236 protein-coding genes, 6 tRNA genes, 1 other RNA gene and 5 pseudogenes (2 of these 248 cut by a window edge) are annotated in these 230686 nt (G+C 40.5%); 114 read left to right on the forward strand and 134 right to left on the reverse strand.

The genetic code is table 11. The features are described 5' to 3' along the window. The 3 genes and pseudogenes from L5B83_RS02445 to L5B83_RS02455 form a co-directional block, all read left to right on the forward strand. Positions 1–347, forward strand: the end of a protein-coding gene (locus L5B83_RS02445) for an HNH endonuclease (protein ID WP_265777453.1). It extends 412 nt beyond the left edge of the window; only the last 347 of its 759 coding nucleotides appear in the window; its start codon lies beyond the left edge, outside the window; it ends in the stop codon at positions 345–347. Between the two features lie 156 nt (positions 348–503). Continuing rightward, positions 504–1607 carry a ParA family protein gene (locus L5B83_RS02450; RefSeq protein ID WP_265777454.1) on the forward strand — a complete coding sequence of 368 codons (1104 nt, stop codon included), beginning with the start codon at positions 504–506 and terminating at the stop codon, positions 1605–1607. Positions 1608–1671: 64 nt separating this feature from the next. Next, positions 1672–2603, forward strand: a pseudogene (locus L5B83_RS02455) (IS30 family transposase). Between the two features lie 27 nt (positions 2604–2630). On the opposite strand, the gene gshAB reads toward L5B83_RS02455, so the two are convergent. From gshAB to trmJ, 9 genes are all read right to left on the reverse strand, one after another. After that, entirely contained in the window at positions 2631–4907 is a 2277-nt protein-coding gene (gshAB, locus tag L5B83_RS02460; protein WP_265777455.1) for a bifunctional glutamate--cysteine ligase GshA/glutathione synthetase GshB, read from the reverse strand. Between the two features lie 160 nt (positions 4908–5067). After that, positions 5068–5406: an ISC system 2Fe-2S type ferredoxin gene (gene fdx, locus L5B83_RS02465; RefSeq protein WP_250364167.1), complete on the reverse strand. Its 339-nt coding sequence runs from the start codon at positions 5404–5406 to the stop codon at positions 5068–5070. A gap of 4 nt (positions 5407–5410) precedes the next feature. Next, positions 5411–7276, reverse strand: a complete 1866-nt coding sequence (gene hscA / locus L5B83_RS02470) for a Fe-S protein assembly chaperone HscA (protein ID WP_265777456.1) — start codon at positions 7274–7276, stop codon at positions 5411–5413. 11 nt (positions 7277–7287) lie between these two features. Then, positions 7288–7806: a Fe-S protein assembly co-chaperone HscB gene (gene hscB / locus L5B83_RS02475; RefSeq protein ID WP_265777457.1), complete on the reverse strand. Its 519-nt coding sequence runs from the start codon at positions 7804–7806 to the stop codon at positions 7288–7290. Positions 7807–7817: 11 nt separating this feature from the next. Continuing rightward, positions 7818–8141: an iron-sulfur cluster assembly protein IscA gene (gene iscA, locus L5B83_RS02480; protein WP_250350831.1), complete on the reverse strand. Its 324-nt coding sequence runs from the start codon at positions 8139–8141 to the stop codon at positions 7818–7820. A gap of 62 nt (positions 8142–8203) precedes the next feature. Continuing rightward, the gene (iscU, locus tag L5B83_RS02485) at positions 8204–8587 is read right to left on the reverse strand and encodes a Fe-S cluster assembly scaffold IscU (RefSeq protein WP_265762228.1); all 384 of its coding nucleotides are present in this window, start codon (positions 8585–8587) and stop codon (positions 8204–8206) included. Positions 8588–8608: 21 nt separating this feature from the next. Further along, positions 8609–9823: an IscS subfamily cysteine desulfurase gene (locus L5B83_RS02490; RefSeq protein WP_250350829.1), complete on the reverse strand. Its 1215-nt coding sequence runs from the start codon at positions 9821–9823 to the stop codon at positions 8609–8611. A gap of 51 nt (positions 9824–9874) precedes the next feature. After that, the gene (gene iscR / locus L5B83_RS02495; RefSeq protein ID WP_250350828.1) at positions 9875–10345 is read right to left on the reverse strand and encodes a Fe-S cluster assembly transcriptional regulator IscR; all 471 of its coding nucleotides are present in this window, start codon (positions 10343–10345) and stop codon (positions 9875–9877) included. Positions 10346–10400: 55 nt separating this feature from the next. Next, the gene (trmJ, locus tag L5B83_RS02500; RefSeq protein ID WP_250350827.1) at positions 10401–11141 is read right to left on the reverse strand and encodes a tRNA (cytosine(32)/uridine(32)-2'-O)-methyltransferase TrmJ; all 741 of its coding nucleotides are present in this window, start codon (positions 11139–11141) and stop codon (positions 10401–10403) included. A gap of 169 nt (positions 11142–11310) precedes the next feature. On the opposite strand from trmJ, the gene suhB reads away from it, so the two are divergent. Continuing rightward, positions 11311–12117: an inositol-1-monophosphatase gene (gene suhB / locus L5B83_RS02505; RefSeq protein WP_250350826.1), complete on the forward strand. Its 807-nt coding sequence runs from the start codon at positions 11311–11313 to the stop codon at positions 12115–12117. Between the two features lie 240 nt (positions 12118–12357). On the opposite strand, the gene sodA is transcribed toward suhB, so the two are convergent. Both sodA and L5B83_RS02515 read right to left on the reverse strand, forming a co-directional pair. Next, the gene (gene sodA, locus L5B83_RS02510; RefSeq protein WP_250350825.1) at positions 12358–12984 is read right to left on the reverse strand and encodes a superoxide dismutase [Mn]; all 627 of its coding nucleotides are present in this window, start codon (positions 12982–12984) and stop codon (positions 12358–12360) included. A gap of 141 nt (positions 12985–13125) precedes the next feature. Continuing rightward, positions 13126–15396 carry an NADP-dependent malic enzyme gene (locus L5B83_RS02515; protein ID WP_250350824.1) on the reverse strand — a complete coding sequence of 757 codons (2271 nt, stop codon included), beginning with the start codon at positions 15394–15396 and terminating at the stop codon, positions 13126–13128. Positions 15397–15598: 202 nt separating this feature from the next. Between L5B83_RS02515 and rsuA the strand changes: the two genes are divergently transcribed. Beyond that, the gene (gene rsuA, locus L5B83_RS02520) at positions 15599–16294 is read left to right on the forward strand and encodes a 16S rRNA pseudouridine(516) synthase RsuA (protein ID WP_250350823.1); all 696 of its coding nucleotides are present in this window, start codon (positions 15599–15601) and stop codon (positions 16292–16294) included. Between the two features lie 7 nt (positions 16295–16301). Next, entirely contained in the window at positions 16302–17498 is a 1197-nt protein-coding gene (locus tag L5B83_RS02525; protein ID WP_265778363.1) for a Bcr/CflA family multidrug efflux MFS transporter, read from the forward strand. Here L5B83_RS02525 and cueR read toward each other — a convergent pair. After that, positions 17493–17891 (reverse strand): Cu(I)-responsive transcriptional regulator, encoded by a 399-nt coding sequence (gene cueR, locus L5B83_RS02530; RefSeq protein WP_250350822.1) that lies wholly within the window; start codon positions 17889–17891, stop codon positions 17493–17495. The two genes, L5B83_RS02525 and cueR, sit on opposite strands and share 6 nt — an antisense overlap. 110 nt (positions 17892–18001) lie before the next feature. On the opposite strand from cueR, the gene L5B83_RS02535 reads away from it, so the two are divergent. Next, positions 18002–19648, forward strand: a complete 1647-nt coding sequence (locus tag L5B83_RS02535; RefSeq protein ID WP_265777458.1) for a phosphoethanolamine transferase — start codon at positions 18002–18004, stop codon at positions 19646–19648. Positions 19649–19722: 74 nt separating this feature from the next. Here the strand turns inward: L5B83_RS02535 and bcp are convergent, their stop codons facing one another. After that, positions 19723–20190 carry a thioredoxin-dependent thiol peroxidase gene (gene bcp, locus L5B83_RS02540; protein WP_265777459.1) on the reverse strand — a complete coding sequence of 156 codons (468 nt, stop codon included), beginning with the start codon at positions 20188–20190 and terminating at the stop codon, positions 19723–19725. Positions 20191–20328: 138 nt separating this feature from the next. On the opposite strand from bcp, the gene dapA reads away from it, so the two are divergent. The 9 genes from dapA to hda all read left to right on the forward strand — a co-directional run bounded on the left by dapA (position 20329) and on the right by hda (position 32636). Next, entirely contained in the window at positions 20329–21225 is an 897-nt protein-coding gene (dapA, locus tag L5B83_RS02545; RefSeq protein ID WP_250364181.1) for a 4-hydroxy-tetrahydrodipicolinate synthase, read from the forward strand. Positions 21226–21336: 111 nt separating this feature from the next. Beyond that, the gene (gene bamC, locus L5B83_RS02550) at positions 21337–22341 is read left to right on the forward strand and encodes an outer membrane protein assembly factor BamC (protein ID WP_265777460.1); all 1005 of its coding nucleotides are present in this window, start codon (positions 21337–21339) and stop codon (positions 22339–22341) included. 122 nt (positions 22342–22463) lie between these two features. Next, positions 22464–23309: a 23S rRNA (adenine(2030)-N(6))-methyltransferase RlmJ gene (locus L5B83_RS02555; RefSeq protein WP_265762219.1), complete on the forward strand. Its 846-nt coding sequence runs from the start codon at positions 22464–22466 to the stop codon at positions 23307–23309. Positions 23310–23430: 121 nt separating this feature from the next. After that, positions 23431–24786 (forward strand): glutathione-disulfide reductase, encoded by a 1356-nt coding sequence (gene gorA, locus L5B83_RS02560; protein ID WP_265777461.1) that lies wholly within the window; start codon positions 23431–23433, stop codon positions 24784–24786. Between the two features lie 277 nt (positions 24787–25063). Next, positions 25064–27478, forward strand: a complete 2415-nt coding sequence (lon, locus tag L5B83_RS02565) for an endopeptidase La (RefSeq protein WP_250364185.1) — start codon at positions 25064–25066, stop codon at positions 27476–27478. Positions 27479–27611: 133 nt separating this feature from the next. Beyond that, entirely contained in the window at positions 27612–29468 is a 1857-nt protein-coding gene (gene ppiD, locus L5B83_RS02570) for a peptidylprolyl isomerase (protein WP_265777462.1), read from the forward strand. A 392-nt stretch (positions 29469–29860) separates the two neighbouring features. Continuing rightward, positions 29861–30487 (forward strand): uracil phosphoribosyltransferase, encoded by a 627-nt coding sequence (gene upp / locus L5B83_RS02575; protein WP_265777463.1) that lies wholly within the window; start codon positions 29861–29863, stop codon positions 30485–30487. Between the two features lie 99 nt (positions 30488–30586). After that, positions 30587–31840, forward strand: coding sequence for a nucleobase:cation symporter-2 family protein (locus L5B83_RS02580; protein WP_265777464.1), 1254 nt, complete (start codon positions 30587–30589; stop codon positions 31838–31840). 106 nt (positions 31841–31946) lie between these two features. Continuing rightward, positions 31947–32636 carry a DnaA regulatory inactivator Hda gene (hda, locus tag L5B83_RS02585; protein ID WP_268739303.1) on the forward strand — a complete coding sequence of 230 codons (690 nt, stop codon included), beginning with the start codon at positions 31947–31949 and terminating at the stop codon, positions 32634–32636. A 121-nt stretch (positions 32637–32757) separates the two neighbouring features. On the opposite strand, the gene L5B83_RS02590 is transcribed toward hda, so the two are convergent. The 11 genes from L5B83_RS02590 to ccmA all read right to left on the reverse strand — a co-directional run bounded on the left by L5B83_RS02590 (position 32758) and on the right by ccmA (position 40730). Then, complete coding sequence (locus L5B83_RS02590; protein ID WP_250351539.1) at positions 32758–33333, reverse strand: hypothetical protein; 576 nt, start codon at positions 33331–33333, stop codon at positions 32758–32760. A gap of 16 nt (positions 33334–33349) precedes the next feature. Further along, entirely contained in the window at positions 33350–33745 is a 396-nt protein-coding gene (gene gloA2 / locus L5B83_RS02595; protein ID WP_250351538.1) for an SMU1112c/YaeR family gloxylase I-like metalloprotein, read from the reverse strand. 118 nt (positions 33746–33863) lie between these two features. Further along, positions 33864–34763, reverse strand: a complete 900-nt coding sequence (gene ccmI, locus L5B83_RS02600) for a c-type cytochrome biogenesis protein CcmI (protein WP_265777465.1) — start codon at positions 34761–34763, stop codon at positions 33864–33866. A 3-nt stretch (positions 34764–34766) separates the two neighbouring features. Next, positions 34767–35249: a cytochrome c-type biogenesis protein gene (locus L5B83_RS02605; RefSeq protein ID WP_265777466.1), complete on the reverse strand. Its 483-nt coding sequence runs from the start codon at positions 35247–35249 to the stop codon at positions 34767–34769. Further along, positions 35249–35794 (reverse strand): DsbE family thiol:disulfide interchange protein, encoded by a 546-nt coding sequence (locus L5B83_RS02610; RefSeq protein ID WP_265777467.1) that lies wholly within the window; start codon positions 35792–35794, stop codon positions 35249–35251. The genes L5B83_RS02605 and L5B83_RS02610 overlap by 1 nt, the downstream gene beginning before the upstream one ends. Before the next feature lie 19 nt (positions 35795–35813). Next, positions 35814–37763 (reverse strand): heme lyase CcmF/NrfE family subunit, encoded by a 1950-nt coding sequence (locus tag L5B83_RS02615; protein WP_265777468.1) that lies wholly within the window; start codon positions 37761–37763, stop codon positions 35814–35816. Then, positions 37763–38278 carry a cytochrome c maturation protein CcmE gene (ccmE, locus tag L5B83_RS02620; RefSeq protein ID WP_265777469.1) on the reverse strand — a complete coding sequence of 172 codons (516 nt, stop codon included), beginning with the start codon at positions 38276–38278 and terminating at the stop codon, positions 37763–37765. Before ccmE ends, L5B83_RS02615 begins: the two co-directional genes overlap by 1 nt. Beyond that, positions 38275–38478 carry a heme exporter protein CcmD gene (ccmD, locus tag L5B83_RS02625; RefSeq protein ID WP_250351532.1) on the reverse strand — a complete coding sequence of 68 codons (204 nt, stop codon included), beginning with the start codon at positions 38476–38478 and terminating at the stop codon, positions 38275–38277. The genes ccmE and ccmD overlap by 4 nt, the downstream gene beginning before the upstream one ends. Before the next feature lie 107 nt (positions 38479–38585). Further along, on the reverse strand, positions 38586–39323 hold the full coding sequence (locus tag L5B83_RS02630; protein ID WP_265777470.1) for a heme ABC transporter permease: 738 nt from the start codon (positions 39321–39323) through the stop codon (positions 38586–38588). A 45-nt stretch (positions 39324–39368) separates the two neighbouring features. Next, positions 39369–40034 (reverse strand): heme exporter protein CcmB, encoded by a 666-nt coding sequence (ccmB, locus tag L5B83_RS02635; protein WP_265777471.1) that lies wholly within the window; start codon positions 40032–40034, stop codon positions 39369–39371. Between the two features lie 45 nt (positions 40035–40079). Continuing rightward, on the reverse strand, positions 40080–40730 hold the full coding sequence (gene ccmA / locus L5B83_RS02640) for a cytochrome c biogenesis heme-transporting ATPase CcmA (RefSeq protein ID WP_265777472.1): 651 nt from the start codon (positions 40728–40730) through the stop codon (positions 40080–40082). 525 nt (positions 40731–41255) lie between these two features. On the opposite strand from ccmA, the gene leuA reads away from it, so the two are divergent. The 5 genes from leuA to L5B83_RS02665 all read left to right on the forward strand — a co-directional run bounded on the left by leuA (position 41256) and on the right by L5B83_RS02665 (position 47752). Next, positions 41256–42809 (forward strand): 2-isopropylmalate synthase, encoded by a 1554-nt coding sequence (leuA, locus tag L5B83_RS02645; RefSeq protein ID WP_250364034.1) that lies wholly within the window; start codon positions 41256–41258, stop codon positions 42807–42809. Between the two features lie 11 nt (positions 42810–42820). Further along, positions 42821–43903: a 3-isopropylmalate dehydrogenase gene (gene leuB, locus L5B83_RS02650; RefSeq protein ID WP_265777473.1), complete on the forward strand. Its 1083-nt coding sequence runs from the start codon at positions 42821–42823 to the stop codon at positions 43901–43903. Between the two features lie 478 nt (positions 43904–44381). Further along, entirely contained in the window at positions 44382–45791 is a 1410-nt protein-coding gene (gene leuC / locus L5B83_RS02655) for a 3-isopropylmalate dehydratase large subunit (protein WP_265777474.1), read from the forward strand. A 9-nt stretch (positions 45792–45800) separates the two neighbouring features. Next, positions 45801–46403, forward strand: coding sequence for a 3-isopropylmalate dehydratase small subunit (gene leuD, locus L5B83_RS02660; RefSeq protein WP_265777475.1), 603 nt, complete (start codon positions 45801–45803; stop codon positions 46401–46403). Between the two features lie 107 nt (positions 46404–46510). Further along, the gene (locus tag L5B83_RS02665; RefSeq protein ID WP_265777476.1) at positions 46511–47752 is read left to right on the forward strand and encodes an O-antigen ligase family protein; all 1242 of its coding nucleotides are present in this window, start codon (positions 46511–46513) and stop codon (positions 47750–47752) included. A gap of 67 nt (positions 47753–47819) precedes the next feature. Here L5B83_RS02665 and folD read toward each other — a convergent pair whose 3' ends face one another. Continuing rightward, the gene (gene folD, locus L5B83_RS02670) at positions 47820–48680 is read right to left on the reverse strand and encodes a bifunctional methylenetetrahydrofolate dehydrogenase/methenyltetrahydrofolate cyclohydrolase FolD (protein ID WP_250364031.1); all 861 of its coding nucleotides are present in this window, start codon (positions 48678–48680) and stop codon (positions 47820–47822) included. Between the two features lie 167 nt (positions 48681–48847). Here folD and L5B83_RS02675 point away from each other — a divergent pair. Further along, positions 48848–48924 (forward strand) — tRNA-Pro (locus L5B83_RS02675). Positions 48925–48949: 25 nt separating this feature from the next. Then, positions 48950–49026, forward strand: a tRNA-Arg gene (locus L5B83_RS02680). Positions 49027–49295: 269 nt separating this feature from the next. On the opposite strand, the gene groL is transcribed toward L5B83_RS02680, so the two are convergent. Together groL and L5B83_RS02690 are read right to left on the reverse strand one after the other, a co-directional pair. Then, on the reverse strand, positions 49296–50939 hold the full coding sequence (groL, locus tag L5B83_RS02685) for a chaperonin GroEL (RefSeq protein WP_265777477.1): 1644 nt from the start codon (positions 50937–50939) through the stop codon (positions 49296–49298). A gap of 71 nt (positions 50940–51010) precedes the next feature. Then, positions 51011–51301 carry a co-chaperone GroES gene (locus tag L5B83_RS02690; protein ID WP_250351521.1) on the reverse strand — a complete coding sequence of 97 codons (291 nt, stop codon included), beginning with the start codon at positions 51299–51301 and terminating at the stop codon, positions 51011–51013. A 319-nt stretch (positions 51302–51620) separates the two neighbouring features. Between L5B83_RS02690 and L5B83_RS02695 the strand changes: the two genes are divergently transcribed. From L5B83_RS02695 to L5B83_RS02705, 3 genes are read left to right on the forward strand one after another with little or no spacing between them, the layout of a single operon-like run. Beyond that, positions 51621–52631 carry a Fe(3+) ABC transporter substrate-binding protein gene (locus L5B83_RS02695; protein ID WP_265777478.1) on the forward strand — a complete coding sequence of 337 codons (1011 nt, stop codon included), beginning with the start codon at positions 51621–51623 and terminating at the stop codon, positions 52629–52631. Between the two features lie 56 nt (positions 52632–52687). Continuing rightward, positions 52688–54349, forward strand: coding sequence for an ABC transporter permease (locus L5B83_RS02700; RefSeq protein WP_265777479.1), 1662 nt, complete (start codon positions 52688–52690; stop codon positions 54347–54349). Further along, a complete protein-coding gene (locus tag L5B83_RS02705; RefSeq protein WP_265777480.1) occupies positions 54346–55371 on the forward strand; it encodes an ABC transporter ATP-binding protein in 1026 nt (341 codons plus the stop codon). The genes L5B83_RS02700 and L5B83_RS02705 overlap by 4 nt, the downstream gene beginning before the upstream one ends. Before the next feature lie 307 nt (positions 55372–55678). Here L5B83_RS02705 and L5B83_RS02710 read toward each other — a convergent pair whose 3' ends face one another. The 7 genes from L5B83_RS02710 to L5B83_RS02740 form a co-directional block, all read right to left on the reverse strand. Beyond that, positions 55679–55903: a hypothetical protein gene (locus tag L5B83_RS02710; protein ID WP_265777481.1), complete on the reverse strand. Its 225-nt coding sequence runs from the start codon at positions 55901–55903 to the stop codon at positions 55679–55681. 51 nt (positions 55904–55954) lie between these two features. Beyond that, a complete protein-coding gene (locus L5B83_RS02715; RefSeq protein ID WP_265777482.1) occupies positions 55955–56281 on the reverse strand; it encodes a hypothetical protein in 327 nt (108 codons plus the stop codon). A gap of 66 nt (positions 56282–56347) precedes the next feature. Next, positions 56348–57265 (reverse strand): hypothetical protein, encoded by a 918-nt coding sequence (locus L5B83_RS02720; protein WP_265777483.1) that lies wholly within the window; start codon positions 57263–57265, stop codon positions 56348–56350. A 3-nt stretch (positions 57266–57268) separates the two neighbouring features. Then, positions 57269–57601 carry a hypothetical protein gene (locus tag L5B83_RS02725; RefSeq protein ID WP_265777484.1) on the reverse strand — a complete coding sequence of 111 codons (333 nt, stop codon included), beginning with the start codon at positions 57599–57601 and terminating at the stop codon, positions 57269–57271. A 3-nt stretch (positions 57602–57604) separates the two neighbouring features. Further along, entirely contained in the window at positions 57605–61534 is a 3930-nt protein-coding gene (locus L5B83_RS02730; protein WP_265777485.1) for a phage tail protein, read from the reverse strand. A 10-nt stretch (positions 61535–61544) separates the two neighbouring features. Continuing rightward, on the reverse strand, positions 61545–62171 hold the full coding sequence (locus tag L5B83_RS02735) for a tail assembly protein (protein WP_265777486.1): 627 nt from the start codon (positions 62169–62171) through the stop codon (positions 61545–61547). After that, positions 62114–62857, reverse strand: coding sequence for a C40 family peptidase (locus tag L5B83_RS02740; protein ID WP_265777487.1), 744 nt, complete (start codon positions 62855–62857; stop codon positions 62114–62116). Before L5B83_RS02740 ends, L5B83_RS02735 begins: the two co-directional genes overlap by 58 nt. 61 nt (positions 62858–62918) lie before the next feature. Between L5B83_RS02740 and L5B83_RS02745 the strand changes: the two genes are divergently transcribed. Together L5B83_RS02745 and L5B83_RS02750 are read left to right on the forward strand one after the other, a co-directional pair. Then, positions 62919–63197 carry a type II toxin-antitoxin system RelE/ParE family toxin gene (locus L5B83_RS02745; protein ID WP_250351695.1) on the forward strand — a complete coding sequence of 93 codons (279 nt, stop codon included), beginning with the start codon at positions 62919–62921 and terminating at the stop codon, positions 63195–63197. Between the two features lie 10 nt (positions 63198–63207). Beyond that, positions 63208–63513 carry a HigA family addiction module antitoxin gene (locus tag L5B83_RS02750; RefSeq protein WP_265777488.1) on the forward strand — a complete coding sequence of 102 codons (306 nt, stop codon included), beginning with the start codon at positions 63208–63210 and terminating at the stop codon, positions 63511–63513. Here L5B83_RS02750 and L5B83_RS02755 read toward each other — a convergent pair. The 32 genes from L5B83_RS02755 to L5B83_RS02910 form a co-directional block, all read right to left on the reverse strand. Further along, positions 63510–64223: a phage minor tail protein L gene (locus L5B83_RS02755; protein ID WP_265777489.1), complete on the reverse strand. Its 714-nt coding sequence runs from the start codon at positions 64221–64223 to the stop codon at positions 63510–63512. The genes L5B83_RS02750 and L5B83_RS02755 overlap by 4 nt on opposite strands. Before the next feature lie 65 nt (positions 64224–64288). After that, entirely contained in the window at positions 64289–64939 is a 651-nt protein-coding gene (locus L5B83_RS02760) for a hypothetical protein (RefSeq protein WP_265777490.1), read from the reverse strand. A gap of 108 nt (positions 64940–65047) precedes the next feature. Next, on the reverse strand, positions 65048–65278 hold the full coding sequence (locus L5B83_RS02765) for a hypothetical protein (RefSeq protein WP_265777491.1): 231 nt from the start codon (positions 65276–65278) through the stop codon (positions 65048–65050). 186 nt (positions 65279–65464) lie between these two features. Then, positions 65465–65791 (reverse strand): phage tail protein, encoded by a 327-nt coding sequence (locus L5B83_RS02770; protein ID WP_265777492.1) that lies wholly within the window; start codon positions 65789–65791, stop codon positions 65465–65467. Further along, entirely contained in the window at positions 65791–69045 is a 3255-nt protein-coding gene (locus L5B83_RS02775) for a tape measure protein (RefSeq protein WP_265777493.1), read from the reverse strand. Before L5B83_RS02775 ends, L5B83_RS02770 begins: the two co-directional genes overlap by 1 nt. Before the next feature lie 57 nt (positions 69046–69102). Beyond that, on the reverse strand, positions 69103–69381 hold the full coding sequence (locus L5B83_RS02780) for a hypothetical protein (RefSeq protein ID WP_265777494.1): 279 nt from the start codon (positions 69379–69381) through the stop codon (positions 69103–69105). Positions 69382–69427: 46 nt separating this feature from the next. Then, positions 69428–69730: an XRE family transcriptional regulator gene (locus tag L5B83_RS02785; RefSeq protein WP_250350305.1), complete on the reverse strand. Its 303-nt coding sequence runs from the start codon at positions 69728–69730 to the stop codon at positions 69428–69430. 4 nt (positions 69731–69734) lie between these two features. Then, entirely contained in the window at positions 69735–70097 is a 363-nt protein-coding gene (locus L5B83_RS02790) for a type II toxin-antitoxin system RelE/ParE family toxin (RefSeq protein WP_250350306.1), read from the reverse strand. Positions 70098–70208: 111 nt separating this feature from the next. Then, positions 70209–71057, reverse strand: coding sequence for a phage antirepressor N-terminal domain-containing protein (locus L5B83_RS02795; protein ID WP_265777495.1), 849 nt, complete (start codon positions 71055–71057; stop codon positions 70209–70211). Positions 71058–71340: 283 nt separating this feature from the next. Then, positions 71341–71487 (reverse strand): hypothetical protein, encoded by a 147-nt coding sequence (locus tag L5B83_RS02800; RefSeq protein ID WP_265777496.1) that lies wholly within the window; start codon positions 71485–71487, stop codon positions 71341–71343. Positions 71488–71657: 170 nt separating this feature from the next. After that, positions 71658–72176, reverse strand: a complete 519-nt coding sequence (locus tag L5B83_RS02805; RefSeq protein WP_265777497.1) for a hypothetical protein — start codon at positions 72174–72176, stop codon at positions 71658–71660. 161 nt (positions 72177–72337) lie between these two features. After that, positions 72338–74281, reverse strand: coding sequence for an ATP-binding protein (locus L5B83_RS02810; protein ID WP_265777498.1), 1944 nt, complete (start codon positions 74279–74281; stop codon positions 72338–72340). Between the two features lie 256 nt (positions 74282–74537). Then, positions 74538–74774, reverse strand: coding sequence for a phage tail assembly protein T (locus L5B83_RS02815; protein ID WP_013747166.1), 237 nt, complete (start codon positions 74772–74774; stop codon positions 74538–74540). 44 nt (positions 74775–74818) lie between these two features. Then, on the reverse strand, positions 74819–75232 hold the full coding sequence (locus L5B83_RS02820) for a hypothetical protein (RefSeq protein WP_265777499.1): 414 nt from the start codon (positions 75230–75232) through the stop codon (positions 74819–74821). Between the two features lie 11 nt (positions 75233–75243). After that, the gene (locus L5B83_RS02825; RefSeq protein ID WP_265777500.1) at positions 75244–75768 is read right to left on the reverse strand and encodes a Rha family transcriptional regulator; all 525 of its coding nucleotides are present in this window, start codon (positions 75766–75768) and stop codon (positions 75244–75246) included. A gap of 79 nt (positions 75769–75847) precedes the next feature. Next, on the reverse strand, positions 75848–76498 hold the full coding sequence (locus L5B83_RS02830; protein WP_265777501.1) for a hypothetical protein: 651 nt from the start codon (positions 76496–76498) through the stop codon (positions 75848–75850). Beyond that, complete coding sequence (gene gpU / locus L5B83_RS02835) at positions 76498–76908, reverse strand: phage tail terminator protein (protein WP_265777502.1); 411 nt, start codon at positions 76906–76908, stop codon at positions 76498–76500. The genes L5B83_RS02830 and gpU overlap by 1 nt, the downstream gene beginning before the upstream one ends. Positions 76909–76917: 9 nt before the next feature. Then, on the reverse strand, positions 76918–77445 hold the full coding sequence (locus L5B83_RS02840) for a phage tail protein (protein WP_265777503.1): 528 nt from the start codon (positions 77443–77445) through the stop codon (positions 76918–76920). 3 nt (positions 77446–77448) lie between these two features. Continuing rightward, complete coding sequence (locus tag L5B83_RS02845; protein ID WP_265777504.1) at positions 77449–77754, reverse strand: phage tail protein; 306 nt, start codon at positions 77752–77754, stop codon at positions 77449–77451. Beyond that, entirely contained in the window at positions 77747–78070 is a 324-nt protein-coding gene (locus L5B83_RS02850; protein ID WP_265777505.1) for a DUF2190 family protein, read from the reverse strand. The genes L5B83_RS02845 and L5B83_RS02850 overlap by 8 nt, the downstream gene beginning before the upstream one ends. Positions 78071–78082: 12 nt before the next feature. Next, positions 78083–78208: a hypothetical protein gene (locus L5B83_RS02855; RefSeq protein ID WP_265777506.1), complete on the reverse strand. Its 126-nt coding sequence runs from the start codon at positions 78206–78208 to the stop codon at positions 78083–78085. 131 nt (positions 78209–78339) lie between these two features. Beyond that, entirely contained in the window at positions 78340–80361 is a 2022-nt protein-coding gene (locus L5B83_RS02860; RefSeq protein WP_265777507.1) for a ClpP-like prohead protease/major capsid protein fusion protein, read from the reverse strand. After that, complete coding sequence (locus L5B83_RS02865) at positions 80303–81820, reverse strand: phage portal protein (protein WP_265777508.1); 1518 nt, start codon at positions 81818–81820, stop codon at positions 80303–80305. Before L5B83_RS02865 ends, L5B83_RS02860 begins: the two co-directional genes overlap by 59 nt. 224 nt (positions 81821–82044) lie before the next feature. Continuing rightward, a complete protein-coding gene (locus L5B83_RS02870) occupies positions 82045–82269 on the reverse strand; it encodes a hypothetical protein (RefSeq protein ID WP_265777509.1) in 225 nt (74 codons plus the stop codon). After that, positions 82266–84386 carry a phage terminase large subunit family protein gene (locus L5B83_RS02875; protein WP_265777510.1) on the reverse strand — a complete coding sequence of 707 codons (2121 nt, stop codon included), beginning with the start codon at positions 84384–84386 and terminating at the stop codon, positions 82266–82268. Before L5B83_RS02875 ends, L5B83_RS02870 begins: the two co-directional genes overlap by 4 nt. Next, positions 84386–84856 (reverse strand): DUF1441 family protein, encoded by a 471-nt coding sequence (locus L5B83_RS02880; protein ID WP_265777511.1) that lies wholly within the window; start codon positions 84854–84856, stop codon positions 84386–84388. The genes L5B83_RS02875 and L5B83_RS02880 overlap by 1 nt, the downstream gene beginning before the upstream one ends. 185 nt (positions 84857–85041) lie before the next feature. Continuing rightward, positions 85042–85254, reverse strand: coding sequence for an Rz1-like lysis system protein LysC (lysC, locus tag L5B83_RS02885; RefSeq protein ID WP_265777512.1), 213 nt, complete (start codon positions 85252–85254; stop codon positions 85042–85044). Next, the gene (locus L5B83_RS02890; RefSeq protein ID WP_265777513.1) at positions 85223–85564 is read right to left on the reverse strand and encodes a DUF2570 family protein; all 342 of its coding nucleotides are present in this window, start codon (positions 85562–85564) and stop codon (positions 85223–85225) included. Before L5B83_RS02890 ends, lysC begins: the two co-directional genes overlap by 32 nt. Further along, positions 85537–86058, reverse strand: coding sequence for a lysozyme (locus L5B83_RS02895; protein WP_265777514.1), 522 nt, complete (start codon positions 86056–86058; stop codon positions 85537–85539). Before L5B83_RS02895 ends, L5B83_RS02890 begins: the two co-directional genes overlap by 28 nt. Beyond that, entirely contained in the window at positions 86055–86273 is a 219-nt protein-coding gene (locus L5B83_RS02900) for an HP1 family phage holin (RefSeq protein WP_265777515.1), read from the reverse strand. Before L5B83_RS02900 ends, L5B83_RS02895 begins: the two co-directional genes overlap by 4 nt. Before the next feature lie 167 nt (positions 86274–86440). Then, entirely contained in the window at positions 86441–86845 is a 405-nt protein-coding gene (locus L5B83_RS02905; RefSeq protein WP_265777516.1) for a hypothetical protein, read from the reverse strand. After that, the gene (locus L5B83_RS02910) at positions 86836–87441 is read right to left on the reverse strand and encodes a recombination protein NinG (protein WP_265777517.1); all 606 of its coding nucleotides are present in this window, start codon (positions 87439–87441) and stop codon (positions 86836–86838) included. Before L5B83_RS02910 ends, L5B83_RS02905 begins: the two co-directional genes overlap by 10 nt. A 310-nt stretch (positions 87442–87751) precedes the next feature. Here L5B83_RS02910 and L5B83_RS02915 point away from each other — a divergent pair, with 310 nt between their 5' ends. Both L5B83_RS02915 and L5B83_RS02920 read left to right on the forward strand, forming a co-directional pair. After that, positions 87752–88426 (forward strand): P22AR C-terminal domain-containing protein, encoded by a 675-nt coding sequence (locus L5B83_RS02915; protein WP_265777518.1) that lies wholly within the window; start codon positions 87752–87754, stop codon positions 88424–88426. Positions 88427–88489: 63 nt separating this feature from the next. Further along, positions 88490–88726, forward strand: coding sequence for a hypothetical protein (locus L5B83_RS02920; protein WP_265777519.1), 237 nt, complete (start codon positions 88490–88492; stop codon positions 88724–88726). Positions 88727–88835: 109 nt separating this feature from the next. Here L5B83_RS02920 and L5B83_RS02925 read toward each other — a convergent pair. The 7 genes and pseudogenes from L5B83_RS02925 to L5B83_RS02955 all read right to left on the reverse strand — a co-directional run bounded on the left by L5B83_RS02925 (position 88836) and on the right by L5B83_RS02955 (position 92371). Further along, a pseudogene (locus L5B83_RS02925) lies at positions 88836–89261 on the reverse strand (recombination protein NinB). After that, positions 89251–89469 (reverse strand): hypothetical protein, encoded by a 219-nt coding sequence (locus L5B83_RS02930; protein ID WP_265777520.1) that lies wholly within the window; start codon positions 89467–89469, stop codon positions 89251–89253. The pseudogene L5B83_RS02925 and the gene L5B83_RS02930 overlap by 11 nt, the downstream one beginning before the upstream one ends. Continuing rightward, positions 89466–90155 carry a replication protein P gene (locus L5B83_RS02935; protein WP_250350342.1) on the reverse strand — a complete coding sequence of 230 codons (690 nt, stop codon included), beginning with the start codon at positions 90153–90155 and terminating at the stop codon, positions 89466–89468. Before L5B83_RS02935 ends, L5B83_RS02930 begins: the two co-directional genes overlap by 4 nt. Further along, positions 90152–90934 carry a helix-turn-helix domain-containing protein gene (locus tag L5B83_RS02940; RefSeq protein WP_265777521.1) on the reverse strand — a complete coding sequence of 261 codons (783 nt, stop codon included), beginning with the start codon at positions 90932–90934 and terminating at the stop codon, positions 90152–90154. Before L5B83_RS02940 ends, L5B83_RS02935 begins: the two co-directional genes overlap by 4 nt. Next, positions 90931–91629: a phage antirepressor KilAC domain-containing protein gene (locus L5B83_RS02945; RefSeq protein ID WP_265777522.1), complete on the reverse strand. Its 699-nt coding sequence runs from the start codon at positions 91627–91629 to the stop codon at positions 90931–90933. Before L5B83_RS02945 ends, L5B83_RS02940 begins: the two co-directional genes overlap by 4 nt. Positions 91630–91675: 46 nt before the next feature. Then, the gene (locus L5B83_RS02950) at positions 91676–92137 is read right to left on the reverse strand and encodes a phage regulatory CII family protein (RefSeq protein ID WP_265777523.1); all 462 of its coding nucleotides are present in this window, start codon (positions 92135–92137) and stop codon (positions 91676–91678) included. Between the two features lie 48 nt (positions 92138–92185). Continuing rightward, the gene (locus L5B83_RS02955; protein WP_265777524.1) at positions 92186–92371 is read right to left on the reverse strand and encodes a Cro/CI family transcriptional regulator; all 186 of its coding nucleotides are present in this window, start codon (positions 92369–92371) and stop codon (positions 92186–92188) included. A gap of 129 nt (positions 92372–92500) precedes the next feature. On the opposite strand from L5B83_RS02955, the gene L5B83_RS02960 reads away from it, so the two are divergent. Next, complete coding sequence (locus L5B83_RS02960; RefSeq protein WP_265777525.1) at positions 92501–93268, forward strand: LexA family transcriptional regulator; 768 nt, start codon at positions 92501–92503, stop codon at positions 93266–93268. Here L5B83_RS02960 and L5B83_RS02965 read toward each other — a convergent pair. Continuing rightward, positions 93234–93386 (reverse strand): hypothetical protein, encoded by a 153-nt coding sequence (locus L5B83_RS02965; protein WP_265777526.1) that lies wholly within the window; start codon positions 93384–93386, stop codon positions 93234–93236. The two genes, L5B83_RS02960 and L5B83_RS02965, sit on opposite strands and share 35 nt — an antisense overlap. Positions 93387–93449: 63 nt before the next feature. Here L5B83_RS02965 and L5B83_RS02970 point away from each other — a divergent pair, with 63 nt between their 5' ends. After that, entirely contained in the window at positions 93450–94346 is an 897-nt protein-coding gene (locus L5B83_RS02970) for a hypothetical protein (protein ID WP_265777527.1), read from the forward strand. A 450-nt stretch (positions 94347–94796) separates the two neighbouring features. On the opposite strand, the gene L5B83_RS02975 is transcribed toward L5B83_RS02970, so the two are convergent. Beyond that, the gene (locus L5B83_RS02975; RefSeq protein WP_069202153.1) at positions 94797–94967 is read right to left on the reverse strand and encodes a YegP family protein; all 171 of its coding nucleotides are present in this window, start codon (positions 94965–94967) and stop codon (positions 94797–94799) included. A 13-nt stretch (positions 94968–94980) separates the two neighbouring features. On the opposite strand from L5B83_RS02975, the gene L5B83_RS02980 reads away from it, so the two are divergent. From L5B83_RS02980 to L5B83_RS02990, 3 genes are all read left to right on the forward strand, one after another. Next, positions 94981–95202: a hypothetical protein gene (locus L5B83_RS02980; protein WP_046098988.1), complete on the forward strand. Its 222-nt coding sequence runs from the start codon at positions 94981–94983 to the stop codon at positions 95200–95202. Between the two features lie 257 nt (positions 95203–95459). Beyond that, on the forward strand, positions 95460–95777 hold the full coding sequence (locus tag L5B83_RS02985; protein ID WP_265777528.1) for a hypothetical protein: 318 nt from the start codon (positions 95460–95462) through the stop codon (positions 95775–95777). Between the two features lie 13 nt (positions 95778–95790). Continuing rightward, a complete protein-coding gene (locus L5B83_RS02990; protein ID WP_265777529.1) occupies positions 95791–96018 on the forward strand; it encodes a hypothetical protein in 228 nt (75 codons plus the stop codon). A gap of 37 nt (positions 96019–96055) precedes the next feature. On the opposite strand, the gene L5B83_RS02995 is transcribed toward L5B83_RS02990, so the two are convergent. Next, positions 96056–96301 (reverse strand): hypothetical protein, encoded by a 246-nt coding sequence (locus tag L5B83_RS02995; protein WP_265777530.1) that lies wholly within the window; start codon positions 96299–96301, stop codon positions 96056–96058. Positions 96302–96722: 421 nt separating this feature from the next. Between L5B83_RS02995 and L5B83_RS03000 the strand changes: the two genes are divergently transcribed. The 10 genes from L5B83_RS03000 to L5B83_RS03045 all read left to right on the forward strand — a co-directional run bounded on the left by L5B83_RS03000 (position 96723) and on the right by L5B83_RS03045 (position 101169). Further along, a complete protein-coding gene (locus L5B83_RS03000; RefSeq protein ID WP_265777531.1) occupies positions 96723–97163 on the forward strand; it encodes a Panacea domain-containing protein in 441 nt (146 codons plus the stop codon). Beyond that, complete coding sequence (locus L5B83_RS03005; RefSeq protein WP_265777532.1) at positions 97150–97497, forward strand: hypothetical protein; 348 nt, start codon at positions 97150–97152, stop codon at positions 97495–97497. Before L5B83_RS03000 ends, L5B83_RS03005 begins: the two co-directional genes overlap by 14 nt. Before the next feature lie 314 nt (positions 97498–97811). Continuing rightward, entirely contained in the window at positions 97812–98450 is a 639-nt protein-coding gene (locus L5B83_RS03010; protein ID WP_265777533.1) for a BRO-N domain-containing protein, read from the forward strand. Between the two features lie 92 nt (positions 98451–98542). Beyond that, a complete protein-coding gene (locus tag L5B83_RS03015) occupies positions 98543–98821 on the forward strand; it encodes a hypothetical protein (RefSeq protein WP_265777534.1) in 279 nt (92 codons plus the stop codon). Beyond that, positions 98808–99071: a hypothetical protein gene (locus L5B83_RS03020; protein WP_265777535.1), complete on the forward strand. Its 264-nt coding sequence runs from the start codon at positions 98808–98810 to the stop codon at positions 99069–99071. Before L5B83_RS03015 ends, L5B83_RS03020 begins: the two co-directional genes overlap by 14 nt. After that, positions 99068–99226 carry a hypothetical protein gene (locus L5B83_RS03025; RefSeq protein WP_265777536.1) on the forward strand — a complete coding sequence of 53 codons (159 nt, stop codon included), beginning with the start codon at positions 99068–99070 and terminating at the stop codon, positions 99224–99226. The genes L5B83_RS03020 and L5B83_RS03025 overlap by 4 nt, the downstream gene beginning before the upstream one ends. Positions 99227–99334: 108 nt before the next feature. Beyond that, positions 99335–99835: a siphovirus Gp157 family protein gene (locus L5B83_RS03030; RefSeq protein ID WP_265777537.1), complete on the forward strand. Its 501-nt coding sequence runs from the start codon at positions 99335–99337 to the stop codon at positions 99833–99835. 11 nt (positions 99836–99846) lie between these two features. Continuing rightward, complete coding sequence (locus tag L5B83_RS03035; RefSeq protein WP_265777538.1) at positions 99847–100086, forward strand: hypothetical protein; 240 nt, start codon at positions 99847–99849, stop codon at positions 100084–100086. A gap of 31 nt (positions 100087–100117) precedes the next feature. After that, on the forward strand, positions 100118–100537 hold the full coding sequence (locus L5B83_RS03040; RefSeq protein WP_265777539.1) for a hypothetical protein: 420 nt from the start codon (positions 100118–100120) through the stop codon (positions 100535–100537). Continuing rightward, complete coding sequence (locus L5B83_RS03045) at positions 100534–101169, forward strand: hypothetical protein (RefSeq protein WP_265777540.1); 636 nt, start codon at positions 100534–100536, stop codon at positions 101167–101169. The genes L5B83_RS03040 and L5B83_RS03045 overlap by 4 nt, the downstream gene beginning before the upstream one ends. A 74-nt stretch (positions 101170–101243) precedes the next feature. On the opposite strand, the gene L5B83_RS03050 is transcribed toward L5B83_RS03045, so the two are convergent. After that, positions 101244–101426 (reverse strand): ribbon-helix-helix protein, CopG family, encoded by a 183-nt coding sequence (locus L5B83_RS03050; protein ID WP_265777541.1) that lies wholly within the window; start codon positions 101424–101426, stop codon positions 101244–101246. 288 nt (positions 101427–101714) lie between these two features. Here L5B83_RS03050 and L5B83_RS03055 point away from each other — a divergent pair, with 288 nt between their 5' ends. From L5B83_RS03055 to L5B83_RS03070, 4 genes are read left to right on the forward strand one after another with little or no spacing between them, the layout of a single operon-like run. Beyond that, positions 101715–102197 (forward strand): class I SAM-dependent methyltransferase, encoded by a 483-nt coding sequence (locus L5B83_RS03055; protein ID WP_265777542.1) that lies wholly within the window; start codon positions 101715–101717, stop codon positions 102195–102197. A gap of 12 nt (positions 102198–102209) precedes the next feature. Further along, a complete protein-coding gene (locus L5B83_RS03060; RefSeq protein WP_265777543.1) occupies positions 102210–102509 on the forward strand; it encodes a hypothetical protein in 300 nt (99 codons plus the stop codon). Positions 102510–102548: 39 nt separating this feature from the next. Next, on the forward strand, positions 102549–102860 hold the full coding sequence (locus L5B83_RS03065) for a helix-turn-helix domain-containing protein (protein ID WP_265777544.1): 312 nt from the start codon (positions 102549–102551) through the stop codon (positions 102858–102860). After that, positions 102746–103765, forward strand: coding sequence for a tyrosine-type recombinase/integrase (locus L5B83_RS03070; protein ID WP_265777545.1), 1020 nt, complete (start codon positions 102746–102748; stop codon positions 103763–103765). Before L5B83_RS03065 ends, L5B83_RS03070 begins: the two co-directional genes overlap by 115 nt. 49 nt (positions 103766–103814) lie before the next feature. Here the strand turns inward: L5B83_RS03070 and L5B83_RS03075 are convergent. Together L5B83_RS03075 and gltX are read right to left on the reverse strand one after the other, a co-directional pair. Further along, positions 103815–103890, reverse strand: a tRNA-Ala gene (locus tag L5B83_RS03075). 78 nt (positions 103891–103968) lie between these two features. Continuing rightward, on the reverse strand, positions 103969–105411 hold the full coding sequence (gene gltX, locus L5B83_RS03080) for a glutamate--tRNA ligase (RefSeq protein WP_265777546.1): 1443 nt from the start codon (positions 105409–105411) through the stop codon (positions 103969–103971). 173 nt (positions 105412–105584) lie between these two features. On the opposite strand from gltX, the gene L5B83_RS03085 reads away from it, so the two are divergent. The 3 genes from L5B83_RS03085 to L5B83_RS03095 all read left to right on the forward strand — a co-directional run bounded on the left by L5B83_RS03085 (position 105585) and on the right by L5B83_RS03095 (position 105917). Then, a tRNA-Val gene (locus tag L5B83_RS03085) sits at positions 105585–105660 on the forward strand. 39 nt (positions 105661–105699) lie between these two features. Further along, positions 105700–105775, forward strand: a tRNA-Val gene (locus L5B83_RS03090). A 66-nt stretch (positions 105776–105841) separates the two neighbouring features. Further along, positions 105842–105917, forward strand: a tRNA-Val gene (locus L5B83_RS03095). Between the two features lie 512 nt (positions 105918–106429). Here L5B83_RS03095 and rraB read toward each other — a convergent pair. The 3 genes from rraB to trkA all read right to left on the reverse strand — a co-directional run bounded on the left by rraB (position 106430) and on the right by trkA (position 108815). After that, positions 106430–106843 (reverse strand): ribonuclease E inhibitor RraB, encoded by a 414-nt coding sequence (gene rraB, locus L5B83_RS03100; RefSeq protein WP_265777547.1) that lies wholly within the window; start codon positions 106841–106843, stop codon positions 106430–106432. A 105-nt stretch (positions 106844–106948) separates the two neighbouring features. Then, positions 106949–107350: a large-conductance mechanosensitive channel protein MscL gene (gene mscL, locus L5B83_RS03105; RefSeq protein WP_265777548.1), complete on the reverse strand. Its 402-nt coding sequence runs from the start codon at positions 107348–107350 to the stop codon at positions 106949–106951. Between the two features lie 88 nt (positions 107351–107438). Then, positions 107439–108815, reverse strand: coding sequence for a Trk system potassium transporter TrkA (gene trkA, locus L5B83_RS03110; RefSeq protein WP_326938358.1), 1377 nt, complete (start codon positions 108813–108815; stop codon positions 107439–107441). Positions 108816–109224: 409 nt separating this feature from the next. On the opposite strand from trkA, the gene xerC reads away from it, so the two are divergent. Continuing rightward, positions 109225–110115 (forward strand): tyrosine recombinase XerC, encoded by an 891-nt coding sequence (xerC, locus tag L5B83_RS03115; RefSeq protein ID WP_250350988.1) that lies wholly within the window; start codon positions 109225–109227, stop codon positions 110113–110115. A 33-nt stretch (positions 110116–110148) separates the two neighbouring features. Here the strand turns inward: xerC and L5B83_RS03120 are convergent, their stop codons facing one another. The 3 genes from L5B83_RS03120 to L5B83_RS03130 all read right to left on the reverse strand — a co-directional run bounded on the left by L5B83_RS03120 (position 110149) and on the right by L5B83_RS03130 (position 111319). After that, positions 110149–110724, reverse strand: a complete 576-nt coding sequence (locus L5B83_RS03120; protein ID WP_265777549.1) for a 5-formyltetrahydrofolate cyclo-ligase — start codon at positions 110722–110724, stop codon at positions 110149–110151. A 10-nt stretch (positions 110725–110734) separates the two neighbouring features. Continuing rightward, positions 110735–110931: non-coding RNA, 6S RNA (ssrS, locus tag L5B83_RS03125), on the reverse strand. Positions 110932–111016: 85 nt separating this feature from the next. Beyond that, entirely contained in the window at positions 111017–111319 is a 303-nt protein-coding gene (locus L5B83_RS03130) for a cell division protein ZapA (RefSeq protein WP_250350990.1), read from the reverse strand. A gap of 144 nt (positions 111320–111463) precedes the next feature. On the opposite strand from L5B83_RS03130, the gene L5B83_RS03135 reads away from it, so the two are divergent. The 5 genes from L5B83_RS03135 to purL all read left to right on the forward strand — a co-directional run bounded on the left by L5B83_RS03135 (position 111464) and on the right by purL (position 119937). Continuing rightward, positions 111464–112009 carry a UPF0149 family protein gene (locus L5B83_RS03135; RefSeq protein ID WP_250351606.1) on the forward strand — a complete coding sequence of 182 codons (546 nt, stop codon included), beginning with the start codon at positions 111464–111466 and terminating at the stop codon, positions 112007–112009. 11 nt (positions 112010–112020) lie between these two features. Further along, on the forward strand, positions 112021–113334 hold the full coding sequence (gene pepP, locus L5B83_RS03140; RefSeq protein ID WP_250350991.1) for a Xaa-Pro aminopeptidase: 1314 nt from the start codon (positions 112021–112023) through the stop codon (positions 113332–113334). Between the two features lie 18 nt (positions 113335–113352). Next, the gene (gene ubiH, locus L5B83_RS03145; RefSeq protein ID WP_265777550.1) at positions 113353–114564 is read left to right on the forward strand and encodes a 2-octaprenyl-6-methoxyphenyl hydroxylase; all 1212 of its coding nucleotides are present in this window, start codon (positions 113353–113355) and stop codon (positions 114562–114564) included. Then, the gene (locus tag L5B83_RS03150) at positions 114561–115730 is read left to right on the forward strand and encodes an FAD-dependent monooxygenase (RefSeq protein ID WP_265777551.1); all 1170 of its coding nucleotides are present in this window, start codon (positions 114561–114563) and stop codon (positions 115728–115730) included. The genes ubiH and L5B83_RS03150 overlap by 4 nt, the downstream gene beginning before the upstream one ends. Positions 115731–116043: 313 nt before the next feature. Then, complete coding sequence (purL, locus tag L5B83_RS03155) at positions 116044–119937, forward strand: phosphoribosylformylglycinamidine synthase (RefSeq protein ID WP_265777552.1); 3894 nt, start codon at positions 116044–116046, stop codon at positions 119935–119937. 743 nt (positions 119938–120680) lie between these two features. Here the strand turns inward: purL and L5B83_RS03160 are convergent. Together L5B83_RS03160 and L5B83_RS03165 are read right to left on the reverse strand one after the other, a co-directional pair. After that, positions 120681–124460 (reverse strand): two-partner secretion domain-containing protein, encoded by a 3780-nt coding sequence (locus L5B83_RS03160; RefSeq protein WP_265777553.1) that lies wholly within the window; start codon positions 124458–124460, stop codon positions 120681–120683. Between the two features lie 39 nt (positions 124461–124499). After that, complete coding sequence (locus L5B83_RS03165) at positions 124500–126203, reverse strand: ShlB/FhaC/HecB family hemolysin secretion/activation protein (RefSeq protein WP_265777554.1); 1704 nt, start codon at positions 126201–126203, stop codon at positions 124500–124502. 189 nt (positions 126204–126392) lie between these two features. On the opposite strand from L5B83_RS03165, the gene L5B83_RS03170 reads away from it, so the two are divergent. From L5B83_RS03170 to hutZ, 3 genes are read left to right on the forward strand one after another with little or no spacing between them, the layout of a single operon-like run. Continuing rightward, on the forward strand, positions 126393–128528 hold the full coding sequence (locus L5B83_RS03170; RefSeq protein WP_265777555.1) for a TonB-dependent hemoglobin/transferrin/lactoferrin family receptor: 2136 nt from the start codon (positions 126393–126395) through the stop codon (positions 128526–128528). Between the two features lie 18 nt (positions 128529–128546). After that, the gene (gene hutX, locus L5B83_RS03175) at positions 128547–129056 is read left to right on the forward strand and encodes a heme utilization cystosolic carrier protein HutX (RefSeq protein ID WP_265777556.1); all 510 of its coding nucleotides are present in this window, start codon (positions 128547–128549) and stop codon (positions 129054–129056) included. Further along, on the forward strand, positions 129050–129574 hold the full coding sequence (gene hutZ / locus L5B83_RS03180) for a heme utilization protein HutZ (RefSeq protein WP_265777557.1): 525 nt from the start codon (positions 129050–129052) through the stop codon (positions 129572–129574). Before hutX ends, hutZ begins: the two co-directional genes overlap by 7 nt. 41 nt (positions 129575–129615) lie before the next feature. On the opposite strand, the gene hmpA is transcribed toward hutZ, so the two are convergent. Then, entirely contained in the window at positions 129616–130815 is a 1200-nt protein-coding gene (gene hmpA, locus L5B83_RS03185; RefSeq protein ID WP_265777558.1) for an NO-inducible flavohemoprotein, read from the reverse strand. A 139-nt stretch (positions 130816–130954) separates the two neighbouring features. Here hmpA and L5B83_RS03190 point away from each other — a divergent pair, with 139 nt between their 5' ends. Further along, the gene (locus tag L5B83_RS03190) at positions 130955–131383 is read left to right on the forward strand and encodes an RrF2 family transcriptional regulator (RefSeq protein WP_265762776.1); all 429 of its coding nucleotides are present in this window, start codon (positions 130955–130957) and stop codon (positions 131381–131383) included. Positions 131384–131501: 118 nt separating this feature from the next. On the opposite strand, the gene glyS is transcribed toward L5B83_RS03190, so the two are convergent. From glyS to galT, 9 genes are all read right to left on the reverse strand, one after another. Beyond that, positions 131502–133568, reverse strand: coding sequence for a glycine--tRNA ligase subunit beta (gene glyS / locus L5B83_RS03195; RefSeq protein WP_265777559.1), 2067 nt, complete (start codon positions 133566–133568; stop codon positions 131502–131504). Next, positions 133565–134425 (reverse strand): GIY-YIG nuclease family protein, encoded by an 861-nt coding sequence (locus L5B83_RS03200; RefSeq protein ID WP_265777560.1) that lies wholly within the window; start codon positions 134423–134425, stop codon positions 133565–133567. The genes glyS and L5B83_RS03200 overlap by 4 nt, the downstream gene beginning before the upstream one ends. 145 nt (positions 134426–134570) lie before the next feature. Continuing rightward, a complete protein-coding gene (locus L5B83_RS03205; protein ID WP_265777561.1) occupies positions 134571–135632 on the reverse strand; it encodes a PDDEXK nuclease domain-containing protein in 1062 nt (353 codons plus the stop codon). 36 nt (positions 135633–135668) lie between these two features. Next, a complete protein-coding gene (locus L5B83_RS03210) occupies positions 135669–135938 on the reverse strand; it encodes a hypothetical protein (RefSeq protein ID WP_265777562.1) in 270 nt (89 codons plus the stop codon). A gap of 22 nt (positions 135939–135960) precedes the next feature. Continuing rightward, the gene (locus L5B83_RS03215; protein ID WP_265762780.1) at positions 135961–136578 is read right to left on the reverse strand and encodes a glutathione S-transferase family protein; all 618 of its coding nucleotides are present in this window, start codon (positions 136576–136578) and stop codon (positions 135961–135963) included. Between the two features lie 25 nt (positions 136579–136603). Continuing rightward, positions 136604–137512: a glycine--tRNA ligase subunit alpha gene (gene glyQ / locus L5B83_RS03220; RefSeq protein ID WP_250351585.1), complete on the reverse strand. Its 909-nt coding sequence runs from the start codon at positions 137510–137512 to the stop codon at positions 136604–136606. Positions 137513–137728: 216 nt separating this feature from the next. Beyond that, complete coding sequence (galM, locus tag L5B83_RS03225) at positions 137729–138757, reverse strand: galactose-1-epimerase (protein ID WP_265777563.1); 1029 nt, start codon at positions 138755–138757, stop codon at positions 137729–137731. Next, positions 138751–139908: a galactokinase gene (gene galK, locus L5B83_RS03230; RefSeq protein ID WP_265777564.1), complete on the reverse strand. Its 1158-nt coding sequence runs from the start codon at positions 139906–139908 to the stop codon at positions 138751–138753. Before galK ends, galM begins: the two co-directional genes overlap by 7 nt. Before the next feature lie 21 nt (positions 139909–139929). Beyond that, a complete protein-coding gene (gene galT, locus L5B83_RS03235; RefSeq protein WP_265777565.1) occupies positions 139930–140973 on the reverse strand; it encodes a galactose-1-phosphate uridylyltransferase in 1044 nt (347 codons plus the stop codon). A gap of 220 nt (positions 140974–141193) precedes the next feature. On the opposite strand from galT, the gene L5B83_RS03240 reads away from it, so the two are divergent. The 4 genes from L5B83_RS03240 (at position 141194) to mglC (ending at position 145996) form a co-directional block, all read left to right on the forward strand. Beyond that, complete coding sequence (locus L5B83_RS03240) at positions 141194–142195, forward strand: substrate-binding domain-containing protein (RefSeq protein WP_250351578.1); 1002 nt, start codon at positions 141194–141196, stop codon at positions 142193–142195. 204 nt (positions 142196–142399) lie between these two features. Next, entirely contained in the window at positions 142400–143392 is a 993-nt protein-coding gene (gene mglB / locus L5B83_RS03245) for a galactose/glucose ABC transporter substrate-binding protein MglB (protein WP_250363594.1), read from the forward strand. A 69-nt stretch (positions 143393–143461) separates the two neighbouring features. After that, a complete protein-coding gene (mglA, locus tag L5B83_RS03250) occupies positions 143462–144967 on the forward strand; it encodes a galactose/methyl galactoside ABC transporter ATP-binding protein MglA (protein ID WP_442778776.1) in 1506 nt (501 codons plus the stop codon). Positions 144968–144985: 18 nt separating this feature from the next. After that, positions 144986–145996 (forward strand): galactose/methyl galactoside ABC transporter permease MglC, encoded by a 1011-nt coding sequence (mglC, locus tag L5B83_RS03255; protein ID WP_250351581.1) that lies wholly within the window; start codon positions 144986–144988, stop codon positions 145994–145996. A gap of 321 nt (positions 145997–146317) precedes the next feature. On the opposite strand, the gene proB is transcribed toward mglC, so the two are convergent. After that, positions 146318–147421 carry a glutamate 5-kinase gene (gene proB / locus L5B83_RS03260; protein ID WP_265777566.1) on the reverse strand — a complete coding sequence of 368 codons (1104 nt, stop codon included), beginning with the start codon at positions 147419–147421 and terminating at the stop codon, positions 146318–146320. Positions 147422–147579: 158 nt separating this feature from the next. Here proB and L5B83_RS03265 point away from each other — a divergent pair, with 158 nt between their 5' ends. The 3 genes from L5B83_RS03265 to folA are packed head-to-tail and all read left to right on the forward strand — an operon-like array spanning position 147580 to position 149359. Beyond that, a complete protein-coding gene (locus L5B83_RS03265) occupies positions 147580–148368 on the forward strand; it encodes a threonine/serine ThrE exporter family protein (RefSeq protein ID WP_265777567.1) in 789 nt (262 codons plus the stop codon). Next, on the forward strand, positions 148365–148829 hold the full coding sequence (locus L5B83_RS03270; RefSeq protein ID WP_250351572.1) for a threonine/serine exporter family protein: 465 nt from the start codon (positions 148365–148367) through the stop codon (positions 148827–148829). The genes L5B83_RS03265 and L5B83_RS03270 overlap by 4 nt, the downstream gene beginning before the upstream one ends. Positions 148830–148861: 32 nt before the next feature. Continuing rightward, complete coding sequence (folA, locus tag L5B83_RS03275; protein WP_265777568.1) at positions 148862–149359, forward strand: type 3 dihydrofolate reductase; 498 nt, start codon at positions 148862–148864, stop codon at positions 149357–149359. Between the two features lie 66 nt (positions 149360–149425). Here the strand turns inward: folA and mutM are convergent, their stop codons facing one another. From mutM to radC, 4 genes are all read right to left on the reverse strand, one after another. Next, a complete protein-coding gene (gene mutM / locus L5B83_RS03280) occupies positions 149426–150247 on the reverse strand; it encodes a bifunctional DNA-formamidopyrimidine glycosylase/DNA-(apurinic or apyrimidinic site) lyase (protein WP_265777569.1) in 822 nt (273 codons plus the stop codon). Positions 150248–150395: 148 nt separating this feature from the next. Beyond that, positions 150396–150566 carry a 50S ribosomal protein L33 gene (rpmG, locus tag L5B83_RS03285; RefSeq protein WP_005542835.1) on the reverse strand — a complete coding sequence of 57 codons (171 nt, stop codon included), beginning with the start codon at positions 150564–150566 and terminating at the stop codon, positions 150396–150398. 11 nt (positions 150567–150577) lie between these two features. Further along, entirely contained in the window at positions 150578–150814 is a 237-nt protein-coding gene (rpmB, locus tag L5B83_RS03290) for a 50S ribosomal protein L28 (protein WP_011608297.1), read from the reverse strand. A 226-nt stretch (positions 150815–151040) separates the two neighbouring features. Continuing rightward, complete coding sequence (gene radC, locus L5B83_RS03295) at positions 151041–151697, reverse strand: RadC family protein (protein WP_265777570.1); 657 nt, start codon at positions 151695–151697, stop codon at positions 151041–151043. A gap of 173 nt (positions 151698–151870) precedes the next feature. Here radC and coaBC point away from each other — a divergent pair, with 173 nt between their 5' ends. The 5 genes from coaBC (at position 151871) to crp (ending at position 155150) form a co-directional block, all read left to right on the forward strand. Then, complete coding sequence (gene coaBC, locus L5B83_RS03300; protein WP_250363604.1) at positions 151871–153094, forward strand: bifunctional phosphopantothenoylcysteine decarboxylase/phosphopantothenate--cysteine ligase CoaBC; 1224 nt, start codon at positions 151871–151873, stop codon at positions 153092–153094. An 8-nt stretch (positions 153095–153102) separates the two neighbouring features. After that, positions 153103–153558: a dUTP diphosphatase gene (gene dut, locus L5B83_RS03305; RefSeq protein ID WP_250351568.1), complete on the forward strand. Its 456-nt coding sequence runs from the start codon at positions 153103–153105 to the stop codon at positions 153556–153558. Positions 153559–153649: 91 nt separating this feature from the next. Then, entirely contained in the window at positions 153650–154249 is a 600-nt protein-coding gene (gene slmA / locus L5B83_RS03310) for a nucleoid occlusion factor SlmA (protein WP_250351643.1), read from the forward strand. A 21-nt stretch (positions 154250–154270) separates the two neighbouring features. Next, on the forward strand, positions 154271–154492 hold the full coding sequence (locus L5B83_RS03315; RefSeq protein ID WP_250351642.1) for a YheU family protein: 222 nt from the start codon (positions 154271–154273) through the stop codon (positions 154490–154492). Between the two features lie 22 nt (positions 154493–154514). Next, complete coding sequence (gene crp / locus L5B83_RS03320; RefSeq protein WP_265777571.1) at positions 154515–155150, forward strand: cAMP-activated global transcriptional regulator CRP; 636 nt, start codon at positions 154515–154517, stop codon at positions 155148–155150. Between the two features lie 136 nt (positions 155151–155286). On the opposite strand, the gene L5B83_RS03325 is transcribed toward crp, so the two are convergent. Then, positions 155287–156714 (reverse strand): GspE/PulE family protein, encoded by a 1428-nt coding sequence (locus L5B83_RS03325; protein WP_265777572.1) that lies wholly within the window; start codon positions 156712–156714, stop codon positions 155287–155289. Positions 156715–156726: 12 nt separating this feature from the next. Further along, positions 156727–157161 (reverse strand): prepilin peptidase-dependent pilin, encoded by a 435-nt coding sequence (ppdD, locus tag L5B83_RS03330; protein WP_265777573.1) that lies wholly within the window; start codon positions 157159–157161, stop codon positions 156727–156729. Positions 157162–157303: 142 nt separating this feature from the next. On the opposite strand from ppdD, the gene ampD reads away from it, so the two are divergent. The 3 genes from ampD (at position 157304) to fis (ending at position 159333) form a co-directional block, all read left to right on the forward strand. Beyond that, positions 157304–157858, forward strand: a complete 555-nt coding sequence (gene ampD, locus L5B83_RS03335) for a 1,6-anhydro-N-acetylmuramyl-L-alanine amidase AmpD (RefSeq protein ID WP_265777574.1) — start codon at positions 157304–157306, stop codon at positions 157856–157858. Positions 157859–158054: 196 nt separating this feature from the next. Beyond that, positions 158055–159053: a tRNA dihydrouridine synthase DusB gene (gene dusB / locus L5B83_RS03340; RefSeq protein WP_265777575.1), complete on the forward strand. Its 999-nt coding sequence runs from the start codon at positions 158055–158057 to the stop codon at positions 159051–159053. After that, positions 159034–159333, forward strand: coding sequence for a DNA-binding transcriptional regulator Fis (fis, locus tag L5B83_RS03345; protein ID WP_103855173.1), 300 nt, complete (start codon positions 159034–159036; stop codon positions 159331–159333). The genes dusB and fis overlap by 20 nt, the downstream gene beginning before the upstream one ends. Positions 159334–159544: 211 nt before the next feature. Here the strand turns inward: fis and lptD are convergent, their stop codons facing one another. Both lptD and L5B83_RS03355 read right to left on the reverse strand, forming a co-directional pair. Beyond that, a complete protein-coding gene (gene lptD, locus L5B83_RS03350) occupies positions 159545–161890 on the reverse strand; it encodes an LPS assembly protein LptD (RefSeq protein WP_265777576.1) in 2346 nt (781 codons plus the stop codon). A 65-nt stretch (positions 161891–161955) separates the two neighbouring features. Next, positions 161956–162513: a DNA-3-methyladenine glycosylase I gene (locus L5B83_RS03355; protein WP_265762559.1), complete on the reverse strand. Its 558-nt coding sequence runs from the start codon at positions 162511–162513 to the stop codon at positions 161956–161958. A gap of 165 nt (positions 162514–162678) precedes the next feature. Between L5B83_RS03355 and tal the strand changes: the two genes are divergently transcribed. Next, complete coding sequence (gene tal, locus L5B83_RS03360; RefSeq protein WP_265777577.1) at positions 162679–163632, forward strand: transaldolase; 954 nt, start codon at positions 162679–162681, stop codon at positions 163630–163632. A 187-nt stretch (positions 163633–163819) separates the two neighbouring features. Here tal and L5B83_RS03365 read toward each other — a convergent pair whose 3' ends face one another. Both L5B83_RS03365 and L5B83_RS03370 read right to left on the reverse strand, forming a co-directional pair. Beyond that, complete coding sequence (locus L5B83_RS03365) at positions 163820–164779, reverse strand: asparaginase (RefSeq protein WP_265777578.1); 960 nt, start codon at positions 164777–164779, stop codon at positions 163820–163822. A 39-nt stretch (positions 164780–164818) separates the two neighbouring features. Next, on the reverse strand, positions 164819–165007 hold the full coding sequence (locus L5B83_RS03370; protein ID WP_265777579.1) for a hypothetical protein: 189 nt from the start codon (positions 165005–165007) through the stop codon (positions 164819–164821). 293 nt (positions 165008–165300) lie between these two features. Between L5B83_RS03370 and L5B83_RS03375 the strand changes: the two genes are divergently transcribed. Genes L5B83_RS03375 through L5B83_RS03385 form a run of 3 tightly spaced genes read left to right on the forward strand, consistent with a single transcriptional unit; the run spans position 165301 to position 166527 of the window. Then, a complete protein-coding gene (locus tag L5B83_RS03375; RefSeq protein WP_265777580.1) occupies positions 165301–165678 on the forward strand; it encodes a hypothetical protein in 378 nt (125 codons plus the stop codon). 12 nt (positions 165679–165690) lie between these two features. After that, complete coding sequence (locus L5B83_RS03380; protein ID WP_265777581.1) at positions 165691–165990, forward strand: NGK_0946 family protein; 300 nt, start codon at positions 165691–165693, stop codon at positions 165988–165990. A 9-nt stretch (positions 165991–165999) separates the two neighbouring features. Continuing rightward, positions 166000–166527 carry a hypothetical protein gene (locus L5B83_RS03385; RefSeq protein WP_265777582.1) on the forward strand — a complete coding sequence of 176 codons (528 nt, stop codon included), beginning with the start codon at positions 166000–166002 and terminating at the stop codon, positions 166525–166527. 172 nt (positions 166528–166699) lie between these two features. Here L5B83_RS03385 and rpoD read toward each other — a convergent pair whose 3' ends face one another. From rpoD to rpsU, 3 genes are all read right to left on the reverse strand, one after another. Next, positions 166700–168571 (reverse strand): RNA polymerase sigma factor RpoD, encoded by a 1872-nt coding sequence (gene rpoD, locus L5B83_RS03390; RefSeq protein WP_442780636.1) that lies wholly within the window; start codon positions 168569–168571, stop codon positions 166700–166702. A gap of 80 nt (positions 168572–168651) precedes the next feature. Further along, positions 168652–170415 (reverse strand): DNA primase, encoded by a 1764-nt coding sequence (dnaG, locus tag L5B83_RS03395; protein ID WP_265777583.1) that lies wholly within the window; start codon positions 170413–170415, stop codon positions 168652–168654. A 144-nt stretch (positions 170416–170559) separates the two neighbouring features. Beyond that, the gene (gene rpsU / locus L5B83_RS03400) at positions 170560–170775 is read right to left on the reverse strand and encodes a 30S ribosomal protein S21 (protein WP_017805200.1); all 216 of its coding nucleotides are present in this window, start codon (positions 170773–170775) and stop codon (positions 170560–170562) included. Positions 170776–171012: 237 nt separating this feature from the next. Here rpsU and tsaD point away from each other — a divergent pair, with 237 nt between their 5' ends. The 4 genes from tsaD (at position 171013) to L5B83_RS03420 (ending at position 173752) form a co-directional block, all read left to right on the forward strand. Beyond that, the gene (gene tsaD, locus L5B83_RS03405) at positions 171013–172044 is read left to right on the forward strand and encodes a tRNA (adenosine(37)-N6)-threonylcarbamoyltransferase complex transferase subunit TsaD (RefSeq protein WP_265777584.1); all 1032 of its coding nucleotides are present in this window, start codon (positions 171013–171015) and stop codon (positions 172042–172044) included. Between the two features lie 9 nt (positions 172045–172053). After that, positions 172054–172287, forward strand: coding sequence for a hypothetical protein (locus L5B83_RS03410; protein WP_250363936.1), 234 nt, complete (start codon positions 172054–172056; stop codon positions 172285–172287). Between the two features lie 12 nt (positions 172288–172299). Then, positions 172300–172881 carry a thymidine kinase gene (locus tag L5B83_RS03415; protein ID WP_250363935.1) on the forward strand — a complete coding sequence of 194 codons (582 nt, stop codon included), beginning with the start codon at positions 172300–172302 and terminating at the stop codon, positions 172879–172881. Positions 172882–172996: 115 nt separating this feature from the next. Continuing rightward, entirely contained in the window at positions 172997–173752 is a 756-nt protein-coding gene (locus L5B83_RS03420) for a class I SAM-dependent methyltransferase (protein WP_265777585.1), read from the forward strand. A 178-nt stretch (positions 173753–173930) separates the two neighbouring features. Here the strand turns inward: L5B83_RS03420 and L5B83_RS03425 are convergent, their stop codons facing one another. From L5B83_RS03425 to murJ, 8 genes are all read right to left on the reverse strand, one after another. Then, on the reverse strand, positions 173931–175727 hold the full coding sequence (locus tag L5B83_RS03425; RefSeq protein ID WP_265777586.1) for a DEAD/DEAH box helicase: 1797 nt from the start codon (positions 175725–175727) through the stop codon (positions 173931–173933). 141 nt (positions 175728–175868) lie between these two features. Beyond that, positions 175869–176765 (reverse strand): lipoprotein NlpI, encoded by an 897-nt coding sequence (gene nlpI / locus L5B83_RS03430; RefSeq protein ID WP_265778367.1) that lies wholly within the window; start codon positions 176763–176765, stop codon positions 175869–175871. A 104-nt stretch (positions 176766–176869) separates the two neighbouring features. Beyond that, positions 176870–179005 (reverse strand): polyribonucleotide nucleotidyltransferase, encoded by a 2136-nt coding sequence (gene pnp / locus L5B83_RS03435; protein ID WP_265777587.1) that lies wholly within the window; start codon positions 179003–179005, stop codon positions 176870–176872. A 340-nt stretch (positions 179006–179345) separates the two neighbouring features. Then, positions 179346–179738: a pyrimidine dimer DNA glycosylase/endonuclease V gene (locus L5B83_RS03440; RefSeq protein WP_265777588.1), complete on the reverse strand. Its 393-nt coding sequence runs from the start codon at positions 179736–179738 to the stop codon at positions 179346–179348. A 13-nt stretch (positions 179739–179751) separates the two neighbouring features. Continuing rightward, positions 179752–181299: an exopolyphosphatase gene (gene ppx, locus L5B83_RS03445; protein WP_265777589.1), complete on the reverse strand. Its 1548-nt coding sequence runs from the start codon at positions 181297–181299 to the stop codon at positions 179752–179754. 9 nt (positions 181300–181308) lie between these two features. Further along, positions 181309–185304 carry an autotransporter assembly complex protein TamB gene (gene tamB, locus L5B83_RS03450; protein ID WP_442780620.1) on the reverse strand — a complete coding sequence of 1332 codons (3996 nt, stop codon included), beginning with the start codon at positions 185302–185304 and terminating at the stop codon, positions 181309–181311. 9 nt (positions 185305–185313) lie between these two features. Then, on the reverse strand, positions 185314–187077 hold the full coding sequence (gene tamA, locus L5B83_RS03455) for an autotransporter assembly complex protein TamA (protein WP_265777590.1): 1764 nt from the start codon (positions 187075–187077) through the stop codon (positions 185314–185316). Positions 187078–187191: 114 nt separating this feature from the next. Continuing rightward, positions 187192–188763 carry a murein biosynthesis integral membrane protein MurJ gene (gene murJ, locus L5B83_RS03460; RefSeq protein WP_265777591.1) on the reverse strand — a complete coding sequence of 524 codons (1572 nt, stop codon included), beginning with the start codon at positions 188761–188763 and terminating at the stop codon, positions 187192–187194. A gap of 271 nt (positions 188764–189034) precedes the next feature. On the opposite strand from murJ, the gene rpsT reads away from it, so the two are divergent. After that, entirely contained in the window at positions 189035–189298 is a 264-nt protein-coding gene (gene rpsT / locus L5B83_RS03465) for a 30S ribosomal protein S20 (RefSeq protein WP_265777592.1), read from the forward strand. Between the two features lie 55 nt (positions 189299–189353). On the opposite strand, the gene L5B83_RS03470 is transcribed toward rpsT, so the two are convergent. Then, a complete protein-coding gene (locus L5B83_RS03470; protein WP_265762516.1) occupies positions 189354–190040 on the reverse strand; it encodes a YtjB family periplasmic protein in 687 nt (228 codons plus the stop codon). Between the two features lie 113 nt (positions 190041–190153). Between L5B83_RS03470 and serB the strand changes: the two genes are divergently transcribed. The 3 genes from serB to def all read left to right on the forward strand — a co-directional run bounded on the left by serB (position 190154) and on the right by def (position 192258). Further along, positions 190154–191113 carry a phosphoserine phosphatase gene (gene serB / locus L5B83_RS03475; RefSeq protein WP_265777594.1) on the forward strand — a complete coding sequence of 320 codons (960 nt, stop codon included), beginning with the start codon at positions 190154–190156 and terminating at the stop codon, positions 191111–191113. 2 nt (positions 191114–191115) lie between these two features. Beyond that, positions 191116–191607, forward strand: coding sequence for a YajQ family cyclic di-GMP-binding protein (locus tag L5B83_RS03480; RefSeq protein WP_250351617.1), 492 nt, complete (start codon positions 191116–191118; stop codon positions 191605–191607). Between the two features lie 144 nt (positions 191608–191751). Continuing rightward, positions 191752–192258, forward strand: coding sequence for a peptide deformylase (def, locus tag L5B83_RS03485; protein WP_265777595.1), 507 nt, complete (start codon positions 191752–191754; stop codon positions 192256–192258). A gap of 109 nt (positions 192259–192367) precedes the next feature. On the opposite strand, the gene L5B83_RS03490 is transcribed toward def, so the two are convergent. Both L5B83_RS03490 and L5B83_RS03495 read right to left on the reverse strand, forming a co-directional pair. Next, positions 192368–192862 carry a YfbU family protein gene (locus tag L5B83_RS03490; protein WP_250363901.1) on the reverse strand — a complete coding sequence of 165 codons (495 nt, stop codon included), beginning with the start codon at positions 192860–192862 and terminating at the stop codon, positions 192368–192370. A gap of 17 nt (positions 192863–192879) precedes the next feature. Then, positions 192880–193620: an MlaA family lipoprotein gene (locus tag L5B83_RS03495; RefSeq protein ID WP_250351372.1), complete on the reverse strand. Its 741-nt coding sequence runs from the start codon at positions 193618–193620 to the stop codon at positions 192880–192882. Between the two features lie 312 nt (positions 193621–193932). Between L5B83_RS03495 and carA the strand changes: the two genes are divergently transcribed. The 4 genes from carA to L5B83_RS03515 all read left to right on the forward strand — a co-directional run bounded on the left by carA (position 193933) and on the right by L5B83_RS03515 (position 200680). Next, the gene (gene carA / locus L5B83_RS03500) at positions 193933–195066 is read left to right on the forward strand and encodes a glutamine-hydrolyzing carbamoyl-phosphate synthase small subunit (RefSeq protein WP_265777596.1); all 1134 of its coding nucleotides are present in this window, start codon (positions 193933–193935) and stop codon (positions 195064–195066) included. 60 nt (positions 195067–195126) lie between these two features. Then, positions 195127–195696, forward strand: a complete 570-nt coding sequence (locus L5B83_RS03505) for a hypothetical protein (protein WP_265777597.1) — start codon at positions 195127–195129, stop codon at positions 195694–195696. Positions 195697–195730: 34 nt separating this feature from the next. After that, on the forward strand, positions 195731–198943 hold the full coding sequence (carB, locus tag L5B83_RS03510) for a carbamoyl-phosphate synthase large subunit (protein WP_265777598.1): 3213 nt from the start codon (positions 195731–195733) through the stop codon (positions 198941–198943). 441 nt (positions 198944–199384) lie between these two features. Then, positions 199385–200680: an ammonium transporter gene (locus tag L5B83_RS03515; protein ID WP_250351375.1), complete on the forward strand. Its 1296-nt coding sequence runs from the start codon at positions 199385–199387 to the stop codon at positions 200678–200680. Positions 200681–200894: 214 nt separating this feature from the next. Here L5B83_RS03515 and L5B83_RS03520 read toward each other — a convergent pair whose 3' ends face one another. Further along, positions 200895–201710, reverse strand: a complete 816-nt coding sequence (locus L5B83_RS03520; RefSeq protein WP_250351376.1) for an IclR family transcriptional regulator — start codon at positions 201708–201710, stop codon at positions 200895–200897. Between the two features lie 234 nt (positions 201711–201944). Here L5B83_RS03520 and yiaK point away from each other — a divergent pair, with 234 nt between their 5' ends. The 10 genes from yiaK to tkt all read left to right on the forward strand — a co-directional run bounded on the left by yiaK (position 201945) and on the right by tkt (position 212229). Then, the gene (gene yiaK / locus L5B83_RS03525) at positions 201945–202943 is read left to right on the forward strand and encodes a 3-dehydro-L-gulonate 2-dehydrogenase (RefSeq protein ID WP_265777599.1); all 999 of its coding nucleotides are present in this window, start codon (positions 201945–201947) and stop codon (positions 202941–202943) included. Positions 202944–202966: 23 nt separating this feature from the next. Beyond that, positions 202967–203431 (forward strand): YhcH/YjgK/YiaL family protein, encoded by a 465-nt coding sequence (locus L5B83_RS03530; protein WP_265777600.1) that lies wholly within the window; start codon positions 202967–202969, stop codon positions 203429–203431. Between the two features lie 8 nt (positions 203432–203439). Next, the gene (locus L5B83_RS03535; protein WP_265777601.1) at positions 203440–203922 is read left to right on the forward strand and encodes a TRAP transporter small permease; all 483 of its coding nucleotides are present in this window, start codon (positions 203440–203442) and stop codon (positions 203920–203922) included. Beyond that, on the forward strand, positions 203919–205199 hold the full coding sequence (locus L5B83_RS03540) for a TRAP transporter large permease subunit (protein WP_250351380.1): 1281 nt from the start codon (positions 203919–203921) through the stop codon (positions 205197–205199). The genes L5B83_RS03535 and L5B83_RS03540 overlap by 4 nt, the downstream gene beginning before the upstream one ends. Before the next feature lie 16 nt (positions 205200–205215). Further along, positions 205216–206202 (forward strand): TRAP transporter substrate-binding protein, encoded by a 987-nt coding sequence (locus tag L5B83_RS03545; RefSeq protein ID WP_265777602.1) that lies wholly within the window; start codon positions 205216–205218, stop codon positions 206200–206202. A 123-nt stretch (positions 206203–206325) separates the two neighbouring features. Next, positions 206326–207777 (forward strand): FGGY-family carbohydrate kinase, encoded by a 1452-nt coding sequence (locus L5B83_RS03550; protein ID WP_265777603.1) that lies wholly within the window; start codon positions 206326–206328, stop codon positions 207775–207777. A gap of 46 nt (positions 207778–207823) precedes the next feature. After that, entirely contained in the window at positions 207824–208684 is an 861-nt protein-coding gene (locus L5B83_RS03555) for an L-ribulose-5-phosphate 3-epimerase (protein WP_265777604.1), read from the forward strand. Further along, entirely contained in the window at positions 208678–209373 is a 696-nt protein-coding gene (gene araD / locus L5B83_RS03560; RefSeq protein ID WP_250363909.1) for an L-ribulose-5-phosphate 4-epimerase, read from the forward strand. The genes L5B83_RS03555 and araD overlap by 7 nt, the downstream gene beginning before the upstream one ends. 12 nt (positions 209374–209385) lie before the next feature. Continuing rightward, positions 209386–210063, forward strand: a complete 678-nt coding sequence (locus L5B83_RS03565) for a 3-keto-L-gulonate-6-phosphate decarboxylase UlaD (protein ID WP_265777605.1) — start codon at positions 209386–209388, stop codon at positions 210061–210063. Positions 210064–210231: 168 nt separating this feature from the next. Next, a complete protein-coding gene (gene tkt, locus L5B83_RS03570) occupies positions 210232–212229 on the forward strand; it encodes a transketolase (RefSeq protein ID WP_265777606.1) in 1998 nt (665 codons plus the stop codon). 174 nt (positions 212230–212403) lie between these two features. On the opposite strand, the gene dtd is transcribed toward tkt, so the two are convergent. From dtd to L5B83_RS03585, 3 genes are read right to left on the reverse strand one after another with little or no spacing between them, the layout of a single operon-like run. Continuing rightward, entirely contained in the window at positions 212404–212838 is a 435-nt protein-coding gene (gene dtd / locus L5B83_RS03575; RefSeq protein ID WP_265777607.1) for a D-aminoacyl-tRNA deacylase, read from the reverse strand. Beyond that, complete coding sequence (locus L5B83_RS03580) at positions 212838–213701, reverse strand: virulence factor BrkB family protein (protein ID WP_265777608.1); 864 nt, start codon at positions 213699–213701, stop codon at positions 212838–212840. Before L5B83_RS03580 ends, dtd begins: the two co-directional genes overlap by 1 nt. Then, positions 213677–214174, reverse strand: a complete 498-nt coding sequence (locus L5B83_RS03585; RefSeq protein ID WP_265777609.1) for a YchJ family protein — start codon at positions 214172–214174, stop codon at positions 213677–213679. The genes L5B83_RS03580 and L5B83_RS03585 overlap by 25 nt, the downstream gene beginning before the upstream one ends. A 177-nt stretch (positions 214175–214351) precedes the next feature. On the opposite strand from L5B83_RS03585, the gene L5B83_RS03590 reads away from it, so the two are divergent. Further along, on the forward strand, positions 214352–215851 hold the full coding sequence (locus L5B83_RS03590; RefSeq protein WP_250351365.1) for a helicase HerA-like C-terminal domain-containing protein: 1500 nt from the start codon (positions 214352–214354) through the stop codon (positions 215849–215851). Between the two features lie 168 nt (positions 215852–216019). On the opposite strand, the gene L5B83_RS03595 is transcribed toward L5B83_RS03590, so the two are convergent. Both L5B83_RS03595 and glmU read right to left on the reverse strand, forming a co-directional pair. Then, positions 216020–216931 (reverse strand): mechanosensitive ion channel family protein, encoded by a 912-nt coding sequence (locus tag L5B83_RS03595; RefSeq protein WP_265777610.1) that lies wholly within the window; start codon positions 216929–216931, stop codon positions 216020–216022. Positions 216932–217369: 438 nt separating this feature from the next. Then, the gene (glmU, locus tag L5B83_RS03600; protein WP_265777611.1) at positions 217370–218740 is read right to left on the reverse strand and encodes a bifunctional UDP-N-acetylglucosamine diphosphorylase/glucosamine-1-phosphate N-acetyltransferase GlmU; all 1371 of its coding nucleotides are present in this window, start codon (positions 218738–218740) and stop codon (positions 217370–217372) included. 88 nt (positions 218741–218828) lie between these two features. On the opposite strand from glmU, the gene L5B83_RS03605 reads away from it, so the two are divergent. Beyond that, complete coding sequence (locus L5B83_RS03605; protein WP_265777612.1) at positions 218829–219950, forward strand: anhydro-N-acetylmuramic acid kinase; 1122 nt, start codon at positions 218829–218831, stop codon at positions 219948–219950. A gap of 167 nt (positions 219951–220117) precedes the next feature. Further along, a pseudogene (locus tag L5B83_RS12405) lies at positions 220118–220192 on the forward strand (IS3 family transposase); the annotation flags it as partial. A gap of 70 nt (positions 220193–220262) precedes the next feature. On the opposite strand, the gene L5B83_RS03610 reads toward L5B83_RS12405, so the two are convergent. Then, positions 220263–220574 carry a hypothetical protein gene (locus tag L5B83_RS03610; RefSeq protein ID WP_265777613.1) on the reverse strand — a complete coding sequence of 104 codons (312 nt, stop codon included), beginning with the start codon at positions 220572–220574 and terminating at the stop codon, positions 220263–220265. A gap of 8 nt (positions 220575–220582) precedes the next feature. Here L5B83_RS03610 and L5B83_RS03615 point away from each other — a divergent pair. The 4 genes and pseudogenes from L5B83_RS03615 to L5B83_RS03630 form a co-directional block, all read left to right on the forward strand. Next, a pseudogene (locus L5B83_RS03615) lies at positions 220583–220766 on the forward strand (transposase); the annotation flags it as partial. A gap of 262 nt (positions 220767–221028) precedes the next feature. Then, a complete protein-coding gene (locus L5B83_RS03620) occupies positions 221029–221712 on the forward strand; it encodes an IS3 family transposase (RefSeq protein WP_265778369.1) in 684 nt (227 codons plus the stop codon). 382 nt (positions 221713–222094) lie between these two features. Continuing rightward, positions 222095–223459: a diaminobutyrate--2-oxoglutarate transaminase gene (locus L5B83_RS03625; protein ID WP_250351082.1), complete on the forward strand. Its 1365-nt coding sequence runs from the start codon at positions 222095–222097 to the stop codon at positions 223457–223459. Positions 223460–223537: 78 nt separating this feature from the next. Continuing rightward, complete coding sequence (locus L5B83_RS03630) at positions 223538–225070, forward strand: pyridoxal phosphate-dependent decarboxylase family protein (RefSeq protein WP_265777614.1); 1533 nt, start codon at positions 223538–223540, stop codon at positions 225068–225070. A gap of 60 nt (positions 225071–225130) precedes the next feature. On the opposite strand, the pseudogene L5B83_RS03635 reads toward L5B83_RS03630, so the two are convergent. Together L5B83_RS03635 and folB are read right to left on the reverse strand one after the other, a co-directional pair. Continuing rightward, a pseudogene (locus tag L5B83_RS03635) lies at positions 225131–226024 on the reverse strand (DMT family transporter). Further along, positions 226021–226377 carry a dihydroneopterin aldolase gene (folB, locus tag L5B83_RS03640; protein WP_265762381.1) on the reverse strand — a complete coding sequence of 119 codons (357 nt, stop codon included), beginning with the start codon at positions 226375–226377 and terminating at the stop codon, positions 226021–226023. Before folB ends, L5B83_RS03635 begins: the two are co-directional and overlap by 4 nt. A 98-nt stretch (positions 226378–226475) precedes the next feature. Here folB and plsY point away from each other — a divergent pair, with 98 nt between their 5' ends. Continuing rightward, on the forward strand, positions 226476–227078 hold the full coding sequence (gene plsY, locus L5B83_RS03645) for a glycerol-3-phosphate 1-O-acyltransferase PlsY (RefSeq protein ID WP_250363957.1): 603 nt from the start codon (positions 226476–226478) through the stop codon (positions 227076–227078). Between the two features lie 14 nt (positions 227079–227092). Here plsY and L5B83_RS03650 read toward each other — a convergent pair whose 3' ends face one another. After that, positions 227093–227491, reverse strand: a complete 399-nt coding sequence (locus L5B83_RS03650; RefSeq protein ID WP_250351077.1) for a helix-turn-helix domain-containing protein — start codon at positions 227489–227491, stop codon at positions 227093–227095. Positions 227492–227630: 139 nt separating this feature from the next. On the opposite strand from L5B83_RS03650, the gene L5B83_RS03655 reads away from it, so the two are divergent. Beyond that, the gene (locus L5B83_RS03655; RefSeq protein ID WP_265777615.1) at positions 227631–228251 is read left to right on the forward strand and encodes an outer membrane protein; all 621 of its coding nucleotides are present in this window, start codon (positions 227631–227633) and stop codon (positions 228249–228251) included. Positions 228252–228273: 22 nt separating this feature from the next. Then, positions 228274–228723, forward strand: a complete 450-nt coding sequence (locus L5B83_RS03660) for a DUF2846 domain-containing protein (protein ID WP_250364528.1) — start codon at positions 228274–228276, stop codon at positions 228721–228723. Positions 228724–228799: 76 nt separating this feature from the next. Here L5B83_RS03660 and fabR read toward each other — a convergent pair whose 3' ends face one another. Together fabR and oxyR are read right to left on the reverse strand one after the other, a co-directional pair. Beyond that, positions 228800–229420, reverse strand: a complete 621-nt coding sequence (gene fabR / locus L5B83_RS03665; RefSeq protein ID WP_265777616.1) for an HTH-type transcriptional repressor FabR — start codon at positions 229418–229420, stop codon at positions 228800–228802. A 9-nt stretch (positions 229421–229429) separates the two neighbouring features. After that, a complete protein-coding gene (gene oxyR, locus L5B83_RS03670; protein ID WP_265762519.1) occupies positions 229430–230329 on the reverse strand; it encodes a DNA-binding transcriptional regulator OxyR in 900 nt (299 codons plus the stop codon). Between the two features lie 136 nt (positions 230330–230465). Between oxyR and L5B83_RS03675 the strand changes: the two genes are divergently transcribed. Beyond that, on the forward strand, positions 230466–230686 hold the 5' portion of the coding sequence (locus L5B83_RS03675) for a glutathione peroxidase (RefSeq protein ID WP_395896620.1). It continues 514 nt past the right edge of the window; 221 of the gene's 735 nt are visible here — the first part of the coding sequence; it begins with the start codon at positions 230466–230468; its stop codon lies beyond the right edge, outside the window.

Genomic DNA, 230686 nt, shown 5'->3' on the forward strand with positions numbered 1-230686 from the left:
CTGTGGATTTGAGAGTTTTAGATTGGCTTGATGTCTTCAATGTGCTTAGTCAACGCCCCGCTATTTACCCATTTAGTGACGAGAGATTACAGTGCTATTTTAATAATTTTATACAAAAGTTCAAACAATTATGGGAATTGGTTTATGGTTGCACTTTAAATCATTCTCACTTTAGCCAAGCAGAGATGGATTTTATAATAAGAAGGCAATACCAAAATATAGAATTTCAAAGAAATGAAGAAATAGATAATGCTATAAAGTTAAGAAAACATTATTTATTAGAAGCCCATTTTGAACTTATTAATTTTTTGAGAAAAGAGTACCCTGAGGTACCTTTACAATATTAAATGTTATCAGGTATAGCTCATCTGCTGACTAATGTGAAAAAGAGAAATGTATTGGCAATAGAAGAAAAATAGTAATTGCAAGCCTATTTTATAGCACTTAATTTCTAATCTGCTATACTAGGAAGAGATTTATATATAAATTTGGAGAAAGTAAGTATGGCTAAGACAATATGCTTTTTCAACCATAAAGGTGGGGTTAGTAAAACTACGACGACATTCAATATTGGTTGGTCTTTGGCTAATAAAGGCTATAGAGTATTAATGGTTGATTTGGATTCTCAGTGTAATTTAACTGGACTGGTATTAGGTTATGACCAATGTAAAGAAGATTCAGAATTAGAAAATTTCTATAATAATCGCCATAATCTGACTATGGAAACGATAGTAGAAGCACTTATAAATGGCCAGAGTCCAGACACTTTTTTAAGTGGTTCAATTGGCAAAATAACAAAGACGTTGAATGACAAGCTTTTTTTGTTATCAGGACACTTGAATATCGCTGATCTTGATTCTCAAATTAGTGTATCGTTAAAAATAGCGGCAGGAGTACCTGTTACTAAAAACATTCCGGGTAATCTGCCTAGTCTGTTTAATAAATTAGCTGATAGAGAAAACATTGATTATATTCTTTATGATTTAAGTCCAAATGTTGGTGGATTAAATGAAGTAATACTTATGTCTAGTGATTATTTTATTGTTCCAACATCTCCTGATTTCTTTTGTTGGCAAGCTGTTGGATCGTTGACAAAGAATATTTTGAAATGGAATAAGGAATTAGACTATTTTAAGGCAAGTAATGGATTCAATGTGCCTAATTATGCGATTAAAAACTCACCTAAATTTTTAGGTACAATTCAGCAACGTTATCGTCCAAGGAATGGTAATCCAGCCAAATCATTTGAAAAATGGATTGAACGAATAAAAAACGAAGTAAATTCTCGATTTGTTCCCGCTTTAGAGCAATTAAACTGTGTTATAGATAAAGATAGAATAGAGAGTGTTTTAGAAAAATCTTTAGAGCTTGAACCCTATGACTTGGCTCATATAGCAGATTTCAATTCTCTTATCGCAATTAGTCAAGAATTAAGAATCCCTATTTTTTCTTTGACAAAAGATCAAATAAGAGCATCAGGACAATTCGGTCATGCATTAAATACTATGTATGAAAGTAAAGAAAATTTTGAATACGAATTTAATGAGTTAGCTGAACGTATAATCAACTTAACTAACTTGAATTTACAATCTAACTGCAACAAATAAAAAAGTGTTCATAAGGAAATCGAAGATAATTTGTTTGACACAACAAAATCACTGATGAGAGCTTATGAACACCTACAAACATCTTACACTTTATGAACGCGAAAAGATAATAGTTTTTCACGCATTAGGTAAAACAATAACCCAGATTGCTCAGCGATTACAGCGACATAAATCGACCATTTCACGAGAATTGAAGCGCTGTCAGGGCGAATATGCGGCATTATCGGCACAACAACACTATCAACAACAATGGGTAAAATGTAAACCCAAGCAAAAGTTAGCCGATCCGAGATTGTTTGATTTCGTTAGACGAAAGTTCTAAAGCGTGCTTTCTATTAGCTTTGTCAGTATTTACCGAGGGATTTATGCCGGTTGGTTTGATGAGAAAGGGTTATCGCACGGGACAAGAGGAGCAATTCGGAAACTCCGTCATCGTGGGAAAAGGCGGCATACCAATGACTATGTGGAAAAACGCGGAAAAATCCCTATTAGTCATCATTTAACCGAATGACCAAGCGAAGCCGAGGCGCGAAAAGCCGTTTAGGCGATTGGGAAGCGGATACGGTGTTGGGCGCAGCAGGCAAAGCCTGTTTATTGACTTTGACAGATAGAAAAAGCCATTTTTCCATCGTCAGAAAATTGCCTGCAAAGCGAGCAGAAAGCGTTGCTAAGGCAATGAGTGAAGCCTTGCACAATCAGCCTTTAGAGAGCATTACTCCAGATAGAGGGAAAGAATTTGCAAAACATCAGCAGATAACGGAAAGACTTCAGGTTGAATTTTACTTTCCATTGCCCCACCAACCTTGGCAAAGAGGAACAAATGAAAACATGAACGGTTTACTAAGGGAGTATTTTCCGAAAGGTCGAGACATTACGCCCTTTTCAGAAGCACAAATATAAACCGTGGTCGATAAATTAAATCACCGACCACGCAAATGTTTAAACTGGAAAACGCCTTATGAAGTTTATTTTGATAAAGTGTTGCAGTTAGTTTGACAATTTGCGGAAAAAAAGCACCGCACCTTAGTTTGGTAATTCTGGAAATAGCATTTTAATCACGTCCAAGGTGAGGCGACGAGATTTTCCTGAATAAGGGAAAATGTGCATCATCATCATTGGGTTAAAGTTCGCTTCGATCACGCCCCAAGATTGTAAACTTGGTTCCGCGGGTTTGTGTAGATCAGGAATGATGAGATCCACCCCACAGACTGCTGCGCCCATTGCTTTGGTTATACCAACAGCAAGTGCTTTATAGCTTGGGTGCATTTCATCGGTCATATCAATGCTATCACCGCCTGTGCTAATGTTAGAGTTGGCACGAAGTTGTACAAGACGCCCAGCCTCTGGCACACTATCTATGGTGAGACCTTGTTCTTTGAGCTGCAGTTTTTCAATATCCCCAAGCGCAATTTTTTTCAATGGCGTACGGCTACCATCACCACGCAATGGATGATCATTTTTAGCGGCAACCAATTCCGCGACGCTATGTTTGCCATCGCCCACTACATTGGCTGGAACGCGCAATAATACCGCAAGGGTTTCATCACCTAGCACGAAGAAACGGTATTCTGTGCCACTTAGATAGTCTTCCACCATCACTTCTTTATCTTCACGAAAGGCGATTTCAATGGCTTTCGCAAAATCTTCGCGGTTACTTACCCCTTGTTGGAAAATGGTAATCCCTAAGCCGTAATTCGTCGATTTTGGTTTAATCACCACTGCTCGCCCTTCAAATAAGCCGTAATTCGCGATGGCTTGTGCAGCAGAAGTAAATTCCAAACTTTGTGGCACGTTAAAACCGGCTTTATGTAGCACTTTTTTGGTTACGACTTTGTTTTCCATAATTAACGGGGAAATATAACTATCTTTTGAGGTCATATTGCCATTTTTTACATATTCAATATGATCGCCCACTTGCAAGCAAAGGAATTGATCTTGTTCGTCCAAAATTTCTGTTTTAATGCCTTTTTGAATTAAATCAAATAATAGGGCTTGGGTAGATAATTCCATATTATCAAAGGCAGTGAGTGCATAAAAACGTTCAAATGCGTTGGCTTTATATTGCTGTGCTAATTCTGCCCCTAAACGCTGATAATCTCCTGCTTTTTCAATAGCTTGAACTAAGCGTCCAGCAATGGTTAATGCGGGGTCAGCAAATTGTTGCAATTTTTGTTGTACAATTTCACTGATTTCTTGTGGCGCGTCGATGGTGTGTAACATCGCTAATAATTGGTGTAATAATTGCTCACCTTCTGCGGCATATTGTGTTGCTGAAAGTGGGTTTTCTAATGCCACTTCGGCAAGTCTTGCTTTGCCTAGTTCTACGTCATTTTGATCGGCGGTTTCATCAAGCCAAATCATTAATAAAACAAAATAATGAATAAATTTTGCATCAGAAAGTGAAAGACCATATTGCTCAAAAGGATTCAGATCAAACAATCTAAATTCTAAATATTGAATACCGTTATTAAGCAATTCGCGCGCTTTTTTTGCGCCTCGTAAACGAACATTAGAATAAAATTCCTTTTCTGCAATCAGTTTGCCTGATGTTACCCAATGTTCAAGGCTTTCAACATACTGCTCAATGCTATCAAAGGATACTTTGATTTCAGGGGCATTAACATAGCCATATTGGCTGGAACGCAGGCTACGAACATATTGCCCCGCCTTTAGTGGGTTACCTTGTTTAAAATAATTATCTTGTACGGTTGGCGTGGCTGCAAGTAAATACAGCAAGACCCATTGATAACGAAGAAAATTCTTCGCCATTTTAAGGTATAAATCATTCTGAAATTGCACCGCACTTTGATATGTTGATTGTGCGTTGAAGAGCGTTTGTACCAATTCAGGATCAAGCTGGAAGTTGTAATGAATACCACTCACCATTTGCTTATTTTTACCATAAGAGGTCACAAGATGCTCACGGTAAGCCACATCCTCCGCATTGTCTAATTGTGCAACTTTAATTTGTTCTTCATCAGGTAAGCCAGCCGGCATACTCAAAGGAAACAGATATTCGGTTTCAGGTAAAGAACGTAGCACAACTTGATGAATTGCAGAAAGCCAACGAATACTATCTTCTAATGTTTTCTGTGGAGGCGTGATAAGTTCCATTTGGCTTTCAGCAAAATCGGTTTGAATATAAGGGTGATACGATCGATTACCAAAAACCTCAGGGTGTGCAGTCGTGACGATAGAACCATCAGCGTGAACACGCTGGCTTTCTTTTTCAATCCCAAATGAGCCTTGTTGGAATAATAGCCCAAGATGGTTTTGTTTAATGGTTTGTTGGATTTTCATATGTTTCCTTCTATTCAGGTCAGGACAATGCTGACTATTATCTAAGCTAAGGGGGAAAAAGGCAAAAACTAAATCTTTATGAATTAGACGATTTTGCTATATAAAATAGTGAGGCGGAGGTAACTCCGCCTTGATAAAGTTTTGCCTGCAATAAAGCGGCTTAATGCTCTTCCCTTGCGTGATTTAAGCTATATTTTGGAATTTCCACCACAAGATCTTCATTACCAATTTGACATTGACAACTTAGACGGCTATCCACTTCTAAGCCCCAAGCCTTATCCAGCATATCATCTTCTGCTTCGGTACTTTCATTTAAACTGTCAAATCCTTCACGGATCACAACGTGGCAGGTTGTGCAAGCACAAGATTTATCGCAAGCGTGTTCAATTTCAATGCCAGCCTCTAATGCCACATCTAATAAATTATCGCCTTCGGCAGCATCCACCACCATTCCTTCTGGGCAAAGGGTTTCGTGAGGTAAAAAAATGACTTTAGCCATAATACTATTCCTTAAAATTCTCAATTTCATCAATCGAATGGCCTGATAGCGCCGTTCTAATTGATTTATCCATACGACGTGCGGCAAATTCTTGCGTTGCACGATCTAAGGCTTTAATCCCTTGCTTAATTGCAAGGCTATCTTGTTGTTGTACTAATTCTTGCAGTGAAACTAACGCATTTTTCACCGCACTTAATTCTTCATCATTAAGTAAACTTTCATCTTGCTGTAACGCGGAATGCACACTTTCGATCACGCGTGTGGCTTCCACTCGTTGCTCTGCTAATAAGCGTGCTTGGATATCTTCTTTGGCATTTTCCATTGAGGCTTTAAGCATTGCAGCAATTTCATCATCCGTTAGCCCATAAGAAGGCTTAACTTGAATAGAAGATTGCACTCCAGTGGATTTTTCCATTGCGGTTACGCTAAGCAAGCCATCAGCGTCCACTTGATAGGTTACACGAATATGTGCCGCCCCTGCTGTCATTGGTGGAATTCCCCTTAAGGTAAAGCGAGCAAGTGAGCGACAATCCGCCACCATTTCACGTTCACCTTGTACGATATGTACACTCATTGCGGTTTGCCCATCTTTAAAGGTGGTAAATTCCTGCGCTCTCGCCACAGGGATAGTGGTATTGCGCGGAATAATTTTTTCCACTAATCCCCCCATTGTTTCAATACCTAAAGATAACGGGATCACATCAAGTAATAACATTTCATTATCGGGTTTATTGCCTACCAAAATATCCGCTTGAATTGCCGCGCCAAGTGCGACAACTTTATCGGGATCGATAGCGGTTAATGGTTCACGTTGGAAAAACTCACCGACTTTTTCACGCACAAAGGGGACACGAGTTGAACCGCCTACCATAACCACTTCTCGCACTTCTTGCGGGCTAATACCAGCATCTTTTAATGCTCGGCGACACGCCATTAATGAGCGTTTTACTAAAGGTTCAATCAATTGATTAAAGGTTTCACGCTGAAGTTCACCTTGCCAATCGTAATATTCAATAGGGGCGTTATGTGCTTCAGACAGATGGGTTTTGACTTGTTTTGCTAAATGCCAAAGCTCACGCGTTTGTTGATCATTTTGTGGGGCAATTGCCGATTGTTGGACAATCCAATCTGCGATGAGATGATCGAAATCATCCCCACCTAACGCGGTATCACCGCCCGTAGCAAGCACTTCAAAGACGCCTTTAGATAAACGCAAAATAGAAATATCAAAGGTGCCTCCGCCTAAATCATAAACCGCTATCACGCCCTCTTGTTCGCTATCTAAGCCATAGGCAATCGCCGCTGCGGTAGGTTCATTGAGTAACCGTAGCACATTCAATCCCGCCAGTTTTGCCGCATCTTTTGTGCTTTGGCGTTGTGCATCATCAAAATAGGCGGGAACAGTAATTACCGCACCTTGTAACTCACCGCCTAAACGTTTTTCCGCAAGTGCGGTCAGTTTTTTCAAAATTTCGCTTGAGACTTCAATCGGGCTACGTACACCTTGTGCGGTTTCAAATAAAGGTAAGCCATTTTCGCTTTGTTGAAAACGGTAAGGCAAATTTGCATAGCGATGTTGTACATCAGCAAGAGAACGTCCGATTAAACGTTTCACCGAGATAATAGTATTTTGTGGATCAAGACTGGCTAATTCCCCGGCTTCATAGCCAACAAGCACTGCCTGATTAGCTGAAAAATTGACAATGGAAGGCGTTAAAGCACGCTCTTTTTCATCCAATAAAATCTCTGCCATTCCACTGCGTACCGTGGCGACAAGGGAATTTGTTGTACCAAGATCAATGCCTACCGCTAATTTATGTTGATGCGGTGCGCTCGTTTGTCCGGGTTCAGCAATTTGTAATAAAGCCATTGTTTCTCTCTTTAAAAATCCAGTAAGTTATCTTCAATGCGTTCCACTTCAAGCAGTAATTTTTTGATAAAGCGTAATCGATCCGTCAGCATTTGTGCGGTTGCCCAATCTTGAGTCGAAAGTGCGGTATTTAATTGGTTTAAAATTGCCTGTCGCTGTATGCTAATTTGATCTGAAAATTGCATTAGCTCATCGCTGTCTTTCTGCTGTTCAATCTCTTCAAGTTGCTCTCGCCATTGCATTTGTTGCATTAAAAATGCCATATCGTGATTGGTTTTTTCTTCCACATTTTGACAACCTAAATGCAAAGCAATAATGCTATCCGCACGGGAAATGGGATCTTTTAGAATTTGCAAGGCATCATTAATTTCCGCTGATTTTTGCATAGCTAAACGCTGTTCTTGCGTTGAACGATGTGCAAAATTATCGGGATGAAGAGATTTTTGCAATGCCAAATAACGGTTATTCAAGCGATCAAGATCAAGAGAAAATGCCACTGGCAAGTCAAATAGTGCAAAAGGATTGCTCATTGATGTTCCTATTAAACGTTAAAACTCTCACCGCAGCCACATTCATCTTTCACGTTAGGATTAGTGAATTTGAACCCTTCGTTTAAGCCTTCTTTGACAAAATCAAGTTGGGTGCCGTTGAGATAGACCAAGCTTTTGGTATCTACGATGACTTTCACACCGTGATCTTCAAACACTTGATCATCTTCATTTAAGCTATCTACAAATTCAAGCACATAAGCTAAACCTGAACAGCCTGAGGTTTTTATGCCTAAGCGTAACCCAATGCCTTTGCCACGATTAGCAAGGAAGGTTTTGACGCGATTTGCTGCACTTTCGGTTAATGTTACGCTCATAAGGTTCTCCACAAAATGATGAAAAGTGCGGTTAAATTCCACCGCACTTTTATTTGCTTAAATTATTCGCCACGTTTTGCTTTGTAATCGGCAATGGCTGCTTTAATGGCATCTTCTGCCAAAATTGAGCAATGCACTTTTACTGGGGGTAATTCTAATTCTTCTGCAATTTGGCTATTTTTGATGGCTTGTGCTTCATCAAGGGATTTGCCTTTTACCCATTCGGTAATAAGTGAGCTTGACGCAATCGCTGAACCACAGCCGTAAGTTTTGAATTTTGCATCTTCAATAATGCCTTCATCATTCACTTTAATTTGTAATTGCATTACATCGCCACAAGCAGGCGCGCCCACCATTCCGCTTCCCACGGTTGGATCTTTTTTGTCGAATGAACCTACGTTACGTGGGTTCTCATAATGATCGATAACTTTGTCGCTATATGCCATTTTTCTGTTCCTTTTGCTAAATTAATGGTGAGTCCACTCAATTGAGTTAAGATCAATGCCTTCTTTAAACATATCCCATAATGGGGATAATTCACGTAATTTTTCTACCGCACCTTTGACTAAATTAATGGTGTAGTCAATTTCTTCTTCTGTGGTATAACGTCCAACAGTAAAGCGAATTGAGCTATGTGCAAGCTCATCATTTAACCCTAACGCACGCAATACATACGACGGCTCAAGGCTTGCAGAAGTACAAGCAGATCCTGATGAAACCGCAATATCACGTAATGCCATCATTAAGCTTTCCCCTTCCACATAGTTGAAACTGATGTTGAGGTTGTTGTCTACACGGTGTTCCATTGACCCATTCACATAGGTTTCTTCAATATCTTTTAAGCCATTGTATAAACGATCACGAAGGGCTTTTAAGCGAGGCATTTCGGTTGCCATTTCTTCTTTACAGATACGATAAGCTTCGCCCATTCCTACGATTTGGTGAACAGGTAATGTGCCTGAACGCATACCACGTTCGTGGCCACCACCGTGAATAATTGCCTCTAAACGCACACGCGGTTTACGGCGTACATATAATGCCCCGATTCCTTTTGGTCCATAAAGTTTATGGCTAGACATTGAGAGTAAATCCACATTTAATTCTGCAAGGTTAATCGGTAATTTACCCACACTTTGGGTTGCGTCGGTATGGAAAATAATTTTTCTTTCACGGCAAAGATCACCAATCGCTTTAATATCTTGGATCACACCAATTTCGTTATTCACGTGCATAATTGAGACTAAAATAGTGTCATCACGCATTGCATTTTTTAATTCTTCTAAGTCAATTAAACCATCTGATTTTGGTGATAAATAAGTTACTTCAAAACCTTCACGCTCTAATTGACGGCAAGTATCCAACACCGCTTTATGCTCTGTTTTGCAGGTAATAATATGCTTGCCTTTTGTTTGATAAAAATGTGCCGCCCCTTTAATTGCAAGGTTATCGGCTTCCGTTGCGCCCGAAGTAAACACAATTTCACGGCTATCCGCGCCAATTAAATCCGCAATGTGGTTACGCGCCACATCCACAGCCTCTTCCGCTTGCCAACCAAATTTATGCGAACGGGACGCAGGGTTGCCAAATGTGCCTTCGATGGTTAAAAATTCCATCATTTTTTTTGCCACACGCTCATCCACAGGACAAGTTGCTGCATAATCCAAATAAATAGGTAATTTCATTCTACACTCCTAAAAAAATCGTTATTTTTTACCGCTCTTTTAATATTAACGTTAAGCGTTGTCATCAATGATGACTAAATTAGAAAAATCTTGATGCTGATTATGGGTTTTATGGCGATGATGATGTTTATCAACTAATTCCGCCAAAGTAATTTGGTTAAGAAAATCCTCAATTCGTTGGCTTAGCTCATCCCATAAGGCATGGGTCAGACATTCTTTTCCACCTTGGCAATTTGCGCCACCTAAGCAACGCGTTACCGCAATATTTTCATTTACTGCGGCGATAATCATCGCAATAGAAATCTTATCGCTTGGCTGCCCTAATTTATACCCACCACCGGGGCCGCGCACGCTTTCCACTAAGCCGTGGCGGCGTAATTTTGCGAATAATTGCTCTAAATAAGAAAGGGAAATATGCTGTCTTTCTGAAATATCCGCCAAACTGACGGGGCCATTTTCAGTATTTAATGCAATATCTAAAATCGCAGTAACAGCATAACGACCTTTTGACGTTAATTTCATTATACACTTCCTTCTAAGTAATTAGGTGGCTATCTTACATAACCTTCTAAATTAGTCAACTATTATACTTTTGCGATTTTACCTTTTTTTCTACCGCACTTAACATTCCGCGTAGAATATTGAGTTCGTTTTTTTCTACTTGCGCACGCTGATATAAACGCCGTAATTTTTGCATAACCCCTTGATTTTGAATAAATCCAAGTTGTTTATAAAGACGTTCGGTGTGGTCAAAAAAGTATTCTAATTCCTGTGTGGTTGGATAGATGTTTTCTATTGATGAAAGTGATAAATCCACGTCTTTTTTACCATTTTCTAACCAAGCCATTCGCAATTCATAACAAACTAATTGCACTGCCATCGCTAAATTTAATGAGGAATAATCAGGGTTAGCGGGAATGGTTAAATGATAACGGCATTTCAGCAATTCTTCATTGGTTAGTCCAATACGTTCCCGTCCAAACACGATCGCCACCTTATGCTGTTTGGCAAAGGCTATGGTTGTTTCGCCACAAGCACGGGGTTCAAGTAAGGTGCTTTGCAAATGACGTAAGCGCGCACTTGTTCCAATCACTAGCTCACAATCAGCCACAGCTTGATCAAAGGTTTGCACGACAACGGCGTTTTTTACCACATCATCAGCTCCTGCGGCTAAGGCGATCGCTTGCTCATCAATACCTTGCTTGGGGGCAACGAGATAAAGCTGGCTTAATCCCATTGTTTTCATCGCCCGTGCTGTTGAGCCAATATTTCCACTGTGAGAGGTTTCAATTAACACAATGCGAATGTTATCTAGCATTTTCTATTCTGCTTTATCTGACTACAAATTGTGGGTATTCTAGCACAATACCCACAAAGTGCGGTCGGAAATATGAAAATTTTCTTGCTAACAGGGTTTTTCTCGCTTTTTATCAAAAATATCACTATAATCTCGCATTCAATTTTGTTCTTTAAAATCTGGTGGAAATATGAATCCAATGTTAAATATCGCTATTCGTGCGGCACGAAAAGCGGGCAATATTATTGCTAAAGGGTATGAACGCCGCGATGATATTCAAACGGTAGCTAAAAGTGCAAATGACTTTGTTACTAATATTGATAGAGCCTCTGAAGCGGCGATTATTGATGTGATTAGAAAAGCGTATCCTGATCACACGATTATCACAGAAGAAAGTGGTGCGTTAGAAGGTCAAGATAGCGATGTGCAATGGGTGATTGATCCACTAGATGGGACGACAAATTTCATCAAAGGATTACCGCACTTTTCTGTGTCTATTGCTGTGCGTGTGAAAGGCAGAACAGAAGTGGGGGTAGTGTATGATCCTATCCGTAATGAGCTTTTCACTGCCGTACGTGGACAAGGTGCAAAAATCAATGAACTCCGTCTGCGTGCAGAAAATATCAAACGTGAATTACAAGGCACAATTTTAGCCACTGGTTTTCCATTCAAAAAACTCTCTGCAATGCCGATCCAATTTGCAATAATGAGCAATCTTGTTAATGAAGGTAAAGTAGCAGATTTCCGTCGTACAGGCTCAGCTGCATTAGATATGTGCTATGTTGCGGCTAATCGAGTGGATGCTTACTTTGAAATGGGCGTCAAAGCGTGGGATATTGCTGCAGGTGATCTTATCGCCCGTGAAGCAGGTTGTTTAGTAACTGATTTTGAAGGCGGACACAGCTATTTGACCTCAGGTAACGTGGTTGCTGCACCGGCTCGTTTGGTGAAAGAAATTTTAACCCACATTCAGCCTTGTTTCGCGGTTTCTCGCTAAGCAACGCATTTTTAATCTCATTTAATCTTTTTAAATTATGCTCGTTTCAGTTGGAATAAGCTAAGTGAGCTTAACGCCAGAGAGCAAGACAAGCCGATGTGGCTTTATTTCAAACTTGATCGAGTATAACTAAACTGGGTAAATAGGTGAGTGAATAACTTGCCTATTTTTCTATCAAAAAAGTAAAAAAATCCCCTCATTAAAGAGGGGATAAGATGAAATTTATTATTGAATAATGAATTAGATATTAACTTTTTTCTCAAAACGTTCTGCGGCGTAGTCCCAGTTCACGACATTCCAGAATTCTTTAATGTAATCTGGACGGCGGTTTTGGAATTTTAAGTAATAGGCGTGTTCCCAAACATCTAAACCAAAAATTGGATAGCCTTCGCAACCCGCGATTTCTTTCCCCATTAATGGGCTGTCTTGGTTTGCAGTTGAAACCACTTCTAATTTACCGTTGTTTAACACTAACCACGCCCAGCCTGAACCAAAGCGTGTTGCGGCTGCTTTTTCAAACTCAGCTTGGAACGCTTCTACCGAGCCAAAATCACGGATAATCGCATCTTTTAATGCACCTTGTAATGTTGTGCCTTTTTTCAAGCTTTTCCAGAATAAGCTATGATTCACGTGGCCACCCGCATTGTTACGTAACCCCGTACGTTTATCTGCAGGCACTTCCGCTAATTTAGTGATTAACTCACCCGGGCAAAGATCTGCAAATTGCGGTAAGGTTTCCAAAATCGCATTGGCATTATTCACATAAGCTTGATGATGTTTGCTGTAGTGAATTTCCATTGTTTGTGCGTCAAAATGTGGTTCTAAAGCATCGTAGGCATAGCCTAATTCTGGTAGTGTGTAAGCCATAAAATTTTCCTTCTTAAAATAATCATTAGGTACTAAATTCAGGGGTATTCTAGCAAGAAACTTGATTAAGATCATTAAAAGTTTAAATTTCTAGCGAAAAATAAATAGGGCAGTGTTTCTGCCCTAAATGACTTTTCCTGATCAAATTTCTTGCTGTGCTTTTACTGCCGCAACTGCCACCATATTGATAATACGGCGAACAGAAGATGCCGAAGTTAAAATATGGGCTGTTTTATTTATCCCCATTAAGATCGGGCCAATGGTAATTGGCGTTGCAGTGCCTTGTAGCAAGTTCAGGCTGATTCGTGCAGCTTCCATTGTTGGCATAATTAGCAAGTTTGCCGCCCCTTTTAACGGGCTATCTGGCATAATTTCATTACGTAAACTTTCAGAAAGTGCAACATCACAATGCATTTCCCCATCAATCACTAATTCAGGTGCTTTGTTACGCACTAATTGCAAGACATTACGCATTTTTAGCGCATTTTCATCATTTGCACTGCCATAATTGGAATGAGAAACTAACGCAACTTGCGGTTCAATACCAAAACGGCGTACTTCTGCCGCAGACATTAAGGTAATTTCAGCTAATTCTTCTGCGGTTGGATTTGGATTAACGAACGTATCAGCGATAAACAGGTTGCCTGTTGGCAACACCAAGCCATTTACGGTGGCGGGAATTGCGCCAGCTTTCACACCGGTAACATCTTTGATAGCGGCTAAGTGAGAAGCATAAGGCCCGACTAACCCACACAGCATTGCATCAGCTTTGCCGAGTTCTAATAGTACAGATCCAAGTGCGGTCGGATTATGTAACATTTTTCGTTTCGCACCAGCGGGTGTCATTCCTTGGCGTTTCAGTTTGTCGTGATAACGTTGCCAACATTCTTCATAATAAGGGTTATTTTCAATGTCGATGACCTCAAAATCACGCCCAATTTCAAGGTGCAAACCGAGTTGCTTGATTTTTTCTTCAATAATGTGTGTACGCCCTAATAGCACAGGTTGCGCAATCCCTAATGTAGCAATTTCTTGCACCGCGTGTAGTACGCGAGTTTCTTCACCATCCGTCAGCAAGACCCGTTTTTTATCTTGTTTTGCTTGGGCAAATACAGGTTTCATAAATAAATTTGTTTTATACACAAACTGCGTGAGCTTTTCTAAATAAGCATCAAAATCCTCAATAGGACGAGTTGCCACCCCACTTTCCATTGCCGCTTTTGCGACCGCTGGGGCGATTTTTACGATAAGACGTGGATCGAAAGGTTTTGGGATCAGATAATCTGGACCAAAAGACACTTCTGTCCCCCCATATGCGGAGGTAACCACTTCGCTTTGTTCGGCAAGTGCAAGATCCGCAATGGCATAAACCGCAGCCAATTTCATTTCTTCATTAATGGTGGTTGCACTCACATCTAATGCCCCACGGAAAATGAAGGGGAAGCAAAGTACGTTATTTACTTGGTTTGGATAGTCAGAACGTCCCGTACAGACGATCGCATCTGGGCGAACTTGTTTCGCTAGAGGGGGTAAAATTTCAGGTTCAGGATTTGCCAAGGCAAGAATAAGCGGATTTGGTGCCATCATTTTTACCATTTCTTGGGTTAAGGCACCTGCGGCGGAACAGCCAAGGAAAATATCGCAATTTGGCATTGCGTCTGCCAATGTTCGCGTGCCGTTGTCATCAATGGCATAACGTTTTTTGGTTTCATCCATTCGCTCATCACGCCCTTTGAAAATCACGCCCTTGGAATCACACACAGTGATATTTTCAGGTTTCATTCCAAGGGAAACAAGTAAGTTCAAGCAGGCGATAGACGCAGCCCCCGCGCCTGAAGCCACTAATTTTACCTCTTCAATTTTTTTATTCACAATGCGTAAACCGTTAATGACTGCAGCAGCTGAAATAATCGCTGTACCGTGCTGATCATCGTGGAAAACGGGAATATTCATTCGTTCACGCAATTTTTGTTCAATATAAAAACATTCTGGGGCTTTGATGTCTTCAAGATTAATGCCACCAAAAGTCGGTTCAAGTGCGGCAATAATTTCGACTAATTTATCGGGATCTTTTTCATCAATTTCAATATCAAACACATCTACGCCGGCAAACTTTTTAAATAGCACGCCTTTCCCTTCCATTACCGGTTTACCCGCTAACGCGCCAATGTTACCTAAGCCAAGTACCGCAGAACCATTAGAAATAACGGCTACAAGGTTACCGCGTGCGGTGTATTTATAAGCCGCAGCGGGATCTTTTTCAATTTCTAAACAAGGTTCAGCCACACCGGGGGAATAAGCTAAGGCAAGATCCCGTTGGGTTGCAAGAGATTTCGTTGGCGTAACTTCAATTTTTCCCGGTTTTGGGAATTCGTGGAAATCAAGTGCTGCTTGACGTAGTTGTGCGTCCATAAAACCGTCCTTATAACAAGTTGAAAGTTTGTGAGAAAAATTTAACGCTATTATAGGCGAAAAAATCAGAAAATCTGTGATTTACAACACATTATTTACAATTCATTCACAAAATCAACCGCACTTTTGTTTTCGGTTCAACTAGGGTTTTATGCCGAGATGTTGTATAATATGCCGTTTTTATTAATGAGAAAATCACGCAATGAGATTAGATAAATTTTTAGCCGAGCAAACTGGGCTAACACGCTCTCAAGCCAATAAAGCCCTGCGTCAAAGTGCGGTGCAAATTAACGGAAAAATTGAGAAAAGTGGCGCAACCAAAGTCAGTGCGGAAGATGAAATTTATTTTGAGGGCGAACGCCTTACTTGGTTTGAGGCGGGGCATTACATTATGTTGAATAAACCGCAAGGCTATGTCTGTTCTAATGATGACGGTGATTATCCGACCATTTACCAATTCTTTGATTATCCCCTTGCGACTAAATTGCATAGTGCAGGACGGCTAGATGTGGATACTACGGGGCTAGTGTTGCTCACCGATGATGGGCAGTGGTCGCATCGTATTACTTCGCCTAAACATCATTGCGAGAAAACTTACCTTGTTACCCTTGCCGATCCTGTTGAAAATCATTACCAGCAGGCTTGTGCAGAAGGCATTTTATTACGTGGTGAGAAATCCCCAACCAAGCCCGCAAAACTTGAAATTATTGATGATTACAATGTCAATTTAACCTTAAGCGAGGGACGTTATCATCAAGTGAAGCGAATGTTTGCCGCCTTAGGTAATAAAGTGGTTGCGTTGCACCGCTGGAAAATTGGCGATGTGGTGCTAGATGAACAATTAGAAGAGGGGGAATACCGCCCTTTAACCGATGAAGAATTAGCGACCTTAAAATAAGGATAAAATTGTGAGTGAAAAAACGATACATAAACCCAGCTTTATTTTTATTTTGACTCTTGGGCTGCTTTCAATGCTACCACCACTTGGAGTGGATATGTATTTGCCTGCTTTTTTGCGTATGTCGCAAGATTTGCACGTCAGCCCTGAAAAAATTCAACACACCCTCACCTTCTTTGCTTATGGTATGGCATCAGGGCAACTTTTCTGGGGGCCTGTGGGGGATAGCTATGGGCGTAAACCCGTTATTTTACTTGGTGTGATCGTAAGTGCCATTGCTGCTCTTATTCTTACGACCATTAATCAAATTGGTAGCTTCACGCTGTTGCGCTTTATGCAAGGCTTTTTTGGCGCTGCACCGGTGGTTTTAGTCGGGGCATTATTACGCGATTTATTTAGTAAAGATCAACTTTCTCGTACAATGTCAACGATTACGCTGGTATTTATGCTCGCCCCTTTAGTCGCCCCCATTATTGGTGGTTATCTTGTTACTTATTTTCATTGGCATTCCATTTTTTATGTTATTGCGGCGATGGGATTATTTAGCACATTGTTAGTCTTCTTTATTATTCCTGAAACCCATAAGAAAGAAAATCGTATTCCATTACGCCTAAACATTGTGGTGCGTAATTTTGTTAATTTATGGCGAAAAAAAGAAGCGCTAGGTTATATGTTTATGAGTGCCTTTGGTTTTGGCGGGTTATTTGCGTTCTTAACCGCAGGATCGATTGTGTATATCGGTATTTATGGCATTCCAGAACAAAACTTTGGTTATTTCTTTATGTTGAACATTAGCGTGATGACTTTCGGTTCGTTCTTAAATGGACGTTTGGTTACCAAAGTTGGCACAGAAAAAATGTTACAAACAGGCTTAATCATTCAATTTATTGCGGCAATCTGGTTATTATTGGTGGTGTTTTTCGATCTTGGTTTTTGGTCAATGGCAATTGGAGTGGCACTATTTGTTGGACAGAACTCTTTAATTAGTTCCAATGCAATGGCGTCTATTTTAGAAAAATTCCCTGCAATGGCAGGAACGGCGAACTCAATGGTGGGGAGCGTACGTTTTGGCACGGGGGCTTGTGTGGGGTCACTTGTTGCATTGATGAAAATTGACAGTGCCGCCCCAATGCTTTTAACAATGGTAGGTTGCTCATTTTTCGCCGTAAGCTGTTATTATTTTCTCACTTATAAACGCCTATAATACCGTCTTTTCTGTTAGCCCTGATAAAATTGAACAATCAGGGCTATCATTTCCTTGGCAAGAACAATGCCAACGCTGTAATAAATCCAACATTTCTTGCAAGCTCGCAATTTTCTCTTTTAGCTCGATAATATGTTGCTCAGTAATGGCTTTCACTTCGCGACTTGTGCGATTAGGATCGCGATTGAGCCTTAATAATTCGCGAATTTGTTGCAGTGAAAAGCCGACTTTACGGGCATTACTGATAAAGCGAAGTTGGTTTAAATCTTGCTCAGAATAAAAGCGATAACCTGATAAGGTACGTTGTGCCTCTGGCAATAACCCTGCTTTTTCATAATCCCGAATTTGCTTGGCGGACAATCCAGTTTTCTCGGCGGCTTGGCTGATGTTCATTTTTTATCCCATTTTGTTTGTAAGTTTTTGTAAAGAACTTTTCAAGTTTTTACCTGACTAATCCAACGACCATTCAATGATCATTTTGAAAATCAGGAGAGTGTTTTTTTATGTTATTTTCTCGGTTTAGATTAAAAAGTTCAACGCTTATTGCGCTTGTTGCGCTTTATTTTACTTGTGTACTTAATGTGGCATTTTATAAAAAAGTGTGGGCTTTGCACCCATTTTTAGGACAGCCTGAAGACTATTTTCTTCTCACTGTGCCTTTTTTTGTTTTTTTCACCCTTAATGCGGTATTTCAACTCATTGCCTTACCTATTTTACATAAAGTGATTATTCCACTTTTATTAATTATTAGTGCTGCCATTGGCTATCAAGCGTTATTTTATGACGTACATTTTTCTACCGATATGCTTGAAAACGTCCTACAAACTACGCCTGCAGAAAGTGTTCGTATGCTCACTTGGCAATATCTCACTTGGATTGTCGTTTTTGGTGTGTTACCTGCCATATTATATATAATGACAAAAATTGACTACCGCACTTGGTGGAAAGAACTTGCGGTAAGATTAGGATTAATTGCTTTTTCAGGGATAGTCATTTTGGCGATCGCAAAAGGCTTTTATCAAGATTACGCGTCCTTTGTGCGTAATAATAAACCAGTAGTAAGTTTACTTGTGCCTTCAAACTTTATTAGTGCAAGTGTCAATGAAATTAAGCGTGTGCGTGAAGCTAATCGTCCTTATGTTCAAATTGGGTTAGATGCAAAACAAGATAAACCTGACGAATTTCAGCATCTTACTGTCATTGTTGTGGGGGAAACAACGCGGGCGCAAAATTGGGGATTAAATGGTTACGCTCGGCAAACCACACCAAAACTCGCCGCACGCGGACAGGAGATTATCAATTTCAGTTCTGTGTCTAGTTGTGGTACATCAACCGCGGTTTCCGTGCCTTGTATGTTCTCTTATTTAACCAAAGCCGACTACGATGGTGCAAAAGCACAAAAAATGGATAATTTGCTTGATGTATTACAACGTGCTGGTGTGAATATTTTCTGGTTAGAAAATAATAGTGATTGTAAAGGCGTCTGTTTACGCGTACCTAATGAAACCATTCAAGCTAATCAGCCGACATTAAAAAATTACTGTACGGAGGGCGAATGCTTAGATACCGTTATGTTTTCTGATATAGATAAGATTCTTGACCAAGCAGGTAAAGACGGTAAAGACACCGTATTAATTTTACATACTATTGGTAATCACGGCCCTACCTATTATGAACGTTATACCCCAGAATATCGACGTTTTACCCCAACCTGTGATACAAACCAAATTCAAAATTGTAGCAACCAAGAATTAGTGAATACTTATGATAATAGTATTTTATTTATTGATCATTTTCTTGATACGTTAATAGACAAGGTATCCAAACGAGATGATTTAGAAAGTGCGGTATATTATGTGTCCGATCACGGTGAATCACTTGGCGAAGACGGTATTTATCTACACGGTACACCTTATGCCATTGCGCCAATCTACCAAACACGCGTCCCAATGATTTTCTGGTTTTCAGATAAATGGAAGAAAAATGAAGGCGTCGATTTAGACTGTCTACGTAACAATGCAAAGACAAAATCCTATTCTCACGATAATCTATTTAGCACCGTAATTGGAATGATGGATATGGATTTGAAAACAAACGTGTATCAAAAGGAATTAGACATTTTAGCAAGTTGTAAAAAAGCACACGAATAAAAACAATCAAAAATAGAGTGCGGTGGAAAAATTGAGAAAATTTACACCGCACTTTAATTTGTGCTAATCAGCGATTATTTTTGGCTCAAATAATCCAACACGACTTGATGATGTTCCCCTGTTTTGAACTTCTCAAAGACCTTTTCGATTTTGCCTTGTTCATCAATTAAGAAGCTAATGCGATGAATGCCATCATAGGTTTTGCCCATAAATTTTTTCTCCCCCCATACGCCAAATTGCTCAGCTACTTGGTGATCTTCATCAGAGAGTAGGGTGAAATTTAAGGCTTTTTTCTCCACGAAATTGGCAAGCTTTTTCGGGCTATCAGGGCTGATGCCAAGAATGACGACATTTTGTTTTTCAAGTGCTGTTTTACTATCGCGTAAGCCACAAGCTTGGGTCGTACAACCGGGGGTAAGGGCTTTCGGATAAAAATAAACCAGCACTTTTTTGCCTTTAAAATCGCTAAGTGAAACAGGTTGTTCATTTTGATCAAGTAAAGAAAAGTGTGGTGCAAAATCGCCCGCTTTTAATGTTTGCATCGTAAATATCCTTAAAAATGTGATGTGATTGAGAAAAAATGCAAAAAATCACTTGCAAAGTTGGGCTATTTTAGCGATCTTAAACAAACTTTTTCAAGCAAACTCAATAGAGATAACAAAAATAATTCGGAGGTCTTTATGTCAGCAACGAATCCTTTATTTTACGGGAGTATTACCGCTTTAATTACCCCAATGGACTTACACGGTGAAGTGGATTTTGAGGCATTAGAAAAATTGGTTGAATACCATATTGCAGCGGGAACACACGGTATTGTGTCAGTGGGAACAACTGGAGAATCAGCGACATTAAGCATAGAGGAAAACGTTAAAACTATTTTAAAGACCGTTGAATTTGCCAAGGGACGTATTCCAGTAATTGCAGGGACTGGGGCAAATGCCACGAGTGAAGCAATCACAATGACAAAATTATTAAACGGCAGCGGCGTTGCAGGGTGTTTGTCTGTTGTGCCTTATTACAACAAACCAACGCAAGAAGGAATGTATCAACATTTTAAAGCCATTGCAGAATGCACCGATTTACCGCAAATTTTATATAACGTACCGGGACGCACAGGCAGTGATTTGCAACCTGAAACCGTGGGACGTTTAGCACAAATTGACAATATTGTGGCGATTAAAGAAGCAACGGGTGATGTGAGCCGTGTGGCGAAAATTAAACAACTTGCTGGTGAGGATTTCATCGTGTTAAGTGGGGATGATGCCACGGGCTTGGAAAGTATGAAAGCGGGTGGTGAAGGGGTGATCTCGGTAACCAACAACGTTGCAGCTGCAGAGATGGCGAAAATGTGTGAGCTTGCTTTGGCAGGAAAATTTGATGAGGCGGAAGTGATCAATCAACGTTTAATGGCGTTACATAAAGATCTTTTCATTGAATCGAATCCTATCCCCGTGAAATGGGCAGCGTATAAATTAGGCTTAATTCCTGAGTTAGTGCTACGTTTACCACTGACGACATTAAGTGAAACGGCACAACCAAAAGTGCTTGAAGCCTTGAAAATCGCAGGCTTAGTTTAATTCTTTTATTGAATAAAAGAGGGGCGTTGAGCAGTCAATGCCCCTTAAACTTTTCGGCATTCTGGTTGTCAAAACAGGCAATGAAATTTGTTTAATCTTGAGGATACATTGATGAAAAAGTGGTTGTTAAGCACATCAATTCTAATGACACTCGTGGCTTGTTCTGCAAGCAATGAAAGTAAACAGCAAGCGAATGATAACTTTGAAAGATATGCGCAGCAACAAGTGAGTTTTGCGCCGTTAGCAAGTGGTGGCGTAAATTTACCAGCACAGGATAACACTTATGCGTTGCCACAGCTTAATCAACAAGCACATCAAAAAGTAGATATTCGTCCACCAAGCACGCCGATTGCAATGATTAATAATTCTATTGCACAGTTTGATGGTGAACGTGCTTTGATTGCGTATCCCTCCTCAAAAGAGGCGGTTTATAGCTTAAACCAAGTAGCGCGTTTATTAAAAGAACAAGGTATTCATTACCAATATCAAGACAATCGTATTGAAACTAATTGGGCGGCAACGGGGCGTGCTGATGACATTGGTGATACACAAATTCGTTATTTGATCGAACAAGTGCAATATCAAGGCACAAGTGCTTTAGTTGTGTCTATTTTGCAAATGAAGCGGGATAATATTATTTTCACCCCAACAATGGCACAAAAGCAACGTTACACCTCTGATCGTTTAAACCAATTGATTGGCGAGTTAAACCGCGCTTATCGCAAGCAGCAAAATGAATTAAATAGCACGGCGATCACGCCAATCCAAACGCAATTAACCACCGATATAAATGGGCGTACCGCATTAGCATTAAATGCCCCTTTTAAGCAAGCGTGGCAACGTTTGCGTGGCGCGTTAAATCAAGTAGGATTTGAAACTTCGTCAGAAAATCCGGGGCGTGGCTATCGTGAATTAAAATATCGTCCGTTAGAAAAAACAGAATGGGCGAGATTTGGTGTGGCTGCACCTGAATTAGAAAAAGGCGAGTATGCTATGCAACTTGCTGATTTAGGCAGACAAAGTGCGGTGGTGATTACAGATGAAGACGGCAATGCCCTTTCAGGTCATCAAGCACAGTCTATTTACCAAGCTTTGCAAGCCATTTTCGCGAAATAAAGTCTCATCAAAAATGTATTTGATGAGACAGGGCGAGCCAGTATGTTCGCCCTTCGTTTTAATCTCTTAATCCGCAAAAATAAAGTGCGGTCTTTTTTTATCAAATTTTTAAGGGCAAACTGATGCTGAGTTATCGTCATAGCTTCCACGCAGGCAACTTTGCCGATGTGCTAAAACATATCGTGCAAATACTGATTATTGAAAGTCTGCAACAAAAAGACAAAGGCTTTTATTATTTAGACACCCACGCTGGTGTCGGGCATTATCGTTTATTCGGTAATGAAGCTGAAAAAACTGGGGAATATAAAGAGGGGATCGGGCGTTTGTGGGAGCAAGCAGAAATGCCAGAAGAAGTGGCACGTTATGTTGCCCTTATCAAAAAGCTGAATTATGGCGGCAAATCGCTACGTTATTACGCGGGATCACCGCTGATTGCCGCACATTTATTGCGTTCACAAGATCGTGCATTATTAACCGAGCTTCACCCCGCGGATTTCCCATTATTACGCAATAATTTCAAACAATTCGACAATGTGACCACTAAGCGTGATAACGGTTTTCAGCAAATTAAAGCCACACTGCCACCAAAAGAAAGACGTGGGTTTATTTTGATTGATCCCCCTTATGAATTAAAAGAGGATTATGATTTGGTGGTCAATGCCATTGAAGAAGGGGTAAAACGTTTTGCCACAGGCATCTATGCGATTTGGTATCCCGTGGTGTTACGCCAGCAAACAAAACGTATGATCAAAGGCTTGGAAAACACGGGCATTCGTAAAATTCTGCAAATTGAAATGGCTGTACGCCCTGATTCAGACCAACGTGGAATGACCGCAAGCGGAATGATTGTGATAAATCCCCCTTGGCAATTAGAAGCCCAAATGAAAAAAATCCTGCCTTACCTTACTAAAACACTTGTTCCAGAAGGCACGGGAAGTTGGTCGGTGAAATGGATCACACCAGAGTAAGAATTTACCGATTGGATTAATTAGTCGCTTTGAGCCCGATTTTTCGGCAAAATACGCGCAGATTTATGATGGGCTTTTTTATCTTTCACAGCCCAATTTAGCAATTTAGGGAGTTAATAAAATGACAAAACATTATGATTATATCGCCATTGGTGGCGGAAGTGGCGGTATCGCCTCCATTAACCGTGCAGCAAGCTATGGAAAAAAATGTGCCATTATTGAAGCAAAAGAACTTGGCGGAACCTGCGTAAACGTGGGCTGTGTGCCAAAAAAAGTGATGTGGTATGGCGCGCAAGTGGCAGAAGCCATCAATCTATATGCCCCTGATTATGGCTTTGATGTTGCGGTAAATCATTTTGATTTCAGTAAGTTAGTGGAAAATCGTCAGGCTTATATTGGACGCATTCACAACTCTTACAATAATGTCTTAGCTAAAAATAATGTGGATGTGATCAAAGGCTTCGCCAAATTTGTTGATGCGCATACTGTCGAAGTGAATGGCGAGAAAATCAGTGCTGATCATATTTTAATCGCAACAGGGGCTTACCCTGCGCGTCCTGACATTAATGGCGCAGAATACGGGATTGATTCTGACGGGGTATTTGAATTAAACGCCTTACCAAAATCCGTCGCCGTGGTAGGCGCGGGCTATATCGCGGTGGAATTAGCGGGCGTGTTAAACAGCCTTGGCGTGGACACCCACTTATTCGTGCGTAAACAAAGCCCATTGCGTAGTTTTGACCCGCTAATCGTCGAAACCCTTGTGGAAGTGATGGCGCAAGATGGCATTCACTTACACACTCACGCCATTCCAAAAGAAGTGGTGAAAAATGCTGACGGTTCTTTCACCTTAAAATTAGAAGATGGACGTGAGCAAACGGTTGAGAAAGTGATCTGGGCGATTGGTCGCAAGCCAAATACGGCGAATATCAACCTTGCTGCGGCAGGCGTGGAAACCAATAACAAAGGTTTTATCAAAGTCGATAAATATCAAAATACCAATGTGAAAGGGATTTATGCCGTAGGCGATATTATCGAAGGTGGTATTGAACTTACGCCTGTTGCAGTTGCCGCAGGTCGTCGTTTGTCTGAGCGTTTATTTAACAATAAACCAAACGAACATTTAGATTATAATCTCGTGCCAACCGTGGTATTCAGCCACCCACCAATCGGTACTGTGGGATTAACTGAACCACAAGCCATTGAGCAATATGGCGCAGAAAATGTGAAAGTGTATAAATCCTCATTTACACCAATGTACAGCGCGGTAACTCAGCATCGCCAGCCTTGCCGAATGAAATTAGTTTGCGTCGGCAAAGATGAAAAAATTGTCGGCTTACACGGCATTGGTTTTGGGGTAGATGAAATGATCCAAGGCTTTGCCGTTGCAATTAAAATGGGGGCAACCAAAGCGGATTTCGATAATACCGTTGCTATCCACCCAACGGGTTCAGAAGAATTTGTAACGATGCGTTAATCTTCAGAGCGGTATAAATTTTCATCATTTTTAGTTAATCCAACCTTTCGCGGTTGGATTTTTTATTTCTTCAAGTATAAATTGAATGTTTTTTATTCTTTTTCTTGTCAGAAAAGCGAAAAAATAAAATTTGTGTGAAAAAATGACCGCACTTTTAATTTGAATGGAGTACACTGAAAGAAATCTGATTAGCATAGTTGATGTGACGAACTTGAACTTTGCTAAATTGCCCCAATATGGAAGAGTAATTTCGAGTTTTATAGGAAAGAGAGAAAATATGAACGCCAGACGAACAAAACAAAAAACCATACCTGTTTTACCATTACGAGATGTGGTGGTTTTTCCTTATATGGTGATGCCATTGTTTGTGGGACGCGAAAAATCCATCGCAAGTCTTGAAGAGGCAATGGAAAACGGCAAACAATTATTATTAGTTTCGCAAAAAGCAGCCGAGTTAGAACAGCCTACCGTGGATGATGTGTATGATGTAGGAACGGTGGCAAATATTATTCAATTATTGAATTTGCCAGACGGCACGGTAAAAGTGCTGGTGGAAGGTCAGCAACGGGCTAAGATTTCTCATTTAGAAGATAATGGGCGTTTTTTCGAGGCAAAAATTGCCTTAATGGATACCCAATTTGGCGATGAAACAGAATTGGAAGTGATACAGAATATTACGTTAGAAGAGTTTGAAAAATACATTGAACTCAACAAAAAAGTCCAGCCAGATGTGCTTTCAGCCTTAAAAAGTATTGCTGATCCAGAACGTTTAAGCGACACAATGGCAGCCCATATGCCTGTTCCTGTAGCGCGTAAGCAGGACGTATTGAGCATTGCAAATGTCACAGAGCGTTTTGAATATTTGCTCGGTTTAATGATTAACGAAGCGGGCATTTTAGAAGTCGAGAAGCGTATTCGTGGGCGCGTGAAAAAACAAATGGAAAAAAGCCAGCGCGATTACTATCTTAACGAACAGATCAAAGCCATTCAAAAAGAACTCGGCGAAACAGATAGCACGCTGGATGAAGTCGAACAACTGCGCCAAAAAGTAGAAGACGCCAAAATGCCGAAAGAGGCGAAAGAAAAAGTGGAAGCCGAGTTGCAGAAGCTGAAAATGATGTCGCCAATGTCAGCCGAAGCGACGGTGGTGCGTAGCTACATTGACTGGATGCTACAAGTACCGTGGCATAAACGTAGCAAAGTGAAAAAAGATATTGTCAAAGCACAAGAAATCCTTGATGCGGATCACTACGGCTTAGAACGTGTGAAAGATCGCATTTTGGAATATTTAGCGGTTCAAAGTCGTTTAAATCAACTTAAAGGCCCTATTCTTTGTTTAGTTGGACCACCGGGGGTAGGAAAAACCTCTCTAGGGCAATCTATTGCAAATGCGACTGGGCGGAAGTATGTTCGTATGGCACTCGGTGGCGTGCGCGACGAAGCCGAAATCCGTGGGCATCGTAAAACCTACATCGGTTCATTGCCGGGTAAATTGATCCAAAAAATGGCAAAAGTAGGGGTGAAAAATCCGCTCTTTTTACTTGATGAGATTGATAAAATGGCATCAGATATGCGCGGCGATCCCGCTTCCGCACTGCTAGAAGTGCTTGATCCGGAGCAGAACGCGAACTTTAACGATCATTATTTAGAAGTTGATTATGATCTGTCTGATGTTATGTTTGTGGCAACATCAAATTCAATGAATATTCCGGGACCATTGCTTGATCGTATGGAAGTGATTCGTTTGTCGGGTTATACAGAAGACGAAAAACTCAATATTGCGACACGCCATTTGCTTAACAAACAAATTGAGCGTAATGGCTTGAAGAAAAGTGAATTAAAGATCGAAGAAAGTGCCATTTTAGATATTATCCGCTATTACACTCGTGAAGCGGGCGTGCGTGGACTTGAACGTGAGATTTCTAAAATCTGCCGTAAAGCGGTGAAAAATTTATTGCTGAATCCAAAATTAAAATCGATCACCGTAAACAGCGATAATCTTGATGAATATTTAGGTGTAAAACGCTTTGAGTTTGGTCGTGCCGATACACAAAACCGCGTGGGGGAAGTTACCGGCTTGGCGTGGACACAAGTGGGCGGTGATTTGCTTACCATTGAAGCCACTTCGGTTATTGGGAAAGGCAAATTAACTTACACGGGATCACTTGGCGATGTGATGAAAGAATCAATCCAAGCGGCGATGACTGTTGTGCGTTCTCGTGCCGAAAAATTAGGGATTGCCACTGATTTCCACGAAAAACGTGATATTCATATTCACGTTCCAGATGGCGCAACGCCAAAAGATGGACCAAGTGCTGGGATCGCAATGTGTACCGCATTAGTTTCTTGCTTAACGGGGAATCCTGTGAAGTCTGAAGTGGCAATGACGGGAGAAATCAGCTTGCGTGGTAAAGTGTTACCTATTGGTGGTTTGAAGGAAAAATTACTTGCTGCACATCGTGGCGGGATTAAAACTGTGATTATTCCAAAAGACAATGTGAAAGATTTGGAAGAAATTCCAGATAATGCGAAAAATAGCTTGGATATTCGAGCCGTGGAAACCATTGATGAAGTATTAAGCATTGCTTTAGAAAATCCACCTGAAGGGGTTGATTTTGCTCACTTAATTGCAAAAGAAGAAAAAACAACGCCACGCCGTAAAAGTAAACGTGCAGAAAGTGCGGTGAATTAATTGCCTATTTTTTAATGATAAAGTCGGTAAAGTGCAATCTTTGCCGACTTTTTTATTTTTATACTGGTAATCAAAGCGCTTTCGATTATAATTCTTAAAATTTGTCTTAATCTTACCTTTAAGGATAACGTCAATGTTAATGGAAAAACTCAGTGATGCGTCAAACAGCATCTTGTGGAAGATCATTTTCGCCCTAATTGTGGTGTCATTTGTCTTAAGTGGTGTAGCAGGCTATATGTTTACACGCGTTGACACCTCGGCGGCGAAAGTGAATGGGGAAGAAATTTCACAACAAACTTTCTTAGAACAATATAATCAAGAATATCAACGCTTTAGTGAACAACTGGGGGCGCAATTTACCGCAGTCGCGGATTCCCCTGAATTTGTTAATGGCTTACGTAGATCGGTTTTAGATCGTTTAATCGATCAAGAATTATTGCGTCAATATGCAGCAGAATTAAAACTTGATGTGAGTGATAGCCAAATTCAACAAGCCATTGTAACCAGCCCAATTTTTCAAAAGGATGGCAAATTTGATAACGCACTTTATCAACAAATGCTATCAGCCAATGGATTAAGCGGTAATCAATATGCTCAGTATTTACGTCAAGGTTTAAGCTTGCAGCAACTTAATGACGGAATTGTGCGTTCCGCATTTACCGTACCTAGCCAAAATGCACGTTTAGCACAATTCTTTTTCCAACAACGGGATGTGCGTTTAGCGGAGTTTCCACTTGCCGCGACAATCGCACAACAACAAGTTAGCGAAGATGAAATTAGTGCTTACTACAATGCCAATAAAGGGGCATTTGCCGTACCTGAGTTAGTGAAAGTGCAATATTTAGATTTAACTCACCAAGCAGCGGAAAAAAATGTAAAGGTGACGGATGTAGAAATTGCACAATATTATCAAGATAACAAAGCACAATATATGACTCAGCATTTAGCCCATATTCAGCTTCCAACAGAAAAAGAAGCACAGGCAGTTTATGCGGATTTACAAAAAGGCGAAAGCTTTGCTACTTTAGCAAAACTTTATTCTAGCGATAAAATTTCTGGCGCAAATGGCGGTGATTTGGATTGGGTTGTCGCAGGTATGATGCCACCACAATTTGAAGCCGCAGCCCGTGAGTTGAAAGTGGGGGAATATAGCCAACCGGTCAAAGTGGATAATGCTTACCATATTATCAAAGTAGAAGAAGAAAAATTCCTGCCATTAGCGCAAGTGAAAAACGATATTGCGGCGAAACTTCGCAATGAATTAAGCACGAAAGCGTTTTACGCAATGGAAAAACAAGCCAATGAGAAAGCCTTTGAACAACCTGATTCCTTACAAGCAGCCGCGCAAGCTGCAGGCGTAAATGTACAAGAGACAGGTTATTTCTCACGCAATGATATTCCAGTAGCACTCAATTATGGCAATGTGGTCTCAGCGTTATTTGATTCTGAATTAACCCAAGGCGGAACAAACTCAGAAGCAATTAATGTGGGGGAACAACATTCTTTGATTGTTCGTGTAGTAGAACATAAACCAGAAGGAGTGAAAACGCTTGATGAGGCAAAAAATGACATTGCACAATACCTAAAACAGCAAAAAGCGGAAAAAATTGTGCTAGCTCAAGCTGAAAAAGTGGCACAGGCACTTAATGCAAATAACAATGCGGCTCTGCCAAATGGCATTCAATTTGGTGAGAAAACGCAATGGGTTTATGCTGAAAATAAAAATCCACAGCTGCGCGATGTGATTTTTGCAATGAAAAAAGCAACGGATAAACCTGTTTATGCTGCTGCGAAAAACGGTGATAACAGCGTTATAGTGATTGAACTAACGAACATTAAAGACGGAGAACTAACTTCTGAACAGCTTAAACAGTTCGATGCTCAGCTAAACCAAGCACAACAAACAGAATTACAGCAAGCATTATTACAGGCGTTACGCACAAAAGTGAAAATTGAAATTAATCAAGAATTTTTAACTCAGCAAGAATAATGCTGAATAGAAAATTTAGTGCGGCAATTTGCGATGACAAATTGCCGCTTTTGCGGGTATTATTTAATATCGAAAGAATAACCAACACAAATTCCTCTGGCATAGTGTGTCATTTGCATAATAAAAAACTTGATTCAAAAGCAAAATCGTATGACAGATTTTAAAATATGCTTCTACTGGCAATATTATTGAGTTGGCTATCTATATAGACTTGCTTTTGCAGTGATAGATTATCTTTTTTCTTATTTGGACTGGTGATAATACAATATGATGTTCTTTCGTTATCTTACCCCTATTTTTTCTACACTTTTCTCTTAATTTACTATTAATTTTGCTCACTTTGATTTACAATTTGTCGATTTTATTTTTACGGGTCGAATAAGGGGTTAAAGATGAAAATTGTTGAAGTTAAACATCCATTAGTGAAACACAAATTAGGTTTAATGCGTGCGGCTGATGTTAGTACCAAACACTTCCGTGAACTCGCTACTGAAGTAGGAAGTTTATTAACCTATGAAGCAACCGCTGATTTAGAAACTGAAAAAGTGATTATTGATGGTTGGTGTGGCCCCGTAGAAGTAGAACGAATTAAAGGCAAAAAAGTGACGGTTGTGCCAATTTTACGTGCTGGTTTAGGAATGATGGACGGAGTGTTAGAGCATATTCCAAGTGCGAGAATTAGCGTAGTTGGTATGTATCGTAATGAGGAAACCCTTGAGCCAGTTCCTTATTTCCAAAAATTAGCAAGCGATTTAGAAGAACGTTTAGCCATTGTCGTTGATCCTATGTTAGCAACAGGGGGATCTATGATTGCTACAATTGATTTATTAAAAGAAAAAGGCTGTAACCAAATTAAAGTATTAGTGTTAGTAGCCGCACCTGAAGGCATTGCCTCATTAGAAAAAGCCCATCCAGATGTAGAATTATATACCGCTTCTATCGATCAAAAATTAAATGAACAAGGCTATATTATCCCGGGCTTAGGTGATGCCGGTGATAAAATTTTTGGTACAAAATAATCTTTTTAAAAACGGCATTTATGCCGTTTTTTTTCCGCGTGTTTTATGTAAATAAAACGTTTTTTTAAAGTTAATTCAGACAGAGAGTTGAAACTTAAAATGATAAAAACCAATCCAGATGCACCTATTGAGGTGGAAAACAAAGCCAAACAAGCCTTTGTAGGCTTGCAAATGTTATTTGTTGCTTTTGGCGCACTAGTACTTGTTCCCCTTATTACAGGCTTAGATGCCAATACCGCATTATTAACTGCGGGGGTGGGAACATTACTTTTCCAATTATGCACGGGTAAACAAGTCCCCATTTTTCTTGCTTCTTCTTTTGCTTTTATTGCGCCAATCCAATATGGCGTTGCGACTTGGGGGATTGCCGTAACAATGGGTGGGCTAGCTTGCACTGGCTTAGTCTATTTTGCGTTGAGCACACTGGTAAAACTAAAAGGTGCGGAAGCCTTACAAAAGATCTTCCCGCCAGTCGTGGTAGGCCCTGTCATTATTATTATCGGTATGGGACTTGCACCTGTTGCGGTAGATATGGCTCTTGGGAAAAACTCAGCATATCAATATAATGATGCAGTTTTAGTTTCTATGGCAACACTCTTAACGACACTGGCAGTGGCGGTTTTTGCTAAAGGGATAATGAAACTAATTCCAATTATGTTTGGCATTACGGTCGGTTATATTTTATGCTTATTCTTAGGCTTAATTAATTTCCAACCTGTCCTTGATGCCCCTTGGTTTAGTTTACCGCACATCACCACGCCAGAATTTAAGCTAGAAGCTATTTTATACTTACTTCCAATTGCGATTGCCCCTGCGGTAGAACACGTTGGCGGAATTATGGCGATTAGCTCCGTAACGAGTAAAGATTTTCTGAAAAAACCGGGATTACACCGCACATTACTCGGTGATGGCGTGGCAACCACTGCGGCATCATTATTAGGTGGTCCACCAAATACCACCTATGCGGAAGTAACGGGGGCTGTGATGCTAACACGCAACTTCAATCCAACGATTATGACGTGGGCTGCCGTATGGGCAATTGCCATCTCTTTCTGTGGAAAAGTGGGGGCATTTCTTTCCACCATTCCAACCATCGTAATGGGAGGCATAATGATGCTAGTATTTGGCTCTATTGCAGTGGTCGGAATGAGTACCTTGATCCGTGGCAAAGTCGATGTTACCGAAGCACGCAATCTGTGCATTATTTCTGTGGTGATGACTTTTGGTATTGGTGGAATGTTTGTGAACTTCGGCGAAATTTCATTAAAAGGTATTAGTTTGTGTGCGGTTGTGGCGATCCTTCTTAACCTGATTTTGCCAAAAGCGAAAGATCAAGTAGAAATTCAAGAATAAAATATCACCAAATTCAACGTAGAAAATAGGGGTAGGCTTTATTTATCCCTATTTTTTTTGTATATTCTTACCGCACTTTAGTTTACGAACACATTGGTTATTAGATTTGCAGTTACCGCTTCCCATTCATCAAATTGATGAAGAAACTCTAGATAATTTTTATGCCGACAATAATTTATTGTTGCTCGATTCCTTGCATAAAAATTTTACTGAATTAAAACAGCAATTTTTCTATATCTGGGGAACAAAAAGTAGCGGCAAAACCCATTTACTAAAAGCCTGTTCTAATGAATTTTTAGTGCAACAACGCCCTTCTATTTATGTGCCATTAAGCAAATCACAATATTTCTCCCCTGAAGTGCTGGAAAATTTGGAGCAGCAAGATTTGGTCTGCTTAGATGATATTCAAGCTGTGATTGGTAATGATGAATGGGAACTCGCAATTTTTGATCTGATTAATCGTATGCGAGAACAAGGGCGAGGTATTTTACTCATCAGTGCCAATCAATCACCAAATGCGCTACCAGCGAAATTGCCTGATTTGAGATCACGTTTATCTTGGGGGGAAAGTTATCAGCTTGTGCCTTTAGATGATGAACAGAAAATCAAGGTATTACAACAAAAAGCACATTCTCGTGGCATAGAACTGCCCGATGAAACCGCTAATTTTCTGCTAAAACGCCTTAATCGTGATATGCACACGCTGTTCCAAGCATTGGCAGACTTAGACAAAGCCTCTTTACAAGCACAGCGTAAACTGACGATTCCTTTCGTGAAAGAGATTTTAAAACTATAAAGGGAAGGTATTCCCCTTCCCTCTCAGTATGTTATCGTCATTCCAAATAAAAATCATACAGCGTTACCGCTTCCTTATGTACGACGAGTAACACCGCGGCCGCTTTCTCGTATTTTCATTTTCAACGACGATAATAATCTTGTTTACAAATTGTTTTTTTCAGCATTTCTGAATTTTTTGCAATATTTTGTGTTGCAACTTGTTTACCGTATTTATTTTCTTCATCTTGCACCTGCTGTGCAATTTTTTCATCTTGAATGTTAAATACAGGCGCATATTGCACATTTTCTGGCGCATTTTTAGAATAAATGGTGGCACCTGCAATGCTTGCATAATATTCATTATTAGCTTGGTCAATATAATAAGTACGAGAATCGGTCATATCAACGCCATAATGCGATCTAAACCCTCGACAAATCCCCGCACCAGATTTGAATACCGTGTGCGCAACACGATTTTCACTCACCTCATATACTTCAAACTCAATACTTTTGGCGAGTTTTTCTGCATCGCTCATTTTCTTAGGATTAAGAAGCTTCGATTCTTCCTTGCTCACATAGGTTTGATTTTCTGGCTCACTTTCAGAAAAACGAAAAACTTCCACATAACCTGAAGGCTCTGCCGTTTCTTCAACTGCCATAATGAAATGGCTAGAAAAGCTAAGGAAGATAGCCGTTGCTATATTTAACTTTTTCATTTTGTTACCAAATATTTTACTCAATTTCGTATAGTTCCAAAGGTAACCCATCAGGATCTTGAAAAAAGGTAAACTGCTTACCCGTTAATTCATCGACTCTGATAGGTTCACAAAAAATGCAATGTTGGGCTAAATATGCCACAACTTGATGAATATGCTTTACTTTAAATGCCAAATGGCGTAAACCGCAAGCTTCTGGTTTTGTCACTCTGGCTGGCGGGTTGGGAAAGGAAAACAGCTCAATTTGACTACCATCGGGCAGAGCAAGATCCAGTTTATAGCTGTCTCGCTCTGCTCGATAGGTTTCTTGAATCACCTTTGCCTGCAAAATTTGCGTGTAAAAATGTTTAGATTTTGCGTAATCTGACGCAATAATCGCAATATGATGAAAACCTAAAAATAATGAATTCATTTATCCTCCACGCCACCATCGCTCCACTATATCATTTTTTCAGTAAAATGTGGAATTATCGCTCAAATAGGAAAAAGATAAGATTGGCGTATTTCAAATGGCGCGACGCCACACATCATTACTTTTTCTGATTTGCCTTCTCTTTTTCTTCTTGCGCATCACGCGCTGCACGGATACTTTTTTCTAATAATGCGACTCTAGGATCATCTTTGGGAATTAAACGCAGCATCATTGCCCAAGTAACCGCAGCCATTTTATATTCTTCAGCTTCAAAATATTGAAAAGCCAACAAACCTAACGCCTGTAAATTCGTATGATCTTTACGCAGTACGCCTTTGAGTAAATCCATACCTTTATTTTTATCCGTTTGGTCATCAGAGAACATTAATATACGTGCATAAGAAAGCTGATATTCCTTATTTTCAGGATCTAATTTTACCGCTCTTGCATAGCTGTCATAAGCCAAACGTGCATCATTAAGATTCATTGCCGCCTGCCCAAGCGTCCACCAATCAGCCGCATTATTTGGCTCTTTTTGCAATTTCAAACGCAAAGCCATCGCAAACTGCTGTAATTCTTGCTCATTCATTGGCTTACTTTCTTCTTCCTTTAAGCGTTCATAAAAGTGCGGTAATTTTTGATAAGTTTTTTCAAGCATTGCCTCTTGTTGCCACGCCCCTACACGCATATAGCCTAATCCCGCCAGAATAACCAACGCAAGAAAACCTGAAATAAACCAAATTTTGCCATATTGTTTATGATCTTGTTGCAGCGGTTCATTTTCAGGAATATCTTGCAATAAGGTTTGTTGCAATTCTGTGCGTAACTGCGGGGTATCTTCAATTAAGCCTTGTTGTTCATCATCCTCAAGTTCTTTTAACCGATTAAGATAAAAGGCTTTATTTAACTTATTTCGCTTATTGCTATCCTGTTCGGTTTTGCTTGAAAATAATAAGGGATAGAAACAAATCACTGCAATCAAGAGTGTTACGCCTAGACTAGTGAGCCAAAAATCCATTGATTATTCCTTATCTGCTAATAATTTTGCTAAACGTTGCTGTTCTGCTTGGGTTAATTTTTCATCATCCATTTGCACCGCACTTTGATTTGCCTGAATTTGTGCTTTGGGTTTGCGGCGTAACACTAAAATACCACCAAATAACACCAAGCCAATCGGCACAATCCAAAGTAACAGCGTAGCTGGCGTGAGCGGTGGGTTGTAGGTAACAAAGTTGCCATAACGTTGCACCATATAATCCACCACTTGCTGTTTAGTTTGTCCTTGATTGAGCAATTGATAAACTTTTTCGCGCATATCCACCGCAATGGTGGCGTTAGAATCTGCAATATTATTGTTCTGACACTGCGGGCAACGTAGCTCTTGGGTGAGGCTTTGATAATCTTGTTCTTGTTGTGCTGAAGCAAAATTCCGCACCTCAATCGCGGCCTTGGCGGTGATAGCAAAAAATAAAAGTGCGGTAAAAAAATAAGGAATTTTTCGCATTATTTTTGTTCCATTAATTTTTGATAAATTGGCTGTAACGTGCTTTGCCAGACTTTTTCGTTCACATCACCTGCATAGCGATAATGAATGATGCCTTTGCCATCAATAATGAAGGTTTCTGGTGCGCCATAGACGCCTAAATCAAGTCCAAAAGCGCCTTTTTCATCTTTAATCACAAGCTGATAAGGATTGCCTAATTCTTTTAACCATTTAATCGCCTTATCTGTTTTGTCTTTATAATCTACCCCGATAATGGTTATCCCTTGTGAATGAAGCTGATTTAAATATTGATGTTCCGCGTAGCAGGTGGGACACCAAGTTGCCCATACATTCAATAAGATTGGCTTACCTTGCTGAAAAATACGTTGCTCGTGCGTTTTGTTGTCAAACAGATCTTGCAACCTTGCCGTTGGCACAGGTTTGCCCACTAACGCACTTTCCAACGCTTTGGGATCATCGCCGTTGGAATTACGCTGTAATTGAACGAAAAAGGCAATACTCAATGCCAAAAATAAAATTAGCGGAATTGCATATTTTTTATTCATTATAACCTTCTTATTCTATTTAAGCCTTCGTTAATAACTGTTTGAAACGGTAACGTCGATCAAACATACAAAGCAAGCCGCCTAACGCCATAAAGAGACCACCGAGCCAAATCCAACGAATAAACGGTTTATAATATAAACGTAATGCCCACGCACCATTGCCAAGGCTTTCACCTAATGCCACATAGAGATCGCGTGCAAAGCCCCAATCAATCGCGGCTTCTGTCATTGACATTTTACTTACCGTGTAAAAGCGTTTTTCAGCATACAGCGTGGTTTCATATTGACCATTTTTACTGATTTCAATTTCTGCCTTGCCACCAAGATAGTTTGGCCCATTCGCATCACTAATCCCTTGGAATTTAAAATCATAGCCTGCAATCTCAATGCTATCGCCGACGTTCATTCGCACATCACGTTCAATGCTGTAATTTTGGCTAAAGGCAATCCCCCAGACGGTCATCGCCACGCCGAGATGTGCCAACACCATTCCCCAATGCGAGCGGGAAAGTTTGCTTAGCCCTGCAAAGAAGTGATGGCGGTGAGTAGCTCGCTGTTGTAATTCGTATAAGGCTAATACGGTGATGATCACCGACATCATCACGCCTAGCACAGAGGTTGCCGTGATACGATCTTGTAACCAATAAGGCAACGCAAACCCCGCAATTAACATCAAAATTAGGCTAAGAATGACTGGCATTCGGATAGCAGAAAATTGATCTCTACGCCATTTTACCAACGGTCCAATACCAAGTAATAAAGCAAAAGGGATCATAATGTAAAGGAACATTTGATCGAAGAATGGTGCACCGATAGAAATGCTCCCTAAGCCAAGTTGTTTATGCACTAAAGGCAATAATGTGCCTAAAAACACCACAGCAAGTGCGGTCATTAAAAGGATATTATTGAGTAACAACATCGTTTCGCGTGAATAACGTTCTGCATTATCTCTTGAACGAATGCGGTTGCCTTTGTAAGCATACAAGGTCAGTGAGCCACCAATCACGACGATCAAATACGCTAAAATATAGAGTCCACGGGTTGGATCAGAAGCAAAGGCGTGGACAGACACTAAAATACCCGAACGCACAAGGAATGTGCCAAGCAAACAAAGGGAAAAGGCTAAAATCGCCAGCAATACTGTCCAAGCTTTAAATGCGCCCCGCTTTTCGGTTACTGCAAGCGAATGCAATAACGCCGTTCCTGCCAACCAAGGCATTAATGAGGCGTTTTCTACCGGATCCCAGAACCACCAGCCGCCCCAGCCAAGTTCATAATACGCCCACCAAGAACCAAGTACGATCCCTAAGGTTAAAAACACCCAAGCTGCCATTGTCCAAGGTCTTGACCATCTTGCCCACGCGGTATCCAGTTTGCCCGTCATTAATGAGGCAATGGAAAAAGCAAATGCCACTGAAAATCCCACATAACCCATATAAAGTAGGGGTGGGTGGAAAATTAAACCAATATCTTGCAATAAAGGATTTAATTCTCGCCCTTCCACTGGAAAATTTGGAAAGGTACGTGTAAAAGGGTTCGATGTGAAGAGGACAAAAATCAAAAAACCAATCGTAATAACCCCCATCACGCCTAACACGCGCGCAACCGCTTCTTGCGGTAACGGCTTGCTGAAAAAGGCTACCGCAGCACTCCATAAGGTGAGCAACCAAATCCATAGCAATAATGAGCCTTCGTGCGATCCCCATACCGCAGATAAGCGATAAGCCAAAGGTAACGTTGTATTTGAATTATTGACCACATATTGCACAGAAAAATCATTGGTCGCGAATAGATAAAATAAGCACGCAAATGCCAAACTCAATGCCACAAATAATCCATAGGTCATTGGACGCGCTAATGCCATCAGTTGGGCATTATTTTTTTCTGCCCCATATAAAGGGAATATCGCCAATAATAATGCAATGCCTAAACTGAGGGCTAACGCATAATTTCCTAATTCCGCAATCATTATTTACCTTCTCGTTTTTCTTGACGATCTCGTTCGCTTTCATGGCTTAAATCTGAAATGCCCATTGGCTTATGTACTTTTTTCATTTGTTCGCCTAATTCGGGCGGAACATAATTCTCATCGTGTTTTGCCAATACTTCACTGGCTTCTAGCACAGTCGGGGTTTTTAATACTCCTTGTGCGACAATGCCCTGTCCTTCACGGAATAAATCAGGCAAAATACCTTCATATTCCACCGTAATTGAAGGCCCAATATCGTTGAGATCAAATACCACTTTCAGGCTTTTCGTATCACGTTTTACTGAGCCTTCCACCACCATTCCGCCAACACGGATACGTTGCCCAACGTGCGGTTTGGTTTCCGCATTCTCATTTTTGCCATAAAGAACTTCTGTTGGTGTATAAAATAAATCAATATTTTGACGCAACGCATACAACACCAGCGATGACGCCACCGCGAGACCGACTAACACAAATAAAACAATGGTTAAACGGGATTTACGTCTTGGATTCATAGGCTTTCTCCCGTTCTACGTTTTTGTTCATATTGCGCGCGTTGTTGTTCACGTTTAATTTCATTAATGAGATTTTTCTTACTCATCACCCCTTGCAAGATCAAGCCCACAATGGCTAAGAAAGAAATGCCATAGGAAAGCCAGACGTAAAACCCATAGCCCCCCATATTTAGAAAATCACTCACAGAGTTAAAAAACATTCTCTTATCCTTATAAAATTAAAAATTCGTTGAAAAACCACCGCACTTTAGTTTTCTCCCCACATTATGTTTAAAAAATAAAAGTGCGGTGCAAATTTATGCAAAATTTATTTGCTATTTACTAACATTTTTACCCAAGGGCGTTTTTTCTCATCATTTAATAAGGCTAAACGATAACGCACTAAGGTTAAACAAATGGTTAATGCCATAAAGCCCAAGATAGATAAAATCAGTGGGATCAACATCGGCGTTGCAATAGATGGCTTTTCAAATTTGGTGATACTCGCGCCTTGGTGCAAGGTATTCCACCATTCCACAGAGAAGTGGATAATCGGAATATTGATGACACCGACAATGGATAAAATGGCGGCGGCTTTCATTCCTGTTATGCGATCTTGGAATGCGGAATACAACGCAATCACGCCTAAATATAAGAAAAATAAAATTAATGATGCGGTTAAGCGTGCGTCCCACACCCACCATGTTCCCCACATAGGTTTTCCCCAAATCGCCCCAGTTACTAAGGCGATAAAAGTAAATACCATACCAATTGGTGCCATCGCAATAATTGAAAGATGTGCTTGGCGAATTTGCCACACTAAACCAATGATTCCCGCAATCGCCATTGACACATAAATACTCATTGACCAAATGGCTGCTGGAACGTGAATATACATAATGCGAAAGCTATTACCTTGTTGGTAGTCTGCTGGTGCATAAGCTAAGCCCCATACTAAAGCCGTCGCAATGAATAAGGTTGAAAGTATGGCAAACCAAGGAAGTAATTTTCCACATACGCGATATTGCGTTTCTGGTTTAGCATAAGGGTGAAGCCATTTCCACATAATGAATATTTTCCTTACTTTAAAATCAAAAATCAGTTTCTCACGTTATTCCACGCTAATCCGTAACGCTGCCGCAATAGCAAAAGGCGATAAGGTTAATGCAACACATAACATTGCGCCCAAAATAGCAAGTTGCCCGTTATAAGGCAAGGTAAGTGCCGCCGCTTCAAGGACAGACGAAGAAAAAATCAGCACGGGAATAAACAAAGGTAACACCAATAAACTCAATAGCACACCGCCTTTGCGTAGCCCAACCGTAAGTGCCACACCAATTGCACCAAGACAGCTTAGAATTGGCGTCCCCAATAACAATGTCAGCACTAACGCCCACCAAATATGGCTATCCAAAGAAAGCAATAATGCGGCAATGGGGGAAAGCAAAATCAGGGGTAAACCTGTCAATAACCAATGTGCCACCACTTTAGCTAATGCGGTTAAGGCTAAATGTTGTGAGCTGAGCATTAATTGCTCTAATGAGCCATCAATAAAATCATCACGAAATAAACGTTCAAAAGATAATAATGCCGAGAGCAACGCTGCCACCCAAGCAACCCCGGGGGCAATTTCGGCGAGTAATTTCGGTTCTGGGCCGATGACCAAAGGAAATAAAGTAATAATAATCAAAAAGAACCACAACGGATTGAGAATCTCCGTTTGTTTTCGCATCGCAATGCGTAATTCCCGTTTGATAATTTGCGCAAATATCTGCATAAAAACGTCTCTCATTTTGCACCGCACTTTATTTGAGCGTAGCGACTAAACACGATGTGGGTCAAATTTATATTTCTCTAAATCCAGCACCTGTAATTGTTCGCTCGGGATCGCTTGATGACTAGTTAAAATCACCATTCCGCCTTTTTCCACGTGCTGTTCAAATAAGCCTGTTAAAATGCGTACACCCTTTTTGTCAATCGCCGTGAAAGGCTCATCTAAAATCCATAAAGGCGCTTGGGAAAGCCATAACCGTGCAAGGGCAATACGTCGCTGTTGCCCTGCGGAAAGTTGCCCTGCGGTAATCTCTTCACGCCCGATCAAGCCCACTTTTTCCAATGCCTGCCAAAGGGCTTCTTCTCCTTGTTGGCATTGGCTAACGGCTTGATAAAATTTCAAATTTTCCCACGCAGTAAGTTCTGGTTTAATTCCCGTGTGATGACCTAAATATAATAACTGGTAATAATACGCTTCACGGCATTGTTTAATCGGTTGAGCATTCCAGCATACTTGCCCAACAACGGGTTGGGCTAGCCCAACTAAAATCCGTAATAAACTGGTTTTTCCAATACCATTATGTCCTTCAATCTGTACAAAATCACCACTTTGCCAAGTTAAAGATAACTCGGAAAATAAGGTTTTATCACCACGTTGGCAGGTAATTTGTTCAAGCTGTAATTGATTGATTATTGACATAAAAATTGACAATTATTGGAAAATGCCCTGATTCTATCATAAGGCGATAACACCGCGTAGTTCTTCCAGCAAAGAAAGGCTACCCCTTTAGTAGTATTTGTAGGTTATTATTGATTTAACGCAAAATTTGTTTTTTCTTCTTTATCAAAATAAATTTTATTCTCTTGTTTTCAGGAAAAGTGCGGTATAAAAAAATAACATTTTTGCCACTTTTAGTTTATTAACCCAATATAAAATTAAAATATGAAATATTAAACTAAACGAACACATTGAAAATCGTTTGCTTTAGAGAAAAATCCTAAAATAGTGTTTGACAGTTTATTTTTAGCAGGTAAGATAAAACCGTTTTCAAGAAGGATTATGTTTTATGTTTACTCGTGTTTTGCTTTCACTCCACCTGCTCCTCTCACAATTTTTGTGCGGCTAGCTTGTGGATAAAAAACACGTTATGTAAAAATTTCCCAAATTTGACCCGCACTTTAGAGGCGGGTTTTTTTATATTCAAAATCAATGAAAGGATAAGTTATGACAGATCAAGTGATTATCTTTGACACCACCTTACGCGATGGCGAGCAAGCCCTAAAAGCCAGTTTAACGGTAAAAGAAAAACTACAAATAGCCCTTGCTCTTGAACGTCTTGGCGTTGATGTAATGGAAGTGGGATTTCCTGTTTCTTCTGCGGGGGATTTTGAATCCGTGCGCACCATTGCGGAACATATCAAAAATAGTCGTGTCTGTGCGTTATCTCGTGCGGTGGATAAAGATATTGACGTGGCAGCAGAAGCCTTAAAAGTGGCGGAAGCATTCCGAATTCATACTTTCATTGCCACCTCAGCTTTGCACGTTGAAAGCAAATTACGTCGCACCTTTGATGATGTGGTCGAAATGGCAATTAATGCAGTTAAACGCGCACGCCGTTATACCGATGATGTGGAATTTTCTTGTGAAGATGCAGGGCGTACAGGCATTGATAATATTTGCCGTATTGTAGAAGCCGCAATCAATGCGGGAGCAACCACAGTGAATATTCCAGATACAGTGGGTTATTGTTTACCAATGGAATATGGCAATATTATCGCCAATGTAATGAACCGTGTACCAAATATTGATAAAGCGATTATTTCCGTGCATTGCCATAATGATTTGGGAATGGCGACTGCCAACTCTTTAACTGCTGTACAAAATGGTGCAAGACAAATTGAATGTACAGTAAATGGTATCGGTGAGCGTGCAGGTAACACGGCATTGGAAGAAGTGGTAATGGCAATTAAAACCCGTCAGGCCTTGTTTGGCGTAGATACTCGCATTAATACACAAGAAATTCACCGTGTTAGCCAAATGGTTAGTCAATTATGTAATATGCCAATTCAACCCAATAAAGCGATTGTTGGGTCAAATGCCTTTGCCCATTCCTCTGGTATTCATCAAGATGGTATGGTGAAAAATAAAAATACTTACGAAATTATGTCGCCAGAAACCATCGGTTTGAAAAAAGAAAAATTGAATTTAACGGCTCGTTCTGGGCGCGCCGCGGTAAAAAATCATATGGATTCAATGGGATATCAAGAAAGTGAATATGATTTAGATAAATTGTATGAGGCATTCTTGAAATTAGCAGATAAAAAAGGGCAAGTGTTCGATTATGATTTAGAAGCCCTTGCTTTTATTGATATGCAGCAAGGCGATGAGGATCGTTTAACCTTAGATGTGATTACTTCACAAATGATCAGCCATTTACCTGCCTCTGCCTTTGTGCAAGTGGAGCTAGACGGTGAAAAATTAAGTCAAGTATCCAGTGGAGGTAATGGCCCAGTGGATGCGGTGTTTAATGCCATTTTGAACATCACGAATATTGATTTAAAAATGTTGAATTATCACTTAACGGCTAAAGGCGAAGGGGCTGAGGCACTAGGGCAAGTGGATATTGTGGTGGAGCATAAAGGTCGCCGTTTTCACGGGGTAGGCTTGGCAACGGATATTGTAGAATCCTCAGCCCGTGCGCTGATCCACGCCATCAATGCAATTTACCGATCACATAAAGTAGAAAATTTGAAATTAAGCAAAAACTCGATCAATTAAGGAGTGATACGATGAAAAATTATAATGTTGCTGTATTAAGTGGTGATGGCATTGGGCCTGAAGTGATGGCAGAAGCCATTAAAGTGCTTGATGCCGTACAACAAAAATACGGTTTTCAGCTTAACTTCCGCCATTTTGATGTAGGTGGCATTGCCATTGACAAGCACGGCACAGCGTTACCAGAAGACACCTTAACAGGTTGCGAACAAAGCGATGCTATCTTATTTGGTTCAGTGGGTGGACCAAAATGGGAACATCTTCCGCCTAACCAACAACCTGAACGCGGTGCGTTATTACCATTACGCAAACATTTTTCATTGTTTTGTAATTTACGCCCTGCAACCTTATACAAAGGCTTAGAAAAATTCTGCCCATTGCGTGCGGATATTGCTGCTAAAGGTTTTGATATGGTTACCGTCCGTGAATTAACGGGAGGCATTTATTTTGGTCAGCCAAAAGGGCGCGAAGGCGAGGGAGACAATGAGAAAGCCTATGATACAGAAATTTATCATCGCTATGAAATTAAACGCATTGCCAAAGTTGCCTTTGAAACCGCAATGAAACGTAAAAAACATTTAACGTCTGTAGATAAAGCCAATGTATTAATCAGTTCAATCTTATGGCGGGAAGTGGTTGAAGAAGTTGCGAAAGATTACCCAGAAGTCACGTTAGATCATATCTATATTGATAATGCTACGATGCAATTAATCAAGCAACCTGAATTTTTTGATGTGTTACTTTGCTCAAATATTTTCGGCGACATTATTTCTGATGAATGTGCGATGATCACGGGTTCAATGGGAATGCTACCTTCAGCGAGCTTAAACGAAAAAGGATTTGGTTTATATGAGCCTGCAGGCGGTTCTGCCCCTGATATTGCGGGGAAAGGTATCGCAAACCCGATTGCACAAATTCTTTCTGCCGCAATGATGTTACGTTATAGCTTTAATCTTAATGAGGCGGCGAATGAAATAGAAAGTGCGGTACAAAAAGTGCTAGAAAATGGCTATCGTACAGCAGATTTAGCCGATGAAAACACACCTGTTTCAACGAAGGAAATGGGGGATCTGATTGTAGCGGAGATTAAGGCTTAGCCATTTAGTAAGAAACTTGATTAATTTATCTGGTTTCACCTAACTGAAACTTCATTTTCTTTGTTCGCACAAAGAAAACGAAGCAAAAGAAATGCGTCCTGATAACTGGCTTTTCTTCATTTCGTGGAGTGGCAAACGGCGGATTTTTAACTCACCTGCAAGCAGGCTCAAACACGAAAAATCCCCCTAGCCACTTAGCCACTCATTCAGGCAAGTTATAAAGGGGAAAAACGGGATATTCACTATCCTTTTAATTTAACAAAGATAGTACACTTCGGGTTACCTGCTGTTTTGCCCGAACGTAAATAAATTTTTAGGAAAATTCATTCTAAAAAATGGAAGCAAAGACACCCTTTAGGTTGAACGTTACTTTAGCAACGGCACGCAGTGCAAGGCATAGCCGCAGTAAAATGAAGTCGCTATTAGGCGAAACCAAACAGCAGATACCAAATATTAAATACCAAATAACGAGCGAAATATGAAAAAAACTCTCTACGACAAATTATTCGATGCACACATCGTCTACGAATCACAAGGTGAAACACCGATTTTATACATTAATCGTCATTTAATTCACGAGGTGACCAGCCCTCAAGCATTTGATGGATTACGAGTCGCGAACCGCCCCGTTCGTCAAGTAGGAAAAACCTTCGGCACAATGGATCACAGTATTTCAACGCAAGTACGTGATGTAAATAAATTGGAAGGGCAAGCCAAAATTCAAGTGCTTGAATTAGCTAAAAACTGTGCAAAGACAGGAATTGAGTTGTTTGATATGAATAGCAAACAACAAGGTATCGTTCACGTAGTTGGACCTGAACAAGGGCTAACCTTACCGGGTATGACCATCGTATGTGGCGACTCACACACCGCAACTCACGGTGCTTTTGGTGCATTAGCCTTTGGAATTGGAACATCAGAAGTCGAACACGTGTTAGCAACACAAACCTTAAAACAGAGCCGCGCGAAAAATATGAAAATTGAAGTACGTGGTAAAGTTGCCCCGGGGATTACTGCAAAAGATATTGTGCTTGCGATTATCGGTAAAACCACAATGGCTGGTGGCACAGGACACGTTGTAGAATTTTGTGGCGAAGCGATTCGTAACCTCTCAATGGAAGGCCGAATGACAGTATGTAATATGGCAATTGAACTTGGTGCGAAAGCAGGATTAATTGCCCCAGATGAAACGACCTTTGAATATTTAAAAGGGCGTCCTTATGCGCCGAAAGGTAAAGATTGGGATGATGCTATCGCTTATTGGAAAACACTCAAAACCGATGAAGGGGCTGAATTTGATACGGTAGTCGTATTAGAAGCCAAAGACATCGCACCACAAGTCACTTGGGGAACAAATCCGGGGCAGGTGATTGGGATTGATCAAACCGTACCCAATCCAGCGGAAATGCCTGATCCTGTGATACGTGCCTCTGCGGAAAAAGCCTTAGCTTATATTGGTTTAGAACCCAACGCAAATTTAACTCAGATTTCCATTGATCAAGTATTTATTGGCTCTTGCACGAACTCTCGTATTGAAGATTTACGCGCTGCCGCTGCGGTGATGAAAGGGCGTAAAGTGGCGGATAACGTAAAACGCGTGTTGGTTGTTCCGGGGTCTGGACTTGTGAAAGAGCAAGCAGAAAAAGAGGGGTTGGATAAAATCTTTATTGAAGCTGGCGCACAATGGCGTAACCCCGGCTGTTCAATGTGCTTAGGAATGAACGATGACCAACTAGGCGAATGGGAACGCTGTGCCTCCACCAGTAACCGTAATTTTGAAGGCCGTCAAGGGCGTAATGGCCGAACACATCTTGTTAGCCCAGCAATGGCAGCCGCCGCAGCGGTGTTTGGTAAATTTGTCGATATTCGTCAAGTGGAATTATATTAAGGAGAAATTATGGCAGGCTTTAAACAACATTCAGGCATTGTTGTGCCATTAGATGTGGCAAATGTAGATACCGATGCCATTATTCCAAAACAATTTTTGCAAGCGATTACACGAGTCGGTTTTGGTAAACATTTATTCCATGAATGGCGTTATCTTGATGCCGAAGGCACTCAGCCAAATCCCGAATTTGTACTAAACTTCCCGCAATATCAAGGGGCGAGTATTTTGCTTGCACGCAAAAATCTAGGCTGTGGTTCATCTCGTGAACACGCGCCTTGGGCATTGGCCGATTATGGTTTCAAAGTGATGATTGCACCAAGTTTTGCGGATATTTTCTATAACAACAGCTTAAACAATCATATGCTTCCAATCCGTTTAAGCGAAGAGGAAATCGAAGAAATCTTCCAATGGGTGTGGGCAAATCAAGGCACAACCATTGATGTTGATTTAGAAAAAATGACCGTTACCACAGGTGAAAAAATCTATCCCTTTGAACTAGATGCATTCCGCCGTCATTGCCTATTAAATGGTTTAGATAATATTGGTTTAACCTTACAACACGAAGAGGCTATTTCAGCATACGAGAAAAATATTCCTGCATTCTTGAAATAGATTTAAGGCTGACATAACGTCAGCCTAATTTTATCTAAAGGCTAGAAATTTTCATTTTTTTGACACATAATTAGCCCAGAAAATGTTCATTCTGACTAAAGAAAGTTATGCGTAATAAAAATTATCCTTTTACTTATCTATTTATCAATGCCGCTGTTGCAATTTATTTTTTATCAATTTTCCTCTTTAACCGTAGCTATAACATAGCCCCCGCATTATTAATTTTAGCGACACTGTTTCTTTTCGTAACAAATAAAGAAAGGAAAAATCTTTTTACGTTTTATGGCGAACAGAAAACATTAGCCTTTAGTTATTTATTTTATTTTGCCACACTTACATTTTCTGTATTATTCCACCACGGAGAATTAAAGGAATTAGATAATCCTAGCCGAATTTTACTATTCTTACCTCTCCTTCCACTATTAGTTAATTATAAAATTAACTTTTATCTTTTAGCCAAAATCATCCCTTTTTCTGCGTTATTCGCCGGTGTTATTGCGCTTATTCAACGTTTTTATCTTGGAGATGCACACGCCTATGGCAATATTATGCATATTCAAGGTGGTGATATGGCAATGAGCTTAGGATTATTTTCAATCGCTATTGGGTTATATTTTTGGACAAATAAAAGTAAAAGATTTGCGCTATTCGTCTTATTCTGTGCTTTAATGGGAATATTAGGAAGCATTTTATCTACCGCCCGCGGTGGATGGATTGGTGTACCGTTTGTATTGGCTGTTATCCTATACAATTATCGAAAACAACTACCTAAATACTTCTTTCCGATTTTATTTTCTATAATATCAACGTTTGCTGTCCTCGTTTCGCTCACTAACACGGGCGGCATTATTGATCGTATCAACGCGGCTAAGGCAGATATTACGCAATATATGAGCGGTGAAAATACCTCAACCTCCGTGGGCGCGCGTTTCGATATGTGGAAAGCGTCTTGGATTGCCATTCAAGAAAAACCGCTTTTAGGTTGGGGGAAACAAGGCATTTATGATAAAAAGCAAGAGCTCGCCAAAACAGGTATTATTAGTGAATATTCCGCAAGTTTTGTACATAATCACAATCAATTTATTGATAATACCGTGAAACAAGGGCTAATGGGGTTAATTGCCTTATTATTTATTTTTATTGTTCCTTTACGCTTTTTTATTCGCAATTTAAATGGAGATAATCCTGAGCTATTATGCCTTTCCAGCTTAGGTATTATTCACGTTATATCTACAATGTTTTATAACGTTTCACAAAGTTTCTTTGCACATAACTCAGGAAATATTTTCTATTTCTTTTTGATTGTGGTGTTTTATGCTGCGATAAATGTGGTAAAGAATAAAAATTAGGATATAAAAATAATGTGCCATTAACAGCGCATTATTTTTAAAAGTGCGGTGTTTTTTTCTATTATTTTTATTTGCCCTCAGCCCAATGTTTTTCATAAGCGGATAACGTATTATACATTAACATTGCAACGGTCATTGGCCCTACACCACCGGGAACTGGGGTAATATAACCCGCTCTTTCTTTTGCTTTATCAAATTCCACGTCACCCGCAAGTTTGCCATCGACACGGTTAATCCCGACATCAATCACCACAGCGCCTTCTTTAATCCATTCGCCGGGGATAAATTGTGGTTTTCCTACCGCTACCACTAAAATATCCGCTTGCTTAACGTGATGTGCCAAATCTTTCGTAAAGCGATGTGTTACCGTAACGGTGCAGCCTGCGAGTAATAGCTCTAATGCCATAGGACGCCCTACGATATTAGAAGCCCCTACAATTACGGCGTGCTGACCATAAAAATCAATGCCAGTGGTTTCTAAAAGCTTGATCACGCCGTAAGGCGTACAAGCGCGTAAGGTAGGAATACGCTGACATAAACGCCCCACATTATATGGGTGAAAACCATCCACATCTTTATTTGGTGAAATACGCTCAATCACAGAAGTGCTATTAATATGAGCCGGCAAAGGCAATTGAACGAGAATCCCATCAATGTTCGGATCCGCATTTAACTCATCGATCAGGGCAAGCAATGCTTGCTCGGAGGTACTTTCAGGCAAATCATAAGATTTAGAAAACATACCAATTTCTTCACAGCTTCTACGTTTACTTTCAACATAAACTTGTGAAGCTGGATCTGTGCCAACTAAAATAACAGCCAACCCCGGGGCGCGTCTATTTTGTTTAAGATGCTGCTGAATTTTTTCTGCTATTTCTGCTTTGATTTCTTTCGAGAGTGCGGTGCCAGAGATGATTTGTGCCGTCATTACGTTTTCCTTAAATATGAAATGCTGAGAAAGTAAACGTTTGCTATTTTCTCAAAAAAAACCTTCTAATGTAAGCCTAATTGAGATAATTTTGAGCGATTAAACCAAAAAACAGAAAAAATTCATTGACTGATAATAAAAGCATTTTATAATTACCGCCATCTTGTCGGCGAGTAGCGCAGCTTGGTAGCGCAACTGGTTTGGGACCAGTGGGTCGTAGGTTCAAATCCTATCTCGCCGACCACTTCTTTTATATATCCATTTGAAATGCGCCCTTAGCTCAGCTGGATAGAGCAACGGCCTTCTAAGCCGTAGGTCATTGGTTCGAATCCAATAGGGCGTGCCATTATATTATTCTCCCTTGTAAATTCTTGTTAATTCCTATTTCTTATCAAGTATTTAATAAAAAATACATCCTAATGAAAACGAGAGGAAATCTATATCATTTTCCATATAAAATAATCCGTACTGATTTTTTATACTGATGATTTTCGCTCTAACTTATTAGTCTAACTATAAAAAATCCCCATAGCGAAAACTACGGGGATTTTGCAGTAGAAATTTAAAAATAAGAAAAATTTCTACCGCTCTTTGGAAATAAGGATGTGGGATGAATTACATCATACCGCCCATTCCACCCATACCGCCCATTCCGGCGCCTAGGTCAGCTTTCTCTTCTTTAGGAATCTCTGTTACCATCGCTTCAGTGGTAATCATTAATCCCGCGATAGAAGCGGCAAATTGAAGTGCTGAACGTGTTACTTTAGTTGGATCTAAGATACCCATTTCAAGCATATCACCATATTGCTCAGAACCGGCATTATAACCAAAGTTTCCTTCGCCAGATTTCACCGCACTTGCCACAACAGAGGCTTCTTCACCTGCATTGGTAACAATTTGGCGTAATGGCGCTTCCATTGCACGTAAAGCTAGTTTGATCCCGACGTTTTGCTCTTCATTATCACCTTTTAAGTTTGTGGCTACTTTGCTTGCTGCACGAATTAAAGCAACACCACCACCTGCAACAATTCCTTCTTCTACCGCTGCGCGGGTTGCGTGTAAGGCATCTTCAACGCGATCTTTTTTCTCTTTCATTTCAACTTCGGTTGCAGCACCGACTTTAATTACTGCCACGCCACCAGCTAATTTCGCTACGCGCTCTTGTAATTTTTCTTTGTCATAATCAGAAGTACTTTCTTCAATTTGCTGACGAATTTGTGCAACGCGTCCTTTAATTTGCGCTTCTTCACCTACGCCGTCAATAATGGTCGTGTTATCTTTATTGATCACCACACGTTTTGCTTGACCTAAATCTTCTAAGGTTGCTTTTTCTAACTCCATACCGATTTCTTCAGAAATTACGGTACCTGCCGTTAAAATGGCAATATCTTGTAACATTGCTTTACGGCGATCACCAAAGCCCGGCGCTTTCACTGCGGCAACTTTAACGATACCACGCATGGTATTTACCACTAATGTCGCAAGCGCTTCTCCTTCTACATCTTCTGCAATGATAAGTAACGGCTTACCAGCTTTTGCTACCGCTTCTAATACAGGTAATAATTCACGAATATTAGAGATTTTTTTATCCACTAAAAGAATAAATGGGTTATCAAATTCTACCGTTGCGGCTTCAGGTTTATTGATAAAGTATGGAGAAAGGTAACCGCGATCAAATTGCATTCCTTCCACAACAGCAAGCTCATCTTCTAAGCCCGTGCCGTCTTCAACGGTAATTACGCCTTCTTTACCCACTTTTTCCATTGCTTCAGCAATTAATTTCCCTACGACATTATCTGAGTTCGCAGAAATCGTACCAACTTGCTCAATCTCTTTTGAGCTTTCGCACGGTTTAGAAAGGGCTTTTAATTCAGCAACGACTGCATTAACCGCTTTATCAATACCACGTTTTAAATCCATTGGGTTCATTCCTGCAGCCACGGCTTTTAACCCTTCATTCACGATCGCTTGGGCTAAGACCGTTGCGGTTGTGGTACCGTCTCCTGCCGCGTCATTCGCTTTAGACGCCACTTCTTTCACCATTTGTGCGCCCATATTTTCAAATTTATCTTCTAATTCGATTTCACGAGCCACAGAAACACCATCTTTTGTGATCGTTGGCGCACCAAAGGCTTTATCTAAAATTACATTACGACCTTTTGGCCCTAGCGTTACTTTCACTGCATCTGCAAGAATGTTTACGCCGTTAAGCATTTTTACACGTGCATCATTACCAAATTTAACGTCTTTTGCTGCCATTTTTTTATTCCTTCTTAATAATAAATTGAGAGAAAAATGCGGTAAAAAAGCACCGCACTTTTTTATTTTGATTATTCAACGATGGCTAAAATATCGCTTTCAGAAATGATTAACACTTCTTCGCCATCAATTTTTTCTGCTTTTACGCCATAGCCATCATTAAAAATAATGGTATCGCCCACTTTGACATCTAAAGGGAGTACTGTGCCATTTTCTAAAATACGTCCTTTCCCCACTGCAAGCACTTTTGCACGGGTAGATTTTGTTGCCGCAGAACCAGTTAATACGATTCCGCCCGCAGATAAGGTTTCAATTTCTTCACGTTTGATGATCACACGATCGTGTAATGGACGAATATTCATTGTTATTTCCTTTTTACGTTGATGTTTAAAAAAAGTATTGCAAATATGGGGGAGTTTTTTTGCGCTTTCAAGAGCATAATCAAATTTTTTTATCCAAAAGCCAACATTAAACCAAATAAAATGAGAATAATTTTTATTTACATCATTATTTTTTTATGTAAAATCAAGCACTGCTAGAAGGAATTTTAGCGAAACAACATCACTTGAATATGAAATCTGTTTTTTTGTCATACCAAAGAAAAATTCGTTTGGAAAGAGTGCGGTCTAAAAAGCAGGAAAATTTCAAACACCCATCTATTTTAACCACGGAGAACGTGAAATGAAAAAAACATTATCAGCGATTGCATTATGCACCACATTTGCCACCTCAGCGTTGGCTGCCAATGAAGTCAATGTTTATTCTTATCGTCAGCCTTACTTAATTGAGCCTATTTTAAAGCAGTTTGAAAAAGAAACGAGCGTAAAAGTGAATTTTATTTTTGCTGATAAAGGGCTGGTTGAGCGTGTGAAACGTGAAGGCGAGCTTAGCCCAGCTGATGTGCTATTAACAGTGGATATTAGTCGTGTTATGGAAATTGTTAATGCTGGATTAGCGCAACCGATTCATTCTACAACGTTAGAGAAAAATATTCCTGCTCGTTTCCGTGATAGTCAAGATAGATGGTTTGCTTTAACCAGCCGTGCGAGAGTGATCTATTCTTCAAAAGATCGTGTTGGCAAATTACCACCGAGCTTTACTTATTATGATTTAGCCAAACCTGAATTAAAAGGCAAAGTGTGTGTGCGTTCTGGCAAACATTCTTATAATGTTTCGTTAATTGCGTCATTGATTGCCCACGATGGCGTAGAAAAAGCCAAAGCGTTCTTAACGGGATTAAAAGCAAACTTGGCACAAAAACCACAAGGCGGCGACCGTGATCAAGTGAAAGCAATTAAAGAGGGCGTGTGCGATTATTCATTAGGCAATAGCTATTATTACGGCAAAATGCTAGAAGATGAAAAACAAAAAAGCTGGGCAGAAGCGGCTTATATTAACTATCCAAACCAAGAAACCGTGGGAACACATATGAATATCAGCGGTGTGGTTGTCGCAAAATATGCCCCAAATAAAGAAAATGCGGTTAAATTAGTGGAATATTTAAGCGGTGATCAAGCACAACATCTCTACGCAGAGTTAAATCACGAATATCCAGTGAAACCTTCTGTAGAAAAATCAAAATTGGTACAGTCTTGGGGCGAATTTAAGCAAGATGACTTACCATTAGAGAAAATTGCAGAAAACTATGAAAACGCATTGAAATTAATCGATGAAGTAAAATTTGACCTATAATAGGCCTAATCTAGGCTAGCCTATCCCATACGGGGTAGGCTAGTTTTATTTTGATTATGGATAATTTCACACAACATAAAAAATTTTTCGCAAAAAGCACCGCACTTATCATATTGTTAGGGGTATTGGGGTTTTTCTTGCTTCCAATTATCGCCTTGTTATCTTCGGCATTTGGCAGTTCACTGCACAGTTTGCAACATTTATGGCAAACGGTGTTTACCGACTATTTAGTTAATTCCCTAAGCTTAGTGGTGGGGACAACAGCCTTGAGCTTATGCTTTGCCTTACCTTGTGCATTTTTGGTTTCACGTTATCATTTTATTGGTAAAACCTTGTTACAGTGGTTGCTTTGCCTCCCACTTGCCATTCCTGCGTATTTATCAGCCTATCTTTATACCGATTTTTTAGACTATCCCGGTATTGTGCAACAAAGTTTACGCACTTGGTTTGATTGGCAAACCAAGCAAGATTATTGGTTTCCTTCCATTCGTAGTCTAGGCGGTGCTTGTTTTATTTTAGCATTGTCTTTATATCCTTATATTTTCTTATTGGTAAGAATGGCGTTAATGGAGCAAGGCGATAATTTACAACAAAGCGCAAAATTGCTAGGGGCAAGTCGCTGGCGGGTGTTTTACAAAATTACCTTTGCCTTAATCCGCCCTGCTATTGCGGTGGGTTGTGCCTTAGTCGCAATGGAAACCTTAGGCGATTTTGGTACAGTCGCATTCTTTGCGATTCCTTCACTCACCACCGCTATTTATGATACTTGGCTCGGCTTTGGTGATTTACAAGCGGCAGCGCAAATTTCGCTTTTTATGCTAGGGCTATTGGTACTATTTATCAGTATTGAACGTTACGCTCGTCGCCAACAACGCTATTATCAACGAACAGGGCAACGCCCGCTCCAAACGCAACAGCTCAACGGATTAGGTTGGGGATTACTGTTATTTAGCATCATCTTGATTATTCTTGCCTTTTTTATCCCACTCTTTCAACTCAGCTATTGGTCTATCATCTATTTTGAGCAAGCGTGGACGGCTGATTTCTGGCAATATAGTCAAAACAGCTTACTGGTTTCTGGGCTGGCAATGATCATTTGTGTATGTTTAGCGTTATTAATGCACTTTTGGGCAAGATTAACCCCCGTGCCGTTGGCAAAACTGGCAGTACGCTTTTCTGCACTAGGCTATGCCATTCCCGGTACGGTACTTGCAATCGGCTTGTTAATTCCTTTTACCTTTGCCGATCATCAACTTAATCAATGGTTAAAATGGCTCGATTTACCAATGCTTGGTTTAGTGTTTTCAGGCTCACTTTTCGCGCTTGTCTCTGCTTATGTCATTCGCTTTTCGGCAATGGCATTAGGCAGTTTAGAAACGAGCCTGAACCAAATCCCCCCTTCTTTAGAAATGGCAGGCAGAATGTTAGGCTATAAATCGTGGGGAATTTGGCGAAAAATCCATTTACCTCTTATGCATAAAGGCATTTTTACCGCATTATTGCTGGTTTTTATTGAAAGTATGAAAGAACTCAATGCCTCTTTATTATTGCGCCCGTTTAATTTTGATACGCTCGCCACCCACGTTTTCACCTTTACTTCAGATGAACAGCTTGAACGTGCCGCGTTGCCTGCATTAATACTGATTTTAGTTGGGATAATTCCCGTATTGATTTTAACTCGCGCTTTACTGCAATCAGGGAAAAAACATAATAAATGAAGATGTTAGATATTACCCATTTAACTTGTTGCTATAACAATCAACCTATTTTACAAGATCTTAATTTATCTATTGAAAATGATGATATTGTCTGTTTACTTGGCGCAAGCGGTTGCGGAAAAACGACCTTACTCAAAGCTATCGCAGGATTGCTCCCACTCAGTGCAGGAACGCTTCGCTTGCAAGGTAAAGATATTGGCTATCTTGAGGCAAATCAACGAGAAATAGGCTTGATCTTTCAAGATTATGCACTTTTCCCTCACTTAACCGTAGCAGAAAATATTCTGTTTGGCTTACATCAACGCAATAAAAATGAGCAAATAAAAACCTTGCAAAAAATGACCGCACTTGTGCATTTACAAGGTTTGGAAAAACGCTATCCACACGAGCTTTCAGGCGGGCAACAACAGCGTGTTGCCATTGCTCGTGCGTTAGCTTGTCAGCCAAAATTGTTATTGCTAGACGAACCTTTTTCTAACATTGATAGCCAAGTTCGTCATCAAATGATCGAAGAAATTCGCACTATTCTCAAACACCAGCATATTCCTGCCATTTTTGTGACACACAGCAAAGAAGAGGCATTTCTATTTGCTGATAAATTAGCGCTAATGAACCAAGGAAAAATCTGTCAAGTTGGCTCACCCAGCACACTTTACCAGCAACCAAACAGTCCTTTTGTGGCTAATTTCTTGGGCGAAATGAATTATTTGCCTTGTCAGCCTATTGATGAACAGCATTACCAATCCCTACTTGGCGTGCATTTATGTACAAATCATCAATTACAACAAAAGCCGAGTTATCTTGCGATCCGTCCAGAACAGTTACAATTATGCTTGGTGGATGATCTCAAACAAGCCAACGGCATTATCCGCCAGAAGCGTTTTTTAGGGGCTTATTATAAATATCACGTGGAAGTCTCTGGCGTGCAATTGATCATTACAAGCCAGCAATCTTTACCCTTAGCGGGGCGAGTTCAGGTATTATATGAGAAAGAAACTGGCGTCATCTTTGCTGAAAAATAATATATTGAAAATTAAGCTATTATTTAGCGTATAAAAAGCAAAAGCCTTGAAATTTCTTTCAAGGCTTTAAAATCTGGTGGAGATAATCGGGATCGAACCGACGACCTCTTGAATGCCATATTTGTCAATCATTAAAAAACAATTTATAAAACAATGCCTTATATCTCTTGTTTAATTCACTATTGCCGTATAGTATAGCTGTTTGTAGTCACATAACAAATACCACTGGCACAAAATTGACACAAAACAATTATCAATATTTCCTACCTTTTCACCCCTATTTCGTCAAATTTACGTCAAACTAAATTTACTTCTTCTTAAACCAAATCCCCCCAAATACTCTCACTAATCCATATAACACACGCCCTAAAATCGGTCGTTTATTTTTTAACATACATTGCAAAAATCGTTCGTCAGCTTCTTTGCGTGATACCGTGCCATTAACGCCATAATCTCGGTCGTGTTGATGGCAACAGTCATTTACATCAGTAGGTGCGGATTTCCACCCTGTGCAATAATGTTTCTTACTCATAAATCCTCCAAAAAATGACCGCACTTTATGCGGTCATCTTATCTATTAAAATCACGATTTGACTTTGCCACCAGCAAAGAGGTAAGGATTAACATAACCCTCATATTCTTCCGGTACATACTCTTCTGGTTGCGCTTTGACTAATTCAGATAATGCCCACTCATAGGGGATTTGCGACCAGTCAGGCACGCTTGGGATTGTAAACGTATTGACGGATAACAACTCCTTACCCGCCTCTTTTTTCGCTTTAGATACATAAGATGCCATTGTGATGTAAGTCGAGTTATTCAGATAATCTACTTGTAACCCCGTTACTTCGTGATAGTTCACGCTCGCACCAGTACGGTTGTCTTCAAGTTGTTTTTCGATGTATTTCATAATAATTTCCTCTTTGTTTGTTTTAGATAAAAGAAAACCGCCACAAGGGCGGTTGGTTTAGTTAAATTAGGTTATTTTTATAGTTAAAGCATAAGGATTGGTGAACTGAACATTTTCATATATACCATTCGCATATCTTGATGACGTCCACTTACGTTTTGCATAACTACCAAAAAGATTACTATATCTTGATATAATCCTTCCTCCTGCCCCAACACCGATAGAGATTATTCCTGCACGGTAATCAACTCTTCCCCCACCGCCCCAAGAACTATAAGAAGAATCTTCGTGACCAATCGTATTAAGTAATACATATTCATCAGCTGTAAGCCATTTATTCACTATTTTAGTCTTGCGATAAAAATCCGCGGGGCTAACATCCGATTGAATGCAAAAAGAGGGAAGATCCAATGGGATTATCCTATTCACATTGACAATACTATTTATCCCACTGCAATAGATGCACTCCCCTTGGCTTGAGTATGTGGCAATACCATATTTAGGGATTAAATACGAGGGTATTGAGCGTATCACAACACCAATTTTTAGTTTTATATTAACCTCTTGTATTGGATATTGTGCGTTCTCCGGAGCATATTGGGGATTCTCAAACCATCGCGCTTTTTCTAATCTATCATCATATAACCAATGATCTATTTGTGCGGGTAAATGACCGCAAATTAAAATCTGATATTTATTTTGGCGAATCCTTATTTGAGGCGGGGCGATGGACTGAATCCCCTCAAACACAAGTTCCCCGTTTGGATTTCTATAAAATTTTTCTTCAAAATCGCCATATTTGACATAACAAGCATTTGAAAAAACCAATATATCACCTAAATGTGTTCCCACAGGGATATTCGGTAAATCCAGCCATTTAGTTTTAAAAGATCTATCGCTAATATCTATGGTATCAACGATTCTAATCAACCTTTCTTTATCTAAATTAAATGGCAACCCCGCGGCATAAATTCCAAAATCCATATTTCACCCCAATACAACCATTGTAACACCTTCAGCATAAACACCCCCACAAGACACCCACTTCCAACTTATTGTTTTCCCATTGATGCGAATCTCTGGTCTTAACCTCTCAGGCGCAAATTCAAACCCTGATGGGGTTGACAAGACCACCCCAGAAACATTAGTTGTCAGCGTCTTTTGTCCCGCCATCCCATAATTTAAATGAATAACATCCAGCACCATTAAATTCCTATCCGTTAAATTCAAACGTTTCCCGTCAGTTTGATATGCCTCTATGCCATACCGGCGTGCAATTGGTGCCCCCTTAAGGTATACATCTTTTCCTATGATTCCCATCGCCTACAATCTCCCTATTTTTACTCTCACCCTGCCGTTTTCATCATAAACAATAATTTGATCGTTTGTCATAACAAGCCCCCGATTCGCACTGCTAGCCCTAAGTTGAAATCGTCCAGTTCGACCAACAACTAGTGACCCGTCTTGCCCAGAGATATCAATAGAGCCACCAATAAATTCACTCCCAACTACTGGACCTGTTGTTACGATACTACCGTTTAAACCTAGCGTGGTGTTGCCTTTATGGTTGACTAATGACAACATCGGCACCACATTACCATCACTGGCATTTTTCACCACACCAAACTTATCCGCCATTACAATCACACTGCTTTCCGCTGTGCGGTTATCCCCTGATGCACCTAGCGCAATGCCGGCAATTGCTTTACGACCGCCTGCAATGGTTTGCGTTTTGATGGTGTGAGTAGCAGATAGCTTGCCGTCTGTTGTCGCAACAGCTCTGCTTACGGTAGAAATTTGTGCTTTGGCATCATTAATAGATGCGGTTACAGTATCAATACGTTGACCAAGGGCTTTCTCTTTGCTGACTTGTGTAGATTTGTAGCTTGTCAAATCCGCACTTACTGCTTCTACTGCACTTTCTAAGTCTTCGGGCGCGGGTGTCCAGTCTGTCGCCACAGTACCTTTTTCGAGCTTAACTTTGCGGTATTGCACTTGACCAATTTGGTTATAACCTAAAATAATGCGCCAGAAATCAAAATTTTCAGCGTCATTTTGTAATAGACCGGTTACGGAGTATCGTCGCCATTCGTTGGTCAAGTCAATATAACCTGTACCAATCCGTTCAACCGTCGGCAATCCATTTCGGCGGTTTTCACGTACTCTCATCCACATTTGAGGGCTACCTCTGACACAACGAGCCTCAAAACTTAGCGTATAATTATCACCGACATCAATTTTTCCGAGGCTTTTTGAGACTTTTGCCCCCCAAGCAGACTTAGATAATAACTGCAACTGCTTCCAGCCAATTGCTGTACCTGTAACGGTAACAACGCCATCGTTAATATCAATGTGTTTGTCATCTGGATGATGTGATGAAAAAAACCATACATCATTTGAAAAATCACCATCATCGGCATAATTTCGTCCGCCAATTTGTAAATTATTCAATCTCGCATTCAGGTTTTGACTAACTTCAGACAGGCTTTGTGCCTGCGTGCTGAGAGTGCGTTGTAGATTAGTCAATCCACTTTCTGCGCTTGCTACTCTTGATGTAAGAGCGGTACGTTGCCGTGCTTCCGCTTCATCGCCTTTTGCTCTTGCTACTTTTTCTGCTTCTAAGCCAGATAATGCCTGCTCAGCTTTAGCCGTTAACGTGGTAATTTTTTGCGCCTGTTGAGCATCCACATTTTTCAGCTGTGAAATAGCAGTGCCTCGTGTTGAGACCTCAGCTTGGATTTTTGCTGTCAATTTTGCACTTTCTTCTCTTATTGAAGCTAAGCGTGCTTGGGTCTCCGCATCTACCGCTGTATCAATATCCGCTTGCAAGCTATCAATCAGGCTTTGCCCGAGTTCGCTTTTGGTGATTTGACCATGCAAATAGTCAGTCAAGGCAGTAGCATCTTGACTTGGTCGCCCCTCTACTGCGTCGGTAAATTGCCCCGCATTATCTCCATCGACCATTCTCACCCAGAACCAAAACCGGTCATTTAAACCTAAGCCTGTGTAGGTATAGCTACTTGTTGGATAAGCAAGGCTCACCAGTTTGCGTGCATTGGCAAATTGATTATCTTGGCTCACCCAAATTTCAATCGCCGTTTTCGGATTAGCAAAAATCGGGTTACGCCAGTTCAATTCGATAGCAAACATTTTTGGTACAGTAACCAATTCGCTGACCGCCAAACGCACGGTAAAGGTTTTTGTGACTGGTTCAGAAAGTTGCCCTTGGGCATTTTTAGCACGAACTTCGGCAATATACTCGCCATCAGGCAAGCCAACAAAAGTCATCTTCGGTGTGGTGAGATTGTCATGCAGCTTGTAAAACTTGCCGTCACGATAGAGTTTAATCTGGTACTTCACCATTGCACTATTTTGTACAATGGCATCAAAACTTAGCTCAATACCGTCGCTATTGGCCTGTACTGAGACATTATCCACTTTGCGTAAACCGCTTGTGGCGAGTGTAGTTTCTCTTGGTTCAAACACGGCACCGTTATCCACAATGGCTTCTTTTTGCGGTTCGTGTTGCAAGGCAACAATAGTGTACTTGCCTTTTTCCTCTTCGCTGATTGAAAGGCATTTAAAGAGCTGTACATTGATTTGTTGCGTAGTAAGCGTCCAGACCGTATAAGGCACTAAATCTTCAGGCATAGTTTCTAGCACCGCCTGATTACCTTCTGCCACGCCCAGAATGCGAATGTCTTTGTGCTTACCTTCAGCGTTGATATAGGTCAAATAACTTTTACCCGAGATTGTAATCTCACGGTCTAAAATGGCTTTGCGCCCATCAATCGCTAAAACACGTCCGCCGATATTCGTCGCTGCATAATCACTGTCTGCCACACGAATAATATCACCGGGGATATGCATTAAACCTTCTGCGCCCACGCTAAAAGTTACGGTTTTAGTCTCTAAGCGTTCCGTTTCTAAAATCCATTTTCCCGTACGATGTGCTTGTCCGCGCGAAGTGCAACCAAAAGCCGTTACCTTTTTGATATTTAACCCGTAGCGACGGATTAAGGCATCATCTGATACCACTTCCACTTTCTTTTCATAACTGTCCGAAGCGTCAATATATTCAACGTGGATTTCGTTATGTCGCGCTTTAAGTGCAGAATATTGATAGCTAAATTCGCCACCCACTACGTTAGCGTTGGTGTACGTCCATACTGGGTCGGTGGGTCTATCCATCACGACAGTGAATTCACGCCCATTCCACACGGGCATTGCTCTAAAGATTGAGCAAATATCATTGATGACATCATAGGCTTTACGTTGCTCAACCAGCCAAGCATTACAGGTAAAACGGGGTTCTTTGCCACCAAAGCCGTCTGGCACAAGTTGGTCGCAATATTGCGCTACTTGGTAAAGCGTCCACTTATCCACGCTAAACTCGCCCAATCGTTGACCTAAGCCATAACGCTTGTTGGTCATCAAATCATATAACACCCACGCTGGGTTATTTGACCATGCAATCTTAAACGTACCGTCCCATAATCCGTCATAAGTGCGGTTGATAGGGTCATAGTTGCTTGGCACTTTGAGCTTAATGCCGTAGATTTCGTAGTTACGGTTTGGGATTGAACCGAAATATTCGGAATCAAACTGAATGCCAACAAGCGCAGTATTAGGGTAAGTAAACTGCGTTTCGATGATTTCTGTGTAGCTTGACCATAACGTGTTATTTTGTAAACGTTGGCTTTTGCTATCGTCAGTTAAACGCTCAACCCGCACTTGAAATGGCACTGGAGGCAAATCGCCGTACTCAAACTGGCGTAAATATTGTGAGCTGTATTTGCCCTCAATAGTTACGGGGTAAATTTGTTCACCTATGATGACATTCAAATCAACTCTAGTGCCATTAGTATCGCCTTGGTCGTTTTGACTAAATAGCGATTGCACACCAAGCGTTAAGCGCAGACGAGAAACTTTGCTATCCGTAATAGTACGAGTAATCGGCACGGTTTTGCGTACCTGTGCGCTGACTGCAACCTCTTTTTCGGAGGTGTTAAACCCCTCCATTATGTCTTGGTCTTGTGCGCCAATGCGCCCTTGGGCATCTACATTATTAAAGTTGTAACTATCATCGCTCGCTTGGATTGGGGTTTTGTCCAAAAACACTGACTTCACGCCATTCACCAAGCCTTGGATTTCTCCCTCTGAAATAATCTCAACAATGTTTACCAGTTGCTTTGAGCGTCCGCTCTCCGGTGCTTCAACGGGCGTATGACCGCCGCCACCACCTTTACCCATAATTTACTCCTTATAATCGACCTTTCCTAAACCCAACTTCTTGCTCTTGCGATTTAAACACTTCCACATCAATCGTTCTCACACCTTGCGAAATCACCATTGAACCGGTAAGAATTCGACCGTACGCTAATGGCACCATTCGACCCTGCGCAATCATATTTGAACGATTGGAAAATGCGGTGGATTGTTTTTTCTCTTTTTCATCGCTCACCCCCGGCATTGATGGTTGTGGCGTAAGCATCATAGCAACCCCACTTATCATCATTCCCGCACCCGCTGCATACATTGCACTAACCGCAGGTCCGCTCAGATAGCCAAATGGATTGAAATAAGCAATTGCGATCAATACTGCCCCTAATATCGTTTGAAAAACGCCACCTTTTTTTGCCCCTTTTAACATCGGCGTAATATGCACTGTCATTCCCGCTTTGAGCTTGTAAAACAAGCCTTTTTCTAAATAGCGATTATCAAGATATTCACGCCCGATGCGCACGGTAAATAATCCTTGCTGAATAAATTCTCTCAATTTTGGGATTTGCGAAGTGAGAGCCTTAATACATTCTGCTGGTGTTTCCGCCTCTAACTTAAATGCTGCGCCAAACTGTTTAAGGGCACCGTAAAATCTAACGTTGACCATTGCTTAAATCTCCAAATGCTATGTGTATGTTTAAACCAGTAACCATCGTATAAATCCCGTTTTGATAAGCGACGCGGGCTGTGATGTAACACCATTTGTTCACCGAGATAAATCGCGGCGTGGTTCGGCACATCTGCGCCCACCTGCATTAAAATGACATCGCCGATTTGCACCTCACTTTCATCCGTAATACGCTCAAAGCCGTGGGTTGTAATATTGTCGAGATACAAGTTGAAACCGTCTTCCCACCAATAATCATCTCGTTCAAAGTTCGGAAAATCCGCCCCAGCGAGATAATAAAAATCCCGAAACAGCGTGTAGCAATCCATTACGCCGTGATTAAACTCACGTCCAAGCAACGGTGGGATTTTTGGGAAAATATGGATTTCATCATCGCACACCAACCAAAAATCCAAGTCTGCCGCTAGTTGGGTTTGGCGGTCTAAAATCGATAGCACGGGTTCACCGTTCGGGTGCGAATGCACAAGTGCGGTGATTTTTCCCTGAGAATTTGCTTGCAAAAAATCTTCGGGGGAAATTTCAAAGTGGTTTTCCTTGTCTTCCGCCTGATTTTCACAAGGCACAAAAACCGTTTCATCACCCTTTAAAACAACAAAACCGCAACATTCGTGCGGTTCTTGGGCTTTAGCGTAGGTGATGATTTGTTCTTTTAAATTTTGTAACATAAGGCTTTACGCTCACTCTTTATTAATGTATCATCTCGCTATACACAAGGTAGAGATGACAATGATTATTTCATTCAAACATAAAGGCTTACAGGCATTTTTTGAAACTGGCTCAACGGCGGGTATCCAACCTAAGCACGCTCAAAAGCTCCATTTATTACTTACCACGCTTAATGTCGTTAGTGATGTCTCTGAAATGGATATGCCCGGTTGGAACTTGCACCCATTAAAAGGGGATTTAAGCGGACATTGGTCTGTTAAAGTGAATGCCAATTGGCGTTTGACCTTTAAATTTGAAAATGGCGATGCAGAAATTGTCAATTATCAAGATTACCACTAAGGAGTAATAAATGAGAATGTTCAATCCCGCACACCCCGGTGAAGTATTAAGAGATATTATTTCTGAATTTAAAATTAACGAAGTTGCCGATAAACTTGGCGTAACACGCGTTACACTTTCTCGCATTTTAAATGCAAAAACGAGCGTTACGCCTGAAATGGCAATGCGCCTTAGCAAACTTTTGCCTAATACTTCACCGAACTTATGGCTGAATATGCAAGCCCAATATGATTTATGGCATTTAGAGCAAGATAAACAATTTGATGTTCAACCGCTATATGCCACAAACGCTCATGAGGCAACCAACAGCCATTAACCCAGCTTGTCAACTGACACAAATCCCCCATAGTTGCGTAGATTGTTACGCAACTTACAACCGCTAATTAAGCCACTGCACTTGTCTTTATTTTTATCACGGGTGCGTTGGTCTTTTTCATCCGCCACTGGTGGACCTGTGTAACCACATTCGGCGGAGCGATAAAGCCAACCACATTGCACCGTGATAGTGCGAGCAGAAATCAATGCGTTATCCGTTTCTGTGGGTAATGCCAACGTAAACACCGCCACATCGCGTTTAAGGGTAGAAAGCTGTTCAATCACAAAATAACTTAACACTTCTTGACTTGGGTCGGCTTGTTTATTGCCGTCCGCAAAATTTACCGCGTCTAAATACTGCATATAAACTTGGCGACGGCGGACAATACCACCTAAACACTGGTCAAAGCGTTGCACAAGCCCTGTGATAAAACCGTTGATATTGGCAAGCGTTAATTCTGGGCGGTTGCTTGGACCTTGACCAGATAACGCAAAACCACTGGCTTTTACGCCAAATGCTTCATAAGTATGTCCTTGCCACACAATCGGCTGCATCATCTCGTTTGTGCCAGCATAAAAGCGGAACAATTCGCCATTCATTCCATCTTTGTCTTTCAGGTTTCGCAAATCCACTTCAAACAGTTCGATCATTGCGTTCTGCTCGAGCTTACTTAGCTCAAGTTTCATTTGGATTGGGACTTGTTGGGGCATTTTATCTCTCCAATAAAAAAGCCCACTTAGGAAAACCTAAATGGGCCGTAACATTTATATAGTTATTACTTATTTTCTGTTTCTGTTACACGTTCAAAATCATCAAAATACTTCATGTCAAAAAGCGATATTGATTCAATTTCTGACACTCTAATCACATTTCGGAAATATTTTAGACTTAATCCATCCTCATCTTCAGAATGAGAAATGTTGTATTTTTGGTATACTGGTAAATAGTTACAATCAAAAATAATATGTAATCTATCTTTATCTCTATACCCACTTAAATAAGGAATAATAACAACATTCTCTAAATCAGCAGAGGAAAACTGAGTACCATCAACAATACCAACATAAACTTTCTTTGATTTCAGCGAAACTTTTACGGGAGTTTGAGAATTCATAGCTGAAAAAAGCAAACTAACAATATTATTTGCTCCACTCATCTCTTGATGAATTCGAGGGACATCAATTTTTTTCTTATTAAGTTCTGTTTGACAAGCTAAGATAGAACCTATTGCAATCAGAAGACTGTATGCTTTAACCTCTAAAATATCCATTATTAAATATTTTTGCAATTCAAAGGGCTGATAATTGGAACCGAAATAAGTCGGTATATTCAAAAAAAATGAAAAAACATACAAAAATACCCATATAACTAGAACGAAAAGGACTCCCCTAACAACAAATTTAATGCCGTGAGAACCCAGTAACACATACGACTCCCAACCAGTACTCCGCTTTAATTTAAAGCGCTCAGGTAGATAATTACTCGAATAATAATACCCGAGAATCAAAATAAGCATAATTACCAATATTGCCACTTAATTTTTTTCCACCGTGATTCGCTCAAGCCATTTCATATGCTTCCTAATATTATTTCTAACCTGCTCATCTTTATAATTTAACGAAATATTACCGTTTTTATGAAACACCAATGGTCCATTCTCTACCTGTTCAGGGAGAATTTCTGATGGAAACAATCTTACATAGATTTTATCAACCAAAGCACTGGTTTTTCTTATCATAAAATTATTTGTAAGTTTTTTCATCATGCGCTCCTACAATATCAAAAGCTCATCATTAAGATGAGCCTCCTTGCTATGCCGAGTATGTTAAACTACTTTTAATCGTCATACAATAAAAGTTGCGTGATCTAATTCACAAATCTAACACTCGAAGATTTACTTGCTGAATTTCTTGATACCTGCACTATCCAAGAAATAGCAAGCCTGCTGTGATTACGGAATCTCTCTAAATTCGCAACTAAATTCTGTGTAGGTTTTGCCCATTTTTGCAGGCCACTTACTACATACGACCTTTTTACGAGAATTAGTGAATGGATCGTGGAAATAAAAAGGCTCGACACCTTTATGCCGAGCCAAAAATTCGTCCACTTCCAACCGCACTTTATTTCGCACTTTCACCACCACAGGATAAACCCGCAATAAATTATTGATCGCCCGAGATTGCCGTTGCGTGTACCCATCGCCAAACTCAATTTCATTGACTTTAGGCGAGTTCTCTACGGTAAACTCAGGGCGAATGCACCATTTAAAGGTTTCCATTAGCTAAATGCGCCTCCCGCGCGGAAATTAGTTTGAATCACTTGGTTTGCCTCATTGCGTGCAATGGTTTTCATCAGCTCAAGGGTGATTTCAAGTTGATCGCCTTTTTGCTTCGTGCTGACTTCTGCCTGCACTGGCTCACCTTGGTTAATTACTTTGACGGTGATGTTTTGCGTGCTGTTATTGGCGCGTTGTCCGACTACTGGTACTTTCGGCACCGCCACACCGCCACCAGTGGCAAAACCGCGGCGGCCATAGTTTAGATAATTAAGATAGCCTAAACCAAGTCGTGCAGTAGCTTCTTTGGTGATCACATATTCCCCACGGTGAACAATCCCCGCAGGCGTGTATTTACCGCCATCGCCGGTATATCCGCCACTAGAAAACCCTACACTGCTAATTTGAGAAACCACATTCATTCCTGCTGCGGCAACAGCTGCCATATTAGCGAATTTTTGTGCTGGCGTGAGTGCAGTAGGATCTGCCATAGCTTGGCTAATAGCCTGTGATAATTTAACCATTGATTCAGCAATAGCAAACGCTTTAGAGACAGCAAACATTGCTTTATACGCAGCAGATTGTCTCCCTCCGGACTGTTCAATCATCGAAGCAAGATTACCAAATGCACCGCCAAGCTCGTTCAGCCCCGTGGCATAATTATTCATCTCACGCTGAAATTCGTCATTTTTATAACGATCAATGATTTGTTTCTTGCGCTGCTGAAACTCTTCTTCCGTCATCAACTTCTGTTCATTGAATGCTTGAAGTAAAGCCAATTCCTGTGTTTGCTGATTTTGTATAGCTTGGTTAGGATCGTAAATGGATCGCAGTTGATCTAATGGCGTAACTGCATTTTGTGCCACATTTTGCGCGTACTCAATTTGTAATTTCATTGAGGCTTGTTTCGCTTCGTCAATGGTAAGCTGATTTGCTGCTTGCAATTCTTTGATCGCTGCAAGTTCTTTATCTAAATTGTAAGCTGCTAATTTATTTGGCGCATATTTTCCTGCAAGCTCTAATCGTTGTTGATTAAAGCGTTGGGTAATCGCCAATTTTGCTGCTTCATATTCTTGATGTTTAACAACTCCTTTTTTGTTGTATTCTTCTAAGCGGCGGAACATTTGGGTTTGCTCTAGGTCAATTTCACCTAAGGTAGAGGTGCTTTTTTGCCGCACTTCATCATAGAAATTTAGCCAGTTTTGACGGGCGTTTTCGCCACCTTTTCCTTTCTTCCCATCTTTCGGTAGAGATGCCATTTGAGCAGCAAGCTCTGCCTCATAGGCATCTTGATAACCATTCATACCCGGAGTTACACCTCGAGAGGCTAACGTCTTTTCCGTTTTAAACTTAGCGAGATCCGCTCCTTTTAGAGTACGTAATTTTAAGGCATCTTGTGATGCAGCAATAGATTTCGCCACCTCCGATGTACGCACAACCAACATTTGGGCATTAAATGTTTGTAACTCGGCATTAGCACCACCAATTGCCCCTTTAAGGGTGTCCATTGCATTAGACAATCGATCTACAATGGGCATAAATTGCTCTGCACCATTTTTAGCATAGTCTGAATATTGGGCATATTGCCCTAATATCCCACTTGCCTCATAAGCGCGATTTCCCATTTCTCTTAATTCATTACCCAAGTCCTCATTTGTCTTACGGTGCTCTTCAATTACCTTGGATAACTCTTCATATTTAAGTTTTGATTGTTCTAATGCTTTTTGTGCTTGATAGGCGTTTTCAATAAAAACCTGTGTTCCATCATCGCTTTCAACCCATTTGCCATAGGTTTGTGCAGCAGCAACCAATTCATCATATTCTTTTTGTAGTCTTTCAATCTCTTTTTGCTGTTCTTTTAATGCGTCTTTAGTGCGAACAATATTAGCTTCGAGCGTTGCGTTCGTCATTTGATCCAACGCATCTTTTGTTGTATCTAATGACTTAGCAAAATCAAGATTTACCTGTCTAGCTTGTTCTGCTTTGGCGTACCATTCATATAGTGCCATCGCACCAATTGTAAGCGCCCCTGTAACAAGACCGACTGGACCACCAACAAGTCCTAACGCACTGTCAAACGTTCGAGTAACAAAGTTTGCTTGCCGTTTAGCTACAACGAGTTTCTGCGTTGCTGCGGTTTCAACATTGGTTAATCTGATAAGTTCTTTTTTCTGCGAAGCAATTTGGGTGTGTAAAATCGCTCGTTCTTTCTCAACCGTGGTTAACTCTAACTGTGCGTGTAGCAAGCTCATTGTTGATTGAGCCGCTAATTTATCTGCCACTGCTTTTTGTTGAGCGCTCATTGCGGCTACTTTAGCTGCGGTGGCTTGTTGCTGTGTCATCTGTATTGTTTTGGCTAATTGCCCAGCAATTGCACCGCCACCAATATAAAGGATACCTTTAGCCAATAAATCAAAATGCTCTGCTGCCGCCCCCACTGTTTCAGATAATAATCTGACTGCGCCTGTTGTTTCGTTAGCTTCCCCTACCCACTTTGTTGCTTGTGTTCTCAAATTTTCAAATGCAGCTGAAAGGGTAAGCACGCGAGTTGAAAAATCTTTATCTACACTGGCTTTGGCTTTTTCAAGTGCAGGAATAATCACGTCCATTGTGAGCTTACCATCGTTCGCCATTTGGCGTAATTCGCCTGTGGTTACCCCAAGACCTCTAGCGATTGCCATTGCTAAACCGGGTGTTTGTTCCATTACTGAATTAAATTCTTGCCCACGAAATACGCCACTGGCTAAAGACTGCCCAAATTGCATAAGTGCGGCTTGAGCAGAGGCGGCACTAGCACCAGAAATTGCTACAGCTTTTGATACAGTTTCAGTTAAGCTTGCTACTTGAGATTGATTAATCCCCAATGTTTTGGCGTTTTGGGCAAAACGTTGATATACCTCTGAGGTCGCATTCACAGATTGGTTTGTTCGCATTGAAATATCAAAGACAGATTGAAGTGCCTGTGCACTTGCAATCGCATTGCTATGCACTAAACGCATACGGTTACCAATTTCAGTATAACCATCTGCATAGGCTAAAAATGCTTTCGCCCCACTAAGCCCTTTTCCCCCCAGAAAGCCTAGCCTTGCCCATTTATTCGTGTCATTCAATGAATTTGCGGCTTTTTCAATATTCTTTAGATAGGTTTGGGTTCTTTCTGCAGTTTGTCGTGCAGCATATTCTGCCTTTTTTAACCCATTCTGAAATTGAACGGTATCCAATCCTAGCTTAATCGCCAGTTCACCTAATGTTGACATTTTGCCTCCATAAAAAAAGCCCGCTAAATAGCGAGCTTGTGTCAATCAATGGATTATTCAATATCGACCAAATAATCGATTTATTTTTTCTTCTTTGGTTAGTGTTGAATCACTTAAAATCTTAATAATCCAAATAATACATAATATTAAGGGAATACCCAGTAAAATGAGCGCATATAGCAGACCACGATAGTATTCATCACTTAATGGGATTAAGTCGATCAATTTCACACCATAATGGACATAAACGAAACCAACAACAGCAAGCAGAATAAATGCCAATATTCGCTTAAAACCTATCATTGCTACTATAAAAGCGGTACTAAATTCACTCATCGTTTACCTCCGATATTTATAGGTTCAATCTACCAAATCCCCGTATTTATAAATTAAAGGTGACGGTTTTCCCAGTAGGTAATTCAACCGATAAATTTAAAACACCGCCCATTGCTTCAATATATCGCTTAACTGATGATAATTTAATATCATTACCACGTTTTTCAAGTGCAACAACAGATGGCTGAGAAATATTTAACGCTTCCGCCATTTGTTTTTGTGAAAGTTCTAATTCTTCACGAATGCGGTAAAGTTGTAACTCCATACGCATATCATCAGCCATTGCTTTCACTTTCGCTTGCTTTTCAGCAGGAAGTTTACTCATTAAATCTTTAAATGCTACGCTCATTTTCTTACTCCTTTGAAAATTCAGAAAGGTAATCCTCGTAAGTTTTCTCGGCAAGTGCGATCATCTCTTTGTAAAAGAGTTTCTCTTTTTTACCCTTTTTATCTCCACCACATAACACAATAGCTTGTCGAATTGGATCAAAGAGATAAAACAAACGAAATACGGATAATTTAGACTGCACTCTCAATTCTTTTAAATTGGTATATTTAGAACCTTGTAGTGTATCAGCATACGGTCTACCTAATTGCGGACCTTCTGTTGATAATAATTCCAATGCAGCATAGACTTTTAATAAATCATCTTCTGCCAACGTATCAAACCAACTTAAAAGCGGGTCTTGTAAAATAACTTCCCATTCTTGTTTCATGCAGCGATTACCTTTTTTGCTATCTGATATAGATTTTAATCTATAACCAATAGCAAAGCAAGAAATTTACAACCGCACTTAAACTAAAGTGCGGTTGGTTTTGGTTGAGTTTTAAATCAACGTTCTATTTCTTGTTTCGGCAATAGGTGTATTAAAATTTTCTTCATAATAGCCGTCAATCAATCGCATTCTTCGTGAAAGTTCTAACAGCAAATCGGCTGTTTGATGTGTTTCTTGCAATAATTGTCGTGCTTTTTTATGATCAACGAAATTACAACCGTCCATATTTTTTATGCGGTAGTTTTGCGGATTGTGTTTATTTACAATCACTAACCATCGCCCTTCGTGTGGAATTTCTACTATTTGCTTTTTAGGTGGCTCTATTAGCTCTCCCTCTAAGACGAGCTTATGCACATATTCCACTGCTTGCGGTAATTGCTCTTTGCTTAATTCGTCAATGTGATTAACATTGAAACGCTGGTGAATAAGCTGATACGCATCAGAATAGATTAAACCTTTTTTGCTCACTAGCATATTGACGGCATCACGTAAGCCTGTGCGATCATCAACTGTGGTTTGCGATCTTTCTTTCGATCTTTCTGCTTTGCCAAAATGCCAATAATTATAAAGTGCTTCAAAGCATTCTTCTTGATAGCAGATAACCTTTTCTTTTAAATCTGAACGAACTTTCTCAGGATTAATGCTAAATAGCCAGCCGTTAAGTTTGCGGATTGGCATACAAAGCATTTCTCGAATTTTTCCGTCTTCTGCAACCGTGTTCATATGAACACAGTTGAATTTACTTATTGAATTATCTAGCTTTCTTTTTTGTGTACTCCACGATAAACCTAGAGCTTCAACAATAGGGCGAACTGCTGTATAGATTACATTTTCAACTTTTAAAGTAATGAGTTCTGAACCGTAGAAAGTGATTGCTTGAGTTGAGATTTGATTAGTCATAATTGACCCCTTAACGATTTTTCGAATAATTTACCTACTTATTTACCTACTTAAAAAGTAGGGCGTCGAGAGGTTCGAAAGCCCGTTAAGAAGCTGGAGTTATTCCCCGAAGGTATTGTATTCCTCACCCTCTCGACATTGAGCAAATATACCGTTTTTCGTTTACTAAATTTGGCTGAGAAAAGGAGAAACACCAAATTCTAGAGACAAAAAAACCGCATTGGATTTCGGTTGCGGATTACCGCTTAACGTAGGTTTCGACACCTATGTATTAAATATTACTCTAGCTATTTCTCAACGTCAATATAAATTCAGCAATGGCTTTCAATAAATTTGGTGTAAGCCAGCTCATCGCAAAAATAAATCCTAAAACTAATACCACATAAGCAAAAGTTCGAGCTTTGTCAGATTTATCGATTACTTCTAGCATTTTACAAATCCCCTCTATTAGGTTAAAATCTATCTGCATTAGTGGTTCTCCATTAATGTTTTAATAACGTAGATTAAGAATAAAAAACCCCGAACATTGCGAGTGTTCGGGGTTTGTTTTATGAATTAATAAAAGAAAACCCTGCTGAGGTCAACAGGGTTTGAGTAACATTATTTAGTTATAACTACTTTTGATTTATGTCCTTTGCTGACAGAAATATTTTTAAGTAAATAGCCACCTTGTCGTTGCATTCCGTACTGGCTAGGAACTTCCCAAACAACCTGAGTAACTACAATATAATTTCCATCTCTAATTGATTCAAATTCAAAATTACCTTCAGAATCACAAGTTGTCGTTTTTTTCACTGTCTCAAAACGGCTATCATCAGGTGTAAACTTAATATTCGCTTTATATACTGAACCGTCCCAAGAGCTAGTAGGATATTGAGCAAAAAGACGTTCAGTTGAATATGGGTTAGCAGGATAGAGTTCAACAGTAGAACCTGCACAATTAACAATTCCTCCGCCTACCTGTCTTAAGAACGCATTACCTTTAAGCGTTTCTTTGCCATTTAATTGACTTTGAGCCTGAGCGGCATCAAATTTATGTGAGAGATTTACTTCTTTCGGCGGAGTCGCACACCCAGCCAATACCGCACTAACCAATCCAATTAATACTAATTTTTTCATAAATTAACTCCTAAACTGAAAAATAGGCGTTAATCATACCAAAATCAGGCGAGTTTTAAAGTGATCTGGATCACATCACCGCGCCCACCACTTCTAAAAGAAGTGATGAATGCAAAAGGCGAGGAGCAATAAAAAAGCCCGTTTGAACGGGCTTAAACCTACTAATTAGGTATATTAGGTAAATATTTTGAGTGTTTCTCATGCAAATATTTTTTAGCCGTTTCTTTTGTTGCGTCAAAATCTAACTGTTTCTTAAAAAAACCGACTCTTGTTTTCGCATTGTTTAATACTTCTGACCACTTCATAATATATATTTTCAAGTTTAGCCTTCCTAAGTCGACAATTAATCCTCTTGTCCTGTTTTCTTGAGTAGCTTCCATTTCAGCGAAGTAATCAAATTCATTTGACACGGCAATAAACGTCCAAGAGGTTTTTTGTTTATCAAACCGTTCTTCCTCTGCTATTGCGTAAGCGTAGCTTTTAATTTGATTGATAACACTAGCATTTATTTTTTGAGACGGTCTTTTAAGTTCTACAATCAAATAATCTGTGTAACCTTCTCTAGGGGATCTTGCTTTATGAAATAATAAATCAACACGACCTTTCTTGCCATCTGACAACAAAACAGGCTTTTCTATATCAATATTTTTATCGTAATAATCAAGCTGCTCTGCGTGTTTCTCTAATATTTCATTCAGATAATTCTCGCTACCTGAAAATTGGAAATCCTCAGAAAAGATCCAAGTTTCTTTTTCCAAAATTTTATGAAGTTGGTCTCGTTCTAAAAGAGCTTTCTTGCTATCTTTGTCAAATAGCAATTCTTCCAATCCTCTTATAAAATTTAATCTATCAGTAACAACTTTAGATGCCTTTATAATTGATGATAATGTTGTTTTATCAAGTAATGCACTAAGAGTGTCTCTATCTTCTTCGTTCAAATTTAACACCTCTGCAAGTATTTTTTCCATTGACTCTGGATTATCCTTTAAGGCTTGAGATATGAGTTTAAAGGTAAGCTGTTTTGTTTCAGTACTACTATTTTTAAATTTCGCAAGGTTATCTTCTACTTGCGTAGCAATGATATCAAACACCTGTCTCTCAGCTATTTCGATATCAGTCTTTATCTCTACATCGGCATATGGATATATACCTTCATCAATCCAAGTTTCAACTCTTTTAGCCTCTTCCTCTACTTTTTTGTTCCTAAAAAAATCATTTAACTTATCTATAGAATGATTAATTAATGGAGTTAATTCATTATCCATATAAATAAGTTCAAGATTATTCGATAAATTTAAGCTATCTATAATATGACTTGAAAGATAAGCGGAATAGCTATAGCCCGCTCGTTTGATACGTTTTTCAGTGTTGTATTCACATAAACAAGAATAATCATCTTTGCACAGAAAGAAATTGGGTGTTTCTTTCGTTTTCCACAGAATAATTCTGAGCCTTCCTATATTGCCATCAAGATTTATTGTTTCTACAGAATCAACAAGTTGAGAAGGGTCTATTTTCTCCCCATCTATTCTGATGTTAATCTCGGGGTATTGATAAAGGTATCCTGCAAATATGTAAGTCAATCTTTTGATTAGTGCATTTTTTGATAAGGAATTTACTTTTTCCTCTACATTCTCAATCGTAACTATTGTTCCTGTTTTACTTTCTGTCGCAACACATTCATCAAATATTTCAACAACATCTAATGAGTTCTTGTAAGAAACTATATCAAATTTATTTGCTATATCACCTTTTTTATAAACTGATGCCCATGTAATTTTTTGCCCTAAAGCAAAACTTTTAAAACGACCTTCTCCTTTCTGCCCATGGAAAAATCTTCCTTTGGGGCTTTTTATAACTGTTCTTTTCCACGAACCACCTAGTGTTTTAAAATGATCACAAGCTACAGCATAATCAATCCCAATACCATCATCCTTGACGATGATTTTTTCTATCCCACCAAGAGTATTTTTATTGATATAAACATCAACATTATTAGCGTCTGCATCTATCCCATTCCATATTAATTCAGATATGCCCTCAAAAACCGAATTATTCGATAATCTTTGCAAATGGTCTTTTTTCATCTGAATGTTTAACTTCATAGCTTAAAAGTTCTCATAATAACCAACGATACTTATATTATATTTAATTTTTTACTAAGTAGGTATATTAGCTAGAGAAATATGTGATGCACCTCATACTTAAAAGGAATAATGCAGCCAAAGCACTATCAACGCTTCAGGGGTTACTTTTGGTTATAAAAAGCCTGTAAGAAACGGTGAGTGGAGAAAGGAAACACCGCTTTCGAGTGTACTTTTCTATCTTACAGGCGATAAAAAAACGACCATTTGGTCGTTGTTATCTCTGTGCCAAAAACATCTCGCTACCATCATCAAAATCTTGGCTATTTTCCACCGCACTTTGTTCCGCAAAAAATGGCATAAACTCGGTAAGTTTTGGGCTGTCTTTTTTTGGATCACTGTTAATCGCTGCCAGTAAGTAGGCAATTTGTGCGGTGCGATAATCTTCACGCCACAAGCCGAACGGTTGTTCTTGGTAGAATTGTTCATATTCTTGCAAATGGCTTTCAGGCATTGCTTCGATTTCTGATAGCGTTTTGCCCAACGCAAGGGATAAGGTTAATTGGAACTTGCGTCGGGCGGTGAGTTTTTTGGGGTATCTGCATTTTCGGCTTGATTAAAGGCGGTAAGTACGCTGTCATCAAGGGTTAAAATTGCTTCTAAATCTTCGATATTGTCAGGATCGAACAAGTTATTGCCTTTTTCATCGCATAGTTTGATAGCAAGATTGCGCGCAAGACGGTATTTATCCGCAATGGGTTCAAGCTGCTTGGCGAGTACATCTTCATCATTCAGATTCAACTCAATGCCTTGTTTGGTCGCTTGGGCTTTCAGCCAATTTTGATATTCAAACACTTCACGGTTCACATCACCCACAGTAAAAGAGCGGATATAGTAGGTATTGCCGTTGAGTTCAAACGGTTTCAATGTAGGTTTAATTGCGAGTAAAGTTGCTTTCGTGCCTTTGTTCATTATTAATCTCCTTATTGATTTGCTAAAAGTGGAAGTTCAATTTGCATTTTGTTTTCAATAATACGGATTGTTGCTTCTAATACAGGTTTTTCACCCTGCCACTCACGCAAACCTTTTCCACATAAACTGGCAAAATGCTTTTTCGCTTTGTGTTCACCGATAGCTTGATAATATTGCTCAAGCAATGTTGCTCCACCTTTGGCTAATTGTTCAGCCATATAATTAAAGGCTTTAATGTAAGAAATTTTGATTGCCATAGCTTTTTTAGTTCGGTATCCCATCACTAAAAGCATAAAACCGTCTTTTGTCATTTCAAACATTGGGCGTTTTTCGCCTTTTTTGTCGATATATTCAACCAAACCAAAATTGGTTCGGTTAAATTCATCATCTCCAGCCTCCAAAATTTCTCGAATATCTCGAATAACGTGGTGATGATATTTCCCAAAAACTTTTGCGACTATTTCTGAATTTGTCATCACTTTACGATTTTTAATTTGTACAAACTGTTTAAAATTTTCTGGGTTCGCAAGTTGCATAATAATATCCTCTATTTTCAGATATAAAAAAACCGCCTGCCTTACGACAAGCGGTTATTTCTGATGAGCATTCGTTTGATTAAACTGGCAATAAATAATCACGTTTAGATTGTTTAATGGTTACGCCTGATTCAAACTTACCTTTGACTTCGCCACTGATGTTAGTACTGGTTTGGATAAAGCCTGTACCGTAAAGCGAACCTTGATTGTTTTTGAACACAATCAAATACGGGAACGTTTCTTTGCTGTAGAACTTCTTGCGTAAATCAGCTTGCATTGCCGTGGCTGGAGCCCAGAAGAAAGTCAGTTTTACGTTACCAAACTCAATATCGCCCGGTTCGGTTTCCGTTCCCTCACTGCACATTGTAGTAACATCTTCTTCCGTTAGCGTATCGCCGTCTTTTTCAATGTTTTTGATAGCACAGAAGTTACTTGACCAAGTTACTCGTGCTACTTTGGCATTGGTAAATACGGTTGGCTTGTCTTGCCCTGACCAATTCACTTCATCTGCAAAAATGATGTCGTTGGTTTGTACCTCTTTTACGGGGTAGTAGCCATCTAGCGAGCCAAGCCCGGTAATGCGGAGTAAATCCCCTTTTTTGTAACCGCTATTGGCGACGGTAATTTTGGCGTTGGGGGTAATTTCGCACGCGGAGATACTTTTTTCCGCTTCAACACCCTTGCCGATATAAAATTTTGTGCCTTGGAAAGGCGTAGTTTGTGTGGCCATTATTCCTCCTGCCCATAAGTAATTTGATATTGTAAGTTCGCAATGTACCAAGTCCGTTTCTGTGCATCTTGTTCATAGTGATACCCAGTTAAATAGCATTGTTGCAAGGTATCCAACTCGTCATCTTCAAAGGCTTCCGCCAAGCGTTGAACAATTTGCTCCGCCAGCTCATCGAGCGGGGCTTCGCCTTGGGTTGAACGTTGATAAATAGCAATATTTAAGATTGCCTCCCATTCACCACCACACAATCCTGTGGGCTCGCTTTGCGCATCGTCAATAAAAACAGCAAGCGTGGTAGGTTCGTTGTCTAAGTCAATAAAGGTAGGGCGCCCAGCCCAAACCTTGATAGACGGATCTAAGGGTTGTAAAAGCTGGGCGATTTGCTCTCGGATTGCTTTATGAATCAGCATCTTTTCTCCTTAAGAAAAAACCGCACTTAAGCGGTCTTTCAATTCTTTCTGTAATTCGGTGGGATAGTCTTTAAGGGCTTGTTGATAAGCCGCAGTCAATGGCTGGCGTAGTGGAATTTTCACCACATCAATGGAATAGCGCGCTCGCCCTGCTCGTTGCATTACGTGAGTGCGTCCATTGGCAAGGGTTTGGATAAAACCACGTTGTACTGCATATTTCCCCACTATAATGCCACCTCGCCCTTCCCACACCCGATTTGCTTTATTCTCTAACAGGCGGATGAGCGGTAATGGCGACACATTAACACGCAACTGCGCCCGCAGTTTTGTGGCGGTTGCACGCTGATGTTTGCTTTGCCTTGTTCTGCCTTTTAAGGTTTTCACTGGCACACCAATGTCTTTAGCAACAGCTTTGGTGGCTTGATTGCGTGCCTTTGTTGCCAAATGATTGATGGTTTTTGCCGCTTGACGATTAAGCTGTTTCACCACCTTATTCGCATTCCGTCGGATTAAAGCGAGGTCTTGCTCTAACGTCATTATTTACTCCAGTTGCAAAATAATCAGTTGATCCATCAACTCAAAGGCTTTTATCACAAACTGCTTATCCCCTTGTTCCGCACGGTCGCCCACGCGTGGACGATATCCACTTTCTTTAAACAGTGTTAATGTGCGCTTGGTGCCATTTACCCGATACTCTTCGTTATACTGCAACATTCCTTCAAAACGTTGTGGTATTTCATCATAAGTGGCAGGATAAATGACACCCTCAATCAGCCAAGGCGACATCATAATATCTTCTATCACCTTGTCTGCTTGTGCTAACGCCTGTTCAAACGGGTTAAGCATTGATTTTCACATCAACTTCTTCAGAAGATGTACCTGAATCAGTCCACGCAATACCAAGGCGTTTGTTGCTAGCAGCGGTTTTGGTTGCCCCATCGGTATCAGACCAATACAACACATCGCCTTGCTTAATGTCATCAGCTTGTTTGGCTTTTACACGCCATACACCGCCTACAATCCCTGTGCCAGTCGCTTTGTTTGCAACGTCGGTAACGGCAACCGCAATCAGATCTTGCAAGACGACCACATCGCCGCTTTTCACATTTTTTGTGGCGACAAAGTCAATAGTGTCGCCGTTTTGAATAAAATTTTTCGCCATAATAAGCTCCTGTTATGCTTGTTTAATTGCGTGAATAACATCAGGTAATAACCACATCACGCCCAAAATAAATGCCATAAGTAAGTACGCCCATAAGAAAAAACGCACTGATTTTCTCTTATCTAATAGTGTCGGCATTATGTTTACCTCTTTAAAAGATGGCAGTTTGATGTTAAAATTCATTCAATTATTTAATCCTTCCGATTTAAGGCTTAAATAAGAAAACCCCGACTGTGGCAAGCAATCGGGGTTTTCTCGTTTATAAACTATTAGCTATTGGTTACACGCACAATGCCACGGTGATCCAACACATTTACCCCAGCATCAATACGCACTTTGGTGGTTACGCCGTCTACTGTAAAGCCGGTTTGTTGATCAATAAATGGCTGCTCAACACCGTTGAGGTAAGAGACTTCAATCGCATCTTTATTAAGCAAGTACCAAATTTTCGCATTCTCTGCTTGTAAGCGTTGTGATTTTGTAACCGGCACCACATCTTTTAATGGATTGATAATGCCAGCATTAATATCCGCCCCTTCCACCGAGCTTGAACCAAGGATCTGTTTTGCTCGGGTATAAAGCGAGGTTGGCGCTAGCAAGACATCAGGCTCAATGGCAAGTTGTTTACCATCAAAGGATTTTTGTGCATTCATTAGTTGGATAGCTTTATCAATGTTAGCTAAATCCATTGCACCACTGGTTATGGTGTTTTTATGTGCAGCATCATAAAGTTTTTTGCCGTCATAACTCATCACCGGATCACCAAAGAGCTGAGCAAATACTAAATCTGCAATCGTCGCGCGTGCCGCTTGTCCAAGTTTATAAGGCACTTGGGTGAGCATATGCATATCATCATTAATGATAAGTTGGCGTGTTAGGCTGAATAATGCGCCATAAGTGGCAAGCGAAACGTGCATACCTGTATCACCAAGGGTTACATAAGTATATTCCGCACCCTCACGAACTTGAGGCAGGCTTTCAAAGCTACCTAAGCCCACACGATAAGCAGGGCGGAAATCCGTAAGCGTACCTTTATGCGTCCATTGTTCAAAGTTTTCAGTGCTTTCCGCCCAACCTTTTAAGACGGATTTGTGCGCCACATCAATCAAGATCTGTCCAAAATCAGAGGTGGAATGAGTAAATGCCATTCCCACCATCTGCATTGCATTCATTCCAGCAATGCCCACACCACGATCTACCAACGATGCACGAGCCAATTCGCGCAAGGTCATTGAATTGTAGGCATTATCTTTTTCGGCGTTTTCAAAGCCTGCTCGAGCAAGCAAAGAAGCTTTCACGCTATCGCCTACAATATTGCCGTTGTCAACGTGAATATGGTTTTGCGGTACGCTTGGCGTGGTATTTTCACCGAGTTTCGCTAATAATTTATCTTTAGCTTGTTCTGCAGTGATGGAGACATCACCTAAGCATTCCACTAGCAAATCATTAAATTGACCGTTGAATGGGGCAAATACCGCTTTGATTGCCGTATTTCGTTGTGCCATTTGCGCTTGCACTTGTGCGGTATTATCTACCGTCTGCGCTGCCGGCTTTTCGTGCGGTTGGGGTTGTTCTGGGTTTTGTTCTGGTGCCACGTTCTGATTTTTTGCGTTGCCTTGTGGCTTCAACAACATATTTTTGATTTCATTAGGCATATTCGTAAAATCCTCTATTTTTTTCGATTGAATGGAAGCCATCGCCACAAGGGGTTCGGCCAGTTTGTCAGCGAAACCCAGCTCAACACATTCTTTGCCGGTAAGCCAAGTTTCCACAGCGAGCATTGCCGCTAATTCATCTTCGGACCTGCCTGTTTTGGCGGCGTACGCCATCAATAACGTACTTTCCACTTTATCCAACAAATCCGCATATTTACGCAGTTCTTCTGCATCACCGCCTTGAATCCCCCAAGGCTTATGGATCATTAGCATTGCGTTTTCAGGCATAATGACTTCATCGCCTGCCATTGAGATAACAGAAGCCATAGATGCAGCAAGACCGTCGATATAGACGGTCTTATTCGCTGGGTGATTTTTCAGTAAGTTATAGATAGCAATGCCATCAAACACATCACCACCAGGCGAATGAATATGGAGATTAATTTGCCGCACGTTGCCAATCTCTTTTAATTCGTTGGCAAATTGTTGTGCCGAAACGCCCCACATTCCAATTTCATCATAAATAAAAACCTCCGCACTTTGATTGGCGGAGGCTTTAATAGAAAACCAAGATTGATTATTCATCTTGTTGTTCGTCATCGCTACGGGTGCGAGTATCATTTGTTTTCGTTTCATTGTTCATTCCTTGTGTATTGGTCAAATCTGTATCAAATTTAAGTCCTGCTTGTTTATTTTCTTGCACTTCAACAATCCGTTGGCGTTTCACTTCTGCTGGGTTATTGCCGCTGGCGCGGATAGCTTGGCTTTCTGTGGCTAGTCCGCCCTTGATCCGTTCTTTCCACGCATTCGCTTCTTTAATTGGATCAATCCACGGCATTACTGGTCCAGAATAAACCGCATTAAAGAGCGAGTCGGGATCGACATCAGAGGGAACTTGAATAGCTTGTGTCGCGATGGCCATCTTGAGCCATTCTCGGTAAATCGGACGAGAGATTGCCGCCACAAAGGTATCTTGCAGCACCGCATAGCCTTCAAAACTTTCTACCAATTCTTGCCGTTGCGCGGAATAGGTGCCGTTATAATCTCGGGCAATACTAGAATAACTGGAGCGTGTGCCAGCTGCGGTGGCGCGTAATTGCCCATTACGGAAACTCTCTAAATTGGTGTTCGGACGATTTGAATTAATTAAACCAATATCTTCACCTGGCTTTAGATCATCTATGACCGCACCGGGTGCAATGTCAAATAACCGTTCTCCGCTCTCACTTGTTTCATCTGTATCATAAAGTTGTGCATCGCCTTTTTTGATATACAGCGTCATTGCAGCGGCAATACGTGCGGCAACACGTTCGCTTTCTTCGTACTCTTTCAAGTCTGCCAAGCGTACAATCACCCCGTGTAACATACTTACTCCACGGATTTGATGTAATCGCTTGCGAAAAGCCAAGTGCAGCATATTTTCTGCCGAAACGGTTTTGACTTTGTCGTAAAATTTCCCCGACTCTTGCGGATTATCTAAATAAACTTGATAACCGGTGGGTTTACGCCACGTATTGAGATAAACCCCTTGTAGCAAATTTTCTTTTGCCACATCAGTATTCATTGGCACGAAATCTGGCTCTAAAGCTTCCAATGAAAACGGAATTTGAGAAGAGTGAACCAAGCCTGGTACTTTTCCCTTCACCAACTGAACGAACACCTCGCCATCACGCAACCAAGTGCGTAATAACATTCTTTCTAGCGCAGGGCGTGTATAAAGACCAGTCACTTCAGGCTTGATAGACCATTCCGACCATAATTTGCCGATTTGTTCCGCAAGTCCTTTGTGGACATCACCATTTTTCATTAGGGGCTGTGGTTCAATATGAATGCCTTTTGAACCAATAACCCGTTCTTCGAGTTTATCCAAAATGCCGATCACAATATCGTGATTTTGGTCTAACGCACGAGCTTGCTCACGTAAACTCACCGCACTTTGTCGCACATTCACATTTGCCCCTTGCCCATCTCGATTAGCCTTATGGGTTCGGCTGGGCAATGCGGCCTCATAAGTATTGAGTACATAACGGCTTTTAGACCGTTTTGCCGCCCACTGTGGGGAAAGTGCAGCAATGGTTTTTTCTAAGAAGTTCATTCTCACCACCATTTCACTGCGTTAATGAAAATGGATAATGCAATTAAGAAACCAATAAGCCACAATCCCCAAAAGCGTAAATTCGATAACTGTGTTGCCATTTTTCTAAACTCCTTGATTATTGAAAGGATAAGTTTTAAACTTTCCATAAATCTTCGTTCCTTATAGTTTAGGTATTAGGAATGAAAAACCCCGAAAGTTCACACCTTTCGGGGTTTATTTTTTTAGCTAAATCTTGCGTATTTTATGCGATGTTTTTTTACTTTCTGCCCACTTTGCGCCAGCATTTCATCTAACATTGCTTGATACCGATCACGCTGTTTACTCAGTTCATTAATTTGCCAAGAAACGGCACGCCCGTTAAAACTCACCGTACTCTGTGCGGTTTCAATTTTCTCATCAAGCAAGCGGATTTTTTGTTTTAGTTCATCAATGGTATAAAGGCTCATAACCACCCTCTTCTTCGATAAGATTTTCCTGTCAGCCAACTTGCATTTTCTTTCGTTGCATTGGCTTTGATGGGTAATTCTTGCATTTTTTCTACCGCACTTTCTTTGGTGTGATGTGCGATGGAGTTTCTTAAAATATTAGGGTTAATCTCTGGTAATTTTGCCCAATCCGGCACTTGCTTTTCATCACCCCATTTAATTCGTTCATAGCCGCGTAAAATCGCAATAGCGTGGGCGTAACAAAATAAGTCAAAGGCTTCATTGTTGCCTTTACCGGGCTTACGCCATTTTCCGTCAGGCCCACGTTCTTCATAAACCAGTTCATCAAAAAACCATTCGCCAAGCCAGCGAGGAAAGTGAATGTAGTTTGCTCCCTCCGTTTGGCGAGCAAGGGCGTTATTGATGCGGTCTTTGAGATAATCGGTTTGCAATAAATACAACGGCACATCACCGCGCGCTGATGAATGGCGATCTGAACGCGATGTATTATCGGGATAGGTTTTGGTAATGAGTTTTTGCCGTTTAGTGCTGTCACCTTTGACGAGATACACTTTTTTGCTTAGCCCTTCACGCCGACATTGTCGCCAAAATTTATAGGCATTGTCCGTTACGCCCTCTTCCCCACCACTATCCACCGCCAGTGCCAGAATGGGCATAAAATGTTCTGGATTGTTAGCAAGAGGATACTGTTTTTTTAATACGTCCGTGATAAGGATATGCCAATCATCGGGCAATCTTGGATCAATCGGTTCAATCACACCGTTAGCATCGGGCAAGGTGTGCGAAATGTTATAACGGTCAATTAACCAACGTTCGCCATTTTCACCATAGCCGACAATTTGCACCACAAAACGGCGGTTGCGTCCGCCTTGAACATCCACTGCTGCAATAAGAAAACGACATTGTGCAGGTACTGTCTTATTATCCTTGTCTGCGTCTTCACGGCGTTCCATTAGTTCGTCAGCACGCCGTTGTTCCAGCGCAGAGCGTGGTAAGTAAGGTAAACCCCAGTCGGTGTTGATCACCGCTTTTAAGGTTTCTTCACTCCCTGTTAATTCATACTCTTGTTCTGCATTAAGGAGCTTGTAAGTGAGTTGCGCCCACGTTTGATAGGCAGCGGCTGGACCTTCAAGCCAAAAAGAGGCGATACGTGATTTACGCCCTTCACCGTGAATGTTGCCTTGCTTGTCAATGTTCTGCCCTTCCTTTAACCACACGCCACGAATGTTAAGATCTCGTTTCATTTCTGGTGAGATTAAATGTTGGCAATGTGGACATTGTAAACGGGCATTTTCACTGGCTTTGACAAAGTCTATTTCATCACGAAAGCCCACCATATTTGCCATTGAGGGTTCAAAATACTCTTCGCATTCAGGGCATTGCCAATAAAACCGACGGCGGTCACCTCGATTGTACAGACTTAAAATTCCGGTTGTCGGTGACGCTTCGTGCGTTGATTTAGGTTGATGTTTTATATCAACAATGTCTTTCCCTGGTGAACTTTCCACTAAGGTCATTCCTGCAGACATAAAGGTTGTGGTGCGCTTGCTGGCAAGAGAGAAACCATCACCTTCACCATCAATATCTTCTGGCCAACGGTCGTAATCCGTTAAAGCTACATATTTGTAATCCGATGAAGATAATACATTGATTGATGGCCAGCCAATTTTAAGCAAATTTCCTGCACGAAAATATTTGTCGTGAACGTTGTTGTCATTTTTTCGTGGGCTGAGCCGTTTCGCAATTTCAGGCGAACAACGAAACGTGCGATCAAGTCTTTTCCGGCTATGTTCGCTTGCCTTTTCTTGGGTTAATTGCACCAATAAGAAATCAGATGGGTCGCAGATTATTGAATAACTAATCCAACCATCAATTAAGCCAATGGTTTTGCCTGTTCGTGCAGGGCCGACAAAAATTACTGCATCATATTCGCGTGAACTTAGGCAGTCCATTGGTTCGAGGATATAAGCAGCGGTATGTTTATCCCATTTTACGGAGTTTCCGCCACCAATTGGCACACGCATATATTCTGCCACCGCTTCGGAGACCTTCATTCGCCTTGGGGCTTTCACCGCATTGGCAATATCTCGGCGAATATCTTTTGCTGATGCAAACATTATTCTTCCTTATTTTCAGTATGCTGAATATGCTGCGCCATCTGATCGCGAATATCATCAATCACTTGTTGCACTCGAATAAGTGCATTGGGTTGCAATCCAGCATCGCGTTCTAAAATATCGGGTAAAGTTTCAAGCTGTTGCACAACCGCTTTCGCCAAGATACTCATTTCTTGAGCCACTTCGTAAGCAGGGATCAGCTCGCCAGTTTCTCGCTCATATTTCAGCCGTTCGTTCTCTGCTTGCCAAAATGCACGCCTGTCATTTGGCGACATTGCATCGACATCTGCCGTCATCTTTTCTTGCAATCCCAACCGTATCAAATCCGCAAGAGGATAGAGCTTTAATTTGCTATTGCTACCCACACTTGGTGTTAAAGCAGCAACGCGTTGAGATACCGTCTGGCGGTGCATTCCCGTGATTTCAGCGATCTGATTAATATTCAATTTAAGATCAAATAAATTTTCCATAATCACAAAAATCCAAAAAACGAAATGCTTAATAAATGTTCAAGAAACTTAGAAGATGATGATGATGCCTAGAAATGCAAAAAACTGCCGAAAACCGCGAGCCCGCAACCCCGTGGAAAGCCCCACCCCGTCAGGAGTACCTTTTTAATTGATGGAAAAGCAAAAAATAACAAAAACGACCGCACTTATTTATTCAAGTCTTCAGTCTGCCATTCTCTAATCTTATCAATCCGATTAAGACACATATCACGCTCACGTTTGAGTATCACTGCATACTGTGTTACATCGCCATAAGTGCGACCACTAAATACCGTCTTATCCAAATGCCCTAATAGTACAGGCGGAATGGTCGGGCAATGCGTGGTCTCAATCTGACTGCTGCAAGAACTCAATAACATTATGAGGAGCAGGAGCATTATGAGCGTCCACATTTTTAACCTGAGTTTGAATTGTGCGAATAACATTATCGGATTGGTCCCTGATTTTGCTTTCTGATTGTGTAACTTCTTGGGTAAGTTGATAATTGCGTTTTGCCTCTGCTTTAAGGCTTGCGATAGTTTGGCTTTGCGTGGTGATGGTCTGGGCTTGCGTTTGATTTTTGGCTTTTAAGCTACTAATCATCTGAGACTGATACCAAACCCAACCACACAAGCCCAAAATCAAACAAAGTGCGGTGAGATTTAGCCACGTTTTAAACTTGTTAAACATAATGCTTTCTCTTTTTCGCGGCGGGTTACCAAACCTTTCAGCACCTTTCCGCTTGAGTATTTCCAACGTGGGAACTGCTCACACACAGCCCGAATATCGCCTTGTTTTGCGTAACGGTAAATCGTAGAGGTTTTGAGCTTGCCGCAACCAACATTAAACGTCAGTGAGGTTAATGCCTCAAATGCCCCTTGCGGTAGCGCTTTTCCGTTGGCATAACGGTTGATACATTGCTCTGCGGTTTGAATATCTTTGGCCCAGCGGTCGGCAATCTCTTTATCCGAGTACACCTTGCCGAAAGTAATATCACCCGTTGACCCAATTCCAACCGTCCATACATCCGCAGGGCATTTATACGGCTCACGCATACAGCTTTCTGCATTGCCAATTAATGCTAAGCCTGTTTGTGTGGTACGGATTTCATCGGAGTGATTAAGCATTACTAAGCCAATAATTGCCACAACAGAACAGCCCGCAATTTTTTTGAAATGCTTCATTTAATCACCTTGCCGCTTTTATCTCGTACGCCTACCCTGATTTCTTCCAGCTCAAGCATACGTTTTTTGAATCGGCTTTCTCGCCAATAACCGCATACGGTTACGATAATACCGATCAAGATTGCCCACTCACTTAAGGTCAGCATTCCAAAAAAAGAGGTGAGCCAGCCGTAAACTTGCGACTCAAGGGGAATGCCTTTTAACGTTTCTTTCATTCTTTCCATACCTCACCCCGCTTTTTCGAGGCAATAAAAAAGCCCCGACCGTTTCCGATCAGGGCTGTTAAAATTCATTCGTGCGTTTTAAACGTGCAAAACCGCACTATAGACAGAATGTTAGTATTTTAGTGCGCACTAGTCAAGTGTTTTCACAAAAAATATTCTTACGCAATAAAAATGCAGTTCTTCTGGCTTAACATTAACATCAGTGATATTTCTGCTATTTTTAAGCGCTCAAAATAAGTGCGGCGCCCAATCCCAAACCTTTCCAAAATCCCCATTCTCACTAACACACGATTGCGATCGTACTCATTATAAAGTGGCAAGCGGTAAGCATAAGTTGCCATAAATAAATCGTAAAGCTCAGGCGTGGTTTTACGCATCACTAGCACGCAACGTTCAATTTCTTCTGCCAATGGCTCACTAATTGGATCTGCTCGTCTTTTGCTCTCATCAATCGGTACCGGTATGCTCACCGAAAGGCAAGGATATTCCGTGCCTAATCGTGGTGTAGCCCAATAGCCCCATTGGGTGCAAACTTTTTTAATATCGTTAAAAACTAATTCCATTGCTTACCTCGCTTTTCTAACCACTTCGCTTTCCGCTCAAAAATTCGCTTAATCCGTCTCAAATCCTCATCGCTATAATGCCTTGGGCGTTGGTCGTTTTCGATTTCTTGCACCTTTTCGATCCCCAAACGCTCAATCAATCCAACGCGATATTCGTGGTAATTTCCGCCCAACCATCGATTACAGCGTTTGCATTGTCCGTGAATGTTAAGCGTATAAAACCGCAAGTGTGGCGCACTACCACGGCTGCGATAATGCCCGGCATCAAATCCACCGCCTAATTTCTCGCTAATCAACGGTGTGCCACAAGAAATACATTCCTTATTCTCATCACGAACACGGATATATTTATTCACCGCACTTTGTGCTTCGGCGATAAGCTGATTGTGCGTTTTATTCTTTTCTTTAAGTGCGGTCATTCTTTTGCGAGTTTCAGCCCGTTCTGCTTTTGCGAGCTTTTCACGTTTTTTGCGTGATTGCTCTGCGGACAATTTTATTGCGCAGTCCACACTACAGACTTTTTGCATACTGCTTACTGTCTTTGTGTAATACGTGCCACAAACTTTGCACTTATGCTGTTTTGGTGCTTTTGCCATTAAACTTCCCAACCCTCCATAATCATTAATTTATCTCCAATCTTGACAACCTCATCATTCACGAGTAGGATTTACCACAGGTCTCAAAAGCCTTACAAACAGCGGTAATTCACCCCGTTAGCGTGATTTTTTTGTATCTGGGTTTCTCCTATTTCTCATACCTGATACAAAAACAACAATTAATATCAATGATCGACAGTGCGAGGAATACAACACCGCAAGGGAATAACTCCGCTAGTCTGTTTGCTAGTTTTGAGCTGTCGATCGCCCTAAATCAAAATTAGGGAATTCCATCAAAAGGAACAAACAGATGAAAAACTTAACCATTCTTGACACTCAAATCCGCACTTTAAACAATCTCTATTCTCTTAATGACTTCCATAAAGCCAGTGGCGGAGAAGAAAAAAATAAACCAACCCGTTTTATGCGTTTAGATCAAACAAAAGATCTAATCACTGAAATTAAGCAAGAATATGGAAGACCAGATCTGGTCTTCAGCACTATTCACGGCGGTATCAACTCTGGCACTTACGCCTGCAAAGAACTTGTTATCGCCTACGCTGCTTGGATCAGTGCTGCTTTTCATCTCAAAGTTATTCGTGCATTTATGGCAATCAATGGCATTGGCACTCAACCCCAACAACTTGCTTTACCTGAACCCGAAAAGAAATATCCCTTCGAGCATAGCGAAAGCGACTTACAAAATTTAGCGTGGGACTGGTTCGCCCTTTTCAAATGTGTAGAATTTACCCAAAACATTCTGCCAGCATTAGATGCCATTCAATCCAAATTCGCCCCACAAGCACGGGGTATCGTTTCGGAATATGGCTCAATACTCCGCCACCATCAACCGCTTATTCAAAAGCTCACGGCTCAATTTGAAGTTAGCACTTGGGGCAATGAAAACTGGAACAGAGTACTCCCTACTATTCGGGATAACGCCATTCTCACTCCAAGAAAACGACTACCACGCCACACTTTCTAAAACTCCCCAAAATCCAACCGCACTTCGGTGCGGTTTTTGTTATACTTTTCCACGGAGGACAAAATGTTAAATTTATTTACAAAACCTATTGAAATTGAAACCCTTGATGACTGGGCTAAAATGTCCATCGACATCACAAAGGTTGCAATTTTGGCAATTCCTGTTATTCTCTTTAATAGTGAACCACTATTCTTGAAAGTGATTAAAACCATTTTTCTTATTATCGGTGCATATAGTGGCTTGATTGTGCATCGACAACTAAGACAAGTTAAATCCCAACGCAAGGAGGAAAAGCAATGAATCTCACTATTGGACTTGGCGTTTTCGCTCTTGTTATGGTTGTTTGGGCAATTGCTGTACATAAATTTGTTAAATAGCCCCTTAAATGAACCGCTCTTTTGAGCGGTTTTTAATACCCATAAAACCCTTGTCTATCCCTAAATCTTACGCCGTTACTCACGCCCCAAGCCTGAATATACTCAATCAAACTTGCTAACCGCTTCACGCCCATTTATGCAGTACTTTCACGTAAATTCACCACTTCCCCTTCAAACCCAATTGCCATCTCTGCTTGCTCACCAGTGGCAATGTTATGTCCGCTCACAAAAAGCATTTTCCACGTGTCCAACGTTTGCTTCTTGCCGTTAAAGGTGCATTGCTTAGCAATATCCGTTAGCATTGCGTGCAGTTTTGCATTCTGTGCCAATGTGCGTGTTAAGGGCTTTATTTCCACTACCACAGGGCTTTGTTCATCTAAGGTAAGGGAATGTATTACCCCAATCGCATTTTGCTGTATGCGCGCATTACGCAAGAAAAAGCGTTGTTTAGTTTCCATCGTTTTTAATCCCTAACGCTTCAAAACTAAAATACCCACAAGATTTTGTGCGATTAAGTGCACAATCAGGGCTAATGTGCGGATAAGGCACTGGCTGGATTAAATGCCCTGAGCAACGGAACGGCTCGTCAGCAAAATACCCCCAATCATCGCCCTCACGAAAATCTTCTAATTTTGCACCGCACTTTGGGCATTTGTATGAAGTCATTGTCTTGCTCCGTTTAAAATCTGTTTACACGCTGCTGCCCCTTTCAAATTAATTTCACGCTGTTTTTCAGGTGTAATAAAACTCGGTTTCTTTGGCAAGGTGATTTGTGGTTTAGGTAAAGTTTCCCCCGCTTCCAAGCGTGCTGCCATTGCTTTCAATGCTTTGCTCACGGCTTTTCTCAGTTTTTCTTCTGAGGCTTCTCGATTGTTACAATACAAATCGGTAAGCAGCCAATATTCTGCATCGCTTTCAAATTTAAATTCGTGGATTTCCAACATTCCGTAGCCTTGAAATTTCTTTAGGCGTTGGTAAAGCTCCTCTTCGCTTGGCAAGCCTAACGCTTCGTAGCGGTCTTGTTTGCACCAAGAAATAAATTTGCCTACACTCGGAAAATAATCATCAGGTTTCGACCGCACTTTACGCATTCCCGCACGAACTTGCTCAATGGTGCGGATATTATTTTCCGCAAAGCCTAAAACCCAAGTGCGCTTGGTAATGGGGAGCTGTACCTCGTCAAATTGACTACGCATTGCTGGACAGGCTGCGAATAACTGTGAAAAAATCTGATCAACCAATTTTTCAATATCATTGGGCAAGCGTTGCGATTTTTGCTGTGGCTGACCGGGCAATTTAGCTTGCATTCCGATTGCGCTTTGCATTGTTTGCTGATTAACTTGTCTGATCACAGCATTCCCCTCCATCCCTCTTCGGTGTTCCATTCAATCGCATTCAGCTCTGAAACTGTTTTGCGCAGTGGTTTTGAGTTATTTTTCTTCACCGTGAGCTGATCCCATTTCTCCCGCAGCTTGGCAGGGCTGAGAATATTGGCTTTCCAGAACGAGTCTTGGTTTGCCCACAGGAACAGCTCGCAAATTTCCCTATGCGTTCGCCCATCACGTTCACGCATCAGGCGGATTTCATTTGCCCAACTTTCGAAAGGCGGCTTTTTGGTGTTGGGGTTAAGTTTTAGTATCAATCCAAAAATCCATTGTGCGGCAGCCATATCATCATCAGAAAATTTAAACCGAGATTTTTTGCCCACACCGCCGTCCGAAATTTTTTCGGACGAAGAAGGAAGGTTAATTGACTGGTTAATAGAGTGACTGGTTCTGGGTGAAATATTTTCACTAGGGGATGGTGAAATATTTTCACTACCTAGTGAAGTATTTTCACTAGCTGGTATAGAATTTTCACTAGCTTTCTTAAGATGCAGAATATACAAGTTTGAAGTATTTCCTTCTTTCGTTTTGCGCTCTTTTTTCTCAACCCACCCCATCTCAATCAACGCCTCAATGTGTGAGATAGCACTACGACGAGTGATTTCGCATTGGTCAGCGATATGTTGATAGGACGGAAAGCAAACACCTTCATCATTGGAATTATCCGCCAATTTAAGCAAAACAAGTTTACGAGTAGCATTTCCAACTTTACATTGCATTGCTTTAACCATTAGTAACATACTCATAGCATTAACTCCGAAGCATAACGTTGTGCAATCCATTCAATACCCTTGCCGGTTACTCGTGTTTGCGTGTAATTGTGATCGTGATCGGTTGTCCCCGTTTTCACCGTAAATAACCCTTGTTGCTGTTTATCTGCATAAGGTAAGAGATTGCCAGATTGACGGTATAACGCCTTATCTTCAATGAGGCGGATAATCATTGCTTTCTCCGGCATATTTAAGATTTTGGAGGTTTCTCGCAGGGATTTGCTTGTGCCAACTTCAACATAATGCTCAACAAATGCTGCTTTAGGTTTTAGATCCTTGTTTTCTAAGGCAAGAGCTTGATTTTGCCGTTCTTTCTCAACCAATGCCTCTAATGCCTGCAAATAGTTTTGAGGCAAAAGTGCGGTGTTTTTTTGCTGATTTTCTAGTTCTTGCCAGCGATCAACCAAGCGAGCCGTAAATTCAGGTGAAAGTTGTGCTACGACAACATAAGTGTCTCGCTTACCTTTTTCTCCTACAAAGATGTAATCTAAGCTAGGTCTCCCATTTGTCGCCTTTTCCTCAAATTGAGGAAAAGCAATCACACCTTTTTCTGCCAACATATCAATAGTTCTTTTTACATTGTCGTGGCGTTTTTCACATAATTCTGCAATCTCACGACTGCTCATTTTTATACTTGCATTTTGTTCTGAAATTATTGATAATTGATTCATATTTAATCCTTTGATAAATATTAGCCACCGCTGCAACGGTGGTTTTTTATTGCTTTAATTCCCATTTCAAACAAACAAGCTGAGAAAGTAGCTGATTTATCAATCCAGTTAACTTCTCACGCTCTCTTGCCGAAAGTTCTTGCCCTAAATCTGAGTTATCGGATAAAGCATTCGCACTTTCCCCGCATAATTTCCCCACTGATTCAGACAGCACAACGACTTCACGCAATAAATCTAGCGATCCTTTACATTCTTTCGGGCAAGGCATTAATGTGTGCCCTACTGCCTGAGCAATCATTTCAACGATGTTTATTGAATCGGTAAGAGCAATAAGATGAACAGCATCAGCAAAACCAAGTTTGTTGCGGTCATAATCTGTTTTTAGCTCTTTCGCTAGCTGAGTTGTCGTTTTCCCCATTGCTGGGGCAAAATTTGAGATTTCCCGACTTCGGGATAACTGCGTATGCAGTGCTTTTTGTATGTATAAAAATGGTGATTCTTCTTTCATAAAATTTTCTCGTTTTTTTATGGTTACTTTTTGGGTGGGTTTGGTAAATTATTTCTGAGAAGGGAAAGGGCGAACTTCTTCGGCTCGAACTTTTCCCTCTTCATCAGGGATCACAAAAATGTTTCTTGCTTTATAAAGCGCTTTACTGATTGCCCCCTGAGTTACGCCAACAGCTCTAGCGGTGGCGGCTTGTCCATGTGTTTTCACATAATCAGATAATGGAATTCTGTTCATAGGAAACCCTTATTATTTATATTTAGATAAATAATTATTACCGCTAGTAAAATAAAAGTCAATATTTGCGGTAATTTTACTTTTAATACTGTTGGTAATATGCTTTGAAAAAATTGAGAGAAATGTCGAATGAGTACACAAAAAAAGAAAGAACTTACACCAGAACAAAAGGCAGAATGTGAGAAACTAAATGATATTTACGAGCAAAAAAAATCAGAACTAGGGCTGACACAAGCCTCTGTTTCAGAGAAATTGGGGATTAACCAAAGTGCGGTTAATCACTACTTAAAGGGAACGAATGCCTTAAATGCCAATATTGCAAGTAAATTTGCAAGGTTGCTGAATATTACTGTGGATCAGTTCAGTCTTCGTATTTCAAATGAAATTAAACAAATGGCTGATACATTAGATCAAGAAAAGTTAAATGAAATTACTTTATTAGAAAAACGCCCGAAAAATTCAGTGACAATCCCCTTGCTAGACATCTATGCGGCAGCAGCGCCAACTGGAATTATCAATGTAGATTATCCAGAAGTGATTAAAGAAATTACGATTGATCAAGATCAAGTTTTAGAGTTACTAGGACGCAAAACCATTCAGGGAATTAACCTAATCAACGTGCCGACCGATTCAATGAGCCCTACAATTAACAAAGGCGATGTCGCTTTTATTGATGTTACTTGCCGTTGCTATGCAGGAGAGGGAGTTTATGCTTTTGTTGATGAATATGGAGAATTGTTTATTAAACGCCTACAAAGAGTGCCAAATGGTGGAATAAAAATTTTATCGGACAACCCTAAATACGCCCCTTTGGATTTTACCCAAGAAGAATTAAAACGTTGTTACATTATGGGAAAATTAGTTAAAGCATTGCCATTGCATATGATTGATTTATAACCACAAGCAGTAAAACATTATTGGCGTGGCGGTTGAGCATAGGCTGGGGCTGTAACAATAGTCCACCAAAGCCAGAAGTTGAATTTTGTGGGCTAGATAAAATAACGAATAGAGACATTGTGAACCAAAGCCATACTAGAAGGTTGCACTTCAACACCAAAATAAATATAAGAGGAAAAAAATGACAGCTGATTTATTATCTTTTACAATAGAGGATGAAATAAAATACCATACGAAAGGTGGAATTTTAATTCAAGACCTGATTACCTCTCTTGAGTCTCTAGAAGCATTAACAAAGCAATCGAAAAAGGCGTTTTCCCAGCTATTAGGAATAAAGGTTGTTAGCATTGATTTACGTATTGCTGAAGTAAAAGAAGGTAGCATAATTGAGAAAATCTATGCAGAGGTAAAATATTACAATGAAAATAAAGAAAATGTTGATCAATCATTCAAACAGTTTGTACAGAATAACAAAATGAAAGTTGGTTTCTTTGGTGCGGTTATCACTGGTATAACAGCTTTTGGTGTGTATCATTATATAACAACGGGCGACCCAAACGCTGTCAATGTGAATGTATCCGGTAGCTACAATAATGTGATTGTCAATAGTGCTGGAGCTATTGGTGTACCCGCCGATAAATTCAAAGAGATCATTGAAGATAGTCCAACTAATCGTAAAACACTTTCTAAAAGTGCGATTGAATTTATTCAACCAGCGAAGAAAAATGAAGATATTGCTCAAATATCTTTTAGCGGAAATAATATTACCATTCCAACGGAGTTTGTTAAAGAGACTCCCAATGAATATATACCTCACGAAGATGAAAAAGACCTACCATTAAAAGATATTACTCTTAGCATACGTTCTGTTGATCGAGATAATTACGAAAAAGGTTGGACGGCTCAAATCGATGGAGTGACAACTAAAAGACTAAAATTGGAATTGCCCCCTACGATAAACCTAACCACATTATCAATGCAAGAAAATGTTAAAGCTGATGTTACTATTTTTTACACTCAGCAAGGTGACAAGATCAACCATAAATATATCAGGTTAGATACATTATACACAAAATAAACTTACAGCCCTTAGTTCTCTTAAGGGCTTTTTAAAATTCTCCATAACTTTCCCTACCATTTTCGTGGCGTCACGAAAATGATACCAAACTACACTAATTATCTTTAATTCATACCTAGAAAAAACTAAATTTCTGCTCTTAACTCATTGAAATCACAACAACTCATCTAAAACATTATCTTGAATGCCGCCATTTTGTTAACTGTAATAGCTGTCAGTTGACTTTTATCTGATCATTTTTCCCCTGCGATTTCAGAGGAACGCTCCTTTAACCTCTCTGCCTGTATAAAAAACAAGCAATCAAACAAAATTACCTTAAATAATATTACTTGCGGTATTTACAATTAAAATTACAAGCGGTAATATACACCCATCAAAACGAAACAACGTTTAATGCTCTTTAACAATCAAGATGAAATAAAAAGCCCTGCGGCAACAGGGCTTGGATAATTAAGCTTCGTAAATAGGTGTTTGTCGGTTAGTGTCCATAACAAGACCGATACAATGTAAGCAGTTTTGTTTGGTCGTATAACCTTCACTTTGAGCTATAGGTTCGTGATTGGCGGCTTTTAGTCGCCAATACCACTGACCATTAACACCTTTGAAAATTTCAAAATACATAGAGGTAATCCTTATGCAAAACGAAATGAAACGCTACGCAATTTCTTATTTCTTCAAAGGAAAGAAATGGTGTACAGATGTTTACGCCAACTCGCTTGAAGAAGCACAAGAAAAAGTCAAAGCAATGTCCCAAGCAACTATTGATGGTGAGCTTTACTGTTCAATATATGTTCCAGTCAAGCCACAATCACGCATTGCAAGGTTGCTTTTAAAGCTACTACATAAATTTAGCTAATTCAATATTTCATCTTGGTGATGATGCTCTTTAACAATTTAGAACCCACTCCCCTTTTATAAGGGAAAAGCCGAAAGGTTGGCAATGTCTGTGCCAGTGGGGCTGAGGCAAACAGGCTTATTTATTCAATGCCGTATTTACGGAGAACCAAGGCAGTAGAACCGAGAGGAATGCAACGCAAAGAATCAACCGTGATACCGAGCCAAGATGAACGTTAGACAAGTGCGGCATTGAATAAATAACAACAACGGAGGTGAATGATGAATATCATCATTGAACGTAACCCTACAAGTAAGAAATACTGCGAAAAGGCAGAAATTCGCTCAATGGGGAAAGCGGGCAGATTAGCAAGAATGTTTGCGAAATCTCGCCAACAAAAAATCAAACAAGGAAAAACGCACCGAATTTCCACCGCGCTTTCATTAAGCGAAGTTTGTTCAACCGTGAATTTGGAACAAGTGGCGGCTAAATATCAAGCCACGAAACCAAATTATCACAAAGGCGAAATCGGCGTAAATACTGTGCGCGCCACGCAAAAAATTCGCCGTGGGTGTCGGGAGTTGGTGAGGATTTAAAAAGGAAGACATTATGACAAGTCAAAATGAAAACTATGAAATTATTAAACAGGTTATCTTAAATGAACAATTAGGATGCCCTAAAAAATTAAAATTAGTCGTTGTGGAAAAAAGCCTGTCTGATGAAGATAAAAAACAAATCAAGCAGGCTGTTTTATATCACGCTAAAAATTACGGTGGAAAGGGCGTTTTAAGCCTTGCAGAAGAGCTTAAAGATGCGTTTATTTGGATAAACGCTTAACTGTCCAAGAGGTTAGTTAAAATGAAAATACTTGAAATTATTGGAAGGAATCTTGCTTGGCTTTGTCTTCAATTAATTCAGCGTAATTCTCTTGGATTACAGCGATATTCTTCATCATTTCTAGTGTTGCTTTCGGCTCAAACACCAAACGAAACTTATGAGGATTTTCAGGCTCCCCCATCACATAAGGATAAAATTCCAAAACCAATTCACCTGTATTGGGGTTTAAAGAACAATCCATTGGATAAGTAACGTTAATTGGAAAAATGAGTTCTTTTTTCATTATATTTTCCTCTAATTAAATGTAGTCGCAAGAAACATTATATTCCTCTATGTAGTCGCATACAAGAGGGCTTGAGCCTTACAAGCATAAAGAAAGGCACCATTCAAAACCACATTCTTAGCTATTGTGTTTTTAGTCTTTTTTCCTCGTAGCTTTGAGTGTGGTTTTGAATGAGAAATAGGAGAAACTCATACGTCTTGCGGAAAGACGTTAAACCCCGTGCAGACATACTCCGTTTGCCCACTGTAACAGGTGGGCTTTTTTATAAATACAGTATTGACTTTTTTAATATACAGTATTTCTTGAAAAGAAAACTTGTGGCACAATATAGAAAATTGTAAAGCGATCTTTGACAGCCTATGTAAACTTTTCATTACACAGGCTATTTTTGTACCTTAAACTGTTTATTTAAGGAGGGAATATGGCATATTCCGCAATGCAGGTAGCTAATGCCCTTATCCGTAGAGCTCAAGGCGGCGAAATAGTGAACCTTACACCAATGAAATTACAAAAGCTTATGTTTTTTGCTCAATCTTGGTATCTACGTCTAAATGGTCGTCGTTTAATTAATGACGAGTTTGTTCGTTGGCAATATGGCCCGGTTGTTCAATCCGTATATTATGAATTTGCTAAGAACCGTGGAACCGAAATTAAATATATGGCTAAGAATGCACAAGGTAAAAATTTTGACAGCCATTTAGATATTCACGATGAAGCTTTTATGAATGAGCTAATTAAGGCTTATGGCGGATATACTGGTTGGCAACTTTCTGATATGACCCACGCAGAAGGCGGAGCTTGGTCTATGGGAGGGATGGGAAGTGTAATTACAGATAGAGAAATGCTCAATGGCAAAGTTTAAGCCTCAAAAAATAGTTCCAACGGTAAAACCAAGTCAGCAAGCTAATAAAAAAACGAAATTTGAACAAGAAAAGCCGACAAAGCCCTCCCCGTTAGAGGGGCAAGATGTCAGTGATAGAATTACAAACCGAGGATTACGCATTATCTATGCTGTAATTGCAGTTTGTTTTGCCATTGCCAGTATTGTATTTTGGATGCGTTTTATCCAATTTTATTATAACCCAAATAAACACTCTGATACTGTCTTTATTGCGATCACTTCTGCCTGTACAGTAAACATTCTTGCTGCTTTTATCTCAATTATTAAAGGATTGTTTCCCTCAAGAAAAGATTAATTTGACACCGCCCAAACTTCGGATTAAACTACTCTCACTTTCAAACGAAAGTCGGGATTGGTCTCCTGAATTTGAACAGTGCGGTGAAAAATAATAGTCGCACAATGCGGCTTTTTTTATAGCTGAAATCTAGTAAACCTAAAAGGCAGATCCGAAACGGATCACCCTTTCAAAAGTTGTCAATGGTGAGCTAGGTAGAAGTCCGAAAGGACGCCGTTTACACTGTTCAACGGTAAGACCAATTCTGCCTAGTTCATCGCCAACGATTGGTCTCGTAGCGATGAGTTTTAAAACTTAAATATGAGAACAGTAAAATGACAACATTGACATTTCAAAACAAAACTCTTTCAGTTATCAATCAACAAAACCAAATTTGGCTAACTTCTGTAGAAATTGGAAAAGCATTAGATTATAACAACCCAATAAAAGGCGTTACAAAACTCTACAATGCCCACGCTGACGAATTTACCCCAAATATGACCGCACTTATCGAAATGCAAACCAACGGCGGAATGCAAAAAGTGAGAATTTTCAGTTTACGTGGTTGCCACCTAATCGGAATGCTTTCGCATACCAAAGTCGCCAAAGACTTTCGCCGTTGGGTGTTGGATATTCTTGATAGAGAAACACAACAACCTCAACAACAAAATCTACCGCTTGCTGAAGTAGAAGCCGATGAAGAAGCACTCTACATTATCGCCAACCTCTATCACTCACTCCGTGAGGCATATGAAATGGGGCAAAAACTCCGTACAGGCTACCCTTATTTACGGCAAGACATCGATAAAAAACTAGGCGGGCATTATTTTCATAATCTCAACATACCAACTGAACAAGCCCTAGAAAAAGCAAAACGATACGTCCACGCCAAAAGCGAACGCATTATGTTCATCAAAGGAATGCTAAGCCTACTTGACGAACAACCACAGCCAAAACGATTAGCTAACTTCTAAAAACTCAACCAAAACCGACCGCACTTCCTTGTGAACCGTGTGGCGGTTTTCTACACCCTAATTTCAGTAAATTGACTAAAAAGGAAACAAAAATGAAAGACTTAATCAAAGCCATAGCGATAACAATTTCATTCTTCATTATCGCACTTCTTACACTTGGTTGTTTTCGCCCAGCGTTCGCGAATGACTTACAAGCGCACTACTCTGCACAGGGCTTTACACCTGACGAAATCGCCGAAATGCAACGCCTAGCAAATCTTGAATGGCAACAAGAACACGGCGATTTACAGCCTAATTTGACACCTGAGACTGAAAAATATCTCAAAAAATCAACCGCACTTTTGCAGGAGAAAATCAATGCGGAACACTAACTCACAAGCAAAACTGAAGTGCAAAATTGTCCCAAATCCTAATGGGCTAGGCTTTGTTGCGGAAGCTCGAGATAGCAATCAAAAGCTCAAGTGGCGAAGTGTAAATCACTGCGCAAAAGAGCTTTGTAAAACAGAGATTAATAAACACAAAGCAAGACAAATCGCCCTATTGCCACCAGTAAAAACCATCACCTTTAGCGACTACCATCGCAAAGGCTTTAAGCAAAGACAGAAAGGAGCAGCCCAATGAACGATAGAGAACTTTCCGCCGCTTATGACTATCACAGCGATCGCCTATTAGACGAATACAACGAGCGCGCATATAGCTCTGACGATAATGAGCAGGACGATGAAGAAGATGGCGAATTTTGTGATTACCACTGCAAAGGAGCGGGCGGATTATGATTAATGTTGATAAACAACCTGACTGGGAAGATATTCAAACAGGTGTTATACGCACACATAGCTCAGAAATAAGTTGGTTAAATTTAGATAAAACAAAGGAAACGCACAATGAAACTTTACGAAATCGCAGACAGCTACAACAACGTAGCAGAACTATTAGCTAACCCAGAATTCGCAGAAGATAGCGATATTATCGCCGCACTTGATGCCGTAGAAGATGAGTTTAACAACAAAGCCATCAACACCATTAAAGCCATTAAACGGGTGGAGGGCGATATTGACTTGCTTGATGCGGAAATAAAACGGCTTAGTGCGATGAAAAAAGCCCGTCAAAACCGTATTGAGGAAGTGAAAAACTACCTTAAATACAATATGCAAAAGACCGGTATTTTCAAAATTGAAAGCCCTCTCTTCAAAATTGCCTACGGTGAGCGAAAACAAAGCGCGGTGGAAATTGACGAAAATTTATTCCTCGCCAATAACCTTGATGAGAACCTTGTAACCATCAAAATTACCCCAAACAAATCCGCCATTAAAGAAGCGTTGAAACGTGGTGAAAGTGTGATGGGCGCGAGATTAGTTGATAGCCAAGTGTTAAGCATTAAATAGGAGTTCAAAAAATGAGTATTGCAACCCTAATCCTCGGCGAAAGCGGTACAGGAAAAAGTACCAGTTTACGGAATTTAGATCCCACCAAAACGCTACTTATTCAAGTCATCTCAAAACCCTTACCATTTAGAAGCAAAGATTGGCAATATTTTAGCCAAAGTTGCCCAACAGGAAATGTGTTTATTAGCGATAACGCCGATCAAATTTGCAATATTATGCAAAAAAACAAAGCGCGAAATTATCGTAATTGATGATTTCCAATACTTAATGGCTAATGAATTTATGCGACGCGCAAAAGACAAGGGGTATGACAAATTCACCGAAATTGGATTGCACGCGTGGCAGATTTTTGACTTAGCAGGCAAGCTCGCCCCGCATAAACGGGTTTATATCCTTTCTCACACGCAAAGCGATGATGTAGGACGAACCAAAATCAAAACCATCGGGAAAATGCTTGATGAAAAAATTACATTAGAGGGCATTGTTACCATTTGTTTACGCACCAATGTATCTGATGGGCGTTATACTTTCGCAACACAAAATAACGGAGCAGACACCGTAAAAAGCCCAATGGGATTATTTGAAAATCATTATATCGACAATGATTTGAAGCTCGTTGATGACGCCATTTGCGACTATTGGGGCATTGAAACGCCAACCGAACAACCAGAAATCACCCAACCACAGGAGAATAACCAATGAACCAACAACCAATTTTTACTTACAACCAAGAACAAGCTGTTAAAGCTGGAAGCGCCCAATACATTAGTGAAACAGGGGCATATCTCTGCAAAATTCTTTCTGCTGAATATGTACAATCACAAAAAGGTACACTTTCCCTTGAATTTAGTGTCGAAACTCAAGACGGCTTAAAGGGTAATTATATTTCTGTTTATTACCAAGATAAGGACGGCCAACCGTTACAAGGTGGGCAAAATATGATCCAAGCCATTATGGGGTGTACCAACGTGCAACAACTTACCCAACGTTTTGAAGGTAATAAAGCCTTTGCCCCAGAACTAGCAGGCAAATATATTGGACTATTCCTGCAAAAGGTCTTGCGTCTAAAACAAGACGGCTCAGAAACTTATAGCCTCAACATTGTTTGCCCGTTTTTTGCTAATGACCGAAAAACGCTTGCGGAACGTCTTGAAAACCGCCCGGCAGAACGCATTCAATACCTCACCGAGCATATGAAAGATCGTGATGACCGCAATAAGCAAAGCAATCAACAAGGCTATGCGGCACAACATCAGTCTTACGGACAGTCACAGCAACCATCTGTAAACAATGTACCTAGTGCAGATTTTGAAAACGATCCAATCCCATTTTAACTCGTCTAATTTAGACAACCCTAGACAAAATCTAGACAATTTTTAGACAAACGCCCTCAGTTGAGGGCTTACTTTTAAGTGTGAGCTTGCTCAAACAACTCAACCGCTTGAATAATCAACTGATTTTGCGGAATATCAAGTTGTTTGCTTAATTGTTCAATTTTCGCAATAGTAGTAAGGGGTAGTTTAAACCCTTTCAGCTTAATACCGTGCTTTTCTTCACTGCGCTTAACAATCTCACTTCTTGACAATGCCATAATTAGTCCTTAGAATTTGGTTTTGAAGAGTAGGGAGATTTCTCCCCCTACTTAGTTACATTCAATTAGTACGCTGGCAGGCTGATTACTAAGAGAATGATAACTAGGATAATGCGATAAAGCATTGGTTATCCCTCCAAAAGTCGGTGTGATTAAAGGTCTTCACCGGCTCGTTTCCAGCAGTATTGCTGAAAACAAGGATATTATAAGTTAGTTAACTAACAAAATCAATAAATATTCAAGAAAGCCTACAATTTTTATTGTGGGCTTTTTTATTTGGAATAAATTATGCAGAAACCTATTTTAGACGCCTGTTGTGGTAGCCGTATGTTTTGGTTTGACAAGCAAAATCCGAATGTTTTGTTTGCGGATAACAGACAAATTGAAACCATAATGAAAGATAGAGATAAGATCCGCAAACTTGAGATAAATCCTGATGTTATCCACGATTTTACTGATATGCCTTATCCTGACAAATCTTTCAAACTTGTCATCTTTGACCCACCGCATTTGAAAATTGGCGGTGATAATGCGTGGCTAGTAAAAAAGTATGGCCGACTTAATCAAGATTGGCAAACCCAACTCAAAAAAGGCTTTGATGAATGTATGCGCGTATTAGACGACAACGGCACGCTTGTTTTTAAATGGAACGAAACGCAAATCCCTGTTAGCGAAATCATAAAAGCTATCGGTTATCAACCTTTGATCGGACACAAATCAGGAAAAGCTAACAAAACCCATTGGCTTTTATTTTTTAAATTACCCACATAATAGGAGAAAACAATGAAAATTGAAATTACAGGTTACTCTGATGATCTTATTGAGGTTGACGGAGACTTGAGGCTAGAATTTGACAATATCAATTCTGACAAAGGTCTGATTGTTTCAAATAAAAGAGGTGAAAGCGTTATCGTCGATCTTGATTTCATTGATGGCATATGGCGAATAACTCATAATGGAGAAAATCTACCAAATTGGACTTTCGAACTAGAAAAAGCCCCAGAAAACGACGATGATATTTATACCGATAAGCTGACTATTACATCACTAGATAAATTGCTTGTGGCAGTATATGATAAATAAATCACGCCCCGCTAGTCGGGGCTTTTTATTGGAGGGAATATGGAATTTGTAGACACAACCAGAGCAGCAGAGATCCTTAATATGCACAAAGTAACCGTAAGAGAAAAAGCCGCTAGACAAGAAATACCTGCTTATAAAGTCGGTAAGCATTGGAAATTTGATCCTAAAGAGCTTGAGTTTTTTGTAAAAAATAGTCAAAATCGCCCCGAACAAGAGATGGGGCATAAGGAGAATTTATGTCACGTCAACTCATCTCTCTCAAGAAGAGAGGCGAAATCTGGCATTACTCGTACACCTCACCAACAGGTGATCGGGTACGCCGAAGCTCTCGGACTACCGACAAAAACCTAGCAACGCAATTAGCCTCCAAAGAATACAATGAATGTTGGCGAGTATTTAAACTCGGTGAGCGTCCAGAATACTACTGGCAAGAGGCTGTTGTTCAATGGCTTGAAGAAAAGCCGAAACGTAAACAAGATCGTAATATGATTTATGGATTGCGTTGGCTTGATCGGTATCTTGGGAATAAAAAACTAAATGAGATCGACCGTAATCTGATCAAGTTTATTCAAACTGAAAAAGCAAAAGAGGGCGTTAAAAATCGGACTATTAACGCTATTTTGCAACAGATTAGAGTGATACTCAGAGCTGCAGTTGAATGGGATTGGCTAGATAAATGCCCCGCAATAAAACTCTTGCCCGAACCTAAGCGACGCATTCGCTGGCTGACGGAAAGCGAAGAAATGAGGTTAATGCAAGAATTGCCAGAGCATTTAAAAGCCATCGTACAATTTGCAATTTTAACGGGGTTAAGGATGTCAAACATAACTCAATTAAAGTGGTCGCAAATTGATTTGCCGAAAAAACTTGCTTGGGTAAATTCAGATGAGTCAAAGACGGGAAATAGCATTGGCATCCCGCTCAACGATAAAGCCATTGAAGTTATTATAACACAGTTTGGTAAACACAAAGAAAACGTGTTTACTTATAAAGGTAAGCCAGTAAGAATAGCAAATACAAAAGCATTTCGTAATGCTTTAAGTCGCGCAGGCATAAAGGATTTCCGATTCCACGACTTAAGGCATACTTGGGCTACAAGGCATATTATGTCTGGAACACCTTTATATGTATTACAAGAACTTGGCGGCTGGAGCAAAACAGATACTGTCCGAAAATATGCACATCTATCTGTTGAACATTTACATAGCCACGTTAACAATGTTCAGCTTTTTGGCACAAAATTGGCACAACACTAGATATAAAAAAATCTTATCAACGATAACTTATTGATAAGATTAAGAAATCTGGTGGAGATAATCGGGATCGAACCGACGACCTCTTGAATGCCATTCAAGCGCTCTCCCAACTGAGCTATATCCCCTTAATGCTGAGCTATGATAATTAGCAGAATGAATGCTGTCAATATTAAATTTGTTGCATTCATTCGCTAGATTAAATATTAAGCGTTTTGTGCTTGAATAAAATCGATGGCTTTTTGAATACGTGCCAATGAACGTTCGCGACCGATACCCACAAGGGTGATATCCATTGAAGGGGATTGTCCTGCTCCTGTAACGGCAACACGTAATGGCATACCCACTTTCCCCATTCCTACCCCCAACGCTTCCGCCGTTTGCTCAATGGCTTGGTGAATTGGTTCGGCTGTCCATTGAGGAAGTGCGGTTAATTTTTCTTTTACTTTTTCAAGTGCATCAATTGCACCAGATTTAAAGTGTTTTTTCACCGCACTTTCATCAAAATGATCAAACTCTTCAAAGAAGTAACGGCTTGCACTTGCCATTTCTTTCAATGTTTTACAACGCTCACCAAGCATAACGACAATATCACTTAATGCAGGACCATTGGTGGTATCAATGCCTTGCTGTTGATAATGCCAAGCAAGGTGTTTAGCAACATATTCTGGTGGTAATTCACGAATATAGTGATGATTTAGCCACAAGAGTTTTTCCGTATTGAATGCACTTGCAGATTTACTCACTTGAGTTAATTCAAACAGCTTGATCATTTCTTCTACAGAGAAAATTTCTTGATCGCCATGCCCCCAACCTAAACGCACCAAATAATTGAGTAAGGCTTCCGGTAAAAAACCATCATCACGATATTGCATAACACTCACTGCCCCGTGGCGTTTTGATAATTTTTGTCCATCATCACCTAAAATCATAGAAACGTGTGCATAAGTTGGAATTGGCGCGCCTAATGCTTTTAATATGTTAATTTGACGCGGGGTGTTATTAATATGATCTTCACCACGCACAACGTGTGTGATACCCATATCCCAGTCATCAATCACAACACAGAAGTTATAGGTTGGTGAACCATCGGTACGGCGGATAATTAAATCATCAAGTTCGCGATTGCTAATTTCAATACGTCCACGCACCGCATCATCAAATACGACAGAACCTTCTTGTGGGTTTTTGAAACGTACAACGTGAGGTGCATCGGGATTCTCAGGTGCGTGATGTAAGCAATACCCATCATAACGTGGTTTTTCTTTATTTTTCTCTTGCTCACTGCGTAAATGTTCTAAACGTTCTTTAGAGCAATAACAACGATAAGCCAAACCTTGCTCAAGCATTTGATCAATGACTTGATTATAACGATCAAAGCGTTTTGTTTGGTAATATGGCCCATGCTCCCAAGCTAAATTTAACCATTCCATTCCTTCTAAAATTGCTTGTGTTGCTTCAGGTGTAGAACGTTCTAAATCAGTATCTTCGATGCGTAATACAAATTCACCTTGGTTATGTTTTGCAAATAACCAAGAATATAATGCCGTTCTTGCTCCTCCAACGTGCAGATAACCCGTTGGGCTAGGAGCAAAGCGAGTACGAACTTTCACAGAGGGATCTAAAGTAAATAAGGGTTCAGCTTTCATTTTATAACCTTGTTCGATAGAAAAAATTAAATCGGCGGTATTGTACTATGAGTTATCCGAATTCACGATAAAAAAAGAAAATTTATGTCTATTTTTACAACACTTAGACAAAAATAACTAAAAATGTATTGACTGTATGTTGAGAATACTTATAATGCCAACCCACAACACAAGGGCGATTAGCTCAGTTGGGAGAGCACCTCCCTTACAAGGAGGGGGTCACTGGTTCGAGACCGGTATCGCCCACCACTTTTTTAAGGACTTGTGTTGTAATGCTTAAACTCACGTGGGCGATTAGCTCAGTTGGGAGAGCACCTCCCTTACAAGGAGGGGGTCACTGGTTCGAGACCGGTATCGCCCACCACTCAAGTTTAAGTTCCCATTTAGCTTTTGCAAAGTTAAATCCGATAGCTAGAAATAGCATTCTATCGGGCGATTAGCTCAGTTGGGAGAGCACCTCCCTTACAAGGAGGGGGTCACTGGTTCGAGACCGGTATCGCCCACCAATTAAGCATTCATCTTTTATAGTCAGAGTTTATTCTAAGTAAAACTTTCTTATTATTTCCAACTTTATTTTGGTATTACCATAGGTTTTGTAATCACTGATGTAACTGTTTGGTTTTATTATTTTCAATAATGTGTTATTTCATCGTATGCGGGCTTTACGAAAAATAAGCGAGACCTTAAAGTATAAAATAATGTAGCTTGTTTATCATAAGCTTAATTTTATAAGACATATATGGGGAATAAAGCGTTATATGTCGACAAGAAGTTTAAATTATCCTTACACGCCACCAACAAGGGTGCTGATAATCTAATCTGTACAATATGGGGATAATTTTTCACGATATTAACTGACTTATTTTATGTAACGATGTAAAGAAAGGTAGATAGTTAAAATTAAATGGATTGCGTTTAATAGAATATGGAACGCAATCCATTTTTAACTTGCCTGAGTTTAATCTATCATTTTCTTACAAATAAAGTGCGGTGTGATTTTTAAAAATTTTGTGCAATGTTATTCTTCATCATCAAAAAATTCACCATCTTCGCCATATTCATCGTCTTCAGCATTAGGATCTTCAAAATATGTTCCCCAGCCGTCATAAATGCCGTTGAATTTAGCGATAAGTGGAAATAATTCTTTTTGTTGTGCATCAATTAATTCAGCCTTTAATTCAATTTCGCTAATAGCATCAAAGGAATAAGAGATCTTGCCAGTTTCTTCCTCTTCCCACTCTTCTGCATCAGACACTTCATAGCCAGCCTTAAATACATCAACAGCAATTTTTTCTAATTGTTCAAAATCATTATGAGAAATATGATGCTCAATAATATAAAGTGCTTCCGGATCGCTACCGTCATTGAGTAAATTCTGAATAATTTCACGCGTTTCTGTTTGCGCATCTTCAATATGCGGAATGGTAGTCATTGGATTTCTCCTTTTATATGTAAGGTAAATATATGTCCTTATTTTACTACGTTATCCAAATTTAAGATAAAAAAAATCTTCCACTTTCGGAAGATTTTTATCACACTATTTTTTTTCTAATAAATCACGAATTTGAGTAAGTAATTTTTCTTCATTTGAAGGTTCAGCAGGTGCTGCTGGCGCTTCTTCTACTGGTTTCTTCATTTTGTTGATGCCTTTGATAACCAAGAAAATGGCAAATGCAATAATAACGAAATCAACAACATTTTGGATAAATGCACCGTAATTTAATGTTACTGCTGGCACATCGCCCACCGCTTCTTTTAATACAAGGTGTAAATCTTTGAAATCTACGCCACCAGTGAATAAGCCTAATACTGGCATAATCACATCGCCCACGAATGAACTTACAATTTTACCAAATGCGCCACCGATAACCACACCGACTGCCATATCTACAACATTTCCACGCATTGCAAATTCGCGGAACTCTTTCATAAAACTCATAAAATACTCCTAAATAAAGGCTGAAAGGATTAATCAGCGGCGGCTATTATATGAACTAAAGCCAATAAGTACAGTACTTTTTTCATTTCTAGATAAAAAATGCACTAGGTTGGAATAATTTTTCTACCTCTGGAATATATTTTTTATCACTTACATATACCACAATGCGATCATTTTCTTCAATCACTACCCCTTTTCTCGCAATCATCACATCTTCGCCACGTAATATTGCACCAATAATCGCGCCTGCAGGAAGTTTAATTTCAGATATTTTGCGTCCAATTACATTAGAAGAGCTAGCCTCACCATGCACAATAATCTCTAAGGCCTCCGCAACACCATGACGTAAAGAAACAACATTGCCTACATCACCTTTACGAATATGACCCAACAGCGCAGAAATCGTGGCTTGTTGAGGAGAAACCACAATGTCTAACGTGCCTCCTTGCAATAAATTAATGTATGCCATTCGTTGAATCAGTACCATTGCCTTTTTCGCACCAAGCCGTTTTGCCAATAATGCAGACATAATGTTAGCCTCATCATCACTGGTGAGCGAAAGAAAAACATCAATATTTTCTATGTGCTCTTCAAATAGCAAGGATTGATCTGAGGCATCACCGCAAAAAACCAAGGTTTTTGATAAACGCTCAGCCAAAGCGGTGGCTCGCTCAGGATTACGTTCGATCAATTTGACTGAACATTGCTCTTCCAAACGTTTTGCAACCCCACTTCCAACATTCCCCCCACCAATAATCATAATGCGTTTATAAGGTTTTTCTAGACGCTGTAATTCACTCATAATGGCTTTAATATGAATTGTGGCACAAATAAAGGTAACTTCATCCCCCGCTTCAATAATGGTTGATCCTTGTGGGCGAATCACTTTATCCTGTCGCAAAATAGACACGACACGGCAATCAATATGTGGCAAATGTTCTTTCAACACCGACAAGGCATAGCCCACCAAAGGTCCCCCATAATAGGCTTTCACCACCACGATACTAATCCGCCCTTCGGCAAAATGAGAAACTTGTAACGCACCGGGATAAGCAATCAAGCGAACGATTTCATCAGTTACTAATTTTTCAGGAGAAATAATATGATCGATCGGGATAACATCCGATTGAAATAATTTATTTTTCTCACGCAAATAATCAGCACTACGAATACGCGCAATTTTCGTTGGTGTATTAAACAAAGTATAAGCCACTTGGCACGCAATCATATTGGTTTCATCTGAATTAGTTACCGCCACGACTAAATCTGCATCCGCCGCGCCTGCCTCGCGTAAGACTCTTGGTGATGAGGCAATCCCATTCACGACACGCAAATCGTGCTTATCTTGTAACGCAAGCAGACGTTCTGCTTCATTATCGACAAGCGTAATATCATTATCTTCACTGACCAAATTGGCTGCCAATGTTGTCCCTACCTGCCCTGCACCTAAAATAATAATTTTCATTGTTGTGATCTCTGTATGTATGCGGTTTGGTTCACTGCAAATTATTGCCTCTTTAATTTGCTATAAAATGAGAGATAAAGTGCGGTGTAATTTTTTCAAATTTTTAGGGCTATCGCGCTGGTTACACAAAGACTACATCATTGATGCGTTCTAATCGCCCCCTGTTAGCTAAGCACCGCAATTATTTCATTATTATGACATAAAAACACTCGAAACAGGAACGGGGTAAAAAAATCGCAGATTTTGATGAAGATCTTTATGCGCTAGAAAAATATCGAACACCGCGTTATATGCACTGAAACCTAGAGGGTGATGTTGGTCATTATATGGAAATTTTGCTGAATAAATTTGTAAAAATTTATTGATACTTTAGAATAACGATATTTTTCTTTGTCTTACATTTCTAGCTATGCAACAACACCTCAACACCTACTGGAACTACCTGCGTATTGAACGGCAAGTGAGCCCACATACATTGAGTAATTACCAGCGTCAGCTTGAGGCGGTGGTGGCGATGTTGCAGGAAAATGGGATAACACAATGGCAAGATATTACACCAAGTATAGTGCGGTTTGTCTTGGCGCAGAGTAAAAAGGCAGGCTTACACGAAAAAAGTTTGGCTTTACGATTATCTGCATTGCGTCAGTTTTTGAGTTATTTAGTTCAGCAAGGCGTGCTTGCTGTCAATCCTGCGGTTGGCGTTTCTGCGCCTAAACAAGGAAAACATTTACCAAAAAATTTGGATAATGAACAGGTTCAGCAATTATTAGCTAACGACAGTAAAGAACCAATAGATTTACGCGATAAAGCGATGTTGGAATTAATGTATAGCTCAGGTTTACGTTTATCTGAATTGCAAGGATTGAATCTAAATAGCATTAACACACGTGCGCGGGAGGTACGTGTCATTGGGAAAGGGAATAAAGAACGTATTTTGCCTTTCGGTCGTTATGCCTCTCACGCCTTACAACAATGGTTAAAAGTGCGGTTGTTATTTAATCCAAAAGATGATGCTTTATTTGTGAGTCAATTAGGCAATCGAATGAGCCATCGTTCTATTCAAAAGCGAATGGAAGTGTGGGGAATTAAGCAAGGGCTATCTAGCCATTTGAACCCTCATAAATTGCGCCATTCTTTTGCCACACATATGCTTGAAAGTAGTTCCAATTTACGCGTGGTACAAGAATTGCTTGGACACAGTAATCTCTCTACCACGCAAATCTATACTCACCTTGATTTCCAACATTTAGCACAGGTTTATGATTCCGCACATCCAAGAGCGAAACGAAAAAAATCGTAAAAATTGCACCGCTTTTAGGGGGCTATCCACTTATCACCCCACAAACACCCCAAACAAGGGGATATCCCAACTTTCTATGGGTAATGCGTCCACTTGTTGGCATTGGTGAGCTAAGCCGATAGGAAGGAAGTTTTTTTGTTGCCAGTTTTGTAATGTTCTGTCATAAAAGCCACCGCCCATTCCAAGACGGTTGCCTTGTTTATCAAAGGCAACAAGTGGGGTGAAAAGAATATCAAGTGCATTGGTTGGAAGCACATTTCGTACATCTAATTTAGGTTCTAAAATACCAAATTTGTTTTTTTGTAATGGACTATCTGATTGATAGCGGAGAAATAACAAATGATTCGCTGCAAAAGGATGTAATACGGGAAGATAAACAAAGAGGTTTTGTTGCCACAATTTCTGAATAAGCAGTTTGGTTGAGATTTCTCCGTCAAAAGAAAGGTATAATCCAATATGTTTAGCCTGTTTTTGCGTGATAAAATCAAGCGCTTGTTGGGTAATATTTTGTTCAGCAAGGCTTTGTTGAGCAGGGCTAAGAGATTGTCTTAATTGACGAATGTGTTGGCGAATAATTTGACGCTGTTGATTGCAGGTTGTAAGGTTCATTGCATTGACGGAAGAACCCGAGATGCCGTTGTGGATGGTCGGTCCTTGAACCCTACGGTTCAAGGGAATCAGTCATTATCGTTTTTAGGCTTCTTACATCAGGGCTTGCGCCAAGGTAAGCTTGCACACCAACAATAGGAAACCAATTCATAAGATGTTAAGTATCGGCTCAGGGACGTAACCCACTGGCGAACATCTCAGGTAATCTTTAAATTTGTGGTAATACTAACGCAATTTAGTCGTATTGACTAGCTTAATTTTTCCAATTCTTGGTTAAGATCATATTATTTCATCAAGTATTGGTTTTTTGTGCCAAAATGCCTTCTAAAGAATTATCCAGTTGTCTGATTTGTGTGCTAACGACTTGTTCAATTTTCTGCGTAACTTGCTGCTGTTGGATAAGTTCATAACTTAGGTTTAATGCCACGATAGAAAGCACTTTCTCTAATTGCAATATCCCTGTGCGTTCCTTCATTTCAGATACTCGTTGATCTAATGCGCGAGCAGCTTGGCGTAAGGCATCGTGTTGATCTTCTTGACAATTTAAACGTAACACCTGTCCTAATACAGATAATTCAATGCTTTGCGATGACATACTTATCCTCAGTGAAAATAAATTTTTTGCTATTATGCCATAGCAAATATTTTTCGTCATAAAAATCCGCCTGATTGTGGTTAGCTTAATCTAACAGTGCTAAACTACGCCTATCTTTAGCAAAAGGAAAAAATTATGTCTGATATTCTCTCTTATGACGAATTAGCCCAAAAACTCCGTCAAGCCACCATTCCTGTTACTGCTGCCGAATTACACGGCTTGCTTACTGGCTTAATTTGTGGCGCGGCAAGTGAGCAAAAATGGCCCATTTTTATGAATGAATTTACCAATAATGGTGAGGCCTACCCTACCGCTTTATTAAAAGACATATCGGCACTTTACCACGATATTCAGCATCACCTAGAAGATATTGATAGCTTCAATTTTCAACTTTTCTTGCCAGAAAACGGCGATGTGTTTAACGAAATTGATGCCCTTTCAGAATGGACAAGCCACTTTTTGCTCGGTTTAGGGCTAGTGCAAGCTCAAATGGATAAAGAAACGGGTGAAATTGGTGAAGCGTTAGATGATCTGCAACATATTGCGGTATTAGCTTATGAAGAAGATGACGATCCTGAAGAACTGGCGGAATCCTTAGAACAAGTGGTGGAATATGTCCGCACCTTGGTGGCGGTGCTTTATGCCCATTATCGCCCTTATCAGGCTCAACAAAAAACCGTATTACACTAAGGAGAAAGACGATGGATCTTGCTTATTTAGCCCAAATCCCTGCTGACGAATTTGTCCAACGGCGTGAAAAATTGCTGGCACAAATGGCGGATAATTCCTTAGCCATTATTTTCTCGGCACAAGAACAGGTGCGTAACAACGACAACCATTATCCCTTCCGCCAAGACAGCTATTTTTGGTATTTCACCGGCTTTAATGAACCTGATGCGATTTTGGTATTAGCCAAAACGGCACAACACGCTCGCACCCTATTGTTTTTACGTCCTTCTGATCCTCTAATGGAAACGTGGAACGGACGTCGCTTGGGCGTGGAAAGTGCCGCGGCTAAATTAAACCTAGACGAAGCCTATTGTATTGAAGATTTTGTGCCACAATGGCAAAAAATCAGCAAAAATTTCACCGCACTTTACCATAACCCCGTCTCTCAGCCTTGGGGTAATCAGCGGCTTAAAGAAAGTGCGGTGCAATTTTCGCAAGTTTTTAATTGGGCAGACTATGTAGATGAAATGCGTTTAATCAAATCAGCGAATGAAATTGCCTTATTACAACAAGCAGGGCAAATTACCGCCCTTGGGCATTTACACGCAATGAAACAAACGCGTCCAAACCGCTTAGAATTTGAAATTGAAGGAGAATTGCTGCACGAATTTAACCGTTTTGGCGCACGTTTCCCTTCTTTTAACTGTATTGTTGCAGGAGGCGATAACGCTTGTATTCTGCATTACAATGAAAATGATCAGCCTTTGAAAGAGGGCGAATTAGTGCTAGTCGATGCAGGCTGTGAATTTGCCTACTATGCTGGCGATATTACGCGTACTTATCCCGTTAATGGCAAATTCAGCCAAGCCCAGCGAGATATTTATGAAATCGTGCTAAATGCACAAAAACACGCCATAAAATCTTTGGTGGCAGGCAATAATATTCAGCAAGTGAATCAAGACGTTATCCGCATTAAAGTGGAAGGCTTGGTACGTTTGGGTATTTTGCAAGGCGAGGTGGAACAACTGATTGCAGAGGAAGCCTACAAAGCCTTTTATATGCACGGTTTAGGTCATTGGCTTGGCATTGATGTCCACGATGTGGGGCGTTATAGCCTTAAAACAGACAGCAAATTACGCGATCGCCCATTAGAAGTGGGGATGGTGCTAACGGTTGAGCCGGGCTTATATATTCCAACCAATGCCGATGTGCCTGAGCAATATAAAGGCATTGGCGTTCGTATTGAAGATGATATTGTGATCACAGAATATGGCAACAAAGTGCTAACCAGTGCCGTACCAAAAGAAATCGATGAAATCGAACAAGTGATGGCACAGAACGCGTAAAATTAAAATGGGGCAGAAATGGAACAAATTGAGCATTATGATGTGATTATCGTAGGCGGCGCAATGGCAGGTTGCACCCTCGCTTTAGCCTTAAGTGCGCAAACACAAGGCACAATGCGCATTGCGTTACTAGAAAAACAAGCCCCGCAACAGCATCAGCAAAGCGGTTTTGATGCGCGTTGCATTGCCCTTTCAGCGGGAACTTGCCAACAACTTGCTTGGCTCACTTTACCTAATACGCAATCATTATGGCAACAAATGTCTCCCCTTGCCTGCCCTATTGAGCATATTCACGTTTCTGATAAAGGACACAGTGGCTTAGTGGAATTTCACGCCGATGAATTTCAGTTAAAACAACTGGGTGCAGTGGTTGCATTGCAGCCGATAGGCGAAATATTGCTTGCGGCAATCAAACACTATGACAACATTGATTATTTTTCCCCGATGGATATTGCACAAATTCAGTTTGATAAAGAGCGGGTGAAAATTTCGCTAAAAAACCACCGCACTTTATCTTGTCAGCTTATTATCGGCGCGGATGGCACTCAATCTTTGGTGGCAAAATCAGCCAACATTGCCATCAACAAGGTGCGTGATTATCAACAAACGGCGATTATCACCAATCTTCAAGTGCAACAGCCTCATCAACAGCGTGCGTTTGAACGTTTCACTGCGGAAGGTCCGCTTGCATTATTACCGATGACAGATAATTTGATGTCCTTAGTCTGGTGCGTAAAAGATCCTCAATATTTAATGGGGCTAACGGACGACGCCTTTCTTGCTCGTTTGCAACAACACTTCGGCTGGCGGCTCGGCAAATTGCAGCAATGCGGCAAGCGTTTTGCGTATCCTTTGGCGTTATATCAAGCCAGCCAGCATATTCATCACCGCACTGCGCTGATCGGTAATGCTGCACAAACCTTGCATCCCATTGCGGGACAAGGCTTTAATCTGGGGATGCGTGATGTCATTTGCCTTGCCAAGTTATTAAGCCAAGCCTTTATGCAAGGGCAAGATCTCGGCACATACGCCTTATTAAAGCAATATGAAAAAGCACGCCAAGCGGATCAAACGCAGTTAATCAACTTAACGGACGGCTTGGTTTCGCTCTTTGCCAATACATTATTGCCATTACAAATTGGACGAAATTTGGGGCTAATGGCAATGGCGCAATCTCATTTACTCAAACAACACTTTATCAAACCGACATTAGGGTGGTTAGCACAATGAAAAATTTTGATCTCATTATTATCGGTGGTGGAATGGTGGGGCTGGCACTTGCCGCCAAATTAAAACATACCGCAATGCGCATCGCCCTAATCGAATCTCATCCGCCGCATTTTTCTTCCACGCATATCGCTTATCGTGTGAGCGCCTTGAACCTTGCCAGTGAGCATTTTCTGCAAGAACTCAATGCGTGGCAAACCATTCAAACGACGCGCGCAACGGCTTACGATAAAATGTCTGTGTGGGAAAAAGATAGCTTTGCCAAAATTGAATTTGATACCAAAGGGTTAGGTATTTCTCACCTTGGGCATATTGTGGAAAATCCGATCATTCAGCATAGCCTTTGGCAACAAGTGGACGCACAAGAGAATATCGAGATTTTCACCGAGACGGCTCAGAATATCGGTATTAACGAAAGCAGCGCGATTCTTACCTTAACTGATGGGCAAATGTTAGTGGGAAAATTAGTTGTGGGCGCAGATGGAGCAAATTCTTGGCTGCGGCAAAAAGCCAATATTCCGCTTATTTTCCGTGATTACGGGCAATATGCGTTGGTCTGCAACGTCAAAACCGCAGAGCCACACCAACACTGCGCAAGACAAATTTTTGCCCCCGACAGCATTTTAGCATTCTTACCGTTACATCAAGAAAATCTCTGTTCTATTGTGTGGTCACTTCCACCAGAGCAAGCTAAACAACTGCGAGATTGCAATCTTGCACAATTCAACAAACAGCTAAGCATTGCTTTTGATAATCAGCTTGGGCTATGCGAATGTCAAAGCGAACGTCAAGCGATTCCACTCACCGCGCGCTATGCACGCAACTTCGCGCAGCCGCGTATCGCTTTAATTGGCGATGCAGCTCACACCATTCATCCACTGGCAGGACAAGGGGTAAACCTAGGCTTGCAAGATGCGTTACTGCTTGCCCAAGAAATTGAAAAACACGTTGCATTAGGTTTAGACATCGGCGAATATCGCAATCTGCGTTACTACGAACGTACGCGTAAAACAGAAGCAGTAAAAATGCTCATCGCAATGCAAGGCTTAAAAGATCTCTTTGCCGGCAACAATCCACTAAAAAAACTCGCCCGCGGCATCGGACTTCGCGCCACAAATCAGTTTGGATTGTTAAAAGAACAGCTTATTCGTCAAGGATTAGGGATTTGATTTCAAAAATGTTCATTCTTGGGTATTTTTATCATTGCAAGATCACGATCTCAACGACACTATTTTTTCCTTTAATAAATAATTTGAAATAAGGTAAGGCAGTTCGACATACAGCAGGCTAGCACAGCCTGATTTCAGCATTGAGCGATGATAAATCAAAAGTGCGGTCGTTTTTTCTCTTTTTTATCCATAACATCACGTTTTTAATGAATTCGTCTTTTATCCATTACCATACTTACGCAAACGTTTTCGTTTTGCTAAAAATTCCTCTATAATAGCCAAGTTTTTCATTAATCTAACCAATGGTAAGTCTATGTTGCAGATTTTTCGTGGCTCTCCAGCCCTTTCGCCTTTCCGTTTAAATCAACTCGTCCAACGCTTTCAACAAGCACAACTTCCAGTGAAATCTTGCTATGCAGAATATCAACATTTTGCAGAACTCAGTGAAGCATTGAATACGCTTGAAGAGCAAGAATTAACCCAATTATTACATTATGGTCCAAACTTGGCACAGCACGAACCACAAGGGGAATGTTTTATTGTTATCCCTCGTGTTGGCACGATTTCTTCTTGGTCGTCAAAGGCCACTGATATTGCACACAACTGCGGTTTAAATAAAGTTTTACGCTTAGAGCGCGGATTAGCGTTTTATTTTGAGTTAGAACGTACTTTAAATGAGCAAGAGCAAACCCAGCTTGTTAGCCATATTTATGACCGAATGATGGAAACGGTAATCCGCACGCCACAAGAAGCCGAAGTGCTATTCCAGCAACAGCAACCAAAACCCTTTACCCGAGTGGATATTTTGGCTGGTGGGCGCAATGCATTAGCGCAAGCAAATGTGTCTCTGGGGTTGGCATTGGCAGAAGATGAAATTGATTATTTAGTGGAAAATTTCACCGCACTTGGGCGTAATCCGACTGATGTAGAACTTTATATGTTCGCGCAAGCCAATTCGGAGCATTGTCGCCATAAAATTTTTAATGCCGATTGGATCATTGATGGTGAAAAACAAGAAAAATCCTTGTTCAAAATGATCAAAAATACCTTTGAGAAAACCCCAGATTATGTGCTTTCAGCGTATAAAGATAACGCCGCGGTAATGGAAGGCTCAAACGTTGGACGCTTTTTCCCAGATCAAGATGGGCAATATCGTTATCATAATGAAGATGCGCATATTTTAATGAAAGTCGAAACCCATAACCACCCAACGGCAATTTCCCCTTTCCCGGGGGCGGCAACGGGATCTGGTGGCGAGATTCGTGATGAAGGGGCAACAGGGCGAGGCGCTAAACCAAAAGCAGGATTAGTAGGGTTTTCTGTTTCAAATCTGATCATTCCAAATTTTGAGCAACCGTGGGAAACCGCGCTATCTAAACCTGATCGAATCGCCTCTGCATTAGATATTATGCTAGAAGCGCCTTTAGGCGGTGCGGCATTTAATAATGAATTTGGTCGTCCAGCCTTGCTTGGTTATTTCCGTACTTATGAAGAAAAAGTAAACAGCTTTAATGGCGAAGAAGTGCGTGGCTATCACAAGCCTATTATGCTCGCAGGTGGTATCGGGAATATCCGTGCAGAACACGTGCAAAAAGGTGAAATCCCTGTGGGCGCAAAATTGATTGTACTTGGTGGGCCAGCAATGAATATTGGCTTAGGCGGTGGTGCGGCCTCTTCAATGGCATCAGGCAAATCGAAGGAAGATTTAGATTTTGCTTCCGTACAGCGTGATAATCCTGAGATGGAACGCCGTTGCCAAGAAGTGATCGATCGCTGTTGGCAAATGGGTAAAGATAACCCGATTTTGTTTATCCACGATGTAGGCGCAGGCGGTTTGTCTAACGCAATGCCAGAGTTAGTTCACGATGGGGGGCGTGGCGGACGCTTTGAATTGCGTGATATTTTATGTGATGAAAAAGGAATGTCGCCGTTGGAAATTTGGTGTAACGAATCGCAAGAACGTTATGTGCTTGCTGTTGCGCCAGATAAATTAGCATTATTTGAGCAACTTTGTCAGCGTGAACGTGCGCCATTTGCCGTGATTGGTGAAGCGACAGAACAAGCGCATCTTACCTTACACGATGATCATTTCCATAATGAGCCGATTGATTTACCAATGAATGTGTTGCTTGGTAAAACACCAAAAATGACGCGCGATGTTGCCTCTAAGCACGTGCATAATCCACCACTAGATCACTCAAATATTGAGTTAAAAGAAGCGTTACACCGCGTATTACGTTTACCTGTGGTGGCAGAGAAAACCTTCCTAATCACCATTGGTGATCGCTCCGTAACGGGTATGGTAGCGCGCGATCAAATGGTTGGTCCTTGGCAAATCCCCGTAGCAGACTGCGCAGTCACGACGACGGCATTAGATAGCTATCACGGTGAAGTAATGGCAATGGGTGAACGCGCCCCTGTGGCATTGTTAGATTTCGCTGCTTCTGCGCGTTTAGCCGTAGCAGAAAGCCTCACCAATATTGCCGCAACGGATATTGGCGATATTAAACGCATTAAACTTTCTGCTAACTGGATGTCTGCCGCAGGGCATACGGGCGAAGATGCCGGGCTTTATGAAGCCGTCAAAGCCGTAGGAGAAGAACTTTGCCCGCAATTAGGCTTGACCATTCCCGTGGGGAAAGATTCAATGTCAATGAAAACTACTTGGCAGGAAAATGGTGAACAAAAATCCGTCACCGCCCCCCTTTCTTTAGTGATCAGTGCGTTTGCTCGGGTGGAGGATGTACGCAAAACCGTCACCCCACAATTACGCACCGACAAAGGCAGCAGCCGTTTATTCTTGATTGATTTAGGCGAAGGGAAAAATCGCTTAGGCACAACCGCATTGGCACAGGTTTATAAACAATTAGGTGATAAGCCAGCGGATGTGGTAAATGTGGAAAGCCTGAAAGGCTTCTTCAATGCAATGCAACAACTTGTGAATGAACAAAAATTGCTGGCTTACCACGATCGTTCAGACGGCGGATTGATTATCACCCTTGCCGAAATGGCGTTTGCAGGGCATTGTGGCGTATCCGTAGATATTAGTGCGTTAGGCGATAACGATCTTGCCGTATTGTTTAATGAAGAATTAGGCGCGGTGATCCAAGTGAAAGACAGTGATTTGCCCGCTGTTCGTCAGGCTTTCGAGCAAAATGGTGTACTGTATCTACTGAAAGAACTTGGCACGGTAACCGCAAACAATCAATTTGAAATCACGCGTGGCACGAAAGTGTTATTGAAAGAAACCCGTTCTGAACTGCGTGGCATTTGGGCAGAATTGACCCACAAAATGCAGGCATTGCGCGATAATCCAGAATGTGCCGATCAAGAATTTGCCGCGAAGAAAAATCCAAATGACAAAGGCTTCTCCGTGTCTTTAACTTATGATGTGAATGAAGACATTGCGGCACCTTATATCGCCAAAGGTGTACGTCCACGCATTGCCATTTTACGTGAGCAAGGCGTAAACAGCCATTATGAAATGGCCGCCGCCTTTGACCGTGCAGGCTTTGATGCCATTGATGTGCATATGAGCGATTTGCAACATCAACGCCATCATTTGAAAGACTTCCAAGCGCTTGTGGCTTGTGGTGGCTTCTCTTACGGTGATGTGTTAGGCGCAGGCGGTGGCTGGGCAAAATCTATCCTATTTAACACCGCACTTCGCGATCAATTTGCCACTTTCTTTGCTCGTGAAAATACCCTTGCACTCGGGGTATGTAATGGTTGCCAAATGCTCGCTAACTTAGCTGAAATTATCCCGGGAACAGAAGCGTGGCCACGTTTTGTGCGTAACCAATCGGAACGTTTTGAAGCGCGCGTCGCAATGGTTCGCATCAATGAGACGGCTTCACTGTGGTTTAACGGAATGGCTGGTTCTCATATGCCAATCGCGGTTTCTCACGGTGAGGGACGTGTAGAGTTCAAAAATGATCAGCAACTTGCTATGTTGCGTGAACAAAATTTGATTATTGCACAATATATTGATAATGATCTAATCCCAACCACCCAATACCCCGCCAACCCAAATGGTTCCGTGGATGGTATTACCGCACTCACCAACCGCAATGGACGTGTCGCCATTATGATGCCACACCCAGAACGAGTTTACCGCGCAGTTTCCAATTCGTGGTATCCTGAAGATTGGACAGAAGACGGCGCGTGGATGCGATTATTCAGAAACGCAAGAGTCGCGTTAAAATAAGAAAGCATAGGAAAAAACAAAGTGCGGTAATTTTTCACCGCACTTTCCTTATAAACAAAACGCCTTTGAGCTGTTCCTTATATATTTAAGCTAGCAAGGAAATAGCTTTCGTGATTTATTTATCCTCTGTTTCCCCTTTCTTTCATTGATTGGCTATATTATTCTGAAATGCACTTGTGTTTTCTAAATAATCTTCTTGAAAGGGAATAATTATAGGTGCATACCATTTGATGACATCATTCACCAACAAAATCTAGATATGCAAGCCCCCTAAAATACTCACTTGATTTCCACCGTAAAATATTGGCGATGAAAGAACATAATCCCCTAACCTTTGAGGAAACCTCAAAACAGTGCGGTATATCTATGCATATGCGGTTTTGTTGGCAATGTAACACAAGTCAAACAACGTGCAACAAACATCCAGATAGATACAGATAAACGGCATTAGCATACAGAAGCGTATTCCGATACTTATCACATTGATAGAACAAAATACTGCAAGAGATTGATGACCATATCTGAGCTGTATTTAAGCGTATCGGTATTACTCATAAAAACTGTCGCTTCCTCAAAAGCAGATAAACAAACACGGAAGTTTAAAGAGAGTATTTCAAACACTGAATAATATGCATCTCTATTTATGGTATAAAAAAGGATTTTCTTTTAAGTGGAAAATCCTTTTTTGATGGCTAATAGGTAGCTCAAATTGATGCTTTATACATTATTTTAATGTGAGTTAACTATAATATATCCCCAACACTCACTTCGGCATGAGAACTTGAATTTAGTGTCTTGCATGTCTTTTTCCCTTCTTCGCCCTCACAAATTTCTACATCTGTATTATCTTCACTCATTGTTTGTTTTTCCCATATTTTTTCCGCTAAATCTAAAGAAGATAAATTATCTAGATTACTCGTTTGTTGCCCAGCCAAATCAGAAGCCTGAATGCCTTGAATTCGATCGATTATTCTTAACATATCGCGCAAACTGACTGCATTACTTTTTCCACTAACAACATTTGCTGATTTTGCAATAACTCGTGGCTGTTCAAAATAGGTAAAGTTGGCTGTATCCGTAACATTAATATTTGGAAGATAACTTTTTGATGAAATATCAAAAGATTCAAATGCTCTCGCACCATTAGGGGCGAAAATATTAAATTTAAGATTTTTAAGTGTTGTCCTTGCACTAGATACCACATTCCCTTGTTCATCACTTTGCATTACATCGCCAACATTAAATGCTATATTATCAACAAGATAATCAGCTGGATTTGGTCCAAAAACTGATCCGTTATCTTTAGGGTATGAACCTGTATGTATAAGTGTTATGCGGAGATCTTCAGGGGAATGTTCACCACTTAATGTGGTTCTTCCACTTGTTCGAAAAGTATAATATTGATGATTTTTCGCATAAATTTCACTATTACGTCCAATCAAGTTGCCAATAATGAACAGACTTGCTGCCTGAGGTTCTGGGGAGATGTGTAATTTATCTGCACCATTAACAAATAATTGGCTATTATCTAATAGAATATGCTTACCATTTATCGCAATTTTACTTGCTTTGGGCATAAAACTATCGGTAATTTGGCGAGAAAAATCAACAGCTAAATGACTATTATGAATATCAACTTTTTCTGCTAATAAATGCATAAATCCATCGTGACTATTTAACTGGCTATTTCTAATAGTAATAGTTGTTCCATCAATGTGGGAGCGCTCATTCCAAAGTGAGGCATCCCAATCTTCGAAACCTGTAGATAGTTCACGTTTTGCCAATTTAAGTGCTTGATCGCTATTTGAACCATAACGTTCATTATGTACGGAAAAATTACCACGCATTACGCGTTCTTCAAGGTCAGAAATAAGATATTCATAGCCTTTCTTTTTCACTTTTTCAGACAAATTGGTTTCCTTTGCAGCATATACACGCTGATTACCTGCGTTAATATAAAGACCAAATTCATCATTCGTTTTTACATGATCAAATAAGACAGATTTAAAACCATCAGCAATAATAAAATCTTTAGTTTGATTAAATGTGACATGATTTAATGAAACATTAAATGGCGTTTTCTGTGTTGCACTTAAACCCGCTATTTCATTAGTTTGTTTTGCCTTAACAACCTTGGTCCACGATGAATTTATGGAGCTTCCATTTGAGAAAGTTGAACGACGAAGAAGAATATTTAATTGAGGAAGAACTGTTGCTAAATGTTTATTAGCATATTCATTAAATTCAGTTTGAATAAACTGATAAAAATTCTGTTGATCTAAATTTTTATTTTCTAAAGATTCAGCATTTGCAACAAATTGTTTCCATAATTCTGGTGCAGAAATCTTTTGGTTGTTCTTAGTCGTTAATTCCAAGTCATAGTCGTAGAATTTTATATCTTGCAATAGTTCTTTTAAGGTTTTTTGTTGTAATGATGGATTTCCAGTTAAACTGTAAAGTTGCAGTAATTTACCATCAACCTCTTTCATTATTAAGGTATCCTCTTTTAAGCTTTCTGGTTTAAATTGACTTCCAATACCAAAAGAACCTTGCCCTAGATTAATATTTACATTATTTAAGTGAATATCTAATGGCGTTGTACGGTTGTTTGCTAATAGCATCATATTATGCTGTCCATTTTGAGTATGATCAAAAGTCGCATTTGTAATCGTTATTGGTGCTTCAGCACTGATAGTCGTCAGGGGTAATTTAATATCTTGCTTTAATTTATCAGAAAGCGTTTGGCTGACTACTAATGGATAGATTTCTTGTTTCTCATCATTTATATAACCAGATTTACTTCTGTATATGTCTTCAGCGATAGTTGCTTGACGGCGATTATTAAGTAGTGATGCAAGTAATGTTATATCTTCTCGTTTAACTTCTGCATTTTTTTCTTGTAATTTTTCAAAAACTTTATCGACATTCTCTTTTAATAAATAGCTGTTTGTTTTGTATTCATTGCCATTAATCGTTACATGTTGTTCATTCGATAATAAGGATAATTGATCATTGCTAATACCTAATCGTTGAATTAAGGCTTGTCTTTGTTCATCGATGATTGATTCCACAAGGGAATTTAAATTTTTATTCTCTAAAAATGAGTAATCTCCATTAGCAACTTTTTCTTTTAAGGTATCAATAATCTGCTGATTAATTGGATCTAACCCTGTTTTATTTTGAGTTATTTCTAATTCACTAAATACCCCATTTTTTTCTTTATAACTAATTGTCATAATTTTACTAGTGCTGTAAGGCAATCTTAGGGCATCAATTTTACTATTGGATTCAGGTTTCCAACCATCTGAAGCAACAACATACCCTCCATCAATCGCATTAATCGTTAATACACCATCTTTACGATAAACATAAACTTTACTATCTTCTGCTTTTAGCCCCTCTGGTGTACTTTCTGCTTTTAATATCGTTTTTTTATCTGTGGTATAAAGCACCTTTCCATCTTCATCTAATACTAATTTTCCTACCTTAAAACGATCATTATTGGCATAAACGGATTCCTTCACTTTATCTGTTTTAGCAAGTGCGGTAATTTTTCCGCTAATTTTAACACCTGCATCCTTGTCTTTCCCAATTTGAGTTATAGTCAGTGCCGCACCATTATGCTGTGTTTTGCCATAACGAATATCCGATTGTTCAGTTAAAACAATTTTTCCTCCTTCAATAGTGATATTATTTGCTTCTAATAGTCCATTATTATTCACCGCAGCGTGTTTTAACTGTTCTTCGCCTTTTGCAGTGAGTACAATGCGATCATTTGAAATAATTGCACCATTATTTTCTATAAGTCCCGCCACGTCTTTCCCAGTGAGAGAAATACTAAAATTACTTAAATCAAAATCAAAATTATCACTTGCAGCTAAAAAAACTGTTTTATTTTTAACATTGATCCCATCTATTTTGCCTGAATAACTTAATTGGATAACCTCTTCAGGCTTGCCGATGACTTCAAGTTTTCCATTATTTTTAACCTTGTCACCAACAAGATAAATAGCCTCTTGTGCTTGAACTATTCCATCATTGCGAATTTCTCCTTCTTGCTGTTTTTTTCTTTTAAAACGTAGTTCATCTCTGCTATAGCTACGAGTTGGTTTTTCAGTGAGTTTCTCAATCTCTTTTGTCGTCGCTAACAACGCGCCAACATTAACTTGAGCATCTTTCGTAAAAATAATGCCATTTGGGTTAGACAAAAACACGCGCCCATTAGCATTCAGTTTTCCTTGAATAGTTGATATATCTGCACCAGTCACTCTGTTATAAGCAATACTTGATGAATTTGGCTGTTTAAAGGTAACACTTGCCTGTTTACCAATGTTAAAACTTTCCCAATCAATTGATACACGATCAGAATGTTGATTAATATTCATCGCATTTCCATTGGAAGAAATCTCAGCACTCCCTTGCGTAATATGATGGTTTTTAGGTAATGCATTTTCTTCTATTGAATTTGCTAATGCTGAATTAGAGAGAACAGCAAGCGTTATTAAACTTAACGAATATTTCATCTTTTTGCTCCTAAATAGTATTTATCTCTGATTTTGAAACTAAAACATTTTTAATAATGACAACATTAATTGATGATCTTTTTCACCTACTAGTTTTTTTCCAATAGGTTTACTGTAATAAAAAGTCAAAGCATAATCATTCGGTGCAGAAAGTTGTACGCCAGTACCAATGCTTTGCAATTTCACCTGATTAGTCTCTTCAGGACGTTGATCATATGTATTAATATTGTGATACTTTCTTCCTGCGCCGATATCATAAAAAATAGAGCTAGTCACTAAACTTTCTTTTAATATAGGATAATAATGCTTCAAGCTAAACTGCCCAACCACGGCATCAGCTAGAGATAAAGCACCTGTACGATATCCTCGAACCGCATTTTGTCCTCCTAATAACATTTTTTGACTTGACGATAAATTTCTATCTGTCATTTGTGCTTTAACATTAAGATCTATTGCAAAGTCATAAGGTAAAAGTTGTTCATGCCCCAATTCAATATTCGTTAAAGTAAATTTATTATTCTCTTTCCAATCCAGCGCACGATTATGCATAGCCTCTGTAGAACGATTATGTTGCTTACCAATACTGACGCCAAGATTGAAATAGGTTGTTCCTTTAGCAAAGCTATTCCAGACTCCATTCATATCAAAGCGAACTAAATTAATTTTGGTAAGATTCTCAACAGATTGAGGCTGAGATTGGCTATCTAAAATACGATTATGGGAAAGTGTTAATTTTGTATTAATGTGTAAATTTGGCATTCTAATAGTTGGATGTAATAAATAAATCCCCATATTTTGGTTATTCCCTTTTGCCCCCAATGCGGCAAAAGATTTCCCTAACTTATAATCAAGATAAGAGAAAAAAGCCCCTAGTCGTGTACCATAACCATCTAATAGCGCAGAATAATCAATTTGTGCATTTCTTAGCTTTCCCTTATAAGAACTCAACATATTTAAATTAAGTTCATCCCCCAATCCTGCTAAATTAAATCCTTTTATTCCTCCACTCAAACGATACTCACCCGTTTGTGCCGAACCTTGGTTATCCGCAAATAAATAGGCTTTCCAAGATTTGCCATTTTGCAACAAGATATTCATATTTGTCGTTCCGGCTTGTTCACCTGCTTGAATACTCAATTTAGAGCTAACCCCTTGAATATCATTAAGAAGTAAAGCCAATTTTTCGACCTCATTTTGTGCAAGATAAGGCAAACTATTTACACTGGTATTAGCCATTCTACGTACAAATTTTTCAGATAATCGACTTTGATTATCGATCGTTATCTTACCGATATTCCCTTCGATCAAACCAATAATTAATTGCCCATTTTCAATCTCTTGAGGCGGTATAAAAGCACGGGCAACTAGATAATTATTTTTTCGATAATATTGAGTAATTTGATCGGTAAGCTGATTAAGATCAACTAAAGTAATTGCTTGATTAAGGTAAGGTTTTAATAAAAATGAAAGATCTTGTTGAATGGGTTCTTGCAGTCCATCTTGATTAAAAAGTTTAATTGTTATCTGTTTTAACTCAAAGTGGAGCATATCCGCATTTTGTTGATGTATTTTGATAGGCTGATTGAAAAGTTGCCCAGTTGGTTTCGCTAAACGAGAGGGATGTTGATTTATTTGTTGGGAAAGCGCACCGGCTTCTTGCAATTGCTCTTGAAATGTCTGCTGCTGTGCCTGTGCAAATAACGAGAAAGAAAGCAAAGGTAAAATAAGAGAAGAATTACGCATTATTTCATTATCCTATATTAATGATGTGAATAAAAAGTAATACATTAGATTATACTCAAATAAAAATCATTATCAATAGCATTGACATTTTGAGCATAACTACATACTATGTTTGCGTTTTAGATATTAATCGCAATGTAGCTTTACACATTTAAAATGTTGAAACGTATTAATCTAAAGGACAAACTGATGAAAAAAAATCTTTCCGCGCTATCTCTCGCATTATTACCACTCTTGACTTCCTCAATGTCAAATGCTGAACAGCTCGATGAAATTTCCGTTACAGCATTACGAGATCCTACTGAATATGCTAAAAAACAAGCAAACTTCGTTTTATTCGATCGCCAAACGCTTAATCAATCCCAAGCAACTTCTATTGCTCAAGCTGTTTCGCAATCGCCAAATATATCTATTCAAGGAGGGGTAAGATCATTAGCCCAAAAACCAAATGTTCGAGGATTGAGTGGTACGCGGGTGGTTCAAGTCGTTGATGGAGTGAGACAAAACTTTAACTTAGAACATAGAGGCTCATTCTTTTTACCACCCAATGTCCTCTCTCAAATAGAAGTTATAAAAGGCCCTGCTAGCACATTATGGGGAAGTGGGGCATTAGGCGGAGTTGTCTCAGTACGTAGCTTAAGTGCGTTAGATTTACTACGACCGAATGAGTACTGGGGAGCATTAATTAAACAAGGGTATCAATCAGCCAGCTCAATGAATGAAACTCAAATAGCCGCTTATGCAGCCAATCAAAGTGCGGATTTTTTAATTCAAGGTTTTCATAATAAAAATAATGATATACGTTTAGGACAAAATTTGGGAGATTTACCCTACAGTGGGCTAACTCAACAAGGTGGATTACTTAAAGCGGGCTGGCAACTCACAGATGCGCAACGAGTGGAATTAAATGCTCGCCATAGTATTAACAAGCAGCTTGCACCAGCCAACAATGAAATGGCTTCTCCTTACACGCCCGAAGATTTTTATAATGATATTGCCAATACATTTAGAACAGGAGGGCAAGTTGATTATAGTAAAGCTGGTGGAACCACAGATCTTGCGAAACAAAAAATCACCAATACAAGCTTTGCAATAAATTATTTATTAAATCCTTCTTCACGATTAATTAATGCTGGATTTACGTTATATCATAATCGCACTAAAGAGACAGAGAATAACCAACGAACAGGCGCATATGATACGACATCTTACCGAACTTGGGGCTTTAATTTGCAGAATGCTTCTGAATTTGAGCGTGTTGCATTTATTTATGGTCTTGATTTTTATCAGGATCACGCTAAAACGCAACGTGAAGCATTAAATACCGATTGTTTATTAAGACAAACAAATAGTTGTTTAGCTAATGATTTAAAAACGGCAAAATATCGCCCTAACGCTTATAATGCGAAAGCTAATGTTTGGGGAACTTATCTACTTAGCCATATTAAATTGAATGAGCATTGGGTATTTTCTCCTGCCGTGAGATTTGATGCCTACGAAAGCAAAGAGCAGCAAGGAGAACGATATAGTAAAACACATTGGTCTCCCTCTCTTACCCTTAGTTATCAACCAACTAATTGGGTAGATATCTCTGTTAAATATAATGAGGCATTCCGCGCCCCAAGTTTACAAGAACGCTACATCTCAGGCTATCACTTTGGCTATGATAGACAGTTAATTACCACATTCCAAGCTAACCCCGATCTAAAGGCTGAAATTGCACGAAATAAAGAATTAAACATCAATCTTCATTGGGATAACCTATGGCAAGATAACGATTCATTAAAATTTTCTACCGCACTTTTCCAAAACGATATTAAAGATTTTATCAATCTTGATGTGATTGAATATACTGGAAGAATGGGCAACATACCAAAAACTTTCCAATATCGAAATGTCCAAAATGCAAGATTGAGGGGATTAGAAATAAGCGGTCAATATCAAACCCCTCGCTGGTCTATATATGCCAATTATGGGCTACTAAGAGGTAAAGATCGCCAAACAGGCGAAGCATTAGAAAATATTAATGCCGATCGTATTACTCTCGGAACTCGCTATACGGTTGTTATGGATAAATTCAGCATTGGTACAGAGTTAAGACATTATTTTGCACAGAAACGAGTACCTCGCGATAACACAAATACATATCCAAGTTATACACTCATTGATCTCAATGCTACCTATGCACCAAAACAAGGAGAATGGGAAAATCTAAGCATTGATTTCGCTATTGAAAATCTCTTCGATAAAGCTTATACACCAGCATTTGCCCTTACGCCTAATCCGGGACGTAATATAAAAATCACTCTTGGCTACCAATTTTAAGCTAAAGAAAGGATATATATGACATTAAAACAAAAAATAGAACAAGCTCTTTTGCAAGAACCAAGCCTGCATACTCTTGATTTGGCAGATAAATTTAAGTGTCAAGAGGGCGAAATTATCAAACACCTCCCTGCTGAATTTATTACATTCTTCACTGGAGATATTGAAGCTTTACTGGCCGAAATTCACTCTTGGGGAAAAGTTGTAACTATTATTGAGAAAGCGGGTTCAATTTTTGAAGTTGAAGGTACATTCCCACTTGGCAAAGAGGGATATGGCTACTTTAATCTCAATATGCCTAAAAATCCTAATATTGCACTCTATGGTCATCTAAAACTTCAACAAATTACTGATATTGTATTGATAAGCAAGCCATTTCGTGGCAAAGAAAGTTATGCCATCGCATTTATTACCGCACAGCAAGAAGTCTTGTTTAAGATCTATTTAGGTCGAGATGAACAACGCCAATTATTAGCTCATCAAGTAAAAAAATTTAACCAAATTAGAAATAAGGAAATTTTATGCTAGATCGTCAAGAACGTTTAAATAATCGCTTACAACCAGAAATTAAAGCACTCAAGCAACAATGTAAAACGTTATTACTTGCGACAGTAGATAATGACGGCATTCCGAATGCGAGCTATGCCCCATTTGCTGAAAGCGAGAAAGGCTATTATATTTTCATTTCTACGATTGCAAAACATGCTCGCAATTTAAAGCAAAATGGTAAAGTCTCCGTTATGCTAATAGAAGATGAACAAGATAGTAGACAAATTTTTGCTCGCCATCGTTTAACCGCTGATGCAGAAGTCATTGAAATACCAAGAGAGTCAGAGGAATGGCAACAAGGTACAGATTTATTAATGCAACGTCATGGTAAATTAATGAATGAATTAATAAAAATGCAAGATTTTTCGCTTTTTCATTTAATTCCACAAAACGGGCTTTTTGTTAAAGGATTCGGGCAGGCTTTCCAAGTTGCCACTAATAATGAAGTAGGTATGATTCATTTAGATCAAGGGCATATCGAAGGCCCCTCCGTTTGATTTTAACAGAGGCTGAGTATAACCTCAGCCTCACAGATTGATTAATTGAGTTTTATTCCACCTGTACCAAAGGCTTCCATATAGATTTGAGTTTCTGGAATACCTAATGCAAGAAGTGCCTTATTCTGCTCTTGCATAAATGCCATTGGACCGCATAAATAGTAATCCGCCTCTTTAGGTAAAAGTGCGGTTGGAATTTGGCTTAAATTTAGACGACCTGTTGCATCAGCTTGTTCGTCTTCCACTTCATAGACAGTAAACGTACTGACATTTGGATACTGTGCTTTTACACTATCAATATGATTTTTCATAGCATGCACATCAGCATTACGACAGGCGTGGATAAAGCTTACTTTTTCAGGTACATTTTGTTCTACAAGCTGGTTAAGCATTGCAATCATAGGGGTTAAGCCAACACCACCACTAATAAATACATTCGGCTTATGGCTATCAACCAAGAAGAAATTACCTGTTGGCGCGGTGGCTTCAATCTCATCGCCTTCTTTTAACTGATGCAAGGTGTTTGAAACCCAACCGCCTGCAAGTTCACCTTTTGGATCTTCACGTTTTACAGAAATACGTAAATAATCTGTTTTTGGATTATCTGAAAGCGTATATTGGCGAGGTTGTTTTAACCCTAATTCTTCGACAAAAACACGCACTGAAATATATTGCCCGGCTTTATAAGTTGGCAATGCGCCCCCATCGACAGGCTGTAAATAAAAAGACGTAATTTCACTGCTTTCTGCTACTTTTTTCGCAATTTTAAATTTACGCCAACCTAACCAGCTTCCTTTTGTTTGTTGGTGTTCATCATAAATGGCTTTTTCTGTGCTAATCAGAATATCTGCTAATTGGTTATAAGCCGCAGTCCAAGCTTCAATTAATGGATCATCCATTGAAATTTGCAACACTTCACTAATAGAATGAAGTAAGTTGTTACCTACAATAGCATAGTCAGGTGCTTGAATATCCAAACTCACGTGTTTATGTGCCATTAATTCAACGGCAGGCAATAACACAGCGGGATTTTCAATATTTTCTGCATAAGCTAATACCGCATTAGCTAAAGAACGAGCTTGTGCGCCACTACGTTGATGACCAAGATTAAATACTTGTTTTAATTCTGGGTGATTGGTCAGCATTCTGTTGTAAAAATAAGAAGTCAGTGCAACACCATTTTCACGTAGCACTGGCACAGTCGCTTTCACTAATTCAATTTGATTTGCTGTTAATGACATAAACATTCCTTTTTCGTTTATTAAAAATGTATTTAAAATACATTTTTAATGTTAGGCTGGCAAGCGATTATTTATGAATACGCGATAATCTAGCGAGAAGTGGTGAAATAGACTACAATAATCCACCTAAGGAGTTGAAATGCAAATTAATAAATTTACTGATTATGGTTTCCGTGTGTTAATTTACCTTGCTCGTCAGCAAGCGCAAAGCCACACAATCGCAAGCCTTGCTAATGCGCTTCAACTCTCACAAAATCATTTAGTGAAAATTGTGCATTTTATGGCTAAACAGCAATGGCTCATCACTAGTCGCGGTAAAGGGGGCGGAATTCGCTTAGCAGAAAATACGCTTGATCTTCCTCTCGGTGAAATGCTACGCACTTTTCAAGGCAATGATCCCCTTGTAAATTGCCTCTCACCAAAATGTGGATTACAGCCTCAATGCCAACTGAAACATTTACTTGATAATGCGTTAGAACAGTTTTACCAAAGTCTGAATCAGTATCCATTACGGAAAGTCATTAGCGCCCACTCATCAGAAAACATTCCTTTTATTTCTTATCTATAATATCAATAAGATAGGGATATAACCTGCTTATGGATAATCTAAAGTGCGGTGATTTTTTTAAAAAATTTAGAAAAAAAGCCCCGCACTTTAGAAAGCGGGGCGACATTAAAAAGACAAGTTATTGCAATAAAGAAATATCTGCTACTTGTAAGAATAACCCCTGCAAGGTTTTCAGAATGGCTAAACGATTTTGGCGAAGTTGTGGATCTTCGGCGTTTACCATCACTTTCTCAAAGAAGTTATCCACTGGCTGGCGTAAATTTGCCAATTTATCTAACACCGCCACGTAGTCTCCCTCCGCAATAAGTGGTTGCACTTCACTTTGTAACGCGAGTACGCTTTGCGCTAATGCTTTTTCTTCTGGCTCAACACAACGATCTAACTGAATTTCACCAATTTCACCCTCTGCTTTGGCCAAAATATTGCTTACACGCTTATTCGCGGCGGCTAAGGCTTCCGCTGCCTCAAGGGTACGGAAATGTGCCACTGCTCTTACTCGCGCATCAAAATCAGCAGGACGGGTAGGGCGACGGGCAAGTACTGCTTGAATGACATCAACAGCAATGCCTTCTTCTTGATACCAAGCACGGAAGCGACCTAGCATAAAGTCCACAACATCCTCTACGACATTACCATTGGTTAATTTATCGCCGAAAAGTGCGGTAGATTTTTGCACTAAATCGGTTAAATCAAGAGGTAATTTTTTCTCTACAATGATACGTAACACACCCAATGCCGCACGGCGTAAAGCAAATGGATCTTTATCGCCCTTTGGATGCTGACCAATGCCAAAAATCCCCGTTAAGGTGTCTAATTTATCCGCTAATGCCACGGAACAGGCCACTAAGGAATGCGGTAATTCATCACCGGCAAAACGTGGCATATATTGCTCATTTAACGCAACGGCTACCTCTTCATCTTCACCATCATAACGAGCATAATGCATTCCCATTACACCTTGTGTATCAGTAAATTCAAACACCATATTGGTCATTAAATCACATTTTGATAGTAAGCCTGCACGCTCTGCTTTGCTTACATCAGCACCTATTTGTGCCGCAATTTCACCGCTCAGTTTTTCAATACGTTGTGTTTTATCAAATAACGTTCCGAGCTGCTGTTGGAACAAGACGGTTTTCAAACGAGGTAGATTATCTTCTAAACGCTGTTTTAAATCGGTTTTGAAGAAGAATTCTGCGTCAGTTAAACGTGGGCGTACTACTTTTTCATTTCCTTCAATAATCTTGCTTGGATCGTTTGGATTAATGTTAGATACGAAAATAAAGTGCGGTAATAATTTGCCGTTTTTATCATAAATTGGGAAGTATTTTTGATCCCCTTTCATTGTGTAAACCAAGGCTTCTGCTGGCACAGCAAGAAAACGTTCTTCAAATTTCGCGGTCAGCACATTTGGAAATTCTACTAATGCGGTAACTTCGTCAAGTAAACTTTCTTCAATATCCACTACACCACCAAGTGCGGTGGCTTTTTGTTGTGAATTTTCCAAAATAATCGCTTTACGGCGTTCAAAATCCGCGATGACACTGCCTTTTTGCTCTAAAATGGCAGGATATTGATCGGCATTGTCAATGGTAAATTCTTGTTCACCTAAGAAACGGTGTCCACGAATGGTTTTACCACTGGCTACACCAAGAATTTCACCTTCGATCAGCTCATCACCAAATAATAGGGTTACGGTATGCACAGGGCGCACAAATTGCTCGCTTTTATCGCCCCAACGCATTGTTTTTGGAATGGGCAATTTCGCAAGGGCATTGCTGATAATGCCAAGCAGAAGATTTTTGGTAGGCTGACCTTCAATCACCGCACGATGAACCAGCCATTCGCCTTTATCGGTAACTAAACGCTCCGCTTGATCCACGCTAATGCCACAACCTCGCGCCCAGCCTTCTGCTGCTTTAGTTGGCTTACCTTCCGCATCAAACGCCGCCGTAACCGCAGGCCCACGTTTTTCCACTTCTTTGTTTGGCTGCGCTTCCGCCAGCCCCAACACTTTCACCGCTAAACGGCGAGGGCTAGCAAACCATTCAACCGTATCAAACGCCAAACCCGCTTGAGTGAGCTCTTGCTCTACGTTGTCTTTAAATGCCACCGCTAATTTTTTCAGAGCCTTCGGTGGTAGCTCTTCAGTGCCGATCTCGGCAAGGAAGTTTTGTGTTGTCATTTTGTGTTCTCTTGTATCTGATGTACAGTATTTTGATAGTCAATATTTAATTTATCAAATTGAGTTTTATAGTCATTATCTAATTGTTCTAATTTCTGATGTAAATAAGCATCGAACATTTTGTCAATTCTAAAACCAAGACTAGAATTGGATTTATAGGATTTATAGAATTTGTACAATACATAAACGAATACATAAACGGCAACAGAAAGAAATACTACTCCGAGCTCTTCGCCAATCGTGAATCCCAAAAAAACGAAAGCAATAAGAGCCAGAGACGTTACTATCGCTATTATTATTGTAACCAAGTGAGCCAAGTTAACCACAAACCTTCTGAAAAAAGACTCTTTATGGTTTTTATGTATTTCTTGTACTTTTATTTTTTTACTATTTTCCAAATAGAATTTATCGTTATTGAATTTTTTTTCTGCATCCGCTAATAGCTGATTTCTTTGTATTTCTTTTTGCTTAATTAGTCGTCTTCTTTTTTTATCTAATTCATAAAGTATTTTTTCTTTCTCAAACTTATAAAAGACCTCTGATCCAAAGACAAATTCATCATTTTCTTTCTCACATAAAGAAATAACTTCCTTTATTGCGTATATAGCATCTTCATAGCTACATTGAAAAAATTCCCTATTGTTATTTACTCTATATTTAGAAAGTTGCCGATGTGTTTTTTGTTCCACTTCATAAGGGTGAGATACATAAATTTGATAATCTACTACAAAATCAAAAGGTACTCCCGTAGCCTGACTAATTTCTTTGGCTCGTCCAAAAGGATCTCGATCTGTATATCCAATCTTTAACAAGTTCTGCATTGCTGGATTTGAAAGAATATACACCCAACCTGCCATTTAATTTCTCCTAATAAATTACTATCTTACTTCGTATTCACTACTACTAAATCTTACCTTGATATCCTCATACTTATGTATGAGATTACGTATAGTGCGGTTGTTCCACCACCTATTTGCTTATCACAGAGCAACAATACTATACTTAACCTAGTATGTCAGTGCTAGGATTTATTGTAAACCTTTGCTTCGCCCTTTCCACCGCCAAATGCAATCGCTGCTCTAATATTTCTTTACTCGGCAACACCGTCATATATTCAGCGATATGAATATCCGAATGGTTTAAATCTAATAATTCAACTTGCTCTTGCTTTTTAGACGTGCATAAAATAATACCTAAGGGTGGATTTTCCCCTTCTTCTTGCTCATATTTCGCAAGCCACGCCAAATAAAGTTCCATTTGGCTTTTATGTGAATGTTTAAACGCTTCGGTTTTTAATTCAATGGCAATTAAGCGTTTTAATTTACGATTATAGAACAACAAATCAATATAGAAATCATCATTATCAATTTGAATTCTTTTCTGCCGTGCGATAAAAGTAAAACCCGCCCCTAATTCTAAAAGAAATTGTTCAACTTCTCTTAAAATCGCATCTTCGAGATCTTTTTCTAAATAACGATCATTGAGATCTAAAAAATCCAAGATATACGGATCTTTCAGCACAAGCGACTGATTATATTCGCCTTTTTCTCTCAATAAGGTTAATTCTTGGCTAATGGTTTCGTCAGGCTTTTTCGATATTGCCGTGCGTTCAAATAGCAAAGAACCAATACGCTCTTCTAGCGTTCTTGTACTCCAACGCTCTTGTGCCGCCATCGTTGCATAAAAATCGCGTTTGAGAGGCTCATCAATATAAATTAATGCTTTGAAATGTGTCCAACTTAATTTTCCACGCAGTGCGTGGACAATTTCCAAATCATCAAATGTTTCGGCAAATTTGATGCAATAATTAAGATGAGATCGTCCCCAACCTTTGCCAAATTGCGCCGTTAAGCTTTTAGACAAATTTTTAACCACTTCCTTGCCATATTCAGCCCGTTCATTATTGAGAATATGTTGATTAATCCGCTGTCCAATATGCCAATAAAGTAAGGTAAGTTCCGCATTGACTGTTACCGCAACACGTTGTTTACTGGTTTGAATAAGTTGGCTAATTTCACCCACTAATTGCTGTTCGTTGATTGCTATGTGGTTTTCTTTTTTCATTTAAAACTCCTGCAAAACTTACCGCACTTTTAGCTATCACTTACTTCGCAAAACATCAGCCAATTTGTCAATCTCTAGCACAACATCGCCGTTATCTAATAACAACGCAGGAATGCCAATCGATCCGCGCGCTTTCACTGCTTCAAACTCTGCACGGCTATCACGCAAAGCAAGAAAACGTTTGAGGTTACTTAATGAGGATTGTATTTCCACCGCTTCATATTGCACACCTAATTCTTGCAAGCGTGCCACAAAAGGGGCGGTATCAGGGCAAGTTTCGGCGAAAAATAACACGGGTTTTGTCATATGCTACTCCTAACACAAAATCTTATATTGTTGGTTTTGTTGTTTGTAAAAATATATATTTTTCATTCATTTCTGCCGTCCATTCTACTAAATTAGGGAAGTGTTGCACTAAATTGAAACCTGTGCCATCTATGCGAAATTGCCACCAATCAATTAAACACACCGCACTTAATGTACCGATATTAATTTCGTCACCAAATGTTGCTAATTTCTGTTCTAATTGCTTAAATGTACGAATATTTCTTTCCATTAATTGCTGATGTCTGCTTGTCCACCATTCATTTTGTGGACGAAAACGGCGTTCGGCAACAATGGTTGGCGTGGTATTCTCTAAAATCCCTTCAACTAAAGAATGTAACTGCAAGACTTGCCAACGTTTAGCATTTATCGGAAATAATGTTGGTTGTGAACCTATGCTATCTAAATATTGGCTAATTAACAAACTACCAAATAGCCATTCACCATTTTCCATTTGTAATGCAGGAATTCTCCCTAGCGGGTTATCTTGATTATGTGGAGAGTTAGAATCAAATGAATTAGTAATTCTCAATAATTCAACTTGTTCTTCAAGTTGATGATATTTCAATGTAGCAACCGCTTTACGAGCAAATGAACTCGTCGTGGAATACCAAAGTTTCATTTTCCCTCTCCTTAATTCTCTAAAATTATTTTTTACAACCAGGAAAACCTAACGCCTCACGGCTGGCATAATATGCCTCTGCCACACCTTTAGTTAAAGCACGGATTCGTAAAATATAGCGTTGGCGTTCAGTGACGGAAATGGCTTTGCGAGCGTCCAACAAGTTAAAGCTGTGTGCCGCTTTTAAAATGCGTTCGTAAGCAGGCAATGGCAATGGTTTTTCCAGTGCTAATAGCTCTTGTGCTTCTTTTTCATATTGCTCAAAGGCGTTGAATAAGAAATCAATATCAGCGTATTCAAAATTGTAAGTGGATTGCTCTACTTCGTTTTGATGAAACACATCGCCATAAGTTGTTTTGCCTAAAGGACCGTCTGACCACACCAAGTCATAGACACTATCCACGCCTTGAATATACATCGCTAAACGCTCTAAACCGTAGGTAACTTCACCCGTAACAGGGCGACATTCTAAACCGCCGACTTGTTGGAAATAGGTAAATTGGGTGACTTCCATACCATTTAGCCATACTTCCCAGCCTAAGCCCCATGCACCAAGGGTTGGGTTTTCCCAGTTATCTTCCACAAAACGAATATCATGTTGTGTTGGATCAAAACCAAGCATTTTTAATGAGCCAAGATAAAGCTCTTGAATGTTATCAGGGGAAGGTTTAATCACCACTTGGAATTGGTAATAATGCTGTAAACGGTTTGGATTTTCGCCATAGCGCCCATCTGTCGGACGGCGTGAAGGTTGCACATAAGCAAATGCCATTGGCTCAGGCCCGATAGCACGTAATGCAGTCATGGGGTGAGAAGTCCCCGCGCCCACCTCCATATCAAAAGGTTGCACAATAGTACAACCTTGCTCTGCCCAATAAGCTTGTAGGGCAAGGATCATACCTTGAAAGGTTTTTACATCAAATTTTGTATTCATAGGCTAGCTTTATTCAAATTAAGTAAACGAAATGGGGCTATTGTACTGGATTATGGGAAATTATCCTAGCTTGAACCGCATTAAAATGCGCAACTCGCAACCCTCCCTCTCATTTTTGAGCGATGAATGCCTAAACTCTCTCTATTAAACAAAATTCTTTTCAATGCGTAATGGCTAAACTAACGTTATACTTACGATATTCAAACTTTTACCTTTCTAATTGCTCACGTTTATCTCATAGACAATCCACTGCCGATAAGGCTGATTTTTCTTGCTTATTCCACCGTATTTTTGCCACTCTGGATGATTAGGGGTATCAGGCAAACATTCTGGTTCAAGGGCGATACCTTGATAATCTTGGTAAGTTTTCCCTAAACGAGTTGGTGTGCCAGCTAGATAATTTCCTGTGTAGATTTGTAACGCTGGCTGCGAGGTGGAAACGCTAAGGGAAATTTGGCGATTACTAGAATGCAATATGGCACAAGGCTGTGTGCCATTGAGTAAAAAGGCGTGATCGTAGCCTTTAGTAAGTCGTTGTTCTTGCTGTAAAAAATCTTGAGCAATCATTTTTGCTTGGCGAAAATCAAAACTTGTGCCTTGCACCGCTTTGAGAGGGGCATTCGGAATACCTTGTTGATCAACCGGTAAGAATTGCTCACTATTAAGTTGCAACCAATGTTGGCGTACATCTGCGCCAGCGCTGGCATCATCTAAATTAAAATACGCGTGGTTGGTTAAATTAAGTGGTGTATCTTGATCACAAATGCCCTCAAATTCAATACGTACTTGATTTTTTTCAGTTAAACGATAACTCACCTTCACCTGTAAATTACCGACAAAGCCCTGATCGCCATCGGCAGAAAAAAGGGAAAATTGAACAAAATTATCACCGCACTTTTCTACTTGCCAGCGACCTTTGTCAAACCCTTTACCGCCGTGAAGTTGATGTTTGCCTTGATTAGCATTAAGATAAATCGTTTTACCATTTAAGCGAAAGCGACTATTGGCGATGCGATTAGCATAACGCCCCACCGTTACCCCTAAATAGGCTTGCTGTGTGAGATAATCCTGTATATGGCAACCTAGTAGTACTTCTTGTAATTGATTATTCACGGGGATTTTACAAGAGAGCCACGTCGCCCCCCAATCCATTAATTGAATGCACATTCCTTGTTGATTGGTTAGCGTAAATAGCTTAAAGGGCTTGCCATCTGGCGCAAGCCCGGTGTGCGATTGTCTTAACATACTGAAACCCCTTGTGAGGCGGTGCAAACATAGAAATCTTCTTTTAGCCCTGTTTGTTTTTCATAATTTTCGCTAATAAGTTGGCGTACCGCTGCAACTTTTTCTTGTGGCGCAACCACCACAATACAGCCACCAAAACCGCCCCCTGTCATTCTCGCGCCGCCTGTGTTGCCAACGGCAAGTTGGGCGAGTTCGACTAAGTAATCAATTTGTGGCACGGTAATTTCAAAATCATCACGCATTGAATCGTGGGATTGTGCCATTAATTGCCCCAGTTTACTGAGATCGCCTTGTTTTAAAGCCTCAACAGCAGCAAGCACACGGGCATTTTCAGTAATAACGTGCTTGGCTCGCTTAGCGACGATAGGATCAAGTGCGGTAAGTTTTTCTTCCATTTTATTGAACTGTTCCACTGACACATCTCGCAAGGCTTTTACGCCAAAAAACGCAGCGGCTTTTTCACATTGTGTGCGACGAGTATTGTATTCACCGGCGACTAAATCGTGTTTAACGTGAGAATTAACAATCATCACAGCTACATCATTTGGTACAGGTGTGGGTTGGGTTTCAAGACTGCGGCAATCGATCATCAGTAAATGATCTTTTCGCCCAAGGGCGGAGATCAGTTGATCCATATTGCCACAATTCGCTCCAACGAATTGGTTTTCTGCTTGCTGACCGATCAACGCCAATTGAGTATCGCTAAGCGGAAGCTGGGCAAGCTGTTGGCAAAATTTGCCGATAGCCACTTCCAATGAAGCGGAAGAGCTTAGCCCAGCGGAAAGTGGCACATTACCACTAATCACCAAATCAGCCCCTTGCTGGAAATGAGGACATTGCGCTTGAATAAATTTCACCACCCCACGCACATAGCCCGTCCACTTATGTGCAGGATTTGTTTCAATGGGCTTGTCGAGATCAAATTCATCAAACGCATCAAGATCAGCGGCATAAACCCGAAATAAACTATCATCACGCTTTGCGCCACATACTGCCGTGCCATAATTAATGGCGCAAGGCATCACAAAACCGTCATTGTAATCCGTATGCTCACCAATAATATTAACGCGCCCGGGAGCATAAACACGGAGATCAAAAGTGCGGTGAAATTTTTCAGAAAATAAGTGTTCTGCACGTTGTTGTGGGGTCATTGATTGTCTCCTTCTTTTGATTTAGCGTAATTTGTAATGAATATCGCTTAAAGCCCGTAATCTTTCTGCGGCTTGTTCTGCGGTGAGATCACGTTGGCTTTCCCCAAGCATTTCATAGCCCACCATAAATTTTCGCACCGTAGCAGAACGTAATAATGGGGGATAAAAATGGGCGTGTAGTTGCCAATGTTCATTTTCTTTGCCATTAAATGGCGCAAAATGAAAGCCCATTGAATAAGGGAAAGAGGTTTCAAACAGGTTATCATATTTGGTGGTCAGCAATTTCAAGGCAAGTGCCAAATCTTGCTGTTGCTCAGGGCTGAGTTGTGCAAAATTTTTACGATGTTGTTTAGGGAGTAATAAGGTTTCAAATGGCCATACCGCCCAATAAGGCACAAGGGCAACCCAATGTTTGGTTTCCACCACAATACGCTCTTTTAGTGCCAATTCCCGTTGTACATAATCCACCAATAGCACTGAACCGTATTTTTCAAAATAACGCTGTTGGGCCAGATCTTCCTGTGCCACTTCATTGGGAAGAAAACTATTCGCCCAAATTTGCCCGTGTGGGTGTGGATTTGAACAGCCCATTGCCGCCCCTTTGTTTTCAAAAATTTGTACCCAAGGGTAACGCTGACCTAGCTCATTGAGTTGAGCTTGCCACACATCAATCACATCAGCAATTTCTTCTACGCTCAGTAAGGGTAAGGTTTTGCTGTGATCAGGTGAAAAACAAATGACACGACTTTCCCCTTCTGCCGCGGCGGTTTGAAACAATGGATCATCACTAGGTGCGGGCTTAGGCGTTTGTTCTAACAAGGCAGAAAAATCATTTTTAAAGACAAAAGGTTTGTGATAATCAGGATTTTGCTCACCCGTAATACGCTTATTGCGCGGACAAAGATAACAGTTAGGATCATAGCTTGGTTTTTGCGCTTCTTCATTTTTCTCTTGCTGACCTTGCCACGGACGTTTTGCGCGGTGGGGAGAAACCAGCACCCAACGGTCAATCAATGGATTATAGCGGCGGTGTGGATGATCTGCCGCAACAAATTGTTCAGACATAATTATTCTCCCTTATCAAAAAGATGAAAGCGGTTACAAAAAGAAACTGCTATAAAATAGCAGATTGCCAAAAATAAACTATTAACTAGATCACAAATTGAGAAATAAGTCGTCTTTTTTTGTGATGGAGTTTTCATTTTTTAAAGTAAGCGTTTTCAATTAGAAAAAATTCTTTATATGATAAGTGCGGTATAAATTTTTTGCATTTTTAGGGGAGAAGATGATTACAATTCGTGATGTGGCAAAACAGGCGGGGGTTTCCGTCGCAACGGTTTCTCGTGTGCTGAATAATCATTCTTCCGCCAGTGAGAAAGCCCGTCTGGCGGTACAAAAAGCGGTGCAGGAACTGGGTTATCATCCCAACGCGAATGCACAAGCGCTCGCCCTGCAAAACACGGAGACCATCGGCGTGGTGGTAACCGATGTTACCGATCCTTTCTTTGCGATTTTAGTTAAAGCGGTGGATAAAGTGGCGGAACAGCATCAAAAAAGTATTTTGATCGGCATTGGTTATCATAATGCGGAAAAAGAACGCCGTGCTATTGAAACCTTGCTACGCAAGCGTTGTAGTTGCTTAGTGGTTCACGCCAAAGCCTTGAGTGATGAAGAATTAAGCCAATATTTAAGTCGCATTGCGGGAATGGTGGTGATTAATCGCGTGGTGAAAGGCTATGAAAATCGTTGTGTGAGCCTTGATAACACCAAAGGCACATTTATTGCCACAGAAAGTTTAATTCGCCTTGGGCATAAAAATATTGGCTATATTGGCTCGAATCATCAAATCAGTGATGAAGCGGAACGTATTCAGGGCTATTTAAATGCCCTTGAGCAACATCATTTACCCGCCGTCACTCATCGTATTGCACATAGCTCGCCTGATTTTGAAGGGGGCGAGCAGGCGATGATCCATTTATTGAGTTACAATTCTGATTTAACCGCCGTCGTCGCCTATAACGATACAATGGCAGCAGGAGCAATTTCCGTATTAAATGAAAACAATATCAACGTGCCGAAACAATTTTCCATTATCGGGTTTGATGATATGCCCATTGCCCGCTATTTGATCCCTAAACTTACTACCATTCGCTATCCAATTGATTTAATGGCAACTTATGCGGCTAACTTAGCGTTAAGCTTGGTGGATAACCGCATTAATACACCGATTCATACGCAATTTAATCCAACCCTAGTCAGACGATTTTCCACAGAACCTTGTGATTAATTTATGATCACCGTCACATTTTTAAACATTTTTTTGTAATCGTTTCCATTAATGTGAGAGGGATCACAGTCTTAACAATTATTTTTCGTTATGCTCTGTTCCGTTATTGAATTTATTTCATAACAAATCCTTGTGCTGTATGAAATAAATTTAGCAGTATGCACAACCTCTTTGCGATTATTTAATCCATTTAAGGAGCTATCTATGAAAAAAATGCTATTAAAAACCACCGCACTTGCTGTGGGCTTAGGTCTTGCTGCAACAACAGCACAAGCGGTGAACCGAATTGGTGTAACGATTTACAAATATGACGATAATTTTATGTCTTTAATGCGTCAAGAAATTGATAAAGAAGCGAAAACACTTAAAGACGTTGAATTATTAATGAACGATTCACAAAATGCCCAATCCGTGCAAAATGACCAAGTAGATGTGTTGATCTCTAAAGGGGTGAAAGCCCTTGCCATTAACCTTGTGGATCCCGCGGCTGCGCCAACCATTATTGGCAAAGCAAAAGCGGAGGATATTCCGGTGGTGTTCTTCAATAAAGATCCGGGCGCAAAAGCCATTGGAAGTTATGAACAGGCTTATTATGTGGGGACAGATCCAAAAGAATCAGGCGTCATTCAGGGGCAACTTATCACCAAGCACTGGAAAGCTAATCCAGCCTTTGACTTAAATAAAGACGGTAAAATTCAATATGTACTGTTAAAAGGTGAACCCGGTCACCCAGATGCAGAAGCACGAACCAAATATGTGATTGAAGAACTCAATAAAAATGGCATTGAAACCGAACAGCTTTTTATTGACACAGGAATGTGGGACGCAGCATTAGCGAAAGACAAAATGGACGCGTGGTTATCCAGCTCTAAAGCGAATGATATTGAAGTGATTATTTCTAATAATGACGGTATGGCAATGGGTGCATTGGAAGCCACCAAAGCACACGGTAAAAAATTACCGATCTTCGGTGTGGATGCCCTGCCTGAAGTGTTGCAACTGATCAAAAAAGGAGAAATGGCAGGTACCGTGTTAAATGATGGCGTAAACCAAGGTAAAGCCGTGGTGCAATTAGCCAATAACTTAGCTAACGAAAAACCCGCGACAGAAGGCACACAATGGAAATTAGAAAGTAAGGTTGTGCGTATTCCTTATGTGGGTGTCGATGCAGATAATCTAAATGAATTTCTAAAATAATATGCGTTATATATAAGGGGAGAATGGCTCCCCTTTTCTATGAGGTTGGCTATGAAAGAACATACACCAATGCCACAACACCAAGAGATTTTACTGACAATGACCAATGTAAGTAAAACCTTCCCCGGTGTTAAAGCCCTAGATCGGGCAAATCTCACCGTCCGTTCACATTCTGTTCACGCCTTAATGGGAGAAAATGGGGCGGGCAAATCCACCTTACTTAAATGCCTATTTGGTATTTATGCCAAAGATGAAGGGGAAATTCTCTTTTTAAATCAACCTGTTAATTTTAAAACATCAAAAGAAGCGCTAGAAAATGGCATCTCAATGGTTCATCAAGAACTCAATTTAGTTCGGCAACGCAATGTAATGGATAATCTTTGGTTAGGACGCTATCCGCTAAAAGGCATTTTTGTCGATCACGCTAAAATGTATCACGATACCAAAGCGATTTTTGATGAATTAGATATTGATGTAGATCCAAAAGAAAAAGTGGCAAATCTCTCTGTTTCACAAATGCAAATGATTGAAATTGCAAAGGCTTTTTCTTACAACGCAAAAATTGTGATTATGGATGAACCCACTTCCTCCTTGTCAGAAAAAGAAGTGGAACATTTATTTAAAATCATCGAAAAACTCAAAGCACGAGGCTGTGGGATTATTTACATTTCGCACAAAATGGACGAAATTTTCAAAATTTGCGATGAAATCACTATTCTGCGTGATGGCAAATGGATCAACACCGTGCCAGTCAAAGGCAGTACAATGGACGAAATTGTGGCAATGATGGTAGGGCGTGAGCTAACTCAACGCTTTCCTGCAAAAACCAACACGCCACAAGAAGTCATTTTAGACGTGGAACATCTCACTGCACTCAATCAACCATCTATTCAAGATGTGAGTTTTCAGCTTCGTAAAGGGGAAATTCTAGGGATTGCAGGGCTTGTAGGGGCAAAACGCACCGATATTGTGGAAACCATTTTCGGGGTACGCGAACGTAAAGCGGGTGAAATTAAATTGTACGGAAAAACAATGAAAAATCGCACCGCACTTGAAGCGATTAACAATGGTTTTGCTTTAGTGACAGAAGAACGCCGCTCTACGGGCATTTATGCCAACCTAAATATTGAATTTAACTCGTTGATTTCAAATATGAAATCCTATTTAGGTCGATTAGGTTTATTAAGTGGCAACAAAATGAAAAGCGACACCCAATGGGTGATTGATGCAATGAATGTGAAAACCCCTTCACACAAAACCACCATTGGTTCGCTGTCTGGCGGAAATCAACAAAAAGTGGTGATTGGGCGTTGGTTGCTCACCCAGCCAGAAATTTTAATGCTTGATGAACCCACTCGAGGCATTGATATTGGTGCAAAATTTGAAATTTACCAATTGATTATGGAACTTGCCAAAAAAGAGAAAGGCATCATTATGATTTCTTCCGAAATGCCCGAACTGTTAGGCGTAACCGACAGAATTTTAGTAATGAGTAACGGAAAAGTGGCGGGCATTGTCGAAACCGCCAAAACCTCACAAGAAGAAATTCTGCAACTTGCAGCGAAATATCTCTAATTTAGAAGGAAATGAATTATGTCAGCTTTAAAATCGAATAAATCGCTTGATTTCCTCAAACAAAATGCCATTTATTTTGTCCTCTTAGTCTTGCTTGGCATTATTATTATGCAAGATCCAAGCTTCTTAAGCTTACGAAATTTCAGTAATATTCTCACCCAATCTTCGGTTCGTTTAATTATTGCACTCGGTGTTGCAGGCTTATTGGTTACACAGGGAACCGACTTATCCGCTGGGCGTCAAGTGGGCTTGGCTGCGGTAATCTCTGCCACGCTTCTGCAAGCAATGGATAATATGAACCGTGTTTTCCCTGATTTAGGTGAAATCCCGATTCCTGTGGTGATTTTAGTTGTCTGCTTTGTTGGTGCAATCATTGGCTTGGTCAATGGCGTAGTTATTGCTTACCTGAATGTTACCCCATTTATTGCCACAATGGGAACGATGATCATTGTTTATGGTATCAACTCGCTTTATTACGATGCCGTTGGCTCATCACCAATTGCAGGTTTTAATGAACAATTTTCAACCTTTGCTCAAGGTTTTTTCAGAATAGGAAGTTTCAAATTATCCTATATCACCATCTATGCAGCAATTTGTGCCGCGTTTGTTTGGGTGTTATGGAATAAAACGCGTTTTGGTAAAAATATTTTTGCCATTGGGGGAAATCCAGAGGCCGCTCGTGTGTCAGGGGTGAATGTAACCCGTAACCTTGTCGCCATTTATATGATTGCAGGAATATTTTACGCATTTGGGGGGATGCTGGAAGCCGGACGTATCGGCAGTGCAACGAATAACCTTGGTTTTATGTATGAACTTGATGCTATTGCTGCTTGTGTCGTGGGAGGGGTTTCTTTCGCAGGTGGGGTGGGTACCGTAATGGGCGTTATTACCGGCGTGCTTATCTTTACTGTCATCAATTATGGTTTAACCTACATCGGCGTAAACCCTTACTGGCAATATATTATCAAAGGGAGCATCATCATCTTCGCCGTCGCCATTGACTCGCTTAAATATGCGAAGAAAAAATAATCCGAAAACACAGTATGCCTCACTGTTGAAATGATATCGCATTGGCTCGTTTTATCATACAACTCTCCGTATCAATAAACGGGCTACTTTATGTCATTTCTAGCTTAAAAACCGAGCAAAAAAATAACCGCACTTGAAAAAAACAAGTGCGGTTATTTTTATAGGCAGTATTTTTAAATTAAAAGAACACAAGATACCAGCAATTCAAAACTTACTACCCATACATCATAGACCCAGCAATACGGTATTATTATAGCTACCTTTATCCATTAATCAGCTAAACTAGAAAATAGCTAACAATCAAATGATTAGAAAAGCGTTTTACAACACCACCATATCATCACGATGTACCGCGACAGCGCCGTATTCATAGCCCAAAATTTGTGGAATCTCTTGTGATTTTTTGCCTTTAATTAAATTTAACGCATCGCTGTTGTAGCGAGGAATTCCAAGGGCGATAACGTTGCCGTTAGACTGTTGGATTTTCACCACTTCACCACGAGAAAAACGCCCTTCGATTTGTGCAATGCCTGCTGGAAGTAAAGATTTATGCTGCATTAGCACCGCACTTGTTGCACCTTCATCAATGATAATCGTGCCTGCTGATGGCGCGGCAAAAAGCCATTGTTTACGGCTTTCAAGGCGATCCGTTTGCACGGTAAATTTGGTGCCGATATTTTCGCCGTAAGCCAGATCCACAATTACATTTGGGCGATTACCCGGTGCGATAATGGTTTCCACGCCTGAACGGGTGGCAACATCTGCGGCGATCACTTTTGTGGACATTCCGCCTGTACCAAGATTTGTGCCACTTCCGCCTGCGATTTGGCGAATCGCATCGGTGATTTTTCCTACCACTGAAAGCAATTTCGCTTGCGGATTGTTTCTTGGATCGCTATCAAATAAGCCTTGCTGATCGGTGAGCAAATAAAGTTGTTCAGCTTGTGCCAAAATCGCCACAAGCGCCGATAAATTATCGTTATCACCAACTTTAATCTCGGCGGTGGCTACTGCATCATTTTCATTAATCACGGGAATAATACCGTTATCTAACAAGGCGTTAAGAGTGTCTCGTGCATTGAGAAAACGCTCACGATCTTCAATATCGGCTCGACTGAGCAAAATTTGTCCAATATGAATATCGTAAATAGAAAAAAGCTGTTCCCACGTTTGAATAAGCTGGCTTTGCCCCACGGCGGCTAATAATTGTTTTGAGGCAATGGTAGGCGGAAGTTGCGGGTGGTTGAGATAATCTCGTCCTGCCGCCATTGCGCCAGAGGTAACAATGATAATGCGAAAGCCTGCTTGGTGTAGTTGGGTGATTTGTCGTACAATTTCCATCATATGTGGACGATGAAGTTTGGTTGTGCCTTGTGTTAAGGTACTTGTGCCAAACTTCACGACAATGGTTTTCTTTTGTTCCATAAGGGAGTTTCCTGTTACTGTTGAATGCGCAAAACCCTATCATTAAATGCGAAAAATTTCATTAAATTTTCACCGCACTTTGTATGATTTAAAACAATTTTTATTACTCAAAACAGGGTATAATAGCATCATTTTTTAATCAACCCAGCGCAATTGAAATGTCAGAACAAAATCATATTGAACGCCAACGTGAAGTAACACGATTATGTATAAAAGTGGCATTAATGCTACTTCAACACGGTGCAGAAAGTGCGGTTGTGGTACAAATGTCTCATAGATTAGGGCGAGCTTTAGGAATGGATAGTGTTGAATGTGCCTTAACGCCGAATGCGGTGATTATTACCACGCTATATCATAATCATTGCATTACCACTGCACGCAAGAATGTGGATCAAGGCATTAATATGCATATTGTTACGGAAGTGCAACGCGTAGTGATTACGGCTGAGCATCATATTTATGATTTGCACCAAGTGAAAAAACGCCTTGAGCAAATTAAACCGTTTAAATATAACCGCTCTCTTGTGGTACTAATGATTGGGTTATCTTGTGCTTGTTTTGCCCATTTATCTGGGGGCGATAGTAGGATTGCGGTGATAACATTTGTTGCTGCTGCAATTGCAATGTTTATTCGTCAATCCCTTGCTCATCGCCATTATAATCCGATCATTGTCTTTTCAATTACCGCCTTTATCGCCTCAATTATTTCAGGAATGGCGTTGAAATATCAATTAGGCAATGATCCGCAAATTGCCCTTGCTTCGAGCGTGCTTTTACTTGTGCCGGGTTTTCCATTGATTAATTCCCTCGCGGATATTCTCAAAGGCCACGTTGGAATGGGCTTAGGGCGTTGGACCATTGCCACCATTCTCACCTTTGGCGCTTGCTTAGGTATTGTCTTTGCCCTTGCACTGTTAAATATTCCCTATTGGGGAGAATTAAAATGACCTTGTTGCTTAATTTATTAGATGATATGTTTTTCGCCGCTATTCCTGCGGTGGGCTTTGCCTTGGTCTTTAATGTTCCCCCTAAGGCATTGAAATATTGTGCAATTTTAGGCGCATTAGGACACGGCTTGCGTACCTTATTGGTGCATTTTGATGTGCCGTTAGTATTTGCGACCTTTGCTGGAGCCAGTTTAATTGGTTTTATTGGCGTGCATTTATCGCATCGCTATCTTGCCCATCCTAAAGTATTTACAGTTGCGGCAATTATCCCGATGATTCCCGGCGTTTATGCCTATAAAGCGATGATCGCGATTGTGCAAATTCACCATTATGGTTTTTCTGATGTATTATTTGCACAAATGATTGATTATTTTATTAAAACGGGATTTATTCTAGGGGCATTAGTTTTTGGTTTGGCATTGCCGGGCTTATTGTTCTATCGACAAAAACCTGTAATATAATAGCCAAAGCAAGAGAATCAAAAGGAAAGCAAATGACCCTCAGTTTAATTGTGGCAACGACGAAAAATAATGTGATTGGTAAAAATAACCAAATGCCGTGGCACTTGCCTGCCGATTTGGCGTGGTTCCGCCAAAACACGCAAGGCAAACCCGTGATTATGGGGCGGAAAACCTTTGAAAGTATCGGTCGTCCATTACCAAAACGCACCAATATTGTGCTTTCTCGCTCTCCCTTTGAGTACGATGGTGTTATTTGGAAAAGTGATTTTACAAGTGCACTGGATTTTGTGAACGAGTTTCCTGAGATAATGCTGATTGGTGGTGGCGAATTATTTAAACAATACCTTCCCCACGCAGATAAACTCTATCTTACTGAGATTCAAGCAGAAATTGATGGGGATACATTTTTCCCACAAATTAATTGGGCTGAATGGCAAATTGAATTTGAACAATATCGTCCCGCCGATGAAAATAATCCCTATGATTGCCGATTTTTGATTTTACAACGGATTAACCATTCGCGTTCCTAATGAAAAAGGAAGGCTTGCTTGCCTTCCTTCGTTTGTTTAATTAATTTTATACGAGTGCATTTTTCCCTATTTTCCGCCTTTTTTCTGACATTTTGGGCAGAAAAAACTATTACGTTGTCCGATGACTAAACTTTCAATTTTTGTACCGCACTTTGGACAAGGCTTGTCTTTATTGCCATAAACTCGCAATGCTTGAGCAAAATACCCCGGGCGACCATCAGGTTGTAAAAAATCTTTTAAGGTTGTGCCACCTTGTTGAATTGCGCTGGCAAGCACTTGTTTAATGGTTTGAACCAACAATTCACATTGCTCTTTAGTCAAATTTTTAGCTAATTTTAGCGGATGTAATCCACATAAAAATAAGGTTTCATTCGCATAAATGTTACCTACACCAACGACTACGGCATTGTCCATTAAGAAAGTTTTAAGTGCGGTCTGTTTTTTGCGAGATTTTTTAAACAGATATTCCCCGGTAAATTCTTCCGACAGGGGTTCGGGGCCAAGTTTCGCAAAAAGGTGGAAATCCGCCAAATTATCCGTATATAGCCACGCACCAAAACGGCGAGGATCGTTATAACGCAAAACTTTGCCATTATTCATCACAATATCTAAATGATCGTGTTTATCAATGGGGCTATCTTGTGGCACAACACGCAAAGAGCCTGACATTCCTAAATGCCCAATGATTGCCCCTTTTTCAGTATGAATGATTAAATATTTTGCACGACGAGAAAGGTGGCTCACTTTTACTTGTCTAAACTCACTCAATTGCGGACTCACTTCCCAGCGTAATCTAGGGTTACGCACGACAATTCTTTCAATGGTAAATCCTGTCAAATAAGGTGAAATGCCATTTTTGGTCGTTTCAACTTCGGGTAATTCAGGCATTTTTCCTCCTTACGAATGCTATATTGTTCCTAATGGAAATCGCTATAATTAACTAGGTAGATAAATAGAGGCAATCAATAAAAATCCAAGAAACGCAGATAGAAAAAAACCCGAACAAGTCGGGTTTTTCTAATTCATTAAAATCAAATTATTTGATTTTTGCTTCTTTATAAATAACGTGTTTACGCACAACAGGATCAAATTTTTTGATCTCCATTTTTTCTGGCATATTACGTTTATTTTTGGTTGTTGTGTAGAAATGACCAGTTTCAGCTGTTGAAACTAAACGGATTTTTTCACGAGCACCTTTAGCTGCCATTTTTTAGCTCCTTAGATTTTCTCGCCACGAGCACGGATTTCAGCTAACACTGCATCAATGCCTTTTTTATCAATAATACGCATACCTTTCGCTGTTAAGCGTAAAGTTACGAAACGTTTTTCAGACTCAACCCAGAAACGGTGAGTGTGTAAGTTAGGAAGAAAACGACGACGTGTCGCATTCATTGCGTGTGAGCGGTTGTTACCAACTGCTGGACGCTTGCCTGTTACTTGACAGACTCTAGACATATTAATCTCCAATAAATCAAATATAAGCTCGAGCTTAGGGTTCGGATTACTGCAAACTAAGTTTGCAAGCTACCTCGTCAGGTCGCTGTAACCGACCCGCATACTATATTAAAGGTGGCAAATTATACTCACTTTATTTGCTATACTCAAGCCTAAATCACTTAATTAACGCAATAAATGACAAAAAAATCAGCAATTCTGTTACATTGCGCTTTCAAGACTTCTGCTATAACCAACCTTTTTCACTAAAAGAAACATAACAACCTTTACCAATCACAAAATGATCCAGTACCCGAATCTCCACTAATTCTGCCACTTTTTGGATCTTTTCAGTAATGCACCGATCAGAATGGCTCGGCTCTGCAATTCCAGAGGGATGATTATGGGCTAAAATAATCGCTGCCGCATTGCAAAATAATGCTGTTTTCACAATTTCTCTAGGATACACAACGGCACTATTAATTGTCCCTAAAAACATTTCTTCTTTTTTAATTAAACGATGTTGATTATCTAGAAAAAGCACCAAAAAAACCTCCCGCTCTTTATGCTCTAGCTCCGTTTGCAAATACATTCGCACCAGTTCAGGACAGGTAAATGCCTGTGCCATTTCCAATTCTTGTAACAAATAACGCTTTGTCATCTCTGTACTGGCTTGAAGCTGGATAAATTGTGTGATACCTAACCCTTTGACGTTGCAAAAAGCGTGTTGATCCGCACTGATTAATTGCCTTAACGATCCAAAATGTTCAAGAACCAAGCGGGATAATTCCATCACTGAACAATTCTTGATCCCTGTACGTAGAAAAATTGCCAATAATTCACTGTCATCAAGGGCTTCTGCACCAAATGTTAATAATTTTTCTCGTGGCATTAAGGCGGTCATTTTAATGATGTACTCTTTTCTCTTAAATCAATTTATACTTACTTTTAGCATAGACAACCGCATTGTGATAGGTTTCCCCATCACTTTTGCGATCCTGATCGAAAAATAGGATTTTGTATTAAGGAAAATTACAGTAAAATTAACCGCACTTTTAATTTAAGGATCGCTAATTAATGCAAGATCTTCAAGGAAAACGTATCGTTATCGGCATTACGGGGGGTATTGCCGCATATAAAAGTATTGAACTTATCCGCTTGTTACGCAAAAGCCAAGCAGAAGTACGCGTGGTACTTACCGCAGCAGCGGCTGAATTTGTTACCCCACTCACATTACAAGCAATTTCAGGCAATGCGGTGGCTCAATCACTATTAGATCCTCAAGCTGAGTTAGCGATGGGGCATATTGAACTGGCAAAATGGGCAGACCTTATTGTTATCGCACCCGCTAGTGCAGATTTTATGGCGCGCTTAAATGCAGGAATGGCAAATGATTTACTCTCCACCATTTGCCTTGCAACTGCAGCGCCAATTTTGCTTGCGCCGGCAATGAACCAGCAAATGTTCCGCCAAGCCATCACACAACAAAATTTGACCAATTTAAAAGCCCGTGGTATTGCCACTGTCGGACCAAATAGCGGTGAGCAAGCTTGTGGTGATGTGGGCTTCGGGCGAATGTCAGAACCAGCCGAAATTTACACCGCACTTTATGAGATGCTTCTTCCTAAACAAGATCTCAGCCATTTAACGGTTGCCATTACCGCAGGTCCAACGCGTGAAGCCATTGACCCCGTACGTTATATTAGCAATCACAGCTCAGGAAAAATGGGCTTTGCTATTGCCGAAGACTTTGCCAAACGAGGCGCAAAAGTAAAATTAATTGCAGGGCCGGTCAATTTGTCCACGCCTGCGCAAGTAGAACGAATTGATGTCATTTCTGCTCAAGAAATGGCGGATGTTACCCTTTCACTTGCACCACAAGTGGATATTTTCATTGGCTGTGCAGCCGTAGCAGATTACCGCGTAGCCCAGATCGCCGATCAAAAAATAAAGAAAACGGCTGGAAATGATATGCTCACCTTAGAATTGGTGAAAAACCCTGATATTATTGCCGCTGTGGCTGCACTCACTGAGAACCGTCCTTTTGTGGTAGGATTTGCCGCAGAAACGCAAAATGTTGCCCAATATGCACAGGATAAATTAGTGCGTAAAAATTTGGATCTGATCTGCGCAAATGATGTTTCTGATGGAAAAGGCTTTAATGGTGATGATAACCAACTTCAGCTTTTCTGGCGTGACGGCAACCAACAATTACCACACAGCAGTAAAAAAGAGTTGGCACGGCAACTCACTCAATATATTGTGGAACGATTTTACGCTCAGTTTGAACGAAAGGAATAAACAAAAAAATGAAAAAGATTGATGTAAAAGTTTTAGATAGCCGAATTGGCACGCAATTTCCCTTGCCAGCTTATGCCACAAGCGGTTCTGCCGGCTTAGATCTGCGTGCGTTGGTGGAAGAAAGTTTTGAAATCCAACCGGGTGAAACGAAGCTCATCCCAACAGGGCTGTCTATTTATATTGCCGATCCTAATCTTGCTGCCGTCATTTTACCTCGTTCAGGACTCGGGCATAAACACGGTATTGTACTGGGTAATTTAGTTGGTCTCATTGATTCTGATTATCAAGGCCCTTTAATGGTTTCAATGTGGAACCGTGGTGATCAACCTTTCAAGGTGGAAGTGGGAGATCGCATTGCACAACTTGTGTTCGTTCCTGTGGTGCAAGCAGAATTTAACGTTGTGAATGATTTTGAACAGACAGAACGTGGCGAAGGCGGATTTGGGCATTCGGGTAAGCAATAGAGGGAATATGGTAGAAGAACAATTAGAAATTGCAGGGATTGAGCCAGCGCCCATCGCAGAAAAGCACACCACGACACAACGTACAGAAAAAATAACGAAAAGTGATAAACGTAGTGTTAAAGAACGCCGTTTACAAGTCCTCACCGTGCTGACCCATATGCTTCATTCCGAACGTGGAATGGAACGGATGACAACGGCTCGCCTTGCCCAAGAAGTCGGCGTTTCGGAGGCGGCACTCTATCGCTATTTCCCAAGTAAAACCAAAATGTTTGAAGCCTTGATTGATAATTTAGAAAGTAATTTATTTAGCCGCATCAACCATTCAATCAAAAATGAAACAAACACGATGAACCGTGTGCGAGATATTATGCAAATGATTTTAGATTTTGCACGTAAAAACCCCGGGCTTACTCGTGTTCTTACCGGACACGCCTTGATGTTTGAAGATCCGCTCCTACAAGCACGCGTTGCGCAATTTTTTGATCGTTTAGAATTTCAATTTGTGAATATTTTACAAATGCGAAAATTACGTGAAGGAAAAGGGTTTCATCTCGATGAACGGATTATTGCCTCTTATCTTGTTAATCTGTGTGAAGGACAATTTATGCGTTATGTTCGTTCTAACTTTCGCCATCATTCTAGTCAAAATTTTGAACAACAATGGAAACTTATCGCGGTACACTTTGCATAATAACAATTTTTAGGTAATATGATGATTATTCCTTGGCAAGATTTAGAAGAAGAAACGCTCATTAATATTGCAGAAAGTTTCATTCTGCGTGAAGGGACAGATTACGGTGAACAGGAGCTTTCCCTCCAACAGAAAACGCAAAACTTGCTGACCAAAATACGTCAAGGAACGGCTGTAATTGTTTGGTCGGAATTACACGAATCCATTGATATTAAAGATAAAATGGAATTTCTTAAATCATAGATGATAAATGTAGGAGGACACCGTGCAAGAACAACATACTCCGCCAATGGATCCAACCTTAGAATGGTTTTTATCTCATTGCCATATCCATAAATATCCAACCAAAAGTTCAATTATTCACGCGGGTGAAAAAGCAGAAACGCTTTATTATCTCATCAAAGGCTCTGTGGCTATTTTAGTCAAAGATGAAGATGGTAAAGAGATGATCCTTACTTACCTAAATCAAGGCGATTTCTTTGGCGAAGCAGGATTATTTGAAGAAGGTCAAGAACGTTCAGCTTGGGTAAAAACAAAAATGACGTGTGAAGTGGCAGAAATTTCTTACAAGAAATTCCGCCAGCTCATCCAAGTAAATCCTGAAATTTTAATGTATTTATCTGGTCAGCTTGCTCGTCGTTTACAAAATACCTCAAGACAAGTTCGCAATCTTGCTTTCCTTGATGTGGCAGGGCGTATTGCACAAACCTTGCTAAACCTCGCTAAAATGCCAGATGCAATGACTCACCCAGAAGGAATGCAGATCAAAATTACTCGCCAAGAAATTGGTCAAATGGTCGGCTGTTCCCGTGAAACCGTTGGGCGAATTTTAAAAATGCTGGAAGACCAACATCTTATTTCAGCTCACGGCAAAACGATTGTGGTTTATAACTCAAGATAATCGCCTACTATCAGGAAATAAACTAGCGTAAAAGCGAAAGATAGTAAGAGAGATAATGCACGAGAGTTTTCTCTTCCGTTTAGATTGCCTCCTATTCTAAGCGGGAAACTCTCACGTTTTATAGCAAATTGACGACTTAAGCCTCTTTGCTAAAGTAATTATTACACTTTCCTAAAACCCGCTCCAATTCAGCCATATCGGTAATTCCTTGCTTTACCTTCTCCAATCCACTTTCTCGTAAGGATGCATAATCCGTTTGATAGGAACGTTCCCCGTTATGAAAGTGCGGTTGTAAAAATTGGTAAATGCCACTGCGCCCTTTATAGCCTTGATAACAATCGCAATCTTTAGTCAAATGATGACATTTCTTTCGTACCAATCGCTGTGCAATAACAAGCAATAGACTATTGTCAATTTCGTGCTGTTGGATACCAAGTTGCAACAAACGAGAGATCGCTGAATGTGCATCATTCGTATGCAATGTAGAAAGCACTAAATGCCCTGTTTGTGCGGCACGTAAAGCAATTGAAGCACTTTCTGCATCACGAATTTCACCAAGCATAATGATATCGGGGTCTTGCCTTAAAAAAGTGCGTAATAGGCGATTAAAGTCAAGCCCAATTTGGGGATTAATTTGTGTTTGGATAATGCCCGGTAGCTCGATTTCAATGGGATCTTCTGCGGTGAGAATATGTTTTTCTGAGTGATTTAACCACTCAAGTGCGGTATAAAGGGTGATACTTTTTCCGCTCCCTGTTGGGCCTGTAACCAAAATCAAACCTTGGGGTTGAGAAAGTGCTTGCTGCAAGGTGCTTTGCTGTGTTGTATTCATTCCGAGTTGTGAAAAGGCAAGGCTGACGGGTTTATTTTTTTGTAAACGCAGCACGGCTTTTTCCCCATACTGCGTTGGTAAGGTAGAAAGGCGAAAATCGAGTATATCGGAAAACGTCGTTTTAAAATGAAAACGCCCGTCTTGTGGCAACCTTGTTTCGCTAATATCAAGCCGAGCAAGCAACTTTAAACGCGAAATCAAACGATGACTAATTTGTGTGGATAATGGTGTTTGACATTGCAATACGCCGTCAATACGAAAGCGAATTTGCAACTGTTCACGTTGTGGCTCTAAATGAATATCTGAGGCATTCAGCTGCAAAGCATTTTCAAAAATCCGATCTAAGAGCTGAATAACGGGTTCATCGGTTTTTTCTTGCGAATCTTCCGCTTTAATCTGCTCCATAGGGCGATAAAAATCAGGTACTGCAGGCTCTTCCGCCACATTTGGTGCAAGGCTTTGTAAAAGTGATTTTAAATCTTGGGCTTGTAATAATACCGGTTCAACCACTTTTCCTGTTAAAAAAGAAAAGGTTTCACAAGCAGAAAGATTATTCAAATCATCAATGCCTAACCAAAGGGTTTGTGCATTTTCCTGCAATGGCACAGCAAAATAACGAATTAATAAGGCTTTTTGCTGTTGATTTTGCTGCCATAAGTGCGGTGCAATTTCAAAATATTTTCCATCTACCGCACACACCGTTATTTGTGGCTGTAACGCATATTCCGCCATTATTTAGCCCCATCAGTTACAAAATCCTGCGGGAAAAAGTTCCGCCGATTTGGCACATTTCACCGCCCAAGTTATTCCTTTGGCTGCATCACCGCTCGCGGTTAAAGAATAGCTTATCCCAGCTAAGTTTTCTCTGCCTGTAACGGTGATTTTACCTTTCTGTACATCAATCGACGCGACTTTGCCTTTATTCGTTAATTTTTTCTGAATCCCATTCGTTCCAGCATTACATTTGGTGGTTGATCCTGTGTTATACACACAAAGTTCCACTTCAGAACGGTAAGGACTTGCAGCTTGAATCAGTTCTGAAATTGCCGCTTTTTTCGTGTAATTTTGGTAGGCTGGCACGGTGATTGTTGCCAAAATTGCGACAATGGCGATTACAATCATTAATTCAATTAACGTAAACCCTTCTTGCCGCTTCAAACGCGTAGAAAATCTATTCATAAGTTGTCCTTGTTGATTTCTCTTAAGATTAATTTTCGATAAAATACGAGCAATGAATAACCCGCGTGAATAAGTGTGGCTCAAATTAAAAATAAAGCCAAAAAGCACCGCACTTTTTCTCGATCACGATCGCAAAAAATCTATGAAATCAACGTATTCCATTAATCAATCAGGCTGGTTGGCCAACCAAAAACATTGTCCTTCTCCCCATTATGATTTACGTCCCAATCCACAAGATATTTCCTTGCTCGTCATTCATTACATCAGCTTGCCCCCCGAGCAGTTTGGTGGAAATTACATTGATGCGTTTTTCCAAGGGCGTTTAGATCCTGCTATTCATCCCTATTTTGACGAAATTAAAGATCTTCGCGTTTCAGCGCATTGCTTAATTAATCGTGAGGGGAAAATAACGCAATATGTCAGTTTCAATGATCGTGCTTGGCACGCAGGTGTCTCTTGCTTTCAAGGACGTGAAAAATGTAACGATTTCGCCATTGGCATTGAATTAGAAGGGAGTAACAATCAGCCGTTCACCGAACAGCAATATGCCACGCTGACAAAACTCACACGAAGCATAATGCAACACTATCCCAAAATAGGAAAAGATCGCATTGTGGGGCATAGCAATATTTCACCCGGAAGAAAGATCGATCCGGGTCAATATTTTGATTGGGAAACATATCTTGCCAGTTTATAACTGTTTATATTTTAAGCAATAAAATCACTTTTCAGCACAATGAATAGACTTAAATCAAACCAATTAAAAAATTCCTTGTTGTATAAAAATTATGCTTTGCAAATAAGATAAAAGTGCGTATCATAGCACACCTTGCCCGTAGGGGCTGGCGATGAGTTGTATGTCAAAGGTAGTAATGTGTTAAAGGAAGGCAACAATGCGAATTGGTCATTATCAATTAAAAAACCGTATTTTGCTTGCACCGATGGCAGGTATTACTGACCAACCTTTTAGGCGCCTTTGTGCGAATTATGGGGCAGGATTAACGTTTTCAGAAATGATGGCAAGTAATCCTCGTGTCTGGCATACAGAAAAATCGAAACAACGTCTTGCGTATCATCAAGATGTCGGCATCAACGCCGTGCAAATTGCGGGATCTGATCCGCAGGAAATGGCACAAGCTGCACAAGTGAATGTGGGCTATGGGGCAGAAATTATTGACATCAATATGGGCTGTCCAGCAAAGAAGGTGAATCGTAAATTGGCAGGTTCTGCGCTTTTGCAATATCCTGATTTAGTCCAACAGATTCTTGAAGCCGTGGTTCGTGCTGTGGACGTGCCTGTAACACTAAAAATTAGAACAGGCTGGGATCGACAAAATCGAAACTGTGTGGAAATCGCTAAAATTGCCGAACAAGCTGGTATTCAAGCACTGACTATTCACGGGCGTACGCGTGAATGTTTATTTGAGGGCGAAGCGGAATACGACAACATTAAAGCGGTGAAACAGCAGGTTTCCATTCCCGTGATAGCCAATGGCGATATTACATCAGCACAAAAAGCCCAAGATGTACTCAATTACACAGGCGCTGATGCAATAATGATTGGGCGTGGTGCATTAGGTCAGCCTTGGCTATTTCAGTCTGTGGCAGATTTAATAGAAAACAGCTCAATAACTTCAGAACCAAGCTTAGAAGAAAAGTGCGGTGTTATTTTGCGACATATTCAGGCACTTCATCAGTTTTATGGTGAAGAAAAGGGGTATCGCATTGCACGTAAGCACGTTGCTTGGTATTTACAGGGAATTCAACCTAATTCCAACTTTAGACAGACTTTTAATGCGATTATTAATGCTCAAGAGCAAATAACAGCATTGAAAGAATTTTTTAATTTGATTTTATTGGATAAAAATAACAATGCTAGAACAACAACGTAATCCAGCTGAAGCACTTACTGTTTCAGTATTAAACTCACAATCACAAGTAACAAATAAACCACTTCGTGATTCTGTGAAACAAGCAATTAGAAATTATTTAGCACAATTAGATGGTCAAGATGTGGACGATCTTTATGAGTTAGTGTTGTCAGAGGTTGAACACCCTATGCTTGATATGATTATGCAATATACCCGTGGTAATCAAACTCGTGCCGCTACAATGTTAGGTATCAATCGTGGTACATTACGTAAAAAATTAAAAAAATACGGTATGGGCTGATAATTTCAGATTTTAAATAAAATGACACCGTACTTCATAAATAAAGTGCGGTGTTTTTTTTACGCCATTTTTCTCGCAGCACACCAACGTCCACCTTAGAAAAGAGACAAGAAATTCTCGACAAAAAGAGTTGGGCTAACTGACCCCATTTAAATCTAACTTTTGGAGGCAGATCACACATGCCCTGCTTTTTTACTTTCTTATGATTACTTTAATATAGGCTAAATGATTGAATATAAGGCAATTTTCCTGCTTTTAGCATTTTTTCAATGCCGCTGCGGTGATCGGTGGTGCCTAAGCCACGTAACTCAAAATTTACCCCAAAACTATGATCGTAAACCACTTCGTTTGACGTTTGTCCTTCTTTACTTGTGACATAGCGGCGTGCGCCTACTCCCACCGACCAACAGCAGGTGTTGTATTTTACCCCGAGATATTGCTCAACAGGCTTTTTCAAGGCTAGATCTTGGTAATAATGTCCAACCACTGCCCATTTGTCCGCAATTTCCCACGCTGCCACTAAACCAAGCTGTTTAATGTCTTGATTATACGCATTTGCACCAGTGAGATTTTGGTCAATATATTGCTGGCTGGCATAGCGATAACTTAATTGAACGAGGTTATTACCACTTGGATTAAATTCTAGTACGGTATTTGCCAAAGAAGTTTGATGTAAGCTTGTATCATATTGGTAACTTGCACGCCAGTTCCATTGTTTATTAATTCGCCAATTGGTTTCTAATGACCAAGAGGAAGTGGAACGATCACTACTATTGTTTGGGTTATTATCAATCCTTGAATCACTAAGGTAATAAATTTGCCCTAAAGAGAGGTTAAAACGTTCATTCCCTTCTTTATCATAAAAACGCGTTGTTCCCCCGAGGGTAAACTGATTCGCTGAGGCAATGCGATCTAATCCACTATAACGGCGATCACGGAACAAGGAAAAATAATCTTGTTGCAATAATGCGGAATCATAACCAAAACCAAGATATTGGCTATTTAATTTTGAACCGATATTGCTTTGGTCCTTATAAGGGCGATAAAGATATTGAATATGTGGTTCAATCGTTTGTGTATAGCCATCAAACAAGGTTTCTTTGCTTGCAAGTAAGGTTTGAAAATCAACCTTCACTTGTGGCAAGACACGGGTTACCGAGCGTTCAATCTCTTCCGCATTTTGCCCTTTTCCTTTTGTTTGATTATAGTGAGTAGCGTAAAGTTTTGTTTCAATATTCACACTGCCGTAACGGTTTGTAAGCGGAATATTAAGGCTTGGTTCAAGATGATAACGCCAAGCTTTCGGCATTAAGGCACTGTCATTCTCAAAACGCGAAATTTGTGAGAATACGCGGAAATCCATTAAGCCGTTAGCAAGCCCATCGCGATAATAATTAAAATCTAATTGTGGAAAAACACGATAAGGTCCGATATCTACATCGTCAAACACTTGGAACTGTTTCGCCGATAAAGCGAAATTGTAGTTCGGCTGATAGTAAGCAATGCGGAAATTTTGATCAGCATAACCGTCTGTACTGCGCCCATAAGCAGAATCAAAATCAGAGAAATAACGTTTATCGCTTACCCTTGTGTAATCCACATTTAAACGCCAATTTTCTAAGAAACTGGAACTATGTCGCCAGTGGAATAAATGACGAGAGCGGTTGTCTCCTTGGTAATCATCATAGCGATCACGTGCTAAATATTCTCCTGCAATTAGTCCCTCACCAATTTGCGTGAGATAACGTGTTTCACCGTTAAATTGCCAGCCTCGTTTTGACATATATTTTGGTGTTACGGTCATATCAAAATTGGGGGCAATGTTCCAATAAATTGGCTGTGCATACGAATAACCATCACGGCTAGACATTCCCACATTTGGAATTAACAAACCAGAACGACGACGATCGCCGATAGGAAGTTGCAAATAAGGGGTATAGAAAATCGGCACGCCATGTACTTTAAAGCGTGCGTGCCACATTTCGGCATATTCTTCTTGGATATGCTGACGCATTTCGCTTGCTTCAATTGACCAACTATTATCATCAGGCAAACAAGACGTAAAAGTCGCATTTTTAAGTAAGCGATAATCATTGCGTAGCTCAACGTGTTGTGCATTACCTCGCCCTTGACGCCCAACAAATTGGTAATCTGCGCCCTCTACATCTGCATCTTTATTATTCAAGTTTATCTTGGCAGAATGCCCTGACAAATTGATAAGATTATCTTTATAATCAAACCCCTTTTTGGCATAGGCAAAGCGCTGTACATTAGCCCCTTCGCCACGTTGAACAATTTCTGCAATTTGGGTAGTTAAATGGCGATTACCCTGTTTAATCTCAACATCACCCTCATAACGCGCACTAACAGGCTGATTTAATTCTGCGCGATCTGCCTCGATATAAACAGGCAATTGGTTTGGATCGCCCTGCACCACCTCACCTTGAAACTGTGGTACGCCAGCTAAGCATTGCTGCTGTAAACTTGCCCAACTTGGTACACCATAAAGTGCGGTCAAAATTGAGAAAGAAAGCATCGTGTAGTAATTTTTTTTCATTAATAACCCATTTTTTAAGGTGTGAAATTAAGCCGATTATAAAGAAAAATGATGAAAAAAGCATTTTATTTATACTTACAAAAACAGCTATTCAGATGATCGTTTACCAGCCCCATAGATTGCATAAAAGCATAACAAGTGGTCTCTCCAACAAAGACAAAACCACGTTTTTTTAAAGCCTTTGAAAGCTGTTTTGAAACCGCTGTCTTCGCTGGCACTGCGGATAAATCAGGGACATCATTTATTTGTGGCTGGTGATTAACAAAGGCCCAAATAAAATCGCTAAAATTTTCACCGCACTTTTGCATGGCTAAATAGGCTTTTGCATTCTTTACAATTGCCTCTAATTTCGCACGATGACGAATAAGCCCAGCATTTTGCATTCTCTCATCAATATCTTGTGCCGTCATTTGCGCAATCTTTTCAGGATTAAAGTGAAAAAATGCCTGACGATACTGTTCCCGTTTTTTCAAAACGGTAATCCACGAAAGCCCTGCTTGCTGTCCTTCTAAACAAATTTTCTCAAATAATTTCAGACTATCATATTCTGGCTTGCCCCATTCATTATCGTGATAATCTTGATAAATAGACGAGCCTTCGGCCCAACTGCAACGTGTTTTCATCATTCATTCCTTATATTGTGATCAGGATCACAGATTTTCTTTTCCTCATTCATTGAATTTAATTTAGAATCTACCTATTAATACTAGAGCTAAAATAGCTATATGCGCATCAATAAGATGTGATATTGTATTCCAACTTAACCAACAATCAAATTAGAGGTAAATATGACAACACAATTAGATGCATTACGCGAAATGACCGTAGTTGTGGCAGATACAGGAGATATCGAAGCCATTAAAACCTACCAACCACAAGATGCCACCACGAACCCATCACTCATTTTAAGCGCCTCCGCATTGCCTCAATATGCGGCATTAATTGACGAAGCCATTGCCTATGCCAAAAGCAAAAGTGCTGACAAAGCACAGCAACTTATTGATGCAGAAGATAAATTAGCGGTAAATATTGGTTTAGAAATTCTTAAAATCGTACCCGGACGTATTTCTACCGAAGTGGATGCACGTCTTTCTTACAATACCCAAGCCACTGTTGAAAAAGCACGTAAATTAATCGCACTTTATAATGAAGCTGGGGTTTCCAATGATCGTATTTTAATTAAAATTGCCTCCACTTGGCAGGGTATCCGTGCAGCAGAAATTCTTGAAAAAGAAGGCATTAACTGTAACTTAACCCTCTTATTCTCAGAAGCCCAAGCTCGTGCTTGTGCTGAAGCGGGGGTATACTTAATTTCACCATTCGTCGGTCGTATTCTTGACTGGTACAAAGCCAATAGCGATAAAAAAGAATATGCACCAGCAGAAGATCCCGGTGTGATTTCAGTAACTAAAATTTACAACTATTACAAACAACACGGCTACCAAACCGTAGTAATGGGGGCAAGTTTCCGTAATGTAGGCGAAATTACTGAACTTGCCGGTTGCGATCGCTTAACCATTGCTCCTGCTTTATTAAAAGAATTACAAGAAAATAACACCGCACTTGCTCGCAAACTAGAATATAAAGGTGAAGTGAAAGCTAAGCCACAACCACTTACAGAAAGTGAGTTCTACTGGCAACATAACAGCGATCCAATGGCTGTCGAAAAACTGGCTGAAGGTATCCGTAAATTTGCCATTGACCAAGAAAAATTAGAAGCGATGTTATTGGCGAAGTTCTAATCTCCTCTCAATAAGACAAAGCCCCAACTCACTGGGGCTTTTGCTATATATGAAAATTCTGCCAAAAATCTCACCGCACTTTTAATACTTGTAATGGGACAAACGCAAAACATTCGACCGCTTTTAGCGGTTTCTTACAATGTGTCTCACCACAATAAAGTGCGGTGCAAATGTTAAACTTTTTTCTTTATCCTTCCATATAGCTTTTTAGTGCCTCGCCTTGCAATCCTGCATTCAGCGCGATGAGTAATTTTAAGCGAGCTTTCGGGGCATTCAGTTCTTTCACAAACATTACGCCCTGTTCCTGCAAACTTGCCCCACCGCCATCATAACCATAAACAGGCTCAGCAATACCGTTAAAACAACGAGAAACTAACGCAACAGGAATATTATGTGCTAACAATCGCTGTAATCCTTTCGCAGCTTGCGGTGGAATATTTCCTGCCCCTAATGCTTCAATCACTAAGCCGTCCAATTGTTGCAAATCTAATTGCTCAAACAGCCAGCTATCCATTCCCGCATAAGTTTTGATGACTTGCACATTTCCACTCACTGTTTCTAAATCAAAACGCACGCGAGGCTCGGCGGTTTTGAAAAAGAGAATATCTTTTTTCATAATCACCCCCAAAGGGCCGTGAGTGGGTGTTTGAAAGGTGGAAACATTAGTGGTATGGGTTTTGGTTACATATTTCGCCGCGTGAATTTCATCATTCATAACAACTAACACGCCTTTATCTGCGCTTTTCTCAAAAACTGCCACGCGCAATGCAGAAAGGTAATTATAAATGCCATCACTGCCTAACTCGTTATTTGAACGCATTGCCCCCGTAATGACGATAGGTATTTTAGGAAGTTGCATTGTATCAAGAAAATAAGCCGTTTCTTCCAGTGTATCCGTCCCGTGTGTAATCACCACACCATCATAATTTTGTGCCTCTTGCTTAATTTTCTGGCTTAGGGCAAGCATATGTTCAAGGCGAATATGCGGGCTGGGTAAGTTGAGAAAATCCACCGATTCCACTTCAATATTATGTAAATCCAAACCGACTTTGGTCATAGGATTACGGCTATTTGGTGTCACTTTTCCACTGCTATCCGAGTGCATTGAAATTGTGCCTCCTGTGTGGAGGACGAGGAGTTTTTTCATAAAATTAATACATCATCTGAAATAAAAAATAAACTACGCTTAATGGGCGTCTTTCTCTAAAGCCGTGATCAGTTTCTCAAGGGCTACAATTTGCGTTTTTAGCCCCTCAATTTCACGCTCTCGGCTGGCTAAAATAATATGCTTTATCCTCTTGTAACGCAAGATTGCTGACAGTAAGCGTAAAATAGCTGGAATACGTGGCATTATCATAAGAATAATTAACATCATCCTTTTTCTCGCTTCAAACATTGGGTTATACTTACCATCTCTAGCAATCCTAGGTGCGGTTTCCTCCTTTATTCTTATGCATTCACCCTATGACATAGGTAAGGAATTCCGTACTTCTCGCTTAGGAGACTTTATCTCCTCCTATTGAATATCTTGTTGAGAAATCCGTATTTTTATACATATTTCCCCGATTTTTCACTCGTCTATTTTTTCAGCTTTTTATATCCCATTGCGCTATTGTTTTTTTTTGTACAATTTGAGGCGTTTTTATACTTTTATATGGAGATCTTTAGATGCGTAAACTCGTTTTAAGTGTTCTCAGTTTAGGGTTTGTAGCCTGTCAAAGCCAGCCACCTATACCTACCGTTAGTGATGAAGTTGCTATTTCACGTTTAAATCAATTAGAACGCCTTGATGAGAAAGAATATCAAACTAGGCGGAGTCGCCTTTTAGAAGGCTTAGAAGATGAAAAACTTATCTTACAAAATGAGCGGATTCACTATCAAAATCAAGCCATTCAATATCAAAATACTCGTCAAGCAACTAAAGATGCTATTGATGATTACGGCAGAATATTAATGCATGAAGCAAATGCTATTAATAAATCCAACGAAAATTTAAGCAAAAAACAAGATATTCATATTCATAAGCAACCTGTATTTATATACTAATTGGAGTTAATCATGAAAAAATCGTTTCTTTTCACAATTTTTCCTTTTATTTTAAGTGCTTGTGCTAGTGGGGATTACCACCGTAGTGCCGCATCTATCAATGCTGAACGTAATTCAGCGCAAAGTATTGTTACCGCTGCATCACTTGAACAGGCACGTATGCAACGCACCAATGAACTTGAAGAAAGCATTAAAGTTCGCCAACAACAAGCGTTAGAAAATCAATCTCGCCGTGAGAGTTCATCTGTTGTAACAGAGGCTATTGGTAATGGATTATGTGCGCTTGGAGCAATTATAGGCGCTTGTCGATAAGGATTCTCAATGAAGAAACAGTTATTTTCTATCATTCTTGCAACGGGATTATTGGTTGGTTGTGCTGAGCTGACAAATTTGCAAAAAATGGTTGTGCCAGCTAATTTTAAGCAAAGTGATTTAGTGAATAAAAAATGGTATTGTTCATCTTCCTACGCCACGTGGAATTTGCTTACTAAAGAATATTATACTTATTCACCAAACGGGCGAGTTGTGAGTGATGGTACAATGCGAATTTTGAAAGATGGTCGTGAATTTAACTATAAAATTCATTCTGAGGGCATTTGGCAACTAAACGGACGATATTTATTTGAACGAGCAACTAAAGCATCTGTAACAAAAAATTATAGCGTAAATGCCAAACAAGCATTAAAAGCAAATCCTAAATTAGCTAAATGGGAAAAAGAAATGTTTTTAATATTAAAAACAATGGAAACATCTGCAAAAAAAGGAGCAATTAGAGAAATTGAAACGCTAACCCCCACAGAACTCACCACCATTTTTGCGTCTAGTTATGTGATTTGTGCTAAGCAATAATCAGTTGCGAACTTAGGGAATAAGTTCGCAATTTTTAGCCTCACTGAGAGGATGGGATTATATAACTAAATGAAATCACTTTTAAAATTAAATATACCTCAATATTTGCTACGCAATGATAGCGTGAGCTAAAACAAAAAACCGCACGTTTTAGGCGTGCGGTTTGTTCGTTTTACTCATCCAAGAAACTACGCAAGGTTTCTGAGCGGCTTGGATGACGTAGTTTGCGTAACGCTTTCGCCTCAATTTGACGGATACGTTCACGGGTTACATCAAATTGTTTTCCCACTTCCTCTAAGGTGTGATCCGTATTCATATCAATACCAAAACGCATTCTTAGCACTTTCGCTTCTCTCGGTGTTAAACCTTCTAACACTTCGTGCGTAGCGGCTTTAAGACTTTGTGCCGTTGCGGAATCAAGTGGCAATTCTAAGGTGCTGTCTTCAATAAAATCACCTAAGTGGGAATCATCGTCATCACCAATTGGGGTTTCCATTGAGATCGGTTCTTTGGCAATTTTTAGCACTTTGCGAATTTTATCTTCTGGCATTCCCATTCTTTCTGCCAATTCTTCTGGTGAAGCCTCACGCCCCATTTCTTGCAGCATTTGACGCGAAATACGGTTCAATTTATTGATTGTTTCGATCATATGAACTGGGATACGAATGGTTCTTGCTTGATCTGCGATTGAACGTGTAATTGCCTGACGAATCCACCAAGTTGCATAAGTTGAGAATTTATAACCACGGCGATACTCAAATTTATCCACCGCTTTCATCAAACCTATATTCCCCTCTTGAATCAGATCCAAGAATTGTAAACCACGGTTGGTGTATTTTTTCGCAATAGAAATGACCAAACGCAAATTAGCCTCAACCATTTCCTTTTTCGCTCGGCGTGCTTTTAATTCACCTTGAGAAACCGCATCGCAAATATCGCGAATTTGGCTTATCGTTAAGCCTGTATCTTGTTCAATCTGTCCTAATTGGGCAATTGCCTGACGGATAGGTTCTTCATACTGCGATAATTTTTCAGACCAATTTTTCCCAGCGTTAAGGGCTTTTTCTAGCCATGCATCTTTGGTTTCGTGTCCAATAAATTCTTTTTGGAATGTGCCTTTTGGCATTTTCGCGTTATCCACCGCCATTTTTTGAATATGACGTTCCTGCTGACGCACGCGTTTCATCATATTACGCATAGATAACACTAACGTATCAAATTGTTTTGGCACCAAACGGAACTGCGTGAAGATCTCTGCCAAAATTTGAATTTGATCTCTTGCTTGTTTTTTATGGCGACCGTGTTTTGCAATCGTTTCTAAGGTTTTTTTGTGCTGAGCCTGTAATTCTGCAAATTTTTCACGCGCCACTTCTGGGTCAATACTGTTATCAGAATCACTGTCATCGGAAGAATTACTTTCATCACTTTCTTCCTCTTCGTTTTCATCATCTTCAATTGATTCTGTTGAAACGCTTTCCTCATCTTCTTCGTCAGAAAGCATTTCGTGTTCATCTGATACAGCTTCTTCCACGACGGCATTTGGATCAACAAAACCTGTGATGAGATCAGCTAAACGCATTCCCCCCTCTTCCACCAAAGCGTATTGATGTAAAAGATCGCTCAAGGCTTCGGGATAAGCTGCTACGGCAGTTTGTACTTCATTGATCCCTTCTTCGATACGTTTCGCGATGTCAATTTCGCCTTCGCGGGTTAAAAGCTCCACACTCCCCATTTCACGCATATACATACGCACGGGATCAGTGGTTCGCCCTAATTCCGCTTCCACGCTAGATAATACTTGGGTGGCTTCTTCTACCGCATCTTCATCAGTGATATTTTCATTTAACATCAAATCATCGGCATCCGGTGCAGTTTCTAGCACTTGAATACCCATATCGTTAATCATTTGAATGATGTCTTCAATTTGATCTGCATCTACAAGCTCTTCTGGCAAATGGTCGTTTACTTCAGCATAAGTAAGATAACCCTGCTCTTTCCCTTGTGCGATTAACAGTTTCAATTGAGATTGTGGATTTTGTTCCATATCCATATTATATATCCGCCTCGATGTGTAATTGTGGGAGATAAAATGCTTTTGATTTTATCACCGTTATGTTGGATTAACTATTTATTTTGCTGTTTTTTCAATAATAATTGTGCAAGTGTGTGCCGTTCTTGTTCATTTAGACCTTCTGTGCGTGCTTTCGCGATAAGCATTTCGATATTTTTCTCCATTAGTTGCAAATAAAAAGAACGCAAGGTTTCACGAAATGTGTCTTCGATTTTATCCTCATCGACTAAATGATCCCACACAGCCAGAATTTCAAGGGGGCGAAAATGCTCAGTATCACGGTAATGTTCTAAAATTTGTGCCGTCGTCATCCCCACTCGTTCACGACAAAGTGCGGTGATTTTTTCAAACAAATCTAGCCCTGCCTCATTGAGTACCGACAAGGCACTTAAATTCTCTGGCACAATGTGGATCAACTCTGGATTTTGTAATAGCAAAGCAATCAGCACGCGCATAGGTGTGCGTTTTACCACATTTTGCTTCGGCGTTGATGAGGTATTTTCTTTTTGTGCGGGGATTAAATGCTCAATCTGCGTTTCATTAAAGATCCCCAATTTTTGCGCCAAAAGCTTACGCAGAGATAAACGTAGCAATTCCCCCGGAATTCGGTTAATCAATGGTACCGCAAGCGCAGCCAGTTTTCCCTTGCCTTCTTTACTTGAAAAATCCACCTGTGAACTCAGTGTGGCAAATAGAAAATCACTCAGAGGCTGTGCTTGACGAATATAATCCTCAAACCCTTCTTTACCATATTGACGAATGAAGGTATCAGGATCTTCGCCATCAGGTAAGAAAATAAACTTAATTTGCCGTCCATCTTCTAAAAAAGGCAACGCATTTTCTAACGCTCGCCACGCCGCATCACGCCCGGCACGATCAGCATCGTAACAACAAATAATCTGTTCACTAGAACGAAATGCGAGCTGAATTTGCTCAGGCGTTGTCGCTGTGCCTAAAGACGCAACAGCATAATCTACCCCAAATTGGGCAAGCGCCACCACATCCATATAACCTTCTACCACCAGCAACATTTCAGGACTATCATTAACTTGCAATGCTTCAAACAAGCCATAAAGCTCGTTGCCTTTGTGGTAAGTCATACTTTCTGGGGAGTTCAAATATTTTGGTTTTTCATCCCCTAACACGCGTCCACCAAACGCGATGGTTCGCCCGCGACGATCACGGATAGGAAACATAATGCGATTACGAAAACGATCATAAACATCTTGCTTTTCGTTGCGCGATAACATTCCCACATCAAACAATTTTTGGCGAGCGTCTTGATTGCCTCCAAACTGTTTAAGCACCGCATTAAACTGATTCGGCGAAAAACCGATTTGAAAACGTTCAATCACCTCAGCAGATAAACCGCGCTTTTGCACATAAGATTGTGCAGGAATATGATGCGCAAGTTGCTGATGATAAAATACTGCAATTTCTTGCATTAGCTGGTAAAGATCTTTCTTAGTGCGATAACTCGCTTGGGATTTGCCTTTGTTATCCAAGTGCGGTGAGTTTTCATAAGGAATTTCCAGCCCTAAATGATTGGCAAGCTCTTCTACTGCCTCAATGAATTCGAGCTTATCATATTCCATTAAAAAATTAATCGCATTACCGTGCGCGTGGCAGCCAAAACAATGGTAAAACTGCTTTTTAGGGCTTACGGTAAAGGAAGGCGTTTTCTCGTGATGAAAAGGACAACAAGCCTGAAATTCACGCCCTGCTTTTTTCAGCTTAACCCGTGAATTAATTAATTCGACAATATCTGTTCTGGCAAGAAGATCATCAATAAATGAACGTGGAATATGGCCTGCCACAATAATTTCCTCTCATTTCAATCAATGTAGATTTAGAAAGACATACCTAAGATAATAAGAAATGACAGAGCTAAAAACAACAAAACCGTGATTCCAAAAGGTTTCACGGCCTGCTTAACTCGAGTTTAATTAAAAAATTTTTAATTAGTATAAACGTACATTACGTGCATTCTCACGAGCAACGCGTTTTGCGTGGCGTTTAGCACGAGTTGCGTTTTCACGTTTACGAATTGTTGTTGGTTTTTCGTAAAATTCACGGCTACGAACTTCCGCTAAGATTCCTGCCTTTTCGCAAGAGCGTTTGAAACGACGTAATGCTACGTCAAATGATTCATTTTCACGAACTTTAATTACCGGCATAAGCCATCACCTCAATATGGATTAATATTTTGCAAAATTTAGACCGTTTTGATAAACGGCTTATTTAAACTAATAAGGGTCGCAATTCTAATTCAAATTAAGCGCAAAAGCAAAGAAAAGATCCAATTTTTGTTGAAATTCTGCTTTTCGCTGAATGGAAAAATGATCGCCAACTGGTGAAAAGACAATAAACAGGGTAAAATCACCTCAATTTTTCCTATATCAAAGAGAGAAAAAATGCGAATTTTAGGCATTGAAACATCTTGTGATGAAACAGGTGTGGCGATTTATGATGAAAATAATGGGCTTATCGCCAACCAACTTTACACTCAAATTGCATTGCACGCCGATTATGGTGGAGTTGTACCTGAATTAGCATCACGCGACCATATCCGTAAAACCGCTCCGTTAATTCAAGCTGCATTAGCACAAGCAAATCTAACCGCCAGTGATATTGATGGTATTGCTTATACTTGCGGGCCCGGACTGGTGGGCGCATTATTGGTTGGCTCAACCATTGCGCGTGCTTTGGCTTATGCGTGGAATGTGCCAGCCATTGGGATTCATCATATGGAAGGGCATTTACTCGCCCCAATGTTAGAAGAAAATGCACCGCACTTTCCTTTTGTTGCCTTGTTGGTATCAGGCGGTCATACTCAGCTTGTACGGGTTGATCGCGTAGGACAATATGAAGTGCTTGGCGAAAGTATTGATGATGCTGCAGGCGAAGCCTTTGATAAAACAGCGAAATTACTTGGTTTGGATTATCCGGGAGGGGCGGCATTGGCACGCTTAGCGGAAAAAGGCACGCCTAATCGCTTTACTTTTCCACGTCCAATGACAGATCGCCCCGGCCTTGATTTTAGTTTTTCTGGCTTAAAAACCTTTGCGGCAAATACCATCAATCAAACCATTAAAGAAGAAAGAACACTCACCGAGCAAAGCAAAGCAGATATTGCTTATGCGTTCCAACAGGCGGTGGTAGAAACCTTAGTGATTAAATGCCGCAGAGCCTTGAAAGAAACGGGCTTTAAACGCTTGGTTATTGCAGGTGGGGTGAGTGCTAATCAACAATTACGCCAAGCCTTGGCAGAATTAATGGCACAGTTGGGGGGAGAAGTTTTTTACCCACAACCGCAATTTTGTACGGATAACGGGGCAATGATTGCCTATACAGGATTTTTACGCCTGAAACACGGTGAGCATTCACCATTAGAAATTGAAGTGAAACCACGTTGGGCGATGACCGAACTGAACGAAATTAAATAAGGATCATTTATGCAATCTCACCAATCTAACGCAATGCGTGCCGCTGGCATCGGCTGCGTGCTTATGCTTCTTGCTATCGCTGTTGTCTTGATCAAATTACCGACTGCACAGGTAATGGATCTACTTACCCTTGCAGGACAATGGGTAGGACAAGGCACTACTGTTGGCATTTTTATGCTTGCCACGCTCCCACCATTGACGGGGCTGGTATTTTACTTTATTTGGAAATGGCTAACAAAATAACCGCACTTTATTATGGCTAAACTTTATTTTTATTATTCTACGATGAATGCGGGCAAATCCACGACCCTGCTACAATCAGATTACAACTACCGTGAACGGCAAATGAATACGCTGGTTTACACCGCCGCCATTGATGATCGCTTTGGGGTGGGCAAGGTAACCTCTCGCATTGGGATTAGCCAGCAAGCGAAATTGTTTCATAAAGAAACGGATCTTTTTGCCGACATTGCTCTGCATCTTGAACAAGAAAGTCTGCATTGTATTTTGGTGGACGAAGCACAATTCCTCACCAAAGCGCAAGTTTATCAACTAAGCGATGTGGTGGATAAATTACATATACCCGTTTTATGTTATGGATTACGCACCGACTTTCAAGCGGAACTCTTTGAGGGTAGTAAATATTTACTTGCTTGGGCTGATCAGCTAGAAGAGTTAAAAACCATCTGCCATTGTGGACGCAAAGCCAATTTCGTATTGCGTTTGAATGATCAGGGTGAAGTGGTCAAAGATGGCGCGCAAATTCAAATTGGTGGCAATAATCATTATGTTTCCGTATGCCGTCGTCATTACAAAGAAAAAATTGAACAGGCATAAAACAGACTATTTTTTCACCGCACTTTATTTGTAAACAAGAATTGATCGCATTTAACTAGGAAGGACACAGGAAAGCTGATATAGTTGAATGATGATTAATCCTAAGGGAGGTAATATGAAAAAAGAAGAAATGGGACATAATTTTCTTGCCCGATTAGGCAAAACACGTTTACGCCCGGGCGGGCGCAAAGCCACAGAATGGCTGATTGCTAACGGCGATTTCAACGCGCATAAAAAAGTCTTAGAAGTGGCGTGCAATATGGGAACAACGGCCATTGAGTTAGCCAGTAAATTTGGCTGCCATATTGAAGGTGTAGATCTTGATGAAAACGCATTAGAGAAAGCAAGAAAAAATATCGCTGAAAAAGGGCTACAAGATAAAATTCACGTTCAACGTGCCAACGCAATGAAATTGCCCTTTGCCGATAACAGTTTTGACATCATTATCAATGAAGCAATGCTCACAATGCTACCAGTGGAAGCCAAAATTAAAGCGGTACGCGAATATTATCGCGTTCTCAAGCCCAACGGCTTTTTGCTCACTCACGATGTCCTTCTTACCACAGACGATGCAGACAAGGTGCTCCAACAGTTACGCGAAGCCATTAACGTTACCGTAACCCCATTGACAAAACAGAACTGGAAATCACTCTTTTTAGACGCAGGATTTCGCAACGTGGAAACCTATTCGGGCAAGATGAGCTTACTTTCTCCAACAGGAATGATTTATGACGAAGGGGTATTCGGCACAGCCAAAATTATCCGCAATGCCTTAAAGCCAGAAAATCGCCCAACATTTACAAAAATGTTTAAGGTTTTCAATGATCCTGAGAAAAAATTAGGCTTTATCGCCCTATGTAGTCAGAAATAAATTAAGCGGAAATCCTCCGCCCTTATCACGCTAAAGTGCGGGGATTTTTTAGTGAATTTTGGTTTTTATACAAACAAATTTATGTGCAAGTTCCCGCTTTACACGGAAAATGTACCGCCTTATATTTTACGATAAAAATAAAAAATAGCCCCAAAGGGGCTATTTTTAACAACTAGAATTATCTTTTTCTTGAACGAGATTTAAAACCGCCTTCATCAAAAGTGCGGTGATTTTTTTCTTTAAATTTGCGTTCACCTTTGCCGCGGGCAAAACGCTCATCAGCGCGACTTTTGCCTTTTCCAGCAAAGCCTTTTCCTTTACCCTCGCCCCCTTTCACTTCACCAAGGAAAGACATTTGCATTGGTTTGTTCATTACACGAGTTTTCGCGAAATGATTGAGCAATTCTTTCGGCATTCCTTGTGGTAATTCAATGGTGGAATGACTATCGTAAAGTTTGATATGCCCAATATAACGGCTGTTAATATCCCCTTCATTAGCAATGGCACCAACAATATGACGCACTTCAACACCATCTAAACGTCCTACTTCAATGCGGTATAAATCCATCGGCTGCGGATTACCATAGCCACGACGTTCAGCTGAACGTGGATTCTCACGGCGGCTACGCTCCCTTGGGGTATGTTTATCAAATACAGGATCAGGTGGGAGAATTAATTTTTGTTTACCTTGTAATAGCATTAGCATTGCAGCAGCAATGTCTTCCTGATCTTGATCAGCAGTGAATAGATCTTCTAATAAGCTACGATATTGTTCTAGATCGTGATGCTCTAGCTGTTTGGTAATTTGTGCCACGAATTTTTTACGGCGGCAAGCCTGTAATGCTTCGTGGTTTGGAATTTCCACTTCTTCAATTGGCTTTTTGGTTAAGCGTTCAATATTTTTTAACAAGCGGTTTTCTCTTGGTTCAACAAAAAGTAAAGCTCGCCCTGCGCGTCCTGCACGACCGGTTCGCCCAATACGGTGAACATAACTTTCTGCATCAAGAGGAATATCATAATTTACCACTAAACTAATACGCTCAACATCCAGACCACGCGCAGCAACATCAGTGGCGACGAGTATATCTAAACTGCCGTTACGCAGACGGTCTAGAGTTTGCTCACGCAATTGTTGCGTCATATCCCCATTTAATGCAGCGGCACGGAAGCCGTGTTTTTCCAGTAACTCAGTAATATCAAGGGTGGCAGTTTTAGTACGTGCAAAGATAATCGCCGCATCAAATTCTTCCACTTCAAGAAAACGTAATAATGCCTCGTTTTTACGAAATCCGCGAACATACCAACAGCTCTGTGTAATATCCGGTGCGGTGCGTTGTGTAGATTGAATTTTCACCTCTTTTGGCTCGTGCATAAAGCGTTTTGTAATACGGCGAATAGGTTCGGGCATTGTTGCCGAAAATAAGGCTGTTTGATGCTTCTCTGGCAGTGCTGCCATTACTGTTTCCACATCGTCAATAAAGCCCATACGTAACATTTCATCTGCTTCATCTAAAACAATGGCTTTTAACTCAGAAAGATCAAGAGTGTTACGTCTAAGGTGATCTAAAATACGCCCCGGTGTCCCCACCACCACTTGCGCCCCTTGTTTTAAAGCGCGCAATTGAATGTCATAACGTTGTCCACCGTAAAGGGTAACAATATTGATGCCTTTGGCATATTTCATAAATTGTTCACAAGCATCTGCCACTTGAATGGCAAGCTCGCGGGTTGGTGCCATCACTAACATTTGTGGCATTTTTTTATTTGGCTCAATTTGAGCTAAGAGTGGGAGAGAAAAAGCAGCGGTTTTTCCACTCCCTGTTTGTGCCATTCCCAGCACATCATCACCCGCCAAAAGGTGAGGGATACAAGCCTGTTGGATTGGTGAAGGGGATTCAAATCCCATATCTGTTACAGCATTAAGGATAAATTCAGGAAGTCCTAAATCATTAAAAGTGATGTTTGTTTCAGTCATTAAAATACTCGAATATAAAAGGAAAGCTCAATTACTTTCAGTTTGGCAAAGCCGAGGTGTTACTAATAGATAGCAGCTTTGCGGATAACATTGTTGAAAATTTTTACGTTTTACAACACCAAATCTAGGTAAATACCTAGCTTATTTTGCTTGCTGACGTTTTAATTTCGCCAATTCAAGCACTGCAAAACGATACTCAACAAAGTTATACACCTGATTCGCTATGGTCAGTTTAAACAGATTTTCTGCTTTTTCTTTTTGACCCAAATTGAGTTGTTGTTTTGCTAGATAAAAATAGGTTTCGGTCAATACTTCAGCATAAGGGATTTTTTGCGTTTCAGCAAATTCTCTCCCTTGCTGTTGTAGCTCTGCAAGCGATAACTGACCTAAATAATATTGCACAATATAACTGCCCCACTGCTTTTGCGAGAGTGCAGAGGCTTGTTGTGCTAACTGCTGTTTAGCCTTTTTAGGATTGATTTCTAGTTCATTGAGGTATAACCATAATGCACGGTAAGCATCGCTTTGATCTTGTTGATAAAACTGCCAAAAGTCCTGCTGTGCAAGTGGGTAACGCGCTATATAATAAAAACCTAAACCTCGATTAAATAGGCTATATTCATCTTTTGGATTAAATTCCAATGCCACATTAAACGCTTCTAAAGCCTCATCATAATTTTCATTAATAAGCTGATAGACGCCTAAATAATTATAAAGTGCGGCATTTTTTGGCTGAAAAATTAAAGACTGCAAAAAGTCATAACGTGCTAATCCCCAAAGACCAAGAGCGTCATATAGCACGCCTCGCTCAAAATGTAAGGAAGCACGATCTTTTTTATCCATTCCGCCAATTTGTAATACTTGGCTAATCCGAGCAATCATAATTTCTTGCTCAAGATGGCCATTTGGTGTCTGCGTCGCAATGAGCAATTTATTTTTTGCCATAAATGGTTGCGAATCTACACAGCCGACAAGTAACAACGTAAAACACCAGATTGAAAACAACCTGAAAGATTTTATACGCCAATTACATTGCATCATTGTTTAGCCTTAGTTTTTTAGCTTAAGTATGCCTGACTGACAATGTCAGCCAGTTTTCCATTAAGGAAAATAGCTCCCTAACAAGTAGGGAGCAGAGTTTGTTATTCTTGCTCGCTCACGTCAAGCACAATCTCTTCTGATTGGCTTGTTTCTTGTTTTGGAGCAATATCTTTCATCGTTAAACGGATACGACCTTGACGATCAATTTCAACCACTTTCACGCTCACTTCCTGACCAACAGTCAAGTAATCACTTACTTTCTCTACACGTTCATCAGCAATTTGTGAAATGTGAACTAAGCCTTCTTTATTGCCTACTAATGAAACAAATGCACCGAAATCAGCAAGGCGAGTTACTTTACCTTGATAGATTGCACCTGCTTCCACTTCCGCAGTGATATCTTCAATGCGAGCCATTACTTCTTTCACCGCATTATTATCCACGGCTGCGATTTTCACTGTACCGTCATCATCAATATCAATCGAGGTACCCGTTTCTTCCGTTAATGAGCGGATCACAGCGCCACCTTTACCGATCACATCTTTAATTTTCTTCGGATCGATTTTCATCGTGTGAATACGCGGTGCAAAATCTGAAATATCTTCACGCGGTGCGGGAATGGCTTGTTCCATTACACCAAGAATGTGCATTCTTGCCCCTTTCGCTTGATTAAGCGCAATTTGCATAATTTCAGGCGTAATTCCTTCAATTTTGATATCCATTTGCAGTGCAGTTACCCCTTCGCGTGTCCCTGCAACTTTAAAGTCCATATCACCTAAGTGATCTTCATCACCTAAAATATCAGAAAGCACGACAAATTTTTCGTCTTCTTTCACTAAGCCCATTGCAATACCCGCAACCGCCGCTTTAATTGGTACACCTGCATCCATTAAAGCTAATGATGCACCACATACTGAAGCCATTGATGAAGAACCATTTGATTCGGTAATTTCAGAAACAACACGAACAACATAGGGGAATTCGCTCAAACTAGGCATTACCGCAGCCACCCCACGTTTTGCCAAGCGACCGTGACCAATCTCACGACGTTTTGGTGAGCCGATCATACCCGTTTCACCCACAGAATATGGCGGGAAATTGTAGTGGAATAAGAAATGATCGGTTTTTTCACCAGTTAATTCATCAATAATTTGTGCATCACGCTCTGTACCTAAGGTTGCCACTGCCAACGCTTGAGTTTCACCACGAGTGAAAATCGCTGAACCATGTGTACGTGGCAATACACCGGTACAAATATCCAACGCACGCACCGTATCCACGGTACGACCGTCAATACGAGGCTCACCATTTAAAATGCGTGAACGAACGATTTGACTTTCAAGTGCGGTAATAATATCAACAATTTTTCCTTCACTGATGGTTTCATCTTCCGCTGTGAGTTGGCTCACAACATCTGCTTTAATTGCATCAATTTGCTCATAACGTGATTGTTTTTCGGTAATACGATAAGCATCGCCTAAACGGCTTTCGGCTAATGCTTTCACTTTATCAATCAACGCGGTATCTGGTGCTGGAGGCTGCCAATCCCAACGAGGTTTACCTGCTTCTTGAGCAAATTCTTTAATCGCTTCAATCACCACTTGTTGCTGTTGATGACCGAACACCACTGCGGCTAACATTTGTTCTTCGGTTAAAATATCCGCTTCCGATTCCACCATTAATACGGCTTTATCAGTGCCTGCTACCACTAAGTCTAAACGGCTTTGTTTTTGTTCGCTCGTGGTTGGGTTTAAAACAAATTGACCATCAATAAAACCAACGCGCGCCGCACCAATTGGTCCGTTAAATGGCACGCCTGAAAGAGTAAGTGCCGCAGAAGCCCCAATCATCGCGACTAAATCAGGGCTAATTTGTGGATTTACCGAAACCACGGTTGCCACGATTTGAATTTCGTTGAAAAAGCCTTCAGGGAATAATGGACGAATTGGACGATCGATTAAACGTGCAATTAAGGTTTCGCCTTCTGATGGACGGCCTTCACGTTTGAAAAATCCTCCCGGAATACGTCCCGCGGCATAAGTACGCTCTTGATAATTTACCGTTAATGGGAAGAAATCTTGTCCTTCTTTAACCTCTTTTTTCGCTACCACAGTAACGAAAACGCTGGTATCGTCCATACTCGCCATCACTGCTGCCGTGGCTTGACGGGCAATTGCACCGGTTTCTAAGGTTACCGTGTGCTGACCATATTTAAATTGTTTAACAATTGGATTCACAATATTTTCCTTTCAATTAAATGAAATAAGTGCGGAATATTCCGCGTGAAATGCTTTTCGTAAATCAACCTTTTATCTAACCAGTTGATTTCACTACTTTTCCCAATTGCGACTAGCAAAAATCATCTCAAAAAAAGACCGCACTTAATCTCTTACCAAAGATCATTTTTGATAGCCGCACGCCAACGGGAAAATAAAAAGCCCTGCTATTATACAGGGCTTTTTCGTTTATTGATACCAATTCAACCAAATATCTTTTTCGCTGAGGAAAAATTAGAAATCGTTAATATGTTACCGTTGTGTCAGTTTAAAACGATAAAGTACCGCATCATTACTATAATCAATTAAAATCGAAAGCGATTGGCGTGAACCTCGGTACTTTTGGCATTCTTAATTGAATACGTTCGCGGTTGATTTTTAGCGCCTGTTCTGTGGGCTGATAATCTTGCCATAGGCTAGGATCTAGGGGTAAATCCGCCGACCAAAAATATTGTACGTTAAAACCACGCGCTTGGCATTCTTGGTGTAATAAGTCATAACGTTTTTTTAGAAAGGCGAGCTTATTGAAGAAAAATCGAACGTGTCCTTCACCTAATTTGTAGTCTGCTGGTTGCCCTGTGAGGTTGTATTTCCCTTTTGCAACCGCGTTGGGAATACGTGTGAGTTCACGATGCTCAGCAAGCAAGTGCTGATCACAAAGTTCTTGTGGTGGGACAACATTGATCCTTGTCATTGTTTCTCCTTACTTATGAAAAAGTTAAGCCCAAATCTATCTCTTTTAATAATTTGTTTTCAGCGATGAGATCATTTCGTACTAATGGATTTTGTGCTAAATAATTTGTGTCAAATTGGATTGTCCATTGGGCTAAAGTGCAGTCAATTTTGAGCGAATTTTTTTCACTTAATACCGTAGCTTGGCGGGATTTATTGAGCAAAATCGCTAAACGCAATAAACGCACAAGGGCGAGGATATCTTGCTCGGCATAACGAGAAAATTTAGTGAAATCCGTTCGTTTGATGTTGTTGATTTGATAGCGTACTAAGGTGGTGAGCAAGCGTTGTTGCTCTTTATCAAAGCCGGGCAGTTCCATATTTTGTAGAATGTAGGCAGAGTGCTTTTGCAAGCCTTTATGATTGATGACAATGCCCACTTCGTGTAGTCGCGCCGCCCAAAGTAGAATTTCCACCATTTCTTCTTGTAATGTACTGTTTTGCCAAGTGTGATACTGCTCCGCAAGCTGTTTGGCGCATTGATAGACCCGTTCAGATTGTGCCACATCAAGGTTAAATTGTTCTGCAAGGGCAAGGGCGGTGCGCTGGCGGATATTACTTACTTGGAAATTTTTTTCTAGGCTATACATTACGCCTTCACGTAATGCCCCGTCGGAATAACGCATTTGCTCAATACCGAATACTTCAAATACCGCCGTGAGAATGGCAAGCCCCGGTACGAAAACGTCTGCACGATCTTCATTTAAACCGTCTAAATGTAGATCGTCAAAATGGGCGACTTGCAAGACTTTCTCGCTGAGCTGGGCTAAACGCTGGGCGGTGATAATTCCGTTGGGGTCAAGATTTGCACTAATGACTTGATAGACGGTTTTAATTGTTCCTGATGATCCTAGAACCGATTGCCAACCTAATTTGCGATATTCAAAAGCTAAATCTTCAATTTTATTCACCGCACTTTGTTTTGCGCGCTGAAAGTTTTCGGCAGAAATTTGTCCTTGAGGGAAGAATTTTTTGGCAAAGCTCACACAACCCATATGGCGACTTTCTGCAATCAGTGGATGAAAATCATCGCCGATAATCATTTCTGTTGAGCCACCGCCAATATCTACGACAAATTTTCGTCCTGTTTCTGGTTGTGTGTGAGAAACGCCAGCATAAATGGTTTTCGCTTCCATTTGCCCTGTGATAATGTTAATTGGGTAAGGAAAAACCTGCTCGGCTTGGCGTAAAAATTCTGCATTATTGACGGCGGTACGTAGGGTGAATGTTCCCACCACATTGACATTTTCAGCCTTAAAACCTTGTAGCCGTTCAGCAAAGAGGGCAAGACAATTGACCCCACGTTGAATCGCCTCTTGGCTTAAGTGATTATTTTCATCTAGCCCTTCAGCAAGTTGAACTTTTTGTTTGAGGCGTGAAAGCACTTGGATTGAGCCATTAATAATGCGGGCGATAATCATATGAAAGCTGTTTGAACCCAAATCAATGGCTGCGATTTCCCGTGCTTCGCCACGCTGATGTAAATAATCAGAGGCTTTGGTTAGAAGGTTTTCGTTATTCATAAAATTGCCCTAAAATTCAAAATGATAAAGTAGATCAAAGGCTTGATTTACCCCTGAAACAGATTGTAAATAAAGCTGTGGTAACAATTTGTAGCGTACCGTAAATTCAGCTAGGCCGTCAAATAAGCCCACACCGTATTTAAGCTGTAGGCGTGGGGTAATGTTACCGCTGACAGTCACTTTTGAACTATCGCCCACCCCTTGCGTGCCTAGACTGAGGTTTTGAACGCCAAAGGCCTCACCAATTCCGCCAACCAATTTTCCACTTTTTGCTAAGCCCATACCAAGTAATGCCGCGCCAATCGAACCACCCGAACCGGCCTCTCCACTATTTTCTAGTGAACGCCCTGTTAGTAAATAAGAAAGGGCTTCATCTTGTGAACTTGCTGGATCAGAAAACACGGTAACTTGTGGCGCTGTCGCTAAGCCGATCACTTTTACCCCAGCGGTAATGTTGCTATTTTCCATCGCCGTTGGATTGCGAATCGCCTCAATATTTAACATCGGCTGGGAAGGCAAGCCAGAAAAACTAATTTGTCCTTTACGGATTAATAAATCTTGCCCATAGGCGGCATAGCGTCCATTTTTGAGATAAATTTGCCCGAATAACCCCAATTTTCCTTTATCTTGTTTAACTGAAAGCAAGCCGTTTAAGCTCGTATTTAAGCCGTAAGCGTTGAGGGTAACATCATTACCAATACTAATTTTCAAATCAGAACGAATCTCCATACCACTTTTCGTACGTGCTTTAATTTCACCGTTTTTTAGCCCCACTTTGGTTTTATCCGGGCCGTCTAAAATCACTTCATCGCGACTCACCGCAACGGCGCTGTCTGGTAATTGTTCAATGGCAATTCTTGCCCAAGGAATATCGACTGTACCAGAAATATCTAGTAGTTTTGGATTGGCGTTGAGTTCTACATTTGGGCTAATTTTTAATTTTGCCATTGATGGAATATTCACATTAAAGCGATCCGCTTTCGCCTGCACGTGGGTGTTCCAATGATCTATATCCTTCCAATCGGCGTTGCCCGTAATGTCTAAACGGCTTTCGGGACTTTCCACATAGCCTTGTAACGTCGAACGATTGCCGGCAAAACGCATAGATAAATTGCCATCTTTAATAGTAAATGGCAGAGATTTCATCGTTGCAGTGAGATGGTTTACATCAAAATTACCGTGAATCAGTGGGCTATTGAGATTGCCACCGAAAGTTAAGTCGGCTGCAATTTCACCCTTTACCTTTTCACCACTGGAAAGCAGTTGATTGGCTAAATTGAGGTTTAAACGATGAATACTCAAGCTTCCTCCTAAGGTACGAGATTTGGCTAAATCTTGTAATTTTAGGTTGCTGGTCACTCGCCCCTGATCCGCTAAATCAATGGCGGAATTTAAATTTAGGTTGTTGTTTTCCATTTGTGCGTTAATATCCACTTTTGGAATGGCAAGGTTAAAGGTGCGATAATCAATTTTCTGCGCCACAGATAAATGATTGCCCGTTACTTGCACATTCAGCTTAAGTGGTTTATCACTAAACCACGCCACCGATCCCTGACTTTGTAATTGCCCTTTGATCTGCGTTTGGTTTTGTTCTTTATCTAATAATTTGTTGATTAGTGCTAAATCTAATTTACGCACTTGGAATGGCACCTCACCGTTTTTTCCAGCGGTGAAAGTTTGTGGAAAACACAGTTCAATATCACTGTTTAACCAACAATGTGAGGAAACGGTAGCTGCAATCTTATTTTGATTATAATTTACAGTAATTCCTTGATTTGTCTGCCATTTCCCAACAGGTGATTGAATATCTATGCCGCTAATTTGTCCTTTCCAGTTTTGTGAAGTGCGGTCGAAATTTCCCACAATTTTTAGATTGGCTGCCACGGGTTTGCCTTGTGATTGCAGTTGTAGTTGGTGATTTTTTTCATCGCCCGATAACGCAAGGGTTGCTTGGTTAATGGCTACATCAGCGTATTTCAAGCCAGCGACATTGGCGTTTAACTCACCGCTAATGATTTGATGTGAGCGAATATCCCCTTTAATCGCGAATTTATTCAGCTGTAATTGTTGGAAGCGAATATTGTTACCTGTTAAATCCACGCTTAAATTTGGCTCGCGAATATCCCCTTTTAATTTGGCATAACCAAATAAGGTGGCAGAAAGTTCAGGCAATAAACCACGTAAATTTGGTGCGTGAATATCAAGAGATAAATCGGATTGTTGGCTAATTTCCCCTTGCATTGCAATGCGGTTTTCACCGTAATTAAGTAACAGATTTGGCACACTTAACCATTTGGTGCTATCCGCACTCAGTTTCCCTTTTAGGCTTAATGGCTGGCGTGAAAGCGTACCGTTAATCGTTAAATCTGGTACTTGAATAGCCCAATTTTGCCCGTCAATTTGTCCTTGTGAGCTGAAATTGCCTGACAACAACGCTGGCATTGATGGTAAATATGGGGTGAGATTTAATTGTGAAAAATCCACCGCACTTTGCCATTGCCCCCCTTTTTGCCAGTTTACTTCACCGCTTAGATGAGCATTACCTTGTAAGGCATTAAGTTCAAATTGCTCAATGCTTACCTGCCAAAGTTTACCGTGAAGTTGGCTTGTCAGCTGTGTCTTTGGGGCGCCCATTCCTGAAAGCTCTGCATTAAGCTGAGCGTGGTAAGCAAGCAAATCTCCGTTGAGATTAAGCATAACATTTTGTACTTTGAGTGGATCTTTTGCTTTTTTATCAAAAGGATACTGTAAGTTTTTACTCGTTAATTTGAGATCAAAAGGTGTTTTTTCTTGGTTGAGTGCGACATTCCCCACCAGCTCTGCATTAATATCCCCTTTGCTTTGCAAATGAAGTTGCGTTTGCCCACGCAATTTTCCAGAAAGTTGCACATTGAGATCTGCTTGTGGGATTGTTAATGGTGCATAGCCTTTCAGGTGGCTGTTAAGTTGAAAATTAAGAGGAAAATCTTCATCCAGTTGCATTGTGCCTTGCCCTTCTAGCGTTCCTACTGAGCTTATGATATTCAGGCTCTGTAGTTGAATTTGATTGCCTGTGGCATCGGCTTTTATTTGTAACGAAGGGACATCAATCTGTTGTGTATCAGTGGATGTGGCTTCATTTTTCGCCGTGTTATTTTGGCGGTTAAAATGGGGTTGATATTGCCAGTTTTTACCTTGAATATCCGTAATATGCAAATCGAAAGGCAGTTCAATTTTGCTTAAATGGGCAAGCAATGCGGGGGTAAGTGTCTGTTCTAGCTGTTGCCAATCAATGGCTTGCATCGTTGGCTTGGTTGATTTTATCGCGGTTTTTTCTGCGTTTTTTTCTTCTTCTGATAAGGCGTAAGTTTGCACTAACAAATCATTAATGAGTGTTGGTGCAAGGGTAAAACCACTTTCATTATTTAGGCTAAGTGCGGTGGAAAAATGAGCTAAATTGATTTGTGTTTGATCGATATTTAACGCTAAATCCTGCACTTGCACATTATCTACTTGTACTGCCACAGGGAGGTGGATTTTTTTCATTGGGCTAGGATTGTTATCCTTTTCTTCTGAAGGCGGAAGCCGTGAGGTATCAATCTGAATTTTCGGTTGTTGAATGCTGAGATCATTCAGGCAAATTTTGGCTTTTAACAAGCAAGCTAAATCCAGTTGCAGATGGGCTTGTTGAACTTGAGTATCGACGCCCTCTGACTGAAATTTCACATTATGCAGGGTGAGTCCATTTTGCAAGCCGCCTTCCACTTGCTCAATAGAAAGGCTATCCATAAGTTTATCGACAAGCTGAATAAGACCGCGCTGACCTTGGCTAGTCGCAAGAGTGGCAAGCAAGACAAAAATGGGTAAAAAAATTACCGCACTTAGGCATAGCAACATTCGCCATAGGGAACGTTTTTTCTTTGGTGAAGGGGATTGTTCCGTCTGATTTTCTCCGCTTTGCTGTTCAGCAGTTTGATGTTGTATCTCTTGGCTGGACGGCATGGTTTGTTGCGTTTCTTTTGTCATTTTTTCTGCCTATAATTCTGAACCTAACCCAATGTAAAATTGCACATTTTTACTCTTGTCTTTATCCCGAATGGGCGTGGCAATATCCAATTTTACTGCGCCAATCGGTGATGCCCAACGTACCCCGATGCCTGCGCCATAACGTAATTCATTAACGGAGTACGTATTTGCTGCAAGCCCTGTATCCGCAAAGGTGGCGAGCCACCAGTTTTCATAAACTTGGTATTGATATTCCAAACTTCCAGCCATAAGGTGAGTTCCCCCTATAAGCTGTCCATCAGAATTTTTAGGTGAGATTTTTTTATAACCGTAACCACGCACACTGCGATCGCCCCCAGCAAAAAAACGAAGTGCGGGTGGAATTTTCTCAATATTTTTGGTGTGCAACCAACCAATTTCACCTCGTAAAACAAATCGATGAGTATCGGCAAAGGTACGAATCCAAGCGCTAGAGGCTTGAATTTTTAAGAAATTTGCATCAGAAAGCCATAATTTACGTCCTAAATCCACCGTCAAACGCTGTGCATCGCCCCAAGTGGGGAATAATCCTCCTTTTAAGCGTGTTCGGCTGATTGAGCCTGTTGGGTAAACCAGCCACGTTCTATCAGAATGATCGGCTTGGGTAAAAGAATCATAACGTACACGTAATCCTAGTGCGTGTTGCCAGCCAGAAACGCGATTCCAATAACGTAATGCGGCAAAGGTGCCTGACGATGTTTCGGTATCATTTGTTTTTTCACGTTCATAACCGGTGGAAAATTCATAATAATAACGTAGGGGATTTTTTAACAATGGCATTTTATATACCGCTTCCACCGTTTGTTTCGGTGCAGAAGCATACAGATTAAAACGGAAGCTATGCCCACGACTGTTGATCCAAGGTTTTGTCCAGCCCCATTGGAAACGAGGTCCTACATCGGTGGAATAACCGATACCGAGATCCATCGCATTTTTTTTGCGTGGCGTGAGTAACACATCCACATCAACGATTTTGTTTTTTTCATCAAGGTGAGGTTGCACTAACACGGAGCTAAACCAGTTAGTCGAGGTATAATCATTGGTAAAGTTTGAGAGATCATTAATTAAATAAGGTTGCCCCTCTTTAATTTCCATCATATTACGCAAATAATCTTCGCGAATTTGTGAGCGTTCAAAGGTAAACTTGCCGAAGCGGTAACGTTCGCCACTATCAAAAATAATCTTCCACCAGCCTTGATAGGTGGAAGGGCGAACTAAAAGCTGGGAAACGTCAAAATCTGCATCAAAATAGCCTCGGGCTAGGGCTAATTGTTGTAATTCACTTTTGTAATCTTCGTATTTGGAGTGATAAAGCAATTCACCAAGTTTGGGTAATTTTTTATTCAATGCTTGAAAAGTGTCATCTTCCTTTGCTTGTCCCAAGATTTGAATATCCATTCCTGTCAGCAAAACAGGTTTACCTGCATTGACATCGGCGATGAGAACAGGGCGTTTTCCCCCTTTCGCAGGTTGCAAGGTGAAATCAATGTTAATGTTGTAATAGCCGTAAACGCGCAAGGCTTTTTTGATCGCTTCGCTCACAATATATTGATAGCGTTCTGAACCATCGGCTTCTTCAGGATCGATCATCTTGGTGTAAATATCCACATTCTCAATGGCTTTTACCCCTTTTACACCAATGACCTTGAGATCGACAGTATGCTCAGCGTAAACATTTAGACTGGTTAAAACACAAGTCGCCAGCAAACTCAGCACACTGAGTGAATGGCGTTTTTTCTGCTGTAATAATTTCATAATGTTCCCCAATAATCTTGTGTTAGTTTACGTTTTCGCAATGTGCTTCGCAAATATTCAACGCTAAAGTGCGGTATTTTTTAGTGAAATTTTTTGTTATTTTGATAATACTGTCTATGAATGCACTAAATGGCGTTTGCGGATGCCTAAAAGTAGCAAAGCACCGCCATAAATCAGTGCGGCGAGTGCGATGAGCCACACTAGCCAGTGAATACGCTGAAGCAATGCCATTTGTTGCCACTGAATTAAACTTGGGCAATAGTGCCAAATGACAGCCCCCATTATTAGCCCAGCGGTAAAAACTTTGACAAAAAACACCGCACTTTGTTTACTAAAGTGATACACATTGGCTTGCGCCAGACCACGGTAGAGTAAATAGGCATTTAAGGTGGCAGACATTGCCGATGCAATGGCAAGGCCAACATAACTAAATGGAATCGCAAGCAGGTTGAATGCCATATTGCTCACCATCGCAATAATACCGATTTTCACCGGCGTTTTGGTATCTTGACGGGCATAATAGCCATTGGCCAGAATTTTGATGAGCATAAAACTGAGTAACCCCATATTAAATGCCCATAAAGAATAAGACGCGGCTTGCACATCAGAAAATAAAAATTCACCGCGCATAAAGAGAACGAGTAACATTGGTTGGGCAAGTACTCCGATGCCAATCATTGCTGGCACGCCAAGCAATAAAATCATTCGTACTCCCCAATCCATCGTGTTACGGAAATCCAGCGCACTTTTTTCTGCATTATCTGTACGATTAACGTGGTGGCGCGCAAGTGTTGGCAAAATCACAGTAGAAATCGCAATACCAAATAACCCAAGAGGAAATTCAAGCAAGCGATCGGAATAATAAAGCCAGCTGATGGATCCTGTCATCAAGAAACTGGCGATAAAGGTATCAAGCAATAAATTGATTTGACTGACGGAAACCCCGAATAATGCTGGGAGCATCAGTGTGCGAATTTTTTTTACCCCTTCATCATTCCACGCCCATTTCGGTTTTACTAATAATCCCGCTTGTTTTAAAAAAGGCAATTGAAATAAAAACTGCAACAAACCACCAATAAAGATCCCAATGGCAAGCGCAAGATCTGGGCTGGCAGTGTGGGGGGCGAGGAAAAGGGCGGCGCAAATCATTGCAATATTAAGTAACACGGGCGAAAATGCCATTACACCAAATTTACCTAGCGTGTTTAAAATTGCCCCCGACAAGGCAACAAAGGTAATAAACCATAAATAAGGAAAGGTAATCTTGAGTAACAGAGAGGCTTGCTCAAATTTCACCCCATTTACCCCATCATTCAACCAATCAATAAACCAGCCCGTGCCGAAAATGGCGGCAACCACTGGAGAGAAAATCATCGCAAAGGCGGTAACAAGGGTGACTAAGCCCCCTAATGTTCCCGATACTTTACTGATAAATTGTTGCGTTTTGTTGAGATCACCTGTTTTTTGGTATTCTGCTAAGACAGGGACAAAGGCTTGGGAAAATGCCCCTTCAGCAAATAAACGGCGTAAAAAATTAGGGATACGGTTGGCGAAAAGGAACACATCAGCACTTAAACCCGCCCCAATAATGTGGGCGATAATCACATCTCGCACCAGTCCAAGCACGCGAGATAATAAAGTCATTGTACTGACGATAATGCCAGATTTTAATAATCGTTTACTCAAAATTGCTTTCTCATCAAGAAAAATTTGGCTTAATTGTATAGAAATTTCGTTTTTAAGCTATATTCTAGGCAAAAAAACTGATAAAATTCGCCCACATCGTTTCGGTGGGCTAATTTCAAGCCAAATTTTTAGCGAACGATGCAAATTTTCGGTTGTGTCTCACCGAGCCTCAGACAGTATTTAATAAATTGTTTTATTGACAATTGTATAGAGAAAAGGCATAGTTCACGCCTTTATTTGTAAATTCAACAGAAATTTTAGGAGTTTGACCTTGGCTAATATCAAGTCAGCTAAAAAACGCGCGATTCAATCAGAAAAACGTCGCCAACACAATGCAAGCCAACGCTCTATGATGCGTACTTACATTAAGAAAGTATATGCTGCAGTTGCTGCAGGTGAAAAAGCGGCTGCACAAGCGGCTTTCTTAGATATGCAAAAAGTTGTGGACCGTATGGCATCTAAAGGCTTAATCCACAAAAATAAAGCGGCAAATCACAAATCTAAATTATCTGCTCAAATTAAAAAATTAGCATAATTTAAGATTAAAAAATTTAGCAAAATCAAACCGCACTTTTAAAAGTGCGGTTTTTTTATGCTTTATTTTTAAATCGTCTGCGTTTGCGATGATAGGTTAAACGGTTTGTTGGAGAGGATGGCTTTTTAACCGGTTGTGAAAGCTCAAGTTGTTTGCGTTTCACTCTGCGATAACGGCTCAAAAAATAATGAATGGAACTGGCAAATAGCACGCCAGTGAGAAACACAATAATGATCTCACCGTAAAGACGGTTAAAAATCAGGTTGATTTTGCTTTGTGTCGTTTGTCCATATTTATTATTGAAGGTAACACGCAAAAAACCTTCTACCCCCTCAGAAGAATAAATCGGTTCAACAATTTGCTGATTGATGATTTCTTTTGCTGCGGGCTGATCAAGCCCTAATTGCAGACGTAATAATGAGGCATTGGAACTCTGTGCTAACAGCTCGCCCCGTTGAGAATAAACCGAGGCGTCAAGGATAAAATCTTCTTTCACAAAATTATCCAAGTTTTCGGTTAGTTGTTCTGATTTTGCATTATTGAGCAAGAGCATTGAAAATAAATTCGCTTGCTGACGCACTAATAAATGGGAAAGATTAGTGACTTGGTTAATACTGGCTAATTGTGATCCTAGCTTAAATTGCTGCACGCCGAATAAAATCACGCCCATTATGCCAAGGCAAAATAAGATGATGATAAAAATCATCGCAATTTTTAGTGCTTTTTCTTTAATAAGTTGCACGTTATTTTCCCCAAGATTTCACAAAATAAGCTAGAATAAGGCGTTATTTTAGTCTATTTATGATTGCACGACACAATAAATCGTAAAAATGCCGATAATTTACAGGATTTTCTATGCGAACACAAAATCTCAGTCAATTACAACAACACTATCCTAATCTACCTTGCCCGTGGCAAAGCGAACAACCTGCTTCCACAGGACAAGATTATTTTATGCTTTATGGTGAAACATTAAGTCTTGCCAAGTTACAGCAATTCCAACAAAAGTGCGGTGAAAATTTTATCATTTTTGACTATTGGCTCGAAGGGCATTATCTTGCAGTGCTATTACAAGGTCATTGGCAATCACAATGGCAAGCCTACGCACAGCAATTAGAGGTGGATATTGCATTACTCAATTTTTCTGCTCGTTTGCAGAAAAGAGGCTTATTAGTGATGGATATGGATTCCACCGCCATTCAAATTGAGTGTATTGATGAAATTGCGAAATTGGCTGGCACAGGTGAGCTGGTGTCTGAAATCACCGAGCAAGCAATGCGTGGTGAATTAGATTTTGAGCAAAGCTTGCGTCGCCGTGTCGCTACATTAAAAGGGGCGAAGGAAACAATTTTGCAACAAGTGCGAGAGAAATTACCACTCACCTCAGGTTTACGCGAAACCATTCAAGGTTTGCAAAAATATGGTTGGCGAACGGCAATTGCCTCAGGCGGCTTCACTTATTTTGCCGATTATTTAAAAGCCGAATTAGGGCTTGATGCAGCAGTTTCCAATCAATTTGAGATTGTGGACGGTGTTTTAACCGGTGAAGTACAAGGTCGCGTAGTGGATGCACAATATAAAGCGGAAACCTTGCGTCAATTAGCCGAACAATATGGCGTGCCAATGGAAAACACGGTTGCTATTGGTGATGGCGCGAATGATTTAGCAATGATGAACGTCGCAAATTTAGGGGTAGCATTCCACGCTAAACCGAAAGTGCAACAACAAGCACAAATTGTGGTAAACTTTGCCGACTTAACCGCACTGTTATGTATTTTAGGTGCGAATGACCGAATAACGAAAAACGAGGAGTAATGATGCCTTCATTTGATATTGTTTCTGAATTAGACGCACACGAAGTGCGTAATGCGGTAGAAAATGCCAACCGTGATTTAGCAAACCGTTGGGATTTCCGCAATGTGCCTTCTTCTATCGAACTAAACGAAAAAAATGAAACCATTAAAGTCGCAAGTGAATCGGATTTCCAAGTAGAGCAGTTGGTAGATATTTTGCGTAATGCCTGTATTAAGCGTGGCATTGATTCTGCATCATTGGCTATTCCTACTGAATACGAGCATAGCGGAAAAACCTTCAGCAAAGAAATTAAGCTGAAACAAGGGATCGAAACCGAGATGGCGAAAAAGCTCACTAAGTTGATCAAAGAATCTAAGCTCAAAGTGCAAACTCAAATTCAGGGAGAGCAAGTGCGTGTTACAGGAAAATCTCGTGATGACTTGCAAGCTGTGATTCAATTAGTGAAAAATGCCGAACTAGGGCAACCTTTCCAATTTAATAACTTCCGTGATTAAAAGGAAGATCATATTCGCTTAATGCCGCATATTTATGCGGCGCTTTTATTGGGTGAAAAACGCAATGTGCGGTTGTTTTTATTGGCGTTTTAGCGGAAAGCCGTTAAACTATGCCGACAGTTTTAGCAAAGGAATAATGAATTTATGGCATTACTTGATGTATTGATTTACCCCGATGAGCGCCTTAAAACCGTCGCGCAACCGGTGGAAACATTTGACCAAGAATTACACCAGTTGATTGAGAATATGTTTGAAACAATGTATCACGAACAAGGGATCGGCTTAGCAGCAACCCAAGTTGATGTACACCGTCGTGTGATTGTGATCGACATTGAAGGCACGAAAGAAAATCAAATTGTGTTAATTAACCCTGAAATTATCGAAAGTTCTGGCGAAACAGGCATTGAAGAAGGCTGTTTGTCTTTACCGGGAATGAATGGTTTTGTGCCACGTAAAGAAAAACTTACAGTACGCGCATTAGACAAAAATGGTAAAGATTTTTTACTTAATGCCGATGGCTTATTGGCGATCTGTATCCAGCACGAAATTGATCATTTAAATGGTATTGTTTTTGCGGATTATCTTTCTCCGCTTAAGCGTCAGCGTATGAAAGATAAATTAATCAAATTAAAAAAACAGCTTAAAAAATAGTCTTGGCTAGTGAGATTTTTATATGGTACAGGGATGTTGAGCCAGTGATTTTATCGTTGTTTCAACTAAAACAAGGGGCTAGATAGATTAGCCCCTTATTGTTAAGCAATTAAGCATTCAAAATTTTCTGAATTTCCGCCATACTTAAATGATATTCGTGTGGGCAGCTACGCCAAACTTCGAGCATTTTAATATATTTGTCCCACATTGGCGTTTGTGAATCACAGCCGTGTTCGCATTGCATAAATTCTGCGTATTTCCCTTCTGTGGTGGTGATAAAACGTAAGTAGTGAAGATATTTTTTCTCACGTACAGCACAGTAACCCGCAAATTGTAAGCGGTGTGGGGTTACAGTGGTTGTGTCGCCTAAGTTGTTATAAGAAACGTGTAAAGCATGATACATTTCAAGCGTATCTCGAACAGTTTGGCATTCTTGTTCTGAAAGATTAGAAAATTCTTTATCTAATTCTTTCAATTCTAGTCCAAATCCCCCTTTTACAATCGTTTCTAAACGGGCATATTTCGCGGCGTTATTTGGATCTAATAAGCCCATTAATTTATATTGATTAGCTAAAATTAAGCGCTGAGTTGAGGTCATTTCCATAGTATTTATTCCTATCATTAATCAATTTCTTTAAGTTCATCTTGTGAAAGGGTATTGCCTTTGGTTTCCACATTGCCGTCTTTAACGTGATATTCTAAGTTTTGGAAATAGGCTTCGCGGAAAGTAACATAAGGATCTTGCGATTGCTCTAATAATGCGTCTTTATCAAGCATTTTTGCGCGACTATCAATACCTTGAATACCCCATTTTAATAATCCCCAAGGACCTAGTAAAGACAGCATTGGGTAAGTGGTATCCACTAAATTACCTAGATCTTGACGAGGGGTGGCAGGCCCGTACATCGGCAACATTACATAAGTACCTGTTTCGACACCATAAGCCCCTAAGGTATCACCAAAACGGCGTTTTTCTTCTACGCGTAATGGTGGGCTGGCACTTGCCCAGTCAATTAAACCGCCTAAACCGAAAATACTGTTGATCCAGAAGCGATTGAAATGCACCATTGCTTTTTTAAATTCACCTTGCAATAAGCGGTTTACAAAACTGGCTGGTTCATCAAGATTATTCGCAACATTAATAATTCCTGTTTTAATAGGCTGTGGCACGTAATTTTTCCAACCTTTGGCAACTGGTTTCAGCACATAGGGATCGGCAACCTTATAGTTGAAATCCCACATTGCTCGGTTAAATCCTTCCAATGGATCTTTACGTTCTCCCGTTTGTGGATCGATTGTGGCACAGCCCGTGAGTAAAGCTGAACCAAGTACGAGTGAGACGACGAAAACGGATTTTTTCATAATATGCCCTGTGACTAAAAAATAAGATACATTGTAAACAACTTGGTGAAAATCTACAAAATAAATCAGAGAAAAATAAATTGCTTGCATTACAATGATTATTTATGCAATATTAATGAATAAATATATTTCTTATTCCTTGCGAATTTGCTTGAATATCGTGCTATTGTCTTTTAGAATTAGCCCGTTTAGCCTGTGAGCTAACCACCAATGCAATTTAGTACAACTGCAAAATAAAAGTGCGGTGTTTTTTTCGCTAAATTTCGGTTAATGAGCATTTGCAAGTGTTCACCTACAATTAAGGAGTTTTTTATGTCTAGTCCAGCAATTTTAGTATTGGCTGACGGCAGCGTTTTCCACGGCACATCTATTGGGGTGTCTGGCTCAACGACGGGAGAAGTGGTTTTTAATACCGCTATCACGGGTTATCAAGAAATTCTCACCGATCCTTCCTATTTTCAACAAATGGTTACCCTTACCTATCCCCATATTGGCAATACTGGTACCAATAATGAAGATCAAGAAAGCAATAAAGTCTATGCTAGTGGATTAATCATTCGTGATTTGCCTTTGTTACACAGTAATTTCCGTGCCAATCAAAGCCTTGCCGATTACCTAAAAGCAAATAATGTGGTCGCCATTGCTGATATTGATACACGCCGTCTTACCCGTCTTTTACGAGATAAAGGGGCGATGGCTGGCTGTATTATGGCAGGAGAGATCGATGAACAAAAAGCACTCGTGCTTGCACAAAGTTTCGGTTCTATGGCTGGCAAAGATCTTGCCCAACAGGTAACTTGCCAAGCACCTTATGAATGGACACAGGGAGAGTGGGCGTTAGGTAAAGGTTATCATTCACAGCCTGAACAAGAATATCATATTGTTGCTTATGATTTTGGCGTGAAGCACAATATTTTACGAATGCTTGCTGAACGCGGCTGTAAAATTACCGTTGTACCCGCTCACACAACCGCAGAACAAGTGTTAGCTTATCAGCCTGATGGCATTTTCTTATCCAACGGCCCCGGCGATCCTGAACCTTGTGATTATGCGATTCAAAATATTCAAACCTTATTGGCAAGTAAAAAGCCGATTTTTGGTATTTGCTTGGGGCATCAATTATTAGGCCTTGCGGTGGGCGGAAAAACTAAAAAAATGCCATTTGGCCACCACGGAGCCAACCACCCCGTGCAGGATTTGGATACGCAAAAAGTGTTCATCACCAGCCAAAACCACGGCTTTGAAGTGGACGAACACAGCCTGCCAAAAAACGTGAAAATAACCCACCGCTCTTTATTTGATCATTCCGTGCAAGGCATTGAGCTGACCGATCAAGTGGCATTCTCTTTCCAAGGCCACCCAGAAGCTAGCCCCGGCCCAAATGATGTTGCCTATTTGTTTGATAAGTTTGTGGCGGCGTTGAAAGCAAAATTTAAATTGACATAAATATTGAATAATATATATTTATTACATAAGTATTAATCATCTACCTTTTAGGTATGAAATATGTCTTGTAAAAATTTTTATGAAATTTATTGGAAGCTCTATGATAGAAACAAATTTTTAGAGATTCTTAGATTTGTCATTATTATTGCTGGGGGTATCAATTTCTTAGGTGCTGTAAGGTTTTTTATTAATTTAATTCTAAAGGAAGAATCTTCCTTATATACAGTATTATGTTTTATTGCAACGATCGCAACATTCTTTTTAGGATTTATTATTCCACTTCTATGTAAAGAAGTTAAGAATGTGTATATCGCTATCAAGGAAGAATTTTCGGCTAAACCTCGAAATTGTTTAAGAAGAATATATGTGGGTTTAGGTGGCCTTTTTGATGTATTATTTTTCGGGATTGTGTTTTTATATTGCTTTATAATATTTATCTTATCTCATCATTCTAAAATAAAATGTTTTCTAGATATAATTAATAATTACAAAGATTATGAGTTAATAGAAAAACTTATGTCATATTTTTCTCAAATAGTATTTCCATGGTGGTATATCTTTATACCAATATCTTTATTTCATTTGATAATTTTATATAAGGTTGTATATGTACCACCAAAAGAAATGTAAATAATAAACAGTAAATAGATATAAAATATTCGAAATGACAAAACGTACAGACATAAAGACAATATTAATTATCGGTGCTGGCCCGATTGTGATTGGGCAGGCTTGTGAATTTGACTACTCAGGCGCGCAGGCGTGTAAGGCGTTGCGTGAAGAAGGTTATAAAGTGGTGTTAGTGAATTCTAACCCCGCCACCATTATGACTGATCCTGATATGGCAGATGTAACCTACATTGAGCCAATTACTTGGCAAACGGTCGAAAAGATTATTGAAAAAGAGCGTCCCGATGCGATTTTACCCACAATGGGCGGGCAAACTGCCTTGAATTGTGCCTTAGATCTTTCTAAAAATGGCGTGTTGAAAAAATACGCTGTCGAACTGATTGGAGCAACGGAAGATGCTATTGATAAAGCAGAAGATCGTGGGCGCTTTAAAGAAGCAATGGAAAAAATTGGCTTAAATACGCCAAAATCTTTTGTTTGCCATACTTTTGAGGAAGCTTGGGTAGCTCAGGTCGAAGTCGGTTTTCCAACGTTAATCCGTCCGTCTTTCACTATGGGTGGTTCAGGGGGGGGCATAGCCTATAACCGAGATGAATTTATCGCCATTTGTGAACGGGGATTTGATGCCTCACCCACCCACGAGTTACTTATCGAACAATCGGTATTAGGCTGGAAAGAATACGAAATGGAAGTAGTTCGTGATAAAGCCGATAACTGTATTATCATCTGCTCCATTGAAAATTTTGATCCTATGGGCGTACATACGGGCGATTCTATCACCGTTGCACCCGCGCAAACTCTCACTGATAAAGAATATCAAATTATGCGTAATGCCAGCCTTGCTGTGTTGCGTGAAATTGGGGTGGATACAGGCGGTTCAAACGTGCAATTTGCCATTAATCCAGCCAATGGTGAAATGATTGTGATTGAAATGAATCCACGCGTGAGCCGTTCTTCTGCGCTGGCGTCTAAAGCGACAGGCTTCCCTATTGCAAAAGTGGCAGCCAAATTGGCGGTGGGTTATACGCTCAATGAATTGCGTAACGACATCACCGGTGGACTTATCCCTGCGTCTTTTGAACCGTCTATTGACTATGTGGTGACTAAAGTGCCACGTTTTGCCTTTGAGAAATTCCCTCAAGCAGACGATCGTTTAACCACGCAGATGAAATCCGTGGGCGAAGTAATGGCAATGGGGCGTACGTTCCAAGAAAGCTTGCAAAAAGCGTTACGAGGATTAGAAACGGGTATTTGTGGTTTCAATTTGCTGTCTGAAGCGCCTGAAAAAATACGCACCGAACTTGGTAACCCCGGGCCTAACCGCATTCTTTATGTTGCCGATGCTTTTGGCGCAGGCTTTAGCTTGGAAGAAGTACATCATTACTCGAAAATTGATCCTTGGTTTTTAGTACAGATCCAAGATTTAGTGAAAGAAGAATTAGCCTTAGAGCAAAAAACACTTGAACAATTAGACTATGCAGAGCTTCGCCGTTTAAAACGTAAAGGTTTTTCAGATAAACGTATTGCCCAATTAGTGAAAAGTAATGAAAGTGCGGTGCGAAATTTGCGTAAATCATTCAATCTGCACCCTGTCTATAAACGGGTTGATACCTGTGCTGGGGAATTTAAATCGGATACGGCTTATCTTTATTCTACTTATGAAGAAGAATGCGAGGCGAAACCCTCTGATCGTAAGAAAATTATGATTTTAGGTGGTGGACCAAACCGAATTGGGCAAGGCATTGAATTTGATTATTGTTGTGTCCATGCCGCACTTGCCTTGCGTGAAAGCGGTTTTGAAACCATTATGGTGAACTGTAACCCTGAAACGGTTTCTACCGATTTCGATACCTCAGATCGCCTTTATTTTGAACCGCTTACCCTTGAAGATGTGTTAGAAATCATTCACCTTGAACAGCCTGATGGCGTCATTGTGCATTATGGTGGTCAAACACCGCTAAAACTCGCGAACGCCCTTGCCGAAAATGGCGTGAACATTATTGGTACATCAGCGGACAGTATTGATGCCGCAGAAGATCGTGAACGCTTCCAACAAATCCTACAACAACTCGGCTTAAAACAACCGAATAACCGTACCGCAAGAAATGCCATAGAAGCAGTCAAATTGGCTGATGAAGTGGGCTATCCACTCGTGGTTCGTCCTTCTTATGTGCTAGGCGGACGTGCAATGCAAATCGTGTATAACGTGGAGGAACTCAACAAATATATGCGTGAAGCGGTGCAAGTTTCCGAAGATAGCCCAATTTTGCTTGATCATTTCTTAAATAATGCTATTGAAGTGGATGTGGATTGCATTTGTGATGGTGAACAGGTGGTCATCGGCGGGATTATGCAACATATTGAACAAGCAGGGATTCATAGTGGAGATAGTGCGTGTTCTCTGCCACCTTATTCCTTAAGTGCAGAGATTCAAGATGAAATCCGCCGGCAAACTGCAGCGATGGCAAAAGCATTAAATGTGGTGGGATTGATGAATGTTCAATTTGCTGTGCAAGAGGGCGTGATCTATGTCTTAGAAGTAAACCCTCGGGCAAGTCGTACTGTGCCATTTGTGAGTAAAGCCACAGGACGTCCATTAGCCAAAATTGCGGCGCGTGTAATGGCTGGCATCAGTTTGCAAACTCAACAAATTCAAGGTGAAATTCAACCGCACTTTTATTCTGTGAAAGAAGCGGTGTTCCCGTTTATAAAATTCCCGGGGGTAGATACCATTTTAGGCCCTGAAATGCGTTCAACAGGAGAAGTGATGGGCGTGGGCGAAACATTCGCAGAAGCGTTCATTAAAGCTCAGCTTGGCGCAGGGGAAAAAATCGCTAAAACAGGAAAAGTGTTTATTTCTGTTGATGACAAGGATAAGCCACGCTTATTGCCGATTGCGAAAGGATTACAAGAACAGGGATATGGTTTATGTGCAACCCTTGGGACAGCCAATTTCTTACGTGAAAACGGTATTTTTGCCCAAACGGTAAATAAAGTTCGCGAAGGGCGTCCACATATTGTGGATGCAATAAAAAATGGTGAGATTGCGATGATCATTAATACGGTAGGTAGTTTCCCTGAAAGCATTGAAGATAGCCATTCTATCCGTCGTAGTGCGTTGCAACAAAAAGTCTTTATTCAAACCACCTTGGCCGCGGCAGAAGCCTTAGTGCAAAGTATCGGCAATTTGCAAAATTACGAGGTGTATTCCTTACAATCCTTACAGACTATGCTAAAAAGACAGTAAATCATTTACTGGTCATTTAAATTCAAAAATAAGGCACTTTAATCAAAGTGCCTATTATTATGCTTTAAGGCAATAAGAGAAAACGGTACAACGAGCCAGTGGGATCTGGGTAAGGTGAAGGATAGGGATTAAGAAAGTCTTATCTTAGTTTGCAATGAAAAGGCTTATAAAATTAAGCCTCTGTTTTATGGCATCAGTAAATTTTTATCTACGAGATGAATACAAAATAAATAAAATTGGATTTCATATTGAAATACCATTCTATTTTTAATTTATTTTCATTCTTTTTTCTTTTTTATTTGACGAAATCTTTATTTTTCATTATTTTGTTATTTGTGATTTACCTGTTTGGTAATGGCATTTGTGGAAAGGGTGATAAAAACTTATCCCTCCAAAAGCAAGCAATAAAACGGCGATTTAACGCAATGAGAGGATATTAAAATGAAAAAATATAGTGGGTTATTAATGCTTTTATGCTTTCCCCTGACAGCAAAAGCCGTTGATTGGCTACAACCTTTTTCGGTCATCAATACTGGCGATACAGCTTGGATGATGCTATCGACGATTTTAGTGTTATTTATGACGATCCCGGGCTTGGCATTATTTTATGCTGGAATGGTGCGAAAAAAGAATATTTTATCCGTTATGGTGCAAAGTTTTGCTGCCTGTAGTTTAATTGCGGTAATTTGGTTTATATGTGGTTATAGCCTAGCCTTCACCCCAAATAACGCCTTTATTGGTGGATTTGATCGTCTCTTTTTGCAAGGGTTAAATGTACTCACCACAGAAGAAAAACTCACTGTCTATCCCGGAGCAAGCACAATTCCAGAGTCTGTTTTTATGCTATTTCAGATGGCCTTTGCCATCATTGCAGGCGCCATTATGACAGGGGCATTTGCCGAGCGAATGAAATTTAGTGCGGTGCTAATTTTTGTCGGTTTATGGACATTGCTGGTTTATGTTCCAACGGCGCACTGGGTATGGGGGATTGGCGGTTGGTTGGCTGAAGATGGGGTATTAGATTATGCCGGTGGAACAGTCATTCATATCAATGCGGGTGTAGCCGGATTATGTGCGGCAATTTTCATCGGAAAGCGTTATGGCTATGGAAAAGAAGTTATGGCGCCGCATAACCTCACCTTAACCCTCATTGGTTGTGCGATGTTATGGGTTGGCTGGTTTGGTTTTAATGCGGGATCTGCCTTAGCCGCAGATAGCCGTGCGGGAATGGCGCTTGCAACCACACAAATTTCTGCCGCCGTGGGGGCATTAACTTGGGTGCTTTGCGAAGTTGTCAGTAAATATAAACCCTCTGCATTAGGTCTTGCCTCAGGGGCAATAGCAGGATTAGTCGGGATAACCCCTGCTGCCGGCTTTGTACTACCACAAAGTGCGGTATGGATTGGTGCGATTACCAGTGTAATTTGTTTCTTTACTGTTACCAAACTGAAATACAAATTAGGCTACGATGATTCTCTTGATGCCTTTGGTATTCACGGAATGGGTGGCATTGCTGGGGCAATTTTAACGGGAATTTTTGTTTCGAGTGAAGTGACTGGAAATAATAACGCAAGCCTTTGGTTACAAATTGAAAGTGTCATTATTACTTTAGTGTATAGCAGTATTATCTCACTGCTTCTATTATGGATAATGAATAAATGTATGGATCTTCGTGTCACCTTAGATGAAGAACGCCAAGGTTTAGATCTAATTTCTCACGGCGAACGTTTGGAATAATCAGGGGCTTATCAGGAGCGTAGCTCCTGATTTTTTTTTATGCGTTTAACGTTGAAATTCTTCTTTCTGACTTGGGAGATGATTTATTTCCTTTTCCGTGTATTCACGCTTAATATTAGCAAGGGATACAGCTAACAGAAACACCCCTATCAGCCCTTAATCCATTGAGATATGGTTTCACTTTTATGGGCAAATCAAAGTGCGGTGCTTTTTTCTATTGTTTTTTCGGCTGTGGCAAGGCGTGATCTGGCTTATACCCTAATTCTTGTGAAATAAGCAACGCCGTTTTTTGAATTTCATTCAACAGATAGGGAATGCCTAATTGTTTTAATTTATAAGACGACATTGACACCGAAACGGCATAATCCACATTTCCTTGATAATTAAAAATCGGGCAGGCAACGCAAACAACGCCAATTTCATTTTCTTCACGATCCATTGCAAATTGCTCTTGTCGAATATCATTCAGTTCTTTTTCCATTAAAGGAAGATGGGTTACAGTATTTGCCGTGAGTGGTTTGATATTCTCGGCTTGGCTTTGCCAATAATGTGGCAGATAATCTTTATTTTTTTCATAGGCGAGATAAAGTTTACCCATCGCGGAACAATAAAGGGGTAAACGTTGCCCAATATAGGCCTGTGTTCTCAGCATTCCTGTTGTAGGTTCTAATTTATAGATCATAATGGCATAGTCGTTTTCCCGTTTAGAAAAATTCACGGTTTCGCCTAAGGTTAAATTCAGCGCTTCTAAATAAGGAGCGGCAATATTAATAATATTTAACGACATTAAGATTTTTTGCCCAATACTCAAGCATTTTGTAGTTAAACGATAATTGCCAGCGGTTGCCGTAGGCTGTACATAACCTTCACTTTGTAAGCCTTGTAATAATCTATGTACGGTACTTTTATTGAGCTGCGCAATCTCTGATAATTTTGCTAATGGGCAGCCATTCGGGTAATTGCTCAAAATTTCAAGTAATCTTAAACCACGACTTAAGCTCTGATTTCCATTGGATTTATCGTCTGACATAAGGTTGCTCCTCTCTTTTCTGTTAGCCAGAAGTATAATGAATTTTTACTTCCTTTTCTATTTCACATTGTGAAATATTATTTCTATTAATTGAGATGTAGATCACAATTCTAGAAAAATATTTTTAACACATTGATTTTTAATGGGTTTTATTTTCTCTTTAAGATTGACTTTCTACATAGCCATAATGTAACTTATGAAACATAATTTCACAATATGAAATAAGAGGTGAGTATGTTAGTTTCTTATAATGAGTTAAAAGCTGAATTTAAACGTGTGCTGCTTGCACGTAATGTCCGTGAAGAGATTGCCGAAGAATGCGCAACGGCCTTTGCAGATACCACGCAGGCGGGGGCTTATTCTCACGGCGTGAATCGTTTTCCACGTTTTATTCAACAACTAGAAAATGGCGACATTGTGCCAGAAGCCGTGCCGACCAAAGTGCTTTCTTTAGGGGCGGTTGAACAGTGGGATGCCCATCAGGCAATGGGGAATTTAACCGCTAAAAAAATGATGGATCGGGCAATGGAAATTGCCGATCAATATGGTATCGGCGTGGTGGCATTGCGTAACGCAAACCACTGGATGCGCGGAGGAAGTTACGGCTGGCAAGCTGCAGAGAAAGGTTATATCGGCATTTGCTGGACCAATGCACTGGCAGTAATGCCGCCTTGGGGAGCAAAAGAATGTCGAATTGGCACAAATCCTTTGATTGTTGCTGTCCCAACTAAGCCAATTACAATGGTAGATATGTCTTGTTCGATGTATTCCTACGGAATGTTAGAAGTTCACCGTTTAGCTGGACGACAAACATTTGTTGATGCTGGATTTGATGATGAAGGCAACTTAACGCGCGATCCTGCCACAGTAGAAAATAATCGTCGTTTATTACCAATGGGATTTTGGAAAGGGTCGGGATTATCTATCGTACTAGATATGATCGCCACCTTGCTTTCTAATGGGCTATCCACCGCTGCCGTGACAGAAGATAAAGATGATGAATACTGTGTTTCACAAGTGTTTATTGCTATCGAAGTGGATCGTCTTATTGATGGAAAAACCAAAGAAGAGAAACTCACACGTATTATGGATTATGTCCGTACTGCGGAACGTGCTGATCCTGAGGTGGCGATACGTCTGCCGGGACACGAATTTACCACGATTTTAGCGGAGAATAAAGCAAATGGCATTCCCGTTGATGATACGGTATGGGCAAAACTCAAAGCCTTATAAGCTGAAATAGAAGGAGTGACAGGATGTACTTTGGACATATTTCTAATGTAAATAATAATGGGTTTCCCGACGCGATTAACATTGCCTTGGCTTATCTAAAAAATACCGATTTTGACACCCTGCCTGCGGGTTGTTATGAAATTAAAGAGCGGTTGATTTTTGCCCAAGTTTTAGATCTCGAAACAAAGCCTAAATCTGAGATTTTGCCCGAAGTTCATCGCCGTTACCTTGATGTGCAATACCTACATTCAGGGCAAGAACGTATCGGTATTGCACCAGATCTTGGCAATAACCAGATTGCACAAGCGTACAATGCGGAAAGAGACATCCTGTTTTACCAAGATGCAGAAAATGAAAGTGAATTGATTATGCGAAAAGGGAATTTTGCTATTTTCTTTCCTGAAGACATTCATCGCCCTGCGTGTATTGATCAGCAATCCAGCAATATTCGTAAGGTTGTCGTCAAAATTGCAATCAGTGAGATTTGAGGTGAAAAATGAAATCTCTTGTCAATTTTATTCAAAAAACACTCAGCATTACCGTGGTGAGCATTCTTGCTACGATGTCGTGCTTAGTTTTTCTCAATGTGGTGTTACGTTATGGCTTCAACAGTAGCATTAACATTACCGAGGAAGTCTCTCGCTATTTATTTGTGTGGCTGACTTTCCTTGGCGCAATTTTAGCCTTTAATGATGATCAACACGTTCACGTAACGATTTTAACCCATAAGCTTTCTGCTTATCAGCGTCATCTTCTCAGTCTATTGACTGACGGACTTATGTTGTTCTGTTGCTATTTGATTATTCGCGGTGGTTGGACACAATTTGAGCTTAATTTAACCAATTATGCACCCATTTCTGGATTACCACAGGGGATCACCTACTTAGCAAGCGTTGTTGCTGGTGTCTTTATTGGCTTACTGCTAAGCATACGTTTAGTTGCAAACGTTCGTTTATTATTGAAAGGGGGCATTCAATGACCGTTATTATTTTCCTTTCTGTTTTACTCGGTGCAATTATTTTAGGTATTCCCGTTGCTTTCTCACTCTTAATTTGTGGGATTGCCTTGATGATCCATTTGGATTTATTTGATGCTCAAATTTTGGCACAACAAATTGTGAGCGGTGCAGATAGCTTTTCATTAATGGCTATTCCATTTTTTATTCTTGCCGGCGAAATTATGAATGAGGGCGGGTTGTCCAAACGCATTATTGATTTGCCAATGAAATTGGTCGGACATAAGCGTGGTGGGCTAGGGTTTGTTGCCATTTTAGCTGCAATGATTATGGCAAGTTTATCCGGCTCGGCGGTGGCGGATACCGCGGCAGTGGCAGCAATGTTATTACCAATGATGAAAACCACAGGCTACCCTTTAGGGCGTTCTGCGGGATTAATTGGTACGGCGGGTATTATTGCCCCGATCATTCCCCCTTCAATTCCGTTTATTGTGTTTGGCGTGGCGAGCGGGGTATCCATTACAAAACTCTTCTTAGCGGGTATCTTCCCCGGCGTATTAATGGGCTGTTGCCTAGCCGCACTGTGGTGGTGGCAAGCAAAACGGCTTAATTTAATGACATTTTCTAAAGCAACAAAACAAGAACTATGTATTTCCTTTAAAAACAGTGTATGGGCGTTGTTATTACCTGTCATTATTATTGGGGGATTCCGTTTAGGCATCTTCACCCCAACAGAAGCCGGGGCAGTCGCAACGTTCTACGCCTTGTTTGTGGCAGTATTTATCTATCGCGAACTGAAGATCAGCGCGTTATATAAAGTGTTATTTTCCGCAGCAAAAACAACCGGCGTGGTAATGTTTTTAGTGGCAGCTGCGAATGTAACGGGGTGGCTAATTACCGTTGCAGAGTTGCCTCAAATGATTACAGAGTTATTAGAACCTTTGATTAACTCACCAACCTTATTGCTGATTGTCATTATGCTGGTGGTATTTATTGTGGGTATGGTAATGGATTTAACCCCAACCGTGTTGATTTTAACCCCTGTGTTAATGCCACTAGTTGAAGAAGCGGGCATTGATCCCGTGTATTTCGGCGTGCTATTTATTTTAAATACGTCGATTGGGTTAATTACCCCACCTGTCGGTAATGTATTAAATGTGATTACGGGCGTGTCAAAACTGCCATTTGATGAAGCCGCAAAAGGCATTTTACCTTATATGTTAATGATGATTATTTTGCTCTTTGCTTTCATCTTTGTCCCTTCATTAATTTTAACGCCACTTTCGTGGATGCAACCTTAAACCCAAGGAGAGAACTATGAAACTATTCAATCTAAAAACCTTAGCAACCTTAGTAACTAGTGCGTTTATGCTAGCTTCAACCGCTAATGCGGCAACCACATTACGTTTTGGTTATGAAGCTCCTCGTAGTGATACACAACACATTGCCGCGAAAAAATTTAATGAATTGTTAAAAGAAAAAACCAAAGGAGAATTAAAGCTCAGCTTATTTCCAGATAGCACCTTAGGTAATGCACAAACGATGATTAGTGCAGTACGCGGCGGCACTATTGATATTGAAATGTCTGGTTCACCGAATTTTACTGGGTTAGAACCGAAATTAAATGTGATTGATATTCCGTTTATTTTTAAAGATCGTGAACACGTGTATAAAGTGCTAGACGGTGAGATTGGACAAGGGTTATTGAAAGATCTTGAAGCGCAAGGATTAAAAGGCTTAGCATTTTGGGACGTCGGATTCCGTGCCTTTTCTAATTCTAAACACCCCGTAACTAAACCTGAAGATATTAAAGGATTGAAAGTGCGTACAAACCAAAATCCAATGTATATTCAAGCCTTTAGCCTATTAGGTGCAAACCCCGTTCCAATGCCACTTTCAGAGCTTTATACCGCACTTGAAACCCGTGCGGTGGATGCACAAGAACATCCCATTGGCATTTTCTGGTCAGCAAAATTGTATGAAGTACAAAAATATTTAAGCCAAACCAATCACGGTTATACGCCATTAATTGTTGTGATGAACAAAGCCAAATTTGATGGGCTTAGCCCAGCATTACAACAAGCGATTGTTTCTGCGGCAAAAGAAGCGGGGCAATATCAGCGTGATCTGAATGTAAAAAATGAACAAGAGATTATCGCGAATTTACGCAAAGCAGGGGTAGAAGTGATTGAAAAAGTCGACACCACCCCATTTAAAGCGGTGATTGAAGCGGACGTACGCAAATCGTTTATTGATAAACACGGCGATACCTTAGTAAAAGAAATTGATGCGTTAGCACAATAATTCATCGGTCAATCATTAGAGAAAGTGCGGTGTAATTTTTACGCATTTTGTATAGAACACCGCCACTTTTTGATTGAAGAATAAAAGAGGTTGCCTGATGAATTGCAGTTTGGAGTAGAAAGAATGGATTACTATTTAGGCATTGATTGCGGTGGTACCTTTATCAAAGCCGCATTATTTGATGCAAAGGGCAAAATGTTTGCCTGCATACGAGAAAATGTGCCAGTCATTAGTGAGCAAGCCGGCTATGCGGAGCGTGATATGAGGCATTTATGGCAAGTTTGTGCTAACGTCATCAAAAAGACCATTACGCAAAGTGAGATCTGCCCGACACATATTAAAGGGGTTGGCATTTCTGCTCAAGGTAAAGGTGTTTTTTTACTTGATCAACAAAATGCCCCGCTTGGACGAGCCATTCTTTCCTCAGATCAACGCGCATTAGAAATTGTACGGCAATGGCAACAAGCAGGGATTCCTGAAAAATTATATCCCCATACACGGCAGACATTATGGACCGGACACCCTGTTTCGATTTTACGCTGGCTTAAAGATTATGAACCTGAGCGTTATCACAATATCGGGGCAATCTTGATGTCGCACGATTACCTGCGTTTTTGTTTAACGGGGGAATTGGCTTGTGAAGAAACCAATATTTCAGAATCCAATTTATACAATATGCAGACGCAACACTATGATCCTCAGTTAGCGGAAATGCTTGGATTAGATCACATCACCGAAAAACTGCCCCCAATTGTTAAAGCCAATCAAATTGCCGGCTACGTCAATGCCGAAGCCGCCAAACTCACTGGCTTAGCCCAAGGCACGCCCGTTGTAGGGGGATTGTTTGATGTGGTTTCTACGGCACTTTGTGCGGGATTAGATGATGAAACAAAATTAAATATCGTGTTAGGGACTTGGTCTGTTGTGAGTGGCGTGACAGATCATATTGATGATACTCAACACATTCCCTTCGTATATGGACGTTATGCACAAAAAGGCAAATTTATTATTCACGAAGCTAGCCCTACTTCAGCGGGCAATCTTGAATGGTTTGTAAAAGAATGGGGCAATCTGAGTTATCAAACCATCAATGATGGCGTTGCCGCATTACCCGTCAGTGAAAGTGCGGTGCTTTTTGTGCCATTTTTATATGGTTCAAATGCAGGGCTTGGTATGAAATCAGGGTTTTATGGTATTCAAGCTCATCACAACAAAATGCATTTATTCCAAGCAATTTATGAAGGTGTGCTATTTAGTATGAAATATCACCTTGATCGTATGTTGCAACGATTCCCTAATCCACAAGTGTTGCGTATTACAGGTGGTCCTGCAAAATCCCAAGTATGGATGCAAATGCTCGCTGATCTCACGGGAATGAAAATTGAAGTCCCTGAGATTGAAGAAACAGGCTGTCTTGGTGCGGCAATGATGGCAATGGAAGGCACGCGAGGGCATACAATGTCAATGACTGCCAAACAACAATGCTTTATACCTAATTCGCAAAACTTTGCAAGTTATCAGAAAAAATATCAGCGTTATCAACAGTTTGTTTCCGCATTACAAGCCTTGCTGTAAACAAAAGTGCGGTTGAAATTTTATGACTTTTTATTAGGACGAAACAATGAGAAAACACAAACTCGGCATTTATGAAAAAACCCTACCCAAAAACATCAGCTGGCAAGATAGACTTTCCATCGCCAAAGCCTGTGGCTTTGATTTTGTCGAAATCTCCATTGATGAAACAGATGAACGATTGAGCCGATTAGATTGGAGCAAGACACAACGCCTTGAACTGGTGCAAGCCATTATCAATACGGGGATCACCATTCCCTCAATGTGCCTTTCTGCCCATCGTCGCTTTCCTTTTGGCAGTCACGACGAAACGCTTCGCCAAAAAGCCTATGAGATTATGGAAAAAGCCATTCAGTTGGCGGTAGATGTGGGTATCCGCACCATTCAATTGGCGGGTTATGATGTGTATTACGAAGAACAAGACGAAAGCACGTTAGCACGCTTTCAACAAGGAATGGAATGGGCGGTTGAGTTAGCGGCAAGCAATCAAGTCACACTTGCAATGGAAATTATGGATACCCCATTTATGAGTTCCATTACCCGCTGGAAAAAATGGGATAACCTCATTCGCTCCCCTTGGTTTACTGTCTATCCTGACCTCGGCAATCTTTCTGCGTGGAATGATAATGTGGTCGAGGAATTACAATTAGGCATCGACAAAATTTCCGCGATTCATTTGAAAGACACCTATAAAGTTACCGAAACCTGCAAAGGGCAGTTCCGCGATGTCCCCTTTGGCAAAGGCTGCGTAGATTTTGTTACCTGCTTTAAAACCCTTGCCGAACTAAATTATCGCGGGGCGTTTCTCATTGAAATGTGGACAGAAAAAGCCGATGAACCGATTGAAGAAATCATTAACGCACGCCGTTTTATTGAGCAACAAATGCAACAAGGAGGATTCCAATGCTAGCCGAATTACGCGAAAAAGTGTTACACGCCAATCTTGCCCTACCAAAACATCATTTGGTGACCTTTACGTGGGGAAATGTCAGCGAAATAGACCGCACTTCAGGGCTGGTCGCCATTAAGCCATCAGGGGTGGACTATGACAAGATGACGGCAGAGGATATTGTGATTGTCGATGTGCATACAGGGGAACGCGTGTGGGGAAATAAAAAACCGTCTTCAGATACCCCAACTCATCTAGCCCTGTATCGTCAATTTCCTGATATTGGCGGGATTGTACATACCCACTCACGGCACGCCACCATTTGGGCGCAAGCTGGGTTAGATTTAATTGCCGCCGGCACAACCCACGCGGATTATTTTTATGGCAGCATTCCTTGTACACGAAAAATGACTGACGAAGAAATTAACGGGAATTACGAGCTTGAAACCGGTAATGTGATTGTGGAAACCTTCCGCCAGCGCAAGATTAATGCGAAAGACGTGCCTGCCGTATTAGTCCATTCACACGGGCCTTTTGCGTGGGGAAGCGATGCAGAAAATGCGGTGCATAACGCAGTTGTGTTAGAAGAAATTGGCTATATGAATTTATTCAGCCATCAGTTAAATGCAAATTTAACCTCAATGCAACCCGTGTTATTGGATAAACATTATTTGCGTAAACACGGCAAAAATGCGTATTATGGGCAGTAAAAGGAGGCAATAATGGCAAAACCGTTATTACAAATTGCATTAGATTCACTAACTCTTGAAAAAGGATTAGTGGATGCCAAACAGGCCGCCCCTTTTGTTGATGTGATTGAAGTCGGGACGATTTTAGCTTGTGCAGAAGGAATGAAATCAGTCAAAATTTTGACCGCACTTTATCCTGAACATATTATTGTCTGTGATCTAAAAACAACCGATGGTGGCGCAATTCTCGCGCAAATGGCCTTTGATGCAGGCGCTGATTGGCTGACAGTTTCGGCGGCAGCACATCCAGCAACCAAAGCAAGTTGTCAGCAAGTTGCAAACGCCTTTAATAAAGCCCACCCCGATCTGAAAGTAAAAAAAGAAATCCAAATTGAATTGTATGGTAACTGGACACTTGATGATGCAAAACAATGGTTAGATCTCGGTGTAACGCAGGCGATTTATCACCGTTCTAGAGATGCTGAATTGGCAGGGAAAGGGTGGACAGAGACGGATCTTCACTTGATGAAACAACTTTCTGAACTTGGTTTTTCGCTTTCTATTACAGGAGGCATTGTTCCACAAGATATTCATTTATTTAAAGAGATTAAAAATGTGAAAGCCTTTATTGCAGGCAGAGCGTTGGTTGGGGATAGCGGACAAGCAACGGCGAGCGCAATATTAACTGAAATAGATCGTTACTGGTCGTAATGCGTTCTTTCAGTCCCTTGTCAGATACCAAACGATGATGTTTGGTATCTTTTATTCATTAGGCATAACGCTTATAAATACTAATCAAATTAATTGCTATTTTTTCACAATAAATCGGGTAGAATAGCCAGCATTCAGTTTTTACATTTGATAACTAGGAGAACAAAAATGTCGAATCGAAAAGAATTAGCCAATGCCATTCGTTTTTTAAGTATGGATGCCGTGCAAAAAGCCAAATCAGGGCATCCGGGAGCGCCAATGGGAATGGCGGATATTGCAGAAGTATTATGGCGTGATTTTTTAGTACATAACCCAACCAATCCTAAATGGTCAAACCGCGATAGATTTGTGTTATCAAATGGTCACGGCTCGATGCTTATTTATAGCTTATTACACCTTACTGGCTATGATTTATCTATTTCCGACCTTCAACAATTCCGTCAATTACATTCCAAAACCCCGGGACACCCTGAATATGGCTATGCACCGGGCGTAGAGACCACCACCGGGCCATTAGGTCAGGGTATTACCAATGCGGTAGGTATGGCGATTGCGGAGAAAACTCTTGCAGCCCAATTTAACCGCCCAGACCACGAAATTATTAACCACTACACTTATGCCTTTTTGGGTGACGGCTGTTTAATGGAAGGGATTTCACACGAGGCGTGTTCATTAGCGGGAACCTTAGGCTTAGGCAAACTAATCGCTTTCTATGATGACAACAATATTTCCATTGATGGCGAAGTAGACGGTTGGTTTACCGATAACACAAAACAACGTTTCGAAGCCTATAATTGGCAAGTTATTGGTCAAATTGACGGGCATAATCCCGAAGCCATTGCCGAGGCAATTAAACAAGCGCAAGCAGAGAAACATCGCCCAACCTTGATTATCTGTAAAACAACCATTGGTTATGGCTCACCAAACAAAGCCGGTTCACACGACAGTCACGGTGCGCCATTAGGTGAGGAAGAAATCGCCTTAACCCGTAAAAATTTAGGATGGAACTACGCACCGTTTGACATTCCAGCAGAAATTTATGCCCAATGGGATGCGAAAGAAAAAGGTCAGCAAGCAGAACAGGCGTGGAATGAAAAATGGACAGCCTATCGCCAAGCTTATCCTGAATTAAGTGCTGAGCTTGAACGTCGCTTAAGCGGGGAATTACCGGCGAATTGGGCAACCGAAAGCCAAGCATTCATTGAAAAGTTACAAGCAAATCCTGCCAGCATTGCGAGCCGTAAAGCCTCACAGAACGCCATTGAAGCTTATGCCCCATTATTGCCAGAGTTGTTAGGCGGTTCAGCGGATTTAGCGGGGTCTAACTTAACCTTATGGTCAGGTTCACGCCCAATTCGTGCAACAGCAAACCAAGATGGTAATTACCTCAACTACGGCGTGCGTGAGTTCGGTATGTCTGCCATTATGAATGGAATTGCCTTACACGGTGGCTTCATTCCTTATGGTGCAACGTTCTTAATGTTTATGGAATATGCGCATAATGCCGTAAGAATGGCCGCATTAATGAAACAACGTGCGTTATTTGTTTATACTCACGACTCCATTGGTTTAGGTGAAGATGGCCCAACTCACCAGCCAGTAGAACAAACCGCGACATTACGTTTAATCCCAAATTTAGAAACGTGGCGTCCGTGCGACCAAGTGGAATCAGCAGTCGCGTGGAAAGCCGCCATTGAGCGTAAAGATGGCCCGAGCGCGATGATTTTCAGCCGTCAAAATTTAACTCAAATGGACAGAACCCCAGCACAATTAGCCAATGTCGCACGTGGTGGTTATATTTTAACAGATAGCGAAGGTACGCCAGATTTAATCTTCATTGCAACTGGTTCAGAAGTTGAATTAGCCGTAAAAGCCGCGGAGCAACTTCGTCAAGAAGGTAAAAACGTGCGTGTGGTTTCAATGCCTTCAACCAACGTGTTTGACAAACAAGATGACGCATACCGTGAAAGCGTGTTGCCAAGTAACGTGACCAAACGTGTTGCAATTGAAGCTGGCATTAGCGAATTTTGGTATAAATACGTTGGTTTTGGTGGACGAATCGTGGGAATGAACACCTTTGGCGAATCAGCACCAGCGGGTGAATTATTCAAACTGTTTGGCTTCACCGTAGAAAATGTCATCGCAAAAGCGAAAGAAATTCTCTAATTTTTGACCGCACTTTAAATTAACCAAAACCTCAGGAAAACCTGAGGTTTTTATTTACGGGGAGGTTTTGTGAAGTGTATAAGTAAAAGCCAGCATTAAAAGAACATTTAAACATCAACACTATGCCTTTTTCCTTTGAATAATGGCTTTTTATATCAAAAGAATTCGCATTATCTATATTTGTAACCAAAAAGTCACAGGGCCATCATTGGTCAGGCTAACTTGCATATCCGCAGCAAATCTTCCCGTTGCGGTTGAAATGCGTTCACTGCATTTCTGGACAAAATAATCATAAAGCTGCTCGGCTTTTTGTGGGGCTGCACCATTAGAGAAACTGGGGCGTAGCCCTTTTTGTGTGTCTGCGACAAGAGTGAATTGGGAAACGACAAGCAATTCACCGTTTACTTGTTGGACATTTAAATTCATTTTACCTTGTTCATCGCTGAATACTCGGTAGTTCAGTACTTTTTCCATTAAGCGATCTGCTTTGTTTTCATCATCTTCTTTTTGTACGCCAAGTAACACGAGCAAACCCTGTTGAATTTGCCCTGTTATTTCGCCATTGATTTCTACTTTGGCTTGGGTTACGCGTTGAATTAATGCGATCATTATTGTTCCTCAATTTGTTGTAATTCAATCTCACCGTTTTTTAATAAACGCATATCACCAAGAACGGCGGCAAGTTGTGCACCGAGTAAAATGGCAATCCAGCTTAATTGAATCCACAGTAACATAATGGGCAGTGTTGCCATTGCACCATAAATAAGCTGGTAAGAAGGAAAGTTAGTGATATACCACGCAAAGGCCTGTTTGCCTAAGGTAAAGAAAATTGCGGCGACTAATGCACCTACGGCAGAATGTTTTATGCTAACGGGTTTATTCGGCACAATTTTATAAATTAAGGTGAAAATAAACCACGTCAGTATAAAGGGGATAAAACTCAGTATTTTTAAGCCAAAGGGTAGGCTCAGATCTGATTGGAGAAAATTGCTCGCAAGATTGGTGACATAAGTACTCACCCCAATACTGGTTGCAATGATGATAGGGCCAAGCGTGAGAATTAACCAATAAATTGCAAATGAAAAAATGGTTGGGCGCACACTGCCATCGTGCCAAATACTATTTAAGGTGCGGTCAATCGAATTGATGAGTAATAATGCCACCACAATTAAACTGATGATACCTACCGCACTCATTTGTTTAGAATTAGCAACAAATTGGTCAATATATTCGCCAACCGTATCACTGGCAGCAGGCGCAAAGTTGGTAAAAATAAAGTGCTTTAGCTCCCCAGTTACTTCGTTAAATACTGGAAAGGCAGAGAAAATAGAAAAAATCACCATAATCAGCGGAACAAGCGCCAACATCGTGCTGTACGTGAGATACCCCGCTGCTTGGGTAAGTTTATTTTGGTTGAAACGTAACCAAAATACGTTAAGAAAGAGGCTTAGTTTTCGCCATAAAACTGACATAACATCACTCCACAACAATGTTTAAATTTTTTTCCTGAACCGCAAATGCAAGGCTGTTTCATCGCCGGCAGGCTAACCGTAGGATCAGCAAAATACCAGCGTTCATCTACTTTGACAAATAGCGATTTTTCGTGATGAATTTGCTTTCCCTCAGGGCTAGCAAATTGTGCGTTAAATTCCACCACACTGTGCTTTTTATCTAATTCAGGTTCGTGCTTTATGATTTCTAAACCAAGCCATTGTGTTTGTGCCGCCCATTGCTTTAAGGCCTGATAGTCCAAAAGGTTTTGTTGGCTTGGTACGGTGGTTTCCACAATATAATCAATCTGTTGCAGAACAAAAGCGGCATAACGTGAACGCATTAGCTGCTCGGCATTTTGTGCCATTTTGCGCTGTTGATGTAATGGTTGGCAACAATCTTGATATGTGTTACCCGATTGGCAAGGGCAAAGTGCGGTGCTTTTTTCGTTCATTTTTCAACAATAATTCTTCAAAGATTTAGCAAATTAGCCTAAGCATACCACATCAATTTAATGATTTCATTTGCCAAAAATAAAAACGACAGCTCCAGAAAATTGGTGATAATTTTTGACCGCACTTTATTTTTTTTTTATTATGCCCCCACATTTTGATCGATTTTAGAGGCTTATATGCAATATTCATTAGCACAAACAGAACAAGGCGAGGTTTTAGGTTTAACCGCCAAAATGGCAAACCGCCACGGTTTAATTGCGGGCGCAACTGGAACGGGAAAAACGGTTACCTTGCGTAAAATGGCAGAAGCATTCAGCGATGACGGTGTACCAGTGTTTTTGGTGGATGTCAAAGGCGATTTATCGGGCTTAGTTAAAGCGGGTGAATTTCAAGGCAAAGTGGCAGAACGAATTGCGCAATTCCATTTAGGTGGGGAAAGCTATTTGCAAGGCTATCCTGTTTCTTTCTGGGACGTATTTGGTGAAACAGGTATTCCATTGCGTACCACTATTTCAGAAATGGGACCATTGTTACTTTCTCGTTTACTCAATCTTAACGCCACGCAAGAAGGCTTACTCAATTTGGTATTCCGTGTGGCAGATGATAAAGGGTTGTTACTTATTGATCTAAAAGATTTACGCGCAATGCTCAAATATGTGGCAGAAAATGCAAAAACCTTCCAAGTGGAATATGGCAATGTTTCAGCCGCTAGTGTAGGGGCAATTCAGCGTGCCTTACTCACATTAGAGAATGAAGGGGCAACTAACCTTTTTGGTGAACCCGCATTAAATCTTGATGATTGGCTACAAACCCGTGATGGGCGTGGTGTGATTAATGTATTGAATTCAGAAAAATTAATTAACTCCCCTCGTATGTACAGCGCCTTTTTACTTTGGCTGATGGCAGAATTATTTGAGCAATTGCCTGAAGTGGGCGATCCAGAGAAACCGAAATTTGTGATGTTCTTTGATGAAGCTCATTTATTATTTGATGGCGCGCCAGCCGTATTGGTGGATAAAGTGGAGCAAGTGGTGCGTCTCATTCGTTCTAAAGGGGTAGGGATTTATTTTGTTACACAAAATCCATTAGATTTACCCGATACCGTGCTAGGACAGTTAGGGAATCGTGTACAACACGCCTTGCGTGCCTTTACGCCTCGCGATCAAAAAGCCGTTAAATCTGCAGCTGAAACCTTCCGCACAAATCCAAATGTGAATGTGGTAGAAACGATTTCTACCCTCGGTGTTGGGCAAGCATTAGTGTCTTTCCTTGATGAGAAAGGAATGCCAACCCCCGTGGAAGTGGCGTATATTTATCCACCGAAAAGCCAGCTTAAACCGATTTCTCTTGAACAGCGTAGCCAATGGGTGAAAGACGATGATCTTTATCCTTATTACCATAATTATGTGGATAATATTTCGGCTTTTGAAATGTTGCAAGAGCAAGCTGATCTTGCCGCCGTTGCACAAAAACAAGCAGAACAAGCGCAAGAGGAAGAAGAAAATGGCTTTATGGGTAGCTTAAGCAGAATGTTGTTTGGTAAGAAAAAACGTGGCGAGCAACTGAGCGTAACGGAACAAGTGGTTAGTGGCGTGGCTAAATCCGTAGGACGCAACATTCGTAACCAAATCACCAAGCAAATTATGCGCGGGATTTTAGGCGCGTTAAAAAAATAATATTTTAAATTGCATAGCGAAAGGCTTAAAACCAATGATAAGGTTTTAAGCCTTTTTTAGAGTGAATTCATATTGTGATTTTGCTAAATAAGAAGGACATAGAAAACAAAAGTGCGGTGGAAAATTTGTGATTTTTCCACCGCACTTGTATTTTTGCTCATTAACAAACTACTTCTGCTCAACCTTCAATCCAGCATTTTCAGGTAAGTGAATATTCATTTGTGGGAATGGGATTTCAATACCCGCCTCATCAAACGCAAGTTTGACTTTTTCAGTGACATCAAAATGCACTGCCCAGTAATCCGCCGTGTTTACCCAAGGGCGAACGACCAGTTGCACACTGTTTGCGGCTAACGCGCCCACGGCAATGGTTGGCTCAGGATCTTTCAATACGCGTGGGTCTTGCGCCAAGATGTTTGCCACAATGGCTTTTGCTTGCTCAATATTGGATTTGTAGGCAATATCGAAAATAAAATCAATGCGACGAGTAACGTTTCTAGAATAATTAGTAATATTATCTGCGAAAACTTTACCATTTGGTAATAAAATAGTTTTGTTATCTCCTGTTCTGAGTTCTAAAAACAATAAGCCTATCTGTTCTACTTTACCCATTGCACCTGCTGATTCAATGACATCCCCTTTGCGGAAAGGTTTAAAGATTAAAATCATTACCCCAGCGGCAAAGTTTTGGAGGGAATTTTGTAAGGCTAAACCAATCGCCAAACCTGCTGCGCCAATTAATGCAACCAGTGATGTGGTGTTGATACCAAGCTGTGAAAGTGCGGCGATAATCACCATTAAGAGGAATAAAAAATAGCTGATTGATGAGACAAAGCTGTGTAACATTTCGTCTTTAGTAGAATGCAATACGGCTTTACCAAGCAAGCGGCTGAGCAAGCGAGCGATACTTTTACCAATCACATAGATCGCAATGGCAAGCAAAATTTTTGTACCATAAGGGATCACATAATCATTCAAGAGCGTGTTCATATCCATTGAATGAACTTTATCAATTAACGCTGAGGTTTGTGCTTGAATATCCACCGTATTTTCTGCGGCTTGAGCATTTTCAGTTGTCATAAACTTTCCTTTCGATCATTAAAAATAAAAACAGCGATAAAATGCACCGCACTTTATCGCAGGGCATCATTACTTATTGTTGATGAACGTTGCATAACGGCATCGCTATTTAGTCAAAAAGATTGACGAGATGTTCCGTTCACTTTCGCTTTTTTTTTCACCGCGATAATTGTCTCTGTTTATCGACAAAACCCTAAAATAACCTATTTAAATCATATCTCGTAGGGGCGGACCTGTGTGTCCGCCCGTTTAAACATCTCTTTTTTCATCGCGCTTTATTTTGTCAAAAACAAAAGTGCAGTGGAAATTTTGACGATTTTTCCGCGATTAATTCCTTGGCTTCGGGCGAACACATCGGTTCGTCCCTACAGAATAAAGTGCGGTGAGAAAATCGCTTTTGACTAAAAAATCATCGTAATAAGCAATGAAGTAAACCAGTTATTTTTTGGCAATTTTTTCTGGGCGCTTCCACCCTTGAATATTACGCTGTGGAACGCGTGAGATCACCAGTTCATTTTCCGCAATATCTTTGGTTACCGTTGTACCAGCGCCAATGGTTGCCCCTTTCGCGATAGTAACGGGAGCAACAAGTTGGCTGTCTGAACCAACAAACACCTCATCACCAATCACGGTTTTGAATTTATTCACACCATCATAATTACAAGTGATCGTCCCTGCCCCAATATTACAATTTGCGCCAATTTCGCTATCGCCAATATAGCTCAAGTGGTTCACTTTAGAGCCTTTGCCAATGTGTGATTTTTTCACTTCAACAAAGTTGCCGATATGGGTTTGTGCAGCAAGTTTTGTACCGGGACGAATTCTTGAGAAAGGTCCAATTTGCGCGCTTTCCCCAATGACTGCATCTTCAAATACCGAGTAAGGCTTGATTTCCACATCATCGCCAATCACACAGTTTTTAATTACACAACCCGCGCCGATTTTTACACGATTACCCAATGTTACGACGCCTTCGATAATCACATTCACGTCAATTTCCACATCTTTACCGTGGGTGATTTCACCACGCAAATCAAAACGGTTTGGATCACGCAAACTCACCCCCGCAAGCAATAATTTTTCTGCTTGTTTACGTTGATAATACCGCTCAAGCTCAGCCAGTTGTAAGCGGTTATTCGCGCCTTCTACTTCCATTAAATCTTGCGCTTGCACTGCCGCCACTTTACAACCATCTTGGTTAGCAAATTTAATCACATCGGTCATATAATATTCGCCTTGAGCATTGTTATTATCCAATTTTGCTAGCCATTTTCTGAAACTCGCACCACTGGAAACCATTACCCCCGTATTCACTTCTTGAATCGCCAACTGTTCTGGGCTGGCATCTTTTTGTTCTACAATGGCGACCACATTCCCCGCTTGACGAATAATTCGCCCATAGCCAGTTGGATCTTCTAAATGCGCGGTTAATAAGGCAATGCCATTTGCTGGTTTCGCTGCAATCAATTTTTGCAACGTTTCCGCCGTAATAAGTGGCGCATCGCCATAAAGCATTACGATATTTTCATCATCGGCGAAAAAGGGCGCAGCCTGTTGCATCGCGTGTCCTGTGCCAAGTTGCACAGGTTGCAGCACCCAGTTTACATTTTCATCGGTAAGATGTTGTTGTAATAATTCTGCACCGTGGCCATAAATTAAATGAATATTATCCGCATTGAGCTGTTTCGCGGTATCAATAACGTGTTTCACCATTGGCTTACCCGCGACTTTATGCAACACTTTCGGCAAGTCGGAATACATTCTTGTGCCTTTGCCCGCTGCCAAAATCACTACACTTAACTTGTTCATAAAAATCCTTGTTCTGTCGGTTTAAGATAAAAATCTGCGCTATTTTATAATAGAATATCGCCAATTCAAATTTTCAATGGAAAAGTTTATGCTCCCTCATTATTACCTTGGCGTAATGTCTGGCACCAGTCTTGACGGCGTTGATCTCGCACTGATGGATTTTTCTGCGCAATCTGCTCAGGTGATTGCCACCGATTTTGTGCCAATGCCACCAAATTTACGAGAAAATCTCACCGCACTTTTACATTCTGGACAAAGCACCCTACAGCATATTGGTGAACTCGATCATCAACTTGGCGCACTTTATGCAGAAAGTATCAACCAGTTTTTGGCAAAATATTCTCTCCACGCAGAACAAATTCAGGCGGTGGGTTGCCACGGGCAAACCATTTGGCACGCACCGCAAGGCCAATCGCCCTTTACTTGGCAATTGGGTGATGCCAATATTATTGCCGCTCGCACAGGCATTACTACCGTGGCGGATTTTCGCCGTAAAGATATGGTTTATGGCGGACAGGGCGCACCGCTTGTACCTGCTTTTCACCATAATGTGTTTGCTGATCCCTCACGAAATACCGTGGTGTTAAATATTGGTGGGATTAGCAATATTTCTGTGCTTATTCCAAACCAGCCCGTGCTAGGTTACGACACGGGTGTGGGCAATGCGTTGCTAGATAGTTGGATCGCAAAACATCAAGGAAAAAGCTATGATAAAAATGGCGAATGGGCGGCGTCTGGGCAGATTAATCCAGCATTGTTGCAAAACTTGTTGGCAGATCCCTATTTTTCCTTGCCTGCGCCGAAAAGCACAGGACGAGAGTTATTTAATTTAGCTTGGCTAGAAAAAATTCTGCAAAAACACACCGTTCTTTCTCCTCGAGATGTGCAAGCGACGCTGGCAGAATTTACCGCACAATGCACTGCACAAGAGCTACGGCATTTAAGCCAACATAATGATCTTCCCTGCTTATTACTCGTTTGTGGCGGTGGCGCGAAAAATCCTGTTATTATGTCACATCTCAGTCGTTTACTTCCTGAATGGCAAATTGCCACCACAACAGACTACGGCTTAGACGCAGATTATTTAGAAGCCGCAGCCTTTGCGTGGTTAGCCTATCGCCGAATACATAATTTGCCCTCTAACCAACCGAGTGTAACAGGGGCAACAAAGGCAGTGAGTTTAGGCGTGATTTATCCTAAAGATAATTAAATCAGGAAAACCTGAAAACCCAGTAGGGGCAAACCGATATATTCGCCCGAAACTAAGAAATTAATCGCGGGAAAACCGTCAAAATTTCTACCGCACTTTTGTTTTTGACAAAATAAAGCGCGATGAAAAAAGAGAGGTTTAAACGGGCGGACACACAGGTCCGCCCCTACAATAATGAGCGTATTCAAGCAAAGCTAAAAGGACTAAGCCCTGTGGAATACAGAACTCAGTCCTTGAATTAAAATAGAGCCTAACTTTTTGGGGGCAGATCAAATCATGTTGGCTCTTTTCGCTGGAATTCAGGTAAATTCTCTAAATTATCAGATCTTCTTTTATTTCCTGCGGTTGTGATAAATTCATCATCATAAAGAACGACATCATCCCCAGTAATCCATTTACCATTTCTTTTCGTACCAGTTTTGATTGATAATTTTTTGTTTTCAGTAAGGATACTATTAATGCTCTAGATAAATTGAAAGTGGAGCCATCTGAAGTAAACTCTCCTTTGACACCACTGATAGAATTTTTATCTTCATCATACTGAACTTTATAAATATAGATGTCTGCTTTATTCATTTTTTCCTCCATCATTGCTTGTTCCATAAATTGTCTGAATATTCTCATTCATCCTCCCTTGGCAAAGAGGAACAAATAAAAACACGAACGGTTTACTGAGGGAGTATTTTCCGAATTACGCCCTTTTCGGAAGCACAAATACAAACCGTGGTCGATAAATTAAATCACCGACCACGCAAATGTTTAAACTGGAAAACACCTTATGAAGTTTATTTTGATAAAGTGTTGCAGTTAGTTTGACAATTTACGGCTTAATAAATAGCGTTCTTCTTTTCCTGTGGCTTCCAGTTTATTGATAGGAGTAGTGATCTACTAATTTAAAAAAGTTGGAGGAATTAGACCGGCAAAAACGACGACAGAAAAAGAGCCGCCATTCACGATTTAAAGCAAAAGTATGCGTTAGATGATTTACTAAAAGCGGCGAAAATGGCGCGCTCTACCTTTTATTATCAAGAAGTTAAGCGCGATTACACGGCAGAAAAAGCGGCAATATTCTCGTTGTATCAAGCAAGTAAACAGGCGAGATGGCTACCGCCCTTTAACGTTCAAATTACGTCAAATCGGGTTTATGTTGAATCATAAAACCGTACTGAAATTAATGAGGGCGTTGCAAATTCAGTCGATTGTTCGCCAGAAAAGGCACGGAAAGCGAGGTAAGACGGCTTTGATTGCGCCAAATGTGCTGAATCGTGATTTTACTGCGACAAAACTGAATCAGAAATGGGTGACGGATGTGACCGAATTTCATATTGGGCGAGAGAAGCTGTATTTTTCCGCATTAATGAATTTGGTGAATCGAGAAATTATCGCCTATCAGTTTGCGAGGCGCCCCAACTTTCCTTTGGTAAAAAAGATGCTGGAACAAGGGTTAAGCCAATTAAACGCCACGGATTGCCCCATTATTCACAGTGACCAAGGCGTTCTTTATCGTACAAACGCTTGGCGAAAAATGCTGGAGGGGTGCGCGATACCGAGTATGAGCCGACGCGGGAATTGCTATGATAATGCGGTGATTGAGCGTTTCTTTGCGATTTTAAAATCCGAGTGTTTTTATACGCGTAGCTATACATCAATAGAGGAATCGCAATCTGAACTTGAAGAATCTGTAGTGTATGACAATCAAAAGCGTATTAAAATGGCGTTAAAAGGACTGAGTCCTGTTCAATACAGAACTCAGTATTTATAGTTTTACAACCTGTCCAACTTTTTGGGGGCAGATCACAAGTGCGGTGTAATTTTTGATTATTTTGCCTAAATCAATAAAAATCACTTTTCTTTCTAGCAAAAAAGGGTACTATATCCCGTCTTTTGTAAGGCTTCCGCTTTACAAACTTCCAACTTTCCAATTAGGAAAAATAAAAAAGCTGAAACGCTTTTTTTAATAAGTAGCGAGTCAAAATGCCCCATGGCATCTTATTTTTAAGAATAAGAAAGCTTAGGCTTATAACGCGTATTTATTTTATTCTCAGGCAAGGCGAAATAACGCAGAATGAGGACAACAGAAATCGCGTTATCCCGCAAGGCACCCGACTTATTTTTTTAACCTCTTATTGAAGGTATAGATTAGCATGACAAACACGCCTGTAAATCCAATCAACAACGCAACCAATGAATATTATCTCAACCGCCAAAATGCAATGGAATCGAATGTGCGTAGCTATCCACGCAAATTGCCATTAGCCATTGCCAAAGCACAAGGTTGTTGGGTAACGGATGTTGAAGGTAATGAATATCTTGATTGCTTAGCTGGTGCAGGAACATTAGCGCTTGGGCATAATCACCCTGCGGTGATCCAAGCGATTCAAGATGTATTAAGTAGCGGTTTACCGCTTCACACATTAGATTTAACCACGCCATTAAAAGACGCTTTTACTGAAGAACTGCTTTCTTTCTTCCCGAAAGATCAGTATCGTCTGCAATTCTGTGGTCCTTCTGGTGCAGATGGCACAGAGGCAGCAGTAAAACTTGCCAAAACCTACACTGGACGTGGTAATGTTATCGCATTTTCTGGTGGTTACCACGGAATGACCCACGGTTCACTTTCTATGACAGGGAACTTAAATGCGAAAAACGCTGTACAAAACTTAATGGCTGGCGTGCAATTTATGCCTTATCCGCACGAATACCGTTGTCCATTGGGTCTAGGTGGCGAAGCGGGGGTAGAGGCACTAACCTATTATTTTGAAAACTTTATTGAAGATGTAGAAAGCGGTGTGGTAAAACCGGCAGCGGTGATCCTTGAAGCGATTCAAGGGGAAGGCGGTGTGGTAACGGCGCCTGTGAAATGGTTACAAAAAATCCGTGAAGTAACGAAAAAACACGGTATTGTGTTAATCCTTGATGAAGTGCAAGCGGGTTTCTGTCGTTCAGGAAAAATGTTTGCCTTTGAATATGCCGGTATTGAACCTGATATTGTGGTAATGTCAAAAGCCGTAGGGGGCAGTTTGCCATTGGCAGTGCTTGCCATTCGTAAAGAATTTGATGCGTGGCAACCAGCAGGACATACAGGCACATTCCGCGGTAACCAAATGGCAATGGCGACGGGGTATGCGTCATTAAAAATTATGCGTGAGCAAAACTTAGCGCAAAATGCCTTAGAACGTGGTGATTTCTTACAAACTGAATTGAAAAAATTAGCACAACAATTCCCTTGTATCGGTAACGTGCGCGGACGTGGTTTAATGATCGGGATTGAGATCGTTGATGAACGTCAAGCGCAAGATCGCATTGGGGCATATCCAGCAGATGGTGAACTGGCTGCCGCAATTCAAAAAGCCTGCTTTAACAATAAGTTATTACTAGAGCGTGGTGGTCGTGGTGGTAATGTCGTGCGTATTCTTTGCCCACTTATCATCACGCAAGCGGAAAGTGAAGAATTAATCAAACGCTTTGCTCAATCCGTAGCAGATGCCTTAAAAGCCGTGCGTGGCTAATTATTAATCTAGCTAAATGGGATAGCACAACGTCCCATTTAGCTATTTTTATTTCAACCATCTTTCAGGAAATTCTCAATGGTCGATTTCGCAAAACACAAACAATCCCTTCTTTGCAATGATCCACAATCTATCGCCGATTATGAAAAAAATATGGCAACGGCAATAAGTGCGGTAGGAAATTGGCTCAAAAATAATAAAATGTACACGGGGGGAAGTATTAAACAGCTCCGTGAAGAAATTACTTTTCAGCCGTCGCAACAAGGTTTCGGATTAGAAAAATCCTTAGCACGCCTCACTGAATTATTCTTAAACAAAAGCCTGAAAGTGCATCATCCGCATTCTTTGGCACATTTACATTGCCCGACGATGGTGGCTAGCCAAGTCGCTGAAGTGTTTATTAATGCCACTAACCAATCTATGGATTCTTGGGATCAAAGCCCAGCAGGGTCATTGATGGAAGTGCAATTAATCGAATGGTTACGCGAAAAAGTGGGGTATGCCGCAGGTGATGCCGGTGTGTTCACTTCTGGTGGCACACAATCGAATTTAATGGGCGTGTTATTAGCACGCGATGCTTGTATTGCTAAACATTGGAAAAATGCCGAAGGGAAGGAATGGTCTGTACAGCAAGATGGCTTACCCGCAGAAGCATTACAACGTGTAAAAGTGTTATGTTCAGAAAATGCCCACTTCTCTGTGCAAAAAAATATGGCAATGATGGGAATGGGCTTTCAATCTGTGATCAGTGTACCTTGCAATGAAAATGCACAAATGGATACAACGGCATTAGCCAATATCCTCAGTAAGCTCAACGCAGAAGGGAAATTAGTTGCCTGTATCGTGGCAACCGCTGGAACAACGGATGCAGGGGCGATTGACCCATTGCAAGACATTCGTCAGCTTGCAGATCAGTATGGAGCGTGGCTACACGTTGATGCGGCGTGGGGCGGTGCATTATTGCTTTCTAATGACTATCGTCATTGGCTAAACGGCTTAGAATTGGCGGATTCCGTTACCCTTGATTTCCACAAACACTTTTTCCAAAGTATTTCTTGTGGGGCATTCTTACTTAAAGATCCACAAAACTACCGTTTCATTGATTACAAAGCAGACTACCTGAATTCAGAATACGATGAAGAACACGGTGTCCCTAACTTGGTAGCAAAATCCTTGCAAACAACACGCCGTTTTGATGCATTAAAATTATGGTTTACCGTAGAAGCCTTAGGGGAAGAACTTTATGGCTCAATGATTGACCACGGCGTGAAACTTACTCGTGAAGTGGCGGACTACATTAAGGCAACAAAAGGGCTAGAATTATTAGTTGAACCACAATTCGCGTCGGTGTTATTCCGCGTAAATCCAGCGAACTACCCTACGGAATTTATTGATAATCTCAATCAAAATATTGCCGACGAATTATTCGCTCGTGGCGAAGCCAATATTGGGGTAACCAAAGTTAATGGCGTACAAGCTTTAAAAATGACTACGCTTAGTCCTATCGCCACCTTGGAAAACGTACAAGCCTTACTTGATCAGGTGCTTGAAACCGCTGATAACATCAAAGAGGCCATCGTTGCAGGTAATTATGTGCCTGCGATTGATTAATCTTTCTGAGCGATAATAAAAAGTGCGGTAAAAAATACCGCACTTTTTGTTTTTGTGTTTTTATCCCTTTCGATTACACATCAGTAACCCTAGCACAATCAATGCTCCACTGATGAAATGATACCAATAGAGCTTTTCACCCAAAACGCTAATGCCAAGCAGAGCAGCGAATAAAGGGGTAACATTGGTAAACACTGCGCCTTTCGCGCCTCCGACGAGATTAATGCCGTAGTTCCAAAAGGCGTAAGACAAAATAGAAGGGCCGACAACTAAATAGCCGATCATTGCCCAATGGTTTGGAGAAATTTGGCTGATAATCGGTTCGCTGGCAGTCAAGGCTTTCCATAGAAATACAGGGGTAAAGCACAACATTGCAATGGCAACAAGTAAGGTAAGCATCACCGAGTTGGGTAACTCTGCTGGGCGTAGGCGGATAATGCAGCAATAAACAGCCCAGCTCAATGCCGACCCAATCGCCCATAGATCCCCTTTATTCACATTGAATTGTACTAAGGTTTGTGGATCGCCTTGGCTTAATAAACAGAATACACCGAAGAAACTTACCATTGCCCCCGCAAGCATTAAAGGACGAATTCTATCCCCAAAAATAAGGCGATTGAGCAATAGCACCGCAATAGGGACTACAGCAAGATAAATACTCGCGTTAAGTGCCGTGGTGGTTTGTAAGCCTTGATAAAGAAACAAAGGGAAGATCACAATGCCGAGTAACGAAAGTGCGGTTAAAATTTTCCACGTTTTTTGAATTGAGGGAACGAAAGCAATGACAGGTTTAACAAACAGCAATAATAACAGCACAGCGGCGGGAAATCAACGGAGATAAGTCAGCACGATGGGATCAACGTCACGGCTTAGTATTTTGCCGAAGATATAATTTCCGCCCCAAAATAACGTGGCTAAAATTAAGCAAAGATAGCCATAATACGGTTTATTCATCTTGTTCCACGTTCCACTATAATGCCAACATTGCGTGCTTGTGCCACTGCTTTGGGCTTACTTAATTTAATTTTTAGCCAGCTTAATCCGTATTTTTGTTCAAGCTGCTGCGCCACTTCATAAGCGACGCGTTCAATTAAGAAAAAAGGTTTAGATTGTACATAATTGATAATAAATTCGCTGACTTCGGCATAATTTAGGCAATAGGCAACATCATCGGTCTCTGCTGCCTGACGACAATCCCACGCCATTTCCACATCAAAAATCAACGTTTGTTTGATTTGCTGTTCCCAGTCATAGACGCCAATTTGAGCGAAAACAACCAATTCTTCAATAAAAATGCGATCTATCATAAAATTCTTCAATCTCCTGAAATACTATTAGGCGTATGCTATCAAGTTTATGTACAATAGACGAACAAATTTTTCACTTGACAGTTCAGGGAGGTAAAATGAGCCTTTTCGCCCTTTTTTATATATTTTGTGCGTATTTGCTCGGTTCAATTTCGAGCGCCATTTTATTTTGTCGCCTTGCCGGTCTACCTGATCCTCGCACCACAGGCTCACATAATCCCGGTGCAACCAACGTGCTACGCATCGGCGGACGTTGGGCTGCCTTAGCGGTACTTATTTTTGACATTCTAAAAGGAATGCTTCCTGTGTGGGCAGGTTATTATCTCGGTTTAACCCAATTCCAATTAGGTATGGTTGCATTGGCTGCCTGTTTAGGGCATATCTTCCCCTTATTCTTTAAATTTAAAGGTGGGAAAGGCGTCGCCACCGCATTTGGCGCCATTGCCCCTATTGGTTGGGGCGTGGATCTTTGGATGCTTGGCACGTGGCTTGCCGTCTTTTTACTCACGGGATATTCATCCTTAAGCGCGGTTATCGCTGCCATCACCATTCCTTTTTATGTATGGTGGTACAAACCTGAATTCACCTTTCCTGTCGCACTGGTCTGCTGCCTGCTCGTTTACCGCCACCACGATAACATCCAACGCCTATGGCGCGGTCAAGAAGACAAAGTCTGGAATAAATTTAAGAAAAAATTGTGAAAAAACCACCGCACTTAGTTTTGCGTAGTCTGTTGTGCTTTCAATAATGCAATAATTTCTTTTAACGAGGCGATCTCTTTATCTTTTTGTGCTAATAACTGATCTTTATAGCTTAATGCTAATTTGAGTTTTTCATTTTCAATGGTAACTGCTTCATTTGTTGCATAATAATTCGAGCTAAGATGACTATTTTCATTAATTAAAAAGCAAATATGGCGATCATCTCTTACTAATTCAGAAATATCCATATCAAAAATCTGTGCAATTTTCTTTAATTTTTCGTAATGTAATTGTGTTTCACCGCGTTCAATTTTTGCATAACCACTTGGCGATAAATTCATTTTCTCCGCCATTTCTTCTTGGGACCAGTGATTCATTTCCCGTATCAATCGAATTTTTTCGTGTATCGCCATTACCTGCTCCATTTGTTCAATTCCTGCTCAAAATGAGTAGAAAACTGTCTTCCTCATCTATGGTTTATTATCAGGGGAGTGTTATAGAATTTCGTCTGTTTCAAAAACAGACATTTTACATCTTTAATAAGGTTTATCTATGAAAAATTTATTAAAAGTTACATTATTAACAAGTGCTTTAGCTAGTGCGGCTTCTCTGTCTTATGCGAAAGATTTTTCTGGCTTCTATATTGGTGGCGCACTTGATTTGAATAAACAGTCTTTTTCCGTGCCAGTACAAGAACTTGGTTATCACTATGACGATGGTAATTATACGGGGTCTAGCTCTCGTTCTGTTGGCGTGGGTATTGTTGGCGGCTATATGTTTGATTATGGCAACAATTTTGTTGGTATTATTGAGGGAAAAATTAGTCTTCCGAATAATAAAACAGAAGATGATTTGGGCAATGAAATCGCCAAAGAGAATTTCCGCGTAGGCGTACATTATTTGCAAGGCTATCAACTTGATCGTTTCTTGCCTTATGTCAAAATCGGTGTAGAAGCAGGCAGTTTCACGATGAATGAAGATAATCCAGCGTTTAGAAATGTTTATGTTGAAGATCATGGTGCGGTTGGATTTAGTTACGGTTTTGGCGTGAAAACAAAAATTACGGATAATTTAGTTGCAGGGCTTGATTATAGCAGAGTCACGTTAGAAGCGAAAAATAGTATTGAATTTAAAAGCAATACGATCGGTTTAAATATTAGCTATTTATTCTAATTAAGGTTAAATGGTGAATATGATGAAAAAGATCCTCTCCGTTTTAATGCTTGTTGGCACGTTAATTTTAACGGGCTGTGCGAAAGTGCCTATGGCTTCAGAAGCAGAAGATGTGCAAGCAAAACAATTTGTTACCCCTAATAACACAATGTCTGGCTTGTATATTTATCGTGATTCAACATTTGGGGCAAGATTAAGAAAAAATCTTTATGTTGATGATAAATTTATTGGACAATCAGCACCTAAAGTCTATTTTTATAAATTAGTTACGGCGGGAAAACATAAGATTTCTACTGAGTCAGAATTTGGTAATAATGACTTACATATTATGACGGAAGGTGGGAAGAATTATTTTATTCGTCAGTATATAAAAATGGGCGTTTTTGTTGGAGGTTCAAACCTTGAACAAATTGATGAAGAAAAAGCAAAAGCAGCGATCAAAAAGTTAAAACTTGCTCGTTCGCCACAATAAAGCACTTATCTCAGAGCCATCAGTGAATGATGGCTCTTTCATTCGCTAAAAACGTTATAAAAAAACCACCGCACTTTTATTTTACTTGCTTTTCTTTTTGCGCCGAATAAGCCGCACCTTTAGCCAGCATTCGCAGTTGTAAGATCACCCGTTCTTTGAGCAACTCACGCTCTTCCTTATTCATATCCAACGCGTTTGCGCCCGCAGTAAATACTAGCGTAACAATACCTTCTGCTTGGATATACGCAATGTGGCGTGAATAGCCATTACGTTCGGCGATATATTCTGCCAGTTCATCAATAAAATGTTTAATCTCGCGTGCTGCCGCTGTGCGGAAAGCATGCGAAGTGCCAGAGCTTTCACGCAATAAAAGACGAAAAACGTTAGAGCTGTGTGTGATAAATTCAAAGAAAGTATTGACCGAAATCACAATAACGCTTCCACCATTTTCTAGCCGTTTGCGTGCTTGGCGCATTAATTGGCGGAGCATTAGACCGGCTTCATCAACCATTTCTAATCCAAGTTCGTCCATATCGCGAAAATGGCGATAAAAAGAGGTGGGGGCAATGCCCGCTTCTCTCGCCACTTCACGCAAGCTCAGATTGGAAAAACTTTTTTCTGCGCTGAGCTGATTAAACGCAGCACTGATTAATGCACGTCTGGTTTTTTCTTTTTGAATTGCACGAACACCTGCCATTTTGCCCTCTTATTTTTGCTGAAGGATTGGGGAAATAATCTGGCTAATGGTGTTTGCCACACGTTCATAACGCATTCTTAGCGGTGAGCCGGGACGATAAATTAATGCCACAGTGCGTGAAGGCTCAGGCACACAAGGAAGGTATTTTACCCCAGTGCGGTTCCCTTCGTTTAATACCGCAAGCTCTGGCATTAACGTCATTCCTGCATTGGCAGAAACCATATTGCGTAAGGTTTCAAGGCTGGTCGCTTGGAAATGTGGATTTTCTTTTGCCCCTGCGGTGAAGCAATAACCCAGCGCTTGATCACGCAAGCAATGACCGTCATCTAACATCAGCATTTCACAGCCTTTCAATTTGTCCATTGGGATACTTTTCTCTTTCGCCCAAGCGTGTTCTTGAGAAATAGCAAGCAACATTTTTTCTTTAAATAATGGCACTTCAATAAAGGCTTCCGTTTCTGGCACTGTGGCAAGAATGGCACAGTCTAAACGTCCACTTTCCAGTTGTTCTAACAGCTGGTGAGTTTGTGCTTCATATAAAAATAGCTCTAAATCAGGAAAGGCTTGTTTCAGCGCTGGCATAATGTAAGGTAAAAGATAAGGCCCAAGAGTTGGAATCATTCCAATATGCAATGGCCCAGTCATTTCTTTACCTTGATTGCTTGCCATTTCTTTTAGCACTTTGACTTCGCGTAATACGGTACGTGCTTGTTCTACGAGAAGTAAACCCGATTGAGTAAATAATACTTTACGGCTAGTACGTTCTAATAAAATAATGCCCAGTTCATCTTCCAACTTGCGGATTTGCCCGCTTAAGGTTGGTTGGCTAACGTGGCAAGCATCGGCAGCACGGCGAAAATGTTTATGTTCGGCGAGTGCGACTAAATATTCTAAATCACGGATATTCATATTTTCCTCAGCTTTCCTCATCATAGAAAGGAACAATTAAAAGGATAGGTATTAATCGTTTGTAACTATATCACGATTTTCACTATAATTCACCCCGTCAATAAGAAATCATTACTTTAATCGCAATAGGAGAAAGATGATGACAGCAACAATGGAAGGAAAAAAAGTTCCTCAAGTAACATTCCATACTCGTCAAGGTGATCAATGGGTTGATATCACCACCTCAGAATTATTTGATAACAAAACGGTAGTGTTATTTTCATTACCGGGCGCATTTACCCCAACTTGTTCATCAACACACTTACCACGTTATAACGAATTAGCTTGTGAATTCAAAGCCTTAGGTGTGGACGATAT

Source organism: Avibacterium sp. 21-599 (assembly GCF_026226765.1).
Lineage (GTDB): Bacteria > Pseudomonadota > Gammaproteobacteria > Enterobacterales > Pasteurellaceae > Avibacterium.

Coding starts and splice junctions, on each gene's coding strand:
- L5B83_RS02870 (WP_265777509.1), bottom strand. CDS start 82,269: ATGAGCCTTTATACCATTGATGAACTAAAACAAAAAATCCGCTTGCTT.
- tkt (WP_265777606.1), top strand. CDS start 210,232: ATGTCGAATCGAAAAGAATTAGCCAATGCCATTCGTTTTTTAAGTATG.
- L5B83_RS02875 (WP_265777510.1), bottom strand. CDS start 84,386: ATGTTTGCATCAGCAAAAGATATTCGCCGAGATATTGCCAATGCGGTG.
- L5B83_RS02830 (WP_265777501.1), bottom strand. CDS start 76,498: ATGGCCACACAAACTACGCCTTTCCAAGGCACAAAATTTTATATCGGC.
- leuA (WP_250364034.1), top strand. CDS start 41,256: ATGACAGATCAAGTGATTATCTTTGACACCACCTTACGCGATGGCGAG.
- hscA (WP_265777456.1), bottom strand. CDS start 7,276: ATGGCTTTATTACAAATTGCTGAACCCGGACAAACGAGCGCACCGCAT.
- radC (WP_265777570.1), bottom strand. CDS start 151,697: ATGACCGCCTTAATGCCACGAGAAAAATTATTAACATTTGGTGCAGAA.
- coaBC (WP_250363604.1), top strand. CDS start 151,871: ATGCAAGATCTTCAAGGAAAACGTATCGTTATCGGCATTACGGGGGGT.
- L5B83_RS02695 (WP_265777478.1), top strand. CDS start 51,621: ATGAAAAAAACATTATCAGCGATTGCATTATGCACCACATTTGCCACC.
- L5B83_RS02955 (WP_265777524.1), bottom strand. CDS start 92,371: ATGAACAGAATTCCATTATCTGATTATGTGAAAACACATGGACAAGCC.
- L5B83_RS03535 (WP_265777601.1), top strand. CDS start 203,440: ATGAAATCTCTTGTCAATTTTATTCAAAAAACACTCAGCATTACCGTG.
- L5B83_RS02815 (WP_013747166.1), bottom strand. CDS start 74,774: ATGCCTGAAAGCCATTTGCAAGAATATGAACAATTCTACCAAGAACAA.
- L5B83_RS02920 (WP_265777519.1), top strand. CDS start 88,490: ATGTTAAATTTATTTACAAAACCTATTGAAATTGAAACCCTTGATGAC.
- L5B83_RS03555 (WP_265777604.1), top strand. CDS start 207,824: ATGAGAAAACACAAACTCGGCATTTATGAAAAAACCCTACCCAAAAAC.
- L5B83_RS02745 (WP_250351695.1), top strand. CDS start 62,919: ATGATTATTTCATTCAAACATAAAGGCTTACAGGCATTTTTTGAAACT.
- mscL (WP_265777548.1), bottom strand. CDS start 107,350: ATGAGTTTTATGAAAGAGTTCCGCGAATTTGCAATGCGTGGAAATGTT.
- plsY (WP_250363957.1), top strand. CDS start 226,476: ATGAGCCTTTTCGCCCTTTTTTATATATTTTGTGCGTATTTGCTCGGT.
- L5B83_RS03655 (WP_265777615.1), top strand. CDS start 227,631: ATGAAAAATTTATTAAAAGTTACATTATTAACAAGTGCTTTAGCTAGT.
- L5B83_RS03205 (WP_265777561.1), bottom strand. CDS start 135,632: ATGAAAAAAGAAAACCACATAGCAATCAACGAACAGCAATTAGTGGGT.
- purL (WP_265777552.1), top strand. CDS start 116,044: ATGTTGCAGATTTTTCGTGGCTCTCCAGCCCTTTCGCCTTTCCGTTTA.
- folA (WP_265777568.1), top strand. CDS start 148,862: ATGACCCTCAGTTTAATTGTGGCAACGACGAAAAATAATGTGATTGGT.
- L5B83_RS03380 (WP_265777581.1), top strand. CDS start 165,691: ATGAAAAAATCGTTTCTTTTCACAATTTTTCCTTTTATTTTAAGTGCT.
- L5B83_RS03190 (WP_265762776.1), top strand. CDS start 130,955: ATGCAAATTAATAAATTTACTGATTATGGTTTCCGTGTGTTAATTTAC.
- L5B83_RS02770 (WP_265777492.1), bottom strand. CDS start 65,791: ATGGAAACCTTTAAATGGTGCATTCGCCCTGAGTTTACCGTAGAGAAC.
- mglA (WP_442778776.1), top strand. CDS start 143,462: ATGCCACAACACCAAGAGATTTTACTGACAATGACCAATGTAAGTAAA.
- L5B83_RS03000 (WP_265777531.1), top strand. CDS start 96,723: ATGGCATATTCCGCAATGCAGGTAGCTAATGCCCTTATCCGTAGAGCT.
- tal (WP_265777577.1), top strand. CDS start 162,679: ATGACAACACAATTAGATGCATTACGCGAAATGACCGTAGTTGTGGCA.
- gorA (WP_265777461.1), top strand. CDS start 23,431: ATGACAAAACATTATGATTATATCGCCATTGGTGGCGGAAGTGGCGGT.
- L5B83_RS03355 (WP_265762559.1), bottom strand. CDS start 162,513: ATGAAAACACGTTGCAGTTGGGCCGAAGGCTCGTCTATTTATCAAGAT.
- L5B83_RS02715 (WP_265777482.1), bottom strand. CDS start 56,281: ATGAAATACATCGAAAAACAACTTGAAGACAACCGTACTGGTGCGAGC.
- L5B83_RS03550 (WP_265777603.1), top strand. CDS start 206,326: ATGGATTACTATTTAGGCATTGATTGCGGTGGTACCTTTATCAAAGCC.
- L5B83_RS02725 (WP_265777484.1), bottom strand. CDS start 57,601: ATGGGAATCATAGGAAAAGATGTATACCTTAAGGGGGCACCAATTGCA.
- L5B83_RS03315 (WP_250351642.1), top strand. CDS start 154,271: ATGATTATTCCTTGGCAAGATTTAGAAGAAGAAACGCTCATTAATATT.
- L5B83_RS03015 (WP_265777534.1), top strand. CDS start 98,543: ATGAAAGACTTAATCAAAGCCATAGCGATAACAATTTCATTCTTCATT.
- L5B83_RS02860 (WP_265777507.1), bottom strand. CDS start 80,361: ATGAAACGAAAACAAATGATACTCGCACCCGTAGCGATGACGAACAAC.
- dusB (WP_265777575.1), top strand. CDS start 158,055: ATGCGAATTGGTCATTATCAATTAAAAAACCGTATTTTGCTTGCACCG.
- L5B83_RS02960 (WP_265777525.1), top strand. CDS start 92,501: ATGAGTACACAAAAAAAGAAAGAACTTACACCAGAACAAAAGGCAGAA.
- L5B83_RS03495 (WP_250351372.1), bottom strand. CDS start 193,620: ATGAAAAAATCCGTTTTCGTCGTCTCACTCGTACTTGGTTCAGCTTTA.
- ampD (WP_265777574.1), top strand. CDS start 157,304: ATGAAATCAACGTATTCCATTAATCAATCAGGCTGGTTGGCCAACCAA.
- fdx (WP_250364167.1), bottom strand. CDS start 5,406: ATGGCTAAAGTCATTTTTTTACCTCACGAAACCCTTTGCCCAGAAGGA.
- bamC (WP_265777460.1), top strand. CDS start 21,337: ATGAAAAAGTGGTTGTTAAGCACATCAATTCTAATGACACTCGTGGCT.
- L5B83_RS02580 (WP_265777464.1), top strand. CDS start 30,587: ATGATAAAAACCAATCCAGATGCACCTATTGAGGTGGAAAACAAAGCC.
- L5B83_RS03440 (WP_265777588.1), bottom strand. CDS start 179,738: ATGACAAGGATCAATGTTGTCCCACCACAAGAACTTTGTGATCAGCAC.
- L5B83_RS03385 (WP_265777582.1), top strand. CDS start 166,000: ATGAAGAAACAGTTATTTTCTATCATTCTTGCAACGGGATTATTGGTT.
- ccmI (WP_265777465.1), bottom strand. CDS start 34,763: ATGGATTTTTGGCTCACTAGTCTAGGCGTAACACTCTTGATTGCAGTG.
- ccmA (WP_265777472.1), bottom strand. CDS start 40,730: ATGTCAATAATCAATCAATTACAGCTTGAACAAATTACCTGCCAACGT.
- L5B83_RS03040 (WP_265777539.1), top strand. CDS start 100,118: ATGCGACGCGCAAAAGACAAGGGGTATGACAAATTCACCGAAATTGGA.
- L5B83_RS02720 (WP_265777483.1), bottom strand. CDS start 57,265: ATGGATTTTGGAATTTATGCCGCGGGGTTGCCATTTAATTTAGATAAA.
- hutZ (WP_265777557.1), top strand. CDS start 129,050: ATGCTAGATCGTCAAGAACGTTTAAATAATCGCTTACAACCAGAAATT.
- ccmD (WP_250351532.1), bottom strand. CDS start 38,478: ATGTTTTTTAACTCTGTGAGTGATTTTCTAAATATGGGGGGCTATGGG.
- hutX (WP_265777556.1), top strand. CDS start 128,547: ATGACATTAAAACAAAAAATAGAACAAGCTCTTTTGCAAGAACCAAGC.
- oxyR (WP_265762519.1), bottom strand. CDS start 230,329: ATGAATATCCGTGATTTAGAATATTTAGTCGCACTCGCCGAACATAAA.
- L5B83_RS02735 (WP_265777486.1), bottom strand. CDS start 62,171: ATGGTCAACGTTAGATTTTACGGTGCCCTTAAACAGTTTGGCGCAGCA.
- rsuA (WP_250350823.1), top strand. CDS start 15,599: ATGAGATTAGATAAATTTTTAGCCGAGCAAACTGGGCTAACACGCTCT.
- rpsU (WP_017805200.1), bottom strand. CDS start 170,775: ATGCCGGTAATTAAAGTTCGTGAAAATGAATCATTTGACGTAGCATTA.
- L5B83_RS02705 (WP_265777480.1), top strand. CDS start 54,346: ATGAAGATGTTAGATATTACCCATTTAACTTGTTGCTATAACAATCAA.
- L5B83_RS02840 (WP_265777503.1), bottom strand. CDS start 77,445: ATGACGTTAGAGCAAGACCTCGCTTTAATCCGACGGAATGCGAATAAG.
- gloA2 (WP_250351538.1), bottom strand. CDS start 33,745: ATGAATTCATTATTTTTAGGTTTTCATCATATTGCGATTATTGCGTCA.
- nlpI (WP_265778367.1), bottom strand. CDS start 176,765: ATGCAATGTAATTGGCGTATAAAATCTTTCAGGTTGTTTTCAATCTGG.
- folD (WP_250364031.1), bottom strand. CDS start 48,680: ATGACGGCACAAATCATCTCTGGCACCGCACTCTCGAAAGAAATCAAA.
- upp (WP_265777463.1), top strand. CDS start 29,861: ATGAAAATTGTTGAAGTTAAACATCCATTAGTGAAACACAAATTAGGT.
- L5B83_RS02915 (WP_265777518.1), top strand. CDS start 87,752: ATGAAAAACTTAACCATTCTTGACACTCAAATCCGCACTTTAAACAAT.
- L5B83_RS03530 (WP_265777600.1), top strand. CDS start 202,967: ATGTACTTTGGACATATTTCTAATGTAAATAATAATGGGTTTCCCGAC.
- L5B83_RS02755 (WP_265777489.1), bottom strand. CDS start 64,223: ATGCCCCAACAAGTCCCAATCCAAATGAAACTTGAGCTAAGTAAGCTC.
- L5B83_RS02710 (WP_265777481.1), bottom strand. CDS start 55,903: ATGAGTAAGAAACATTATTGCACAGGGTGGAAATCCGCACCTACTGAT.
- L5B83_RS03365 (WP_265777578.1), bottom strand. CDS start 164,779: ATGAAAAAACTCCTCGTCCTCCACACAGGAGGCACAATTTCAATGCAC.
- L5B83_RS02805 (WP_265777497.1), bottom strand. CDS start 72,176: ATGAAAAAATTAGTATTAATTGGATTGGTTAGTGCGGTATTGGCTGGG.
- L5B83_RS02630 (WP_265777470.1), bottom strand. CDS start 39,323: ATGTGGAAATGGCTTCACCCTTATGCTAAACCAGAAACGCAATATCGC.
- L5B83_RS03045 (WP_265777540.1), top strand. CDS start 100,534: ATGAACCAACAACCAATTTTTACTTACAACCAAGAACAAGCTGTTAAA.
- suhB (WP_250350826.1), top strand. CDS start 11,311: ATGAATCCAATGTTAAATATCGCTATTCGTGCGGCACGAAAAGCGGGC.
- iscA (WP_250350831.1), bottom strand. CDS start 8,141: ATGAGCGTAACATTAACCGAAAGTGCAGCAAATCGCGTCAAAACCTTC.
- carA (WP_265777596.1), top strand. CDS start 193,933: ATGTCTAGTCCAGCAATTTTAGTATTGGCTGACGGCAGCGTTTTCCAC.
- L5B83_RS03630 (WP_265777614.1), top strand. CDS start 223,538: ATGGTCGATTTCGCAAAACACAAACAATCCCTTCTTTGCAATGATCCA.
- L5B83_RS03270 (WP_250351572.1), top strand. CDS start 148,365: ATGACCTTGTTGCTTAATTTATTAGATGATATGTTTTTCGCCGCTATT.
- folB (WP_265762381.1), bottom strand. CDS start 226,377: ATGATAGATCGCATTTTTATTGAAGAATTGGTTGTTTTCGCTCAAATT.
- lon (WP_250364185.1), top strand. CDS start 25,064: ATGAACGCCAGACGAACAAAACAAAAAACCATACCTGTTTTACCATTA.
- L5B83_RS03265 (WP_265777567.1), top strand. CDS start 147,580: ATGTCAGAACAAAATCATATTGAACGCCAACGTGAAGTAACACGATTA.
- trkA (WP_326938358.1), bottom strand. CDS start 108,815: ATGAAAATTATTATTTTAGGTGCAGGGCAGGTAGGGACAACATTGGCA.
- L5B83_RS02895 (WP_265777514.1), bottom strand. CDS start 86,058: ATGAAGCATTTCAAAAAAATTGCGGGCTGTTCTGTTGTGGCAATTATT.
- L5B83_RS02965 (WP_265777526.1), bottom strand. CDS start 93,386: ATGTCTCTATTCGTTATTTTATCTAGCCCACAAAATTCAACTTCTGGC.
- L5B83_RS02855 (WP_265777506.1), bottom strand. CDS start 78,208: ATGCCGACACTATTAGATAAGAGAAAATCAGTGCGTTTTTTCTTATGG.
- L5B83_RS03165 (WP_265777554.1), bottom strand. CDS start 126,203: ATGCGTAATTCTTCTCTTATTTTACCTTTGCTTTCTTTCTCGTTATTT.
- L5B83_RS03035 (WP_265777538.1), top strand. CDS start 99,847: ATGAGTATTGCAACCCTAATCCTCGGCGAAAGCGGTACAGGAAAAAGT.
- L5B83_RS03520 (WP_250351376.1), bottom strand. CDS start 201,710: ATGTCAGACGATAAATCCAATGGAAATCAGAGCTTAAGTCGTGGTTTA.
- L5B83_RS03595 (WP_265777610.1), bottom strand. CDS start 216,931: ATGACAACTGAAAATGCTCAAGCCGCAGAAAATACGGTGGATATTCAA.
- L5B83_RS02890 (WP_265777513.1), bottom strand. CDS start 85,564: ATGTTTAACAAGTTTAAAACGTGGCTAAATCTCACCGCACTTTGTTTG.
- rpmG (WP_005542835.1), bottom strand. CDS start 150,566: ATGGCAGCTAAAGGTGCTCGTGAAAAAATCCGTTTAGTTTCAACAGCT.
- L5B83_RS02690 (WP_250351521.1), bottom strand. CDS start 51,301: ATGAATATTCGTCCATTACACGATCGTGTGATCATCAAACGTGAAGAA.
- tamA (WP_265777590.1), bottom strand. CDS start 187,077: ATGAAATTATTACAGCAGAAAAAACGCCATTCACTCAGTGTGCTGAGT.
- L5B83_RS03415 (WP_250363935.1), top strand. CDS start 172,300: ATGGCTAAACTTTATTTTTATTATTCTACGATGAATGCGGGCAAATCC.
- ppdD (WP_265777573.1), bottom strand. CDS start 157,161: ATGAATAGATTTTCTACGCGTTTGAAGCGGCAAGAAGGGTTTACGTTA.
- dut (WP_250351568.1), top strand. CDS start 153,103: ATGAAAAAGATTGATGTAAAAGTTTTAGATAGCCGAATTGGCACGCAA.
- mglC (WP_250351581.1), top strand. CDS start 144,986: ATGTCAGCTTTAAAATCGAATAAATCGCTTGATTTCCTCAAACAAAAT.
- proB (WP_265777566.1), bottom strand. CDS start 147,421: ATGGAACAAAAGAAAACCATTGTCGTGAAGTTTGGCACAAGTACCTTA.
- L5B83_RS02490 (WP_250350829.1), bottom strand. CDS start 9,823: ATGAAATTACCTATTTATTTGGATTATGCAGCAACTTGTCCTGTGGAT.
- gltX (WP_265777546.1), bottom strand. CDS start 105,411: ATGAAAGCTGAACCCTTATTTACTTTAGATCCCTCTGTGAAAGTTCGT.
- mutM (WP_265777569.1), bottom strand. CDS start 150,247: ATGCCTGAATTACCCGAAGTTGAAACGACCAAAAATGGCATTTCACCT.
- L5B83_RS03660 (WP_250364528.1), top strand. CDS start 228,274: ATGAAAAAGATCCTCTCCGTTTTAATGCTTGTTGGCACGTTAATTTTA.
- L5B83_RS03370 (WP_265777579.1), bottom strand. CDS start 165,007: ATGATGTTAATTATTCTTATGATAATGCCACGTATTCCAGCTATTTTA.
- L5B83_RS03580 (WP_265777608.1), bottom strand. CDS start 213,701: ATGTCAGTTTTATGGCGAAAACTAAGCCTCTTTCTTAACGTATTTTGG.
- mglB (WP_250363594.1), top strand. CDS start 142,400: ATGAAAAAAATGCTATTAAAAACCACCGCACTTGCTGTGGGCTTAGGT.
- L5B83_RS02900 (WP_265777515.1), bottom strand. CDS start 86,273: ATGAAAGAAACGTTAAAAGGCATTCCCCTTGAGTCGCAAGTTTACGGC.
- L5B83_RS03490 (WP_250363901.1), bottom strand. CDS start 192,862: ATGGAAATGACCTCAACTCAGCGCTTAATTTTAGCTAATCAATATAAA.
- L5B83_RS03540 (WP_250351380.1), top strand. CDS start 203,919: ATGACCGTTATTATTTTCCTTTCTGTTTTACTCGGTGCAATTATTTTA.
- L5B83_RS02880 (WP_265777511.1), bottom strand. CDS start 84,856: ATGGAAAATTTATTTGATCTTAAATTGAATATTAATCAGATCGCTGAA.
- L5B83_RS03565 (WP_265777605.1), top strand. CDS start 209,386: ATGGCAAAACCGTTATTACAAATTGCATTAGATTCACTAACTCTTGAA.
- L5B83_RS02975 (WP_069202153.1), bottom strand. CDS start 94,967: ATGTATTTTGAAATTTTCAAAGGTGTTAATGGTCAGTGGTATTGGCGA.
- ppx (WP_265777589.1), bottom strand. CDS start 181,299: ATGAATAACGAAAACCTTCTAACCAAAGCCTCTGATTATTTACATCAG.
- ubiH (WP_265777550.1), top strand. CDS start 113,353: ATGGAACAAATTGAGCATTATGATGTGATTATCGTAGGCGGCGCAATG.
- L5B83_RS03055 (WP_265777542.1), top strand. CDS start 101,715: ATGCAGAAACCTATTTTAGACGCCTGTTGTGGTAGCCGTATGTTTTGG.
- L5B83_RS02730 (WP_265777485.1), bottom strand. CDS start 61,534: ATGGGTAAAGGTGGTGGCGGCGGTCATACGCCCGTTGAAGCACCGGAG.
- glmU (WP_265777611.1), bottom strand. CDS start 218,740: ATGAACAAGTTAAGTGTAGTGATTTTGGCAGCGGGCAAAGGCACAAGA.
- L5B83_RS02810 (WP_265777498.1), bottom strand. CDS start 74,281: ATGAAGTTAAACATTCAGATGAAAAAAGACCATTTGCAAAGATTATCG.
- L5B83_RS02765 (WP_265777491.1), bottom strand. CDS start 65,278: ATGATGAAAAAACTTACAAATAATTTTATGATAAGAAAAACCAGTGCT.
- hscB (WP_265777457.1), bottom strand. CDS start 7,806: ATGAGCAATCCTTTTGCACTATTTGACTTGCCAGTGGCATTTTCTCTT.
- lptD (WP_265777576.1), bottom strand. CDS start 161,890: ATGAAAAAAAATTACTACACGATGCTTTCTTTCTCAATTTTGACCGCA.
- L5B83_RS03005 (WP_265777532.1), top strand. CDS start 97,150: ATGGCAAAGTTTAAGCCTCAAAAAATAGTTCCAACGGTAAAACCAAGT.
- L5B83_RS03065 (WP_265777544.1), top strand. CDS start 102,549: ATGGAATTTGTAGACACAACCAGAGCAGCAGAGATCCTTAATATGCAC.
- L5B83_RS02780 (WP_265777494.1), bottom strand. CDS start 69,381: ATGAGTGAATTTAGTACCGCTTTTATAGTAGCAATGATAGGTTTTAAG.
- galK (WP_265777564.1), bottom strand. CDS start 139,908: ATGACCCCACAACAACGTGCAGAACACTTATTTTCTGAAAAATTTCAC.
- rpoD (WP_442780636.1), bottom strand. CDS start 168,571: ATGGAACAAAATCCACAATCTCAATTGAAACTGTTAATCGCACAAGGG.
- L5B83_RS02700 (WP_265777479.1), top strand. CDS start 52,688: ATGGATAATTTCACACAACATAAAAAATTTTTCGCAAAAAGCACCGCA.
- L5B83_RS03325 (WP_265777572.1), bottom strand. CDS start 156,714: ATGGCGGAATATGCGTTACAGCCACAAATAACGGTGTGTGCGGTAGAT.
- L5B83_RS03120 (WP_265777549.1), bottom strand. CDS start 110,724: ATGAACCTTACAACCTGCAATCAACAGCGTCAAATTATTCGCCAACAC.
- tamB (WP_442780620.1), bottom strand. CDS start 185,304: ATGACAAAAGAAACGCAACAAACCATGCCGTCCAGCCAAGAGATACAA.
- L5B83_RS03240 (WP_250351578.1), top strand. CDS start 141,194: ATGATTACAATTCGTGATGTGGCAAAACAGGCGGGGGTTTCCGTCGCA.
- L5B83_RS03215 (WP_265762780.1), bottom strand. CDS start 136,578: ATGAAACTTTGGTATTCCACGACGAGTTCATTTGCTCGTAAAGCGGTT.
- glyS (WP_265777559.1), bottom strand. CDS start 133,568: ATGACAACACAAAACTTCCTTGCCGAGATCGGCACTGAAGAGCTACCA.
- L5B83_RS02990 (WP_265777529.1), top strand. CDS start 95,791: ATGACAAGTCAAAATGAAAACTATGAAATTATTAAACAGGTTATCTTA.
- dtd (WP_265777607.1), bottom strand. CDS start 212,838: ATGATCGCATTAATTCAACGCGTAACCCAAGCCAAAGTAGAAATCAAT.
- L5B83_RS02825 (WP_265777500.1), bottom strand. CDS start 75,768: ATGCAACTTGCGAACCCAGAAAATTTTAAACAGTTTGTACAAATTAAA.
- L5B83_RS02535 (WP_265777458.1), top strand. CDS start 18,002: ATGTTATTTTCTCGGTTTAGATTAAAAAGTTCAACGCTTATTGCGCTT.
- L5B83_RS02790 (WP_250350306.1), bottom strand. CDS start 70,097: ATGAAACAAGAATGGGAAGTTATTTTACAAGACCCGCTTTTAAGTTGG.
- L5B83_RS02940 (WP_265777521.1), bottom strand. CDS start 90,934: ATGAGTATGTTACTAATGGTTAAAGCAATGCAATGTAAAGTTGGAAAT.
- def (WP_265777595.1), top strand. CDS start 191,752: ATGGCATTACTTGATGTATTGATTTACCCCGATGAGCGCCTTAAAACC.
- L5B83_RS02785 (WP_250350305.1), bottom strand. CDS start 69,730: ATGAGCGTAGCATTTAAAGATTTAATGAGTAAACTTCCTGCTGAAAAG.
- L5B83_RS02865 (WP_265777508.1), bottom strand. CDS start 81,820: ATGAACTTCTTAGAAAAAACCATTGCTGCACTTTCCCCACAGTGGGCG.
- L5B83_RS02795 (WP_265777495.1), bottom strand. CDS start 71,057: ATGACTAATCAAATCTCAACTCAAGCAATCACTTTCTACGGTTCAGAA.
- L5B83_RS03200 (WP_265777560.1), bottom strand. CDS start 134,425: ATGGCAGGTTGGGTGTATATTCTTTCAAATCCAGCAATGCAGAACTTG.
- L5B83_RS03585 (WP_265777609.1), bottom strand. CDS start 214,174: ATGAACGAAAAAAGCACCGCACTTTGCCCTTGCCAATCGGGTAACACA.
- L5B83_RS02665 (WP_265777476.1), top strand. CDS start 46,511: ATGCGTAATAAAAATTATCCTTTTACTTATCTATTTATCAATGCCGCT.
- serB (WP_265777594.1), top strand. CDS start 190,154: ATGCGAACACAAAATCTCAGTCAATTACAACAACACTATCCTAATCTA.
- tsaD (WP_265777584.1), top strand. CDS start 171,013: ATGCGAATTTTAGGCATTGAAACATCTTGTGATGAAACAGGTGTGGCG.
- L5B83_RS02820 (WP_265777499.1), bottom strand. CDS start 75,232: ATGAACAAAGGCACGAAAGCAACTTTACTCGCAATTAAACCTACATTG.
- bcp (WP_265777459.1), bottom strand. CDS start 20,190: ATGCAAACATTAAAAGCGGGCGATTTTGCACCACACTTTTCTTTACTT.
- galT (WP_265777565.1), bottom strand. CDS start 140,973: ATGTCTGAACAATTTGTTGCGGCAGATCATCCACACCGCCGCTATAAT.
- L5B83_RS02980 (WP_046098988.1), top strand. CDS start 94,981: ATGCAAAACGAAATGAAACGCTACGCAATTTCTTATTTCTTCAAAGGA.
- L5B83_RS03610 (WP_265777613.1), bottom strand. CDS start 220,574: ATGAGAATATTCAGACAATTTATGGAACAAGCAATGATGGAGGAAAAA.
- fabR (WP_265777616.1), bottom strand. CDS start 229,420: ATGGCAGGTGTTCGTGCAATTCAAAAAGAAAAAACCAGACGTGCATTA.
- L5B83_RS03625 (WP_250351082.1), top strand. CDS start 222,095: ATGACAAACACGCCTGTAAATCCAATCAACAACGCAACCAATGAATAT.
- L5B83_RS02740 (WP_265777487.1), bottom strand. CDS start 62,857: ATGTTACAAAATTTAAAAGAACAAATCATCACCTACGCTAAAGCCCAA.
- pepP (WP_250350991.1), top strand. CDS start 112,021: ATGGATCTTGCTTATTTAGCCCAAATCCCTGCTGACGAATTTGTCCAA.
- hmpA (WP_265777558.1), bottom strand. CDS start 130,815: ATGTCATTAACAGCAAATCAAATTGAATTAGTGAAAGCGACTGTGCCA.
- araD (WP_250363909.1), top strand. CDS start 208,678: ATGCTAGCCGAATTACGCGAAAAAGTGTTACACGCCAATCTTGCCCTA.
- xerC (WP_250350988.1), top strand. CDS start 109,225: ATGCAACAACACCTCAACACCTACTGGAACTACCTGCGTATTGAACGG.
- gpU (WP_265777502.1), bottom strand. CDS start 76,908: ATGCTGATTCATAAAGCAATCCGAGAGCAAATCGCCCAGCTTTTACAA.
- L5B83_RS02800 (WP_265777496.1), bottom strand. CDS start 71,487: ATGCTAGAAGTAATCGATAAATCTGACAAAGCTCGAACTTTTGCTTAT.
- iscR (WP_250350828.1), bottom strand. CDS start 10,345: ATGAAATTAACGTCAAAAGGTCGTTATGCTGTTACTGCGATTTTAGAT.
- cueR (WP_250350822.1), bottom strand. CDS start 17,891: ATGAACATCAGCCAAGCCGCCGAGAAAACTGGATTGTCCGCCAAGCAA.
- groL (WP_265777477.1), bottom strand. CDS start 50,939: ATGGCAGCAAAAGACGTTAAATTTGGTAATGATGCACGTGTAAAAATG.
- L5B83_RS03025 (WP_265777536.1), top strand. CDS start 99,068: ATGAACGATAGAGAACTTTCCGCCGCTTATGACTATCACAGCGATCGC.
- ccmB (WP_265777471.1), bottom strand. CDS start 40,034: ATGCAGATATTTGCGCAAATTATCAAACGGGAATTACGCATTGCGATG.
- L5B83_RS03010 (WP_265777533.1), top strand. CDS start 97,812: ATGACAACATTGACATTTCAAAACAAAACTCTTTCAGTTATCAATCAA.
- rpmB (WP_011608297.1), bottom strand. CDS start 150,814: ATGTCTAGAGTCTGTCAAGTAACAGGCAAGCGTCCAGCAGTTGGTAAC.
- L5B83_RS03060 (WP_265777543.1), top strand. CDS start 102,210: ATGAAAATTGAAATTACAGGTTACTCTGATGATCTTATTGAGGTTGAC.
- L5B83_RS02995 (WP_265777530.1), bottom strand. CDS start 96,301: ATGAAAAAAGAACTCATTTTTCCAATTAACGTTACTTATCCAATGGAT.
- L5B83_RS03160 (WP_265777553.1), bottom strand. CDS start 124,460: ATGAAATATTCGTTAAGTTTAATAACGCTTGCTGTTCTCTCTAATTCA.
- L5B83_RS02610 (WP_265777467.1), bottom strand. CDS start 35,794: ATGAATAAAAAATATGCAATTCCGCTAATTTTATTTTTGGCATTGAGT.
- L5B83_RS02910 (WP_265777517.1), bottom strand. CDS start 87,441: ATGGCAAAAGCACCAAAACAGCATAAGTGCAAAGTTTGTGGCACGTAT.
- yiaK (WP_265777599.1), top strand. CDS start 201,945: ATGTTAGTTTCTTATAATGAGTTAAAAGCTGAATTTAAACGTGTGCTG.
- L5B83_RS03480 (WP_250351617.1), top strand. CDS start 191,116: ATGCCTTCATTTGATATTGTTTCTGAATTAGACGCACACGAAGTGCGT.
- L5B83_RS03210 (WP_265777562.1), bottom strand. CDS start 135,938: ATGACAAAACCCGTGTTATTTTTCGCCGAAACTTGCCCTGATACCGCC.
- L5B83_RS03650 (WP_250351077.1), bottom strand. CDS start 227,491: ATGGCGATACACGAAAAAATTCGATTGATACGGGAAATGAATCACTGG.
- L5B83_RS02905 (WP_265777516.1), bottom strand. CDS start 86,845: ATGGAATTAGTTTTTAACGATATTAAAAAAGTTTGCACCCAATGGGGC.
- L5B83_RS03605 (WP_265777612.1), top strand. CDS start 218,829: ATGCTCCCTCATTATTACCTTGGCGTAATGTCTGGCACCAGTCTTGAC.
- L5B83_RS02850 (WP_265777505.1), bottom strand. CDS start 78,070: ATGGCGAAAAATTTTATTCAAAACGGCGACACTATTGACTTTGTCGCC.
- L5B83_RS02970 (WP_265777527.1), top strand. CDS start 93,450: ATGACAGCTGATTTATTATCTTTTACAATAGAGGATGAAATAAAATAC.
- L5B83_RS03410 (WP_250363936.1), top strand. CDS start 172,054: ATGCAATCTCACCAATCTAACGCAATGCGTGCCGCTGGCATCGGCTGC.
- leuD (WP_265777475.1), top strand. CDS start 45,801: ATGGCAGGCTTTAAACAACATTCAGGCATTGTTGTGCCATTAGATGTG.
- L5B83_RS03150 (WP_265777551.1), top strand. CDS start 114,561: ATGAAAAATTTTGATCTCATTATTATCGGTGGTGGAATGGTGGGGCTG.
- trmJ (WP_250350827.1), bottom strand. CDS start 11,141: ATGCTAGATAACATTCGCATTGTGTTAATTGAAACCTCTCACAGTGGA.
- ccmE (WP_265777469.1), bottom strand. CDS start 38,278: ATGAATCCAAGACGTAAATCCCGTTTAACCATTGTTTTATTTGTGTTA.
- L5B83_RS02515 (WP_250350824.1), bottom strand. CDS start 15,396: ATGGACGCACAACTACGTCAAGCAGCACTTGATTTCCACGAATTCCCA.
- L5B83_RS03030 (WP_265777537.1), top strand. CDS start 99,335: ATGAAACTTTACGAAATCGCAGACAGCTACAACAACGTAGCAGAACTA.
- rraB (WP_265777547.1), bottom strand. CDS start 106,843: ATGACTACCATTCCGCATATTGAAGATGCGCAAACAGAAACGCGTGAA.
- L5B83_RS02615 (WP_265777468.1), bottom strand. CDS start 37,763: ATGATTGCGGAATTAGGAAATTATGCGTTAGCCCTCAGTTTAGGCATT.
- L5B83_RS02950 (WP_265777523.1), bottom strand. CDS start 92,137: ATGAAAGAAGAATCACCATTTTTATACATACAAAAAGCACTGCATACG.
- L5B83_RS03050 (WP_265777541.1), bottom strand. CDS start 101,426: ATGGCATTGTCAAGAAGTGAGATTGTTAAGCGCAGTGAAGAAAAGCAC.
- L5B83_RS03515 (WP_250351375.1), top strand. CDS start 199,385: ATGAAAAAATATAGTGGGTTATTAATGCTTTTATGCTTTCCCCTGACA.
- iscU (WP_265762228.1), bottom strand. CDS start 8,587: ATGGCATATAGCGACAAAGTTATCGATCATTATGAGAACCCACGTAAC.
- leuB (WP_265777473.1), top strand. CDS start 42,821: ATGAAAAATTATAATGTTGCTGTATTAAGTGGTGATGGCATTGGGCCT.
- L5B83_RS03375 (WP_265777580.1), top strand. CDS start 165,301: ATGCGTAAACTCGTTTTAAGTGTTCTCAGTTTAGGGTTTGTAGCCTGT.
- ppiD (WP_265777462.1), top strand. CDS start 27,612: ATGTTAATGGAAAAACTCAGTGATGCGTCAAACAGCATCTTGTGGAAG.
- L5B83_RS02590 (WP_250351539.1), bottom strand. CDS start 33,333: ATGAAAAAGTTAAATATAGCAACGGCTATCTTCCTTAGCTTTTCTAGC.
- L5B83_RS02450 (WP_265777454.1), top strand. CDS start 504: ATGGCTAAGACAATATGCTTTTTCAACCATAAAGGTGGGGTTAGTAAA.
- leuC (WP_265777474.1), top strand. CDS start 44,382: ATGAAAAAAACTCTCTACGACAAATTATTCGATGCACACATCGTCTAC.
- sodA (WP_250350825.1), bottom strand. CDS start 12,984: ATGGCTTACACACTACCAGAATTAGGCTATGCCTACGATGCTTTAGAA.
- lysC (WP_265777512.1), bottom strand. CDS start 85,254: ATGTTATTGAGTTCTTGCAGCAGTCAGATTGAGACCACGCATTGCCCG.
- galM (WP_265777563.1), bottom strand. CDS start 138,757: ATGTTAAGACAATCGCACACCGGGCTTGCGCCAGATGGCAAGCCCTTT.
- L5B83_RS02930 (WP_265777520.1), bottom strand. CDS start 89,469: ATGACTTCATACAAATGCCCAAAGTGCGGTGCAAAATTAGAAGATTTT.
- L5B83_RS03170 (WP_265777555.1), top strand. CDS start 126,393: ATGAAAAAAAATCTTTCCGCGCTATCTCTCGCATTATTACCACTCTTG.
- L5B83_RS03545 (WP_265777602.1), top strand. CDS start 205,216: ATGAAACTATTCAATCTAAAAACCTTAGCAACCTTAGTAACTAGTGCG.
- L5B83_RS03425 (WP_265777586.1), bottom strand. CDS start 175,727: ATGACTGAAACAAACATCACTTTTAATGATTTAGGACTTCCTGAATTT.
- L5B83_RS03420 (WP_265777585.1), top strand. CDS start 172,997: ATGAAAAAAGAAGAAATGGGACATAATTTTCTTGCCCGATTAGGCAAA.
- L5B83_RS03130 (WP_250350990.1), bottom strand. CDS start 111,319: ATGTCATCGCAAAGCATTGAATTATCTGTATTAGGACAGGTGTTACGT.
- glyQ (WP_250351585.1), bottom strand. CDS start 137,512: ATGAATACAAAATTTGATGTAAAAACCTTTCAAGGTATGATCCTTGCC.
- L5B83_RS02985 (WP_265777528.1), top strand. CDS start 95,460: ATGATGAATATCATCATTGAACGTAACCCTACAAGTAAGAAATACTGC.
- L5B83_RS02945 (WP_265777522.1), bottom strand. CDS start 91,629: ATGAATCAATTATCAATAATTTCAGAACAAAATGCAAGTATAAAAATG.
- L5B83_RS02605 (WP_265777466.1), bottom strand. CDS start 35,249: ATGCGAAAAATTCCTTATTTTTTTACCGCACTTTTATTTTTTGCTATC.
- dapA (WP_250364181.1), top strand. CDS start 20,329: ATGTCAGCAACGAATCCTTTATTTTACGGGAGTATTACCGCTTTAATT.
- carB (WP_265777598.1), top strand. CDS start 195,731: ATGACAAAACGTACAGACATAAAGACAATATTAATTATCGGTGCTGGC.
- gshAB (WP_265777455.1), bottom strand. CDS start 4,907: ATGAAAATCCAACAAACCATTAAACAAAACCATCTTGGGCTATTATTC.
- L5B83_RS03590 (WP_250351365.1), top strand. CDS start 214,352: ATGCAATATTCATTAGCACAAACAGAACAAGGCGAGGTTTTAGGTTTA.
- L5B83_RS02775 (WP_265777493.1), bottom strand. CDS start 69,045: ATGTCAACATTAGGTGAACTGGCGATTAAGCTAGGATTGGATACCGTT.
- L5B83_RS02845 (WP_265777504.1), bottom strand. CDS start 77,754: ATGCTTAACCCGTTTGAACAGGCGTTAGCACAAGCAGACAAGGTGATA.
- L5B83_RS02555 (WP_265762219.1), top strand. CDS start 22,464: ATGCTGAGTTATCGTCATAGCTTCCACGCAGGCAACTTTGCCGATGTG.
- fis (WP_103855173.1), top strand. CDS start 159,034: ATGCTAGAACAACAACGTAATCCAGCTGAAGCACTTACTGTTTCAGTA.
- L5B83_RS02750 (WP_265777488.1), top strand. CDS start 63,208: ATGAGAATGTTCAATCCCGCACACCCCGGTGAAGTATTAAGAGATATT.
- L5B83_RS03505 (WP_265777597.1), top strand. CDS start 195,127: ATGTCTTGTAAAAATTTTTATGAAATTTATTGGAAGCTCTATGATAGA.
- L5B83_RS03070 (WP_265777545.1), top strand. CDS start 102,746: ATGTCACGTCAACTCATCTCTCTCAAGAAGAGAGGCGAAATCTGGCAT.
- L5B83_RS03020 (WP_265777535.1), top strand. CDS start 98,808: ATGCGGAACACTAACTCACAAGCAAAACTGAAGTGCAAAATTGTCCCA.